The sequence below is a fragment of the Brevundimonas sp. NPDC058933 genome (genome assembly GCF_049315965.1).
Taxonomy (GTDB): Bacteria; Pseudomonadota; Alphaproteobacteria; order Caulobacterales; family Caulobacteraceae; genus Brevundimonas.
This window is the reverse complement of the sequence record NZ_JBMOSL010000004.1, coordinates 1-217,451: the sequence shown is the minus strand read 5'-3', so window position 1 is coordinate 217,451 and position 217,451 is coordinate 1. Positions and strand designations below refer to the sequence as shown.

General features: G+C 68.2%; 218 protein-coding genes, 5 tRNA genes, 1 other RNA gene and 1 riboswitch (1 of these 225 running past the window's edge). Of the genes, 112 read left to right on the top strand and 112 right to left on the bottom strand.

The annotated features are described in order from the left end of the window. The 4 genes from ACOZBP_RS10760 to ACOZBP_RS10745 form a co-directional block, all read right to left on the bottom strand. Positions 1-623: the 5' portion of a bifunctional transcriptional activator/DNA repair enzyme AdaA gene (locus ACOZBP_RS10760; protein ID WP_422676426.1), read on the bottom strand. 475 nt of this gene lie to the left of the window's left edge; the window shows 623 of its 1,098 coding nt (coding positions 1-623); it begins with the start codon at positions 621-623; its stop codon lies off the left edge, out of view. A gap of 67 nt (positions 624-690) precedes the next feature. Next, a complete protein-coding gene (locus ACOZBP_RS10755) occupies positions 691-1,818 on the bottom strand; it encodes a hypothetical protein (protein WP_422676425.1) in 1,128 nt (375 codons plus the stop codon). A gap of 23 nt (positions 1,819-1,841) precedes the next feature. Beyond that, complete coding sequence (locus ACOZBP_RS10750; protein WP_422676439.1) at positions 1,842-2,141, bottom strand: PadR family transcriptional regulator; 300 nt, start codon at positions 2,139-2,141, stop codon at positions 1,842-1,844. A gap of 401 nt (positions 2,142-2,542) precedes the next feature. Further along, the gene (locus ACOZBP_RS10745) at positions 2,543-5,203 is read right to left on the bottom strand and encodes a glycoside hydrolase family 3 C-terminal domain-containing protein (protein WP_422676424.1); all 2,661 of its coding nucleotides are present in this window, start codon (positions 5,201-5,203) and stop codon (positions 2,543-2,545) included. Positions 5,204-5,706: 503 nt separating this feature from the next. Between ACOZBP_RS10745 and ACOZBP_RS10740 the strand changes: the two genes are divergently transcribed. Both ACOZBP_RS10740 and ACOZBP_RS10735 read left to right on the top strand, forming a co-directional pair. After that, positions 5,707-8,958: a TonB-dependent receptor domain-containing protein gene (locus ACOZBP_RS10740; RefSeq protein WP_422676423.1), complete on the top strand. Its 3,252-nt coding sequence runs from the start codon at positions 5,707-5,709 to the stop codon at positions 8,956-8,958. A 505-nt stretch (positions 8,959-9,463) separates the two neighbouring features. Next, positions 9,464-10,141: a hypothetical protein gene (locus ACOZBP_RS10735; protein WP_422676422.1), complete on the top strand. Its 678-nt coding sequence runs from the start codon at positions 9,464-9,466 to the stop codon at positions 10,139-10,141. Positions 10,142-10,165: 24 nt separating this feature from the next. Here ACOZBP_RS10735 and ACOZBP_RS10730 read toward each other — a convergent pair whose 3' ends face one another. Continuing rightward, on the bottom strand, positions 10,166-11,431 hold the full coding sequence (locus ACOZBP_RS10730; RefSeq protein WP_422676421.1) for a dicarboxylate/amino acid:cation symporter: 1,266 nt from the start codon (positions 11,429-11,431) through the stop codon (positions 10,166-10,168). Between the two features lie 96 nt (positions 11,432-11,527). Here ACOZBP_RS10730 and uvrB point away from each other — a divergent pair, with 96 nt between their 5' ends. Together uvrB and ACOZBP_RS10720 are read left to right on the top strand one after the other, a co-directional pair. After that, positions 11,528-13,873, top strand: a complete 2,346-nt coding sequence (uvrB, locus tag ACOZBP_RS10725; RefSeq protein WP_422676420.1) for an excinuclease ABC subunit UvrB — start codon at positions 11,528-11,530, stop codon at positions 13,871-13,873. A 270-nt stretch (positions 13,874-14,143) separates the two neighbouring features. Then, positions 14,144-14,473 carry a hypothetical protein gene (locus ACOZBP_RS10720; protein WP_422676419.1) on the top strand — a complete coding sequence of 110 codons (330 nt, stop codon included), beginning with the start codon at positions 14,144-14,146 and terminating at the stop codon, positions 14,471-14,473. A gap of 184 nt (positions 14,474-14,657) precedes the next feature. Here ACOZBP_RS10720 and ACOZBP_RS10715 read toward each other — a convergent pair whose 3' ends face one another. The 7 genes from ACOZBP_RS10715 to ACOZBP_RS10685 form a co-directional block, all read right to left on the bottom strand. Then, positions 14,658-14,945 carry a GNAT family N-acetyltransferase gene (locus tag ACOZBP_RS10715; protein WP_422676418.1) on the bottom strand — a complete coding sequence of 96 codons (288 nt, stop codon included), beginning with the start codon at positions 14,943-14,945 and terminating at the stop codon, positions 14,658-14,660. Between the two features lie 14 nt (positions 14,946-14,959). Beyond that, entirely contained in the window at positions 14,960-15,334 is a 375-nt protein-coding gene (locus tag ACOZBP_RS10710) for a hypothetical protein (protein ID WP_422676417.1), read from the bottom strand. A 9-nt stretch (positions 15,335-15,343) separates the two neighbouring features. Continuing rightward, positions 15,344-15,727 carry a serine/threonine protein kinase gene (locus tag ACOZBP_RS10705; RefSeq protein ID WP_422676416.1) on the bottom strand — a complete coding sequence of 128 codons (384 nt, stop codon included), beginning with the start codon at positions 15,725-15,727 and terminating at the stop codon, positions 15,344-15,346. A 58-nt stretch (positions 15,728-15,785) separates the two neighbouring features. Continuing rightward, on the bottom strand, positions 15,786-16,175 hold the full coding sequence (folB, locus tag ACOZBP_RS10700; protein ID WP_422676415.1) for a dihydroneopterin aldolase: 390 nt from the start codon (positions 16,173-16,175) through the stop codon (positions 15,786-15,788). Further along, on the bottom strand, positions 16,172-16,708 hold the full coding sequence (locus tag ACOZBP_RS10695; protein WP_422676438.1) for a 6-pyruvoyl trahydropterin synthase family protein: 537 nt from the start codon (positions 16,706-16,708) through the stop codon (positions 16,172-16,174). Before ACOZBP_RS10695 ends, folB begins: the two co-directional genes overlap by 4 nt. Before the next feature lie 94 nt (positions 16,709-16,802). Beyond that, a complete protein-coding gene (locus ACOZBP_RS10690; protein ID WP_422676414.1) occupies positions 16,803-17,582 on the bottom strand; it encodes an SDR family oxidoreductase in 780 nt (259 codons plus the stop codon). After that, positions 17,583-17,996, bottom strand: a complete 414-nt coding sequence (locus ACOZBP_RS10685) for a dihydroneopterin aldolase (protein ID WP_422676413.1) — start codon at positions 17,994-17,996, stop codon at positions 17,583-17,585. Between the two features lie 154 nt (positions 17,997-18,150). On the opposite strand from ACOZBP_RS10685, the gene ACOZBP_RS10680 reads away from it, so the two are divergent. The 5 genes from ACOZBP_RS10680 to pgsA all read left to right on the top strand — a co-directional run bounded on the left by ACOZBP_RS10680 (position 18,151) and on the right by pgsA (position 22,357). Then, positions 18,151-18,624: an NUDIX domain-containing protein gene (locus ACOZBP_RS10680; RefSeq protein ID WP_422676412.1), complete on the top strand. Its 474-nt coding sequence runs from the start codon at positions 18,151-18,153 to the stop codon at positions 18,622-18,624. A gap of 9 nt (positions 18,625-18,633) precedes the next feature. Then, positions 18,634-19,080: a DMT family transporter gene (locus tag ACOZBP_RS10675; RefSeq protein WP_422676411.1), complete on the top strand. Its 447-nt coding sequence runs from the start codon at positions 18,634-18,636 to the stop codon at positions 19,078-19,080. A 16-nt stretch (positions 19,081-19,096) separates the two neighbouring features. Continuing rightward, on the top strand, positions 19,097-20,980 hold the full coding sequence (uvrC, locus tag ACOZBP_RS10670; protein WP_422676410.1) for an excinuclease ABC subunit UvrC: 1,884 nt from the start codon (positions 19,097-19,099) through the stop codon (positions 20,978-20,980). A 41-nt stretch (positions 20,981-21,021) separates the two neighbouring features. After that, the gene (locus tag ACOZBP_RS10665; protein ID WP_422676408.1) at positions 21,022-21,633 is read left to right on the top strand and encodes a carbonic anhydrase; all 612 of its coding nucleotides are present in this window, start codon (positions 21,022-21,024) and stop codon (positions 21,631-21,633) included. Between the two features lie 91 nt (positions 21,634-21,724). Continuing rightward, entirely contained in the window at positions 21,725-22,357 is a 633-nt protein-coding gene (gene pgsA / locus ACOZBP_RS10660) for a CDP-diacylglycerol--glycerol-3-phosphate 3-phosphatidyltransferase (RefSeq protein WP_422676406.1), read from the top strand. Between the two features lie 201 nt (positions 22,358-22,558). Here pgsA and ACOZBP_RS10655 read toward each other — a convergent pair whose 3' ends face one another. The 3 genes from ACOZBP_RS10655 to ACOZBP_RS10645 form a co-directional block, all read right to left on the bottom strand. Continuing rightward, on the bottom strand, positions 22,559-23,086 hold the full coding sequence (locus ACOZBP_RS10655; protein ID WP_422676404.1) for a GNAT family N-acetyltransferase: 528 nt from the start codon (positions 23,084-23,086) through the stop codon (positions 22,559-22,561). Continuing rightward, the gene (locus ACOZBP_RS10650; RefSeq protein ID WP_422676403.1) at positions 23,083-25,149 is read right to left on the bottom strand and encodes a S46 family peptidase; all 2,067 of its coding nucleotides are present in this window, start codon (positions 25,147-25,149) and stop codon (positions 23,083-23,085) included. Before ACOZBP_RS10650 ends, ACOZBP_RS10655 begins: the two co-directional genes overlap by 4 nt. A 271-nt stretch (positions 25,150-25,420) precedes the next feature. Beyond that, positions 25,421-27,514, bottom strand: a complete 2,094-nt coding sequence (locus ACOZBP_RS10645) for a S46 family peptidase (protein ID WP_422676402.1) — start codon at positions 27,512-27,514, stop codon at positions 25,421-25,423. A gap of 194 nt (positions 27,515-27,708) precedes the next feature. Between ACOZBP_RS10645 and ACOZBP_RS10640 the strand changes: the two genes are divergently transcribed. From ACOZBP_RS10640 to ACOZBP_RS10630, 3 genes are read left to right on the top strand one after another with little or no spacing between them, the layout of a single operon-like run. Beyond that, entirely contained in the window at positions 27,709-28,881 is a 1,173-nt protein-coding gene (locus ACOZBP_RS10640) for an ABC transporter permease (RefSeq protein ID WP_422676401.1), read from the top strand. Continuing rightward, a complete protein-coding gene (locus ACOZBP_RS10635; protein WP_422676400.1) occupies positions 28,878-29,645 on the top strand; it encodes an ABC transporter ATP-binding protein in 768 nt (255 codons plus the stop codon). Before ACOZBP_RS10640 ends, ACOZBP_RS10635 begins: the two co-directional genes overlap by 4 nt. Positions 29,646-29,670: 25 nt before the next feature. Further along, complete coding sequence (locus ACOZBP_RS10630) at positions 29,671-30,687, top strand: HlyD family secretion protein (protein WP_422676399.1); 1,017 nt, start codon at positions 29,671-29,673, stop codon at positions 30,685-30,687. 107 nt (positions 30,688-30,794) lie between these two features. On the opposite strand, the gene ACOZBP_RS10625 is transcribed toward ACOZBP_RS10630, so the two are convergent. Both ACOZBP_RS10625 and ACOZBP_RS10620 read right to left on the bottom strand, forming a co-directional pair. Then, positions 30,795-31,592 carry a crotonase/enoyl-CoA hydratase family protein gene (locus ACOZBP_RS10625; protein WP_422676398.1) on the bottom strand — a complete coding sequence of 266 codons (798 nt, stop codon included), beginning with the start codon at positions 31,590-31,592 and terminating at the stop codon, positions 30,795-30,797. Positions 31,593-31,710: 118 nt separating this feature from the next. Then, positions 31,711-31,869, bottom strand: a complete 159-nt coding sequence (locus tag ACOZBP_RS10620) for a hypothetical protein (protein WP_170136955.1) — start codon at positions 31,867-31,869, stop codon at positions 31,711-31,713. Positions 31,870-32,034: 165 nt separating this feature from the next. Between ACOZBP_RS10620 and ACOZBP_RS10615 the strand changes: the two genes are divergently transcribed. Together ACOZBP_RS10615 and ACOZBP_RS10610 are read left to right on the top strand one after the other, a co-directional pair. Beyond that, entirely contained in the window at positions 32,035-32,262 is a 228-nt protein-coding gene (locus ACOZBP_RS10615; RefSeq protein ID WP_422676397.1) for a DUF1289 domain-containing protein, read from the top strand. A gap of 280 nt (positions 32,263-32,542) precedes the next feature. Next, on the top strand, positions 32,543-33,025 hold the full coding sequence (locus tag ACOZBP_RS10610) for a retropepsin-like aspartic protease family protein (RefSeq protein WP_422676396.1): 483 nt from the start codon (positions 32,543-32,545) through the stop codon (positions 33,023-33,025). Between the two features lie 3 nt (positions 33,026-33,028). On the opposite strand, the gene ACOZBP_RS10605 is transcribed toward ACOZBP_RS10610, so the two are convergent. Further along, complete coding sequence (locus ACOZBP_RS10605; protein ID WP_422676395.1) at positions 33,029-33,880, bottom strand: LD-carboxypeptidase; 852 nt, start codon at positions 33,878-33,880, stop codon at positions 33,029-33,031. Between the two features lie 82 nt (positions 33,881-33,962). Here ACOZBP_RS10605 and ACOZBP_RS10600 point away from each other — a divergent pair, with 82 nt between their 5' ends. The 3 genes from ACOZBP_RS10600 (at position 33,963) to ACOZBP_RS10590 (ending at position 39,142) form a co-directional block, all read left to right on the top strand. Continuing rightward, positions 33,963-35,351 carry a UDP-N-acetylmuramate--L-alanine ligase gene (locus ACOZBP_RS10600; RefSeq protein ID WP_422676394.1) on the top strand — a complete coding sequence of 463 codons (1,389 nt, stop codon included), beginning with the start codon at positions 33,963-33,965 and terminating at the stop codon, positions 35,349-35,351. A gap of 117 nt (positions 35,352-35,468) precedes the next feature. Continuing rightward, the gene (locus tag ACOZBP_RS10595) at positions 35,469-37,070 is read left to right on the top strand and encodes an ATP-binding protein (protein WP_422676393.1); all 1,602 of its coding nucleotides are present in this window, start codon (positions 35,469-35,471) and stop codon (positions 37,068-37,070) included. A gap of 53 nt (positions 37,071-37,123) precedes the next feature. Beyond that, on the top strand, positions 37,124-39,142 hold the full coding sequence (locus ACOZBP_RS10590) for a TonB-dependent receptor (RefSeq protein WP_422676392.1): 2,019 nt from the start codon (positions 37,124-37,126) through the stop codon (positions 39,140-39,142). Positions 39,143-39,158: 16 nt separating this feature from the next. On the opposite strand, the gene ACOZBP_RS10585 is transcribed toward ACOZBP_RS10590, so the two are convergent. Further along, positions 39,159-40,001 carry an acid phosphatase gene (locus ACOZBP_RS10585; RefSeq protein WP_422676391.1) on the bottom strand — a complete coding sequence of 281 codons (843 nt, stop codon included), beginning with the start codon at positions 39,999-40,001 and terminating at the stop codon, positions 39,159-39,161. Between the two features lie 178 nt (positions 40,002-40,179). Between ACOZBP_RS10585 and ACOZBP_RS10580 the strand changes: the two genes are divergently transcribed. The 5 genes from ACOZBP_RS10580 to ACOZBP_RS10560 are packed head-to-tail and all read left to right on the top strand — an operon-like array spanning position 40,180 to position 44,642. Beyond that, positions 40,180-40,845 (top strand): PepSY-associated TM helix domain-containing protein, encoded by a 666-nt coding sequence (locus ACOZBP_RS10580; protein ID WP_422676390.1) that lies wholly within the window; start codon positions 40,180-40,182, stop codon positions 40,843-40,845. 11 nt (positions 40,846-40,856) lie between these two features. After that, positions 40,857-41,369: a DUF2271 domain-containing protein gene (locus tag ACOZBP_RS10575; RefSeq protein ID WP_422676389.1), complete on the top strand. Its 513-nt coding sequence runs from the start codon at positions 40,857-40,859 to the stop codon at positions 41,367-41,369. An 11-nt stretch (positions 41,370-41,380) separates the two neighbouring features. Then, entirely contained in the window at positions 41,381-42,175 is a 795-nt protein-coding gene (locus ACOZBP_RS10570; RefSeq protein WP_422676388.1) for a DUF4198 domain-containing protein, read from the top strand. Continuing rightward, a complete protein-coding gene (locus ACOZBP_RS10565; RefSeq protein ID WP_422676387.1) occupies positions 42,145-43,266 on the top strand; it encodes an FAD:protein FMN transferase in 1,122 nt (373 codons plus the stop codon). Before ACOZBP_RS10570 ends, ACOZBP_RS10565 begins: the two co-directional genes overlap by 31 nt. Positions 43,267-43,268: 2 nt before the next feature. Then, positions 43,269-44,642, top strand: coding sequence for a sulfite reductase subunit alpha (locus ACOZBP_RS10560; protein ID WP_422676386.1), 1,374 nt, complete (start codon positions 43,269-43,271; stop codon positions 44,640-44,642). Between the two features lie 164 nt (positions 44,643-44,806). On the opposite strand, the gene ACOZBP_RS10555 is transcribed toward ACOZBP_RS10560, so the two are convergent. From ACOZBP_RS10555 to ACOZBP_RS10540, 4 genes are all read right to left on the bottom strand, one after another. Further along, a complete protein-coding gene (locus ACOZBP_RS10555) occupies positions 44,807-45,484 on the bottom strand; it encodes a Fe2+-dependent dioxygenase (protein WP_422676385.1) in 678 nt (225 codons plus the stop codon). 83 nt (positions 45,485-45,567) lie between these two features. Further along, the gene (locus ACOZBP_RS10550) at positions 45,568-47,835 is read right to left on the bottom strand and encodes a TonB-dependent receptor (protein WP_422676384.1); all 2,268 of its coding nucleotides are present in this window, start codon (positions 47,833-47,835) and stop codon (positions 45,568-45,570) included. Between the two features lie 128 nt (positions 47,836-47,963). Further along, positions 47,964-49,175 carry an NAD(P)/FAD-dependent oxidoreductase gene (locus ACOZBP_RS10545; protein ID WP_422676383.1) on the bottom strand — a complete coding sequence of 404 codons (1,212 nt, stop codon included), beginning with the start codon at positions 49,173-49,175 and terminating at the stop codon, positions 47,964-47,966. A gap of 111 nt (positions 49,176-49,286) precedes the next feature. Next, positions 49,287-49,640 (bottom strand): endonuclease domain-containing protein, encoded by a 354-nt coding sequence (locus tag ACOZBP_RS10540; protein WP_422676382.1) that lies wholly within the window; start codon positions 49,638-49,640, stop codon positions 49,287-49,289. 109 nt (positions 49,641-49,749) lie between these two features. On the opposite strand from ACOZBP_RS10540, the gene ACOZBP_RS10535 reads away from it, so the two are divergent. The 13 genes from ACOZBP_RS10535 to ACOZBP_RS10475 all read left to right on the top strand — a co-directional run bounded on the left by ACOZBP_RS10535 (position 49,750) and on the right by ACOZBP_RS10475 (position 62,572). Next, positions 49,750-50,040, top strand: coding sequence for a YerC/YecD family TrpR-related protein (locus tag ACOZBP_RS10535; RefSeq protein ID WP_422676381.1), 291 nt, complete (start codon positions 49,750-49,752; stop codon positions 50,038-50,040). A gap of 9 nt (positions 50,041-50,049) precedes the next feature. After that, entirely contained in the window at positions 50,050-50,931 is an 882-nt protein-coding gene (hisG, locus tag ACOZBP_RS10530; protein WP_422676380.1) for an ATP phosphoribosyltransferase, read from the top strand. Next, positions 50,931-52,238 (top strand): histidinol dehydrogenase, encoded by a 1,308-nt coding sequence (gene hisD, locus ACOZBP_RS10525; protein ID WP_422676379.1) that lies wholly within the window; start codon positions 50,931-50,933, stop codon positions 52,236-52,238. The genes hisG and hisD overlap by 1 nt, the downstream gene beginning before the upstream one ends. Positions 52,239-52,413: 175 nt before the next feature. Further along, a complete protein-coding gene (gene hisB / locus ACOZBP_RS10520; protein ID WP_422676378.1) occupies positions 52,414-53,847 on the top strand; it encodes an imidazoleglycerol-phosphate dehydratase HisB in 1,434 nt (477 codons plus the stop codon). A gap of 166 nt (positions 53,848-54,013) precedes the next feature. Beyond that, entirely contained in the window at positions 54,014-54,616 is a 603-nt protein-coding gene (gene hisH / locus ACOZBP_RS10515; protein ID WP_422676377.1) for an imidazole glycerol phosphate synthase subunit HisH, read from the top strand. Positions 54,617-54,797: 181 nt separating this feature from the next. Further along, on the top strand, positions 54,798-55,532 hold the full coding sequence (gene hisA, locus ACOZBP_RS10510) for a 1-(5-phosphoribosyl)-5-[(5-phosphoribosylamino)methylideneamino]imidazole-4-carboxamide isomerase (protein ID WP_422676376.1): 735 nt from the start codon (positions 54,798-54,800) through the stop codon (positions 55,530-55,532). Continuing rightward, entirely contained in the window at positions 55,529-56,296 is a 768-nt protein-coding gene (gene hisF, locus ACOZBP_RS10505) for an imidazole glycerol phosphate synthase subunit HisF (protein WP_422676375.1), read from the top strand. Before hisA ends, hisF begins: the two co-directional genes overlap by 4 nt. A gap of 166 nt (positions 56,297-56,462) precedes the next feature. Further along, positions 56,463-57,089 carry a bifunctional phosphoribosyl-AMP cyclohydrolase/phosphoribosyl-ATP diphosphatase HisIE gene (gene hisIE, locus ACOZBP_RS10500; protein WP_422676374.1) on the top strand — a complete coding sequence of 209 codons (627 nt, stop codon included), beginning with the start codon at positions 56,463-56,465 and terminating at the stop codon, positions 57,087-57,089. 49 nt (positions 57,090-57,138) lie between these two features. Then, the gene (zwf, locus tag ACOZBP_RS10495) at positions 57,139-58,599 is read left to right on the top strand and encodes a glucose-6-phosphate dehydrogenase (RefSeq protein WP_422676373.1); all 1,461 of its coding nucleotides are present in this window, start codon (positions 57,139-57,141) and stop codon (positions 58,597-58,599) included. 31 nt (positions 58,600-58,630) lie between these two features. Next, complete coding sequence (gene pgl, locus ACOZBP_RS10490; protein WP_422676372.1) at positions 58,631-59,338, top strand: 6-phosphogluconolactonase; 708 nt, start codon at positions 58,631-58,633, stop codon at positions 59,336-59,338. Then, on the top strand, positions 59,338-61,227 hold the full coding sequence (gene edd, locus ACOZBP_RS10485; RefSeq protein WP_422676371.1) for a phosphogluconate dehydratase: 1,890 nt from the start codon (positions 59,338-59,340) through the stop codon (positions 61,225-61,227). Before pgl ends, edd begins: the two co-directional genes overlap by 1 nt. Before the next feature lie 29 nt (positions 61,228-61,256). Continuing rightward, a complete protein-coding gene (gene glk / locus ACOZBP_RS10480) occupies positions 61,257-62,225 on the top strand; it encodes a glucokinase (protein ID WP_422676370.1) in 969 nt (322 codons plus the stop codon). A 71-nt stretch (positions 62,226-62,296) separates the two neighbouring features. Continuing rightward, positions 62,297-62,572 carry a hypothetical protein gene (locus ACOZBP_RS10475; protein ID WP_422676369.1) on the top strand — a complete coding sequence of 92 codons (276 nt, stop codon included), beginning with the start codon at positions 62,297-62,299 and terminating at the stop codon, positions 62,570-62,572. A gap of 71 nt (positions 62,573-62,643) precedes the next feature. On the opposite strand, the gene ACOZBP_RS10470 is transcribed toward ACOZBP_RS10475, so the two are convergent. From ACOZBP_RS10470 to ACOZBP_RS10450, 5 genes are all read right to left on the bottom strand, one after another. Continuing rightward, positions 62,644-63,027, bottom strand: coding sequence for a hypothetical protein (locus tag ACOZBP_RS10470; protein ID WP_422676368.1), 384 nt, complete (start codon positions 63,025-63,027; stop codon positions 62,644-62,646). Continuing rightward, entirely contained in the window at positions 63,024-64,319 is a 1,296-nt protein-coding gene (hmgA, locus tag ACOZBP_RS10465) for a homogentisate 1,2-dioxygenase (protein ID WP_422676367.1), read from the bottom strand. The genes ACOZBP_RS10470 and hmgA overlap by 4 nt, the downstream gene beginning before the upstream one ends. 102 nt (positions 64,320-64,421) lie before the next feature. Further along, positions 64,422-64,775, bottom strand: coding sequence for an endonuclease domain-containing protein (locus ACOZBP_RS10460; protein WP_422676366.1), 354 nt, complete (start codon positions 64,773-64,775; stop codon positions 64,422-64,424). Positions 64,776-64,849: 74 nt separating this feature from the next. After that, positions 64,850-65,968 (bottom strand): acyl-CoA dehydrogenase family protein, encoded by a 1,119-nt coding sequence (locus ACOZBP_RS10455; RefSeq protein WP_422676365.1) that lies wholly within the window; start codon positions 65,966-65,968, stop codon positions 64,850-64,852. Positions 65,969-66,152: 184 nt separating this feature from the next. Beyond that, positions 66,153-67,337: an acyl-CoA dehydrogenase family protein gene (locus ACOZBP_RS10450; protein ID WP_422676364.1), complete on the bottom strand. Its 1,185-nt coding sequence runs from the start codon at positions 67,335-67,337 to the stop codon at positions 66,153-66,155. 131 nt (positions 67,338-67,468) lie between these two features. On the opposite strand from ACOZBP_RS10450, the gene ACOZBP_RS10445 reads away from it, so the two are divergent. Next, positions 67,469-67,969, top strand: coding sequence for a GNAT family acetyltransferase (locus ACOZBP_RS10445; RefSeq protein WP_422676363.1), 501 nt, complete (start codon positions 67,469-67,471; stop codon positions 67,967-67,969). On the opposite strand, the gene ACOZBP_RS10440 is transcribed toward ACOZBP_RS10445, so the two are convergent. Together ACOZBP_RS10440 and ACOZBP_RS10435 are read right to left on the bottom strand one after the other, a co-directional pair. Next, entirely contained in the window at positions 67,879-68,766 is an 888-nt protein-coding gene (locus ACOZBP_RS10440; protein WP_422676362.1) for a 2-hydroxyacid dehydrogenase, read from the bottom strand. The two genes, ACOZBP_RS10445 and ACOZBP_RS10440, sit on opposite strands and share 91 nt — an antisense overlap. Then, positions 68,763-69,020 (bottom strand): Lrp/AsnC ligand binding domain-containing protein, encoded by a 258-nt coding sequence (locus ACOZBP_RS10435; protein WP_422676361.1) that lies wholly within the window; start codon positions 69,018-69,020, stop codon positions 68,763-68,765. The genes ACOZBP_RS10440 and ACOZBP_RS10435 overlap by 4 nt, the downstream gene beginning before the upstream one ends. 48 nt (positions 69,021-69,068) lie before the next feature. Between ACOZBP_RS10435 and ACOZBP_RS10430 the strand changes: the two genes are divergently transcribed. Together ACOZBP_RS10430 and ACOZBP_RS10425 are read left to right on the top strand one after the other, a co-directional pair. Then, positions 69,069-69,899: an alpha/beta hydrolase gene (locus ACOZBP_RS10430; RefSeq protein ID WP_422676360.1), complete on the top strand. Its 831-nt coding sequence runs from the start codon at positions 69,069-69,071 to the stop codon at positions 69,897-69,899. A 90-nt stretch (positions 69,900-69,989) separates the two neighbouring features. Then, complete coding sequence (locus ACOZBP_RS10425) at positions 69,990-70,664, top strand: bifunctional 4-hydroxy-2-oxoglutarate aldolase/2-dehydro-3-deoxy-phosphogluconate aldolase (RefSeq protein ID WP_422676359.1); 675 nt, start codon at positions 69,990-69,992, stop codon at positions 70,662-70,664. 267 nt (positions 70,665-70,931) lie between these two features. On the opposite strand, the gene ppa is transcribed toward ACOZBP_RS10425, so the two are convergent. After that, positions 70,932-71,489, bottom strand: coding sequence for an inorganic diphosphatase (ppa, locus tag ACOZBP_RS10420; RefSeq protein WP_105562476.1), 558 nt, complete (start codon positions 71,487-71,489; stop codon positions 70,932-70,934). Positions 71,490-71,627: 138 nt separating this feature from the next. Between ppa and ACOZBP_RS10415 the strand changes: the two genes are divergently transcribed. Continuing rightward, positions 71,628-72,314, top strand: coding sequence for a DUF599 domain-containing protein (locus ACOZBP_RS10415; protein ID WP_422676358.1), 687 nt, complete (start codon positions 71,628-71,630; stop codon positions 72,312-72,314). Between the two features lie 248 nt (positions 72,315-72,562). Here the strand turns inward: ACOZBP_RS10415 and ACOZBP_RS10410 are convergent, their stop codons facing one another. Next, positions 72,563-73,399 (bottom strand): N-formylglutamate amidohydrolase, encoded by an 837-nt coding sequence (locus ACOZBP_RS10410; RefSeq protein ID WP_422676357.1) that lies wholly within the window; start codon positions 73,397-73,399, stop codon positions 72,563-72,565. A 128-nt stretch (positions 73,400-73,527) separates the two neighbouring features. Here ACOZBP_RS10410 and cpdR point away from each other — a divergent pair, with 128 nt between their 5' ends. The 4 genes from cpdR (at position 73,528) to ACOZBP_RS10390 (ending at position 76,554) form a co-directional block, all read left to right on the top strand. After that, positions 73,528-73,884, top strand: a complete 357-nt coding sequence (gene cpdR / locus ACOZBP_RS10405; RefSeq protein WP_422676356.1) for a cell cycle two-component system response regulator CpdR — start codon at positions 73,528-73,530, stop codon at positions 73,882-73,884. A 112-nt stretch (positions 73,885-73,996) separates the two neighbouring features. Then, a tRNA-Val gene (locus tag ACOZBP_RS10400) sits at positions 73,997-74,071 on the top strand. Positions 74,072-74,405: 334 nt separating this feature from the next. Further along, positions 74,406-75,161 (top strand): Crp/Fnr family transcriptional regulator, encoded by a 756-nt coding sequence (locus ACOZBP_RS10395; protein ID WP_422676355.1) that lies wholly within the window; start codon positions 74,406-74,408, stop codon positions 75,159-75,161. Between the two features lie 25 nt (positions 75,162-75,186). Continuing rightward, positions 75,187-76,554 carry a transporter gene (locus ACOZBP_RS10390; RefSeq protein ID WP_422676354.1) on the top strand — a complete coding sequence of 456 codons (1,368 nt, stop codon included), beginning with the start codon at positions 75,187-75,189 and terminating at the stop codon, positions 76,552-76,554. A gap of 39 nt (positions 76,555-76,593) precedes the next feature. Here the strand turns inward: ACOZBP_RS10390 and ACOZBP_RS10385 are convergent, their stop codons facing one another. Genes ACOZBP_RS10385 through ACOZBP_RS10370 form a run of 4 tightly spaced genes read right to left on the bottom strand, consistent with a single transcriptional unit; the run spans position 76,594 to position 79,387 of the window. Continuing rightward, positions 76,594-77,262 (bottom strand): hypothetical protein, encoded by a 669-nt coding sequence (locus ACOZBP_RS10385; protein WP_422676353.1) that lies wholly within the window; start codon positions 77,260-77,262, stop codon positions 76,594-76,596. A 5-nt stretch (positions 77,263-77,267) separates the two neighbouring features. Then, positions 77,268-78,002: a C39 family peptidase gene (locus ACOZBP_RS10380; protein ID WP_422676352.1), complete on the bottom strand. Its 735-nt coding sequence runs from the start codon at positions 78,000-78,002 to the stop codon at positions 77,268-77,270. Continuing rightward, a complete protein-coding gene (locus ACOZBP_RS10375; RefSeq protein WP_422676351.1) occupies positions 77,999-78,379 on the bottom strand; it encodes a hypothetical protein in 381 nt (126 codons plus the stop codon). The genes ACOZBP_RS10380 and ACOZBP_RS10375 overlap by 4 nt, the downstream gene beginning before the upstream one ends. Before the next feature lie 54 nt (positions 78,380-78,433). Continuing rightward, the gene (locus ACOZBP_RS10370; RefSeq protein WP_422676350.1) at positions 78,434-79,387 is read right to left on the bottom strand and encodes a hypothetical protein; all 954 of its coding nucleotides are present in this window, start codon (positions 79,385-79,387) and stop codon (positions 78,434-78,436) included. 308 nt (positions 79,388-79,695) lie between these two features. Between ACOZBP_RS10370 and lepA the strand changes: the two genes are divergently transcribed. Beyond that, on the top strand, positions 79,696-81,504 hold the full coding sequence (gene lepA / locus ACOZBP_RS10365; RefSeq protein WP_422676349.1) for a translation elongation factor 4: 1,809 nt from the start codon (positions 79,696-79,698) through the stop codon (positions 81,502-81,504). A gap of 31 nt (positions 81,505-81,535) precedes the next feature. Here the strand turns inward: lepA and ACOZBP_RS10360 are convergent, their stop codons facing one another. Then, positions 81,536-82,441 carry a hypothetical protein gene (locus ACOZBP_RS10360; RefSeq protein WP_422676348.1) on the bottom strand — a complete coding sequence of 302 codons (906 nt, stop codon included), beginning with the start codon at positions 82,439-82,441 and terminating at the stop codon, positions 81,536-81,538. A gap of 97 nt (positions 82,442-82,538) precedes the next feature. On the opposite strand from ACOZBP_RS10360, the gene ACOZBP_RS10355 reads away from it, so the two are divergent. After that, positions 82,539-83,930: an SLC13 family permease gene (locus tag ACOZBP_RS10355; RefSeq protein WP_422676347.1), complete on the top strand. Its 1,392-nt coding sequence runs from the start codon at positions 82,539-82,541 to the stop codon at positions 83,928-83,930. 63 nt (positions 83,931-83,993) lie between these two features. Here the strand turns inward: ACOZBP_RS10355 and ACOZBP_RS10350 are convergent, their stop codons facing one another. The 3 genes from ACOZBP_RS10350 to ACOZBP_RS10340 form a co-directional block, all read right to left on the bottom strand. Then, positions 83,994-84,422, bottom strand: a complete 429-nt coding sequence (locus tag ACOZBP_RS10350; RefSeq protein WP_422676346.1) for a hypothetical protein — start codon at positions 84,420-84,422, stop codon at positions 83,994-83,996. A gap of 75 nt (positions 84,423-84,497) precedes the next feature. Continuing rightward, positions 84,498-84,707 carry a hypothetical protein gene (locus ACOZBP_RS10345; protein WP_422676345.1) on the bottom strand — a complete coding sequence of 70 codons (210 nt, stop codon included), beginning with the start codon at positions 84,705-84,707 and terminating at the stop codon, positions 84,498-84,500. After that, the gene (locus ACOZBP_RS10340) at positions 84,707-85,093 is read right to left on the bottom strand and encodes a hypothetical protein (RefSeq protein ID WP_422676344.1); all 387 of its coding nucleotides are present in this window, start codon (positions 85,091-85,093) and stop codon (positions 84,707-84,709) included. The genes ACOZBP_RS10345 and ACOZBP_RS10340 overlap by 1 nt, the downstream gene beginning before the upstream one ends. A gap of 158 nt (positions 85,094-85,251) precedes the next feature. Between ACOZBP_RS10340 and ACOZBP_RS10335 the strand changes: the two genes are divergently transcribed. The 6 genes from ACOZBP_RS10335 to ACOZBP_RS10310 all read left to right on the top strand — a co-directional run bounded on the left by ACOZBP_RS10335 (position 85,252) and on the right by ACOZBP_RS10310 (position 89,963). Beyond that, complete coding sequence (locus ACOZBP_RS10335) at positions 85,252-85,998, top strand: NYN domain-containing protein (protein WP_422676343.1); 747 nt, start codon at positions 85,252-85,254, stop codon at positions 85,996-85,998. A gap of 88 nt (positions 85,999-86,086) precedes the next feature. Then, positions 86,087-86,419, top strand: coding sequence for a hypothetical protein (locus tag ACOZBP_RS10330; protein ID WP_422676342.1), 333 nt, complete (start codon positions 86,087-86,089; stop codon positions 86,417-86,419). 1 nt (position 86,420) lies between these two features. Further along, on the top strand, positions 86,421-86,714 hold the full coding sequence (locus ACOZBP_RS10325) for a hypothetical protein (protein WP_422676341.1): 294 nt from the start codon (positions 86,421-86,423) through the stop codon (positions 86,712-86,714). A gap of 45 nt (positions 86,715-86,759) precedes the next feature. After that, on the top strand, positions 86,760-87,038 hold the full coding sequence (locus tag ACOZBP_RS10320) for a hypothetical protein (protein WP_422676340.1): 279 nt from the start codon (positions 86,760-86,762) through the stop codon (positions 87,036-87,038). Positions 87,039-87,111: 73 nt separating this feature from the next. Continuing rightward, positions 87,112-88,995, top strand: a complete 1,884-nt coding sequence (gene cobT, locus ACOZBP_RS10315; protein WP_422676339.1) for a cobaltochelatase subunit CobT — start codon at positions 87,112-87,114, stop codon at positions 88,993-88,995. Then, complete coding sequence (locus tag ACOZBP_RS10310; protein WP_422676338.1) at positions 88,992-89,963, top strand: esterase-like activity of phytase family protein; 972 nt, start codon at positions 88,992-88,994, stop codon at positions 89,961-89,963. Before cobT ends, ACOZBP_RS10310 begins: the two co-directional genes overlap by 4 nt. 159 nt (positions 89,964-90,122) lie before the next feature. Here ACOZBP_RS10310 and ACOZBP_RS10305 read toward each other — a convergent pair whose 3' ends face one another. Genes ACOZBP_RS10305 through ACOZBP_RS10295 form a run of 3 tightly spaced genes read right to left on the bottom strand, consistent with a single transcriptional unit; the run spans position 90,123 to position 91,883 of the window. Then, positions 90,123-90,713 (bottom strand): demethoxyubiquinone hydroxylase family protein, encoded by a 591-nt coding sequence (locus ACOZBP_RS10305; protein ID WP_422676337.1) that lies wholly within the window; start codon positions 90,711-90,713, stop codon positions 90,123-90,125. A 12-nt stretch (positions 90,714-90,725) separates the two neighbouring features. Continuing rightward, positions 90,726-91,265 carry a disulfide bond formation protein B gene (locus tag ACOZBP_RS10300; protein ID WP_422676336.1) on the bottom strand — a complete coding sequence of 180 codons (540 nt, stop codon included), beginning with the start codon at positions 91,263-91,265 and terminating at the stop codon, positions 90,726-90,728. Between the two features lie 36 nt (positions 91,266-91,301). Then, on the bottom strand, positions 91,302-91,883 hold the full coding sequence (locus tag ACOZBP_RS10295) for a YqaA family protein (RefSeq protein WP_422676335.1): 582 nt from the start codon (positions 91,881-91,883) through the stop codon (positions 91,302-91,304). A gap of 188 nt (positions 91,884-92,071) precedes the next feature. On the opposite strand from ACOZBP_RS10295, the gene hppD reads away from it, so the two are divergent. The 14 genes from hppD (at position 92,072) to ACOZBP_RS10225 (ending at position 104,881) form a co-directional block, all read left to right on the top strand. Then, on the top strand, positions 92,072-93,157 hold the full coding sequence (gene hppD / locus ACOZBP_RS10290; RefSeq protein ID WP_422676334.1) for a 4-hydroxyphenylpyruvate dioxygenase: 1,086 nt from the start codon (positions 92,072-92,074) through the stop codon (positions 93,155-93,157). After that, positions 93,158-93,343, top strand: a complete 186-nt coding sequence (locus ACOZBP_RS10285) for a hypothetical protein (protein ID WP_312064645.1) — start codon at positions 93,158-93,160, stop codon at positions 93,341-93,343. A gap of 155 nt (positions 93,344-93,498) precedes the next feature. Beyond that, on the top strand, positions 93,499-94,578 hold the full coding sequence (locus ACOZBP_RS10280; protein WP_422676332.1) for an isoaspartyl peptidase/L-asparaginase family protein: 1,080 nt from the start codon (positions 93,499-93,501) through the stop codon (positions 94,576-94,578). After that, positions 94,575-94,943 carry a cupin domain-containing protein gene (locus ACOZBP_RS10275; protein WP_422676331.1) on the top strand — a complete coding sequence of 123 codons (369 nt, stop codon included), beginning with the start codon at positions 94,575-94,577 and terminating at the stop codon, positions 94,941-94,943. Before ACOZBP_RS10280 ends, ACOZBP_RS10275 begins: the two co-directional genes overlap by 4 nt. Continuing rightward, entirely contained in the window at positions 94,940-95,410 is a 471-nt protein-coding gene (locus ACOZBP_RS10270; RefSeq protein WP_422676330.1) for a methyltransferase family protein, read from the top strand. Before ACOZBP_RS10275 ends, ACOZBP_RS10270 begins: the two co-directional genes overlap by 4 nt. Beyond that, the gene (locus ACOZBP_RS10265; RefSeq protein WP_422676329.1) at positions 95,401-95,691 is read left to right on the top strand and encodes a hypothetical protein; all 291 of its coding nucleotides are present in this window, start codon (positions 95,401-95,403) and stop codon (positions 95,689-95,691) included. The genes ACOZBP_RS10270 and ACOZBP_RS10265 overlap by 10 nt, the downstream gene beginning before the upstream one ends. A 67-nt stretch (positions 95,692-95,758) precedes the next feature. Continuing rightward, a complete protein-coding gene (locus ACOZBP_RS10260) occupies positions 95,759-96,760 on the top strand; it encodes a fumarylacetoacetate hydrolase family protein (RefSeq protein ID WP_422676328.1) in 1,002 nt (333 codons plus the stop codon). A gap of 170 nt (positions 96,761-96,930) precedes the next feature. After that, positions 96,931-97,773 (top strand): hypothetical protein, encoded by an 843-nt coding sequence (locus ACOZBP_RS10255; protein WP_422676327.1) that lies wholly within the window; start codon positions 96,931-96,933, stop codon positions 97,771-97,773. Between the two features lie 77 nt (positions 97,774-97,850). Beyond that, positions 97,851-97,935 (top strand) — tRNA-Leu (locus ACOZBP_RS10250). A gap of 191 nt (positions 97,936-98,126) precedes the next feature. Further along, positions 98,127-98,714 (top strand): TetR family transcriptional regulator, encoded by a 588-nt coding sequence (locus ACOZBP_RS10245; protein WP_422676326.1) that lies wholly within the window; start codon positions 98,127-98,129, stop codon positions 98,712-98,714. After that, on the top strand, positions 98,711-100,396 hold the full coding sequence (locus ACOZBP_RS10240; RefSeq protein ID WP_422676325.1) for an MFS transporter: 1,686 nt from the start codon (positions 98,711-98,713) through the stop codon (positions 100,394-100,396). Before ACOZBP_RS10245 ends, ACOZBP_RS10240 begins: the two co-directional genes overlap by 4 nt. A gap of 13 nt (positions 100,397-100,409) precedes the next feature. After that, positions 100,410-101,519, top strand: a complete 1,110-nt coding sequence (locus ACOZBP_RS10235; protein WP_422676324.1) for an HlyD family secretion protein — start codon at positions 100,410-100,412, stop codon at positions 101,517-101,519. Positions 101,520-101,591: 72 nt separating this feature from the next. Further along, complete coding sequence (locus ACOZBP_RS10230; RefSeq protein WP_422676323.1) at positions 101,592-102,848, top strand: multidrug effflux MFS transporter; 1,257 nt, start codon at positions 101,592-101,594, stop codon at positions 102,846-102,848. Positions 102,849-102,922: 74 nt separating this feature from the next. Next, positions 102,923-104,881, top strand: a complete 1,959-nt coding sequence (locus tag ACOZBP_RS10225; protein WP_422676322.1) for a M1 family metallopeptidase — start codon at positions 102,923-102,925, stop codon at positions 104,879-104,881. Positions 104,882-105,071: 190 nt separating this feature from the next. Here the strand turns inward: ACOZBP_RS10225 and ACOZBP_RS10220 are convergent, their stop codons facing one another. After that, on the bottom strand, positions 105,072-105,503 hold the full coding sequence (locus ACOZBP_RS10220) for a DUF488 family protein (RefSeq protein ID WP_422676321.1): 432 nt from the start codon (positions 105,501-105,503) through the stop codon (positions 105,072-105,074). A 75-nt stretch (positions 105,504-105,578) separates the two neighbouring features. On the opposite strand from ACOZBP_RS10220, the gene ACOZBP_RS10215 reads away from it, so the two are divergent. Together ACOZBP_RS10215 and ACOZBP_RS10210 are read left to right on the top strand one after the other, a co-directional pair. After that, positions 105,579-107,246 (top strand): amidohydrolase, encoded by a 1,668-nt coding sequence (locus tag ACOZBP_RS10215; RefSeq protein ID WP_422676320.1) that lies wholly within the window; start codon positions 105,579-105,581, stop codon positions 107,244-107,246. Between the two features lie 112 nt (positions 107,247-107,358). After that, entirely contained in the window at positions 107,359-108,333 is a 975-nt protein-coding gene (locus ACOZBP_RS10210) for a complex I NDUFA9 subunit family protein (RefSeq protein ID WP_422676319.1), read from the top strand. 94 nt (positions 108,334-108,427) lie between these two features. Here ACOZBP_RS10210 and ACOZBP_RS10205 read toward each other — a convergent pair whose 3' ends face one another. Beyond that, positions 108,428-109,234, bottom strand: a complete 807-nt coding sequence (locus ACOZBP_RS10205) for an undecaprenyl-diphosphate phosphatase (RefSeq protein WP_422676318.1) — start codon at positions 109,232-109,234, stop codon at positions 108,428-108,430. Positions 109,235-109,347: 113 nt separating this feature from the next. Here ACOZBP_RS10205 and ACOZBP_RS10200 point away from each other — a divergent pair, with 113 nt between their 5' ends. The 3 genes from ACOZBP_RS10200 to queG are packed head-to-tail and all read left to right on the top strand — an operon-like array spanning position 109,348 to position 112,251. After that, positions 109,348-110,340 (top strand): cation diffusion facilitator family transporter, encoded by a 993-nt coding sequence (locus ACOZBP_RS10200; protein ID WP_422676316.1) that lies wholly within the window; start codon positions 109,348-109,350, stop codon positions 110,338-110,340. Positions 110,341-110,399: 59 nt separating this feature from the next. Then, positions 110,400-111,086, top strand: coding sequence for a glutathione S-transferase family protein (locus tag ACOZBP_RS10195; protein ID WP_422676315.1), 687 nt, complete (start codon positions 110,400-110,402; stop codon positions 111,084-111,086). Positions 111,087-111,111: 25 nt separating this feature from the next. Then, entirely contained in the window at positions 111,112-112,251 is a 1,140-nt protein-coding gene (gene queG / locus ACOZBP_RS10190; RefSeq protein ID WP_422676314.1) for a tRNA epoxyqueuosine(34) reductase QueG, read from the top strand. Between the two features lie 129 nt (positions 112,252-112,380). Here the strand turns inward: queG and ACOZBP_RS10185 are convergent, their stop codons facing one another. Together ACOZBP_RS10185 and ACOZBP_RS10180 are read right to left on the bottom strand one after the other, a co-directional pair. Beyond that, complete coding sequence (locus ACOZBP_RS10185; protein ID WP_422676313.1) at positions 112,381-112,923, bottom strand: FKBP-type peptidyl-prolyl cis-trans isomerase; 543 nt, start codon at positions 112,921-112,923, stop codon at positions 112,381-112,383. Further along, positions 112,904-114,106 carry a threonine ammonia-lyase gene (locus ACOZBP_RS10180; RefSeq protein ID WP_422676312.1) on the bottom strand — a complete coding sequence of 401 codons (1,203 nt, stop codon included), beginning with the start codon at positions 114,104-114,106 and terminating at the stop codon, positions 112,904-112,906. Before ACOZBP_RS10180 ends, ACOZBP_RS10185 begins: the two co-directional genes overlap by 20 nt. A gap of 145 nt (positions 114,107-114,251) precedes the next feature. Between ACOZBP_RS10180 and ACOZBP_RS10175 the strand changes: the two genes are divergently transcribed. After that, positions 114,252-114,773 carry a hypothetical protein gene (locus ACOZBP_RS10175; protein ID WP_422676311.1) on the top strand — a complete coding sequence of 174 codons (522 nt, stop codon included), beginning with the start codon at positions 114,252-114,254 and terminating at the stop codon, positions 114,771-114,773. Between the two features lie 90 nt (positions 114,774-114,863). Further along, complete coding sequence (locus ACOZBP_RS10170) at positions 114,864-115,133, top strand: hypothetical protein (protein ID WP_422676310.1); 270 nt, start codon at positions 114,864-114,866, stop codon at positions 115,131-115,133. Here the strand turns inward: ACOZBP_RS10170 and ACOZBP_RS10165 are convergent. From ACOZBP_RS10165 to ACOZBP_RS10130, 8 genes are all read right to left on the bottom strand, one after another. Next, entirely contained in the window at positions 115,130-115,795 is a 666-nt protein-coding gene (locus tag ACOZBP_RS10165) for a response regulator transcription factor (protein ID WP_422676309.1), read from the bottom strand. The genes ACOZBP_RS10170 and ACOZBP_RS10165 overlap by 4 nt on opposite strands. A gap of 770 nt (positions 115,796-116,565) precedes the next feature. Continuing rightward, a tRNA-Gly gene (locus ACOZBP_RS10160) sits at positions 116,566-116,640 on the bottom strand. 86 nt (positions 116,641-116,726) lie between these two features. Further along, on the bottom strand, positions 116,727-117,674 hold the full coding sequence (locus ACOZBP_RS10155; RefSeq protein WP_422676308.1) for a TraB/GumN family protein: 948 nt from the start codon (positions 117,672-117,674) through the stop codon (positions 116,727-116,729). A 45-nt stretch (positions 117,675-117,719) separates the two neighbouring features. Beyond that, on the bottom strand, positions 117,720-117,914 hold the full coding sequence (locus ACOZBP_RS10150; RefSeq protein WP_422676307.1) for a helix-turn-helix transcriptional regulator: 195 nt from the start codon (positions 117,912-117,914) through the stop codon (positions 117,720-117,722). A 10-nt stretch (positions 117,915-117,924) separates the two neighbouring features. Further along, positions 117,925-118,383, bottom strand: coding sequence for a hypothetical protein (locus ACOZBP_RS10145; protein WP_422676306.1), 459 nt, complete (start codon positions 118,381-118,383; stop codon positions 117,925-117,927). Positions 118,384-118,460: 77 nt separating this feature from the next. After that, positions 118,461-119,678 carry a DNA recombination protein RmuC gene (locus ACOZBP_RS10140; RefSeq protein WP_422676305.1) on the bottom strand — a complete coding sequence of 406 codons (1,218 nt, stop codon included), beginning with the start codon at positions 119,676-119,678 and terminating at the stop codon, positions 118,461-118,463. Between the two features lie 66 nt (positions 119,679-119,744). Continuing rightward, positions 119,745-120,362: a recombination mediator RecR gene (gene recR / locus ACOZBP_RS10135; RefSeq protein WP_422676304.1), complete on the bottom strand. Its 618-nt coding sequence runs from the start codon at positions 120,360-120,362 to the stop codon at positions 119,745-119,747. Further along, a complete protein-coding gene (locus tag ACOZBP_RS10130) occupies positions 120,362-120,691 on the bottom strand; it encodes a YbaB/EbfC family nucleoid-associated protein (protein WP_292035422.1) in 330 nt (109 codons plus the stop codon). The genes recR and ACOZBP_RS10130 overlap by 1 nt, the downstream gene beginning before the upstream one ends. Before the next feature lie 160 nt (positions 120,692-120,851). Between ACOZBP_RS10130 and ACOZBP_RS10125 the strand changes: the two genes are divergently transcribed. Continuing rightward, on the top strand, positions 120,852-121,466 hold the full coding sequence (locus ACOZBP_RS10125; RefSeq protein WP_422676303.1) for a malonic semialdehyde reductase: 615 nt from the start codon (positions 120,852-120,854) through the stop codon (positions 121,464-121,466). A gap of 105 nt (positions 121,467-121,571) precedes the next feature. On the opposite strand, the gene ACOZBP_RS10120 is transcribed toward ACOZBP_RS10125, so the two are convergent. The 3 genes from ACOZBP_RS10120 to ffs all read right to left on the bottom strand — a co-directional run bounded on the left by ACOZBP_RS10120 (position 121,572) and on the right by ffs (position 124,289). Beyond that, positions 121,572-123,416: a DNA polymerase III subunit gamma/tau gene (locus tag ACOZBP_RS10120; RefSeq protein ID WP_422676302.1), complete on the bottom strand. Its 1,845-nt coding sequence runs from the start codon at positions 123,414-123,416 to the stop codon at positions 121,572-121,574. Positions 123,417-123,594: 178 nt separating this feature from the next. After that, entirely contained in the window at positions 123,595-123,996 is a 402-nt protein-coding gene (locus ACOZBP_RS10115) for a DUF3597 domain-containing protein (protein WP_422676301.1), read from the bottom strand. 197 nt (positions 123,997-124,193) lie between these two features. Further along, positions 124,194-124,289: signal recognition particle sRNA small type (gene ffs / locus ACOZBP_RS10110), an RNA gene on the bottom strand. Between the two features lie 72 nt (positions 124,290-124,361). Between ffs and nudC the strand changes: the two genes are divergently transcribed. Beyond that, positions 124,362-125,282 carry an NAD(+) diphosphatase gene (gene nudC / locus ACOZBP_RS10105; protein WP_422676300.1) on the top strand — a complete coding sequence of 307 codons (921 nt, stop codon included), beginning with the start codon at positions 124,362-124,364 and terminating at the stop codon, positions 125,280-125,282. A gap of 180 nt (positions 125,283-125,462) precedes the next feature. On the opposite strand, the gene ACOZBP_RS10100 is transcribed toward nudC, so the two are convergent. Further along, positions 125,463-126,185: a 3-deoxy-manno-octulosonate cytidylyltransferase gene (locus ACOZBP_RS10100; protein ID WP_422676299.1), complete on the bottom strand. Its 723-nt coding sequence runs from the start codon at positions 126,183-126,185 to the stop codon at positions 125,463-125,465. A 145-nt stretch (positions 126,186-126,330) separates the two neighbouring features. Here ACOZBP_RS10100 and ACOZBP_RS10095 point away from each other — a divergent pair, with 145 nt between their 5' ends. Then, positions 126,331-127,047 carry a c-type cytochrome gene (locus ACOZBP_RS10095; RefSeq protein ID WP_422676298.1) on the top strand — a complete coding sequence of 239 codons (717 nt, stop codon included), beginning with the start codon at positions 126,331-126,333 and terminating at the stop codon, positions 127,045-127,047. A 245-nt stretch (positions 127,048-127,292) separates the two neighbouring features. Here ACOZBP_RS10095 and ACOZBP_RS10090 read toward each other — a convergent pair whose 3' ends face one another. After that, positions 127,293-128,108, bottom strand: coding sequence for an NlpC/P60 family protein (locus ACOZBP_RS10090; RefSeq protein WP_422676297.1), 816 nt, complete (start codon positions 128,106-128,108; stop codon positions 127,293-127,295). A gap of 79 nt (positions 128,109-128,187) precedes the next feature. Next, entirely contained in the window at positions 128,188-129,573 is a 1,386-nt protein-coding gene (locus ACOZBP_RS10085) for a leucyl aminopeptidase family protein (RefSeq protein ID WP_422676296.1), read from the bottom strand. 94 nt (positions 129,574-129,667) lie between these two features. Between ACOZBP_RS10085 and ACOZBP_RS10080 the strand changes: the two genes are divergently transcribed. The 4 genes from ACOZBP_RS10080 (at position 129,668) to thrS (ending at position 133,423) form a co-directional block, all read left to right on the top strand. Continuing rightward, positions 129,668-130,486 carry a tetratricopeptide repeat protein gene (locus ACOZBP_RS10080; RefSeq protein ID WP_422676295.1) on the top strand — a complete coding sequence of 273 codons (819 nt, stop codon included), beginning with the start codon at positions 129,668-129,670 and terminating at the stop codon, positions 130,484-130,486. Positions 130,487-130,683: 197 nt separating this feature from the next. Further along, positions 130,684-131,154 (top strand): iron-sulfur cluster assembly scaffold protein, encoded by a 471-nt coding sequence (locus tag ACOZBP_RS10075; protein WP_422676294.1) that lies wholly within the window; start codon positions 130,684-130,686, stop codon positions 131,152-131,154. An 80-nt stretch (positions 131,155-131,234) separates the two neighbouring features. Next, the gene (yidD, locus tag ACOZBP_RS10070; protein ID WP_105562548.1) at positions 131,235-131,483 is read left to right on the top strand and encodes a membrane protein insertion efficiency factor YidD; all 249 of its coding nucleotides are present in this window, start codon (positions 131,235-131,237) and stop codon (positions 131,481-131,483) included. Beyond that, positions 131,480-133,423: a threonine--tRNA ligase gene (thrS, locus tag ACOZBP_RS10065; RefSeq protein WP_422676293.1), complete on the top strand. Its 1,944-nt coding sequence runs from the start codon at positions 131,480-131,482 to the stop codon at positions 133,421-133,423. Before yidD ends, thrS begins: the two co-directional genes overlap by 4 nt. Before the next feature lie 227 nt (positions 133,424-133,650). On the opposite strand, the gene ACOZBP_RS10060 is transcribed toward thrS, so the two are convergent. Together ACOZBP_RS10060 and ACOZBP_RS10055 are read right to left on the bottom strand one after the other, a co-directional pair. Beyond that, positions 133,651-134,445: an SDR family oxidoreductase gene (locus ACOZBP_RS10060; protein WP_422676292.1), complete on the bottom strand. Its 795-nt coding sequence runs from the start codon at positions 134,443-134,445 to the stop codon at positions 133,651-133,653. Next, positions 134,442-134,735: a 4a-hydroxytetrahydrobiopterin dehydratase gene (locus tag ACOZBP_RS10055; protein WP_114818207.1), complete on the bottom strand. Its 294-nt coding sequence runs from the start codon at positions 134,733-134,735 to the stop codon at positions 134,442-134,444. Before ACOZBP_RS10055 ends, ACOZBP_RS10060 begins: the two co-directional genes overlap by 4 nt. Before the next feature lie 183 nt (positions 134,736-134,918). Here ACOZBP_RS10055 and ACOZBP_RS10050 point away from each other — a divergent pair, with 183 nt between their 5' ends. Genes ACOZBP_RS10050 through ACOZBP_RS10040 form a run of 3 tightly spaced genes read left to right on the top strand, consistent with a single transcriptional unit; the run spans position 134,919 to position 137,762 of the window. Further along, positions 134,919-135,713 carry a class I SAM-dependent methyltransferase gene (locus ACOZBP_RS10050; RefSeq protein WP_422676291.1) on the top strand — a complete coding sequence of 265 codons (795 nt, stop codon included), beginning with the start codon at positions 134,919-134,921 and terminating at the stop codon, positions 135,711-135,713. Next, positions 135,701-137,284: a 2-polyprenylphenol 6-hydroxylase gene (ubiB, locus tag ACOZBP_RS10045; protein WP_422676290.1), complete on the top strand. Its 1,584-nt coding sequence runs from the start codon at positions 135,701-135,703 to the stop codon at positions 137,282-137,284. Before ACOZBP_RS10050 ends, ubiB begins: the two co-directional genes overlap by 13 nt. 22 nt (positions 137,285-137,306) lie before the next feature. Beyond that, positions 137,307-137,762 carry a hypothetical protein gene (locus ACOZBP_RS10040; protein ID WP_422676289.1) on the top strand — a complete coding sequence of 152 codons (456 nt, stop codon included), beginning with the start codon at positions 137,307-137,309 and terminating at the stop codon, positions 137,760-137,762. A 3-nt stretch (positions 137,763-137,765) separates the two neighbouring features. On the opposite strand, the gene arfB is transcribed toward ACOZBP_RS10040, so the two are convergent. From arfB to ACOZBP_RS10005, 7 genes are all read right to left on the bottom strand, one after another. Beyond that, a complete protein-coding gene (arfB, locus tag ACOZBP_RS10035) occupies positions 137,766-138,167 on the bottom strand; it encodes an alternative ribosome rescue aminoacyl-tRNA hydrolase ArfB (protein WP_422676288.1) in 402 nt (133 codons plus the stop codon). After that, a complete protein-coding gene (locus tag ACOZBP_RS10030; protein ID WP_422676287.1) occupies positions 138,164-138,622 on the bottom strand; it encodes a YaiI/YqxD family protein in 459 nt (152 codons plus the stop codon). Before ACOZBP_RS10030 ends, arfB begins: the two co-directional genes overlap by 4 nt. A gap of 265 nt (positions 138,623-138,887) precedes the next feature. Next, positions 138,888-140,231 carry an amidohydrolase family protein gene (locus tag ACOZBP_RS10025; RefSeq protein ID WP_422676286.1) on the bottom strand — a complete coding sequence of 448 codons (1,344 nt, stop codon included), beginning with the start codon at positions 140,229-140,231 and terminating at the stop codon, positions 138,888-138,890. Between the two features lie 3 nt (positions 140,232-140,234). Beyond that, entirely contained in the window at positions 140,235-141,731 is a 1,497-nt protein-coding gene (locus tag ACOZBP_RS10020; RefSeq protein WP_422676285.1) for an amidohydrolase, read from the bottom strand. Positions 141,732-141,818: 87 nt separating this feature from the next. Beyond that, positions 141,819-142,100, bottom strand: coding sequence for a DUF167 family protein (locus tag ACOZBP_RS10015; RefSeq protein WP_422676284.1), 282 nt, complete (start codon positions 142,098-142,100; stop codon positions 141,819-141,821). 243 nt (positions 142,101-142,343) lie between these two features. Then, positions 142,344-143,273, bottom strand: a complete 930-nt coding sequence (locus ACOZBP_RS10010; protein ID WP_422676283.1) for an electron transfer flavoprotein subunit alpha/FixB family protein — start codon at positions 143,271-143,273, stop codon at positions 142,344-142,346. Then, positions 143,274-144,038, bottom strand: a complete 765-nt coding sequence (locus tag ACOZBP_RS10005; RefSeq protein WP_422676282.1) for an electron transfer flavoprotein subunit beta/FixA family protein — start codon at positions 144,036-144,038, stop codon at positions 143,274-143,276. A 124-nt stretch (positions 144,039-144,162) separates the two neighbouring features. Here ACOZBP_RS10005 and ACOZBP_RS10000 point away from each other — a divergent pair, with 124 nt between their 5' ends. Then, a complete protein-coding gene (locus ACOZBP_RS10000) occupies positions 144,163-144,504 on the top strand; it encodes a hypothetical protein (protein WP_422676281.1) in 342 nt (113 codons plus the stop codon). Positions 144,505-144,706: 202 nt separating this feature from the next. Here the strand turns inward: ACOZBP_RS10000 and ACOZBP_RS09995 are convergent, their stop codons facing one another. Further along, positions 144,707-145,279 (bottom strand): cob(I)yrinic acid a,c-diamide adenosyltransferase, encoded by a 573-nt coding sequence (locus ACOZBP_RS09995; RefSeq protein WP_422676280.1) that lies wholly within the window; start codon positions 145,277-145,279, stop codon positions 144,707-144,709. 4 nt (positions 145,280-145,283) lie between these two features. Next, positions 145,284-145,487, bottom strand: coding sequence for a twin transmembrane helix small protein (locus ACOZBP_RS09990; protein WP_114818174.1), 204 nt, complete (start codon positions 145,485-145,487; stop codon positions 145,284-145,286). A 137-nt stretch (positions 145,488-145,624) separates the two neighbouring features. Between ACOZBP_RS09990 and ACOZBP_RS09985 the strand changes: the two genes are divergently transcribed. Continuing rightward, positions 145,625-148,039 carry a TonB-dependent receptor domain-containing protein gene (locus tag ACOZBP_RS09985; protein WP_422676279.1) on the top strand — a complete coding sequence of 805 codons (2,415 nt, stop codon included), beginning with the start codon at positions 145,625-145,627 and terminating at the stop codon, positions 148,037-148,039. Between the two features lie 99 nt (positions 148,040-148,138). Beyond that, the gene (locus ACOZBP_RS09980) at positions 148,139-149,260 is read left to right on the top strand and encodes a hypothetical protein (protein WP_422676278.1); all 1,122 of its coding nucleotides are present in this window, start codon (positions 148,139-148,141) and stop codon (positions 149,258-149,260) included. Between the two features lie 260 nt (positions 149,261-149,520). On the opposite strand, the gene ahcY is transcribed toward ACOZBP_RS09980, so the two are convergent. Beyond that, complete coding sequence (ahcY, locus tag ACOZBP_RS09975; RefSeq protein WP_422676277.1) at positions 149,521-150,912, bottom strand: adenosylhomocysteinase; 1,392 nt, start codon at positions 150,910-150,912, stop codon at positions 149,521-149,523. Between the two features lie 236 nt (positions 150,913-151,148). Between ahcY and ACOZBP_RS09970 the strand changes: the two genes are divergently transcribed. The 3 genes from ACOZBP_RS09970 to ACOZBP_RS09960 all read left to right on the top strand — a co-directional run bounded on the left by ACOZBP_RS09970 (position 151,149) and on the right by ACOZBP_RS09960 (position 154,569). Beyond that, positions 151,149-152,627, top strand: a complete 1,479-nt coding sequence (locus ACOZBP_RS09970; protein WP_422676276.1) for a globin-coupled sensor protein — start codon at positions 151,149-151,151, stop codon at positions 152,625-152,627. A 66-nt stretch (positions 152,628-152,693) separates the two neighbouring features. After that, positions 152,694-153,710 carry a biotin synthase BioB gene (gene bioB, locus ACOZBP_RS09965; protein WP_422676275.1) on the top strand — a complete coding sequence of 339 codons (1,017 nt, stop codon included), beginning with the start codon at positions 152,694-152,696 and terminating at the stop codon, positions 153,708-153,710. Positions 153,711-153,918: 208 nt separating this feature from the next. Then, the gene (locus ACOZBP_RS09960; RefSeq protein ID WP_422676274.1) at positions 153,919-154,569 is read left to right on the top strand and encodes a suppressor of fused domain protein; all 651 of its coding nucleotides are present in this window, start codon (positions 153,919-153,921) and stop codon (positions 154,567-154,569) included. Positions 154,570-154,618: 49 nt separating this feature from the next. Here the strand turns inward: ACOZBP_RS09960 and ACOZBP_RS09955 are convergent, their stop codons facing one another. The 10 genes from ACOZBP_RS09955 to ACOZBP_RS09910 all read right to left on the bottom strand — a co-directional run bounded on the left by ACOZBP_RS09955 (position 154,619) and on the right by ACOZBP_RS09910 (position 162,095). After that, positions 154,619-155,824 (bottom strand): divergent polysaccharide deacetylase family protein, encoded by a 1,206-nt coding sequence (locus ACOZBP_RS09955; RefSeq protein WP_422676273.1) that lies wholly within the window; start codon positions 155,822-155,824, stop codon positions 154,619-154,621. A 128-nt stretch (positions 155,825-155,952) separates the two neighbouring features. Next, complete coding sequence (locus ACOZBP_RS09950) at positions 155,953-157,395, bottom strand: S41 family peptidase (protein ID WP_422676272.1); 1,443 nt, start codon at positions 157,393-157,395, stop codon at positions 155,953-155,955. Positions 157,396-157,530: 135 nt separating this feature from the next. After that, the gene (locus tag ACOZBP_RS09945; protein WP_422676271.1) at positions 157,531-158,625 is read right to left on the bottom strand and encodes a murein hydrolase activator EnvC family protein; all 1,095 of its coding nucleotides are present in this window, start codon (positions 158,623-158,625) and stop codon (positions 157,531-157,533) included. Further along, positions 158,625-159,089: a 23S rRNA (pseudouridine(1915)-N(3))-methyltransferase RlmH gene (gene rlmH / locus ACOZBP_RS09940; protein WP_422676270.1), complete on the bottom strand. Its 465-nt coding sequence runs from the start codon at positions 159,087-159,089 to the stop codon at positions 158,625-158,627. Before rlmH ends, ACOZBP_RS09945 begins: the two co-directional genes overlap by 1 nt. 21 nt (positions 159,090-159,110) lie before the next feature. Further along, positions 159,111-159,542 carry a ribosome silencing factor gene (gene rsfS / locus ACOZBP_RS09935; RefSeq protein WP_422676269.1) on the bottom strand — a complete coding sequence of 144 codons (432 nt, stop codon included), beginning with the start codon at positions 159,540-159,542 and terminating at the stop codon, positions 159,111-159,113. Between the two features lie 116 nt (positions 159,543-159,658). Continuing rightward, entirely contained in the window at positions 159,659-160,333 is a 675-nt protein-coding gene (locus ACOZBP_RS09930) for a nicotinate-nucleotide adenylyltransferase (protein WP_422676268.1), read from the bottom strand. A 99-nt stretch (positions 160,334-160,432) separates the two neighbouring features. Next, the gene (locus ACOZBP_RS09925; protein WP_422676267.1) at positions 160,433-161,050 is read right to left on the bottom strand and encodes a DUF6655 family protein; all 618 of its coding nucleotides are present in this window, start codon (positions 161,048-161,050) and stop codon (positions 160,433-160,435) included. Position 161,051: 1 nt separating this feature from the next. Next, positions 161,052-161,492, bottom strand: coding sequence for a VOC family protein (locus ACOZBP_RS09920; protein ID WP_422676266.1), 441 nt, complete (start codon positions 161,490-161,492; stop codon positions 161,052-161,054). Between the two features lie 3 nt (positions 161,493-161,495). Further along, positions 161,496-161,732 carry a zinc-finger domain-containing protein gene (locus tag ACOZBP_RS09915; RefSeq protein ID WP_292035349.1) on the bottom strand — a complete coding sequence of 79 codons (237 nt, stop codon included), beginning with the start codon at positions 161,730-161,732 and terminating at the stop codon, positions 161,496-161,498. 57 nt (positions 161,733-161,789) lie between these two features. Beyond that, a complete protein-coding gene (locus ACOZBP_RS09910; RefSeq protein ID WP_422676265.1) occupies positions 161,790-162,095 on the bottom strand; it encodes a hypothetical protein in 306 nt (101 codons plus the stop codon). 187 nt (positions 162,096-162,282) lie between these two features. On the opposite strand from ACOZBP_RS09910, the gene ACOZBP_RS09905 reads away from it, so the two are divergent. Then, positions 162,283-163,257: an ABC transporter ATP-binding protein gene (locus ACOZBP_RS09905; RefSeq protein ID WP_422676264.1), complete on the top strand. Its 975-nt coding sequence runs from the start codon at positions 162,283-162,285 to the stop codon at positions 163,255-163,257. Positions 163,258-163,307: 50 nt separating this feature from the next. Here ACOZBP_RS09905 and ACOZBP_RS09900 read toward each other — a convergent pair whose 3' ends face one another. Next, on the bottom strand, positions 163,308-163,712 hold the full coding sequence (locus tag ACOZBP_RS09900; protein ID WP_422676263.1) for a Tat pathway signal protein: 405 nt from the start codon (positions 163,710-163,712) through the stop codon (positions 163,308-163,310). A gap of 76 nt (positions 163,713-163,788) precedes the next feature. Between ACOZBP_RS09900 and ACOZBP_RS09895 the strand changes: the two genes are divergently transcribed. Then, positions 163,789-164,271, top strand: coding sequence for an RNA pyrophosphohydrolase (locus ACOZBP_RS09895; protein WP_422676262.1), 483 nt, complete (start codon positions 163,789-163,791; stop codon positions 164,269-164,271). A 210-nt stretch (positions 164,272-164,481) separates the two neighbouring features. Here ACOZBP_RS09895 and ACOZBP_RS09890 read toward each other — a convergent pair whose 3' ends face one another. The 5 genes from ACOZBP_RS09890 to ACOZBP_RS09870 form a co-directional block, all read right to left on the bottom strand. Then, the gene (locus tag ACOZBP_RS09890) at positions 164,482-164,751 is read right to left on the bottom strand and encodes an ATP synthase F1 subunit epsilon (RefSeq protein ID WP_422676261.1); all 270 of its coding nucleotides are present in this window, start codon (positions 164,749-164,751) and stop codon (positions 164,482-164,484) included. A 3-nt stretch (positions 164,752-164,754) separates the two neighbouring features. Further along, complete coding sequence (atpD, locus tag ACOZBP_RS09885) at positions 164,755-166,293, bottom strand: F0F1 ATP synthase subunit beta (RefSeq protein WP_422676260.1); 1,539 nt, start codon at positions 166,291-166,293, stop codon at positions 164,755-164,757. 37 nt (positions 166,294-166,330) lie between these two features. Continuing rightward, the gene (locus ACOZBP_RS09880) at positions 166,331-167,209 is read right to left on the bottom strand and encodes a F0F1 ATP synthase subunit gamma (RefSeq protein ID WP_422676259.1); all 879 of its coding nucleotides are present in this window, start codon (positions 167,207-167,209) and stop codon (positions 166,331-166,333) included. Between the two features lie 30 nt (positions 167,210-167,239). Then, positions 167,240-168,772, bottom strand: coding sequence for a F0F1 ATP synthase subunit alpha (atpA, locus tag ACOZBP_RS09875; protein WP_422676258.1), 1,533 nt, complete (start codon positions 168,770-168,772; stop codon positions 167,240-167,242). Positions 168,773-168,840: 68 nt separating this feature from the next. Further along, positions 168,841-169,395: a F0F1 ATP synthase subunit delta gene (locus tag ACOZBP_RS09870; RefSeq protein ID WP_422676257.1), complete on the bottom strand. Its 555-nt coding sequence runs from the start codon at positions 169,393-169,395 to the stop codon at positions 168,841-168,843. Between the two features lie 322 nt (positions 169,396-169,717). Here ACOZBP_RS09870 and ACOZBP_RS09865 point away from each other — a divergent pair, with 322 nt between their 5' ends. Continuing rightward, on the top strand, positions 169,718-170,545 hold the full coding sequence (locus tag ACOZBP_RS09865; protein ID WP_422676256.1) for a TerC family protein: 828 nt from the start codon (positions 169,718-169,720) through the stop codon (positions 170,543-170,545). 26 nt (positions 170,546-170,571) lie between these two features. Continuing rightward, positions 170,572-171,351: a glutaminyl-peptide cyclotransferase gene (locus ACOZBP_RS09860; protein ID WP_422676437.1), complete on the top strand. Its 780-nt coding sequence runs from the start codon at positions 170,572-170,574 to the stop codon at positions 171,349-171,351. Between the two features lie 214 nt (positions 171,352-171,565). Here the strand turns inward: ACOZBP_RS09860 and ACOZBP_RS09855 are convergent, their stop codons facing one another. Then, positions 171,566-173,728 carry a primosomal protein N' gene (locus ACOZBP_RS09855; RefSeq protein ID WP_422676255.1) on the bottom strand — a complete coding sequence of 721 codons (2,163 nt, stop codon included), beginning with the start codon at positions 173,726-173,728 and terminating at the stop codon, positions 171,566-171,568. 177 nt (positions 173,729-173,905) lie between these two features. Here ACOZBP_RS09855 and fsa point away from each other — a divergent pair, with 177 nt between their 5' ends. The 4 genes from fsa (at position 173,906) to ACOZBP_RS09835 (ending at position 177,288) form a co-directional block, all read left to right on the top strand. Beyond that, a complete protein-coding gene (gene fsa, locus ACOZBP_RS09850) occupies positions 173,906-174,559 on the top strand; it encodes a fructose-6-phosphate aldolase (RefSeq protein WP_422676254.1) in 654 nt (217 codons plus the stop codon). Positions 174,560-174,583: 24 nt separating this feature from the next. Beyond that, entirely contained in the window at positions 174,584-175,285 is a 702-nt protein-coding gene (locus ACOZBP_RS09845) for a DUF484 family protein (protein WP_422676253.1), read from the top strand. After that, positions 175,267-176,196 carry a tyrosine recombinase XerC gene (locus ACOZBP_RS09840; protein ID WP_422676252.1) on the top strand — a complete coding sequence of 310 codons (930 nt, stop codon included), beginning with the start codon at positions 175,267-175,269 and terminating at the stop codon, positions 176,194-176,196. The genes ACOZBP_RS09845 and ACOZBP_RS09840 overlap by 19 nt, the downstream gene beginning before the upstream one ends. A gap of 66 nt (positions 176,197-176,262) precedes the next feature. After that, on the top strand, positions 176,263-177,288 hold the full coding sequence (locus ACOZBP_RS09835; RefSeq protein WP_422676251.1) for a retroviral-like aspartic protease family protein: 1,026 nt from the start codon (positions 176,263-176,265) through the stop codon (positions 177,286-177,288). On the opposite strand, the gene ACOZBP_RS09830 is transcribed toward ACOZBP_RS09835, so the two are convergent. Next, a complete protein-coding gene (locus tag ACOZBP_RS09830) occupies positions 177,275-178,066 on the bottom strand; it encodes an SDR family oxidoreductase (protein WP_422676250.1) in 792 nt (263 codons plus the stop codon). The two genes, ACOZBP_RS09835 and ACOZBP_RS09830, sit on opposite strands and share 14 nt — an antisense overlap. Positions 178,067-178,272: 206 nt before the next feature. Here ACOZBP_RS09830 and ACOZBP_RS09825 point away from each other — a divergent pair, with 206 nt between their 5' ends. Next, a complete protein-coding gene (locus ACOZBP_RS09825; protein WP_422676249.1) occupies positions 178,273-179,328 on the top strand; it encodes a hypothetical protein in 1,056 nt (351 codons plus the stop codon). A 108-nt stretch (positions 179,329-179,436) separates the two neighbouring features. Here ACOZBP_RS09825 and lpdA read toward each other — a convergent pair whose 3' ends face one another. From lpdA to ACOZBP_RS09805, 4 genes are all read right to left on the bottom strand, one after another. Beyond that, complete coding sequence (gene lpdA, locus ACOZBP_RS09820; RefSeq protein ID WP_422676248.1) at positions 179,437-180,849, bottom strand: dihydrolipoyl dehydrogenase; 1,413 nt, start codon at positions 180,847-180,849, stop codon at positions 179,437-179,439. Between the two features lie 186 nt (positions 180,850-181,035). Next, positions 181,036-183,345 (bottom strand): TonB-dependent receptor plug domain-containing protein, encoded by a 2,310-nt coding sequence (locus ACOZBP_RS09815; RefSeq protein WP_422676247.1) that lies wholly within the window; start codon positions 183,343-183,345, stop codon positions 181,036-181,038. A gap of 227 nt (positions 183,346-183,572) precedes the next feature. Further along, positions 183,573-183,647: transfer RNA gene (locus ACOZBP_RS09810), tRNA-Gly, on the bottom strand. Between the two features lie 272 nt (positions 183,648-183,919). After that, positions 183,920-184,702 carry an SDR family oxidoreductase gene (locus ACOZBP_RS09805; protein WP_422676246.1) on the bottom strand — a complete coding sequence of 261 codons (783 nt, stop codon included), beginning with the start codon at positions 184,700-184,702 and terminating at the stop codon, positions 183,920-183,922. A gap of 54 nt (positions 184,703-184,756) precedes the next feature. On the opposite strand from ACOZBP_RS09805, the gene ACOZBP_RS09800 reads away from it, so the two are divergent. Continuing rightward, entirely contained in the window at positions 184,757-185,164 is a 408-nt protein-coding gene (locus ACOZBP_RS09800; protein WP_422676245.1) for a YkvA family protein, read from the top strand. 122 nt (positions 185,165-185,286) lie between these two features. On the opposite strand, the gene ACOZBP_RS09795 is transcribed toward ACOZBP_RS09800, so the two are convergent. Together ACOZBP_RS09795 and ACOZBP_RS09790 are read right to left on the bottom strand one after the other, a co-directional pair. Further along, positions 185,287-186,033, bottom strand: a complete 747-nt coding sequence (locus ACOZBP_RS09795; RefSeq protein WP_422676244.1) for a 2OG-Fe(II) oxygenase — start codon at positions 186,031-186,033, stop codon at positions 185,287-185,289. Beyond that, complete coding sequence (locus ACOZBP_RS09790) at positions 186,030-187,031, bottom strand: NADPH:quinone oxidoreductase family protein (RefSeq protein ID WP_422676243.1); 1,002 nt, start codon at positions 187,029-187,031, stop codon at positions 186,030-186,032. Before ACOZBP_RS09790 ends, ACOZBP_RS09795 begins: the two co-directional genes overlap by 4 nt. 109 nt (positions 187,032-187,140) lie before the next feature. Here ACOZBP_RS09790 and ACOZBP_RS09785 point away from each other — a divergent pair, with 109 nt between their 5' ends. Continuing rightward, the gene (locus ACOZBP_RS09785) at positions 187,141-188,016 is read left to right on the top strand and encodes an isoaspartyl peptidase/L-asparaginase family protein (RefSeq protein ID WP_422676242.1); all 876 of its coding nucleotides are present in this window, start codon (positions 187,141-187,143) and stop codon (positions 188,014-188,016) included. A 258-nt stretch (positions 188,017-188,274) separates the two neighbouring features. After that, positions 188,275-191,136, top strand: a complete 2,862-nt coding sequence (locus ACOZBP_RS09780) for a M16 family metallopeptidase (RefSeq protein WP_422676241.1) — start codon at positions 188,275-188,277, stop codon at positions 191,134-191,136. 54 nt (positions 191,137-191,190) lie between these two features. On the opposite strand, the gene ACOZBP_RS09775 is transcribed toward ACOZBP_RS09780, so the two are convergent. The 3 genes from ACOZBP_RS09775 to rlmN all read right to left on the bottom strand — a co-directional run bounded on the left by ACOZBP_RS09775 (position 191,191) and on the right by rlmN (position 193,781). Then, on the bottom strand, positions 191,191-192,018 hold the full coding sequence (locus tag ACOZBP_RS09775; RefSeq protein WP_422676240.1) for a S1 family peptidase: 828 nt from the start codon (positions 192,016-192,018) through the stop codon (positions 191,191-191,193). Positions 192,019-192,028: 10 nt separating this feature from the next. Beyond that, positions 192,029-192,472, bottom strand: a complete 444-nt coding sequence (locus ACOZBP_RS09770) for a DUF350 domain-containing protein (protein WP_422676435.1) — start codon at positions 192,470-192,472, stop codon at positions 192,029-192,031. A gap of 133 nt (positions 192,473-192,605) precedes the next feature. Continuing rightward, positions 192,606-193,781 (bottom strand): 23S rRNA (adenine(2503)-C(2))-methyltransferase RlmN, encoded by a 1,176-nt coding sequence (gene rlmN, locus ACOZBP_RS09765; RefSeq protein ID WP_422676239.1) that lies wholly within the window; start codon positions 193,779-193,781, stop codon positions 192,606-192,608. 113 nt (positions 193,782-193,894) lie between these two features. Next, positions 193,895-193,989: riboswitch (yybP-ykoY riboswitch) on the top strand. 79 nt (positions 193,990-194,068) lie between these two features. Here rlmN and ACOZBP_RS09760 point away from each other — a divergent pair. Both ACOZBP_RS09760 and ACOZBP_RS09755 read left to right on the top strand, forming a co-directional pair. Further along, the gene (locus ACOZBP_RS09760) at positions 194,069-194,647 is read left to right on the top strand and encodes a manganese efflux pump MntP family protein (RefSeq protein WP_422676238.1); all 579 of its coding nucleotides are present in this window, start codon (positions 194,069-194,071) and stop codon (positions 194,645-194,647) included. 84 nt (positions 194,648-194,731) lie between these two features. Next, positions 194,732-194,956, top strand: a complete 225-nt coding sequence (locus tag ACOZBP_RS09755) for a hypothetical protein (protein ID WP_422676237.1) — start codon at positions 194,732-194,734, stop codon at positions 194,954-194,956. A 25-nt stretch (positions 194,957-194,981) separates the two neighbouring features. On the opposite strand, the gene ACOZBP_RS09750 is transcribed toward ACOZBP_RS09755, so the two are convergent. Continuing rightward, positions 194,982-195,058: transfer RNA gene (locus ACOZBP_RS09750), tRNA-Met, on the bottom strand. Between the two features lie 194 nt (positions 195,059-195,252). Here ACOZBP_RS09750 and ACOZBP_RS09745 point away from each other — a divergent pair. Beyond that, the gene (locus ACOZBP_RS09745; protein WP_422676236.1) at positions 195,253-196,491 is read left to right on the top strand and encodes a PQQ-dependent sugar dehydrogenase; all 1,239 of its coding nucleotides are present in this window, start codon (positions 195,253-195,255) and stop codon (positions 196,489-196,491) included. Between the two features lie 19 nt (positions 196,492-196,510). On the opposite strand, the gene ACOZBP_RS09740 is transcribed toward ACOZBP_RS09745, so the two are convergent. Further along, positions 196,511-197,104, bottom strand: coding sequence for a hemerythrin domain-containing protein (locus tag ACOZBP_RS09740; RefSeq protein WP_422676235.1), 594 nt, complete (start codon positions 197,102-197,104; stop codon positions 196,511-196,513). A gap of 243 nt (positions 197,105-197,347) precedes the next feature. Between ACOZBP_RS09740 and ACOZBP_RS09735 the strand changes: the two genes are divergently transcribed. Together ACOZBP_RS09735 and ACOZBP_RS09730 are read left to right on the top strand one after the other, a co-directional pair. After that, on the top strand, positions 197,348-198,553 hold the full coding sequence (locus tag ACOZBP_RS09735) for an acetyl-CoA C-acetyltransferase (protein WP_422676234.1): 1,206 nt from the start codon (positions 197,348-197,350) through the stop codon (positions 198,551-198,553). A 16-nt stretch (positions 198,554-198,569) separates the two neighbouring features. Continuing rightward, positions 198,570-200,741 carry a 3-hydroxyacyl-CoA dehydrogenase NAD-binding domain-containing protein gene (locus tag ACOZBP_RS09730; protein ID WP_422676233.1) on the top strand — a complete coding sequence of 724 codons (2,172 nt, stop codon included), beginning with the start codon at positions 198,570-198,572 and terminating at the stop codon, positions 200,739-200,741. Positions 200,742-201,002: 261 nt separating this feature from the next. Here ACOZBP_RS09730 and ACOZBP_RS09725 read toward each other — a convergent pair whose 3' ends face one another. The 3 genes from ACOZBP_RS09725 to ACOZBP_RS09715 all read right to left on the bottom strand — a co-directional run bounded on the left by ACOZBP_RS09725 (position 201,003) and on the right by ACOZBP_RS09715 (position 205,684). Beyond that, positions 201,003-201,803, bottom strand: coding sequence for a TIGR02186 family protein (locus ACOZBP_RS09725; RefSeq protein WP_422676232.1), 801 nt, complete (start codon positions 201,801-201,803; stop codon positions 201,003-201,005). Beyond that, a complete protein-coding gene (locus tag ACOZBP_RS09720; RefSeq protein ID WP_422676231.1) occupies positions 201,803-202,726 on the bottom strand; it encodes a sulfite exporter TauE/SafE family protein in 924 nt (307 codons plus the stop codon). The genes ACOZBP_RS09725 and ACOZBP_RS09720 overlap by 1 nt, the downstream gene beginning before the upstream one ends. A gap of 117 nt (positions 202,727-202,843) precedes the next feature. After that, positions 202,844-205,684 carry a hypothetical protein gene (locus tag ACOZBP_RS09715; RefSeq protein ID WP_422676230.1) on the bottom strand — a complete coding sequence of 947 codons (2,841 nt, stop codon included), beginning with the start codon at positions 205,682-205,684 and terminating at the stop codon, positions 202,844-202,846. Positions 205,685-205,905: 221 nt separating this feature from the next. Here ACOZBP_RS09715 and ACOZBP_RS09710 point away from each other — a divergent pair, with 221 nt between their 5' ends. Continuing rightward, positions 205,906-206,115 (top strand): hypothetical protein, encoded by a 210-nt coding sequence (locus tag ACOZBP_RS09710; RefSeq protein WP_422676229.1) that lies wholly within the window; start codon positions 205,906-205,908, stop codon positions 206,113-206,115. A 58-nt stretch (positions 206,116-206,173) separates the two neighbouring features. Continuing rightward, positions 206,174-206,677, top strand: coding sequence for a pyridoxamine 5'-phosphate oxidase family protein (locus ACOZBP_RS09705; RefSeq protein WP_422676228.1), 504 nt, complete (start codon positions 206,174-206,176; stop codon positions 206,675-206,677). Positions 206,678-206,779: 102 nt separating this feature from the next. Here the strand turns inward: ACOZBP_RS09705 and argF are convergent, their stop codons facing one another. From argF to ACOZBP_RS09685, 4 genes are all read right to left on the bottom strand, one after another. Further along, the gene (argF, locus tag ACOZBP_RS09700; RefSeq protein ID WP_422676227.1) at positions 206,780-207,697 is read right to left on the bottom strand and encodes an ornithine carbamoyltransferase; all 918 of its coding nucleotides are present in this window, start codon (positions 207,695-207,697) and stop codon (positions 206,780-206,782) included. Positions 207,698-207,738: 41 nt separating this feature from the next. Then, a complete protein-coding gene (locus ACOZBP_RS09695; protein WP_422676434.1) occupies positions 207,739-208,914 on the bottom strand; it encodes an aspartate aminotransferase family protein in 1,176 nt (391 codons plus the stop codon). 148 nt (positions 208,915-209,062) lie between these two features. Further along, positions 209,063-209,959 (bottom strand): M20/M25/M40 family metallo-hydrolase, encoded by an 897-nt coding sequence (locus ACOZBP_RS09690; RefSeq protein WP_422676226.1) that lies wholly within the window; start codon positions 209,957-209,959, stop codon positions 209,063-209,065. 54 nt (positions 209,960-210,013) lie between these two features. After that, positions 210,014-210,838 carry an ABC transporter permease gene (locus ACOZBP_RS09685; protein WP_422676225.1) on the bottom strand — a complete coding sequence of 275 codons (825 nt, stop codon included), beginning with the start codon at positions 210,836-210,838 and terminating at the stop codon, positions 210,014-210,016. Between the two features lie 231 nt (positions 210,839-211,069). Between ACOZBP_RS09685 and ACOZBP_RS09680 the strand changes: the two genes are divergently transcribed. Beyond that, positions 211,070-211,612, top strand: a complete 543-nt coding sequence (locus ACOZBP_RS09680; protein WP_422676224.1) for a GcrA family cell cycle regulator — start codon at positions 211,070-211,072, stop codon at positions 211,610-211,612. Between the two features lie 189 nt (positions 211,613-211,801). Here ACOZBP_RS09680 and ACOZBP_RS09675 read toward each other — a convergent pair whose 3' ends face one another. Beyond that, a complete protein-coding gene (locus ACOZBP_RS09675) occupies positions 211,802-212,173 on the bottom strand; it encodes a DUF7079 family protein (protein WP_422676223.1) in 372 nt (123 codons plus the stop codon). A gap of 72 nt (positions 212,174-212,245) precedes the next feature. Continuing rightward, positions 212,246-212,653 (bottom strand): Co2+/Mg2+ efflux protein ApaG, encoded by a 408-nt coding sequence (gene apaG, locus ACOZBP_RS09670; protein ID WP_422676222.1) that lies wholly within the window; start codon positions 212,651-212,653, stop codon positions 212,246-212,248. Between the two features lie 104 nt (positions 212,654-212,757). Between apaG and ACOZBP_RS09665 the strand changes: the two genes are divergently transcribed. Further along, positions 212,758-213,792, top strand: coding sequence for a 2'-deoxycytidine 5'-triphosphate deaminase (locus tag ACOZBP_RS09665; protein WP_422676221.1), 1,035 nt, complete (start codon positions 212,758-212,760; stop codon positions 213,790-213,792). 27 nt (positions 213,793-213,819) lie between these two features. Here the strand turns inward: ACOZBP_RS09665 and ACOZBP_RS09660 are convergent, their stop codons facing one another. Further along, the gene (locus tag ACOZBP_RS09660) at positions 213,820-214,425 is read right to left on the bottom strand and encodes a TlpA family protein disulfide reductase (RefSeq protein WP_422676220.1); all 606 of its coding nucleotides are present in this window, start codon (positions 214,423-214,425) and stop codon (positions 213,820-213,822) included. Between ACOZBP_RS09660 and argH the strand changes: the two genes are divergently transcribed. From argH to lysA, 3 genes are read left to right on the top strand one after another with little or no spacing between them, the layout of a single operon-like run. After that, a complete protein-coding gene (gene argH, locus ACOZBP_RS09655; protein WP_422676219.1) occupies positions 214,424-215,827 on the top strand; it encodes an argininosuccinate lyase in 1,404 nt (467 codons plus the stop codon). The two genes, ACOZBP_RS09660 and argH, sit on opposite strands and share 2 nt — an antisense overlap. After that, entirely contained in the window at positions 215,824-216,048 is a 225-nt protein-coding gene (locus ACOZBP_RS09650; protein WP_422676218.1) for a hypothetical protein, read from the top strand. Before argH ends, ACOZBP_RS09650 begins: the two co-directional genes overlap by 4 nt. Positions 216,049-216,082: 34 nt before the next feature. Continuing rightward, the gene (gene lysA, locus ACOZBP_RS09645) at positions 216,083-217,363 is read left to right on the top strand and encodes a diaminopimelate decarboxylase (protein WP_422676217.1); all 1,281 of its coding nucleotides are present in this window, start codon (positions 216,083-216,085) and stop codon (positions 217,361-217,363) included. Positions 217,364-217,451 lie beyond the last annotated feature (88 nt).

Below are 217,451 nucleotides of genomic sequence, written 5' to 3'. Positions count from 1 at the left end.
GGCGGACGATAGGGCAGGCTCAGCCGCACGCCTCCGTCGCCCGCCTTCTCAGCCCGCCGCCGCAGCATCGAGGGCGGCCGCCCATAGAGCGACTGAAACGTCTCGTTGAAACGCCGCACGCTGCCGAATCCCGAGGCCAGGGCCACCTCAGCCATGGCCAGGTCGGTCTGATGGATCAGGGCCTTGGCCAGCAGCACGCGCCGCGTCTGGGCCACGCTGATCGGGGCCGCCCCCAGATGCTGTCGGAACAGGCGGCGTAGGTGGCGTTCACCGACGCCCAGCCGCGCGGCGAGACCATCCACATCGCCCTCATCCAGCGCCCCCGCCTCGATCAGCCCCAAGGCTCGGCTGACCGTATTCGAGGTGCCGCGCCATGCCCCCATATCCGGGGCGGTTTCGGGTCGACAGCGCAGACAGGCGCGAAACCCCACCTCCTCCGCCGCCGCCGCACTGGCGACAAAGCTCATATTCTCCCGCTTCGGCGTCCGCGCCGGGCAGACCGGGCGGCAATAGATTCCCGTCGTCTTCACGCAGGTGAAGAACCGTCCGTCAAAGCGCGGATCGCGCGTCAGGACGGCCCGGTAGCAGGCCTCCTGATCCAGACTGTCGCGGGCGATTTCCATGCCCGCAACATGATCCCTCGCCGCCGCCCTGTCTCGCGGTTTTCGGACATGACGGCGCCGCGCCCCATCAGTCCCGCGTGGTCGCGATCCGCCACAGGGCCTTCAGAATATCCACCGCCAGGCACAGCATGATGATGGCCAGCACCCAGCTCAGCACCGTGCCCAGGGTCAGAGCCGTCTCGGCCAGGCCGCGCTGGGCCTCGGGAATGGCGTGGATGGCGTCGAAGTCCATGTGGATCGGCGAAGCTCCCATGACCCGCGCCGTCTGGTCGCCCTGCGTCAGGGTGGCCCAGTGACCGGCCTGGAACAGCCGCCAACCGATCCACAGTCCCGCCGCGGCCACCGGAATCTTCAGCAGGGCCTGCAAGCGCCGCGCCTCCGGTCGCCACAGGGTGACGCCGTCCACCGCCATGCCCGCCACGGCCCAGGCCAGGATCAGTCCGAACAGCAGCGACCAGATCGGCGCCGCCGCCACGCTGACGTCGCCGCCGCGCAGGGCGAAGTCGCCGATGCCGGTGAAGCGGATCGCGCCGATCCACCACAGGATGAAGACGGCGCTGGCGATGAAGGACCACAGGGCCTGGGCGGCCCCGGTCGTCTCGGCGCGCACGCCCCAGACCTTGGCGCCCCGGGGCAGCCATTCGCCCTTGGCCTTGTCGCTTCCCGACAGGGACGCCCCCCATTTCGCCGGGTCGGCCAGACCAAAGGCCGACAGGTCGCGCACCCGCCATTTCGTCAGCCAGGTCGGCTTGATGTCGTAATGCTCCATGATCGCCCCAGCCAGGGTCAGCGCCCCCAGCAGGGTCAGAGCGCCGGAGAAGAAGCCGTTGAAGGCCTGACCCATCGACTGACCGAAATTAGCCGGATCGCCCAGCACATGGACCAGCAGGCCCAGCGCCTGCACCGCCGCGATCACGATCAATCCGGCCTTGGCCCCGAACAGCCAGTAGGGAAACAACTCAGGCCCGATCAGCGAATCCGGCCCCTTGCGATAGCGGGCCGCGACGACCAGCGGATGACCGATCTCGTGCAGGATCGCCTCCTTCTCCTCGTCGCTCAGCGCCCGGCCCAGTTCCTCCTCGCGCGCCTCGACCCGGCTCAGGATCAGGTCGCGCAGCTCGGCGACGATGTCCTCGCGGTCCTCGACCGACAGTTGGGCCGCAACGGCCTCCAGATAGCGTTCGATCACGTCCATATCGGTCTTCCTCCCCCGGGATTTCACAGCATTCGGTCCAGCGAGGCGTTGATGCCGCGCCACTCGTCGGTCAGGGCGGCCAGCATGGCTTGGCCGCCGGGCAACAGGACGTAGAAGCGTTTCTTGCGCTTCTCTTCCTCGCGCCATTCGCTGGTCAGCAGCCCCTGCCCCTCCAGCCGCCGCAGCAGCGGATAGAGGGTGGATTCCTCCATCTCTAGCCCGTCCGCCGCCAGGGCCTGACGAAGGGTGTAGCCGTAGCGTTCGGTCCGCAGGCAGGCGAGCACCGCCAGCACCAGCGACCCTCGCCGCAGCTCCAGCCGCATCGCCTCGAACAGCGCCTTGTCCACGTCGCCTCGCCTCACCCGTCGTCACATAGTGTGTGACACACAGTGTATGGGGCACACTGTACGAGACTGTCAACAACCAGCGTTCAGATCTGTGTCAGGACCATTTGGCGCTGCCTCAAAACCACTCAAAGAGTGGCGCGACGCGAGAACCAACGCACCATTCAGCGGCACTCACTGGAGGTCTGCGTTGCGCCCGCCAGAAGGCCGTTCCCCGAACGCCGGAGACTCGACGTTCAGACTGTCAGCCTATCCTGTAGGAAATCAGTTCGGCGCAGCTGGATATTCAGGGCCCATAATCTCAAGGCCGTCCCAGGCAAGATGTTCACGGTCACGGCAAAGGTCCCTTTCTGCGCCGTGCCTGTCGGCCGCCTAAGACTTCATGGCAGCGATCCAAAAGGCGCAATATCACGAGAGCCCTCGACGGTCAGTTCCAGCCCCGCGCCTGGGGCCAGGCGGTTCGTGCCCAGGTTTGGCTGACCACCCCCGACCCAGATCGTCGCCGGACCCGCAGGGACCGAACGACTGCCGTCCACAGCCACGACGCTCAGAGCTCGGGGGAGGATGTCGAACTCTATATCGCGCGCTTCGCCCGCCTTCAGAGCAATCCGCTGGAAAGCGGCGAGGCTTTGCCGGGGCGCGCCATCCGCGTCCGGCCGGGCGACATAGAGTTGAACCACCTCTTCACCGTCACGATCTCCGGCATTGGCCACCCGCACGCGCAGTCGGGCGGTGTCTCCGGCGGCGATGCGGGTCCGGTCCAACCGCGCCTGCTCGTAACGGAAACGCGTATAGCTGAGCCCGTAGCCGAAGGGATAAAGGGGCGTTCCCTGGAAATAGCGATAGGTCCGCCCCGTCATGCCGTAGTCGGTGAACGGCGGCAGGTCCTCTGCGCTGCGATAAAACGTCAGGGGCAAGCGTCCTGATGGACTGAAGTCGCCGGCGATCAGTTCCGCCACCGCCTGACCGCCGTCGCCGCCGGGATACCAGGCCTCGATGATGGCCGGAATGTTCGCATCGGCCCAGTTCACGCTCATGGCCGAGCCATTGATCAGCACCAGGACGACCGGCTTGCCCGTCGCATGCAGCGCCTCAAGCAGCTTTTGTTGAGGCGCGGGCAGATCCAGGCTGGTCCGATCTCCACCGGCGAAGCCGGGCGCCTGGACCGACATCTCCTCGCCCTCGTACTTCGAGGTCAGGCCGGCGGCGAAGACCACCAGATCCGCGCCGCGCGCGGCGATCAGGGCGGGCTCGAAGCCGACGCCGGGTCGGCTCCACTGCAGACGATGCGTCGCACGCACGCCGATCTGCTGGGCCTCGATGCGGATCTTGTGAACCTTGTCATCCGACAGCATGACCGGACTGTCCGAGGTCGGCCAGGCGCCGTCCCACATGTCCGCCACCAGCGCGTCATCGATATAGACCCGATAGCCGGCGTCTCCCGTGTAACGGAACCGGTATTCCCCCGCCTCGGGCGCCTTGATGTAACCGCTCCAGCGCGTCGAGGCGTTGCGCTGCTCCCGATCGGGCCAGCCCCAGCGGATCATGACATTGGCGTCGGTGCGGGTGGTCAGAGATCCGGTCAGTTCAGGCGTTTCGAACGCCTCGGCGGACAGGCCCGGCTCGATGCAGGCGGCGTCGCGACAGAAGGCGGCGTCGGGAATGTCCTCCAGCGGCGGGGCGACCCAGCCCGTGCCCTCCACATAGGTCGTCTCCGCCTCGGGGAAGCGGGCCCGCAGTCCGGCGAGGATGGTCGAGGGGTTCGACGGCGTGCCGTTGTAGTTGCCGACGAGGGCCTCGACTGTGTCGGCGTTGGGGCCGATCACGGCGATCCGACGCGGCGCCTGGGCCAGGGGCAGCAGGCCGTCGTTCTTCAGCAGGACCAGAGACTTGCGCGCCGTCTCCAGCGCCAGGGCGCGGTGCTCTGGCGTGTCGAAATCCTTCGCGCCGATGTGCGCGTAGGGGCCGGACGCCGTCAGGTCCATCGTGCCCAGACGGTAGCGCGCGGTGAACAGCCGCACCACGGCGCGATCCAGCTCGGCCTCGGTGAGCAGCCCCAGTTCGACAGCCTTGACCGTCGTCTCGGGCCTGAAGGTCGCGTTGAAACGGAAGTCGCAGATCAGGTCCGTGCCCGCCTTGATGGCCAGCGCCACCGCCTCCTCCGGCGTCTTCACCGTAGCGTGCGAGGTCGGCAGATAGATGTCGGCCACGGCGGCGCAGTCCGAGACCACATGGCCGTCAAAGCCCCAGTCGGTCCGCAGCCGCCGCTGCAGATAGTCCTCGCTGGCGCACGCCGGCACGCCGTCGATGGCGTTGTAGGCGCACATCAGCGCCTGAGGCTTGGCTTCGGTCACGGCGGCGTGGAAGGCGGGCAGATAGGTGTCCGTCACATCGTGCGGCGACGGATGGATGTCGTCGCTGTGCCGCGTCGCCTCCGGACCGCTGTGGACGGCGAAATGTTTGACGGCTGCGATCGTCTTGGGATGAAGCGCGTCGTCGCCTTGAAGGCCTCGGATATAGGCGACGCCGAACCGGCCGGTCAGATACGGATCCTCGCCCCAGGTCTCCTGCCCTCGCCCCCATCGAGGATCGCGGAAGATGTTGATGTTGGGCGACCAGACGGTCAAGCCGCGATACTGGGTCGAGCTTCCGTCCGCGCCGCGCGTGTCGATGTATTTAGCGCGGAACTCGGTGGCGACCGTGTCGGCGACGCGTTCGATCAGTTCGGGATCCCAGGTGGCGGCCATGCCGATGACCTGAGGAAAGACCGTCGCGATGTCGGCGCGGGCGACGCCGTGCAGCCCTTCGTTCCACCAGTTGTAGGCGGGCACTTGCAGGCGCGGGATGGCCGGGGCGCCATGCTGTATTTGGGACGCCTTCTCCTCGAGAGTCATGCGGGCGACAAGGTCTGTCGCGCGCGCCCCGGCGCCAACCTCCTCGACCAGCACCGGCTTCGGCGTCGTTTGGGGTCGGGTCAGGGCGCTGGCCCCATCAGGGAACCCGGCTCCCAGAGCAGCCGCAATCGCAAGCGCGGGCATCATCCTGAAATCGCGGCCCAGAGATTCAGCCTTGCGCGACCCATCACCAATTCGGCGACGACCTAGTCTCTGTGCCATCTCTCAACCTCTGTGATCAGAGCCCGCCAAGGGGATCAACACCGCCCAGGCCCCCTGCCTCATTTAGTATTATTATATTTCTTTTCCTGCAAGATTGGCATTTCAGTCCTTAACCCCACGCTGCCCCTCCCACAGGCTCGATCCGACCGCGCCCGTCAGCACCGCACCATAAGCTGAGGTCGGATATTCTGTTCGCCTCTCTGGAGCCCTCTCCAGAGACAGAGGGATGACCCGCCCTTAACCGCTTTCAAAATGCGGCCAAACTGTAGCCAATTGGCCGCATTTCCAGCCCAATTGGGCCGCTCCGCAGACATAATTGTTGCCGCCACGCTTACGCCGGGTGACAGAGACGGGACACCAACACGCCGTTCACCCAGGCAAAAGTTCTGGGAGGGGAACCAAAAATGAACACGATAAAATCTCGGCTCATGAGCTCGACTCTGATCGCCGGCCTCGCGGCCGCTGCAATCAGCAGTGTTCCTGGAGCCGCTGTGGCTCAGCCTCAGGACGAACAGGCCACCAACGTCGGCGAGATCGTCGTCACCGGCTCGCGCATCCGCCGCAGCCCGACCAACTCCCCGACGCCCCTGATCCAGATCGGTCAGGAAGAGGTCCTGCAATCGGGCGAAGTCAACGTCATCGACTTCCTGGCCGACATCCCCGCCCTGTCGACCTCGCAGGTGCCGGAAGACACCACCGGCTCCAACCTGAACGACGGAGGTCTGTCGCTGCTCAGCCTGCGCGCCCTGGGCGCCAACCGGACCCTGGTCCTGGTGGACGGCCGTCGTCACGTCGGTTCGAGCCCCGGCTCGCTGGCCGTGGACGTCGACACCATTCCGCGTCTGCTGGTCGCCAGCACCGAGGTCATCACCGGCGGCGCCGCCGCCGTTTACGGCGCTGACGCCGTCTCGGGCGTGGTCAACTTCATCCTGCGCAAGGACTTCGACGGTCTGGAGATCGACGCCTCGATCGCCGAGATCAACCAGGACCACCAGCTGAGCGAACGCCTCTCGATCCTCTGGGGCCAGAACCTGCTCGACAACCGCCTGAACTACTACGTCTCGGGCGAGTTCCAGCGTAACGACGAGGTGCTGGACGCCGACGTCGACTGGCGCCGCGAGTCCTGGGCCCTGATCGGCAACGACGCCGATCCGGCCAGCGCGCCGTCGGACGGCATCCCGGACCAGATCCTGATCCGCGACGCCCGCACCTATATCCGCGGCACCAATTTCGGCGGCGTGACCATCCTGTCGACCGGCACCAGGCCCAGCGCGGCCAGCGACCCCGATGTGCCGTTCCAGACCTGCTCGGCCACGACCTTCTCGGCGAACTGCTTCTCGCTGGCGCCGTCGAACCGCCTGGACAACTCCTTCCTGTACAATGACCAGGGCGTGTCGCGTCCGGTGACCTTCGGCTCGATCCGCCAGGGCACGGGCTTCAGCCGCACCACCAGCAACGGCGGCGAAGGTCAGGTCTCCAACACCGAACAGGGCCAGGCCAGCCGCCTGCCGGAATCGACCAACTACCGCTTCCAGACCGGCCTGAACTTCGACATCACCGACCGGGTCAGCCTGTTCGCCGAAGCCAAGTATGTCGAGGAAGAAACCTACGACGCCGGCCAGCGCGTCTTCCAGGACTTCAACATCCGCGTCCTGGCCCCCAATACGGTCGGCGCCATCGGATCGACCCAGGCGATCGAACTGGGTCTGGACAACGCCTACCTGCCCTCGGACGTGCGCCTGGCCATTCAGAACAACCGTCGCGACATCTACAACTCGGCCGGCGTGATCACCAGCTCGGTCGCCGACGCCCGCGCCCAGCACAAGCTGTACGGCCCGGCGCGTAACCAGCTGAACAACCGCGACCTGCAACGCTATGTCATCGGCCTGCGCGGCGACATGGGCGACGTCGGCTTCGTCAAGGACGTCAACTGGGAAGCCGGCTACACCTACGGCGAGATGAACAACTCGAACCGCGAGCTGGGCGTGGACGTGGTCCGCTACCAGGCCGCCGCCGACGCCGTCGTCGACGTCGCGGGTCGGGTCAACGGCACGCCGGGCGAAATCGTCTGCCGCATCCAGCTGATGAAGGCCAACGGCGTCGCCGTGCCGGACGCCGTGATCACCTCGGGCGGCATATCGACCACCTACTCGCGTCAGGGCGCGGTGATCGACGACTGCTCGCCGGTCCGCGTCTTCGGTCCGAACGGCTTCACCCAGGAAGGCCTGGACTATCTGCAGGCCGCCATCACGGTGACCGACCAGAACAAGCAACACGACTTCATGGCCTACACCTCGGGCAAGCTGTGGGACTTCTGGGGCGCGGGCCCCATCGGCGCGTCGATCGGCTATGAGTATCGCAAGGAACTCACCAGCGGGGTTGGCCGCGACCGCGACACCGCCGGCCGCTTCCTGTTCCTGAACGAAGGTCCCGACTTCCCGGAAGCCAGCTACGACACCAACGACGTCTTCGCTGAAATCAGCATCCCGCTATTCCGTGACAGCTTCCTGGGCCAGTCGGCCGAGATCAACGGCGCTTACCGCTTCTCGGATTACTCGAACGTCGGCCAGCAAGAGACCTACAGCGCCCAGTTCCAGTGGCGCCCGGTCGATCAGTTCATGTTCCGCGCCACGACCGCCACGGCGATCCGCGTGCCGAACCTGGGTGAAACCAATGAGCCGCCCGGCCAGACCTTCGCCAACGGCTTCAGCGACCCCTGCTCGGCCACGGTCATCAACAACCTGGCCGACCGCTCCATCGCCAACAACCGCATCGCCAATTGCGGCGTCCTGGCGGCGGCGGCGGGCCTGAACCTGAACTTCGCCGACGCCTCGGCCGCCAACGCCTACCTGCCCAACTACGGCAGCGGCTCGGTGTCGGGTCTGGCCGGCGGCAACCCCTTCCTGAAGCCCGAAACCTCGGAAAGCTTCACGGTCGGCGGCGTCTGGACGCCGGACTATCTGCTGCCGAACTTCTCGCTCGTCATGGACTACTATGACATCGAGATCAGCGACGCGATCGCCTCGGTGTCGGCGCAGAACGCCGCCAACCAGTGCGTCAGCGGCGACGCCGTAAACGCCGGTGCCTGCGTCACTCAGACCCGTGATGCGACCTCCTTCCAGGTCGTCAGCTTCATCCAGGGCTCGCTGAACTATGCGGCCCTGACGGCCAAGGGCGTGGACTTCACCGCCAGCTACCGCTCCGACCTGCCCGAGTTCTTCGGCCGCAACTGGGGCACGTTCAGCCACTCCGTCCGCGGCAACTGGCTGATCGAGCAGCACGACTTCGTCAACATCGTCGACCCGACCGACTCCAGCGACTTCGAAGACACCGTCGGCATGCCGCGCGTGCGCTTCCTGTCGACCGTCACCTGGGCGCCGATCGACACCCTGGCCTTCAGCTGGGATTGGGACTGGCAGGCCAGCCAGGAAATCCTCGACGTCGACAACCTGGTCGCCAACCCCGACCTGTACGAAACCGCCAAGTACCTGGAAACGGGCGACTTCTCGCAGCATGACTTCTCGGTCCGCTGGGCGGCTCGCGACAATCTGACGGTCCGCGCCGGCGTCGTGAACGCCTTCGACGCCGAGCCGGCGCGCTGGCTTGGCAACACAACGGCCGACAACTTCGACCTGTTCGGACGTCGCTTCTTCCTGAGCCTGAACTACCGTCCGTTCTAAGCCTTTGGGCCTGAACGGAAGAGGGGCGGCGGACTTGGGTTCGCCGCCCCGCGCCGGTACGTGAGCGCACCGCGCTCACGTACCGGCGGCGCTACTCAGTGGGGCGGCTCCGATGTTGGCATTGCCAATAGCCGCTTGGGGTCGAGAGCCCCCCAAGCAACCGTCGGGGCCGCCCTTCTAGCATTGCGCCGGCGATCACTCCCGCGGACCAACTCGCCTTTGCCTTGACCGCGATCGTTGCGAAGTCGCCTCCATCGCCACGGGCCGTTCCAGCTCGTCACGCTGATGAAGCCGTTGCCTAAAGAATACGTCCGCACCGGCAATGACGTGGTGCTGACCGCCGTCGCCACCGGCCTGATCACGGCGGTCATCGCCGGACTGTTCAACTGACGCAAACCCGCGGCCCCGAAGATGTCTTCGGGGCCGCGCCATGCCCGGCCGCCGCGGCCAACAAGGCGCCGACGGCGCCGTTTGCACACCCGCCCCCGCCCGCTAGGGTTCAGGCATGACCTTTCCCCTTCGCCGCCTCAGCCCCGTCTGCGCCGTCTTCGCCGGCCTCGCGCTCGGTGCCTGCACGACCACGGTCGGCGGCCTGCCGGTCAGGAACACGCCGTCCGACCTGGCCCAGTGCCCGGACCTGAGCGGCGTCTATCAGGCGCATGGCGAGATCCTCAGCCGCCGGGGCAAGCCGACCGCCGCCCCCGATCTGAACGCCCTGCTGGCTCGCCCCCTGGCGGTGCGCAGCCTGTCGCAGTCGCCAGACACATGGGCCGACGGGGCGCCGGCCACGGTCGCCCTGTCACAGGATGGCGAGGCGTGGCGCATCGCGGTCGCCAACGGCCAGGGCGCCGCCGCCCAGGGCCGCCTGCCCCTGCTGAACGGCGCCGCCGATCCGCAGCCGAACGAGCCGCCCTACACCGCCGACCTCCTGTCGCGCACCAACGGCTGCGCGCGTGACCGGCTGTGGATCGCCACCGAAAGCGTGCGGACCCAGCACGAAAGCTATACCGCCGACAGCCATGTCGGCGTCCTGACCGCCACGCCCGAAGCCCTGTTCCTGGACCTGTGGTCGCAGCGGCGTCAGATGGGCCTGCTGCCCTGGGCCTTCGTCGACACGGCCGTGACCCGCTACCGCTTCGCCCGCCTCACGTCGCCCGCGTCGCCAGCGGCGGCGCAGCCGTAACGGCGGAATTGGGTGAACCGTCGGTCAGTCGGCCTCGGCGACCTCTCCGCCCTGAACCATCCGCGTCACGGCCATGTCGGCGGTGACATTGCCCAGGGTGCGGAAGATGTCGGGAATGACCTCGACCGCCAACAGCAGGGGCAGCATCTCCAGCGGGACCCCCATGGCGATGCAGATGGGGGCGATGGAGGCGAAGAAGCTGGCCTGTCCGGGCAGACCCACCGTGCCGATCGAAATCAGCACCGCCGTCAGCATGGCGGCCAGAAGCTGCCCCGCCGACGGCTCGACGCCGAACAGGTGGGCGCAGTAGATGGCGACGCCCAGGTTGGCGACGGGGCTGGTGATGCGAAACACCGCCACCGCCAGCGGCAGGACCAGACCCGCCGTCGCCCGCTTCACACCCAGCATGTCGACGGACCGCTCGACCATGACCGGCAGGCTGGCCAGCGACGACTGGGTCGAAAAGGCCACCACCTGGGCCGGCGCGGCCGCGCGGGCGAACCGGCCCAGCGACACCCGGCCAAAGACGACCGCCAGCGGATAGAAGATCAGGCCGATGCCGATGCAGGCGAGGGAGATCAGGGCGACGTAGTGCAGCAGGACGCCCGCCGCGCTGGCCCCCGCCGTCAGCCCCACCCCGATCGACAGGGCGAAGACGCCCAGCGGCGCGGCTCGCAGCACCCAGCGGACGATGGTGATCATGGTTTCGCCCACCGCCTCGAAGAAGGTGATCAGCGGCGTGCGCAGCCTTTCGGGCAGGCCCGAGGCGGCAAAGCCGAAGAAGACGGCGAAGACCACCATGCCCAGGATGGCGTCCTCGGCCGCAGCCCGGATGGGGTTGGCGGGGGCGATGGTCTTGAGGAATTCGCTGAAGGGCGCGCCGGCGCCCAGCCCCTCGGCGCCTTCGGGCCGGATCGCCAGCAACAGCCGCGCGCCTTCGGGATCGATCGGCCAAAGAGCGTGCAGGCCGTAGGCCGCGCCGACCGCGTAGACGGTGGCGAAGACGATCAGCCCGCCGAACCAGGCCACGGCCCGCATCGCCAGCCGCCCGGTTCGCGCCGCGTCGGCGATGGAGGCGATGCCGGTGACCAGCAGGCTGAAGACCAGCGGAATGATGGTCATGCGCAGGGCGTTGAGCCACAACTGCCCCAGGGCCTGAATCAGATCCGCTGTCGCGTGGCCGCCCGGCAGGCCCCACTTCTCCGCCGCCGCCCCGGCCAGCAGGCCCAGCACGAGCGACAGCAGCACCAGAGTGCTGAGGGAGGTCAGAAAGGAGCGCGCCGTTTTCATACCGTCACGCTAGCAGCCGCCGTGAATCGCGCCAGTCGCTTTCGTCAGACCCTCGCCCTATGGCGTCCCGCCGTTCGGCGCACTACCTTGACGTTCATGGCTCGTTCTCCCTCGAAATCGTCCAAGCCCGTCCACGTCCCCGGCCAAGCTCCGGGGATGCAGGAGATGGCCGCGCCCTTCCTTCAGGACGCGCCGCGCGGGCGCGGGAACAAGGCCATGCCCATGTTCGCGCCGGTCACCGGCCCGCGCCTCGTGCCCGAGGAGCCGCCCGCCGCCCCCGGCGACTGGGTGCCGCACCGCCCCGCACGCGACAGCAAGAAGAAGGGCGTCCCCTTCAGGCTGGAAACCAAATACACCCCCGCCGGCGATCAGCCCGCCGCCATCGCCGAACTGGTCGCCACCGCCGAGGGCGGCGAACGGGATCAGGTGCTCCTGGGCGTCACCGGCTCGGGCAAGACCTTCACCATGGCCAAGGTCATTGAGCAGACCCAGCGCCCGGCCCTGATCCTGGCCCCCAACAAGACCCTGGCCGCCCAGCTCTATTCCGAGTTCAAGGCCTTCTTCCCCGACAACGCGGTCGAGTATTTCGTCAGCTACTACGACTACTATCAACCCGAAGCCTACGTCCCGCGCACCGACACCTATATCGAGAAGGACTCGTCGATTAACGAGCAGATCGACCGGATGCGCCACTCGGCCACCCGCGCGATCCTGGAGCGCGACGACGTCATCGTGGTCGCCTCGGTCTCCTGCATCTACGGCATCGGCTCGGTCGAGACCTATACCGCCATGACCTTCTCTCTGAAGGTCGGCGACCAGATCGACGAGGCCAAGCTGCGCGCCGACCTGATCGCCCTGCAATACAAGCGCAACGACCTGAATTTCGAGCGCGGCATGTTCAGGAAGCGCGGCGACGTGCTGGAGATCTTCCCCGTCCACATGGAAGACCGCGCCTGGCGCATCCAGCTGTTCGGCGACGAACTGGAGTCGATCCAGGAGTTCGACCCCCTGACCGGCAAGAAGACCGCCGATCTGGAGGAGGTCACCGTCTACGCCGCCAGCCACTACGTCACCCCGCGCCCGTCGCTGAACCAGGCCGCCGCCGGCATCAAGGCCGAGCTGAAGGAGACGCTCGACTGGATGATCGAGAACGGCAAGCTGCTGGAGGCCCAGCGTCTCGAACAGCGCGTGCGCTTCGATCTGGAGATGATGGAGGCCACCGGCTCCTGCGCCGGCATCGAGAACTACAGCCGCTGGCTGACCGGCCGCGCGCCGGGCGAGCCGCCGCCCACCTTCTTCGAATACATCCCCGACAACGCCCTGCTGTTCGTGGACGAGAGCCACGTCACCGTGGGCCAGATCAACGGCATGTTCCGGGGCGACTACCGCCGCAAGTCGACCCTGGCCGAGTACGGCTTCCGCCTGCCCTCCTGCATCGACAATCGCCCGCTCAAGTTCGACGAGTGGGACGCCATGCGGCCCCAGACGGTCCACGTCTCCGCCACCCCCGGCCCGTGGGAGATGGAGCGCACCGGCGGGATCTTCGTCGAGCAGGTCATCCGCCCCACCGGCCTGATCGACCCGCCTGTCGAGATCCGCCCGGTCTCCGGCGCGACCCGCAATCAGGTCGACGACGTCATCGACGAGGTCAAGGCCGTCGCACGGCAAGGCTACCGCAGCCTGGTCACCGTCCTGACCAAGAAGATGGCCGAGGACCTGACCGAATACATGCACGAGCAGGGGGTGCGCGTCCGCTACATGCACTCCGACGTCGACACCCTGGAACGCATCGAGATCCTGCGCGACCTGCGCCTCGGGTCTTTCGACGTCCTGATCGGCATCAACCTGCTGCGCGAGGGCCTCGACATCCCCGAGTGCGGCCTGGTCGCCATCCTCGATGCGGACAAGGAGGGCTTCCTGCGCTCGGAAACCTCCCTGATCCAGACCATCGGCCGCGCGGCGCGCAACGTCGACGGCCGCGTCATCCTCTACGCCGACCGCATGACCGGCTCGATGGAACGCGCCATCGCCGAGACCAACCGTCGTCGCGAGCGTCAGGAGGCCTACAACCTCGAACACGGCATCACGCCCGAAAGCGTCAAGCGCGACATCAAGGAGATCATGGCCTCGCCCTATGAGAGCCGCGAGATGGACCGCCTGACCCGCCCCGGCGTGGCCGAGGCCTCCAAACCCTTTGTCGGCTCCAACTTCCAGGCCGCTCTCAAGGACATGGAGGGCCGCATGCGCGAAGCCGCCTCCAACCTCGAGTTCGAAGAGGCCGCCCGCCTGCGCGACGAGATCAAGAAGATGAAGCTCCTCGACCTCGAATTCGCCAACGAAGCCCTCACCGGCGCCGGCGAAGCCGTCGACAAGTCAGCGCCGAAACGCTGGCGCGCAGAGGCGGCGGCCGAGAAGGCGGAGGCGTTCAGGAAGGGGCGGTAGGGCATTCCTTCTCCCGCAAGGGGAGAAGGAAAACACGCGCCTAACGCCCCCCGATCCCCCTCCGCCATCCTCCTTTCAGTGCGCCCTTCTCACGAGTCGATCCCTGGCCGCCGCCTTCCAGAGCAGGCAGAACGCCTGCGGCAGGGCGCCGCCCTTCATCTCCGATTCATGATGCGTCGGTGCAACATGGGAGGCCTGCCGCAAGCTTGGCCGCAAAACCTTTGCGACCTTGCGGCGAAAATGCGGCATGGTGCGTTACGGAGATACGCGATGACCAAATCGAGCAACCCCGACACCGAGGCCCGCGCCAACCTGCGCGTGGTCGCCTCGCCTGAGGCCGAGGTCTATGACCTGATGCGTGCGCCCGAGACCACCGCCGAGCGCGTCAAACGCCTCCAGGCCGAGGCGCGCGCCCTGGCGCTCGAACAGGTCGAGGCGCTGGAAGAGGTCTTGCTCAAGGCGTCGGAAATGGCCCGCGAAATCGCAGAGGGCGGCGACGCCTACCCCGTCGGCGCCCGCGAACTGGCCCATCGTCTGGTCATGGACCTGCCCGCCAAGGCCGAGACGATGAAGGCCATCGTCGCCAAGAGCCATCCATGACGGCTTAAAGGGCGCTATTGCTCGCGACGCGGTCGCTCGCTGCCTGAGCGCATAAGCGCCCCTTCTTCACCGTCATCCCGGCCGAAGCGAAGCGCAGAGCCGGGACCGCCCAGGACGCCGCCGTCAGCCCTTCCTGCGGTCCCGGATAGCGGCTGCGCCGCTTCCAGGATAACGGCGAGAAGATTCACCCGACGATGTCGGAAAACTCTGGATGGCGCTTGAGCCAGGCCACCGCATAGCTGCAGTGCGGGACCAGGGTCAGCTTTTCCGCCCGTGCGTGCTCGGCCATCGCCTGCATGAACCTGCCCGCCGCCCCCGAGCCGCGCAGGGCCGGATGGGCTTCGACATGCAGGATGATGCGGGCGTGACCACGCACCGCATACTCGGCCCAGACGGGATGCTCGACCCCGTCGGCGTCGGCGAACTCCTGCTGGAAGCGGTGGTCGGCGGGCTGGTCGCGGAAGGCGGTCATGAAGGCTCCTGAGGTCAGGCCGGCCGATCGTTCAGCAGGGCCAGCAGACCCAGAACGCTTTTCACCGTGAACCAGACCGACACCAGCAGCAAAAGAAGTCCGAACAGCAGCAGGAAGGGAATGCCGATCAGCAGGAACGACGCCACGGCGCTGACCGCGATCAGCCCCCACAGCACGATGGTGATCCAGAAGACCGACCAGAACAGCCTGATCTGAGCCTCGATATGCTGCGCCGCCAGCCCCGTCGCCGAACCCCGGCAGGCATAGGCCACCACCAGCCCCGCCAGCACCAGCAGGTTGGCGCTGGGGATGGACAGGATATAGAGGATCCAGGCCAGAACGGCGCCGTCCCGGCCCTTGCCGCGCACCTCGGAATACTGATCGGTCATGACGGGCCTTTAGTAGAAGAGACGAAGGGGATGACGGATGGCGCGGCCTTCCAGCAGGTCTTTCAGGCCCAGGGCGCCGCGCACGATCGACCAGACCGCCATGACGAACAGGACGAAGACCCCGACGTTGACCAGGATCAGCACCACCCCGCCGACGATGGCGGCCACGGCGGCGAACAGGGTCCGCTGCTGAAAGATGAAATGGCTGCGCGCCAGGGGATCGCTCGGCGGCGTCTTGCGCCACATCCGCAGAAGGCCGATCGCCGCCGCCACGCCAAAGGTCGGCACCGCGAACAGGATCAGGGCGTATCCGACATAGAGGCTGGTCAGGTCGCCAGCCTGATCGGACGAGGCCGCCGCGCTGTTGCTGCTGTAATCGCCGGACTGGACCATCGGAACCTCTTGAACGAGGCGGGACAATGGCGGGACGCAACGCCGCGCGCAACCGGCCTCAGCGCGAATAGGCGACTTCGCAGCCCGCCGCCGCAGCGCCGGGAATGGCGCCGGGCTTTTCCACCCGGACCTTGACCGCCAGAACGCGATGATCGTCCAGACAGGCCAGAGCCACTCGCTCGGCGAAGGTCTCGACCAGGGCCACGTGCTCGCCGCCCGCCAGTTCGCGCGCGATCCGGGCCACGCCCTCATAGTCCAGCGTATCGGACAGGGCGCGGATCGGGGCGACGCCCAGGTCCAGCTCGACGTCCACGAACAGGGGCTGCAGCCGGCCATGCTCGTGAGCGTAAACCCCGATGGCGGCCTGAACCTCCAGCCCGCGCACCAGCACGGTCAGGCCCAGACGGCGCGGCTCGGATGCGGTGAAGGGGGTGACGACGGCGCTCACGACCAGGTCTCCGGCGGCAGGATGTCATTGATGCTGAAATCAGCTCGGTCGCACCAGTCGCCCAGCGCCCAGCCCCGCTCGGCCTCGGTCAGGCCGCGCGTCAGCACGGTATTGGTCGGCGTCTCCTCGATGGCCAGTTCAGCCAGACGAAAGGGCAGGCCCTCGGCCGCGAGGATGGCTTCCAGCTTGCGCCACAGGGCGATGACCAGAGCCTCGGTCGTCGGATCGCCGTCCACGGTCAGGACCTGGTTCAGCCGTTGCGGCTCATGCGCCTGGAACCAGTCCAGCAGCGGATCGGCGCGGTTGAGCTGGAAGGCATGGTCCAGACTGCGATCGACGAAGCCGTGCCAGCGCCGCTTCAACTGCTCGAACGAGGCCGCGTGGTTCGACTGGCCGAAGGCGATCTCGGCCGTCGGCTCCAGCGTCACCCTGACGAACTCGTTGTGCCCGTGCGGCACGGCGCACCTGGACCCCGCATCGGCGATCAGCCGGTGCGCCATCGAGAAGCGGCGGTTGAACTGGACGACAGGCATCAGAGGCAAGGGTTCCGAAAACGCGGGTGCTCCATATAGGCGCCGCGGAGGGTTCGCGCATCAACACCGTGACGGCGGCGAAGTAAAGGCGGCGTCAGGGCAGCGGGATCCCGTCAAAGGCCACGTCGCGGCCCCGCCCGATCAGGCTCTCGCCCCCGTCCACGGTCAGATTCTGACCGGTCAGGCTTGGCGTCTCGAGGATGAAGCGCACTGTGCGCGCCACGTCCTCCAGCGAGGCCCCGCGCCCCAACGGGGTGTCGCGCCAGGCGGCCTGATACTCGGCCTCGGTCTGCTCGCCGCTGCGCAGGATCAGGCCGGGCGAGACGCCGCACAGCCGGACGCGGGGCGCCAGCCCCATGGCCAGGGTCCGCGTCAGCCCCGCCAGACCGACCTTGCCGGCCGTATAGGCGAAGAAGTCCGGGTTCGGACTGTCGATCTTGTGATCCAGGATATTGACCACCACCCCCTGCCCCTCCGCCGCCTCGACCGCCGTGGCGAAGTCGCGGATCAGGAAGACCGGCGCGGTCAGGTTAGACGCCAGATGCTCGCCCCACGACGCCTCGGTCAGGGTATGAAGGGTATCATAGCGGAACAGGGAGGCGTTGTTGATCAGGGCGTCGATCCGCCCGAAATGGCCGGCCACCCGACCGATCAGCCCGTCGCGTTCCGCAGCATCGTTGAGGTTGGCCTGAAAGGCCGCCGCTCGCACGCCCTTGCCGGTCAGTTCGGCAACCAGAGCCGCCGCCTCGTCCGCTCCGCCACGATGGTGGACGGCCACGTCCCAGCCCGCCTCGGCCAGCGCCCGCGCCAGCCCGGCGCCGACCCGACGCGCAGCGCCGGTGATCAACACCACCTTGTTCAGGGGATCGCCCACTCAGCCCGGCCTGCGGCGGAAGATTTCCACGCCAGCAGCAGCGGCCTCGGGGAAGATGTCCGGCTTGGTGATCCGGACCCGGCAGGCCTCGACCGGCGACAGGGCGAAACAGACGCCGATCAGCTCCTCGACCAGGGTTTCCAGCAGCTCGACATGGTCGCGGTCGCGCCAGCCGGCCACATGGTCGCGCACCCGGTCGTAATCGATGAAACCGCCGTCGGCCCCCGTCTTGGGCAAAGGCCAGGCGGCGAACATCTCGACATTGACGATCAGCCGCGTGGGGCGCTCCGGGTGCCGCTCCCACGGGTGCAGGCCGATGCGCACATCGACCGCCACGTCCGACAACAGGACACGGACATGATCCCCGGCGTGACGCCAGTCGAACCCGCCCGCGCCCGCAGCCGATTCAGTCAACCCGGCCGAACTCGTAGAAGTTCACGGCGGCGATGACGGCGATGAAGGTGAAGATGATGCCGATGGCCAGCATGGGAAGTCTCCTGTTCAAAGCTTCGCATAGAGGCACAGGCGCGACTGTTCAAGCCGCCGCCGCCCGGCCTATCGTCGCCGCATGACCCCATGGCGCACCCGAATCGAGCCCTTCACCCGCCCCTTCTTCTTCGCCTGGTCGCGGATCAACCGGGGCATGACGCTCGGCGTGCGCGGGCTGGCGGTGAACGGCGAGGGTCGCGTGCTGCTGGTCAAGCACACCTATCTGAACGGCTGGTGGCTGCCCGGCGGCGGGGTGGACAGGGGCGAAACCACCCAGACCGCCGTCGTCCGCGAACTGCGCGAGGAGGCGGGAGTGATCGCCCATTCGGAACCGCGCCTGATCTCGGTCCATTCCAACGAGCGCTTCTTTCCCGGCGACCACGTCCTGGTCTTCGCCATCGACGCCTTCGACCTGACCGAGCGCACCAGCCACGGCGAGATCGCCGAGATCGGCTGGTTCGCCCTCGACGCCCTGCCGGAAGATACGACCCGCGCCACCCGCGACCGCCTGGCCGAAATCTTCGGCGGCGCGCCCGCCGATCCGAACTGGTAGAGGCGACGCATGCAGACCCCCATCCTCGTCTTTCTGACCCTGCTCATGGCGGGCGCCGCCACGGCCTTGCAGGGTCCGACCAACGCCAGGCTGATGACGGCGGTCGGGTCGCCGGTGAACGCCGCCTTCATCTCCTTCGCGGTCGGCACGGTGGCTCTGGGCTGTCTGGCGCTGGCCATGCAGACGCGGCCCGACGTGGCCGCCATGAAGGCCCTGCCCTGGTGGGCGTGGATGGGGGGCTTCTATGGCTGCGCCTTCGTCATTTCCGCCGCCTGGGGCGTGCCGCGCCTCGGCGTCGCCACCACCATCACCCTGATGGTCGCGGGACAGCTGGCGCTCAGCCTGGTGCTCGACCATTTCGGCGCCCTGGGCGTCGAGAAGCAGCCGCTGAGCCTGGGCCGCATCGCCGGGGTGGCGCTGGTGATCGGCGGCGTGGTTCTGGTTCGCCGTTCGTGATCCTATATCCCGCCCGATGACCGAACAGACGACCGACATTCCAGGCGCGACCGTTCTGCCGCTTCAGGCCGCAGAGCTGATCGCCGACGAGGCGCGCCGCGCCCCCGACAAGCCCGGGGTCTATCGCATGTACGGCGAGGACGGGACCTGCCTCTATGTCGGCAAGGCCAAGTCGCTGAAGAAGCGCGTCATCCAGTATGCGCAGGGGCGGTTTCATACCCAGCGCATCGGCCTGATGGTCAGCCTGACGCGGTCGATGGAGCTGGTGGTCACCGCCTCCGAGACCGAGGCCCTGCTGCTGGAATCCAACTTCATCAAGAAGCTGAAGCCGCGTTTCAACGTCCTGCTGCGCGACGACAAGTCCTTCGCCGAGCTGATGATCCGCCGCGACCACCGCGCGCCCCAGGTGCGGAAGCATCGCGGCGCCCACACCATCCCCGGCGACTATTTCGGCCCCTTCGCCTCGACCTGGGCGGTCAATAATACGCTGAACACCCTGCAGAAGGCCTTCCTGCTGCGCTCCTGTTCGGACAGCGTTTACGAGACCCGGACGCGGCCCTGCATGCTGCACCAGATCAAGCGCTGCTCGGCCCCCTGCACCGGCCTGATCAGCCTGGAGGATTACGGCGAACTGGTCACCGAGGCGGAACAGTTCCTGCGCGGCAAGTCGCGGGCCGTGATCAGCCGCCTGTCGCAGGAGATGCAGGCGGCCTCCGACGACATGGATTTCGAGACCGCCGCCCGGGTGCGCGACCGCATCCGCGCCCTGTCGGCCATCGCCATGGAGAACAGCGTCAACGCCGACGGGGTGGCCGAGGCCGACGTCTTCGCCCTGCACGCCGAGGGCGGCCAGGCCTGCGTCCAGGTCTTCTTCTATCGCGCGGGCCAGAACTGGGGCGGGCGGGCCTATTTCCCGCGCGTGGACAAGACGGACAGCGATCCCGAGATTTTCGCCGCCTTCCTCGGCCAGTTCTACGAGGACAAGCCGATCCCCCGCCTGATCCTGTCCAACGTCCGCCCGCACGAGCTGGAACTGCTGGAAGCCGCCTTCTCGATGAAGGCCGAGCACAGGGTCGAGATCAGCAAACCCTTGCGCGGCGGCAAGCTCAGCCTGGTCGATCACGCCCTGACCAACGCCCGCGAGGCCCTGGGCCGCAAGATGGCGGAGAACTCGGCCACGTCGAAGATCCTGGACGAGGTCTGCGAATCCCTCGGTCTGGACGCCCGGCCCGAGCGGATCGAGATCTACGACAACGCCCACATCTCGGGCACCAATGCGGTCGGCGGCATGGTGGTGGCCGGGCCCGAGGGCTTCCGCAAGAACCAGTATCGCAAGTTCAACATCCGCGGCGAAGATCTGACCCCCGGCGACGACTACGGCATGATGCGCGAGGTCATGCGCCGGCGCTTCGGCAAGATGGTCAAGGACGAGGAGGCGGGCGAGGCGGTGGAACGCCCCGACCTGCTGCTGATCGACGGCGGAGCGGGCCAGCTGGCCGAGGTGCTGGCGGTGCTGGCTGACCTGGGCGTGGACGACATCACCGCCGTCGGCGTGGCCAAGGGACCGGACCGGGATGCGGGCAAGGAGCATTTCTTCATGCCCGGCAAGCCGCCCTTCATGCTGCCGCTGAAGAGCCCCGCCCTCTACTATATCCAGCGGCTGCGCGACGAGGCCCACCGCTTCGCCAACGGCGCCCACGCCAAGCGCCGCTCGATGGACATCAAGAAGAACCCTCTGGACGAGATCGAGGGCGTCGGGCCGGGGCGCAAGAAGGCCCTGCTGCACGCCTTCGGCTCGGCCAAGGGCGTGGGCCGCGCCTCGGTGGCCGACCTGGTCAAGGTGGACGGCATCAACCAGCCCCTGGCCGAGCGCATTCATGGCTTTTTCCACAAGAACTGAGGGCTTGAGCCGTCAGCCGCTGCGGGTCTAGGAAGGCGCTCATGACCGATGAACTCACCGACGGCTATCACCGCTTTCGCCAGAACCGCTGGCCGTCCGAGCGGGCGGAGTATGAAGCCCTGGCCCACGGCCAGAAGCCGCACACCCTGGTCGTGGCCTGCTCCGACAGCCGCGCCGATCCGGCCCTGATCTTCGACACGGCGCCGGGCGAACTGTTCGTGGTGCGCAACGTCGCCAACCTGGTCCCGCCCTATGAACCCGACGGCAAGCTGCACGGCGTCTCGGCGGCGCTGGAGTTCGGCGTCAACGTGCTTCAGGTCAAACGCATCGTGGTCATGGGCCACGCCTTCTGCGGCGGCGTGAACGCCATGCTGAACGGCTCGCCCGCCAACTGCCAGGACTTCGTCGCCCCCTGGGTCGAGCAGGCCGCCCCGACCGTGCGCCGCGTGGTCGAGGACTTCCCCGCGGATCAGACCGAGCGCGTGGCCGAGGAGACGGTCGTGCGCCTGTCGATCGACAACCTGCGCACCTTCCCCTGGATCGCCGAAAAGGAAGCGGCAGGCGAACTGAGCCTTAGCGGCCTGCACTTCGGCATCGCCGACGGCATCCTGACCAAGCTGACAGGCGCCAGGCGGTTCGAACGGCTGGACTGAGCCGACAGGGGCGACAGGTCGCCGCCCCGCCCCGCTCTCGCATCAGGCGGCGAACCATGGCACACCGGCAGGCGTTGCAATGGACGTGATGATGACCCCTGCCCACAAAGCCAATCCGATCCCGAACATCCTGACCAGCGTCCGTCTGGCGGCGGGGGTGGTCATGTTCCTGCTGCTGGCCGGCGCGACCAGCGGCTTCCCCTTCCTGTCGGCCTGGCTGAGCCCTGACGACCAGTTCGCCATGTACCGGACGGGCTTCTGGATATTCGTCATCGCCGCCTCGACGGACTGGATCGACGGCTATCTGGCCCGTCGCTGGAACGCCGAGACGCGCTGGGGCGCCATCCTGGACCCCATCGCCGACAAGATCCTGGTCACGGGCGCCATCCTGGGCGTGCTGACCAGCGGCTCGGTGCAGCAGATCATCATCCCCTGCGGCCTGATCCTGTTCCGCGAGTTCGCCGTTTCGGCCCTGCGCGAGACCATGGCGGGGCGCATCAACCTGCCCGTCACCCTGGCCGCCAAGTGGAAGACCACCCTGCAGATGGTGGCCCTGGGCTGCCAGTTGTTCGCCCGCAACTGGGACGGCTGGGGTCTGCCCTTCGACTATCTGCCCCACTTCCAGCTGTTCTCGGACACCCTGATCTGGCTGGCCGCCCTCATCACCCTGTGGACCGGCTGGCAGTATTTCAGCGCGGCCCAGAAGCAGATGCGGGATCTGTAACCAGGCCCTTGCTCGGTCCCTTCTCCCGGTGGGAGAAGGTGGCCCGAAGGGCCGGATGAGGGTCGCCTCTATCCGTCGGCGCGCGCCGCCCGCGCCACGGCTGCCGCCGACTGGAACCCTAGCCCCTCACCCTTTCGCCTTGCGGATCGCCTTCGGCTCTCCGAGGCTCAAGCCCTCTCCCGCCGGGAGAGGGCTTTTTTATTAGAGCGCCTTGTCCATGACCACGAACTCCAGCGCCCGCGTCTGCGGCAGGCCGAAGCGTTCGTCGTCCAGCGGGAAGGGCCGGGTGTCGCCGGTCAGGCGATAGCCGCGACGTTCGTACCAGGCGATCAGTTCGGTCCGCTGGCGGATGACGGTCATCTCCATGCGGGTCGCGGCGAAGCGGGAGACAGCCTCGGCCTCGGCGGCGTCGATCAGGCGGCGGCCCAGACCGCCGGCCTGACGGGTCGGGTCGACGGTCAGCAGGCCGAGATAGGCCAGGCCTTCGCCCTGATCCGCCACCTGGACGCAGCCGGTCAGGACGCCCTCGACCTCGGCCAGCAGAATGACCCGCGAGGCGTCGGCGATGATCTCCAGAAGCTCGTCCTGATCGGTGCGCTGGCCGCCCAGCAGGTCGGCCTCATGGGTCCAGCCGGCCCGGGCAGCGTCGCCGCGATAGGCGCTTTCGACCAGGCGGTGCAGCCCCGCCACGTCCGAGGACGCGGCGGGCCGGAAGGTCGTCGCGGTCATTTGACCCCGAGTTCCGCGATCAGGTGATCCATGCCGTAGACGTCGCGCAGGGCCGTGGTCACGGCCTGGGTGGTGACGATGACGCTGCGATTGACGTTGCGGTCATAGCCGTAGGCGTTGCGCTGGGTCAGGACGGTGGAGTCGAAGTTGGCGCCGATGATCTCGCCCCTGGCGTTGACGGCGGGCGAGCCCGACGAGCCGCCGATGGTGTCAGACGAGACAGCCATGTTCATCACCGCGTTCGGGTCGATGCGATCCTTGGCCGCCAACAGTTTCGGCGCAACGTTGAAGGGCTCGGCCCCCGTCGCGCGATCCCACAGACCGGCGAAGGTGGTGAAGGCGCCGATGCGCTGGCCCGGAACGTCCGTGCCCTCGACCCGGCCATAGGTCAGGCGGAGCGTGCCGGTGGCGTCGGGATAGACGGCGTCGCCATAGGCGGCGAAGCGGGCGGCGGCCAGTTGTTCCGAGGCGCGGTCGGTCGGCGCCTTGACCTTGTCATCCCACGTCTTGCGCACGGCGCGGGCGTCGGCGTCGATGGCCAGGACATACTGGATCAGCGGATCGGTCGAAGCCTGGACGGCGGGCAGGCCGCCTTCCCACAGGGCGCGGCGTACGGCGGGATCAGCCAGCTTGGTGCCTTCGATCAGGCGGGCCGACAGGGCTTCGGGGCTTTCCTTGCCCAGCAGGGTGCGGACGTAGGGGCTGTCGACGGTCAGCCATTCGCGGGTCTTGGACAGCCACCATTCCAGACGGATCTGCTCCAGTTCCGAGTAGGTCGGGCGCTCGGCGAACAGGCCGGACTGCACGCCCGGCAGGCGGCTGTCGGCATACTCGGCCAGACGCTGATCCGACGGCTTGGCGCGTTCCTGGGCGCCGCGCACGATGGCCCGCGCCCATTGGAACAGGGGCGAGCCGCCTGCGACCGAGGTCGTGCCCATGCCGGTGCCGCCTTCCAGCAGGGCCATGGGGGCGTAGAGCTCGCGGGCCAGGGGCTGAACCGCGTCCAGCGTCGCCCACGGGTCCGTAGCGCCCCCTGCCGCGCGGGCGCGGAAGTCGGCCTCGGCCTCGGCCTTGGCGGCCATGAAGGCGGGGTCGATCAGGGCGGCCATGCGGCCGCGACCGCGCTTGTAGGTGTTCTCGACGCCGACGATGGGGTCCATGGCGATGAAGGCCTGTTCCTCGCCTTCCTCGGAGTAGCGGATCAGCCGGCCGCGCAGTTCTGAGGCGATCAGCTGGTCCAGCGGCAGGACGACATCGCGGATGGTCATCAGCTGCGACTGGGTCAGCAGGCGCTGGGTCGAGCCGGGGTTGCCGGTGACGAAGACGGGCTCGCCCTCGGTCGGCTTGTTCGGGTTCCAGGTGAAGTGGGTCGGGGTCGCGGCGGGCTTGCCGTCTTCATACAGGCGGATGAAGGCCGCATCGATGGCGAAGCGCGGGAAGGAGAAGTTGTCCAGGTCGCCGCCGAAGGTCGCGGCGCGGTCTTCCGGGGCCCAGGCCAGACGCACGTCGGCGTATTTGCGGAACTTGTAGAGCTTGAACTGGCCGCCGCGATAGAGGCTGACGACCTGGCAGCGGATCTTGGGATCATCGCCGCAGTTCTCGGTTTCGATGCGGCCGGCCTCGGCCTCGCGCGCCTGGGTGAAGGCCTGGCCGTCCAGACCGGCGCCCGCCTTCTGCACGCGCTCGGTGACGTCGACGATGTCGGTCAGGATCTCGGCCGAGCCGCCGGGGCATTTCAGTTCTTCCTCGCGGCTTTTCGGCGTGAAGCCGGTCTCGGCGTACTGCAGTTGCGGCGTGGACAGGTTGGCGACGCAGGTGGCGACGCAGTGGTTGTTGGTCATCACCAGGCCTTCGCCGGAGATGACGCCCGCCGAGCAGCCGCCGAACTTGACCGAAGACAGGCGGACCTTGTCGAGCCAAGCCTGGTCGATGTTCGTGCCCAGGGTCTGGTTGGCGCGGGCGATGGGGAAGTTGTCGTAGGTCCACATGCCTTCCTCTGCCTTGGCGGAAGAGGCGGCGGCGAAGGCCAGGACGGCGGCCGAGGCGAAGAACATGGGACGCATGGAGAACTCCTGGTTCAGACTCTGGCGAGGAAAAAACAGAGTCCAATTCGTCTGAATAGTCTGAAATCGGCGGCGCGGACGAGAGAAGCTAACAGGGCGCTGCGTCAGACGGGGGCGTAACTTTCCTCCCTGTCGCGCAGCGATGGGGAGGTGGCGCGGAGCCGAAGGCGACGTGACGGAGGGGGCGACTCCACGGCAGGCGTTTGCGCCGCCCCCTCCACCACTACGTGGTCCCCCTCCCCATGAAATGGGGAGGAAAGGCACAGCTGGCTTAGCGCGTCACGCCCAGTTCGCGCAGGAGGCGCGGCTGGTTGTAGACGTTGCGCAGGGCCTCGGTGACGGCGGCGGTCGAGACCGTCACCGTGCGGTTCAGGTCGCCGTCGTAGCCGAACGAGCCGCCGAGCGAGTGGATGTTGCCGTCGAAGGCGGCGCCGATCACTTCACCCTTGGCGTTGATCACCGGCGAGCCCGAGTTGCCGCCGATGATGTCGTTGGTTGAGACGAAGTCATAGACGGTCGCCTTGTTGACCCGGCTCTCGGCGTCGATGAAACGCTGGGCCGCATTGAACGGCTCGGCGCCGGTGGCGCGTGCATACAGGCCGCCGATCTGGGTGAAGGCCGGCACGGTCACGCCGCGATAGGTCCAGCCCTTCACCTGACCGTAGGACAGGCGCAGGCTGAAGGTCGCGTCAGGGTAGAGGTTGTCGCCATAGACGGCGAAGCGGGCCTGGGCGACCTTTTCGGCGGCGCGGGCGGTCGGGGCGTTGACGCCCGCGTCCCACTGGGTGCGGACGGCCTGGGCCGCGTCGTCATTGGCCAGGACGAAGGCGATCATCGGGTCGCCCGAGGCGGCCAGCTGTTCCGGCGTCATGGCCAGGGCTTCGGCGCGGAAGGCCGGGTCGATCAGCTTGGACTCGACCAGCCTGGCGGCGATGCCCTCGGGGCTTTCGCGGCCCAGCATCGCCTTCACATTGGCGTTGTCCACGGTCAGGTATTCGCGGGTCTTGGACAGCCAGAAGGACAGCTGGATCTCCTCGACGCCCTTGGCGATCGGGGCTTCCGAGGCCAGACGACGGCCCAGGGCGGCGATGTCGCTGTCGGCGTAGCCGGCGCGGCGCTCGGCCACCGGCTTGGCGCGTTCCTTCGACGCGCGGACGATGGCGCGGGCGTAGGAATAGAGGGTCGAACCGCCGCCGGCGTTACCCTCCAGCTGGCGGTAGGGCAGGTAGAGGTCGCGGGCCGTGGCCTGAACCTTTTCCAGGTCCGCCCACGGGTCGCCGATGCGTTCGGCCAGAGCCGGGTCGGCGGCGACGCGTTGACGCAGCTCGGCTTCTTCCTGGCGCTTCTTGCCCATGAAGGCCGGGTCGGTCAGGGCGCCCTGCTGGCCGTAGTTGACCTTGAAGCCGTTCTCCAGACCGAAGATCGGGTCCAGCGAGACGCGCTTTTCCTCGTCGCCCTGGGTCGAATATTCGGTCAGGCGGCCGCGCAGCTCCGAGTTCTGGATCAGGGTGGTCGGGATCTGCTGGTCACGCAGGCGCTCCAGCTGGCTCATGGTCAGCAGGCGCGAGGTCGAGCCGGGGTTGCCGGCGACGAAGGTGACCTCGCCCTCGACCGGCGCATTGGGGTTCCACTTGAGGTGGTTCGGCGTGGCGACCGGCTTGCCGTCCTCATAGGCGCGCAGGAAGGCGGCATCGAGGGCGTAGCGGGGGAAGTTGAAATTGTCCGGGTCGCCGCCGAAGAAGGCCGCCTGGAACTCCGGCGCGAAGGCCAGACGCACGTCCTCATATTTGCGGAACTGATACAGTGCGTACCTGCCGCCGCGATAGAAGCTGATGACCTGGCAGGTCAGCTTGCGGTCGTCGCCGCAGGCTTCCTTCTGGATCTTGTCGACCTCGGCCGAACGGGCGGCGACGAAGGCTGCGCCTTCCAGGCCGGCGCCGGCGCCGAGCACGCGCTCGGTCACGTCGGTGATGTCGGTCAGGACCTCGGCGGTCTGGCCGGGGCAGGTCTTCTCTTCTTCACGGGTGGCGGGCATCCAGCCGTTCTTGACGTAGTCGTTCTGGGCCGTGGACAGGTCCTGGACGCAGGAGATGACGCAGTGGTGGTTGGTCAGGATCAGGCCTTCGCCCGAGACGAACGAGGCCGAGCAGCCTTGCAGGCGCACGGCGGCGTTGCGCACGCTGTCCAGCCACGACTGGTCGATGCGGGTGCCGTACTTGTCGTTCACCGTCTGGATCGGGAAGTTGTCGAAGGTCCACATGCCTTCGTCGGCGCGGGCCGGGGTGGCGGTGGCCCCCATCACCGCAGCGGCGGCGCCCAGGGCTGCCAATGAGGCGGTGAAGGAAAAGGTGCGACGAAGCGACATTCAGGCTCTCCCGACGCGCAAGGCCCGGCGCCTCGCGTCTGTTATTGTGTAACTAGCGCCGTCGATGGCGGCGCCTCAAGCCCCATAGTCCCGCCGCGCGCCGGGGGGAAGCGGAACCCTTACCCCGATTTAACTTGGCCCCAGCCCCGCGCGGCCTCAGATAACGCTGCAAGTCAGGGGAATGAATACGCGTCATGTCGCTCGCGCTATCCACGCTGCTCTTTGAGTGGCGACGTTATATGGCCGCCGTCATGGCGCTGGCTCTGTCAGGTCTGCTGGTGCTGGCCATGACCGGGGTCTTCATCGGCATCGGCAAGGGCTTCACCGCCCAGATCGAACGCTCGGCCGCCGACATCATCATCATGCAGCCGGGCGCCAAGAGCATCTTCGGCGGCCCCTCGGGCGTGCCGAGACGCTATATCCCCCAAGCCTACAATCACCCTGCCGTCGAAGAGGTTCAGCCGTTCGACATGGCCGGCGGCAGCTTCCAGTCGATCAAGGACGTCGACCCCACCCTCAGTCAGGCGGACCGCGCCAAGATGGGCGCGGCCAAGATGAACTACGTCCAGACGCAGATCATCGACACCACGCCGGGCGCAGTAACAATCCCAACCGACTATTCGCCCGAAATCGTGGAGGCGCTGCGCCAGCCCTTCACCGTCGCCATTGACGAAACCACCCTGCCCAAGCTGGGCGTGAAGCTGGGTGACAAGGCTCTGTACAACGGCCAGACCGTGACGGTCGTCGGCATCCTGCGCGGCTATCCCAGCATGATGCAGCCCGCGATCGTCGTGTCTCGCGATACCCTGCGCATGGTCGGTCAAGCCGACACAGGCCCGCGCGTCGGTCCGCTGATGGTCAAGATCAAAGACCCATCACAAGCCAAGATTGTCGCCGCCCAGCTGAACGAAATGGGCAAGGGCCAGTGGAAGGCCTGGACGCGTCAGGAACTGGCCGACGCCAACGCCGGCGCCATGTTCGAGGAAGGCATCCTGGTCATCATCATCGGCGGCTGCGTGGTGCTGGGCATCATCATCGGCGTGGCCATCACCTGGCAGACCCTGCGCGGGGCCATCATGGCCAATATCAAGGAGTTCGCCTCGCTGCGCGCCCTGGGCGTCGGCATGGGTTCGCTTCGCCGCATCGTCATGGAGCTGAGCTTCTGGGTCGGCTGCGTCGGCGTCGCCGCCGCCATCGGCCTGACCTGGCTGCTGTCGCTGTTCGCCATGTCCAAGGCGGTCATCATCGCCCTGCCCCTGCCTTTGCTGATCGTGGTGGGCGGCGGCCTGATCGGCATCGCCATGCTGTCGGGCTTCCTGTCGATGGGCATCCTCAAGAAGAGCCAACCTGCGGACCTGCTGCGATGAACACGATGACTTTTGGGCATACGAAGGTTCAAGGCCGGCATGGCGAGTTCGCCATCGAGGCCAAGGGGCTGATCAAGCGCTTCAAGTCCGGCAAGAACTATGTCGAGGTGCTGAAGGGCGTGGATTTCGACGCCCGCCACGGCGACCTGACCATGGTCATGGGGCCGTCCGGTTCGGGCAAGTCGACGCTGATCGCCGCCCTGTCCGGCCTGCTGAAGCCTGAAGCGGGTCGCGTGGATGCGCTGGACGTCGACGACATGTGGAAGCTGTCGTCGGGGCGGCTGGACAAGTTCCGGCTGGATCACTGCGGCTTCATCTTCCAGGGCTTCAACCTGTTCCCGTCGCTCAGCGCCCTGCAACAGGTGACGACGGTGCTGAAGTTCCAGGGCCTGACGCCGGATCAGGCGAGGAAACGCGCCACCCTGGCGCTGGAAGAGGTCGGCCTGGGCCATCGCCTGCATCAGCGCCCGGCGGCCCTGTCCGGCGGCGAGAAGCAGCGCGTCGCCATCGCCCGCGCCCTGGCCAAGGACCCGCAGATCCTGTTCGCCGACGAACCGACCTCGGCCCTGGACGGCGAGAACGGCCAGGTGGTGATCAAGCTGCTGCGCCGGGCCGCGACCGAACATGGCGCGGCGGTCATCTGCGTGACCCACGACCCTCGCCTGGAAGCCTGGGCGGACCGGGTCATCCACATCGAAGACGGCGTGATCATCGACGACCAGCGCCGAACCCCCAATCCCGACGCCGCTCTGGCCTCGCACTAGACACCGATCCTCAAGGACGCCTCACATGCCCGCTTTCCTGAAAAACAAATGGCTCTGGATCGGCCTCGTGGCCCTGATCGTGCTCGTCGTCGGCTTCGGCCTGTTCCAGAACGCCAGCGCCGCCAAGAAGGCCGAAGAGACCGCTCAGAAAGAGAAGAAGGTCGAAAGCCCCTACGCCGCCATCGCCAACGCCAAGATCGACATCGAGGGCGGCATCATCCAGGTCGCAGCCCGTCGCGGCGGCGTGGTGCGGGAAGTCCTGGTGCAGGAAGGCGACCGCGTCACGGCCGGTCAGATCCTGGCCCGTCAGGAAGACGACGAACCGCGCCTGTCGCTGCAAAGCGCAGCGGCGGACGTGGCCCAGGCCGAAAGCCAGCTGCGCCTGATCAACGTCGATATCGCCACCGCCCAGCGTGAATACGACCGACTGCAGAAGCTGGTTTCCACCAACTTCGTCGCCGCCCAGCGGCTGGATCAGGCCCGCGACGCCATCGCCTCGGCCCAGGCCCGCCTCGGCGCCCAGCAGGCCGCCGTCCAGACCGCGCGCGCCCGTCGCGATCAGGCGGCCTATAACGTCGAACTGACCGTGATCCGCGCGCCGCAGAACGGCCGGATCGTGCGCCGCTACGCCAACCCCGGCGCCGGCGCCTCGACCCTGAACGTGTCCAACATGTTCGATCTGGAGCCCGACGCCCCGCGCATCGCCCGCGCCGAAATCGTCGAGGCCGACATTCCGAACATCACCACGGATCAGGCCGTCGAGATCACGCCTGAAGGCGACCCGTCCAAGGTCTATATCGGCAAGGTCCTGCGTCGCGCCGCCGTCTTCGGCGCCCGCAAGCTGGCCTCGGACGATCCCTCGCAACGCTCCGACGAGCGCGTCGTCGAAGTGGTCGTGGCCGTCAACGACGCCCCCCTGCTGATCGGCCAGCGCGTCCTGGTCAAGTTCATGAAGCCGGGCGAGACCGCCGGCGCCAAGCGCGACACCAGCGTCGTCGGCGTGCCCGCCAGCCGCTCGATGCAGACGCCGGCCAAGCGGTAGGGTCAGCTAGGTTGAAACGGAAAGGGGCGCTGCGAGGCGCCCCTTTTTTGTTGTTCGCCCCCCTCGCCGCTCATCCGGGATGAGCGGGGTTTTAGGGATCTGCGAAATCAGTTGCCCGTAAACTCGCCCGGCCGCTTCTCCAGCACCGCCGTCACCCCCTCGATGTGGTCCTCAGTCAAATGGGCGAGAGCCTGCATGGCGGCGGACAGCTCCAGCATCTGATCAAAATTCATGTCGCGGCCCTGACGCAGCAGGCTCTTGGCCATGCGCAGGGCCTGGGGCGGCTGGGCGGCGATCTGGTTGGCCGTGATCATGGCCTCGTCCATCAGGGTCGCGTGCGGGACCACGCGGTTGACCAGGCCCCACTGGTCCGCCGTCTCGGCGTCGATGGCGCGGGCGGTGAACAGCATTTCGGCGGCGCGGACATAGCCGACGTTCCTCGGCAGCAGCCAGGACCCGCCGTCGCCGGGGATGATGCCCAGCTTCATGAAGGGCACGCCGAAGCTGGCGCGGTCCGAGGCGATGCGGATGTCGCCGAGCCCGGCGATGTCGCAGCCCAGACCCATGGCCGGGCCGTTGACGGCGGCGATCAGCGGAACCTCCAGCCCGTAGAGCGAGCGGACGATGCGGTGGACGACGCGGCGATAGCGCTCGCGGATGGCGGCGCCCGAGCCTTCGAACAGGTCGGCGCGGGCCTTCATCGCCTTCAGGTCGCCGCCGGCCGAAAAGGCCCGGCCCGCCCCGGTCATGACGACGCAGCGGATCGACGGGTCGGCGTTGACCGCCTCGCAGGCCTTGGCGAAGGCCTCGCCGTCTTCCAGATCCGGCAGGGCGTTGAGCCGGTCGGGGCGGGTCAGGGTCCAGACCATGACCGCGCCGTGGCGCTCCTCGACGATCAGACCCATGATCTTGCTCCCTTGATGCTGGGCCGGTTTCAGCGGGGCGGCGGGGAGAAGGCAAGCAGAATTGAAAAACCCCGGCCGTTCCGACCGGGGCTTGCGTTTGGATCACTCGGTCTCGCGACTACGCGCGCGGCCGTTTGATCGTTATGGGCACGAAGTTCGAGGGATGACTGACCGCGCGGTTGTTCGCCGGGTTCATCTGCTTCGTGTTGACCAACATCCCGCCCCACAGGGCGAAAGACATCATGGCGTGCTGGAGGTTACGGTCCTTGTCGTTCATTTGGGCGTCTCCTTTCGTTGAACGATGAAAGAAGACGCGTCGTGCTTATCGGGAATCTCACCGTCATAGTCGTTTCGCGTCAGGTTGGAAGGTAGCGCAGCCTGGTTAAAAAGTCAATAATTTGGTCCGAAGTCGGACGTATTGTAGTTTCAACGTCATAAATCCATGACCCAACCGCCCGCCCCCTCGCCGTCCAAACCGCCGCCTTCCGTCGCCACGCCCTGCGTCATGGTCTGCACCGTGGACGGCGCGTCGGGCCTGTGCCTGGGCTGTTTCCGCACCCTGACCGAGATCGCGACGTGGAGCCGGATGAGCGAGGAAGAACGGGCGAAGATCATGGCGGAGCTGAAAGGACGGCGGGGGCGGATCGACCCGGTTTTACTGGGCGGGTAACAGGACGCTCAATCCTCCCCCGTTCACGGGGGAAGGGGACCGCCGCAGGCGGTGGAGGGGGCGGATACGCGCTGGACGTCCAGCGAGTTTCACGCCGCACTGGCGGCTTATCTAAGACTGCGGCGTCTCGACCTCGCCCCCTCCACCATGCTGCGCATGGTCCCCCTCCCCCGCTGCGCAGGGGAGGATCGAGGACGGAAAATAACGCCGTTCATGCGTCAACCTTTCGTTCGCCGTATCGCTTCACCGCCTGCCAAGACCCTTGCGGCACGGTGGGGTCATGATCCGTATCGACCCGCGCTCTGCTGTCGTTTTCGCCGCCGCTCTCGCGTCGTCGCTGGCCTGCGCCGGCGCCCTGCGCTGGATGGACGGCGCCGGCGAGGCCCAGGCCGCCATCGCGACGCCTTCAGTCGTGCGCTCTGCCGATGGACATTACTGGGCCGAGGCTGTGGTCGATGGTCGTCCCATGCGAATGCTGGTGGACACAGGCGCCAGCGTCGTGACCCTGAGCCGCGCCGACGCGGAACGGGTCGGCGTCAGCGTCACAGCCCATGACTTCACCCGCACCCTGAACACGGCGACCGGTCCGGTGAAGGCGGCCCCGGTCCTGCTGCCGTCGCTGGCGGTGGCGGGAGTGAGGCTGACCTCGGTCGAGGCCCTGGTGGTGGACGCCGACATGCCCGCCTCCCTGCTGGGCATGAGCTATCTGGGCCGCCTGACCGGCTTCGAGGCTCGGCCAGAAGGCCTGACCTTCAAGGGGTAAACCTCAGCGCGTCACGCCGAACGGCACCACCTTGTTGTCGCGGTCGTGGCCGATGTCGGCGGTTCCCAGCCAGGGGATGCCCGAGCGTTCGCACCAGTAGCGAACGATCTCTTCCGCCGTCAGGCCGAAGTCGGGATCATTGGGCGTGACGTCCGAAACCCGTCCCAGACGGATGCCCGCCGCGCGGCGGATCGAGGCCTGACCCGTCAGGTGGAACATCATCCGGTCGACGCGGTAAAGCGCCTCGGACACCTCTTCCAGCATGATGACGTGGCCGCTCAGGTCCGGCTCCAGCGCCGTGCCGACCAGCTCATTCAGGATGGTCAGATTGAAGGCGACGGCCGGGCGCGGGTCGTCCAGCAGCGAGGGCTCCAGCGAGGCGCGGTCGCCGCTGACCAGCCAGTCCACCGCGCGGCGGCCCGTGGCGTCGTGCCGCGCCCCGTCCGAGGCCATCGGCCCGTGGGCCACATGGGGAAAACCCGCCTTGTAGAGCAGGGCAAGCAGGCTGCCGGCGTCGGAATAGCCCAGGTAGCGCTTCTTTCTGGCCACCGCGTTCAGCTGCGGCAGCACCGCCTCGGCGATGCGGCAGGCGCCATAGCCGCCGCGCGCGAACCAGAGGGCGCCCAGGCGCGGATCATTGGCGAACTCGACGAAGGCGCGGGCGCGGGTGGCGTCGTCGCCGCCGAAATGGCCGTGCTTGTTGAAGGTCTGCGGATGGAAGACCAACTGAACCTCGCCGCCCGGATAGGCCTGATCCATCCAGGCCTGGATCGCTTCGCCGCGCGCGGGGTCCAGGCGCGAACTGGCGTTGACGACGCCGATCTTGAACGGCCCGGATTTGGCAGAGTCTGGCATAGGGATGGGGCTGGCCTCCGGCGTCGCCCGTGCTAGTCAGGCCGTCGGACATTCCCCGGTTTCGCGCGTCAAAATCAAGCCGATGAACAAAGACTATTTCTTCTGCGGCGTCGGCGGGTCCGGCATGCTGCCCCTGGCCATGATCGTTCAGGCGCAGGGAAACCGCATCGCAGGCTCGGACCGGGCGCTGGATCAGGGGCGGACCCCGGACAAGTTCGACTGGCTGCGCGCCCACGGCGTCGCCCTGCATCCGCAGGACGGATCGGGCGTGGCCAGCCCCGATCAGATCGTCGTCGCCACCGGGGCGGTCGAGGACACGGTGCCGGACATCGGCGCAGCCAACCGCGTGGGCGCAACGATCAAGACCCGGCCCCAGTTGCTGAGCGAACTGTTTAACGCCGCCCCGACCTCGATCGGGGTGGCCGGGACCAGCGGCAAGTCCACCATCACCGGCATGGTGGCCTGGATCCTGGATCAGGCGGGGCGCCAGCCCACCGTGGTCAACGGCGCGGTGATGAAGAATTTCGCCGATGCGGACCACCCCTTCGCCAGCGCCCTGGTCGGCGGACCCGATCTGTTCGTAGCCGAGGTGGACGAGTCGGACGGCTCCATCGCCCGCTATGATCCGACCGTCGCGGTCGTTTCCAACATCTCGCTGGACCACAAGTCGATGGAGGAGTTGCGCGACCTGTTTGGCGGCTTCGTCGCGCGGGCGACGACGGCGGTGCTGAACCTCGACAACCCCGAGACGGCGGCGCTGGCGCAGACCCTGCCGACGGGCAAGGCCATCACCTTTGCTCTGGGCGAGGAGGAGGCCGACCTGTCAGCCCACGACCTCAATCCCCTGCCGACCGGCATGAGTTTCGAGCTGCGGGTGCGCGGCGAGGCCCCGCGTCCGGTCGTGCTGAACGTGCCGGGCGCGCACAATGTCGCCAACGCCCTGGCGGCCCTGGGCGCGGTGAAGGCGCTGGGCGTTTCGGTCGACGACGCGGTCGCGGCGCTCACGAGCTTCGCCGGCATCCGACGGCGCCTGGAGGTGGTGGGAACCCAGAACGGCGTCACCGTCATCGACGACTTCGCCCACAACCCCGACAAGATCGCCGCCACGCTGAAGACCCTGCACGCCTTTGACGGGCGGCTGCTGATCCTGTTCCAGCCGCACGGCTTCGGCCCGCTGAAGCTGATGAGGGCCGAGTTCATCGAGGGCTTCGCCGGGCTGATGCGCGAGCATGACGTCCTGCTGATGCCAGAGCCGGTCTATTACGGCGGCACCACCGACCGCAGCGTGGGCAGCGAGGACATCGCGGCGGGCGTGCGCGCCGAAGGCCGTCAGGCCGAGGCCCTGGCCACCCGCGCCGACTGCGGCGACCGCATCGTCGAGATCGCCCAGCCCGGCGACCGGGTGGTGGTCATGGGCGCGCGCGACGACAGCCTGTCGAGCTTTGCAGCGGAGCTATTGGCGCGATTTTAAGCTCCGTCTTCGGAGCAAGCGTCAGATTGCGCTTGCAAAACATTCATTTCCAGCAAAGCGGCTGTTAAGCCTCGCCCGCCTAACTGCGCTCTCGCAAGACGCGGGAGGGGCGACAGAATGGCCAGGATCGGAGACTTCGTCGAGGCGGCGCCGCCCATGGCGCCCGACGCCTTCGGCGCCGAGGCCTTCGACCGTTTTCAGGCCGAGCCGGACACCCTGGTCATCGCCGTGGTGGACGCGGACGGGCGGCCCGTCGGCCTGATCGAGCGCAACGCCTTCACCCTGAAGATGGCGGCGGAGTTCGGCCGCGCCCTCTATGCCCGTCGTCCCATCTCGGCCCTGATGGACCCGTCGCCCTTGCTGGTCGAGGCCGACGCCTCGGCCGAGGTCCTGTTCCAGTCGATGGACGCGGCGGATCTGGGCGCCCTGCTGAAGGGCTTCATCGTGGTGTCACAGGGGCGTTACGTCGGGGTCGGGGCGGGCCTGCACGTCATGCAGGCGGGGGTGGCCATTCACAAGCGCCGCGCCGAGGCCATGAGCGATCTGGCCCAGAATCTGGTGCGCGCCGAGGCCGAGGCCCGCGCCTCCAGCCGCGCCAAGTCCGAGTTCCTGGCGGTGATGAGCCACGAGATCCGCACGCCGCTGAACGGGGTGCTGGGCGTCGCCGCCCTGATGGAGCGCGAGCTGACCCAAGGCTCGCTGCGCCCCTATGTCCGCACCATTCTGGACTCGGGGGCCAGCCTGTTGCGCCTGCTGACCGACGCCCTGGACATGTCGCGCGCCGAGGCGGGCATACTGACGCTGGAGCCCGCGCCGCTGGACCTGAACGCCGTGGCCGCTGACCTCTCGGCCCTGTGGCGGCCGCGCGCGGAAGAGAAGAACCTGGACCTCACGGTGACGACGGCGACCGACGCCGCGCGCTGGGTCGTCGGCGACGAGATGCGGCTGAAGCAGCTTCTGAACAACCTGATCGGCAATGCGCTGAAGTTCACGAGCGAGGGCGCCGTCGAGGTCAGCCTGACCACCCGGCTGGACGACGGGCGGGTGCGGCTGGACGCCGTCGTGGACGACAGCGGCCCCGGCGTCAGCGACGCGGCGGCGATCGCCATTTTCGAACCCTTCAACACCGGCGAAGCCGGGCGCCACGGCGCCGGCGCAGGCCTGGGACTGGCCATCTGTCGCCAGATCGTCGACCGCATGGAGGGGCGGCTGGCGCTGGAGCGCTCGCCGCGCGGCGGCGCCCGCTTCCGGTTTGACCTGCACCTGCCCCTCGCCGAGGCCGACGCCCGGCGGGACGAGGAACGGACCGCCGCCCCGACCGCGCACGAAACCCTGCATGTCCTGGTGGTGGACGACAACGTCGCAAACCGCTTCGTCGCCGGCAAGGTGCTGGAGTTGTTCGGATGCACGCACGAGACCGCTGAGGACGGACGACAGGCGGTGGAACGCGCCACGATCGCCCCGTTCGACCTGATCCTGATGGACGTGAAGATGCCGGTGATGGACGGGGTGGCCGCGACGCGAGCGATCCGCGCCCTGCCCGGCGCAGCGGGCGCCGTGCCCATCCTGGCCCTGACCGCCAACGCCGACCCGCGCGACGAGGCCGAGTATCTGGCGGTCGGCATGGACGGCGTGGCGCAAAAGCCGATCCAGCCCGACGCCCTGCTGAACGCCATCCGACTGGCGCTTTCGCGCCACACCACCGCCAAGGCGGCTTAAACGCGCGCAACCGACGTGGCGCTGGGGTATTGTCCCGCTTGATGCTCCAGGACATGCCCCCCGCCGCCCCGACCACCACGCTCGACGAGGTGGTGGTCACCGCCGCTCGTTTGCCCCCTGCGGCTGGCGAAGCCGCCTTTTCCGTCATTCGCCTGGGCGAGGAGACGCTGTCCGGCGCGACGCGGCTGGACGAGGCCCTGGCGACTGTGCCGGCGGTTTCGCTGTTTCGGCGCACCTCCAGCCTGGCGGCCAATCCCACGACGCAGGGCATATCCCTGCGCGCCATCGCGCCGTCCGGGGCGGGCCGGACGCTGGTGACCCTGGACGGCGTGCCGTTGAATGACCCCTTCGGCGGCTGGGTGATCTGGAGCCAGACGCCGACCGAAAGCATCGAGAGCCTGGACATCGTGCGCGGCGCCGGGGCCGGCCCCTATGGCGCGGGCGCCCTGACCGGGGTGATCCAGTTGAGGGAACGCGAGCGCGGCGGGGTGCTGGACGCCTCGATCGCCGAACGTGGCGGGGCAAGGCTGGCGGGGTCCGGCGGTGTCGATGCGGGGCCAGCGCGGCTGATCGGCTCCATCCTTTACGAGACCAGCGACGGCTATGTTCCCGTGCGCGGCGCGGCGGCGGGGGCCGCCGACACGCCGCTGGACCTGGAGGCCAAGAGCGCCGCCCTGCGCGCCGACCTGCCCCTGGGCGAGGCGGCCCTGTCCTTGCGGGCCGCCGCCTATGAGGAGGATCGCGGTTCGGGCCTGGCGGGGGCGCGCTCCACGGCGAGCGGCCATGTGCTGTCGGCGACGGCGGCGCGTCAGGCCACGGCCCGGAATGCCGGCTGGCGGCTGCAGGCCTGGCGGCGCGAGAGCGATCTGGCCAATACCTCGGCGGCGGTGGCCGCCGACCGGGCGAGCACCACGCCCGCCAACGACCAGTATGAGACCCCCGCGACGGGCTGGGGCCTGAACGCCGCCCTGCGGGGACGTGGCGACGGCCTGTGGGGGCAGAGGCTGGAATGGGAGATCGGCGCCGACGCCCGCTTCAACGAGGGTGAGACACATGAGTTGTTCCGCTACATGGCCGGCGCCTTCACCCGCGACCGCATCGCCGGCGGTGAGACCTCGGTGGCGGGGATCTACGGCGAAGGCTCGCTGGAGAACGGCCCCTGGCTGGTCGCGGGCGGCCTGCGGCTGGACGGCTGGAAGAACCAGAACGGGCGTCGGCTGGAGCGGGACCTCGCCACGGGCGCGGCGACGCTGGACGAGACCGATCCCGAACGTTCGGGCGAGGTGGTCAGCGCGCGTCTGGCGGCGCGGCGCATGATCGGCGGCGGCTGGGCGGCGCGGGCGGCGGCCTATTCCGGCTTCCGGCCCGCCACGCTGAACGAGCTTCACCGGCCGTTCCGCGTCGGCAACGACCTGACCGAGGCCAATGCGGGTCTGGTCCCGGAGACCCTGCAAGGGGTCGAGGCGGGGCTGGCGTTCGAGGGGCCGGTCTCGGCGCTGAACGCGACCCTGTTCTGGAACCGGATCGAGGACGCCATCGTCAACGTCACCGTGGGCGAAGGCCCGGGGACCTTCCCGCGGGCGGGCTTCGTCCCGGCCGGCGGGGTGCTGCGCCAGCGCCAGAACGCCGGGACCATAGAGGCGACCGGGGTCGAGATCAGCGCCCATCAGACCGTGCGCGGCGGGCTGGACCTGACCGGCGCCCTGTCCGTCACCGACGCCCGCGTGGATGGCGGATCGGCGGCGCCGCAACTGACCGGCCTGCGCCCGGCCCAGGCTCCGATCTGGAGCGCATCGGCCGGCGTCGACTGGCGTGCGAGCCACCGCCTGACCCTGGGCGCGCGCGCACGCTATGAGAGCAAGCGGTTCGAGGACGATCTGAACAGCCGCGTTCTGGGGGCCGCCGTGACGCTGGACGCGCGGGCCGACTGGCGGATCAACGACACCTCCTCGCTGTGGCTGGCCGCCGACAACCTGTTCGACGCCGAGGTCGAGGTGTCGGAAACGGGCACGGGGGTCGAGGGCTATGGGCCGCCCCGGTCCATCAGCCTCGGCCTGCGTCTGGCCTACTGACCGCTCGACGCGAACCCTAGCCGGCGAGGGCCGCAGCCTCTGAGGCGCAGTCATTGGCGGGCGCCGGTTTGGCCGTGCGGGCGGCGGCGATCTCGGTCCTGGCCGCCTCGACGTCGGCGCGGAATTCGGGCGCGGACTGCAGACGAGCGACCGTGGCGGAGGCCATGACCCGGCCCTCCTCGGTGTCGCTGAGCCAGTGGACGTTGCACACGACGCGGCTCTGGCCGAAGGCGCGGCCACGCGCCAGGATTTCGTTCTGACGCTCGGGCGCGACCTGGGTCAGGACCAGGGCCCAGCCCCAGCCGATGGCGCTGTGGCCCGATGGATAGGAGCCGTCGTGGCGCAGAAAGTCTTCCTCGGCGGGGGTGCAGGTGGGGGTCGAGGTCACGACGAAGGGGCGCGTGCGCTGATATCTGGTCTTGGTCGGATAGGTCGACAGGCCGACGTCCGCCATGGAGCGACGCAGCAGGTTGTAGGCCCGCGGCGTTCCCGCCTCGCTGATCTCCACGCCGAGCGCGCAGGAGAAGGCCCGGGCGGCGTTGGGCAGGGAGAGATCGGCGTCGCGCGTCGCCAGCGACCAGCGGGGCGTGCCGCGCAGGCTCTGGGCCGCGGCGGCTGCGGCGTCGTCGCGCGCCTGGCCCGGCGAGCCGAACGTGGGCGGCGCAGGCAGGATGGCGAGGCTGTCGGGCGCCCCGCCCTGCGGCAGATAGGCGGCGGCGAGAATGGCGCGGATCTGCGCCGCCTGCTCAGGAGTCGTGGCCTGGATCGGCGATCCTCCCGGCTGCTGCTGGGCCGCCGAGACGCAGCCGACCGCGACGATCAGCGCCCCGATCGTTTTGGCGAGGAGTTGAATCCGCATGACTGTTCGCTCCGCAGGACTGTGGACGCGCCACGATCTCTCGGACCGGAGCGCGATGTTATCGGGCGAAACCCGCACGGGTCGCGCCGTAAGGCCCGGGACGACGGCGGCGAGGCTGTCGCAGGCGTTGCGGCGAATGGCGTTGCAAGTCGTTCGCACACTGTGGCAGAGCGATGTTGTGAACGACGCTGTTGCAAACCCTTCCAGGATCACCGCCAAACCCAAGGCGGCGCTGAACGCCAGGCGGTCGTTCTGGCTGAAGCAGTTGCACAGCTGGCACTGGATCTCGGCGGCGGTCAGCCTGGTCGGCATGATCCTGTTCGCGATCACCGGCATCACCCTGAACCACGCGGCGCAGATCCCGGCCGAGCCGGTGACGAAGGAGGCGACCGCCACCCTGCCCGCGCCCCTGCTGGCGCGTCTGGCTGACTTCCCCGCCGAGACCACCGACCCGGTTCCAGCCCCGATCGCGCGCTGGGCCGCCGAGGCCTTCAGGGTCCAGGTCGACGGCAAGGCGACCGAAACCACGGCGGACGAGATCTATGTCGCCCTGCCCACGCCCGGCGGCGACGGATGGCTGACCATCGACCGTTCAACCGGCGAGGCCCTGCACGAGAAGACCACGCGCGGGGCGGTCGCCTACCTGAATGATCTGCACAAGGGCCGGAATGCGGGAGTGGTCTGGTACTGGTTCATCGACGTCTTCGCCGTGGCCTGCGTCATCTTTTCCGTGACCGGTCTGGCCCTCTTGTGGCTGCACGCGCGCGGCCGTCCCTCGACCTGGCCGATCGTGGCCCTGGGTCTGCTGATTCCTGTCGTTATCGCCCTTCTCTTCATCCACTGACGAGCTCCCTCATGCGCAAGCTTCCTCTCGTCCTGACCGCCGCCGGCCTGGCCGCCGCCCCCGCCGTGGCCAGCGCCGCCGACCTGAGCGTCAGCGTCGAGCTGCCGCGTATTTCCAGCGCCTCCTATCACCGGCCCTATGTCGCCGTGTGGATTGAGAAACCGGACCAGACGACGGCCCAGACCCTGGCCGTCTGGTACCAGCAGACGCGTAACAACGAGGGCGACGGCAAGGACTGGCTGAAGGACCTGCGCACCTGGTGGCGCAAGGGCGGCCGGGCGATGGCTCTGCCCGCCGACGGCGTGTCCGGGCCGACCAAGGCCCCCGGCCGTCACGCGGTGACCGTTTCGGCCGCCCAGTTGCGCGCTCTGCCAGCGGGCCAGTACAACATCGTCGTCGAGGCGGCCCGTGAACTGGGCGGCCGCGAGGTCGTCCGCGTGCCCTTCCGCTGGGGCGCCGCCAACACCGGCGCCGGGACCGGCTCCACCGAACTGGGCGCCGTTCGCGTCGCCGTGACCCGCTAGGACCTGAGATCGTGAAAAAGACCCTCGCCTTCCTGTCTCTGGCCGCCGTTCTGGCCGCCCCGCTCTCGGCCCAGGCGCACCGCGCCTGGCTGGCCCCGACCTCGACCGTCCTGTCGGGCAACGACGCCTGGGTCGGCTTTGACGCCGGGATGTCGAACGGGGTCTTCATCCCCGACCACGCCGCCATGCGCCTGAACGGCCTGACCATCACCGCTCCGGACGGCTCGACCGCCCAGGCCGAGAACGTCACCCAGGCCAAGTACCGCTCCAGCTTCGATCTGCACCTGTCGCAGCCGGGCACCTATCGCGTCGCCAACGTCGGCTCGGGCTTCATGGCCAGCTACAAGCAGGGCGGCGAGCAGAAGCGCTGGCGCGGGGCCGAGGCCGAGTTCGCGACGGCCATCCCGGCTGACGCCACCGAAGTTCAGGCCACCCGCACCGACAGCCGCACCGAGACCTTCGTCACCCTGGGCGAGCCCACCGACCTGAAGACGGTCGGCAAGGGCCTGGAACTGGCCCCCGTCACCCACCCGAACGACCTGGCCGTCGGCGAGGCCGCGACCTTCAAGCTGCTGAAGGACGGCCAGCCCGCCGCCAATGTCGACGTGACCATCGCACGCGGCGGCACCCGTTACCGCAACAACCCCGAAGAGATCACGGTCAAGACCGGCGCGGACGGCGCCTTCAGCGTGACCTGGCCGGAAGCCGGCCTCTACTGGCTGGGCGCCTCGGTGCGCACGGCGGGCGTGAACGGCCAGCCGGGCTCGAACGCCTCGTGGAACGGCGCGCTGGAAGTCCTGCCCTGACCTCCAAACGCTCCAGCTCAGCCCCGCCGCCGCTTCAGGTCGGAGCGGCGGTCGATGGCCGTCAGAACACCCGCGTCCTGGTTCCGCCGACCACGCGCGCGCCGGAACGGCCGCCCAGCGACCTGATCTGGTCGCTGGCGGGGGAGAGCATGGGCACGACATGGTCGGTGCGTCTGGTCCCGCCCCCCCAAACCTCAGATCTCGGTGTGGGCCAGGACGCGTTTCAGGCGGCCATAGAGGAAGAGCTGGCGCGCATCGTCGCCCTGTTCAGCCCCTGGACGCCCAGCAGCGAAATCAGCCGGTTCAACAACGCCCCGGCCGGGACGTGGCAGCTGTCGGACGACTTCTGGAGCCTGTTGAACGCGGCGCTGGATCTGGCCGACGACGTCAACGGCGCGGTCGATCCGACGTTGGGGGCCCTGGTCGACCTGTGGGGTTTCGGCCCGCCGGGAGCGCGCGATCCGCTCAATCCCCTGCCCTCCGCCGAAGAGGTCGAGGCGGCGCTGGCCGTCTCCGGCTGGCAGAAGCTGAGGCTGAACCGCGACGCGCAGGCGGCGGTGCAGGCCGGGGGGATGAGGCTGGACTTCTCAGGCATCGCCAAGGGTCACGCCGTGGACCGGGTTTCGGCGCGTCTGACGGAGATGGGCGCGACCTCGCATCTGGTCGAGATCGGCGGCGAGTTGCTGGGGCGCGGGGTCAAGCCGGACGCCCAGCCCTGGTGGGTCGAGATCGAGGCCGTGCCGGGGTCGCCCGCGCCGCATACGGTGGCGGCTCTGTTCGACATGGCGGTCGCCACTTCGGGCGACTGGCGCCGCGCCTTCGTGCATGAAGAGCGGCTCTATCCGCACACCCTCAACGGTTCGACCGGGCGGCCGGTGGACAATGGACTGGCGCAGGTGACGGTGTTCGACGCCTCGGCCATGCGCGCCGACGCGTGGGCCACGGCCCTGATGGTGCTAGGGCCGTTCGACGGGCCGGAGTTCGCGGAAGGCCTGAAGATCGCGGCCCACTTCGTCGAGCGCACGCCGCGCGGCCTGGTCGAGCGGATGAGCCCCGCCTTCGCCGCCATGATGGACGAAGAAGAAGCCTGATCGTGACCGCCGACATGACCCGCTGGCTGTGGACGGGTGTGGCCGTCGCCCTGTGGCTGAGTCTGATCGGCCTGACGGTCTGGCGCGTGCGGGCTGCTGCGCGCAAGGCGGCCGATCAGGCGCGATTGCTGGCTGATGGCGCCGGCGACGACGCCGTGCTGATCGCCTTCGCCAGCCAGACCGGCTTTGGCGAGGAACTGGCCTGGATGACGGCGCGGGCGCTGGGCGATGGCGGCGTCGGCGCGCGGATCGTCGCTTTCAGTGACCTCGATCTGGAGACGCTGAAAGGGGCGCACCGCCTGCTGGTCATCGCCTCGACCACAGGCGAGGGCGACGCGCCCGACAGCGCCGCCCGCTTCGTGCGGCAGGCGATGGCGGCGGATGTGGACCTGTCGCATCTGTCCTATGGGCTGCTGGCGCTGGGCGACCGCTCCTATGACGCCTACTGTAGTTTCGGCCACGCGGTCGGCGACTGGCTGGACCGCAGCGGCGCCCAGATCCTGTTCGACCGGGTCGAGGTGGACAATGGCGACGCGGGCGCGATCCGCCACTGGCAGCATCAGTTGAACCAGATCACCGGTTCGACCGCCGCGCCCGACTGGACCCCGCCCGCCTATGACCGCTGGCGCCTGGTTGAACGCGCCCTGCTGAACGCGGGCAGCCCCGGCGGCGCGGCTTACCATCTGGCCTTCGAGCCCATCGATCATGAGCCCGACTGGGCGGCGGGCGACATCGCCGAGGTCGGCCTGCCCGTCCGCGACGGCGAGCAGCCGGCCAGCCGCGAATACTCGGTCGCCTCCCTGCCCTCGGACGGGCGGGTCGAGTTCTGCATCCGCCTGATGACGCAGCCCGACGGCACGCCGGGTCTGGCTTCCGGTTGGCTGACGCAAGGCACGCAGATCGGCGACGAGATCGCCATGCGGGTGCGGGCCAACCGCAGCTTCCACGCCGCGCCGCCCGAGGCGCCCGTCATCCTGATCGGCAACGGGACGGGGATCGCCGGCCTGCGCGGGCATCTGAAGGCGCGGGCTCTGCATGAGAAGACCAGCGGGGCCTGGCTGCTGTTCGGAGAACGGACGCGGGCGCACGACGCCCTCTATGACGCCGACCTGCAGGCCTGGCGGGCGTCGGGGGTGCTGACCCGGCTGGACCGGAGTTTCTCGCGCGACGGGGGCGAGCATCGCTACGTCCAGTCGCTGGTGGCGGAACACGCACGGCCGATGGCCGACTGGGTCGATCGCGGCGCCTATGTCTATGTCTGCGGCAGCCTGGAGGGGATGTCCAAGGGCGTGCACGCGGCGCTGGAGGCGGCGCTGGGCGAGGAGCGGCTGATGCGGCTGACGGACAGCGGGCGGTACAGGCGCGACGTTTACTGAGCCAACGCGACGCCTCACCCTCCCCGTTCGGGGAGGGTGGTCGCGCAGCGACCGGGTGGGGAGGGCGTGGCGATACAAGCGCGGCGTCTGAATAGCCGAAGCGCCCCCACCCGTCTGACGCTTCGCGTCAGCCACCCTCCCCCAAGTGGGAGGGAGAATCCTGCCTACACCTCCGACCAGCGTCGCAGCAGGTTGTGATAGAGGCCGGTCAGTTCGATCACCGCCTGATCCTTGGGCCCCTTGTCGAGATTGACCCGCTGGGTCGCCACGTCGAGACGGAACAGGCTTTCGCGGTCGGCGTCGTCGCGGACCAGGCTTTGCAGCCACATGAAGCTGGAGACGCGGGCGCCGCGGGTGACAGGCGTGACGCGGTGCAGGCTCTTGGACGGATAGAGGACCAGGTCGCCGGCCGGCAGCTTGACCGACTGGCTCCCGTACAGCTCCTCGACGATCAGTTCGCCGCCGTCATAGTCCTCGGGCTCGGACAGGAAGAGGGTGGCCGAGAGGTCGCTGCGGATGCGGACATCGCCCTTCTGACGGATGGCGTTGTCCACATGGACGCCGAACTCGCCGCCGCCCTCGTAGCGGTTGAACAGGGGCGGAAAGATCGTGTGCGGCAGGGCGGCCGAGACGAACATCGGGTTGGCGTTCAGGGCCTGGACGATCAGGGCCGAGACCTCCTTCGCCGCCGCGCTGTCCTCGGGGAGTTGCTGGTTCTTCTTGGCCGTCGCCGACTGATGGCCCGAGGTCATGTTGCCGTCGGCCCAGGGACCGGCGTCCAGGGTGCGGCGCAGAGCGGCGACCTCGGCCTTGGTGAAGACGTCGGGGATGTGCAGCAGCATGGCTCTCTCAACCTCAGAAAACGCATCGGCCCCGCCGCTCAGGTGAACGACGGGGCCGGCAGAATGGCGCGAAACGCGGCTTCCTAGTAGCGCAGATTCAGCGTCAGGATGGCCGAGCGGGCCGGGGCCACGTCAGCGTGGTGAACGCCGTTGGTGCGGATGATGTACTCTTCATCGCCCGCGTTCTGGACGTTCAGTTGCAGCGAGGCGCGGTCGGTGATGTCGTAGGAGGCGAACAGGTCCACGCGGGTATAGGCCGGGGCGTAGATGCGGTTGCCGCCGCCGCCGGCGCCGCCCTGGTTGCCGCCATAGGACTTGCCGACATAGTAGACGCCGCCGCCGAGGCTGAGCTTGGGCATGAGACGGTAGGTGGTGAACAGGCTGGCGCTGTGTTCCGGCGTATTGGCCAGTTCGTCGCCGACGTTGACGTTGTTGTAGGCGCCCTCGGTCAGCTCGGAGTCCATCCAGGTGTAGCCGCCGAAGACCTGCCACTGGTCGGTGACATTGCCCGAGACGCCCAGTTCGAGGCCCTGAACCTCGGCCTCGCCGGCCTGCTCATAGACGCCCGGCTCGGTCTGGATCTGGGCGTTCTTGCGGACAGTCTTGAACAGGGCGCCGCTGAGGGCCAGGCGGTCGTTGAACAGGTTGGCCTTGGCGCCGATTTCGAAGCTGTCGGTCTCTTCGGGGTCCAGCAGGGTTGTCGCCAGGTTGCCCGTCCCTGTGCCGCCGCCGCCGTTCTGATCGCCAGCCGAGATGGTCGGCGGGGTGGAGGAGGTGGCGTAGGAGGCGTAAACGCTGGTGTTGGCCGTCGGCTTATAGACCGCGCCGATCTGATAGTTGACGAAGTCCCAGTCCGAACGGGTCGAGGCGTAGACCGGGGCCGTCACCGTGCCCGAGGCGTTGGTGGCATCGACCGAATAGTCGTCCCAGCGCAGGCCCAGGTTGACGATGAACTTCTCGCCGAAGCTGATCGAGTCAAAGGCGTAGACGCCCGTCGACTGGGTGTCGGTCGAACTGACCAGGCCGCGCGTGATCGTGCCGGTCCAGGGATCGCTCGGATTTGGGGCGTAGACCTGGGTGCAGTCGAGGCCCGTCAGGGGCGCCGGGCAGGCCGTGCCGGTCAGGGTGGTGACCGTGTAGCCGGCGTTGTCGTTCTTCTCGGACGACAGTTCGAGGCCCAGGTTGAAGCTGTGCTTCAGACCGCCGGTCTGGAACGACCCGGTCAGGTCGGTGACATTGGCCAGGGTGTCGGTGGGGTTCCAGCGCGACTTCAGGCCCCGCTTCATCCACCAAACGCCGTCGATCTGCTGCGCCGCGCCGCCGTCGCCGGGGTTGGTGACGACATAGTCGTTCAGGGTCTCGGCATAGCGGGTGACGTTGCGGATCTTCAGGGTCTCGGTGAGTTGATGCTCCAGCGTGACCGTCACCGAGTCGACTGTATTGGTCAGATAGTCGCGCGCCGTCAGGCCGTAGAAGCTGTCGTAGGGCACATCGAGCACGCCCGAGGCGTCAGGTCGGGGCGCCGTCGCCCCGCCGAGCTTGGTGTAGAGCGGGATGCCGTAGTCAGGCATCTGATCGCTGTCGAGGTGATAGTAGCTGGCGGTCAGGGTGGTATCCGTGCCCAGGCCGACCGCAAACGAAGCGGCCAGGCCCCACTTGTCGAAATCGACCGCGTCGCGACCGGCGATATCGCCTTCCGCTACCATCAGGTTCAGGCGCAGAGCGGCCGTCTGGGAAAGCTGACGGTTGAAATCGACCGCGCCGCGCAGATAGGAATCCGTGCCCGCGCCGACCGAGGCATTGGTGAAATCGCTCAGACGCGGAGTCTTGGAGCCGAGGTTGATGCTGCCGCCGCCCGAGCCGCGACCGGAGTAGACCGAGTCCGGTCCCTTGATGACCTCGACCTGCTCCAGGTTGAAGACTTCGCGCTGCTGGCCGCCGGTGTCGCGGATGCCGTCGACGAAGATGTTGTTGCCCGAGGCCTGGCCGCGGATGAAGGGCCGGTCGGCCAGGGGCTGGCCGCCTTCGCCGGCGCCGAAGGTGATGCCCGGCGAGGTGCGCAGGATGTCCTGCAGGGAGGTGGCGGCGGTCTGCTCGATGATCTGCTGCGGGATCACGGTGACCGACCGCGGCGTATCGACCAGGGGGGCGACGAACTGCGGGTCCTTGGGCTCGCGTTTGATGCGCTGGCCGTGCACGTCGACGGCGCTCAGGGTCGTGGCGTCTTGCGTGATGTCCGCCGTCGCGATCGGCGCTTCGTCAGCGGCCATGGCCGGCGCGGCGCACAGCATTCCAGCCGCGCTGGATGCGAAAAGAAGCGCCTTGAGGGCGGAGGAACGAGCGTCGGACATGGGGAGGAGCCAGTCGGTTAGTGTTGAGACCGGCTCGCAATATCATCTTTTCGGGGTGCGACAATCTGACTCCTGCGACTAAATCGCAATTGCGGCACGGATGTCACACCGCCGTCATCAGACGGCCCTCACCCCGGTTTCGCCACCGCCTTCATCGAGGTCGCGGGGTCGGCCAGCAGGCCGGCGTCCACCGGCGTCGCCTTGCCGATCAGCAGGCGCCCGCCCATGAATTCGGCAGGCGCATTGACCGCCTCGACGCAGACGATGCGGTCGCCATTCAGGTGGAAGACGGCGAAACCGCCCGTCGCCGGATCGCCGCGCACCACCTGACGATCGGCGTCGAAGGGCAGGCCGGCGATCTGCAGCTTGACGTCATACTGGTCGGACCAGAACCAGGGGACTTCGGGCGCGGGCGCCGCGCGGCCGACGATGGCGGCGGCGGCCTGCTTGGCCTGCTCCAGGGCGTTGGGCACGCTTTCCAGCCGGTGCATCCGCCCGCCGTGGACCGGGATGGGCCGCTGGGTCACGTCGCCGATGGCGTAGATGGACGGGTCGCTGGTGCGGGCGGTCTCATCCACGACCACGCCGTTCTCGCAGGCCAGACCCGCCGTCCGCGCCAAGGCTTCGCACGCCAGGGCGCCGACGCCGACCAGGATGGCGTCGGCCGCGATCAGGCTGCCATCGGCCAGCCGCACGCCGCCGTCCTCGAAGCCCGACACCTCGGCTCCGGTCAGGATCTCGACGCCGTGGCGGCGGTGCAGGTCGGTGAAGAAGGTCGACAGGGTCTCCGACGCCACGCGGGCCAGCACCCGGTCCATCCGCTCGATCACCACGGCTTCCGCGCCCAGAGCGCGGGCCGAGGCCGCCGCCTCCAGCCCCACATAGCCGCCGCCGACGACGGCCAGACGCTTGCCGGGGGCCAGCACCGATTTCAGCCGCTCGGCATGCTCCAGCGTGCGCAGTTCCAGCAGGTCGGGGCGGTCCGCGCCGGGGATGGCCAGACGGCGCGCCGTCGAACCGGTGGCCAGGATCAGCACATCGTAGGCCTCGACCACCCCGTCGGCGAAGGTCACGGCCTTGGCCGAGGCGTCGATGGCGGTCGCGGTGACGCCGGTGCGCAGGTCGATCTTCTGTTCGACGTAGAAGCTTTCGGGGCGCAGCAGCAGGTCCTCCAGACCCGCCTCCCCCTTGAGCCAGGCCTTGGACAGGGGCGGCCGCTGATAGGGCGCCGCCGCCTCCTCGCCCGCCAGGACGATCTCGCCCTCAAAGCCATACTGCCTCAGCAGCGCCGCCGCCGAGCCGCCCGCGTGTCCCGCGCCGATGATGAGAACCTTGGTCATACCAGACAGATAGAGCGGGGCGCAGTCAGTGGCGAGTGGCGAGACATTCCTTTTCCTCCCCACTCGTGGGGAGGGGGACCGCGAAGCGGTGGAGGGGCCTGCGGCAGACGCCTACCGGCCCGTCGCGTGCCCCAGAATTAGCGCCAGCACGCCGTCCAGATGATCTCGCACATCGGTCGCGCGCACCCGCAGCACCTCAATACCTTGCGTCGCCAGCCATCGCGTCCGCCGCTCATCATGAGCGATCTGGCTGAGGTCATCATGGCTCGCGCCGTCCACTTCCACCGCCAGACGCGCGGCATGACAGTAGAAGTCGAGGATGTAGGCGCCGACGGGATGCTGACGCCGGAACTTCAGACCTTCCAGGCCGCCCGTCTTGAGTTGCGACCACAGCCTGGCTTCCGGCGGGGTCAGGGCGCGGCGCATCCCCGCAGCGCGTCGATAGGTGTCAACACTCGGCGGCACGGCCCCTCCACCACTTCGTGGTCCCCCTCCCCACAAGTGGGGAGGAAAAGGAACCGGCGTCAACTCCGACGCTTGACCGTTCCATTGTTACAGCATAATGGAACGCGCCATGAGCACCGACGCCGCCAAGACCGCCCTGCTGGACGCCCTGCTTTCGCTGCAGACGCGGGCGGAGGCCGACGCCTTTCTGTCCGACCTCTGCACCCCCGCAGAGCTGCGCGCCTTTAGCGAGCGGTGGCAGGTGGCGCGGTTGCTGGACGGCGGGGACAAGACCTATCGCGAGATCGCGGTCGAGGCCTCGGCCAGTCCGACCACCGTGGTGCGCGTCGCGCGTTCCCTCAAAGACATGCCGCACCAGGGCTATCGTCTGGTGCTGGACCGCCTGAATCAGAAAGCCTGAGTTGAGATCATGAGCACCGTGCAGGGGCGGCTTCGCATCGCCGTCCAGAAATCCGGCCGTCTGGCCGAACGCAGCCTGGACCTGGTTCGCGACGCCGGCTTGCGCGTCGTCAAGGGCAACAACGACCTGCTGTACCGGATCGAGAACTATCCGATCGATCTGCTGCGCGTGCGTGACGACGACATTCCGACCTTCGTGGCGGACGGGGTCTGCGACCTGGGGATCGTCGGCGAGAACGTGCTGGAAGAGGTCAGGAACGGCGGGCCGAACGCCGAGGTGGTCATGCCCCTGGGCTTTGGCCGCTGCACCCTGAAGATCGCCGTGCCGCCGACGCTGGACTACGCCGGTCCGACCTCGCTGGAGGGGCTGCGTATCGCCACCTCCTATCCCAGGATCCTGCGTCGTTTTCTGGATGAGAACGGCGTCGGCGCCGACATCGTCACCATGCGCGGCGCGGTCGAGGTGGCGCCCCGGCTGAAGCTGGCCTCGGCCATCTGCGATCTGGTCTCGACCGGCGCCACGCTGGAGGCCAACGGCCTTATCGCAAAAGAGACCGTGCTGGACAGTCAGGCGGTGCTGATCAAGGCGCCGACCGCGCCCGAGGCGGGGCTGCAACACCTGCTGGACAGCATCATCGAGCGGATGGCCGGCGTGGTGTCCTCGCAAGGGGCCAAGTACGTCATGCTGAACGCGCCGCGCTCGGCTCTGGATCAGATCACCGCCATCCTGCCCGGCGCCGGGTCGCCCACCGTCATGCCCCTGTCGGGCCGCGACGACGCCGTGGCCGTCCACGCCGTCTGCCAGGAGGCCGTCTTCTGGGAGACGCTGGAGAAGCTGAAGGCGGCGGGGGCCTCGGCCATCCTGGTCCTGCCGATCGAGAAGATGATGTGATGAAGCGGATCGACTGGAACAAGCTGGACGCAGGCCAGCGCAAGGCCGCCCTGGCCCGTCCGCAGCAGCGCACCGAGGGTTTCGTCACCAACGTGGTGCGCGAGATCTTCGACGACGTGCAGGCGCGCGGCGGGGCCGCCGTGACCGACTGGGCGATCAAGCTGGACGGCGCCGCGCCGCGCCGGGTGGCCATCTCCGAGAAGGCCGGAGCCGAGGCGCGCGCCGACCTGCCGCCCGCCGCCGCGCGCGCCCTGCGGGTCGCCGCCGACAATGTGCGGGTCTTCCACGCCGCGACGCGGCCCGAGGACACGGCCTTCATCGAGACCACCCCGGGCGTGAAGTCCAAGCTGGTCTGGCGGCCCATCGGTTCGGCGGGTCTCTATGTGCCCGGCGGCACGGCGCCGCTGTTCTCGTCCCTGCTGATGCTGGCCATCCCGGCGGGCGTGGCCGGGGTCGGGCGGCGCGTGGCCGTGACGCCGCCGTCGAAGGACGGCTCGGTCCACCCGGCCATGATCGTCGCCGCCGCCGAGGCGGGGCTGGATGAGCTGTGGTTGCTGGGCGGGGCGCAGGCGATTGCGGCGTTGACGTTCGGCGTTGAACTGGACGAGGGCGTGATCGCTCCGGTCGACAAGCTGTTCGGCCCCGGCAACGCCTACGTGGCCGAGGCCAAGCGGTATGCCTCGAGCCTGCCGGGCGGACCGGCCCAGGATATGCCGGCGGGGCCGTCTGAACTGCTGGTCATCGCCGACCGCGACGCCAACTTCGAGATCGTCGCCGCCGACCTGTTGAGCCAGGCCGAGCACGACGCCGACGCCCAGGTTCTGCTGGTCTCCGACAGCGGCACCGCCCTGAACGAGATCGTCGCCGAGGTCGAACGTCAGGTGGAGACCCTGCCCCGCGCGGCGATCGCCCGCGCCTCGTTGGCCGAGGCTCGCGCCATCCGCGTGGCCGACATGGCCGAGGCCTGCGCCGTGGCCAACCTCTATGGCCCCGAACACCTGTCGATCCAGGCCGAGGAGGCGGAACGTCTGGTCGAGAAGATCACCGCCGCCGGGGCGGTCTTCGTCGGTCGCTGGGCGGCCGAGACGCTGGGCGACTACGCCGCGGGACCCAGCCACGTCCTGCCCACCGACGGCGGAGCGCGGACGCTCGGCGGCATCACCACCGCCAGCTTCATGACCACCATGTCGGTGCAGACGGTGACGCAGGCCGGGGCCGCCGCCCTGGCTCCGGTCGCCGCCCGCCTGGCGCGGATGGAGGGGCTGGAGGCTCACGCGCGGGCGGCCGATCTGAGGACGGAAGCATGAGCCGCGCCGTCTTGATCCTCCCCCGTTCTACGGGGGAGGGGGACCGCCGCAGGCGGTGGAGGGGGCGGCTCTGGCCGCGCCCGCTAGAAGCCCGCTTCGCCGTCATGCCCGTTTCCGCCCCCTCCACCATGCTGCGCATGGTCCCCCTCCCCCGCTACGCAGGGGAGGATCTCAAGTGACCCTGCCCGCCCCCTATCCCCCGCTGGTGTCCGGCGGCGAAGGTCTGGACCGCTATCCAGCCGAGCCGACCGCGCTCGCCGCGCGGCTGGCCGATCTCTACGGCGTCGCCGCCGATCAGGTGCTGCCGGTGCGCGGGCTGACGCACGGGCTGGAACTGGTCTGGCGTCTGGCCGCCCGCCACGGGCAGAAGGTTCAGGCGCCGGACGCCGAACCCTATCAGGGCCTGGCCGCCCTCTACGCCCGTCCGGTTGAAGGCGCCGAGATCGCCGCCGTCGTCATCCGCGCCCTGGGCTCGCCCGAGGCGGTGGCCGAGATGGCCGAACGCGTCGCCCCGGCCCTGCTGGTCGTGGACGAGGGGCTGGTCGAGTTCGCCGACGCCGCTTCCGCCGCGACGGTGGTGAAGGACCACGCCAACCTGATCGTGCTGCGCAGCCTGTCGCTGGCCTATGGGCTGGCCGGGGCGCGGGTCGGAGCGGCAGTCGGGCAAGAACAGACGCTGGCCCGATTGGCGAGCGTGCTGGAGCCCTACGCCCTGCCCGAGGTCTCGGCGCGGCTGGCGATGCAGGCCCTGGACCCGTCGCGGATGATCGAGACGGCCGAGCGCATCGGCGGCGTGCGCCGCGAGCGGGTCCGCGTCGCCGAGGCCCTGTCGCGGCTGATGCCGCTGGAGGCCGGGGTCGGGCCGGTGATCATCGCGCGGCCCTCTGATCCGGCTGCGGTCATTGCAGACCTGCGCCGCTTCGGTCTTGAAGCCGATACTGCGGGCGAGCGCGTGCGCCTGCCCGTCTCGCTCAAGCCCGAGGTCAACGACCGGCTGCTGGTCGCCCTGGGCGCCGCCCACGCCAAGGTGCGCCGCACCCGCGTCGGACAGGCCGTGCGCGATACGAAGGAGACGCGCATCGTCTGCGCCGTCGATCTGGACAGCGCCGGGCCGGTGACGATCCACACGGGCGTCGGCTTCTTCGACCACATGATCGAACAGGTGGCGGCGCACGGCGGGTTCTCGATCCGCCTGTCGTGCGAGGGCGACCTGCACACCGATCCGCACCACACCATCGAGGACAGCGCCATCGCCCTGGGTCAGGCGCTGAAACAGGCGCTGGGCGAGCGCAAGGGCATCCAGCGCTACGGCTTCGTCCTGCCGATGGACGAGGCCAATGCGGCGGTGTCCATCGACCTGTCGGGGCGGCCCTATCCGGTGTTCGAGGGGACGTTTGCGACCCCCTTTATCGGCGACTACCGCACTGATTTGACGGGCCACGTCATCCGGTCTCTGGCTGAAAATCTGGGCGCGGCCATCCACGTCACGGTCACCGGCGACGACGACCACCACAAGACGGAGGCCGTCTACAAGGCCCTGGGCCGCGCCCTGCGTCAGGCCATCCGCGTCGAGGGCGATGTCGTACCGAGCACCAAGGGGGTGTTGTGATGGGTCACGCACTCTCAATCCTCCCCTGCGGAGCGGGGGAGGGGGACCGCGCAGCGGTGGAGGGGGCGAATCCCACACGCTGCGGCCAGATTTCGCCCCCTCCACCATGCTGCGCATGGTCCCCCTCCCCCGCCGCTACGCGACAGGGGAGGATCGGAACAGGCTCATGAGCAACGTCACCCTGATCGGTTACGGCTCGGGCAATGTGGCCTCGGTGCGGTTCGCGCTGGAGCGGCTGGGCGCGCGGGTGCGGATCACCGCCGATCCCGCTGACCTGGATGAGGCCGAGCGGGTCATCCTGCCCGGCGTCGGGGCTGCGGGCTACGCCATGCAGCGGCTGAACGCGCTCGGTCTGGTCGAGCCTCTACGTCAGTTCAAACGCCCTCTGATGGGCGTCTGCCTGGGCCAGCAACTGCTGTTCGAGACCAGCGCCGAGGATGGGGGCGTCGATCTGCTGGGTCTGATCCCAGGCCGGGTCGAGGCCATCCTTCCCGCGCCTTCGCGCCCTTCGCCGCACATGGGCTGGAGCCGTCTGGCCATCCGTCGCCCCGATCCCCTGCTGGAGGGGGTCAAGGACGGCGACTGGGCCTATTTCGTCCACGGCTTCGTCTGCCCCGACGGACCGGCGACCCTCGCCGCCGCCGACTACGGCGTCGCCATCCCCGCCGTGGTCAACAGCGCCAACCGCTGGGGCTGCCAGTTCCACCCGGAGCGGTCCGCCGCGGCGGGCGCGCGTATCCTGAAGAACTTCCTGGAGATCCCGGCGTGATCCCCTTGCTATCGTCATCCTCCGACGCAGCGAAGCGAAGATCGGGGGACCCAGCGGCGCCGAAGGCGATCTTCACGGCAAACGCAGTGCGTGGGTCTTTCGCCCTAGCGGGCGCCGCTGGGTTCCCCGGTCAGCGCCGCTTCGCGGCTTGCCGGAGAATGACGGCAGAAAGTGCAGCAACATGATCGTCTATCCCGCCATCGACCTGAAGGACGGCGTCTGCGTGCGCCTGATGCACGGGCGGTTCGATCAGGTGACCCGCTATGACGAGGTCCCGGCCGCCCGCCTGGCCGCCTTCGCGACTGAGGGCGCCGACTGGGTCCACGTCGTCGATCTGGACGGCGCCGAGGCCGGGCGCGCCATGCAGCACGGCCTGATCGGCGAGATGGCGGCCTCGGTGGCGGTGAAAATCCAATCCGGCGGCGGAGTGCGGTCCGAGGCTGATGTGGAACGGTTGCTGGAGGCGGGCGTCAGCCGCGTCGTGGTCGGATCGCTGGCCGTGACCCAATCCGACGAGGTCCTGGCCTGGCTGGACCGGTTCGGGGCCGAACGCATCACCTTGGCTCTGGACGTCAAGTATGAGGACGGGGTTCCGGTGCCCGCGCTGAAGGGCTGGACCCAGTCGGCGGGGGTCGATCTGTGGAGCGTGCTGGCGCGCTATCCGTCCGATCTGCTGACCCATGTGCTGATGACCGACGTGGGCCGTGACGGCGCCCTGACCGGGCCCAACCTCGACCTTCTGGGCGAGGCGCTGGCGCGACGGCCGGAGCTGAAGATCCAGGCCTCGGGCGGGGTGGCGTCGCTCGACGACCTGACCGCCGCGCGCGATCTGGGCTGCGACGGAGCCATCGTCGGACGGGCCATCTATGAGGGGCGCTTCACCGTGGCCGAGGCCCTGAAAGTCGTCGCACCATGACCGCGAGACGCATCATCCCCTGCCTCGACGTCAAGGACGGACGGGTGGTCAAGGGCGTGCGGTTCGAGGGGCACGTCGACATGGGCGACGCCGCCGAACTGGCCGCGCGCTATCGCGACGCCGGCGCCGACGAACTGGTCTTCTACGACATCACCGCCAGCCCGGAGGGACGGACGCTGGACTATGGCTGGGTGCAGGACATCGCCCGGCTGCTGGACATCCCCTTCTGCGTCGCCGGCGGCATCCGCACGGTGGAGCAGGCGGCGCGCTGTCTCGACCACGGGGCCGACAAGGTGTCGATCAACTCCCCCGCGCTGGAACGCCCCGAGCTGATCGGCGAGATGGCCCAGCGGCTGGGGCGGCAATGCGTCGTCGTCGGCGTCGACAGCGCCTTTCAGGACGGCGAATGGCGGGTGCACAAATACACCGGCGATCCTAACGCCCGACGCGGCGCGGGCAGGCTGACCATGGACTGGATCGTGGAAGCGCAGACCCTCGGCGCCGGGGAGATCGTGCTGAACTGCATCGATCAGGACGGGGTGCGGCGCGGCTATGACCTCGAACAACTGGCCGAGGCGCGGCGGCGGCTGACCATTCCGCTGGTGGCCTCGGGCGGGGCCGGGGCGGTCGAGCATTTCCGCGACGTGTTTCTGGAGGCCGACGTGTCGGGCGCCCTGGCGGCCAGCGTGTTTCACTCGGGCGCCATCGCGATTCCCGATCTCAAGCATTACCTCGATCAGGTCGGGGTGGAGGTAAGGATATGAACAACCGAAACGCCCTTCTCCCCTCGAGGGAGAAGGTGGCTCGCGCAGCGAGACGGATGAGGGGGCGGCCTGCCTCACACTCAACTTCGACCATCGCGTGCGCTGAACCCTCCCCCTCATCCGAGCGCCTCCGGCGCCCACCTTCTCCCACAAGGGGAGAAGGGTCATGACCCTCGACATCACCCAGATCGACTTCGCCAAGGGGGACGGCCTGATCCCCGCCGTGGTGCAGGACGCCGACACGCTTCAGGTGCTGACCCTGGCCTATATGGACGAGGCGGCGCTGCGCGAGACGCTGGACAGCGGCCAGGCCACCTTCTTTTCACGCTCGCGCGGCGGGCGGTGGCGGAAGGGCGAGACCTCGGGCGATTTCCTCAACGTGGTCTCGGTGACGCCCGACTGCGACGGCGACGCCGTGGTGGTGAAGGTCCGCCCGGTCGGCAACGCCTGCCATCTGAACCGCATCAGCTGCTTCGGCGACGAGGACGCGCCGGGCCTGGGCCGTATCGGCCGTCTGGAGCGCACCATCCACGTTCGCGCCCAGGCCGATCCCAACGACAGCTGGACCGCGCGCCTGATCGCCCAGGGGCCGAAACGGGCGGCGCAAAAGGTTGGCGAAGAGGGCGTGGAGACGGCTCTGGCCGGGGCGGCGGGAGATAATGCGGAACTCGCCAGCGAGGCGGCGGATTTGATCTATCATCTGCTCGTTCTTCTCCATGCCCGTAACATGGTGTTTCAGGACGTATTGGTCGTCTTGGCGAAGCGCGCGGAAGCGGCCAAGACCAATGGCTAAGCCTTAAGGCGACGATCCTGCATGTCGGGACCAGGGAGGAACAAGGCGAATGGCGGCACTGATTCTGTTCGGCGGCGGCGGCGACCTCGCCATGCGGATGTTGCTGCCTTCGCTCTATTTCCTCGACCACGACGGCCTGCTGCCTGACGGATTGAAGATCATCGGCGCCGCCCGCTCCAGCGAGACGGCCGAAGAGTATGTCGCCAAGGTCCACAAGGCGGTGAAGGCGCGCGCCGAGGCCGACGGCGGCTGGGATGAGACCACGTGGTCGCGCATGGCCGCCCGCCTCGACTATCTGGCTGTCGACGCCACCGATCCCGAAAGCCTGAAGGCGCTGAAGGCCAGGGCCGGCGACGGCGAGACGACCTCCTTCCTGGCGGTTTCGCCCTCCCTCTATGGCCGTATCGTCACGGCGATGAAGACGGCGGGTCTGGCCGAAAAGAACTGCCGCATCGTGCTGGAGAAGCCGGTCGGGCGCGATCTGGAGAGCTTCCTCGAAATCGACGACGCCGTGGCCCATGCCTTCGACGAGCGTCAGGTGTTCCGCATCGACCACTACCTGGGCAAGGAGACGGTCCAGAACCTGATCGCCCTGCGCTTCGGCAACACCATCTTCGAGCCGCTGTGGAACAATCTGACGGTCGACCACGTCCAGATCACGGTCGGCGAGACCGTCGGGGTCGGCGACCGCTGGCCCTATTACGACGAGTACGGCGCCCTGCGGGACATGTTGCAGAACCATATGCTGCAACTGCTGTGCCTGGTGGCGATGGAGCCGCCCTCGGACCTGGACCCGGACTCGGTGCGCAACGAGAAGGTCAAGGTCCTGCGCTCCCTGCGTCCCATCACCCCGGAAGAGGCCGAACGCGTCACGGTGCGCGGCCAGTATGTGGCGGGGACCAGCGAAGGAAAGCCGGCCAAGGGCTATGACGAGGAACGGGGCCAGCCCTCCGACACAGAGACCTTCGTCGCCATCCGCGCCGATATCGACAACTGGCGCTGGGCGGGGGTGCCCTTCTTCATGCGGACGGGCAAGCGCCTGCCCGAGAAGCGCACCGAGATCGTCATCCAGTTCAAGCCGGTGCCGCACTCCATCTTCGACCACGGCGACCGCGGCGCGATCGAGGCCAATCGCCTGGTCATCGAGCTGCAGCCCGAGGAAGACATCTCGCTGTCGGTGATGAACAAGAAGCCGGGGCTGGATCAGCGCATGCAACTTCAGCCGATCAGGATGAGCCTGTCCTGGGGGGTGAACGGCAAGGACGCCGCCCCGCCGCGCCGTCGCATCGCCTATGAACGGCTGCTGCTGGACGCCATGAGCGGCGACAGCACCCTGTTCGTGCGCCGCGACGAGGCGGAGCAGGCGTGGAAGTGGGTCGACGAGGTGGCCGACGCCTGGTCGGGCGCCAACTTCAAGCCGCTGGACTATGTGGCCGGAAGCTGGGGACCGGAGGCTGCGGACCTGCTGCTGTCGCGGACCGGGCGGAAGTGGAACACGCACGATGAGTGACAACTATCCGCTCATCCCCGCGGAGGGTTTGATGACCGCGATCCAAGTTTTTCCCACGGCCGCCTCCTGGGCCGAGGCGGCCGCTGCAAGGCTGGTGGAGGCGCTGGCCGCCGGGATCGCCGCCGATGGCCGCGCTGTCCTTGCGGGCGCGGGCGGATCGACCCCTTCGCCCATCTATGCGCGACTGGCCGAGGCCGACCTGGACTGGTCCAAGGTCACGGCGACGCTGGTGGACGAGCGCTATGTGCCGGAAACCTCGCCGGACTCGAATGCAGCCCTGATGAAACGGACCCTGCTGACGGGGCCGGCCTCGGCCGCGCGCTTCCTGCCGCTGTACGCGCCTTCGGTGACGGTGGATCGCGCCGCCGCCGAGGCGTCGAAGGCGCTGGCCGCCGAAGGCGGGCGTCTGGACGCCGTCCTGCTGGGCATGGGCGAGGACGGGCATATCTGTTCGATGTTCCCCGAAAGCCCGACGCTGAAGACCCTGCTGACGCCCGGTCTCAAGCCCGCCGTCTATGGCGTGCCGCAGGGGCGAGACGGCATGGCGCCGCCGCAGGAACGACTGTCGATCAACCTGCCCTATCTGGTCGGCGCGCGGCGCGTGGTGCTGGCCCTGACGGGCAGCGCCAAGCGCGCCGTGTTCGAGCGTGAGGCCCAGGGTGATCCGCGCATCCATCCCATCGCCGCCCTGATCGCGGCGCAGGTTCCCCTTGAAGTGCTTTGGACGGAGGCCGTCTGATGGCTCTGAACCCTGTCGTGGCGGAAGTCACCGCTCGCATCGTCGAACGCTCCAGGGCGACCCGCGCCGACTACCTTCGCCGCATGGACGCCGCCCGTGACAGCGGGACCGGCCGGGCCAAGCTGTCCTGCGCCAACTGGGCCCACGCCTTCGCCGGCCAGACCATCGCCGACAAGCTGACCGCCATGGACGGGTCGAAGCCCAACATCGGCGTGGTCACCGCCTACAACGACATGCTGTCGGCGCATCAGCCGTTCGAGCGTTTCCCCGAGGTGATCCGCAAGGCGGTGCGCGAAGTCGGCGCCACGGCCCAGGTGGCGGGCGGAACCCCGGCCATGTGCGACGGCGTCACCCAAGGCCGCCCCGGCATGGAGCTGTCGCTGTTCAGCCGTGACGTCATCGCCATGTCGACGGGCGTGGCCCTGACCCACGACGCCTTTGACGCCGCCATGATGCTGGGCGTCTGCGACAAGATCGTGCCGGGCCTGTTCATGGGGGCGCTGGCCTTTGGCCACCTGCCGGTCGTGTTCGCGCCTGCGGGTCCGATGCCGTCGGGCATTCCCAACGCCGAGAAGGCCCGCATTCGCGCCGAATACGCGCAAGGAATGGTGGACCGCACCACCCTGCTGGCCAGCGAGATCGGCAGCTATCATTCGCCCGGCACCTGCACCTTCTACGGCACGGCCAACTCCAACCAGATGATGATGGAGCTGGGCGGGCTGCACCTGCCCTCGACCGCCTTCGTCCACCCCGAGACGGGGCTGCGCGACGCCCTGACGTCGGCGGCCGCCAAGCGCACGGTCGAGCTGGCGCGCTCGGGCCAGGGCCGCATGGCCGACGTCATCAGCGAGAAGTCGATCGTCAACATGATCGTGGCCCTGCTGGCCACCGGCGGCTCGACCAACCACGCCATCCATCTGGTCGCCATGGCGCGAGCGGCTGGGGTGCTGATCGACTGGACCGACATGGACCAGCTGTCGTCGGTGACGCCCCTGCTGGCGCGGGTCTATCCCAACGGCTCGGCCGACGTGAACGCCTTCCAGGCGGCGGGCGGCGTGGCCTTCGTGGCGCGCGAGCTGGCGCTGGCCGGCCATATCCACTCGGACGTCACCACCGTCATGGGTCAGGGCATCGAGGCCTATTTCCAGGAGCCCTCGCTGGTGGACGGCGAACTGGTCTGGCGCGACGGGGTCAAGGAGAGTCTGGACCGCGACATCCTGCGTCCCGCCTCCGATCCCTTCGACAAGGAGGGGGGGTTGCGGCTGGTGCAGGGCGATCTGGGCCGGGCGGTGATCAAGGTCTCGGCGGTCAAGCTAGAGCACCGCATCGTCGAGGCCCCCGCCGCCGTGTTCGAGACCCAGGAAGACGCCCTGCAGGCCTTCAAGGACGGCAAGCTGTTCCGCGACGTGGTCGTGGTGCTGCGCTTCCAGGGCCCCAAGGCCAACGGCATGCCGGAGCTGCACTCCCTGTCGCCCGCCCTGTCGGTCATCCAGGACAAGGGCTTCAAGGTCGCCTTCGTCACCGACGGCCGCATGTCGGGCGCCAGCGGCAAGACCCCCGCCGCCATCCACGTCAGCCCAGAGGCCCTGGCCGGAGGACCGCTGGCCCATGTGCGGGACGGCGACATTATTCGTCTGGACGCCGAGGCCGGGATTCTGAGCACCGTGGGCGTGAGCGACCTGACTGCGCGCCCCCTGGCCGTTCGTTCCCCCGCCAACGCTCACGGGGCCTCCTGGGGCTATGGCCGCGAACTGTTCGGCGCCTTCCGTCACGTCGTGACCACGGCGGAAGAAGGCGCGACCGTCTGCTTCGCCGTACCCGTCAGCGGAGGCGGACATACGGATACGCCGCCTCACCCCAATTTCGTCGACCGGACGGTGGACGCCTGATCCGCCCAACCGAGCGCAGGAAACGACCCATGAATGACAAGATCCTTCTCGTCGGCGATGTCGGCGGCACCAACGCCCGCTTCGCCCTGACCCGCATGGTCGACGGCCGCCCGGTGCTGGAGCACCACGAGAGTTTTCCGGCCGAGACCTATCCGACCTTCCTCGGGGGGGTGAAGGCCTTCATCGACGGCTGCGCGGTCAAGCCGACCGGCGGCGTCATCGCCGTGGCCGGTCCCGTGACCGACGGTGAGATCGACCTGACCAACTCGCCCTGGCGCGTGTCCGAGGGCGAGCTTCAGACCCTGGGCCTGGAGCCGATCCGGCTGATCAACGACTTCGAGGCCCTGGCCTGGGGCGCGCCCATCGTGCCGGAGGCCGAGCTGGCCTCGCTGGGCGGACCGGTGGACGGCGATCCGCACGCCACGGTGGCGGTGCTGGGTCCTGGCACCGGGTTCGGCGTCTCGGCCCTGGTGCGCGACGCCCACGGCAGGGAGATGGCCATGCCGTCCGAGGGCGGCCACGCCTGCTTCCCGCCCGGCGACGCGGTCGAGGACGAGATCCTGCGCATCCTGCGCCGCCGCTATGACCGGGTCTCGATCGAGCGCCTGATCTGCGGGCCGGGCCTGTTGAACATGCACCGGGCCCTGGCCGAGATCGACGGACGTGAAACCCATATCGACGACCCGGCGGAGATCACCGAGACGGCGTTGAAAGACCCCGACAGCCCGTGCGGCCACACCCTGGCGCGGTTCTGCGCCATACTGGGCGCGGTGGCCGGCGACATCGCCCTGACGACGGGTGCGCGCGGCGGGGTCTATATCGCCGGCGGCATCGCCCCGCGCATCCTGCCCTTCCTCAAGGCCAGCCCCTTCCGCCAGCGGTTCGAGCGCAAGGGCCGGTTCAAGGAGTATATGGAAGCCATCCCGACCAAGGTGATCCTGCACAAGCAGGCCGCGCTTCTGGGCGCCGCGCGGGTGGCCTTCGCCGAGGCGGGCTGAAAAAAGTCATCACAGCGGCGTGAACCGAATGTGAGGCGCGACGTTCTTCCCGCTCAACAAGGAGGAACACCATGCGTAAACTCGTTCTCGCCGCCGCTTCCATCGTCGCCGTCGCCGGTCTGGCCGCCTGCGGTGAAAGCGCCGCCGACAAGGCTGCCGAACAGCAGGCCGACGCTCTGGAGGCCCAGGCCGCCGCGACCCCGAACGAAGCCCAGGAACAGGCGCTTAACGCCGAAGCCGACCGCATCGAACAGCAGGCCGGCAACGCCGATGGCGGCATGACGACCCAGAACACGCCGAACACCTCGCCGAGCACCACTCCGCCGGCGCCGGCGCCCGCCAACTAAGGCTGGCTAACAGACAAGGCCCCCGTCGCGATCGCGACGGGGGCTTTTTCATGCCTGACGCCTGGCCTGCGTCAATCGATGCAGAGGGTGTTCCCGGCCTTGCCCTTCTCGACCGTGGTGCGGCAACCGAAGCGGTTGCTGTCGGCCTGACAGACACCGGTCGCCGCCGTCCCCGCCGCAATGCCGCTGTTGCCGGCGATCTCGCACTGGCCTTCGCATTGCGAGGCGTCGGTGCAGCGCTTGCCCGCGTCGGCGTATTTGACCACGCACTGCCAGGACTGCATCCGCCCGACCTGCTGCATCTCGCCGCCGCGCGCGGTGCAGGCGCTGGCGCTGACGGACATGGTCGGAGGTTCGGGCGCCTCGGCCGTCGGGACCACCGGCTCAGGCGCGGGCGTCGGCGAACAGGCCGCGAGCGCGAGACCGGCAGCGAGCCACAGGGCTTTCAGTTTCATCCGACATTTCCTTTTTCGAATCCGGTCCAGCAGTCGTCGTAGTCGAGCTGCATCTGCGGCGTCTGCTCGGCCCATGCCGTCGTGCGGATGGGCATCCGCGTCTCGAACATGAAGGCCAGGGTGTTCTCGATCTTGTGCGGTTTCAGCTCGGCGTTCGTGGCCCCGTTCCAGCTGGCCTGGTCCGGGCCGTGGCCGCTCATGCGGTTGTGCAAGGAGGCGCCGCCGGGGGCGAAGCCGCCCGCCTTGGCGTCGTACTCGCCGAAGATCAGCCCCATGAACTCGCTCATGACGTTCCTGTGGAACCAGGGCGGGCGGAAGGTGTCCTCGGCCACCATCCAGCGCGGCGGGAAGATGACGAAGTCGCAGTTGGCCGTGCCGGGCGTGTCCGACGGCGAGGTCAGGACGGTGAAGATCGACGGGTCCGGGTGGTCGAAGCTGACCGTGCCGATGGTGTTGAACCGCGCCGTGTCATAGCGATAGGGGGCGTAGTTGCCGTGCCAGCCGACCACGTCCAGCGGGCTGTGGTCGAAGGTCGTGGCCCACAGCTGGCCGCCGTATTTCTGGACGCACTCGGTCGGGCGATCCACGTCCTCGAACCAGGCGACCGGGGTCTCGAAGTCGCGCGGATTGGCCAGGCCGTTGGAGCCGATGGGGCCAAGGTCGGGCAGGCGGAAGGGCGCGCCGTAGTTCTCGCAGACATAGCCGCGCACAGGCCCATCGACCTCGACGCGGAAGCGCACGCCGCGCGGGATGACGACGACGTGACCGGGCGCGGCCTCGATCACGCCCATCTCGGTGATGAAGCGGTGGCTCCCCTGCTGCGGCACGATCAGCAGCTCGCCGTCGGCGTCGTAGAAGACCCGGTCGGTCATCGAGCGGTTGGCGGCATAGAGGTGGACGCCCACGCCGACACCCGAATCCGCGTCGCCGTTGCCGCCATAGGTGGTCAGGCCCTCGACCCAGTCGGTCGGCGCCTCGGGCAGAGGCAGAGGATCCCAGCGCATCCGGTTGGGGTTGGGCGGGGTCTCGGTGAAGGGGCCGGAACGCACGCGTCCTTGCGCGAAAGGCTGATACGGCCCGTGCTGGGCCGAGGGCCGCAGACGATAGAGCCAACTGCGCAGATTGTGGTCGCGCGGCGCGGTGAAGGCCGCGCCCGACAGCTGCTCGGCATAGAGGCCCAGGGCCGGGCGCTGCGGCGAGTTGCGGCCCACCGGCAGGGCGCCCTCGACGGCCTCGGTGGCGAAATGATTGGCGAAGCCGGTCTGATAGGCGGGCGCGTTGGATCGCGTCATGTGGTTTCTCCCTTGCGGGAGGTTTAGCGGGCCAAGAGCCCACAGTCATCCTTCTCCCCTTGAGGGAGAAGGTGGCTCGCGCAGCGAGACGGATGAGGGGTATCAACGCCGGCGTTGGATGTGTTCGCGTATCGCCTCGAACACGAGGTTCGGATTGCGCAGGATCATGGTGTTGTCGAAACGGAGAACCGTGTAGCCCGCCTCGGCCAGCCAGGCGTCCCGGTTCGCGTCCGCCTCCTCACGAAGACGATGGACGCCGCCGTCAGCCTCGATGACCAGCTTCAGCGCATGACAGGCGAAGTCAGCGACATAGGGGCCGATAGGAACCTGTCGTCGAAACTTGACGCCATGAAGTCGCCGGTCACGCAGCAAGGTCCAGAGCGCGGATTCGGTCGTGGTCATCGCGCCGCGTGATCGGCGGGCGAAGGCGCGGTTGCGGTCGGACGGCTTTTCCATGGCGAGCCTCGGCGCTGACACCCCTCATCCGACCTGCTCCGCAGGCCACCTTCTCCCTCAAGGGGAGAAGGGATTTAGAACCCCTGCGCGCGCGCCAGGCGTTCGGCGTGGAAGCCGGCGTCGCCGAGCAGTTCGTTGAGGACGCGGACGCGCTTCATGAAGAGGCCGACGTCGAACTCGTCGGTCATGCCGACGCCGCCGTGCATCTGCACCGCCTCCTGCACCGCCAGTTCGGCGACGCGGCCGGCCTTGGCCTTGGCGACGCCGGCGGCCTGTTCGGCGTCGGGACGGCCCGAGTCGATGGCTTGCAGGGCGGCAAGCGTCGCGGCCCTGGCCAGCTCCAACTCGGTGAACAGGTGGGCGGCGCGGTGTTGCAGGGCCTGGAACTCGCCGATCAGCTTGCCGAACTGCTTGCGGGTGCGCAGGTAGTCCAGCGTGACCTTGAAGGCCTGATCTCCAGCCCCGACCAGGGAGGCGGCGGCGCAGGCCCGGCCGAGCACAAGCGCGGCGTCCAGCGGCCCCTGCCCCTCGCCCGCCGCGCCGATCACGGCGTCGGCGTCCACGACCACATCGGTCAGGGTGACGCGCGCGGCGTTGTGGGCGTCGACCATGACGGTGCGCTCGACCGCGACGCCGGAGGTCTGCGGGTCGATCAGGAAGAGGGTCAGGCCTTCATCCGTCTGCGCGGCGACGATCAGGGCGTCGGCGATGTGGCCGTCCAGCACGAAGCCCTTGGCGCCGTTCAGCCTGAAGCCGTTGCCGGCGCGTTCGGCGCGGGTCGTGATCTTCGACGGCGCGTGCTTGGGACCTTCATCCACGGCAAGGCTGAGGATGGCCTCGCCCGTCGCGATCCGGCCCAGCCATTCCTTCTGCGCGTCTGAACCCGCCGCCTTCAGCACGGTCGCGGCCAGCACCGAGGAGCCCATGAAGGGCGAGGGCGTCAGGGTGCGGCCCAGGCTCTCCGCGATGACGCCCGCCTCGACGGCGCCGAGGCCGGAGCCGCCGTCTTCTTCGGGAATGAGGACGCCCGCAAAGCCCATCTCGCCGAAGGCCCGCCACAGGTCGCGCGAGACGCCGTCGGGGTCGCGGCTGTCGCGCAGCTGGCGCAGGTGGGCGATGGGGGCGTGCTCGTTCAGGAAGCCGTCGGCGGCGTCCTGAAGCATGGTCTGTTCTTCGGTCAGGATCAGGGGCATCAGAGCAATTCTCCGAAGCCCTCCCCCTCGAGGGGGGAGGGTTGGGTGGGGGTGGAGGCAGGCGCTTTCCGATCAGACATCGGAGGCGCCGCCTCTCGCGTTTCAAAGGTCAGGGCAGCGGGCGCACCCCCATCCCCGACCCTTCCCCCCTCGAGGGGGAAGGGAGAAGAAGGCGCGGTCATCCTTACGCTCCCGGCAGTTGCAGCAGGTGTTTGGCGATGATGTTCAGCTGGATCTCGCTGGTCCCGCCCTCGATGGAGTTGGCCTTGGTGCGCAGCCAGTCGCGGGCGACGGCGCCGTCCCTGGAACGCTCGCCCTCCCATTCCAGCGCGTCCGAGCCGCCCGCCGCCATGGCCAGTTCGTGGCGGCGCTTGTTCAGTTCGGAGCCGTAGTATTTCAGCATGGAGGCGATCGCCGGATGGGCCTGCTTGGCCTTCACCTGATCCCCCACCCGCTCCATCGCCAGACGGAAGGCGGCGGCGTCGATGTCGTAGTCGTTGATGCGGGCGCGCAAGGACGGCTCGTCCAGCCGGCCGGCCTCGTCCACGCCCAGGGTATCGACCGCGACCTGTCCCAGGGGGCGGCCGACCCCGACATCGCCCATGGCGCCGATCATGGTGCGCTCATGCGCCAGCAGAGCCTTGGCCACGTCCCAGCCGCGGTTCAGCGTCCCGATCAGGTTTTCCTTCTCGACGCGCACGTCGTCGAAGAAGGTCTCGCAGAAGGGCGACTTGCCGCTGATCAGCGTGATGGGGCGGGTGCTGACCCCCGGCGTCGCCATGTCGAACAGGACGAAGCTGATGCCCAGATGCTTGGGCGCCTCGGGGTCGGTGCGGACCAGACAGAAGATCCAGTCGGCCTGATCGGCGTAGGAGGTCCAGACCTTCTGGCCGTTGACGATCCAGTGGTCGCCGCGATCCTCGGCCCGCGTCTGGATCGAGGCCAGGTCGGAGCCTGAGCCGGGCTCGGAATAGCCCTGACACCAGCGGATTTCGCCGCGCACGATGGGGGGCAGGAAGCGTTGCTTCTGCTCCTCGGTTCCAAACGCCAGCAGGGCCGGGCCGAGCATCCATATGCCGAAGCTGGCCAGAGGCATCTGGGCCTGGATGCGGCGCATCTCCGACGCCAGCACCTTGGCCTCCTCGCGGGACAGGCCGCCGCCGCCATAGGCGCTGGGCCATTCCGGCGCGGTCCAGCCGCGCGCGGCCATGCGCTCCATCCAGAGCTTGTGCGCCGGGGTCTTGAACACGGCGCTTCGGCCGCCCCAGACATAGTCCTCGTCGCCGTCGCGCGGCCCGCGCACTTCCGGCGGACAGTTGGCCTCCAGCCAGGCGCGCGTTTCGGCGCGGAACGTCTCCAGATCGGTCATCTGCGTGCCCTTGCTGCGTTTCCCTGAGGCCACGCTAACAGCAATCCGTTGCGATTGGCTACGGTCTCCGGCCAAGGTTCTGAACCGCAGCCCCTGTGGCGCGTTTGCGGCCTGCACAGAGGGGCCTTGGCATGATCATTCTCAATCGTCTGGTGTTCGGCGCGGCCAGTCTGCTGCTGCTTCTGCTGGCCCTGGGGCTGGTCTGGCTGGGGCTCGGCGACGCCTGGGAGGCCATTCGCAGCCCCGACCAGTCCGGCGCCGACGCCATCCTGGACGTGCTCGGCTATGTCATCGTCGCCATCGCCGTGTTCGACGTGGCCAAATACCTGTTCGAGGACGAGGTGCGGCGCGGCAGCGAGTGGCGCAGCGCGGCGGAGGCCCGGCGCAGCCTGACCAAGTTCCTGTCCACCATCATCATCGCCGTCTTCCTTGAGGCCCTGGTGGTGGTGTTCAAGACGGCGCGCGAGGACGTGGCCCTGCTGGTGTATCCGACCGCCTTGCTGATCGCCGCCGTTCTGGTGCTGGTCGGGCTGGGCGCCTATCAGCGCTTCTCGGCCACCAGGCCGGCCATGGCGGCGCGGGTCTCGACCGTGGCCGAACCGACGTGGGGCGTCAGGACACAACGCGGATGATCCAGCAGGGCCTGAGGCACGCTGGGTTCATGGGCGAAGACATCGAGGCCGGCGCCGAACAGGCGCTCTTCAGCCAAGGCGGCGATCAGGGCGTCTTCGTCCACCACCCCGCCGCGCGCGATGTTGATCAGGACGCCGTCAGGGCCGAGCGCGGCCAGCACCGGGGCATTGACCAGCTTCTCGGTCGCGGCGCCGCCTGGCGTGGCGATGATCAGCACGTCCACGGCCTCGGCCAGTGATTCTGGGCTGTCGTGATAGGCGTAGGCGACGCCCTCGACCGGGCGACGGCTGTGATAGGCGATGGACCCGCCCAGCGGTTCCAGCCGCCGCGCGATGGCGGCGCCGATGCGGCCCAGGCCGAGGACGCCGTAGCGCCGTCCGCTGGCCCGGCGGGTCAGGGGCGCGCGTTCGCCCGCCGCCCAGCGGCCGCTGCGTAGATGATGCTCCGCCGCCGGCAGGGCGCGCAGGGTGTTCAGCGTCAGGGCCAGGGCCAGATCAGCCACGTCCTCGGTCAGGACGTCGGGGGTGTTGGTCACGACGACGCCGCGCGACCGGGCGTGGGCCACGTCCACCCCGTCATAGCCGACGCCATGGACGGCGATGATCTTCAGGTTCGGCAGGGCGTCAACCAGGTCGGCGGAGGCCGGGCTGCCGCCGAAGACGACATAGGCGGTCGTCGCCTCGGCCTGTTCGGGGCTCGGAGCGCCCTTCAGCGTCTGCAAGTTCAGACCCGAGGCCCGCAGCGGCGTCAGCAGGCTGTCGGGCAGGCCCGGCGCCAGAAGGACCAGCCCGGTCATTTGTTCGACGGCAGGAAGGGCGAGAAGGTGATGACGGTGAAGGTGTCGCGGATGTGCGGGCGGGTCTGCACCTGCTTGGTCACGAAGGTGCCGATGTCGGCGTCCTTGGGCAGCTGGAACTTGGCCAGCAGGTCGTGCTGACCCGAGGTCGAGTAAACTTCCGACACGTTTTCAACGTTGTCGACCAGATCGGCGGCGACATCGTTGGCGTAGCCCAACTCGCATTTGATGAAGACGAAAATGGCGGTCATCATGGTCGGAACCTCCCGTTCAAGCGGAGGTGCATAGCGGATGGAAACGGCATGGGTAAGGCTCCGGCGACAGTGACGGCCCCTCCAGTCGATTACGAGGCGGCTTACAACAACCGAGAACGCGTGCCGGGCCACCCGGCGATCCTGAAACGATGGCGAGAGGATTCGGCCCGCGTCATCGACGCCCGGCGGCCCGAGACCGTCGAATACGGCCCCGGCGAGCGCCAGAGAATGGAGTGGTTCGACGCCGGTTCGGGCGCGCCGACCGCCATCTTCATCCACGGCGGCTATTGGCAGGCGCTGGACCGGGCCTGGTTCGGCTGGGTCGCGCCGGCCCTGCTGGATCACGGGATCAGCGTGGTCATTCCCGGCTACGACCTGGCCCCGGCGGTCAAGGTGGGCGCCATCATCGGCCAGATGCGCCGGGCGACAGAGCTGGTGCGCGACCGCACCGGCAAGCGACCCCTGGTCTTTGGGCACTCGGCCGGCGGGCATATGGCGGCGTGCATGTTGTCCGAGGGCCGGGCGCGAGCGGCTCTGGCCATCTCGGGCGTGTTCGACATCGAGCCGCTGATCCACACCTCGCTGAACCAGGCCCTGGGTCTGGACGCAGTCACGGCGCGGGCGCTATCGCCGATCCACTGGCCCGCGCCCAACGGCGGGGCGCCGGGCGGACGGGCGCTGGACTGCTGGGTCGGCGGGGCCGAGAGCAACGAGTTCATCCGCCAGAGCCGCAGCATGGCGGCCGAATGGGGCGGCAAGGGCGCCGACACCCATGTCGAGGTGCTGGACGGGCTGGATCACTTCACCATGCTGGACCCGCTGGCCGACAAGGACAGCCGCATGGTCAAGCGGCTGGTGACACTGGCGACCGCCGAATAAGGCGCCGCTTACGAGGATTGATCGGCGTTCACTTGACGTGAACACCGACAACAGCCGATCTGCGGGCCTGAAAAGCCTGAAGGAGACCCCATGCGACACGACCGCCTCAGCGTGCTGACCGCCCTCGAAACTCAAGGGGTCGTCCCGGTCTTCTATCACGCCGACCCCGAGGTCTGCGCCGAGGTGATCCGCGCCTGCGCCCGCGGCGGGGCCACGGCGGTCGAGTTCACCAACCGCGGCGACTTCGCCTGGGAGACCTTCACCGCCCTGTCGAAGCAGTTCGCCCAGACCGATCCCGACATCATCATGGGCGTCGGTTCGATCCTGGATGCGCCGACGGCGGCCCTCTACCTGGCGTCCGGCGCGCGCTTCGTCATCAGCCCCTGCCTGGTTCCCGAGGTGGCCCAGGTCTGCAACCGCCGTCAGGTCGCCTATTCGCCCGGCTGCGGCTCGGTGCGCGACATCTCGGAGGCGCAGGCCCTGGGCTGCGAGATCGTCAAGCTGTTCCCGGGCGCCTCGGTCGGCGGGCCGGACTTCGTCAAGGCGGTGCTGGGCCCCATGCCCTGGACCAAGATCATGCCGACCGGCGGCGTCGATCCCGACGAGGCCTCGATCGCCAAATGGTTCGGCTCGGGCATCGTGGCGGCCGGCATGGGCTCCAAGCTGATCACCGACGCGGCGATTCAAGCGAAGGACTGGGCCGGCATCGAGGCCAAGGTGCGCCAGACGGTCGAGGCGATTGCGGCGTTCCGGGCGAAGAAGTAACGCCTCTCCCTCCCCTTCATGGGGAGGGAGGTCGACGCGAAGCGGAGACCGGGTGGGGAGGGCGTGGCGAACCTGGGCGCGGCGGCTGACTTGCCTTGCCGCCCCCACCCGGCTTCGCCCTGCGGGCTCAGCCACCCTCCCCATGAAGGGGAGGGAGAAATCGCGCTCAAGCAGCGAGCCGCCGCGCGGCGAGCGATAGCGCCCTAAAGGAAAAAGGCCCCGCCGGGCGAACCGGCGGGGCCTTCTCTTAATTCAGAACCGAGAGCCTCAGGCGGCTTCGGCGGCGGCCTTGGCCAGCTTGGCCTGGTGGGCGGCCATGCCGGCGGCGATCAGTTCGGCGGCTTCGCCGGCGTCGCCCCAGCCGTTGACCGTGACCGACTTGCCCTTCTCCAGATCCTTGTAGCGGGTGAAGAAGTGCTCGATCTGCTCGATCAGGATGGCGGGCAGCTGACGGTAGCTGGAGACCTCGGTGTAATAGGGGTTCAGCTTGTCGACCGGCACGGCCAGGATCTTCTCGTCGCCGCCGGCTTCATCGACCATCTTCAGCACGCCGATCGGGCGCGAGCGGATGACGCAGCCCGGCACCACCGGGGTCGGGTTCAGCACGATGACGTCGCAGGGATCGCCGTCGTCCGACAGGGTGTGCGGCACAAAGCCGTAGTTGCCCGGATAATACATGGCGGTGTGCAGGAAGCGGTCGACGAACAGGGCGCCGGATTCCTTGTCCATCTCGTATTTCACCGGCAGACCGCCTTGCGGGATCTCGATGATGACGTTGATGTCCCACGGCGCATTCGGGCCGACCGGAATGGCTTCGATGTTCATGTTACGCTCTTTGTTGCAGGTGCGAACGGGGAGTTTGGGGCGCGTGATAAGCTCTGCGTCGCCGAACAGCAAGCTTCAGAGGCGTCCAACGGGCAAACGCACTTGCCCGACAGGCCCGACTGAAGGCATCAACAGGGCATGACCCTGATCGACTGGATCGCGCTCGCCCTCTTCTTCACGGCCTGGCTGGGCTATGGGCCCCTGCTCAAGCTGATTTCGCGACGCAGCGGCTCGCTGAACGACGACATGCTGATCGTCCGAGACAGCTGGATGACGGCCATGACCCATCGCGAGATGCGGCTGATCGACAGTCAACTGATGGGCCATTCGATCAACTCGGCCTCCTTCTTCGCCTCGACCAACCTGCTGCTGATCGCGGCGGTGGCGGGCATTCTTTTCGGCGGCGAGAATGCGCTGCGCGGCTTCGCCGCCGTCGGCGCCGAGGCGGTGCCGGTCAAGATACTCGAAGCCAAGCTGGCCCTGGTCCTGATCTGTCTGGCGCGCGGCTTCCTCGACTTCATCTGGTCGCTGCGCCAGATGAACTACGCCCTGGCCCTGATCGGCGCCGCGCCCGAAATTCATTCCGATACCGACAAGGTCGCCTATGGCCACGCCGTGGCGCGGGTGCTGAACCCGGCGCTCGGCGGCTTCAGCCAGGGGGTGCGCGGCTACTACTTCGCCCTGGCGGCGGCGGCCTGGCTGTTCGGCCCCCTCTGGCTCGCCCTGGGCGTGATTTCAGCCTTCGGGCTGCTGGTCTGGCGTCAGGCCGGATCGCCGGCGGCACAGGCCGTTCGCGCGGCGCGGCGCCTGCTTGAACGCGGCTAGGCCCGACTTTGGTCTTATTGCAGCCGCGAACGATTCGTGCGGCCACACCCCTTCCAGACGCGTAACGGCGAAATGGATTTCCGTAACAGCCTGTGATCGCACACGGATAATCGGCGCTTGAAATTTTGTGCGCTGCAACCTAACTTGTCTATCGACGCCTCCGGGCGTCATGCCCTTCCTGGGCGTTTCCTCCCTATAGACTTTATATGCCGCGCCCTCGGGCGCGGCTTTTTTTTGGTCCGCGGAGCCTAGGCGGCGAAGTCGCTGGCCAGGGCCGCGATCACCTGGTTCAATCCCGACTGAGCGCGCGACCAGCCTGCGGAAGGCGCGCCCGCCGCCTCGTCCCAGTAAAGCCGTCGGCTGAGTTCGATCTGAACCGCCTCGAAGCCGTCTTCAGGCCGCCCCCAGATCTGGGTGGCGTAGCCCCCGGCATAGGGACGGTTCAGGGCCACACGCCATCCCAGGGCCTCGAACAGGGCGCGCAGTCGGCGTGTCAGCCCGGTTGCGCAACTGGTCCCATGCCGGTCGCCCAGCACCACGTCCGGCCCGTTCGGGCCCGTGGCCCGGGACGGCATGGAGTGCCAGTCGATCAGGATGGCGCGACCGTGACGCGCGCGTCTGGCCTGCATCAGTTCGTCGAGGGCGTGATGATAGGGCCTGTGCACGCGTCCGATCCGCCCCTGCGCCTCCTCGAGCGTAAGGCGGCGCGCGTAGAGCGGCGTCCCGTCCCCGGCCAGGCGCGGCAAGACGCCATAGCCCGCCAGGGTTTTAAGGCCCGGCGCAGCCTGTTCGGGACAGTCGGCGATGAGCACCGGGTCCAGGTCGTCCGGCGACCGGTTCAGATCGACATAGGCTCGCCCGACAAGGCCCACGATCAGCACCGCGGCTGAAGACCCGCTCGCCGCCAGCAGCCGATCCATCGCCGCATCCTCGGCGCTGCGCCGCGAGGCTTCCGACAGATCTGCAGCCGCCCCCATGTCCTGGGGATAGATGACGCCGGAATGAGGAGAGGCGAACACCAGCGGCGTCGCCCCCCCGGCCGGGGGCGTGATGCTGAAGGGCGCGTCGGTGGGCTCAGGACTCATGGCTTGGCCATAGACTGATTTATCCCCGACTTCGCCCCTCTACGCGCTCGCCCCCGGGCTGATTTTCACTACGGGTTTACCGATCGGCGCCTAGGCTTCGCGCCTGTACTCAAGGACCTGATCCCCACATGGCGCGAATTCTGCTGGCCGAAGACGACGGCTCGCTTCGAGGCTTCCTGACCCGCGCGCTGGAACGCGCCGGCCACGCCGTGGTGGATTGCGAGAATGGCGACGACGCCATCGACGCCCTGGAACAGGGTCCATACGACCTGCTGCTGACCGACATCGTCATGCCGGGCGCCGACGGGATCGAGGTGGCGCGCGTGGCCGCCGTGCGTCAGCCGGGCATTCGCATCATGTTCATCACCGGCTTCGCCGCCGTGGCGCTTTCGGCGGTCCAGGCCACGCCTCAGGCCAAGGTTCTGTCCAAGCCCGTCCACCTGCGCGACCTGGTGAACGAGGTCGAACGGATGATCGCGGCCTAACGGAAAAATCTGAGAAAAGAAGGCGCAAGCCTCTTGCGGCGGCCGCGGACTGCGGGTTATAGACGCCGCCTTGCCGCGCACCGACACATCGGTCGGCGTGAAGCAACCCGGCGGATGCGTAGCTCAGCGGGAGAGCACCTCGTTGACATCGAGGGGGTCACAGGTTCAATCCCTGTCGCGTCCACCATTTCTTCTCCATAAGATTCAGAGAGTCGGCGCTTCAGGCATGAAGTCGCCGCCGCGGCTGCCGACAACGGCTGGCGCATGCTCATCCAGGTTTTCAGCGAGACGGCAGGCAGGCGGGGCGGCGGCCGCTCCGACCGTGGCTGAATGGTGCATCAAGCCCCTCGCCTTCTGCGCCAGGGCGCAGATGATACAGAAATAAATGTTTCCTCAAGCTAGATGGAACACCGGCGTTCTCTGACCGTTTGCCGCAGCGGAGGAGCGCCGGATATGCCTTGGGCGAGGGAGGGGCGTCGTATGGCTGGAGGGCCGACGTCGCGCCAGAATGCGGGCAGAGAATGACGTCGCGCACGCTCAACGTGCGACGCAGCCTCTCCGTGCCAGCGGACACGGCGGCGCTGCGCATTCTCAACACCGTCGCCCGTCTGTCGGAAGAAGAGCGCGCCCTGGTCCGTCGACTTTGCGTCTTCCAGGAGGTCATAGCCGCAGGCGAGGCCTTCACCTCGGAAGGTCGCGCCGTGACGCCGCGCCTTATCCTCAGCGGATGGGCCTGTCGGCAGCGCACCCTGGCTGACGGACAGCGACAGATTTTCGGCTTCCTGCTTCCCGGCGACGGCCTGGGGCTGGCGGCGGAACCTCGTCCTCTGGATGAGACCACGACAGTGGCCCTGACGCGGGTGGAATGCGTCGACGCGATCATGCTGCGCGAAATTCTCAGCCTGCAGGACCCCCGCCACGACCGCCTGCGCCGCGCGCTGGTCGCCGCCCGTCGCTATGAGGACATCTGCCTGCTCAACCATGTGGTGCGGCTGGGACGTCAGTCCGCCATGGCCCGCATCGGCCACCTGCTGCTGGAACTGCGCGACCGGCTGCAAAGGGCCGGGCTGTGCAGCGTTGATCGTATGCACCTGCCGCTGACGCAGGAGGCGCTGGCGGACGCGCTCGGCCTCAGCCTGGTCCACGTCAGCCGCACGCTCAGCCAGATGAAGCGCAATCGCCTGATCTCGATGCAGAGCGGCTGGCTGACCATTCTGGACGAGTCCTATCTGCGGTCGGTCTGTGACTACGGCGCCGACTATCCGGTCCTTCACTGATCACACGTAGAAGAGAGAGCGCGTCATGACCCAGCATCGTCCTTCGCCTCGGCAGCGCGACTGGCGCGGCTCTCGTCGAAAAGAAGGACGATCCGGCTTGCTGCTGGCCTCGGTCGCGGTCGCGGCCCTGATCGCCCCGGGCGCCGCCCTGGCCCAGGACGCGGATCTGGCCGCACGGGTGGCCCGGCTCGAAGCCCTGGTTCTGGATCAGCAGAAGCGCATCGAGGCCCAGGACGCCCTGCTGGCCGAGCGCGCGGCCGGCGCCGCCCAGCCCGTCGGCCTCGCCGCCTCCGACGTGGAGGGCCGCTGGCGCGTGCAGAACGGCGCCGCCCTGTTCGCCGACAGCGACATGAGCGCCCTGCGCGCCGGCCAGACCGCGCCAGGCCAGACCGCAAGTGAAATGACGGCCAACGGCCAACCCCAGCCCACGCCTGCGCCTGCCGGCGCGCCGCCGGTCGAGCCCCCCCTGCTTCAGGCGCGTCGCGAGCAGTTGGCCGCCATACCGGAGGGCGTGGCGGTCCTGACCCGACCGGGACGTCTGACCGTCGACCTGTCCACCGAGTACACCCGGTCGAGCGCCAACCGCCTGGTCTTCCGCGGCATCGAGATCGTGCCTGGGGTCCAGATCGGGGTGATCGAGGCCAATGAGGCGGACCGCGACACCGGCGTGGCCACCATCGCGGCCAAGTATGGCGTGACCTCTCGCATGGAAGTCGAGCTTCGCGCCCCCTATGTGTGGCGCAACGACACCATCACGACCGTCCAGCAGCGCGATGAGGCGGTGACCCGGACCATCGACCTGAGCGGCGACGGCGTCGGCGACGTCGAGGGCGCCATCCGCTACCAGATCAATGGCGGCGAACGTGGCCGTCCAATCTTCATCGCAGCCCTGCGCGCCAAGAGCGATACAGGCGAAGGGCCGTTTGAAATCCCCCGTGATGAATTCGGCGTCGCCAGCCGCCTGGCCACGGGGTCGGGCTTCTGGGGCGTCGAGCCCAGCGTCAGCTTCCTCTACCCCAGCGATCCGGCGGTGATCTACGGCAGCCTCAGCTACTTCGCCCACCTGCCGCGCGACATCAACAAGATGGAGGGCGACGTTCTCATCGGCGAAGTCGATCCCGGCGACGCCATCGGCATGTCGATCGGCTTCGGCTTCTCGCTCAATCCGAAGTTCTCGTTCTCGCTGGGCTACAAGCACAGCTATATCCGCCCCACCACCAGCGAACTGAACGACCTCACCGAAAAGTCCGATTCCCTGCAGGTCGGCGCCCTGCAGTTCGGCCTGTCCTATCTGCTGACCGAGCGATACAGCCTCAACGGCAATTTTGAGTTCGGGGTGACGGAAGATGCGCCGGACATGCGGTTCGTCCTGCGCCTGCCCATCGTTTTCTGACACCGGCTGGACCTCTGCTCCCGGCTGGAGCGGAGGCCGTCAGCGGCCCAGCGAACTGATCAGCGACGTATTGAGATCATAGGTCAGCTGGGAAACCTGCTGCTGGGCGCTGCTGGCGGTCTGCATCGCGGCCAGGTCCGGCAGGTAGAGGTTCAGCTCCATGTCCTGGCGCAGGTTGCGGTCGCTTGCGCTGTTGACGATCAGGTTCTGCAACTGGCCCGTGGTGACGTTGTGGATCAGGGCCGTTGCGCCCTCGCCGCTGACCAGGGCGACGCCGCCGCTCGTGCCGCTGAGGCCCCGCAGGTCGATGCCGCTGTTCAGCAGCGAGGTCATGGCGCTGGCCAGATCGGTCAGGCCGGGCGCATCGCCGCGAATCTGCTCCGTCACGGGGCCCGTAGGGGTCCAGGTCAAACGGGTTTGCAGCGCCAGCTGGTCGTTCACATAGGATCGAATGACCACCCCGAAACCGAAGGTAAAGCCGTTTGCGGTGAGGAATCCTCCGCGAAGACCTGACAACTCCTCGTCGGACAGGGACTGCGCGCCCTGCAGCGCAGCCAAGGGCGCGGCTCCGCCCCCGTAGGACGCCCCCGCCGTCTCCTCGAACATGGGACGCAGCCAGGCGGGCGGCCTGGCGGCCGCTGCTGCGGGCGCCAACGTCGGCGCCAGGACCGTCGCGACAAGCAGGGCGATAAAAGGCGCGCGTCGCATGACCGTCACCTCAGGTAGGGATCGATGGGAAAACGCGTGGTGACTTGATAGAGCGGCGGCAATTCACGCGTCAGTTCGGCCAGCGAGCTGTTGGGCAGGGCCTGTTCCGGCCGGGACCGGTTCCACGGCTTCCATTCCGCCGCGTCGTTGAAATTGTCCGCCGGTTCCCGCAGCACGAAGGCGATGCCGTTCCACATCGAAACGAATTCTTCGCGCGTGTAGATCTTGAGACCCAGGGCGGGGTCGCCGATCAGGACCCGGCCCGCGTCGTCGCCCTTGAAGATCACGAAATGCTTGTAGCCGGCCGTGTCGATCATGACGATCGCCGGCTTGTTCATGCTGGCCAGGTTTTCGAGCGTCAGCCGATAGCCGTCGGCATGATAGCCGTTGGTCTCCAGGAAGTTCTTCATGTCGAGCAGGGAGAAGCCCACGCGGCGGATGGTGTCCTGATCGCCGGCCGCATACATGGCGCGAAAGATCTGCTCCTCCCCCACTTCGCGGTCGTAGTGATATCGGAGAAGGGTCGCCAGCGCGGCCGAGCCGCAGCTGAAGTCATACCGCTGGCGCACGACTGTGCGGAAGGGAATGTCCCGATAGCTGACCACGCTGACGCGGGCCGGCGCCGGTCCGTTGCTGAGCAGGACGTCGGCGCTTGCCGGGCCGGCGCCCAGGGCGGTCAGGCCCAGAGCCGCCGCCGACAGGCATCCGCCGATAAAGATCCTCGCCTCCCCTTGCGTCACGGGTTGGGACTCGTGGTCACGATATTGATCGTGATGGCGCCCTGAAGATTGTTGTTGTGGCCGGTGTTCATGACGAAGTTGCCGACGCCGTTATAGCCGGCGAAGGCGTTGGCGCCGACGGTGATGCCGCCCGACCCCACCGAGTTGGCTGTGACGCTGTTGCCGCTGTTGGTGGCCTTGAGCAGTTGATCGCTGGCGACGATGACGTTGACGCCCTGGCGTCCGTTCAGATCATGAAGCTCCTCCAGATCGAGCGGCTGGATGGCGGACGACGCCGCCGTCGCTAGCGCCTGGCCGTCAACCGGCGCGGGCGCCGACGACGAAGGCGCCGGATCCGATCCGGCCAGTAAGAGCGCGGCCGTAAATACAATAAGCATGGCTTCCTCCCGAAAAAGGGATCGGCGACCGGTTTCCCGGCCGCCGACAGACGCTTAGCCGCCGTTGCCGAAGGTCACATTGGCGTTGGCGCTGATGGCCGTGGCAGCCTGACCGACCGAAGCCTGGCCGGAAATGTTGCTCACGGTCTGAATCCCCGCGAAGCCGGCGAATGCGCCGCCATTCTGGGTGATGTCGCCGCTGCGGACACGGCCGTTTTGCGGACCGTCGCCGCCTTCCGAGAGGTCGAAGCTCAGATCGCTGACGTTGGCGGCCAGCGACTGGTTGCTCAGCGAAACCCTCCAGGTCGAGTTGTCGTTGAACGAGTCGGTGATGCCGATGTTGGTCGAGTTGTCGTTGCCCGAATCGTTGACCGAGTTGTCGTTGAACGAGTCCGCGATATCGACCGCCAGATCCAGGTCAGTGGAGTTGTCGGTATTGGTCGAGTTGTCGTTGCCCGAGTCATTGACCGAGTTGTCGTTGAACGAGTCGGCGATATCGACAGCCAGGTCGGTCGAGCTGTCGGTATTGGTCGAGTTGTCATTGCCCGAGTCGCTGGTCGAATTGTCGTTGAACGAATCCGCGATATCGACAGCCAGATCGGCGGAGTTGTCGTTGCCGGAATCGCTGACCGAATTGTCGGAATTGTCCGAATTGTCGTTCAGAGAGTCCGTGATGCCCACCGCCAGATCAGTGTTGGTCGAATTGTCGGAGTTGTCCGAGTTATCCGAATTGTCGTTCAGCGAATCGGTGATGCCGACCGCCAAATCGGTGTTGGTGGAGTTGTCCGAATTGTCGTTGCCGGAATCCGCCACATCCAGGGAGTTGTCGGAGTTGTCGTTGAACGAGTCCGAAATGGGCACGTCTGTGCTGTTGTAGGAGTCGGTGGCGGTGGTGTTGCCGCCGACGCCGCCGTTCGGGCCGCTCGAGGTGGACTGGGCCTGGGTCATCGTCGCAAAGGCGAGCACCCCCACCAGGACAGCCGCCGAAGTCATCAATTTGGCACGCATATCTTTAGCCTCCAGATCAAAATGGATACGGAGGTTCCTCCACCTCCGGACAACCCAATCGCCCTGAACGACCGTCGTTCCGCATTCTCGCGGCAGGAGAATCGGCCTGAAAATCGACGGTCTTTGGCCCTTCACAGGGCGCAACACGCCAAATGTTATGGTTAGCGTGACTGCCGCACCTCAAACCGGGTCATTTGATCTGTCGGCCACCCGTAATAAACTTTCCGAATCCGGGAACTCTGTCACAAGCGCGTCCGGACACCCGGTGCATGGCGTTCGGGCGCTACGGATGCTAAGCGCGCCGGACCATGACGACGCCCCCAATCGAACGCATCCGTAATTTCTCGGTGGTCGCCCACATCGACCACGGCAAGTCCACGCTGTCGGACCGGCTGATTCAGCACACCGGCGGCCTGACCGCGCGGGAAATGTCGGCGCAAGTCCTTGATAACATGGACATCGAGAAGGAGCGCGGCATCACCATCAAGGCGCAGACCGTGCGCCTGCACTACAAGGCCAAGGACGGGCTGGACTACGTCCTGAACCTGATGGACACGCCGGGGCACGTCGACTTCGCCTATGAGGTGTCGCGCAGCCTGGCCGCGTGCGAGGGTTCGATCCTGGTGGTCGATGCGTCGCAGGGCGTCGAGGCCCAGACCCTGGCCAACGTCTATCAGGCCATCGACAACAACCACGAGATCGTGCCGGTCCTGAACAAGATCGATCTGCCCGCCGCCGAGCCCGAGCGGGTTCGCGCGCAGATCGAGGACGTCATCGGCATCGACGCTTCCGACGCCGTCATGGCCTCGGCCAAGTCGGGCATCGGCATCGAAGAGGTGCTGGAGGCCATCGTCACCCGCCTGCCGGCGCCCAAGGGCGACGTCAACGCCCCGCTGAAGGCCATGCTGGTCGACGCCTGGTACGACCCCTACCTCGGCGTGGTCCTGCTGGTGCGCGTCTTCGACGGCGTGCTGAAGGCTGGCCAGCGGGTCCAGATGATGCAGTCGGGCTCGACCCATCTGGTCGACCGCGTCGGCGTCTTCCTGCCCAAGAACACGCCCGTGGACCAGCTTGGCCCGGGCGAGGTCGGCTTCATCACCGCCCAGATCAAGGAAGTGGCCCACGCCGCCGTCGGCGACACCATCACCGACGAGAAGAAGCCGACCGCCGAACCGCTGAAGGGCTTCAAGGAAGTCCAGTCGGTGGTCTTCTGCGGCCTCTTCCCGGTCGACGCCGCCGACTTCGAGGACCTGCGCGCCGCCATCGGCAAGCTGCGCCTGAACGACGCCTCCTTCACCTTCGAGATGGAATCGAGCGCCGCCCTGGGCTTCGGCTTCCGCTGCGGCTTCCTGGGCCTGCTGCACCTGGAGATCATCCAGGAGCGCCTGAGCCGCGAGTTCAATCTGGACCTGATCGCGACGGCCCCCTCGGTCGTCTACAAGATCGGCCTGCGCGACGGACGCGAGATCGACCTGCACAACCCGGCCGACCTGCCCGACGTGATGCAGATCGAGACCATCAGCGAGCCCTGGATCAAGGCCACCATCCTGACCCCCGACGAATACCTGGGCGGCGTGATCAAGCTTTGCCAGGACCGTCGCGGCTCGCAGGTCGAGCTGTCCTACGTCGGCAGCCGCGCGCTCGTCGTCTATGAGCTGCCGCTGAACGAGGTCGTCTTCGACTTCTACGACCGCCTGAAGTCGATCTCGAAGGGCTATGCCTCGTTCGACTACGAGCTGACGGACTACAAGGTCGGCGATCTGGTCAAGATGAGCATCCTGGTCAACGCCGAGCCGGTCGACGCCCTGTCCATGCTGGTCCACCGCGGCCGCGCCGAGACGCGCGGACGCGGCATGGTCGAGAAGATGAAGGAGCTGATCCCGCCCCACATGTTCGTCATCCCCATTCAGGCGGCCATCGGCGGCAAGATCATCGCCCGCGAAACCGTCCGCGCCCTGCGCAAGGACGTGACGTCCAAGTGCTACGGCGGCGACGCCACCCGCAAGAAGAAGCTGCTCGAGAAGCAGAAGGCCGGCAAGAAGCGCATGCGCCAGTTCGGCAAGGTCGAGATCCCGCAGGAAGCCTTCATCGCCGCGTTGAAGATGGACGAGGATTGAGGGCGGCACTCCGCCCTATCCTTGGGTCAGCTCAGCCTGCCGGCCGCCACTCCGCCAGCTGACCGCCCGTGGCTCCATCTTCAAAGGCGACCTTGTCCAGCTGAACGGCGACGATGCACACGGGACGCTGATCCCTGTTCTCGGCCCGACAGCGGATCGAACGCCCGTCCGGAAATGTTCCGATGCGCCCTTCCAGCAGAACCCGCCAGCCCAGCCTCGGCGGCGCAGCCGGCGCCTCTCCCTCTGCGCGAATCAAATAGACGTAAGGGCGGCCGTCGCGACGGCCGACGCGCGACCCCTCGATGGAAGAATAGGCCGCCAGCCCTGCCGAAGGGGGAGAAACCCGGGGCGTGGGCGGAGGCAGCGGCGCGCCATCCCGCTCCGGCTCGCCAGGCTGTTTGGCGACCTCTTGCGGCGCGTCTGCGGCCGCCGTCTCCGAAGCAGAGCCAGGCGACAGGGGCTGAGGCGCAATAGCGGGCGGCGGTGGCGGGCAGACATCCGGAGATTGCCATGGACGCGCAATCCACACCCCCTCGGCCTGGGCCCAGGCCGCGTCCAGTCCGCTGACGTCGACCGGCGGCTCGGTCAACCAGTTGGACGGCGTCAGGCGCAGTTCGATGTTCCGCCGATCCTCGTCCCAGGTCCATGAGGCGAACCCAGGTCGTGCGGAGGACGGAAGTTCGCCCGGCCCCTGGCATCCAAACGGCAGGCGCACGCTGAAGCGCCGCCCGGCCAGGACCTCGACTTCGCCGTCCCCTGCTGCGTGATGCGAGGCGGCGCGCGCCAGGACAGCGATCATATCGGCGCGATTCAGGGCCGCTGGCTGAACCGGCGCGACCGGGGCCGGCGCCTCGGGCGGGGCGGGGGGACGCTCGCGTTCGCACTGGGCCAGACCTATCGCACTCAGGGCCAGGGACGCCGTCTTGAGGCGTTTCATTGAAATCATCCGGAACCTTCCGCCATTTTGGGCCGCTCATGCAAATCGGCGCACAGCGTCACCATAAGCGCACGCCGACCGGGAGGGTTCACCGCCGATGAGTTTCGACCAGATCGCCGCACTTGTCGTGCTCGTCTGCGTCGTCGCCGCGATGATCCACGGCAAGCTGCGCCCGGACGTCGTGGCGCTGGCTGGTGCGGCGGTGCTGCTGATGCTGGGGGTCGTTCGCCCTGTAGAGCTTCAAGGCGCCTTCGCCAGCCCCGCCGTGATCGCTCTGGCGGGTCTTTTCGTCATCGCCTACGCCATGGAGCTGTCGGGCCTGCTGGCCTGGCTGATCCGCAAGGCCAAGGGGCTGACGAAGGTCTTCGGGCGACACGCCATATGGATGGTGATTGGCCTTTGCGGCGCGGTCGGCGGGTTCTTGAACAACACCCCCGTCGTCGTGTTGGCCGCTCCGGTGATCCGGGACATGGCCACATCTCTGGGCCTGTCGCCAAAGCGTTTCCTTATGCCGCTCAGCTACGCCACCATCATGGGCGGACTGCTGACGCTGATCGGCACCTCGACCAACCTTTTGGTCAGCGACATGGCCCGCAACGCCGGCCAGCCGACGTTCGGTCTGTTCGAGATCACGGGCGTCGGACTGACGATCGCCGTGGTCGGCGGGACCTACCTCTACTTCATCGGTTCGCGGATGCTGGAGGGCACGGCCTCGCGCGAGGAAGCGGAAATGGCCGCACGGCGAGAGGCCGACGCCCAGGGCGGCGAACGAAAGCGGAGACTGTGGCCCTTCGCCCTTCCGCGTCTCGGCGAGCAGCGCGCCACGCCCAGCGGATCGGGCGACGCGGTCCTGGGCGACGTCGATCTGTTCGAGAAAGGCGCCGAGCGGCCGCTGGAGTTGAAACGCGCGCTCGCTTCGCTGGTGGTCTTCGTCGGGGTGATCGCCGTGGCGGCCTTCGGCCTGGCGCCCATCGCGGCCTCCGCCTTCGCCGGCGCCGTGGCCCTGATCCTGCTCCGTATCATTACGGCGGAAGAAGCCTATGCGGGGCTGAGGCCCGAGATCCTGCTGCTGATCGCCGGCATGGTGGTGATCGGCTCGTCGCTGGAAGTCACAGGCCTGGCCCAGGCTGGCGCCGACGCCCTGATCGACGTGATCCGGCCTTATGGCCCATGGGTCGCCCTGTTCATCTTCTACGGGGTCACGCTGTTCTCCACGGACATTCTCTCGAACGCCACGGTGGCCGTGCTGTTCTCCCCGATCGCCGTCGCCATAGCGGCCGCTCTGGGCGTAGACGCCCGGCCCTTTCTGGTCGCGGTGATGATGGCGGCTTCAGCGGCCTTCGCCACACCGTTCAGCTATCAGACCAATGTCCTCGTCTTCCAGATGGGCAACTACAGCTACATGGACTTTGTGAAGGTCGGGCTCCCGCTCAACCTGATCACCTGGGCCGCGGGCATGGCGGCCATCCCGATCTTCTTCCCCTTCTAGACGCCCTCGATCACCCGACGCCGGCAGAACGCAAGTCGGACGCCGGCCGCTATTTGGGAGCTTCTATCGTTTCCTGAAGCGGGCGGCGTCGGCGGCCAGGCCGGCGCCCCAGTCTGTGGTCGGATGGTCGGGCTCAGCCATGAAGGGCAATTCGCCGGCCACGCCGCGAATGGCGAGGGCCAGAGGCAGGGCGTAGTGGGGCATGAGGCGCAAGGGCTTGCGACGCTTGTCGGTCACGTCCCAGCCCAGGGCCTCGAAGGCTTCGGCGAGATCGGCGCCGGACAGGCGATGGATGTCGTCCCATTCTTCAGGCAGTTCGACGGCCTCAGCCGTGTCGCCCGTCAGGCCGAACAGGGCGCTGGTCAAGGCGTCGATCTCGGGAAACTCGTCGCGGGCGTCGGGATCGGCGTAGCGCGGCTTCATCAGCGCCTTCAGTTCCAGATCATCGACGCCGGGCAGATCGATCAGGCGGCGCAAGGGAGCTTGGGTCATGGAGCCCTGTAGCACGAACGCCGCCCGGTGATGTGAAAACGGCGACCTGCGAAGAGGTCGCCGTCGTCGTCGTCGTCAGGTCTTGGACCGATCCAGCGCGGGCCATCTGACAAAGGCCAGAACCCATAGCCCCACGATGTTCACATAGGGCAGCATGGCGAGGATCACCCACCAGCGTGAAAATCCGAGGCGACGCAGGATGATCGCGCCTGGCACGGCAAAGACGATCGTCATGACCGCCAGCGTCAGCCCGGCGATGACCACATGCGGCGCCCCGGCTTCCATCAGCCGGCCGCGGCGGTCTGGGCCGGCTGGGCCTCGAAGTTGCAGCGCTTGGTGACGGCGGTCTGCTGCAGGGCGTCGTATTCCCCCTTCAGGCGTCCCAGCTCTTCCTTCTTGTCGTTGCCGCCGGCCAGGAAGAAGAGGGCGGGCCAGAAGAGGACCAGGCCCACGCCCATGGCGATGGCGTCGTTGTTGGCCTGCTTGCGCTGCTGGCCGGTCACCTCATCGACGCGCTGGCTGATGCGGACCAGCTCTGTCCGAATCTGGCCGCAGTCGTAGGCCTGATACTGCAGCGGCGAGACATAGCTGGCGGAAATCTTGTCCGGCGCCGTGGCGCAGGCGGCAAGAGACAACGCCGCGCAGCACGCGACGACAGCTTTGATTTTCATGGATCCCCCCGGATCAAAAAGCTCGCAGCGGTCGCCACGAGATAACCCCGGTCTATCACATCACGAAACCGTGTCCAGCGCTGTAAGCGGCCGGCTGCGATTGACCCCGTCCGCCCGGCGAACGACCCTGATCGTCCTGTATCTGCAAAGGCCCGCCCATGCCGACCGACCTGCCCAGCGCCGCCCGCGCGCCCCGCCTGGCCGTCCTGATCGACGGCGAGAACGCCTCGGCCCGGATTGCGGAGGCCCTGTTCACCGAGATCGCCACCCTGGGCGAGGCCAGTGCGCGACGCATCTACGGCGATGCGGCCAGTCAGTCGCTGAAGGGCTGGATCGAGATCCTGCCCCGCTGGGCCATTCAGTGGCAGCAGAACTTCGCCAACACCAAGGGCAAGAACTCGGGCGACATCGCCCTTGTGATCGACGCCATGGATCTGCTGCACTCCGGACGGTTCGACGGCTTCTGCCTGGTGTCGTCGGACAGCGACTTCACCCGGCTGGCGGCGCGCATCCGCGAGCAGGGCGTGCCGGTCTACGGCTTTGGCGAGAGGAAGACGCCCGAGAGCTTCCGCCAGGCCTGCACCCGCTTCATCTACACGGAGAACCTGACGGGTCGGGGCGGCGGGAACGAGGATGGCGGAGAGCCGGCGCCCCCGCCGGTGGCGGAGAAGAAGCCTTCGGACGCCGTGCGCCTGATCGCCGCCGCCATCGCCGACATGGACGAGGACGGCGACGGCTGGGTCAATATCGGCGGCATCGGCAACCGGCTGAGGAACGCCTACCCCGACTTCGACCAACGCACCTATGGACACGCCAAGCTGTCCGACCTGATCCGCGCCACGGGCCGTTTCGACGTCGAGGCCGGAGCGGGCGGAGCTATGCGGGTGCGGGTCAGGCCGCGCTGACAAGCGGGGCCGTTCGGATACCGATGTTGTCACCCGCCACGATTGGAGTCAGGATGAGGCCTGAACCTTTCGCGCGCAGGAGCTCGTCATGCTGTTGATCACCGCCGCCGCCCTGGCCCTCATGGGCGCCCCTGCTATTCAGGATGAGGGCGAGGCTCGTCCGCGCGTCGTCTCCAGCACGCCGTCTCGCACCATCTCCGCGCGCGCGCCCAGCGTGCCGGACGGCCCCACCCGCACGGTCTGCAGCCGTGAGCGGGCGATGGACAGCAACATCATGCGCCGCGTCTGTCGCGAGGTGCCGATCAACACGGCCGGGCGCGAACGGATGTCTGGCGACTACCTGCGGCAGATGCAGAGCATCGGGCTGGATTCGTCCAACGGCCCCAATCAGCGTCAGCCCGGCGGTCGTCCGGTCGGGTGACATGCTGATCACCCTGTTCGCCCTGACGCTGCTGGCCCAGTCGCCCGACGCGACGGCGGTCGCGCCGGCGCAGCCCATGCCGGCGCCCCGCGCGCCGGTCCGCGTCGTCACGGCGCGCGCGCCGACCCTGCCGGACGGTCCGACGCGGGTGGTCTGTACCCGCGAACGTGCCATGGATACCAACATCCAGCGTCGCGTCTGTCGGCGGGTGCCGGTGAACAGCAGCGAGCGCGAGCGCATGGCCAGCGACATGTTGAAGGACATGCAACGCCTGGGACGGATCGAAGGCGACTGATCCGGACGTCAGTCGCCTCCTCTCGATTAAGTTAGAGTATTTCATATGTTTACGATCATCACAGCCCTCGCCTTTCTCGCTCTAGACCCGGCCGCCGCGCCGGCTGGTCGCGCCTCCAACCCGCCCGGCATGGCCATCACCGCCGCCCCGAACGTTCCGCAGGGCACGCCGATGCGCGAAGTCTGCCGCCGCGAGCGCGAGCCGGGCTCCAATGTGACGCAGCGTGTCTGTCGTCAGGTGCCGGTGAATAGCTCGGCCCGCGACCGCTCGGCGGGCGACCGCCTGCGCGAAGTGCAGGGCGCGCGGATGCCCGAAGGCGTATAGGGCGCGAGGGCTTTTCACGCCCTGAAGTCCGCCGCCCCCTTCCCCCCCGCGCCGGGTGGTCTATGTGTGGGCCATGGCCGCCGCAGAGACCCCCGTCGAGACCTTCAAACGCGCATTGGCCAATGCCGCGCGCGCCCTGGCCGAGCAGGCCGAGCTGGAGGTCCACTTCGGCTCGGACGGGCCGCGGCTGTCGAACGGCGTCCTGACCCTGCCCCATCCGCCGCGCGATCCGGGCGCGCCCGAAAGCGCGACCCTGCGCGGGCAGGCCGACCGGCTGGCGCTGAGGCTGGCCAATCACGACGAGGCCCTGAACGCCCGACTGCGCCCGATTGACCAGACGGCGGCGGAGGTGTTCGACGCCGTAGAGCAGGCCCGGGTCGAGGCGGTCGGCGCGCGCGAACTGAAGGGCGTGCGCAACAATATGAACGCGGCGCTTCTGACCCGGCTGGAGAAGTCGGGCGCCCTGCGGGCCGAGGCCGAGCGGGTGCCGGTGGCCGAGGCCGCGGCCCTGCTGGTGCGCGAGCGCCTGACGGGCGAGGCCGCGACCGACGGGCTGAAGTCCATGCTGGACCTGGTCCGGTCCAATCTGGAGCTGAAGGCGGGGGCCGAACTGGACGCCCTGGCCGCGGTGGCTGACGACCAGACGGCCTTTGCCGCCCGGCTGAAGGACGTGCTGCGGGCGCTGGACCTCGACCCCGGCGACGGCCAGGCCGAGGACGCCAACGACGAGCAGGGCGAGGACGAGCCCGACCAGTCGCAGCAGGACGCGCCCGATGAGGACGAACAGGAAGAAGAGGACGGCGGTGAAGGCGGCCAATCGCTGGAAGGTACCGCCGACGACCAGTCCGCCGAGGACGAGCGCCAGACCCGCCCCGACGGCGCCCCCGCCGATCCCGACGGCGAGGCCTCGGACGACGGCCCCGAGCTGAACGAAGGCGCCCTGCCCAATCGTCAGGACAGCGTGGACGACGGGCGCGCCGTCGACGCCTATCGCGTCTTCACCACCGCCTATGACGAGACCATCGGCGCCGAGGAGCTGTGCGACCCGATGGAGCTGGACCGGCTGCGCTCCTTGCTGGACGCGCAACTGGCGACCCTGTCGAGCGTCGTGTCGCGGCTGGCCAACAAGCTGCAACGCCGCCTGATGGCGCAGCAGAGCCGCAGCTGGTCGTTCGATCTGGAAGAAGGCGTGCTGGACACCGCCCGCCTGACCCGCGTCATCACCGATCCGACCAGCCCCCTGTCGTTCAAGATGGAGAGCGAGAGCCCGTTCCGGGATACGGTCGTGACCCTGCTGATCGACAACTCGGGCTCGATGCGCGGGCGGCCGATCATGGTGGCGGCGGTCTGCGCCGACATCCTGGCGCGGACGCTGGAGCGGTGCGGCGTCAAGGTCGAGATCCTGGGTTTCACCACCCGCGCCTGGAAGGGCGGCCAGTCGCGCGAGGCCTGGATCAGCGCAGGCAAGCCCGCCAATCCGGGGCGCCTGAACGACCTGCGCCACATCATCTACAAGTCGGCCGATGCGCCGTGGCGCCGGGCCAAGAAGAACCTGGGCCTGATGATGCGCGAGGGCCTCCTGAAGGAAAACATCGACGGCGAGGCCCTGACCTGGGCGCACGACCGGATGAAGGGGCGGACGGAATCCCGCAAGATCCTGATGGTCATTTCGGACGGTTCGCCGGTGGACGACTCGACGCAGTCGGCCAACGCCGCCCTCTATCTGGACAAGCACCTGCGGCAGGTGATCGAGCAGATCGAGACGAAGTCGCCGGTCGAGCTGATCGCCATCGGCATCGGCCATGACGTGACCCGCTGGTATCGCCGCGCCGTGACCATCGTCGATGTCGAGCAACTGGCCGGCGTCATGACCGAGAAGCTGGCCGAGCTGTTCGAGGCCAAGCCGAAGGCTGTGACCAAGACGCCCCCCCGGACCTTGGGGAAGCGGGCGGCGTGAACCGGCGGATCTATGTCGCGGCCCTGGCGGCGCTGACGCTGGCCGCCTGCGCCGGCGCGGTCGTGACGTCGCAGCCGTGGAACCCGACTCGGGACGCCGACGGCTGGAGCGCGGTCAGCGCCTCGACCCGCGCCGTGGGTCTGGGCCTGCCCGGCGGCGCGGTGCTGGCCAAGGGCGTGCGCTACGCCGGGGGCGTGACCCTGCTGGCCGATGCGGGTTCGCCGCTGCACAGCCTGTCGGACCTGAAGCTGACCGGCGACGGCGGCTTCGTCAGCGTCTCTGACGTGGGCGACCTGGCGCGCGGGACGCTGGCGCTGGACGCACGCGGGCGGTTGATCGGGCTGGAGGGGCTGCGCGTGCGCCGCCTGACCCTGGCCGACGGCACGCCGATCAGTCAGAAGGCCGACGGCGACGCCGAGGGTCTGGCCCTCACCCCGGGCGGCGACCTGCTGGTCAGTTTCGAGCGCGACCACCGCATCTGGAACTATGGGCCGCTGACGGCGCTGCGGTCTCCGCAGGCCGTGCGACGGCCCGACTTCCCCTTCGGCGAGAACGACGGAATGGAGGGGTTGGCGGCGTCCGGCGACGGCTGGCGGGTGGCGGGCGAATCCAGCGGAGTCTGGGACTGTTCGGCCACGCGTTGCGCCGTCGTGACGGCGCCGCCCGAGACGCCGCTGACCGACAGCGCCTATCGCATCACCGGCATGGACCGCGATCCGGCGGGCGGCTGGTTCGTGGTGCAGCGGTCCTATCGCGCGCCGGTGGACGTGCGGGCGCGGGTCCGGCGCATGGCGCAGGACGGGACGCTGGGCCCGGTGCTGGTCGAGCTGAAACTGCCCGGGACCACCGATAATTTCGAGGGGATCGCGGCGGAGAAGCGGGGGGAGCGGACGCGGCTCTACATCCTGTCGGACGACAACTTCAACGCCGTGCAGCGGACCATGATGCTGGCGTTTGACGTGAGGTGATCCTTCTCCCTCCCCGAACGGGGAGGGTGGCTGAGCCTGAAAGGCGAAGACGGGTGGGGGCGGCACGGCAAGACAGCCGCAGCGCCCAGTATCGCCGCGCCCTCCCCACCCGGTCGCTGCGCGACCACCCTCCCCGAACGGGGAGGGAGAGACCTTGTCCTAAATCCGTTCGCTGATCTTGATGGCGGCCTTGCAGCCGACCTTGATCACGCTGGACAGCAACCGATACCCCGGCGCTTCGCGGCTGCCGTGCTCGATGGCGTGGTCGTGGTGGGCCAGTTCCTCTTCGCGGAACCTGGTCAGTTCGGCGGCCAGCTCGGGGTCGCGGTCGCGGACCTCCTCGATCTGGTCGGCGTAGTGTTGCTCGATGACGCTCTCGACCGCCTCGGTGCAGGCGTGGGCGGCCTTCTCCGAGATCAGGGCTGTGCCGGCGCCGAGCGCCGTGGCGGCCAGTTTCCACAGCGGGATCATGGCCGTGGGGCGCACCCGGTTCTGGGTCAGCAGGGCCTCGAAACGGGCCAGGTGGACGGCCTCATGGCCCTCCATCTCGGTCAGGTCGGCGGCGATGGCGGCCTTGCCCTTGCGGCCCTCCAGCACCGCGCGCTGGGCGCGGTAGATGTGGACGGCGGCGAATTCGCCTGCGTGGTCGACGCGCAGCATCTCGGCCATGCGGGCGCGGGTCTGGCCCACGCCGGGGCGCGGCAGGGGGATGCGGCGGGCGGCGGCGACGGTGTCGGATGCCTCGGTCATGATTGCTTCTTCCTACGCCTTGGGCGCGCGTGCGTCCTTGGGACGTTTCGCCGCCAGCAGGCTGAAAATAGCCAGCGCCAGCGAGATCAGGAAGTTCCAGCCCGCCATTGAAACGCCGGCGAAGCTCCACGCCACGTCCCCGCAGCCGATGATGGGCTTCACCTCGGCCGTGCCGTCGGCCAGGGCGCTCAGCGCGCTGAGATCAATGGCGGCCGAGGGGAGGGCCGAACAGGTCGCGGGCAGAGCCCACCACTTCAGTTCGCCGCCGGCGTGGAAGCCTGCGGTGATCGCGCCGGTGAAGAAGACGGCGGCCAGCAGGAAGGAGGCGATGCGCGGGGTGCCCCGGCTGGCGCGGCTGAGGACGGCCCAGAAGGTGGCGGCGCCGGCGATGGCCACGGCGGCCCAGTAGACCTCGCGCTGCTTGAGGCAGAGGTTGCAGGGGGCCAGCCCCGCGAACCGCTCGAAGGCGTGAGCCGCGCCCAGCATGGCCAGGGAGGCCGCCAGCGCGAAGGCGGTCCACCAGCGGGTCAGTCGTTGATACAGGCGCGTCATGGCGTCTTTCTTAGACGCAGCCGGGGCCGGCGTCGATCAGTGTCCGACAAGCTTGACGGCGAAGACGGCGCCGACCAGCAGAACCAGGAACAGGACGGTGAACAGGGCCAGCCGTTTCTCGATCACGGCCAGCATGGGCTCGCCCCAGCGCTTGAGCACGAAGGCCACCAGGAAGAAGCGGGCGCCGCGCGTGATCACGCACAGGGCGACGAACAGGGCCAGATTGAACTGGAAGATGCCCGAGGCGATGGTGATCAGCTTGAACGGGATGGGCGTCAGCCCCTTGATCAGGATGACCCAGGCCCCGTGCTGCTGGAACAGGGCCTTGGAGGCTTCGAAAGTGTCGGCCTTGCCCAGCACCGCCAGCATCCACATGCCGACCGGCTCCAGGAAGAAGCCGATGGCGTAGCCCAGCAGGCCGCCCAGCACCGAGGCGAGCGTGCAGACCGCGGCGTAGAAATAGGCGCGATCCGGACGGGCCAGCACCATGGGCGCCAGCATGACGTCGGGCGGAATGGGGAAGAAGGAGCTTTCCGCAAAGGAGACGACGGCCAGAGACCGGGTCGCGTGGCGGTGGCGGGCCAGGGAGAAGACCCAGTCATAGAGCTTGCGAAGCATACAGGCGTCCCGGTTGAGCCGACGGCTCTAGCAGGCCCAAAGCCGGCGTGCACCCGCCGATAATCGCCTGCGACACCGCAACGTGTCCTGTTTCGATGCAGCCCTGCCTTGCGTCCCGGGGGGGCCGCCCATTAGGTTCCGCCCCAATCGGCGACGGATGTCGTCCCAAAATTCAGAGGAGACGCGCCATGAATGACGCCGCCAAACTCGATCAGGAAAACCCGCTGGGCGTGGACGGTTTCGAATTCGTCGAATTCACCGGCCCCGAGCCCGAAGCCATGGTCGCCCGGCTGGAGTTGATGGGCTTCACCCCCACCCATGTGAACCCGACCACGGACGCGGTGCGCCTGAAGCAGGGCGACATCACCATGCTGGTCAACCGCAGCCCCAAGGGCCAGGCGGCGGACTTCGCCAGGGACCACGGCCCCTCGGCCAACGGCATGGCCTTCCGCGTCGCCGACGCCAAGGCCGCCTATGAGGGCGCGCTGGAACGCGGCGCGGTCAAGGCCGAGGGCGTGAACGGCGGGGCGCTGGGGAACGACTATCCCTATATCCTGCAAGGCATCGGCGGTTCGCTGCTCTATGTCGTCGACCAGTACGGCGAGCAGGGCTCGCTGTATGACGCCTGGGACGAGATCGAGGGCTGGGAAGAGGCCGAGCGCAAGAACTCGATGGGTCTGGAGATCCTCGACCACCTGACCCACAACGTGCGTCGCGGCGAGATGCGCACCTGGTCGGGCTTCTATGGTTCGGTGTTCAACTTCGAGGAACAGAAGTATTTCGACATCAAGGGCAAGGCGACGGGCCTGTTCTCCCAGGCCATGATCGCGCCCGACCGCGCCATCCGCATTCCGCTGAACGAGAGTCAGGACGACAACTCCCAGATCGAGGAGTTCCTGCGTCGCTATAACGGCGAGGGCATCCAGCACATCGCCCTGACCACCGAGAACATCTTCGAGACGGTCGAGGCCATGAAGGCGCGCGGCGTGGACTTCCAGGACACGATCGAGACCTATTTCGAGCTGATCGACAAGCGCCTGCCCAACCACGGCGAGGACGTGGAGCGGATGCGCAAGAACCGCATCCTGATCGACGGTTCGGACGAGGAAGGCCTGCTGCTGCAGATCTTCACCCAGGACACCTTCGGTCCGATCTTCTTCGAGATCATCCAGCGCAAGGGCAACGAAGGCTTCGGCAACGGCAATTTCCAGGCCCTGTTCGACTCCATCGAGCTGGACCAGATCCGTCGCGGCGTCATCAAGGTCGACGCCTGAATGAAGATGCGGCCGCCGCACTGGCTGCCCTGGCTCGGCCCGCTGCTGGCGGCCGGGGCCGGGGCGCTGGCCGGGGAATACTGGCTGGGGGGAGGCTTCTGGATGGTGCTGCTGGCGGCGCTGGTCTGCGGCTTCGCCCCCATCCTCGGCTACCGCATCTGGAAGCGACTGCACCACCGGCGCTGAGCTTTCCTCCCCACTCTGTGGGGAGGGGGACCACGAAGTGGTGGAGGGGGCGGCGCGAACATTAGCCCCTCGAGTCGCCCCCTCCGTCACGGCCGCTTGCGCGTCCGCGCCACCTCCCCACAGAGTGGGGAGGAAAATCCTGAGGGAAACCGCCGATGAAGTCCGTCCTGACCGCCGCCGCCGTCCTGACCCTGCTGGCGTCGCCTGCGTTCTCGCAGGAGGCCCCGAGCTGGTCGCTGGCCATTCACGGCGGGGCGGGCGTCATCGAGCGGGCCAGCCTGACGTCGGAACGCGACGCCGCCTATCGCGCCGGATTGCAGGCAGCGCTGGACGCCGGTTCGGCGGTCCTGGCCCGGGGCGGCTCGGCCCTGGACGCGGTCCAGGCGGCGGTCCAGACCATGGAGGACAATCCCCTGTTCAACGCCGGGCGCGGGGCGGTCTTCACCGCCGCCGGCCAGAATGAGCTGGACGCCGCCGTGATGAACGGCGCTGACCTGAGCGCGGGGGCGGTGGCCGGCCTGACCCGCACCCGCCACCCCATCGCGGCGGCCCGGGCGGTGATGGAAAAATCCCCCCATGTCATGCTGATCGGCGAGGGCGCCGAGACCTTCGCCGCCTCGGTCGGGCTGGAACAGGTCGAGCCGAGCTTCTTCTTCACCGAGAGCCGCTGGCAGGCCCTGCTGAAGGCCCTGCGCGACAAGGGCCTGCCGCTGCCGTCGCGCCCCGAAGGCGCGCCGCCGGAACCCGCGACCCTGGCCAGGCCGGTCCCGCTGGCCTCGCTCAACGAAGCGCCGCTGGACGAGCGCAAGTTCGGCACGGTCGGCGCCGTGGCCCGGGACAGCCAGGGCCGTCTGGCCGCCGCCACCTCGACCGGCGGCATGACCGCCAAGCAGTGGGGCCGGGTCGGCGACGTGCCGGTGATCGGCGCCGGCACCTACGCCTCCAACGCCGACGGCTGCGCCGTCTCGGCCACCGGATCGGGCGAGTATTTCATCCGCGCCACCGTGGCCCGCGACATCTGCCACCGCACGGCCACGGGCATGGCGGTTCAGCCCGCCGCCGACGCCGAGATCGCCGAGGTCGGCGCCATCGGCGGCGACGGCGGCGTCATCGTCATGGGCAAGGACGGCGCGGTCGCCTTCTCGATGAACACCTCGGGCATGTATCGCGGCGAGGCCGGTTCGGGCCGCACCAGCCGCGTCGCCATCTACGCCGACGAAGAAAGCCCGCGATGACCGGGGCGGTCGTCGATCTGGCGCAGAAGTTCGGCGGCTTTTCCGACCAATGGCGGCCGCGCGTCGCGGCGCAGCTGAACGGGCAGGACGTGCGGCTGGTCAAGGTCCAGGGGGTCTTCCCCTGGCACAGCCACGCCGAGGCCGAGGAGATGTTTCTGGTCTGGAAGGGCCGCTTCCGGGTCGAGTTTCGCGACCGGATCGAAACCCTGGAGCCCGGCCAGTTCATCGTCGTGCCGCGCGGCGTCGAACATCGCACCGCCGCCGACGAGGAGGCCGAGGTGATGATCTTCGAACCGTCCGAGGTGATCAACACCGGCGACGCCCCGACCTCCGACTTCACCGCGCCGACGGGGCAGACGATATGACGACACGCGACCATCCCGGCGTTCTCGCCCCGCCGCCGCTGATCTACCTCGGCTTCCTGCTGGCGGGATACGGCGTGGGTCAGCTGGTCAGCGAGCCGTCGCTGGGCCTGAACGCCGATGTGCGGCGTGGCCTGGCCTTTGTTCTGGTGATCGGCGGTCTGCTGCTGGACGGGATCGCGGCGGGAACCTTCCGCCGTCTCGGCACCCCGCCCGAGCCGTGGAAGCCGACCACGGCCCTGGCGACCGGCGGCCTCTATCAATACAGCCGCAATCCCATCTACGTCGGCTTCGGGATCACCTACGCCGGGTTCGCCCTGGCCATGGACAGCCCGGTCGCCCTGGCCCTGCTGGCGCCCTGCCTGATGGTCATTGACCGCTTCGTCATTCAGCGTGAAGAGCGCTATCTCACAATGAAATTCGGCGCCGAATACCACGCCTACAAAGGAAAGGTCCGCCGATGGCTGTGACCCCCAACACCCCCGCCCCGCACGCCGACGAACTGTCGGAAATGGCCATCGAGGAACTGGACGCCGCCTGCGGCCTGCACTGGGTCGAGATGAAGGCCGTCACCCCCTGGGGCGACACCTATGAGGGCGTGGCCCCGTCGGGCCGGGCGGTCGAGATCGAGCGCCGCTACCTGTGGGCGCACGAGCCCGCAGGCGCCATCGCCGTCGAGGTCGAGGTGCGCGACCCGGCCCTGCGTACCGGGGCCGAGGCCCGCGCCGTCATCTCGCCCCCGAATAGTTGATCGAACGGCGGCTTTGCGACCGCCGACGCCGCTTTCCAACCGCTTCGCCTCGGACTAGCTTCGCCCCATGAAACTCGCCTCGCTCAAGCACGGCCGTGACGGCCGCCTCGTCGTCGTCTCCAGGGACCTGAACTGGTTCACCGACGCCTTCCTGATCGCCCCCACGCTGCAGGCGGCGCTGGATGACTGGGACCGCTGCGAGCCCCTGCTGCGGGCCCTGGCGGAAAGCCTTGAGCACGAAGCCGTGCCGCGCGGCCGCTTCCACGAGCGCGACGCCGCCGCCCCCCTGCCCCGCGCCTATCAGTGGGCCGACGGCTCGGCCTATGTGAACCACGTCGAACTGGTGCGCAAAGCGCGCGGCGCCGAGATGCCCGCGACCTTCTGGACCGATCCGCTGATGTATCAGGGCGGCTCCGACAACTTCCTCGGCGCCCGCGACGCCATCCCGCTGAAGGACGAGGCCTGGGGCTGCGACCTGGAGGCCGAGATCGTGGTCGTCACCGGCGACGTGCCGCTGGGCGCCACGCGCGACGAGGCCCTGGCGGCGATCCGTCTGGTCGGTCTGGTCAACGACGTGTCCTTGCGCAACCTGATCCCCGGCGAACTGGCCAAGGGCTTCGGCTTCGTCCAGTCCAAGCCCGCCAGCGCCCTGTCGCCGGTCTTCGTCACCCCGGATGAACTCGGTGATCGCTGGAAGGACGGCAAGCTGTCGGGCGAGCTTCTGGTCCAGTTGAACGGCGCCGACTTCGGCAAGGCCGACGCGGGCGTGGACATGACCTTCGACTTCGGCGTGCTGATCGCCCATCTGGCCAAGACCCGCGCCCTGATCGCCGGCACCATCATCGGGTCGGGCACGGTGTCGAACAAGGACGCCGACGGCGGTCCGGGCAAGCCGGTGGCCGAAGGCGGTCTGGGCTATTCCTGCATCGCCGAGGTCCGCACGGTCGAAACCCTCCTGACCGGCGAAGCCAAGACCCCCTTCCTCAAGCACGGCGACACCGTCCGCATCGAGATGCTGGACGACGGGCGCCACTCCATCTTCGGCGCCATCGAACAGACGGTCGCCTGATCCTGCTTTTCCGACCGCCGTTCGCCGGGGTAGGCTGACGGCGTTTCTGGAAGGGGAAGTTCCATGTCGTCGCAAACCATGGGTCCGATCATCGGCGTAGGCGTCGCCTTGGTCGTCAGCGCCCGTCGTATTCTGGCGGGCGCCGCCGCTAGCCAGGTGGAGATCGCCGCATGAAGACCGCCCTGGTCCTAACGACGACGCTGGCCCTCGCCTTGCCCGCCGTGGCGCAGGAGGCGGCAGTCGATTGGGACCTGACGATCCAGCCCGAAGAAAAGCTGACGACCGCTCACACCGAATTCGACAACGGTCTGGTGCTCGCCGCGCGCTGCCAGGAGGGCACGTTCCAAGTCTTGATCGGCGGTCTGCCCGAGGCCCCGGCGGCGCGTGACCTGATGAGCGCGCGGCGCATGCTGGGGATCAGTTTCGGGGACGACCCGGTTTCGGATCAGGGCTTCATGATCGGCCAGAACCGCCAGGTCGCCTTCTCCGAACTCCCCTCATCCCTGGCGCGCAGCATGCGCGAGGGCGGCCGGATGCAGATCGTCGTCGTAGGCGCCGCCGAGGGCGGGCGCAACCTGCGCTATGTCGTCGAATTGCCGCCGTCCAACGCCGCGATAGATCAGGCCTTGGGCGCCTGCGGCCACCCTCTGGTCGATCCTCGCGACCGCGAGCTGGACGCCCTGGGAGACGACGGCCTTCCCGCCGACATCACATGGCGACGCCGGCCCGTGACCCAATACCCCCAAGGCCGCACCTTCACGGCGGGCTTCGCCGTCGTGACCTGCCTGGGCCGCCCCGACGGCCAACTGTCGGACTGTGTCGTGGAAACGGAGTTTCCAGCAAACGGCGGCTTTGGCGCCGCTGCGCTCAAGGCCACGCGATCAGGTCGGCTGGTGAACCGCGACGGCGGTCTCGTGCCGCTGACCCGCATCGTCTACCGCACCAACTTCAGAATGGACTCAGGAAGCGACCCATCGACAGGGTCCAGAATTCGCCGCAGCGAAAATGAATAGGATCGCGGCTTCAGGCGTTGCAGTCGGCGATTGACCCGGCGAATTCCGCCGCTAGATTGCGCGCCTCCCAGACCTGTGCGGGTGTGGTGGAATTGGTAGACGCGCTGGATTCAAAATCCTGTTCCGAGAGGAGTGCCGGTTCGAGCCCGGCCACCCGCACCACGTCCGGTTGAGCCCCCGCCCCGGGGCCCCTTCCCTCCGCCAGAAATCTCTATCACCCCGGAACGCAGCCTTGGCCGTTCTGGCGCATTTCGCTTGCGAGGAGGGATGTCGCGCGCCGACGCATGACGAAACAAAGAATGAGCCACGCCTCACTTGATTAAGCGGACACAAGTGTCCACTTGGCGATCTTCATGACCCGTCCCTTGCGAAAAGACGCCGCCGAACGCCGCGAGGCGCTGCTGAAAGCAGCCGCCGAGGCCTTTGCGCGCGACGGGCTGGACGCTCCCCTGCACCTGATCGCCGAACAGGCGGGCGTGGGCCGGGCGACCCTGTATCGCAACTTCGCCGACCGGTCGGAGCTGGCCCTGGCGGTGTTCGTTGGACAGATCGACGATCTGGGACGCCGCACGCATTCGCGGCTTGACGATCCCGACGTCTTCCTCTGGTTCCTGGGCCAGATGGTCGAGTTGATGGTCCGCAGCGCCGGTCTGTCCACCGCCATCCGCGACCTGAGGGACGAAGCCCTGGCGCCTATCCGGTCTGGGCTGAAACAGGCGGGCGCTGACGCCCTGCGCGTGTCGCAGGCGGCGGGCCGCGTGCGGGCCGACCTGACCGTCGAGGACATTCGCGTCGTCGCCCTGATGCTGGGCGCGCCGTCGCGCACGGCCGCTGCCGCCGACCGCGACAGGCTGAGCCGTCGCACCCTGGAACTGGTGCTGGACGCCGTCCGGCTCCCGGCCGGTCAGGCGACGAACCCGCAGGCGGAGGGGGCCGTATGAGCCGCCGCAACTGGGACCTGCCCTGGGACGACTATCTGGCGACGCTGAAGCCGCACGAAAGGCCGGCCCTGCCCGGTTCCCCGGCCACGCCTGATCACGCGACGCCGTGGCGACTGGCCTATGCGGCAGTGGGTATTCTGGTGGCACTGACCGGCAGTCTCGGCAATGCAGCGGTGACGGCCAATATTCCGCAACTGGCGGGGTCTCTGGGCGTGACCATCGCCGAGGCCACCTGGCTGCCGGTCGTCTTCGTCATGACCAACGCCTGCATGAACCTGCTGCTGGTCAAGTTCAGGATGCAGTACGGCCTGCGCCTGTTCACCGAGATCATCCTGGTGGTCTTTCTGGCGACGGCGGCGGCCCACCTTTTTCTTGAGGACTTCGGCTCCACCCTGGTCGTGCGCGGCATCGCCGGGATCGCGGCGGCGGGGATGTCGACGCTGGGCATCCTCTACATCATCCAGGCCTTCCCGGCGCAGCACCGGCTGAAGGGCATCATCATCGGCGTCGGCCTGTCCAGCCTGGCGATTCCGCTGGCGCGGCTGGGGGTCGGCCATCTGCTGGATCACGACCTTTGGCGAGCCGTCTACATGTTCGACCTGGGGCTGGTGCTGATCGCCCTGCCCGCCGTCTTTGCGCTGAAGATGCCGCCGTCGCAGAGGATCAAGGCGTTCGAGAAGCTGGACTTCGTCACCTTCGCCCTGTTCGCGCCGGGCGTGGCCCTGCTGACCGCCGTCCTGGGTCTGGGGCGGATCGTCTGGTGGACCGAGGCCCCCTGGATCGGGCTGGCCCTGATCGGCGCCCTGGTGCTGCTGACGGCCGCCGTGGTGGTGGAATATAATCGCGCCAATCCGCTGATCGACCTGAAGTGGCTGGCGGGCGGCGATATCGTGCGGTTGCTGTTGGCCATCCTGCTGGTGCGGATCGTGCTGTCGGAACAGACGACGGGCGCGGTCGGCTTCCTGCAGCAGATGGGTCTGGGGAATGACCAGATGCACGGGCTGTTCTGGATCATGCTGCTGGCCACGGCGACGGGGACCCTGGCCAGCGCCCTGACGTTGAACCCGATGAAGCTTTGGAAGCCCATCTCCATCGCGCTCGGCCTGATCGCCGTCGGCGCCTTCATGGACAGCCATGCGACAGTGCTGACCCGGCCCGTGAACCTCTATTTCAGTCAGGCTCTTCTGGCCTTCGCCGCCGCCTTCTTCATCGGCCCCACCATGATCATCGGCTTCGGCAAGGTCTTGCAGGGCGGGGGCAAGAACATGGTCAGCTTCATCGTCGTCTTCTCGATCGGCCAGAACATCGGCGGCCTGATGGGCTCGGCCCTGGTCGGCACGATCCAGACGATCCGCGAGAAATACCATTCCAACCAGTTGAGCGAGAGCATCAACCTGGGCGATCCCGACGTGGTGCTGCGGCTTCAACAGCTGTCAGGCGCCTATGCCCACACCATCGGCGACGCGGCCCTGAGACAGGCGCAAGGGTTGAAACTGCTGCAACAGCAGGTCAGCCAGCAGGCCCAGGTTCTGGCCTATAACGACGTCTTCCTGCTGATTTCGGGCGCCGCCGCCGTGGGCGCCGTCTGGGTCGCCGCCAACCATTTCCGCCCCCGTATCGAGGCGCGCCGCGCCGCCAACCGCGAGGCGGCTAACGCCGCCGCAGCCGCCGCTGTCGAATGACCCGGATCCGACCATGACCGACGCCACGCCCGCCCCCGCTCCCGCCCCCACCTCGCCCCCCGCCCCGGCGGCCCCGCCGCCGTCCAGCAGCCGCCGCGTCATGTGGAGCGTGGTGCTGGTTCTGATCGCCCTGGTGGGGGTGGGGCTGATCCTGCACGCCTGGCGGCTGCCGCCCTTCGACGGCGGGCCGCAGAGCACGGACAACGCCTATGTGCGGGGTCAGGTGACGGTCATCAGCCCGCAGGTCAGCGGCTATGTCACAGCGGTCGAGGTGCAGGACTTCCAGTCGGTGCGGCAGGGCCAGCTTCTGGCGACCATCGACGACCGCATCTATCGTCAGCGGCTGGAGCAGGCGAAGGCGGCGCTGCACTCGGCCGAAGCGGCCCTGGCCAACTCGGCCCAGAGCCAGGCCTCGGCGCGCGGCTCGGTGGCCCAGACCCGCGCCTCCATCGCCGGGGCGGAATCCGCCGTGACGAAAGCCCGCGCCGACGCCCAGCGCGTCCGCACCCTGTTCGCCGGCGGCTGGGTGGCCCAGGCCCAGGTGGACACGGCCCAGAACGCCCTTCGCGCCGCCGAGGCCCAGCTGGCCGCCGCTCGCGCCGCCGAGGGCGTGGCCCAGACGGGCGTCACATCGGCCGTCGTCAGCCGCGGCTCGCTGGAGGCTGCGGTCGAGAACGCCCAGGCCCAGGTGCGTCTGGCCCAGATCGACCTGGACAACACCCGCATCACCGCCCCCCGCGCCGGCCGTCTGGGCGAGGTCGCAGTGCGGGTCGGCCAGCAGGTCGCGGTCGGCACGCAGCTGACGGCCCTGGTCCCGGACGTGGTCTGGGTCACGGCCAATATGAAGGAGACGCAGATGCGCGACGTCCGCGTCGGCCAGCCCGTCGAGATCGCCATCGACGCCCTGGGCGGCCAGACGCTGACGGGCAAGGTGGAGCGCGTTTCGCCCGCCGCCGGGTCCGAGTTCAGCGTCATCCGTCCCGACAACGCCACCGGCAACTTCACCAAGGTGGCCCAGCGCATCCCCGTCCGCATCGCCATCGACCCCGGTCAGGAGGCCGCCGCGCGGCTGGCGCCCGGCATGTCGGTCACCGCCAGGATCGACGTCAGCGGCGCGCGCTGACATGGCGCTGCAACGCAAAATTCATGGCCGTGCGGGGTTGCGTCAGCCTGACGCAGGCCGCATCAGGTCCCGATGACCAGCGCCCCGACCACGACAGCCGCCGCCTCCAAGGGGCCGGGGTTCGCCGAATTCGTCTGTCTGATCGCCATCATGATGGCGCTGAACGCCCTAGCCATCGACGCCATGTTGCCGGCCCTGCCGCACATCGGCGAGGACCTGGGCGTCGCCAACGAGAACACGCGCCAGTGGGTCATCACCGCCTACCTGCTGGGCTTCGGCGGAGCGCAGCTCTTCTACGGTCCTCTGGCGGACCGCTTCGGTCGCCGCCCCATCCTGTTCATCGGCATCGGTCTCTATGTCGCCTTCAGCGTGCTGGCCGCCTTCGCCCAGTCGTTCGAATGGCTGATCCTGTCGCGCATCGGCATGGGTCTGGGCTCGGCGGCGACGCGGGTGCTGGCCGTCTCCATCGTGCGCGACCGCTATTCCGGCCGCACCATGGCGCGGGTCATGTCGCTGAGCTTCCTGGTCTTCCTCGGCGTGCCGATCCTGGCCCCGACGGTCGGGCAGCTGATCATGCTGGTCGCGCCCTGGCGCTGGATCTTCGGCTTCTTCGCCCTGTTCGGCGGCAGCTTCCTGATCTGGGCCGCCCTGCGCCTGCCCGAGACCCTGCATCCCGAAGATCGCATGCCGATCAAGGTGAAGCGTATCGCCGGCGCCTTTGGTCAGGCCCTGAGCAGCCGCATCGGCATGGGCTACACCCTGGCCATGACGGCGATCAGCGGCGCCCTGTTCGCCTTCATCAACTCGTCGCAGCAGATCTTCTTCGACGTGTTCAAGTCGCCCGGCCTGTTCACCACCGTCTTCGCAATGGTGGCCGGCGGCATCGCCCTGGCCTCGGTGCTGAACTCGCGCCTGGTGGAGAAGCTGGGCTCGCGCCTGATCGCCCATACGGCCCTGATGGGCTTCATCGCCTTCAGCCTGCTGCACGCCGTGATCGCCTATGCCGGCCACGACAGCCTGTGGATGTTCGCCGTCTTGCAGGCGTGCAAGATGTTCTGCTTCGGCTTCATCGCCGGCAATTTCGGCTCCATGGCCATGGAGCCCATGGGCCATATCGCCGGAACGGCCGCCTCAGCCCAGGGCTTCATCTCGACCATAGGCGGGGCCCTGCTGGGCTTCTGGATCGGCCAGCATTTCGACGGCACCACCGTACCGATGACCGTCGGCTTCGCCGCCCTCGGCCTCGCCGCCCTGCTGCTGGTGCTGGCCGCCGAGAAGGGCCGGCTGTTCAAGGCCCACCACCTGCGGCCGGTGGCGCGCCCTACCTAGGCCGCCATCTGCCAAGGCTTGATCTTTACGGCGCGAGGGAGCCTTTTCGCACGCGTCTGAATACGGAGCGTTCGATGACCCTGAAGCTGGTTGGGCGGGTTTCCGCCCTGGCCCTCGCCGCCGCCCTTGTCTCTTCCCTTGGCGCCTGCGCCACCGCGCCCGGAGGCGAGTCCATGACGACGCCCGTCGCTGAGGCGCCCGCCTTCGCCTACGCCAACGACATCCATTCCAACGCTCGCCCGGCCGAGGCGCGCGTCGGCCATGTGGCGCTGGACCTGATCGCCGACTTCGCCGCCAAGACCCTGTCGGGCTCGGCCACGCTGGACGTCACCGGCCGCGTCGGCGTGACCGAGGTGGTGCTGGACACCAAGAACCTGGACATCCGCGGCGTGCGCGACGCGCAGGGCCGCGCCCTGCGCTTTGAGCTGGGCGCCGTCGACGCCATCAAGGGGCAGCCCCTGACCGTCCACCTGCCTGCCTTCACCGGCAGCGAGGTCCAGAAGATCGTCGTCAGCTATTCGACCCGTCCCGACTCCTCGGCTCTGCAATGGCTGGCCCCGCAACAGACGGCGGGTGGGGGCAAGCCCTATCTGTTCAGCCAGGGCCAAGCCATCCTGACCCGCACCTGGGTCCCGACCCAGGACAGCCCCGGCATCCGCCAGACCTATTCCGCCCGCATCGTCGCCCCCGCCGACCTGACCGTGGTCATGTCCGCCGAACACCTGACGCCGCAGGGCGAGGCGGCGGGCGCGGGGAACAAGGCCTGGCGCTTCGACATGGATCATCCGATCCCGCCCTATCTGATGGCCATCGCCATCGGCGACATCGCCTTCGCCTCGTTCGACGGCCGCACCGGCGTCTGGACCGAGCCGAGCCGCCTGGAAGCCGCGCGCGCCGAGCTGCAATCGACCCCGCGCATGGTGGACGCCGCCGAGGCCCTGTACGGCCCCTATCGCTGGGGCCGCTACGACCTGCTGGTCCTGCCGCCCAGCTTCCCCTTCGGCGGGATGGAGAACCCGCGCCTGACCTTCGCCACCCCGACCATCATCGCCGGGGACCAGTCGCTGGTCTCGCTGGTGGCGCACGAGCTTGCCCATAGCTGGTCGGGCAACCTGGTCACCAACGCGACGTGGTCGGACATCTGGCTGAACGAAGGCACCACGGTCTATTTCGAGAACCGGATCATGGAGGCCCTGTACGGCCGCGAGCGCGCCATGCAGGAGCAGGTTCTGGGCTGGGGCGAGCTGTCGGCCGAACTGGCGACCACCGCGCCGGACGATACGAAACTGCACATCGACCTGACCGGACGCGACCCGGACGACGGCCTGTCGGGCGTGCCCTATGAGAAGGGCGCGGCCATGCTGCGCACCATCGAGCGCATCGTCGGTCGCCCGACGTTTGACGCCTGGCTCCGTGGCTATTTCGACCGCCACGCCTTCCAGCCCATGACCGACGTCGGCTTCCTGGCCGACATCCGCGAACACTTGATCAAGGGCGATGCGGCGCTCGAGGCCCAGTTGCAGCTCGACAACTGGATCTACCAGCCCGGAATGCCGTCGAACTGGGTCCCGCCGGTGTCGGACGCCTTCGCGGCCGTGGACGCCCAGGCCAAGGCCGTCTTCGCCGACAAGGGTCCGGCCTCAGCCGCCGACTGGAAAAACTGGAACACCCAGCAGCGCCAGCGCTTCCTGGCCTGGCGTCCAGCAGGGCTGGCGGCCGGCGCCGACTGGCTGACCCCGGCGCAGCTGGCCGATCTGGAAAAGACCCTGAACCTGGCCCATGAGGGCAACGCCGAGCTGACCTTCGCCTGGCTGCAGATCGCCCTGGCGCATCGGTATGAGCCCGCCGTCGCTGTCGCCGACCGCTTCCTGACCACACAGGGCCGACGCAAGTTCGTCCTGCCCCTGTTCCAGACCCTGTGGAGCGAGGGCGACTGGGGCCGCCCCATCGCCACGCGCATCTACGCCAAGGCCCGGCCTTTGTATCACCCGGTGACGTCGGGTTCCGTGGATCAGCTGGTGGGACGGCCGTAGCGAAAGCAATCCTCCCCCGCCTGCGGGGGAGGGGGACCGCGCAGCGGTGGAGGGGGCGGCTACAGCTGCCGCCCTTAGCCCCTGGATCGCCGCGGTCGGAGGGCCGAAATTCCAAGATGTGGGGCCAAGGTCTCGCCCCCTCCACCATGCTTCGCATGGTCCCCCTCCCCCGCTGCGCAGGGGAGGATTTTTACAAATCCACCACCTCAGCCCCGTCCTCGCGGGCCAGCCGGTCGGCGAGGATGGCGCGGTGGCAGCCGCAGGCCTCGGCCTCGAAGCACAGCAGGGCGACGCGCTTCTGCCCCGCCACATGGCGCAGGTTCTGGAAGGCGGCCTCCGCCTCCGGCTCCTGCATGTGGGCGTTGAAGATGGCCTGCATGGTCGCCACGTCGCCCTTCCTCGCCGCATCGCGCCCGGCCTTGGGCGTGCCCAGCGGCCGCAGATGAAGATAGTCGACGCCTTCCGCCTTCAGGCTCTGGCCCAGCAGCGTCTTGGAAAAACCGGCCCGGCGCGAGGCCGCCACCGCCCGCACATCGACCAGAACTTCGACCCCCGCCGTCTTCAGCCGCGCAATGACCTGGGCCTGGGTCGCGCCTTCATAACCGATGGTGAACAGCTTCATCCGGCGATGATGCGCGCGGGATCGCTTGACGCCAAGCCCGGCTCCGGCTCCCCTGCGCCCGACCTGGAGGCGCCGATGTTCCGAACCCTGAAGACGACCCTGCCGCTGGCCGCCGCCCTGATGCTGGCCGCAGCCCCCGCCGCCTTGGCCCAGAACCTGTTGATCCGGGGCGGGACCATCCATACGGGGGATGAGGCCCAGCCGACCGCCGAGGTGGTGGCCGTGCGCGACGGACGCATCGCCTATGTCGGCGCCGCCGCTGGCGCGCCTTCGGCCGAGGGGCTGGAGGTGGTGGACCTGAAGGGGGCGACCCTGTTTCCCGGCTTCACCGACGGGCACGCCCATCTGGACGGCATAGGCTGGCGCGAGATGACGCTGAACCTGGAGGGCTCGGCTTCGGTCATCGAGGCCATGCAGCGGCTCAGCGACTGGGCCAAGGCCCACCCGGAGGGCGTCATCGTCGGGCGCGGCTGGATCGAGACCCACTGGCCCGAAAAGCGCTTCCTGACCGCCGCCGATCTGGACGCCGCCGCGCCGGGCCGGGTGGTGCTGCTGAGCCGGGCCGACGGCCATGCGGTCGCCGTCTCCAGCGCCGCGCTGAGCGCCGCCGAGATCAAGGCCGCGACGACCGCCCCCTCGGGCGGCGAGATTCTGAAGGACGCAAACGGCCAGCCGACCGGCCTGCTGGTCGACGGGGCCATGGCTCTGGTCGATCCGCTGACGCCGCAGGCCGATGCTACGGCGACCCGCGCGGCCTATCGCGCCGGGTTCGGCGTCTATGCCCGCTATGGCTGGACCGGCGTCCACTTCATGAGCGCGCCGTGGAAGGACGTCCCCCTGCTGGAGGCGATGGCGCGCGAGGGCGAGGCGCCGCTGCGGGTCTATAACAGCATCGACATGGGCGACGCCCGCGCCCTGATGGCGGGCGGGCCGCGCGACGCGGGCGACGGGCGGATCATCACCCGGGCGATCAAGTTCTACGCCGACGGCGCGCTGGGCTCGCGCGGGGCCAAGCTGTTCGAGCCCTATTCGGATCGCCCCGACACGTCCGGCCTGATGCTGGCGTCGCGCGAGACGGTCATGCCGCTGTATCAGGAGGCCCTGCGCACTGGCGTCCAGATCGCCACCCACGCCATCGGCGATCAGGGCAACCACGACGTCGCGGCCTGGTACGAAGAAGCCCTGCGGTCCGTGCCGACATCGGAATGGAAGCTGGCAGATCCGCGCTGGCGCATCGAGCACGCCCAGATCATCCGGCCCGCCGACTATCACTATTTCAACGACCTGCCGATCATCGCCTCGATGCAGCCCAGCCACGCCATCGGCGACCTGCATTTCGCCGCCGACCGCCTGGGCGACGCCCGTCTGGACGGGGCCTATGCCTGGCATACCCTGGTGGACCGGGGCGTGATCGTGGTCGGCGGCTCGGACGCGCCGGTCGAACGCGGCGATCCGCTGATCGAGTTCTACGCCGCCGTGGCGCGGCGCGACCTGAACGGCTTCCAGGGGCCGGACTGGCGCCCGAACGAGGCCGTGGACCGGGCCACGGCGCTGAAGATGTTCACCCTCTGGCCCGCCTACGCCAGCTTCCGCGAGGATGAGCTGGGCACCATCGAGGTCGGCAAGCGGGCGGACTTCACCGCCTTCAACATCGACCTGATGACCGTGCCCGCCGCCGACATCCCCAAGGGGCGTGCGGTCCTGACCGTGGTGGACGGACAGGTGGTTTACCGGGCCGACTAAAGGCTTCTGACCCGCCTGTGCGTTGCGGCGGGGCGGCGCATCGGTTAAGCCCCGGCGAGGATTTCTTCTCCGGTCGCCCGTTGCGGTCGGGGTTTGGCGTTGGAGCGCTCAGATGGCTGATTTCGCCCCCGGACTGGTCACCGTTTTCGGCGGCTCGGGCTTTGTCGGAACCCAGGTGGTGCGGGCCCTGGCCAGGCGCGGCTGGCGCGTGCGCGTCGCCGTGCGCAAGCCCGCCCTGGCCTATGAGCTGCGCATGGCCGGCGACGTCGGCCAGATCCAGACCGTCCGCTGCGACATCACCGACAAGGCCGCCGTGGCCGAGGCGATCAAAGGCGCCGACGCCGTGGTCAACCTGGTCGGCATCCTGTTCGAGACCGGCGGCCGCAAGTTCGAGGCCCTGCACGTCGACGGCGCCGTCAATGTCGCCGAGGCCGCCCGCGCCGCCGGCGTCAAGCGCCTGACCCATATGTCGGCCATCGGCGCCGACGTGAACGGCAAGGCCGACTACGCCCGCACCAAGGGCGCCGCCGAGGCCGCCGTCCGCGCCGCCTTCCCCGGCGCCGTGGTCATCCGCCCGTCGATCATCTTCGGCAAGGGAGACGCCTTCCTGAACCGTTTCGCCGCCATGGCGACCTTCTCGCCGGCCCTGCCTCTGATCGGCGGCGGCGTGACGAAATTCCAGCCCGTCTATGTCGGCGACGTGGCCGAGGCTGTGGCCCGCGCCACCGTCGCGCCGGAAGCCGAGGGCAAGACCTTCGAACTGGGCGGCCCGTCGGTCTGGACTTTCGAGGACATCCTGAAGTTCATCCTGCGCGAGACCAACCGCAATCGCTTCCTGATCCCCGTGCCCTTCTTCGCCGCCCGCATCCTCGGGTCGCTGGCGCAGATCCCGGCGGCGATCGGTCTGGCGCCCGCATTGACCAGGGATCAGGTGGTGCTTCTGGAAAACGACAACGTCGTCGCGCCGGGCGCGGACGGTCTGGCCGCGCTGGGCATCGCGCCGACCGGTCTGGAAGCCATCGCGCCTGGCTACCTGTTCCGCTATCGCGTCGGCGGGCAATACGCCGAAAGCCCCGCCGCCGCCTGATCGGCGCCGGCCACGAAAAACCCCTCGGGACCCGCGTCCCGAGGGGTTTTTCTTAGGCTATGCCTCTGCCGTCGTCCGGGATGACGGCAGGTATTTACAGCGCGCCCGTCACGGCCAGGCCGATGATGCCCGCCACGCCCACGGCGATCCGCCACCAGGCGAAGGGGCCGAAGCCGCGCTTGGACACGAAGTCCAGCAGGAAGCGCACCACCACCAGGGCCGTCAGGAAGGCGGCGACGAAACCCACGGCAATCAGGCCGAAGTCGCTGAAGTCCAGCACGTCGCGGTTCTTGAACAGGTCGTAGAAGACCGCCGCCCCCATGGTCGGCAGGGCCAGGAAGAAGCTGAACTCGGCCGCCGAGCGCTTGTCCGTGCCCAGCAACAGGCCGCCGGCGATGGTGGCGCCCGAGCGCGACACCCCCGGAATCATGGCCAGGCACTGGAACAGGCCGATCAGGAAATAGACGCGGAAAGGATAGCGATCCGCGTCCAGATAGGTTGGCATCTTCTTCAGCCGGTCCAGCCACAGCAGCAGCAGGCCGCCGACGATCAGGGCGATACAGATGACCAGAGGCGTCTCGAACAGCACCGTCTTGATGAAGCCATAGGCCAGGAAGCCGATCACCACGGCGGGGGCGAAGGCGACCAGCAGGCCGATCAGAAAACGCCGCGCCTCTGGATCGAAGGGCCAGCGCGTCGCCAGGGTCCACAGACGTTTGAAATAGACGCTGATGATGGCCAGCAGGGCGCCCAGCTGGATGACGATCTCGAACGTCTTGCCCGTGCTCTCGAAGCCGAGGAAATGTCCCAGCAGCAGCAGGTGGCCGGTGGACGACACCGGAATGAATTCGGTCAATCCCTCGACCAGACCCAGAAGGATCGCCGTCAGCCAGTCCGCCATGGAAACTCCGTCTCGACTGGCGGCGGTCCGTCCGCGCCAGCAATCCCTTCCTTAGCGCCCCGATCAGGACGCCGCCATTGGCGGATGACCGCTTTTGCGCGACAAGGGCGGGGATGACCGCCTCCCCCCTAGACGACGCTCACGCCACGACCCGCCGGATCACCACCCTCTCGGTGGGGACAGCCACGGTCCTGATCGTGCTGAAGGCCTTTGCGCTCGGCGCCTCGGGCTCGGTGTCGATCCTGGCGACCCTGGCGGATTCGTCGCTGGACCTGATCGCCTCCCTGGCCACCTTCTTCGCCGTGCGCTGGGCGGCGGCCCCCGCCGATCCCGAGCACCGCTATGGCCACGGCAAGGCCGAGGCCCTGGCCGGTCTGGTGCAGGCGGGCCTGATCTTCGCCTCGGCCGTCTTCATCGGCTGGGAGGCGGTGCAGCGCATCTTCGACCCTCGCCCCGTCGCCGCGGGGGGCTGGGCTGTCGGCGTGGTCGTCGCCTCCATCGCCGTCACCCTGTGGCTGGTGTGGATGCAGACCCGGGCGCTGAAGAAGACAAACTCCCTGGCCGTGGCGGGCGACCGCGCCCACTACGCCGCCGACCTGGCGGCCAATGTGGTGGTGCTGATCGGCGTGGTCTCGGGCGCCTACCTGGGCGCGCCGGGGCTGGACGCGGCGGCGGGTCTGGTCGTGGCGGTCTGGCTGTTCTGGGGCGCCGTCAGCCTGCTGCGCGAGTCCGCCGACCACCTGCTGGACCATGCCGGGCCGGAAGAGGCGCGCGTGACGATCACCGCCGCCGTCCTGGCCGATCCCCGCATCTCGGGCGTCCACCAACTTCGCACCCGCATGGCCGGGCAGGTGCTGATGATCCAGATGCACGTCGACCTGGAGCCGAGCCTGACGCTGGAGGCCGCGCACGCCATCGTGGTCGAGGCCGAGCAGCGCGTGCTGGCGGCCTTCCCCCATGCCGACCTGCTGATCCACGCAGACCCGCGCGGCAAGGGCGAGGATCACGGTCGCCGCGACGCTTCCGTCGAGACGCCGACGGTATCCGGGCCGTCTTCAGAGACGGTCGAAGAGCCGCTGACGATCCGCCCCGGTCCCTGGTCCTGAGCCGCGACCGTCCGTCGCGGTAAACGCGGTCTTAACGCGCGGGGCCTATGGATCGATCAATGTCCGCCCCCGCCGTCCTCTATCATTTCGCTTTCCATCCCGGCTCGCGCACCGCGCGGTTGGCCCTGGGCGAGGCGCGCGTCGAATTCGGCGAGGAACTGGTCAAGCCGTGGGAGGACGACTGCCCCGTCATCGACCTCAACCCCTCGGGGATGCCGCCGGTCCTGACCGTGACGGAGAAGGGCAAGACCCTGACCCTGTGCGAGATCGATTCCATCCTCGGCTGGATCGAAGACCGCTCCAAGGGCGACGTCCTGATGCCCGCCGACATCGGCGAACGGGCGGAGGCGCGGCGCCTGGCCGCCTGGTTCAACCGCCGCTTCATCGACGAGGTCGACGCCGTCCTGCTGCATGAGCGGATGGAGAAACCCCTGCTGCGGCTGGGTCCGCCCGAGGCGCGGATGCTGCGCGAAGGCCGCGACGCGCTGCGCACCCATATGGCCATGTTCGAGGCCCTGGCCGCCGGGCGTGAATGGCTGGCGGGGCGGCGGCTCAGCCAGGCCGACCTGATCGCGGCGGGCCACCTGTCGGTGCTGGACTATTTCGGCGAGATCACCTGGGCGTCCTATCCGGCGCTGAAGACCTGGTATTCCAAGCTGAAGTCACGGCCCTGTTTCCGACCGCTGCTGACCGACCGTTTCCCGGGCGTGCAGCCGGCGACCTGGTACGCCGACCTCGACTTCTGAGGCTAACAGGGGCAAAGGCCCCTTCATGGCGGCCGACCCCCGCATCTTCATCCGACAGCGCGCCGCCGAACTGGGCTTCGGCGTGTGCCGCTTCGCCTCGGCCAGCGAGCCGTGGAGCGCGGGCGAGAAGCTGGCCCACTTCGTCGAGGCCGGACGGCACGGCGACATGGGCTGGATGGAGACGACGCTGGAGCGCCGCGCCCACCCCACGGCCATGTGGGACGGGGCCAGGACCGCCATCGTCCTGGGCATGAACTACGGCCCCGAGGCCGATCCCCTGCCCGAGCTTGAGGACAAATCGGCGGGCTATATCTCGGTCTATGCGCGCGGCGACGACTATCACGAGGTCATCAAGGGGCGGCTGAAGATTCTGGCCGGGCAGATGGCGGCGCGGCTGGGGCAGGAGGTCAAGGTCTTCGTCGACACCGCCCCCCTGATGGAAAAACCCCTGGCCCAGCGCGCCGGTCTGGGCTGGCAGGGCAAGCACACCAATCTGCTGAGCCGGACCCACGGCAACTGGCTGTTTCTCGGCGTCATCCTGACCGCGGCCGAGATCACGCCGGACGAAGCCGAGACCGAGCATTGCGGGCGCTGCACCGCCTGCCTTGACGCCTGCCCCACGAACGCTTTCCCCGCGCCGTTCCAGATCGATGCGCGCCGCTGCCTGTCGTATCTGACCATCGAGTTTGCTGACCCGTGGCCGGTCGAGTTCCGCATCGCGGCGGGGCCGCGCATCTATGGCTGCGACGACTGCCTGGGCGCCTGTCCGTGGAACAAGTTCGCGCAAGGGGCGTCGGAGGCGCGTCTGCACGCCCGCGACAGCCTGAAGGGGCCGAGGCTGGCGGACCTGCTGGCGCTGGACGATCCGGCCTTTCGCGCCCTGTTCACCAAGAGCCCGGTCAAGCGGATCGGGCGGGATCGGTTCATCCGCAACGTGCTCTATGCGGCGGGGAACTCAGAGGACGCGGCGCTGATCACCCCGGTCGAGGCCCTGCTGGACGACCCGGCGCCCGTGGTGCGCGGGGCCGCGGTCTGGGCCCTGTCGCGGCTGTCGCCCGAGCGGTCGGCGGCGCTGCGCGAGACGCGGCTGGCGGGGGAAACCGATGAGAACGTCAAAGCGGAATGGCGCACGCCTCTCCCTCCCCTTCATGGGGAGGGTGGCTGAGGCCCCGACTTGATCGGGGCCGAAGTCGGGTGGGGGCGCTTCGGAAATCGGACGCAGCGGATAATCAGCCTTGCCCTCCCCACCCGGTCGCTACGCGACCACCCTCCCCATGAAGGGGAGGGAGAAAGATCAGACGTCAGCCGAACCCACGCCACGACCGCCGCCCGGCACAGGCGCCACGTCGAGCAGCTTCAGCCGGAACACCAGCACGGCGTTGCCGGGGATCGCCGGCGGGCCGCCGGCCTCGCCGTAGCCCAGCTCGGGCGGGACGTAGAGCAGCCATTCGTCGCCCGGCCTCATCAGTTGCAGGGCCTCGGTCCAGCCGGGGACGACCTGTTCGGGGCTGAAGACGGCGGGCGAGCCGCGCTTGAACGAGCTGTCGAAGACCGTGCCGTCGGTCAGGCTGCCTTCGTAATCGACGCGCGCCAGATCGTTGCGGTCGGGGCGGACGCCGCCCGCCGGGCCGCTGGCGACCACCTTGTACTGCAGGCCCGACGGCAGGGTCTGCACCCCTTCCGCCGAGGCGTTGGTCTTCATGAAGGCGGCGGCGGCTTCCGCGTTTTTCGCCAGATCGGCGCCGGACACGGCGGGCTGGCGGTTGCAGGCGGCCGTGGCCAGAAGTGCGGCGGCGGAAACCGCCGCCAAAACGGGCCTAGCCCATGCGAAGTTCATAGCCACGTTCCTTCAAGGCTTCGCCGATTTCCTCGGCATGTCTGGCGTCGCGGGTCTCGACCATGATGTCGAACTCCGCGCCCTTGGCCGGCACGTCCAGCGCCAGCCGGTTGTGCACGACGTCGATGATGTTGCCGCCCAGACCGCCGATCACGGCGGCCATGGCCGACAGCATGCCCGGGCGGTCGTCGCCCAGGATGCGATAGACGATCAGCCGCTTTTCGCGAACCATTTCGCGGTTCAGCACCACGGCCAGCATGCGCGCGTCGATGTTGCCGCCGGTCAGCTCGACGCCGACCTTCATGCCCTTGAAGCGTTCGGGATTGGCCAGGATGGCGGCCAGACCGCCGGCCCCGGCGCCCTCGGCCACCGTCTTCTCCAGCGTCGCCAGCAGGGCCACGCCTTTCTCGAAGTCCGCTTCCTCGCAGACGAAGATCTCGTCGATCAGGCTGTCGGCCAGGGCGAAGGGGATTTCGCCCACGGCCTTGATGGCGATGCCCTCGGCGATGGTCTGGCCGCTGCACTTGGCCGGTTCGCCGCGACGACGCGCCGTGAAGGAGGGATAGCGCGCCGCCTCGACCCCGAAGATCCTGATGTCGGGCTTGATCGCCTTGGCGGCGATGGCGCTGCCGGCGATCAGGCCGCCGCCGCCGATAGGGATGATCAGGGCGTCCAGTTCAGGCGCGTCCTCGATGAACTCCAGGCCGCAGACGCCCTGGCCCGCGACGATGCCCTCGTCGTCAAAGGCCGAGACGAAGACATAGCCATGCTCGACCTGAAGCCGCTTGGCCTCCTCGGTCGAGGCGGAAAAATCGAGGCCGTGGATGACGACATTGGCGCCGTGGGCGCGGGTGCCGTCCACCTTCACGAAGGGGGTGCCCTCGGGCATGACGATGGTCACCGGTACGCCGAGGCGGCCGCCGTGATAGGCCAAGGCCTGGGCGTGGTTGCCCGCCGAGGCGGCGACGACGCCGCGCTTCATCTCGTCCGGCGTCAGTTGCAGCAGCCGGTTCAGGGCGCCGCGCTCCTTGAAGCTGCCGGTGAAGTGCAGGTTGTCGAACTTGATCCAGATCTCGGCGCCGGTCAGTTCCGACAGGCGGCGGGAATGACGGACGGGCGTGCGATCAACCTGGCCCGCGATGCGCTTCTGTGCTTCGCGGATGTCGTCGAGAGTGACGGTCATGAAGTCCCTGAAAACGTTTCTGGCCGGTCTCTGCGTCCGGTCTCCGGCGCTCTTGTGGCCTACGCCGCGACGGCGGGCAACCTTGACTCGCCGCGCCATAGGGGGCCATGCCGGTAGCGCTTGAAACGCGTTTTGGGAGCCCTTGATGTCGATCCGCCGCCCTTCCCTCGCCCTCGCCGCCGTCCTCGCGGGCGGGCTGGCGCTCAGCGCCTGCGCCACCACGCCGATGGGGGGCGGGATCAACGCCGGCTCGACCGAGTTCAGCGCCGACGCCTTCGCCTGGTCGACGCGCGCCGGTCAGGCCTCGATTGAAGGTCGCGTCGCCTTCGCCCAGGACGGCAAGACCTTCAACTGCGTCGGCCACGTCGGCCTGATCCCCGACACCGGCTACACTCGCGCCCGGATGCAGCGCCTCTACGGCTCGACCGAACGCGCGGCCGTGCCCGCCGCCGTGGTGCGCGCCCGTTCGGCCGGCGAACAGGGCGCCGACTACCGCTCGTTCGAGCGCGCCCAGGCTTGCGCCCAGGGCGCCTTCCGCTTCACCGGTCTGCCCGACGGCAGCTGGTTCCTGATCTCGCCGGTCAAGGCCGGCGACGACATCGTGGTGCTGATGAAGCGGGTCCAGACGCGCGGCGGGCGCATGATCAACGTCACCCTCGGAAGTTGAACGGCGCCGGGGAGCAGCGTTCGCCATCCTTTGGCCTCACCGGACCGCTCTCTGAACTGATCCATTCCTGGACAGTCGGGGAGCGCGTTCTTGTCCCAACATAATATCATCGGCTCCGAGGCCTTCAGCCAGCGGCCCTTCGTGATCATTCGCGGCGTGAAGACCGGCGGTTTCCGCCGTCGTCGCTCCGGTTCGGGCCTGACCTATGCCGTCGTGGCGGTTCTGGCCCTGTCGGCGGGTGCGGCGGTCGCCGCCTTCGCCCTGGGCCCCTTGCTGGTACAGCCTGACTCCGCCAGCGCCGCCGCGCCTGTCCATACAGCGTCCCCCGCCCTGCCTGTCGCCCCGACGCCCGCCGCCTAGGGGCCGACGAAACTCAGGGCCTCGGCGAAGAGCTCGCCCCGGCTGCGCACGCCGAGCTTCTGGTAGGCGTGCTTCAGATGGGTGCGCAGGGTCTCGATGGAGATATCCAGGGCCTGCGCGATCCTGCCCGTCTCCGCCCCGCCCAGCAGCATCTCGATGATCCGGCCCTCGGACGGGGTCAGCAGGTGGTTCTCGATCAGGGCCTGAAAGCGGATTTCGCTGCGGGCTCTCTGCATCGTCAGTCCGACCAGGACATTGGGCGGCGCGCAGACCTCGCGCGTCCAGGCCACCCAGTGACGGCCGCCTTCGCCGGGCACCACGGCGCAGCCCGCCTCCTCCGAACGCGCGCCGAGGACCAGGCTGGCGATGATCGGCGACCGCGGCGTCAAGCGCCCGTCGCTGACCGCAAAGGCTTCGCCCTCGTCGCGCAGCGCCCGCGCCGCTTCATTCATCCACATCACGTCCAGATCGCGTGTGACGATCAGTCGGGCGCGACGTTCGCCGTCCACCCAGTTGGCCAGCGCGCGACCGCAGATCGCATCGCGATCGTCCTCGTTGATCGACGCGGGTCGACGCCGATCCTGAGACACGCGGCGATCGACCGAAAACCATAGAGATTTCTGCGGCGCGCCTGGCGCCTCGACCTCAGCAGAACCGTGCACCACACCGACGCTCCAGGCTTTGGCCGTCCCCGCTCGACCGTTTGTCGCTCCACCACGCAACGCGACGCCACAATATCGACCAATTCACCATACCCCAAAATATTCCGATGAACACCCCACAGATTGGTGATGCGCGTACGCCCCGAATGTTCGTATGTGTGACATAGAAGGCGGGATACGCTTCTTCTAATTTAGTCGATTTTCAGAGATTCAAGCGCTCGATGTGTTATCGACTGCAGAATACAGTGAAAGGACTATTACTAATAATATATTAACGATGCTAATACTTGGTCTTACTTGATCTGCTCAAGGCGCATCGTCATTCGAACCTTGACGCTCCGATCGCCACCACCGCGCTCGCGGGATCGATGCGCCAAAGGGCGGGCCGAGCAAGGCGCCAATGCCTTGGCTCAAACTTAGGCGCTTCGGCGCGACAACCTCGAAGCGGGATTGCACGCCCCCCAGCGTTCCGCCCGACTGGACTCGTCGCCGAAGCGCCAGGCCTGCAAGGCCGAGGCTGCGGCCTCAGGTCGCATTGGCGCCAGCCCGCTGACAGGGGCGAATGCGTTTTGCAGAACGGAGAAGGCAGATGAAGTCTCTCGCTCTAAAGGTGACGATCAGCGTCGGCGCCATGGCCCTGCTGGCGGGGCTGGGCCTGATGATCTGGGCCGGCTTCGCCATGTCGGCCCACGGAGCCTGACCTCACGCCGCTCACCGCCGGCAGCGGAGCCCGTCGGCGACTCAACGGCGGCGTCGGTCGAGACTTTAGCTGGAGCGGCCGGCGGGAATCGAACCCGCGACATTCAGCTTGGGAAGCTGACGTTCTACCTCTGAACTACGGCCGCGCTGCGGGCGGACCATAGAGCGCGGGGCGGAAAAGAAAAGGCCCGGCGCGGGGCCGGGCCGGGGGAAGGTCCGCAGTCGCGGGCTCTCAGTCGCCAACCCGCTCGACGCGAACACCGCGCTGTTCAAGTTGCGCCTGCAGGCTGTCAGCGCCCGCCAGATGCCCTGCGCCGACCGAGATGAAGGCCGTACCCGAGCCGGCCAACAGGGTCTGGACCTGATCGGCCCAGTCCTGGTTCCGACGCGTCAGCATGACGGCGTACATCTCGGGCGATTCCGCCTTCATCTCCTGGCCGATCAGGCGGTCCAGGCCCTCGACGTCGCCGGTGGACCAGGCGTTGACCATGCGCCCGAGAAAGGCGTCGGCCTGGTCGAACTCCTTGAGGCCTGAGCGCAGCATGGCCAGTTGGGCCTCTTCGGACATGTCGGCGATGAAGCCGATCTGTTGGGGCGCGGTCTCGAAGCCCTTGATCGGCTTGCCCGTCGCGGCGGCGCGCGCATGCAGGACCTGGTCGCCGCCGTTGGCCGCGACATATCCCGCCTTCTGGATGGAGGCGAGCGCCAGTTGCAGGCTGGCCAGCCAGGGTCGCAGCGGATCCAGTTGCTGCGCCGTCGCCCCTACGGTGCGAGCGGCGGCGTCAAGATCAACGCGCTCTTCGGCGGTGAGCAGGCTGGACAGGGGACGTTCCGGCGAAAGACCCTTGGCCTGGATCAACGGCAAGACGCCGTCCTGATTGTTGAGGTCGGCGATCTCGAACCAGAACTCGTCCGCGTTGGCGAAAGCCTGATCCACGCGGGCCGTACCCCAAGGCGTGTCGGGCTTGAGCACATGGACCGTGCCAAAGAGGTAGATGGTGGAGTCCGCATCGCGCACCACCCAAAGGCCCGGACCTGAGCCCGCGGGCGCGGCGGTGACGGCGACCGGCTCCGCAACGGGCGCCTGAGCCAGCGCCGACGGAGCCAGAAGAAGGGTCGACAGGGCGGCGGCGACCGCGAGTGTCGAGAGAAGGGAGGCGGGCGGTCGGGCGAAACGCATGACAGGCATCCTTGCAATGCGGAGGAAAGACGACAGCGGCGACGCCTAGTCTTCGTCCGAAAAAATAGATTCGATCGGCATCTGGAACAGCCGCGCGATCTTGAAGGCCAATGGCAGGGAGGGGTCGTAGCGACCGGTCTCCAGCGCGTTGACGGTCTGGCGCGAGACGCCGAGTTCGGTGGCCAGGTGGGCCTGGCTCCAGTCGCGCTCGGCGCGCAGGACCTTGAGACGGTTATTCATGCCGCGTCCCTCAACGCCGCCCCAGCCACCACCAGGCCCAGGCGACGCCATAGCCGATCAGCATCAGCGTCAGCATGGCGAAGGCGCCGGTGGCCGCATAGGCGGCGGGGTCGCTGCGCTCGGAATACCAGGCCGGGATATTGATCGTCGCCGCCTGAGGCAGGGAGGCCAGAATAACGAAGACGCCCCCCACCGCCATGCCGCTGGAGCCGCCCCAGAACCAGGCCCATTTGTGGGCCTCCTGAGCCGCCTCGTCGATCGAGCGCATCCACTTCAGGCTGATCCACATGGCGATCAACATGCTGAAACCTGCGAAGACGCAGATCACCGTCAGGGCGACGGGACTGGCCAGAACGTCCGCATCGCTGGCGCTCAGATAGCCGATGACGCCCCCCGTGACGAAGATCGCCGCCAGGAACAAGACCAGCGCGACCGCTGACTGGAGAATGAGTTTACGCTTGCCGGCCACGACGCCCTCCGAGTTGACAAGGATGTTTTACATCACAGGACGCCATCGTCAAGCGAGGTTGTCAGATCGGCCCTCGCCTAGTCCGCCGGGGCGTTCAGCAGTTCAGGGCGGCTGAGGGTGCGCGGCGACTGTTCGACGGCGGGCAGGTCGGGCAGTTCCTTGCCCTCGTGGTCGACTTGCAGGTCCTCGAAGCGGCGGGCCGAGACCATGACCTGGCTCTCCAGCGAGCCGACGAACTGGTTGTACTTGCCCACGGCGGTTTCCAGCGCCCGGCCGACCGAGGCGGCGTGGCCGCCCATGACCGACAGGCGCTTGTAAAGCTCCTTGCCCAGCTTGGCGACGCCCTCGGCGTTCTTGGCCTGCTCCTCGGCGCGCCAGCCGTAGGCGACCGCCTTGCACAGGGCGAACAAGGTCGTCGGCGTGACGATGACCACGCGCGAGGCCATGGCCTGGGTCATCAGGTCAGGCTCGTGATCCAGGGCGGCGGACAGGAAGGCGTCGCCCGGCACGAACATGGCGACGAAGTCGGGGCTGGGCTTGAACTGGTCCTGATAGGCCTTGGACGACAGCTGGCGGACATGGGTCTTCATGCTGGCGGCGGTGCGGGCCGACATGGCGCGCCCTTGCGCTTCCTCGTCGCCGTCCGCCTCGTCAGCGAAGGCCAGGGAGACCTTGGCGTCGATGACGAACATGCCGCCGCCCGGCAGCTTGACGATAAAGTCCGGGCGCTGCTGACGGCCTTCCTCGTTGGCCGAAGAGTTCTGCTCCTCGAAATCGAAACGCCCCGTCATGCCGGCGGCCTCCAGCACGTTGCGGCAGGTCTGCTCGCCCCAGCGGCCGCGACGGCCGGTGTTGCCCTTGAGCGCTTCGGTCAGGCGGCGCGCCTCGTCGCGGGTGGCGGTCGAAGCGGTCATCAGGGCGGCCAGTTGCTCCTTCAGACCGCCGGTGTCCTCGGCGCGCGTCTTCTCCAGGGCGGCGACGTGTTCCTGGAACTTGGCGAGGGTTTCCGAGACGGGCTTGAGCTGAGCCTCCATCCGTTCACGGGCGACGCGATCCTGGGCCTGGAAGGTCTCGGTGGCGCGGGCCACCAGCCTGGTCGCCACCGCCTCGGCCGACTGCGAGGCCTGGGCCTTGAGGAACTCGGCCATGGAATCGCGGCTCTCCTCCATCAGCTCCAGCCGGGCGTCGGCGGCGTCGAGCGCGCTCTTGGCCTTCTGCCAGCCCATGAAGGCCCAGAAGAAGCCGGCGACAGCGGCCACGGCGACGACCAGCAGGATGAGTTCGAGCATGTTCATGCTCCGTTCCTAGCCGGAGTCGCTGCCCGTTGAAAGCGGAGCCGCGTCAGCTTCGGACGTGAGCGGTCAGGCCGGGCGACGCGCGCGCAGGGCCTGGATGATGGTGCCGTCGTCCAGCCAGTCCAGTTCGCCGCCGACGGGGACGCCGCGGGCCAGCGAGGTGACTTCGACCCCCGCCGCCGACAGGCGTTCGGCCAGGTAATGCGCCGTGGTCTGGCCGTCGACGGTGGCGGGCAGGGCCAGGACGACCTCGCGCGCTTCGCCGCCCCCCATCTCGCCCCCTCTGACGCGGCCGATCAGTTCGGCGATGCGCAGCTGTTCGGGACCGACGCCGTCCAGAGCGGACAGCAGGCCGCCCAGCACGTGATACTTGCCGCGAAAGGCGCCCGACCTCTCCATGGCCCACAGGGCCCCGGCCTCCTCGACCACGCAGATCAGGGCGTTGTCGCGGCCGTGGTCGGAACAGATGGAGCAGGGATCGCGCGTGTCAGGCGCGGCGCAGATCGAGCAGTTGACGACCTTCTCGGCGGTTTCAGCCAAGGACGCCGCCAGCGGGACCAGCAGTTGCTCGCGCCGCTTCAGCAGGGCCAGGGCCGCGCGCCGGGCCGAGCGCGGGCCCATCCCCGGCAGCTTGGCCAGCAGACTGATCAGCCGTTCGATTTCCGGCCCGGCGGAAGCGGCCATCAGAAGAGTTTCGGCATCCCCGGAATGTTCATCCCGGCCATGGGGCCGGCGGCCTCGCGCATCAGGGCGCTGTTGACCTCGTCCAGCTTGCGCTTGGCGTCGGCGTGGGCGGCGACGATCAGGTCGGCCAGGATTTCACCCTCGCCCGGCGCCATCAGGCTGTCGTCGATCTTCACCGCGGTGATCTCGCCGGGGCCTTTCAGGGCGATGGAGACAAGGCCGCCGCCCGAGGTGCCCTCGGCGGTGGTTTCGGCCATCTTGGCCTGGGCGTCCTGCAGCTTTTGCTGCATCGCCTGGGCCTGTTGCATCAGGGCGTTGAGGTCTTTCATCCCCCCTAGATAGGGCGATCCGAGCCGCGGCTCCAGACCCTCGTGCAGAAGATTGGCCGACATTAGCAACAAGTTTTGTAGCCAATCGTCTTGACGCCGATGCAGAGCGGGCCATATTGGCAACACCAGTAGTTACCAATCCTGTTCAAAAGCTTTCCGCATGGCTTTCGACACCCTTTCCACCCGCGACGTTCCGGTCTCCGACGCCGTTCTGGCCCAGTTGTTCACCGAGGCGCGCAGCCGGAACGGCTGGAGCGACCGGCCCGTGTCCGACGACCTGATCCGCAAGCTCTATGACCTGACCAAGTTCGGCCCGACCGCGTTCAACATGACTCCGGCGCGTCTCGTCTTCGTCACCTCGTCCGAGGCCAAGGCCCGTCTGATTCCGCATATGGCCGAGGGCAACCGCGCCAAGACCCTGGCCGCCCCGGTCAACCTGATCATCGGCCAGGACATCGATTTCCACGACACCCTGCCCAAGCTGTTCCCGCACGCGCCGGGCGTCCGCGACTGGTTCCTGGACGAGGCAGGCCGTCGTGAGGCCGCCTTCCGCAACGCCTCGCTGCAGGGCGGCTATCTGACCATCGCCGCCCGCGCCCTGGGTCTGGATGTCGGTCCGATGTCGGGCTTCGACGCCGCGGGCGTAAAGGCCGAGTTCTTCCCCGACAGCCATGTCGAGCCGAACTTCATCATGAACCTGGGCTACGGCACGGACGAGAACCTGTTCCCCCGCTCGCCCCGCCTCGCCTTCGAGGAAGCCGCGCAGATTCTGTAAGCCTCCCCCCGTCATCCCGGACGGCGTGAAGCGCCGATCCGGGACCGCCCAAGACGCCGCGTTTCCTGCGGTCCCGGATAGCCCTGCGGGCTTCCGGGATGACGGCTAATCCTCTTCGCCGGCCTCGTCGTCTTCCGGGATGGCGGGCATTTCGATCGCCGGGGCCAGGGTCTTGATGTCCTTGATCTCGGCGCCGGGGAAGGCCTGCATGATGGAGACGACGAAGGGGTCCGCCTCCACCGCCGCACGGCGGGCGGAACGGGCCTTTTTCTCGACCTCGATCAGGGTCTCGCCGCCGCCCTGACCATTGGCGGCGATCAGCCAGGTGCGGCCGGTCCATTCCTTGAGCCGCCCCGCCAGCCGCCGCGCCAGATCGTGCGGCGAGCCCTGCGCGGGCTCATAGACGATGGCGCCTGGCTTGAACGACACCGGCTTCACATAGCGCTCGACGTCCATCTGCAGCGTGATTTCCCGCTTCTCGCCGATCAGGGCGACGACGGCCTCAAAGGTCTGCGGATCGGGCAGGGCCGGCGGGGCCATGGGCCGCGCCGCCAGCATGGCCGAGGCGCCGCCGCCTCCTCCAGAGCCGCCGCGAGGCCCGCCCGCGCCGCCGCCCGGCAGGGTCCCGCCCGACTGGATGGCCTTCAGCGCCTCTTCCGGTCCCGGCAGGTCAGCGGCGTAGGCCAGACGGACGATGGCCATTTCCACGGCGTCGGCGGGGTTCGGCGCGCGCCGCACCTCGTCCAGCGCCTTGAGCAACATCTGCCAGGTGCGCGACAGCGTGCCAGCGGAAATCGCCGCGCCCAGCGCCGTCAGCTTCTGCGCCTGATCATTGGGCAGGCGGGTGGCGTTGGGGCCGAGCATCTTGGCCACCGAGGCCGCGTGGCAATGCTCCAGCAGGTCGTTGGTCACCTGCACCGGATCGGCGCCAAAGCCGTAGAGCGTGCGGAAGTTTTCCAGCGCCTCGGGCGTGCGCCCGGCCATGATGGATTCGAACAGGGCGATGGTCTGGGTCCGGTCGGCCAGACCCAGCATGTCGCGCACGGTGGCGGTCTGGACCGTCTGGCCGTGTTCGGCCTGAACCAGGGCCTGGTCCAGCAGGCTGAGGCCGTCGCGCACAGAGCCCTCGGCCGCGCGAGAGATGAGGGCCAGGGCCTCCTGCTCGATCTTCATGCCTTCGCGGTCGGCGATGCGCGACAGATGCTCGACCAGGATCTCGGACTCGACGCGGCGCAGGTCGAAACGTTGGCAGCGGCTGAGGATGGTCACCGGGACCTTGCGGATCTCGGTGGTGGCGAAGATGAATTTGGCGTGGGGCGGCGGCTCTTCCAGCGTCTTCAGCAGGGCGTTGAACGCCTGCGTCGACAGCATGTGCACCTCGTCGAGGACATAGACCTTGTAGCGGGCCTCGACCGGCGCGTAGCGGACGCTTTCCAGGATGTCGCGGATGTCGTTGACGCCGGTGTGCGAGGCGGCGTCCATCTCCATGACGTCCATGTGCTGGCCGGCCATGATGGAGGCGTCATGGCGGCCGTGGCCCGTCAGGCTCAACGACGGCTTGTCGATGACGTCGGTTTCATTGTTCAGGGCGCGAGCCAAGAGGCGGGCGGTCGTCGTCTTGCCGACGCCCCGCACCCCGGTCAGCATGAAGGCGTGGGCGATGCGGCCCGTGGCGAAGGCGTTGGTCAGGGTCCTGACCATGGCCTCCTGCCCGATCAGGTCCTCAAAGGTACGCGGGCGGTATTTGCGCGCCAAAACCTTGTAGGCGCCGTCGTCGGCGGGTTCGACCTCAAGGGGGGCGGCTTTCACGGGCGCAGGCGCCGCGACAGGAGCCGGAGCCGGCTCGGGCGCAGCAGCGGGCGCGCCGAACATGTCGTCGGTGTTCTCGTCCCGCTCGGGAACGTCCTCCTCCCAGGGAGGGCCATCAAGATCAGGATCGACGTCGCTCATGATCCTGTCTTAGCGCGGGCAAGCCGACAGCGCATCCTCCGCTTGACCGATATGCACCGTCAATCGAGACGAGCCGAAACTCGCCGTCTGAAAGCCGGCAGCTTGACCATAGGCCTGGGTCCCGGATCAGCGGCGCGCAAGCGCGCCTTGTCCGGGATGACGGCAGGTGAGGAGACGATCAGAGATCGGTGGGCAGACGGCCGCCGTTGTCGCGGATCTTCTGAATCACCTGGGCGTGCAGCCAGATGTTCATGGAGGCGCTGTCGGATTTGTCGCCGGTATAGCCCAGCTCATCGGCCAGTTCCTTGCGCTCGGCCAGCGAGGATTCCAGCCCGACCAGCTTCATCAGGTCGACGATGGAGGTGCGCCAGTTCAGCTTCTGCGCCTTCTGGTCGTTCATGAAGTCGAGGATGCCCGCGACATCGACCTCGGGCGCGGGCTGCGGCGCGGTCGCGGCGGCGGCCGTCACCTGGGGCTGGACAGGCGCCGCGGTCGGCGTCGGCGTCGCCGGAGCGGCGGGAGCCGCCTCTTCCTTCTTCTTCTTGAAGATGCCGCCGAGAATGGACCCGAGAATGCTCATGCGCCTGCTCCTGAAAGGGTGAAGACCTTTCAGCGGGCCAGAGCGATTCCGGTTCCGTGAAGCTTGCGAGACGCCGCCAAGAGCCCTGCTGAAAAACAGAGTCCAATTCGTCTGAATAGTCTGAAATGGCGCTTAACCGAGAGCGCCAAACCTGCGCTCAAGCAGCGAGCGACCGCGTCGCGAGCGTAGCGCAAAAAAGAAAGTAGAGACCGCGACCCGAAGGTGAATTCGTTGTGGCTGCTGCCTTCCGGCCCTGACCAGGTTGGCGAAGCCTTCGCCCGCGATCTCCGAGGAGGGATATGACGGTTGGCGACGCGGGAATCAAGACCCCTCCCCGCGTCGTCTTGTCGGGGGTATGAAGCGCCATGCCCTATCGCAACGTCTTCTCCGGCAATCCGCTCGACCGCTCGGGCGACCTTCGCAACGACGCCGCCTGGCTGGGCGAGCAGGAGGCCAATCCCGAGGCCCTGGCCATGGTGCTGTGGGAGGGGCGGCCCCTGGTCGAGGACCACGAGGGCGGTCAACGCCTGGTCTGGCTGGCGCTGAGCCACGGGCGCGACCTGGTCCCGGACCGCGACGTCTTCCTGGGCCTGTGGAAGGGAGCGCCGGTCTTCGCCATCGAGTTCGAGGGTTCCATCGACCCGACCAGCGGTCCCGCCGGCGGCCTGGGCCAGTTCATCGAGATGCGCGCGGCCGCCGCCGCCCTGCCGGAAGCCGATGTCGCCATCGCCGGGACGGCCAAGAGCCTGTTCGACTGGCGCCGGCGTCACGGCTTCTGCGCGGCCTGCGGCAAGGCGACGGATCAGGCCTCGGGCGGCTGGCGACGCGTCTGTGCGGCCTGCGGGGTCGAGCATTTCCCGCGCGTCGATCCGGTCGTCATCATGCTGCCGGTCTATATGGGGGGCGCCGAACCCCGCTGCCTGCTGGGCCGTCAGGCCGCCTGGCCCGAGGGTCGGATGTCGGCCCTGGCCGGTTTCATGGAGCCCGGCGAATCCATCGAGGAGGCCTGCGCCCGCGAGGTGATGGAGGAGGCGGGGCTGACCGTGTCGGGCGTTGTCTATCATTCGAGCCAGCCCTGGCCCTTCCCGGCCCAGCTGATGATCGGCCTGATCGCCGAGGTCACGACCGAGGACGCAGCCCCCGACCAGACCGAGCTGGAGGCCGTGGCCTGGCTGACGCGAGGAGAAGCGCGGGCGGTGCTGGCGGGCACGCACGGGTCGATCCATGCGCCGCCGCCGTTTGCGATCGCGCGGCGGTTGCTGGAGGCGTGGGCGGAGGGGGAGTAGGCGCGACTCCTCGGCTTTCCTCCCCACTTGTGGGGAGGGGACCGCGAAGCGGTGGAGGGGGCGACGCAACCTCTGGCTTTCTGTCGCCTCCCCGGACAGGGCAGCGCCGCCCCCTCCGTCTCGGCCGCTATTGCGTCCGATCCACCTCCCCATTCGCTGCGCGAACAGGGAGGAAAGAAGTCAGACCAGCGCCCGCGCCGCCTCCAGGTCCGCCGGATTGTCCACCGACAGCGGGGCGTCCGCGATCACCGAGGCCCAGATCTGCAGGCCCATTTCCAGGGCGCGCAGCTGCTCCAGCTTTTCGCGCTTTTCCAGCGGCGACGGGGGGGCGGCGCAGAAGCGCATCAGGGCGTCGCGGCGATAGCCGTAGATGCCGACGTGGCGCCAGACGGGGCCGTCGCCGTAGAGGGTCGAACGGGTGAAGTAGAGGGCGCGGCCGCTGGCGCCGTTTTCGGGCAGGGCCAGGACGGCTTTCACCACATCGGGGTTGGCGCGGTCCGAGACGTCGGCCTCGGCCGCGACCAGGGTGGCGATGTCGCAGGTTGATTCGCGGCCCAGAAGCTCGGCGCAGGCGCGGGCCAGATCGGGCGAGGCGAAGGGCATGTCGCCCTGGATGTTGACGACGATGTCATGGGCGGCGTCGGGATCGACGGCCTCGACCGCCGCGCGGATGCGGTCCGAGCCGCTGGGCAGGTCAGGATCGGTCAGCACGGCCAGGCCGCCGGCCGCCTCTACAACCTCGACGATCTCGGGATCGCCCGCCGCCACGGCGACGCGGAAACCGGACAGGGCCGCCTGTTCCCAGGCGCGCACGATCATGGGCTTGCCGCCGATATCGGCCAGCGGCTTGTTCGGCAAACGGGTCGCCGCCATGCGAGCGGGTATCAATATCAGCGGATTCATCGACTTGACGACGTCCAGAGACGCCCGGATGCGGCCGGGCCGGTTGCGAAGGTCGCGCTAGCGTGTAAGAGACGCCGACGCAAGAATATGCCTGAGGCCGCTTCGCGGTTGGGGGGCTCATTAGAGACGGGAAGCGACGACGCGCATGAGCGGCGATCTGAAGTGGAACAAGATTATGGGCGCGTGCCTGGGCACCGCCTTTGTGATCCTGGTGGTCCAGCAGGTTTCGGGCATGGTGTATCACACCAAGCAGCCCGAAAAGATGGGCTATTTCGTGGATGCGCCGGACGAAGCCGCGGGCGCCGAACCGGCCGCCCTGCCGATCGACTGGGGCACGGTCCTGCCGACCGCCGACCTGGCCGCCGGTGAAGCCGCCTTCGCGCGCTGCCAGGCCTGCCACACCGCCAATACCGGCGGCGCGGACGGCATCGGCCCCAACCTGTTCGGCGTCATCGGCGGTCCCGCCATGCACCGCGCAGGCTTCGCCTATTCGGACGCCATGGCCAAGCACAAGGCCGAGGCGCCGACCTGGGGCTATGACGAGATCGACCACTTCCTGACCGCGCCGGGCCGCTACATCCCCGGCACCAAGATGTCCTTCGCCGGCATCCGCGACGAGAAGACCCGCATCAACCTGATCGCCTGGCTGCGGACGCAGGGTTCGGGCGGCTTCGGCATCCCGGCGCCGGATCCCGCCCGCCAGCCCGGCGCGGCCGCCGCCCCGGCTGCTGACGGCGCGGCTCCGGTCGCTGAAGGCGCCGCCGCCACGGAGGTCGCTCCGGCCGCCGAGGGCACGGCTCCGGCCACGACCCAGGCGACCCCGGCCGCCCCGCCGGCTGCAACCAGCGCCCCGACGGCGTAGGCGTCAGACATTCGAGACGACGGGAAAGGCGGCCTTCGGGTCGCCTTTTCTGCGTTTGGACCTCTGATCCTCCCCCGTGAAACGGGGGAGGGGACCGCGTAGCGGTGGAGGGGGCGGCTACAGCTGCAACCTTCGACAGCTTGGAAGCGCCCCGCGCCCACCGTGATCCGGCGCGCTTGCTCTCGCCCCCTCCACCATACTGCGTATGGTCCCCCTCCCCCGCTGCGCAGGGGAGGATTGAGAACTTAGATCCGCCGGAACACGGCCGTGGCGAAGCCTTCGCCGGTCAGTCGGGCCTCGACCTCGGCCAGGGTCTCGATGACCACGCCGCCGTGGGCGCCGGTCGCATGGATGACCTGATCGGCGTCGACCATGATGGCCGAATGGCCGGTCCAGTCGTGATCACGGTTCGGCGCCATCCAGACGACCAGGTCGCCGCGCTGAGCGGCTTCCCGGGCAACGGGACGTCCCAGATCGGCCTGGGCGTCGGAGCGGCGCGGGCCGGGCAGGCCGCAGGCCAGAAGCGCCTGTTGCACCAGACCCGAACAGTCGGTCTCGAACGAGGAGCGGGCGCCCAGCGCATGAGGGCGGCCCAGCAGGCGTTCGGCCACGACGACGGGCTCGCGCTCGAAGTCGCCGACAGGTTGAAGGTCTGCGTCGCTGAGCCCCTCGCCCGTCTCGCCCACCAGGGCGTTCAGCGGCAGGGCGGCGGTGACGGAGGCGACGCGGCGGGCAGGCAGGGGCGCGCCCGGCGACAGAAGATCGAGGGCGACCCAGCCGACGACGCCGTCGCGGCGCGCGCGGCCCCAAACTCGCATCTGGCCTCGGTGGTTCTGACGATGCAGGACGTCGAAGGCCTCGCCGTGCAGCAGCTGGTCGACGCGTTCGTCCGTGTCGGAATGAATATCCGCGACCGGAACCCGGCAATGCATGGGCTCGGTCCGGCGATAGGCCTCGGCCCGCATCAGGCCTTCCAGCGCCTGTTCGGCCAGCACGATCCGGTCTCCGTCCCGAAGGATCAGAGGCGGGCCGGGCGGAATAAGGGCCAGAAGGTCGGACAAACAGGGCCTCAGCGGCGGTTCACGCGGGTGAACCGCCATATGTAAACGCCGAAGCCAAATCGGGCGTTAACAGCCTTGGCTATTTGGCGAATCGGTCACGCAGATAGCGGTAGCAGGCGCGCAAGCCTTGCGCCTCGCCGCCTTCCGGGTGGCCGGGACGGGCGCGCGGATTCCAGGCGAAGATGTCCATGTGGGCCCAGGCCCCCGTCGTCGGCGCGAACTTTTGCAGGAACAGCGCCGCCGTCACCGATCCGGCCTGGGCCCAGGCGGCGGAATCATTCTTCAGGTCGGCGATTTCGCTGTCCAGCGAAGCGCGATAGCCGGCCCAGAGCGGCATCCGCCACAGCGGGTCGCCCACGGCGCGGCCGGCGCTGAGGATGCCCTCGGCCAGGGCCTCGTCGTCGGTGTAGAGCGGCGGCAGCTCCGGGCCGAGCGCCATGCGCGCCGCGCCGGTCAGGGTGGCGAAATCCAGCGTCAGGTCGGGCTCATGCTCGCTCGCACGGGTCAGGACGTCGGCCAAAATCAGGCGGCCTTCGGCGTCGGTATTGCCGATCTCGATGGTCAGACCCTTTCGGCTGTTCAGAATGTCGCCGGGGCGGAAGGCGTCGGCGGAGACGGCGTTCTCGACCGCGGCGACCAGGACCACCAGACGCACCGGCAGGTCGGCCTGCATGATCAGCCGTCCGAGCGCGAGCGCATGGGCCGAGCCGCCCATGTCCTTCTTCATGTTGCGCATCCCGGCGGCGGGCTTCAGATCCAGACCGCCGGTATCGAACACCACCCCCTTGCCGACCAGGGCCACCAGCGGCAGGTCGGTCTGGTCCAGCTTCCAGCCGATCTCCAGCACGCGCGGGGCGCGGTGCGGGGCGGCGGCGCGGCCGACGGCGTGGACGGCCGGGTAGTTATCCTCCAGCAGAGCCTCGCCGGTCGTGACGGTCAGGGTCGCGCCCGAGCCTTGCGCGATCTCGCGGGCGATGGTCTCGATCTGCAAAGGCCCCATGTCGGCGGCTGGGGTGTCGACCATTTCGCGGGCCAGGGCGGCGGCGGCGGCGATGTTCAGGGTTTCGGTCAGGTCCAGACCGGCGGGGGCGGCCAGACGGGCGCGTCCGCGCTCGGGCCGGGCCTTGTAGCGGTCGAACAGATAGCCGCCGAGGGCGAAGGCCAGCGCCGCCTGCTGGGCCGCCTCGCCCTCGACGCCGTCGAGGCGCCAGTCGCCGGCGGGCAAGCGCGTCGGCAGGGAACGGGCCGTCATGGGCTCGAACGTCTCCCCCGCGCCGAACAGGGCCTCGGCCGCCGCGCCGTCGTCGCCGGGGACGATCAGCAGCTGGCCCGCCTTGCCGGTGAAGCCGTTGGCCTCGGCCCAGGCGGCCGACTTGCCGGTCAAGGCCTGGCCTTGCGCGATCACGCGCACCGGGCGCGCGCTGTGGGAAGCGGCGATCAGCAGGTCGGAGTGTGCGACGGACATGGGGCGAGCCTTTCCGGCCCTTAAAGGCCGATTAACCAAACCTTGACCCGGAGGGGCGACGCTGAGGCCGCAGGAAACCGTCCGGACCCTCTCCATGTCGCGCACCGCCGCCGCCGCCGCAACCATGACGCTGGCACTTGTAAGCCTGTCGGGCGTCGCCATGGCGCAGACGCCGGCGCCCGCCGCCGTCCAGGCGCCCCAACCCGCCGCCGCTGCGACACGCGCCAGCTATGACCGCGCTGACGCCCTCAGCCGCTCGGTCTTCTGGTCGCAGGAACAGCAGATCAATCCGATGGACCCCGTCGCCGGGGTCAAGACGGCCCAGGCCCTGCGCGAACTGGGCCAGTTCGATCAGGCGGCCGAGACGGCGCAGGGCGTCCTGACCGTCCAGCCGGCCAATGTCGAGGCCATGCTGGAGGTCGGCCGCGCCCACATCGCGCGCGGACAGGCCTTCTACGGCATCGCCGCGCTGGAACAGGCCCGCGCCGCCGCGCCGCGCGACTGGCGGCCGCTGTCGCTGCTGGGCGTCGCCTATCAGCAGGTGCGTCGTCCGGACGACGCCAAGGCCGCATGGAACGAGGCCCTGCGCCTGTCGCCCGACAATCCCGATGTCCTGACCAACGCCGCCATCGCCCAGATGGGCGAGGGCGACGCGCCATCCGCCGAAATCCTGCTGCGCCGCGCCGCCGCCCAACCGGGCGCCACCCTGAAGGTGCGTCAGAACCTGGCCCTGTCGTTGGGGCTTCAGGGCAAGACCGCCCAGGCCGAACAGATCTTGCGCCGCGACCTGCCGCCCGAGGTCGCCGACCGCAATCTGCGCTGGCTGGCCGAGCGGACGGCGACGAGCGCGCCGGTTGTGGCGGCTGAAACCGCTGGGGCGGCCCGCACCTGGTCTTCGGTTCAGGGCGGCTGACCTAATCCTCCCCTGCGCAGCGGGGGAGGGGGACCGCTGAGCCTGAAGGGCGAAGGGGTGGAGGGGGCGAGCTTCGAGCGCGACGCGTGCTTCCGCCCCCTCCACCATGCTGCGCATGGTCCCCCTCCCCCGTTCGCTTCGCTCACAGGGGAGGATCGCGTCTTCTCTCTCTGCTCCGAAAGCCCTATCTTCTCCCCATGATCGACGACCTCTACAGCGCGCGCATCCTGTCGCTGGCGGCCAACCTGCCGCACAGCGGGCGTCTGGCTGCGCCGGAAGGCAGCGCCGAGCGCGTGGCCAAGCTGTGCGGGTCCAAGGCGACCGTGGACGTGACGCTGGACGATCAAGGCCGCATCAAGGAATTCGCCCATGCGGTGAAGGCCTGCGCCCTGGGTCAGGCGGCGGCGGGCGTGGTGGGCGAGAGCATCCTCGGCGCCTCGGCGTCGGAGATCGCCGAGGCTAGAGACGCCATGCTGGCCATGCTGAAATCGGGCGGCGACGGCCCCGAGGGCCGCTTCGAGGGCTTGCGGGTGCTCAAGCAGGTCGCCGACTATCCGGCGCGCCACGCCTCGACCATGGTGGCGCTGGAAGCCACGCTCGACGCCGTGAACCAGGCGCTGGAAAAGCACCACAGCGATACGCGAACTCGTCTCGCCGGCGCGGCCTGAGGCGTCGTCTGGTTGATCCCCCTGTCATGAAGAGGGATAAGCACGACGAACCCGAAACAGAGCCCCCGGCGAAGGGACAGATGTCTCTCTACGAACGCAGCGTCCGCGCGGCCCATCGGGGCTATAAGGTGACGCTGTCCCCCTTCTTCGGCCAGTCGTGCCGGTTTCTGCCGACCTGTTCGGACTATGGGCGCGACGCCCTGCTCCAGCACGGTCCGGTTCGGGGGGGATGGCTCACCGTGCGCCGTCTCTGTAAATGCCATCCCTTCGGCGGTTCGGGCTATGATCCCGTGCCGCCCGCCAAGATCGAAAAAGAACGACCGTCATGATCGAACTGAAATTCCCCGACGGCGCCGTGCGTCAGTATCCGGCCGGCTCGACGGGCCGCGACGTGGCCGCCGCCATCTCGCCCTCGCTGGCCAAGAAGGCGGCCCTGGTCGTCTGGAACGGCGAGCAGCGCGACCTGGATCGCGTCATCGACGGGAACGGCGACTTCCGTCTGCTGATGCGCGACGATCCCGAGGCGCTGGAGACCATCCGCCACGACGCGGCCCACGTGCTGGCCCAGGCCGTGCAGGAGCTGTTCCCTGGCACCCAGGTCACCATCGGCCCGGCCATCGAGGACGGCTTCTATTACGATTTCGCCCGCGACGAGCCATTCTCGACCGACGACTTCGCCAGGATCGAAAAAAAGATGGGCGAGATCATCGACCGGGGCGCCCCGCTGGAGCGTCAGGTCTGGGACCGCGACACGGCGATCAAGCATTTCGAGTCGGTGGGCGAGACCTACAAGGCCGAGCTGATCCGCGACCTGCCGGGGACGGAGACCATCACCGTCTACAAGCAGGGCGAATGGGCTGACCTGTGCCGGGGGCCGCACTTCCCGACCACCAAGTTCGTCGGCAAGGCCTTCAAGCTGACCAAGCTGGCCGGGGCCTATTGGCGCGGTGATTCCAGCCGCGCCCAGTTGCAGCGCATCTACGGCACCGCCTGGGCGACCAAGGAGGATCTGGACGCCTATCTGCTGCGTCTGGAGGAGGCCGAGAAGCGTGACCACCGCAAGGTGGGCAAGGCCATGGAGCTCTTCCACATGCAGGAAGAGGGCCGGGGCATGGTCTTCTGGCACCCCAAGGGCTGGGTCCTGTGGCGCGTGCTGGAAGCCTATATGCGCCGCCGTCTGGACGCCGCCGGATACGTCGAGGTCAAGACGCCCCAGGTGCTGGACCGCAAGTTCTGGGAGCAGAGCGGCCACTGGGACAAGTACCGCCCCAATATGTTCGTCTGCGAGACGGTCGAGGGCGAGGAACTCAGCCTCAAGCCGATGAACTGCCCGGGCCACGTGCAGATCTTCGACCAGGGCCAGCGGTCGTACCGCGAACTGCCCCTGCGCATGGCCGAGTTCGGCGCCTGCCACCGCTATGAGCCGTCGGGTTCGCTGCACGGCCTGATGCGCGTGCGCGGCTTCACCCAGGACGACGCCCACATCTTCTGCCGCGAGGACCAGATCGTCGAGGAGACGTCCGAGTTCATCAAGCTGGCCCGCAGCGTCCACGCCGACCTGGGCATGGAAACCGCCTATATCAGCCTGGGCACCCGGCCCGAGAACCGCGCTGGGTCGGACGAATTCTGGGACAAGGCCGAGGCCCTGATGGCCGAGTCCGCCCGCGCCGCCGGCACCGAGCCGGTCGTCACCGAGGGCGACGGCGCCTTCTATGCGCCCAAGCTGGACTTCATCGTCAAGGACGCCATCGGCCGCGAATGGACCTGCGGCACGATCCAGTTGGACTATGTCCTGCCGGAACGCCTGAATGCGACCTACATCGCCGAGGACGGCCAGAAGCACCGCCCGGTCATGCTGCACCGCGCGATCCTGGGCAGCTTCGAGCGCTTCATCGGCATCATGATCGAGAACTACGCCGGGGCCTTCCCGCTGTGGCTGGCGCCGACCCAGGCGGTGGTGGCCACTATCACCTCGGACGCCGACGGCTACGCCGAAGAAGTGGCGGCCAGGTTCCGCGCGGCGGGCCTGCGGGTCGAGACCGACCTGCGCAACGAGAAGATCAACTACAAGATCCGCGAACACTCGGTCGGCAAGGTGCCCGCCATCGCCGTCGTCGGCCGCAAGGAGGCCGAGGAAGGCAAGGTCGCCATCCGCCGCCTGGGCTCGCAGGCCCAAACGATCGTCACCATCGAGGAAGCCATCGCCCTGCTGACGGACGAGGCGACGCCGCCCGACCTGAAGCGCCTGCGCGACGGCGTCGAGGCCTGAACATGAGAACGCCCCGGTCGAAAGGCCGGGGCGTTTTTCTTTGGCGAGTATTCTCCTCCCCCGTTTACGGGGGAGGGGGACCACGAAGTGGTGGAGGGGGCGGATACAGCCGCTGTCGCTTCCTTTGTATCGCGCCCAGTTCAGCTCACCCCCGATGCCGTGTTTCGCCCCCTCCACCATGCTGCGCATGGTCCCCCTCCCCCGCTTCGCAGGGGAGGATTTTCAAGTCACTGCGCCGTCATGCCGCCGTCGATCTTGAACTCGGCCCCGGTGACGAACTTCGACTCGTCCGAGGCCAGATAGAGGACGCAATACGCCACGTCGTCCGGCTCGCCGATGCGCTTCAAGGGGATGCCGCGCGCCAGCTTCTCGTGCGCCGTCGTCTCGTCGCCGCCGGCCATGGCGACGAAGGGGTCGAGGATGGGCGTCTTGATGAAGACCGGGTGGACCGAGTTGGCGCGCACGTTCCAGCCGGCCTTGGCGCATTCGAGCGCCACCGTCTTGGTGTAGAGCCAGACCGCCGCCTTGGTGGCGTTGTAGGCGCCCATGCCGGGCGCCGCCGCCAGTCCCGCGATCGAAGAGATGTTGACGATGGAGCCCGCGCCAGAGGCCCGCAGGTGCGGCATGGCGTGCTTGCAGCCCAGCATGACGGACTCGATATTGACCGCCTGCACCAGCCGCCAATTCTCCAGCGTGTCCTGCTCGGCCCAGGCCAGGCGGCCGCCGATGCCGGCGTTGTTCACCAGGATGGACAGGCCGCCCATGTCCTCGGCGGCGGCGGCGGCGACGCGGACCCAGTCGTCCTCGCGCGTCACGTCGTGCTCGTAGGCGAAGGCGGAGCCCGGATGGTCGGCGTTGATGGCCTCGGCCAGAGCCCGCGCCCCGTTCAGGTCGCGGTCGGAGACGGCGACTTTCGCGCCTTCCTTCACGAGCATCCGCGCCATGGCCTGGCCCAGACCGCCCGCCGCCCCGGTGATCAGGGCGGCCTTGCCGGCGACGCGGCCCGGACGGGGGGCGCTCACTCCACCAGGCCCTTGACGGCGTCGTCGATGAAGCGGGCCATGGCGACGTCCTTCTCGGTCACCCCGCCCGCGTCGTGGGTGGTCAGCAGGACCTCGACGCGGTTGTAGACGTTCGACCATTCGGGATGGTGGTCCGCCTTGTCCGCCAGCAGGGCCACGCGAGTCATGAAGCCGAAGGCGGCGTTGAAATCCTTGAAGCGCAAGCTGCGGGCGATGGCCGGGCGCGGGTCGTCGGCGCGTCGCCAGTCGGGCAGGCCCTGAAGCACGGCGTTGACGTCGAGGGCGGTCATGGGCGTCTCCTTGATTTTCCTCAGGCGTATCGCGGCCCCGAGGGGGCGACAAGCCGTGACGCCGCGTCAACGCGCTGGCTTCTCCTCCCCCTCCCCCGCTGCGCAGGGGAGGATTGGCGTTGAGCCGCGACAAGAACGCTTCCCCGGATGACGCCGCGCGCAGGAGGGGTTACACCCCCTGTCATGACCCAGGCCGACAGCTCCTCCCCCACCGGCGCCCCCTCTGGCAAGACCTCCTCATTCGGCTTCCGCGACGTGGACGCGAAGGAAAAGGTGCAGATGGTGCGCGGCGTCTTCGATTCCGTCGCGTCCAACTATGACCTGATGAACGACCTGATGAGCGCGGGCGTGCACCGGCTGTGGAAGGACGCCACGGCGGCCAAGCTGAACGCCCGACCCGGCGAGGTCATCCTGGACATGGCCGGGGGCACCGGCGACATGGCGCGGCGCTATTCGAAGATGGCGCGGGCGGCGCAGGCGCGGCGCGGCGGCGAGGACGCCACCGTCATCGTCATGGACTACAACGCCGAGATGATCCTGAACGGGGTGGCCAAGGGCGGCGAGCCCGAGATGGCCTGGGGCGTGGGCGACGCCATGAACCTGCCCTTCCCCGACGCCTGTCTGGACGCCTATTCGATCAGCTTCGGCATCCGCAACGTGTCGGACGTGGCCGGCGCCCTGAAGGAGGCGCGCCGCGCGCTGAAGCCAGGCGGGCGCTTCATCTGCCTGGAGTTCTCGCGCCCCACGACCGAGGCCCTGCGCCGCGCCTATGACGCCTGGTCCTTCCACGCCATTCCGCGCATCGGCGAATGGGTCGCCAAGGATCGTGACTCCTATCAGTATCTGGTCGAGAGCATCCGTCGCTTCCCCGATCAGGCCACCTTCAAGCGGATGATCGAAGACGCCGGTTTCAGCCGCGTCAGCGTCACCAACCTGTCCGGCGGGATCGCAGCCATCCACCACGGGTGGGCGATCTGAGCCGGCTGTCCGTCAAGACCCCGCCGCCTGCGCCGACGCCGGAACCCGTCCGCGATCCGCTGGGCGCGAGCTTCCGTCTGATCGGCTGGGGCTGGGTGCTGGCGCGCCACGACGCCCTGATCCCGCGCGAGGCGACCCATCTGCTGCCCGTCTGGGCGCGGCCCTTTGCGCGGCTGGTGCAGATGACCGCCAGCCGCAAGCACCGCGCCGGACGGCCCGGCCAGCGCGTGGGTCAGGCCTTCGAGCACCTCGGCCCCGTGGCCATCAAACTGGGTCAGGTTCTGGCCACCCGCGCCGACATCTTCGGCATCCAGTTCGCCCAGGACCTGGGTCGGCTGAAGGACAAGCTGCCGCCCTTTCCGCTGTCCGACGCCCGCGCCGAGATCGAGCGCTCGCTGGGCCGTCCGGTCGAGAGCCTGTACCGCAACCTGGGCGAGCCGGTCGCCGCCGCGTCCCTGGCTCAGGCGCACCCCGCCTGGCTGGCCGACGGCCGCAAGGTGGCGGTCAAGGTGCTGCGCCCCGGCGTCGAGCGCCGCGTGGCGCGCGGTCTGGACGCCATGCGTCTGGGCGCCAAGCTGGTGCAGAAGTTCGTCGAGCCGGCCCGGCGGCTGGAGCCGCAGGCCTTTGTCGAGATCATCGCCCGCGCCCTGTCGCTGGAGCTGGACATGCGGCTGGAGGCGGCCGCCGCCTCCGAACTGGCCGAGGTCATGGCCAAGGACGGCTATATGTCCGCCCCCGCCATCGTCTGGGACGGGGTGGGCAAGCGGGTGCTGACGCTGGAGTGGGCCAAGGGCCTGCCGATGACCGATCCGGCGCTGATGGACCTGCCGGGCCTCGACGCCGACGCCCTGGCCGACAAGGTGGTGCGCGCCTTCCTGATCCAGGCGCTGGACCACGGCGTCTTCCACGCCGACCTGCACGAGGGCAATCTGTTCGCCGATGCGCCGGCGCAGCTGACCGCCATCGACTTCGGCATTGTCGGGCGTCTGGGTCCGGCCGAGCGGCGCTACCTGGCCGAGATTCTGTGGGGCTTCATCAGCCGCGACTACGACCGCATCAGCCGCGTCCATTTCGAGGCCGGCTACGTCCCGCCGCACCACTCGGTCGACACCTTCGCCCAGGCCCTGCGCGCGGTCGGCGAGCCGGTCATCGGACGCCAGGCCAGCCAGGTGTCGATGGGCCGCCTGCTGGGCCAGCTTTTCGAGATCACCGCCCTGTTCGACATGCATATGCGGCCCGAACTGGTGCTGCTGCAAAAGACCATGGTCTCGGTCGAGGGCGTGGCGCGGCGCCTCAACCCCGACCACGACCTTTGGGAAGCGGCCAAGCCCGTGGTCGAGCGCTGGATCAAGCGCGAACTGGGCCCGCAGACCCAGATCAGGCAGACGGTGGAAGAGGCCGTCGCCACGCTGAAGGCCCTGTCGCAGCTGGCGCAGAACCCGCCGCAATCTCAGACGTTGGTGATCGAGAAGGCCGGAACCCGGCCCTGGGTGGTCGCCGCCGTCACCGTCGCCGTCTGTGCGTCGGTCGCCGCCTTGGTCCTGACACTCTGGCCGATGATCGTCGCCTGACGTTTCTTCGGAGCCCGCGCCTATGAAAACCCCGATCCTTGTCGCCGCCGCCCTGGGCGCGAGCCTGCTCGCCCTGCCCGCCGCGGCCCAGACGGCGGCGGCCACGCTCCCCAACGCCTTCGGCCAACCGGCCCCCGCGCCGGCGCAAGGCCCGGCGGCGCCGGTGGCTGCCGAGGCCCCCGACATCGCCCGTTCGGAAGCCGCGCTGCGCGCCGTGATCGCCTCGCTGCAATCCAACGAGATCGACTATTCGGTTTTCAGCGCCAGCCTGGCCGAGCAGATTCGCAGCCGCGCCGCCGAGTTCGCGCCGCGCGTCCAGCAACTGGGCGCGATCCAGACCGTCGACTATCGCGGCCAGCAGGAGGGCGCCGAGCTGTTTCGCGTGGTGTTCGCGAAACAGGCGACCGACTGGGTCATCGCCTTCGACGCCGAGGACCAGATCGCCGCCCTGCTCTACCGCCCCGCCCAGGACGACTAGGCGCTAATCCAGCGAGGGCTTGCCGCGTCCGCTCTTGATGGTCGAGCGCGTGGACTTGCCCTTCAGCCGGCGCTCCTTGGACGCCCGCGTCGGTCGGGTGGGCACGCGGTAGACCGGCCTGACCGAAGCCTCGGCCACCATCTCGTCCAGCCGCGCGATGGCGTCGGCCCGGTTGCGTTCCTGGGTGCGAAAGCGGACGGCGGTGATGACGATGACGCCGTCCAGCGTCAGGCGGCTGCCCGCCAGCTTCATCAGGCGTTCCTTGACCGGATCCGTCAGGCTGGGCGAGTTCTTGACGTCAAATCGCATCTGGACCGAGGTCGAGACCTTGTTGACGTTCTGGCCGCCGGGGCCGCCGGAGCGGAAGAAGCGGAACTCCAGTTCATCCTCCGGAATGCGGCTCACGGACTGACCTTCCGTACACGGACGACCGCCGTGTCCAGGGCCTGAAGGAAGCGCGAACGGTCGGCGGTCGAGAAGGGCGGCGGGCCGCTGGTGGCCACGCCCATGGAGCGCAGATGCTCGCCCACCAGCCGTCCAGCCAGGGCGGAGCCGATGGAATCCGGCGTAAAGGGCTGGCCGTTCGACTTCAGCGCCTGGGCCCCGGACTTCAGACAGCGGTCGGCCAGGGGGATGTCGGCGGTGATGACGATGTCGCCGGTGACAGCGCGCTCGGCGATCCAGTCGTCGGCCACGTCGGGGCCGGCGTCGACCACCACCTGCTCGATCAGGGGCTCGCGCGGGACGTTGATCCAGGCGTTCGACACCACGAAGACCTTGAGGCCGTAGCGGCGGCCTACGCGATAGACCTCCTCCTTCACGGGGCAGGCGTCGGCGTCGATGTAGAGGGTGGTGGGCATGGGGGTCTTATGACGCGTCGTGGCGACGGGGAGAAGGGCGTGCAATCTGGTTCCTTCTCCCGATGGGAGAAGGTGGCCCGAAGGGCCGGATGAGGGTCGGCGTTCTCAGTCGGCGTGAGCCGCTGCGCAACGGCGTCCGCCGATTGAAAGCGTAGCCCCTCACCCTTTGGCTGCTACGCGCCGCCCTTCGGGTCGCCTTGCCAATCGCTACGCTCTTGGAGGCTCAAGCCCTCTCCCGCCGGGAGAGGGCAGCAAGGCAAGCATCTTACTGCGGGTAGGCGACCGGCATGGCCCCTTCGCCGCCGGTGCGATAGCGGTCGCGCAGCAGCAGGTTGCGGGCCTGAAGCGGCTGCTCCACCCCGTCGATGAAGACGGCGGAGGGCTGGCTCAGCGGCTCCAGCGGGTCGCCGGACCAGACCACGACGTCGCCCGCCGCGCCCGGCTTCAGCTCGCCGAACTGGCCGTCGAAGCCGAAGATGCGGGCCGGGTTGACCGTGATCGCCTGGATGGCCGCCGCGAAGGGCAGGCCGTGCGAGACGGCGTTGCCGGCGTTGTAGCGGATATCGCGGGCGCGGTGGGTCGAGCCCTCATTGCCCTTGATGGCGATGACCACGCCCGCCGCGTTCAGCGCCGCGGCGTTCTGCATCCGCGCCGCCCGCATTTCGAAATTGCCGGGCAGGTTGGTGATCGGGTGCAGCAGGACCGGGACCTTGGCGGCGGCGATCTCCTCGGCCACCAGCCAGCCCTCGGCGGCGCCGTCGAGGATGACCTTGACGCCTTCTTCGCGGGCCAGACGCAGGACCTGCTGAATGTCCGCGGCGCGGTTGACGCTGACGATCAGCGGCATTGAGCCGTTGGCCACCGGGATCAGGGCCTCCAGATCGGCGCGCGACAGCGACAGGTCGCGCAGCGCGGCCCGGTCATAGGCGGCCTTGTTCCTGGCATAGAGGCGGACCTCGGCCAGGGTCTCCTTGAACAGGACGAACTCGGCGCCGCGCGCGCCGCCGGCCACGCCCTTTCCGGCCTCGCCGAAGGGGGCGACCATGGCCACGCGCGGCTTGACCAGGATGTCGGCGCCGCCCAGCTTGATCACAGCCGCCTGGCCGGCGAACAGGCCCGGCGACTGGAAGCCGCCGTGACCGGCCCCGGCGAAGTCGCTGTCGTCGTGACTGTGGCCGCCGCCCGAGCCCGCGTGCTGGGGCGTGACCACGGCGCGGGTGACGCCGCCGAGGCGGGCGACCGGCAGGGTGAAGGACCAGGGGTCCAGGCCGTATGACAGGTCGAAGGCGGCGCTGAGGGTGTTGGCGTTGTTCGACAGGTCGTTGGAGCCGCGCACCGAGCCGACTTCCGAACCGCCGAGGCCGGAATCGACGGCGACGAAGCCGGGGGTCACGACCTGGCCGCGCGCGTCGATGGTGCGCAGGCCCGCCGGGGCCGCGCCGGTTCCGACCGAGACGACCCGGCCGTTGCGCACGACCACGGTGCCGTTCTCGATCACCGAGGTTCCGGTCAGGACGCGGCCGCCGGTGATGGCGACGTCCTGGGCCGCTGCGGGACCGACGAGGGCGAGCGCCGCGACAGCGCCCGCAAGAAGGGTTTGGATACGCATGGTTCAGCGAGCTCCCTGAGCGACGCCGGCGGCGGACTGGCCGAAGCCGGGCTGACCCAGTTCGAAATCGGATACGGGCTGGAAGGCGGGGTTGGTGCGGTCGAAGGCCAGGCCGCCGTCGATGAAGACCTGATCGGCGCGGGCGTAGATCGAGAAGGGATCGGCGCTCCAGATGACCACGTCGGCGCGCTTGCCGGGCTCCAGCGAGCCGGTCTCCTTGTCGATGCCGATGGAGCGGGCGGCGTTCAGGGTGATCCAGCTGATGGCGTGTTCTTCCGAGATGTTCATCCCGGCGCGGCGCCCCGCCGACAGGGCCGCGGCGACTTCCTGGTTGAGGCGCTGGGTCAGCTCGGCGTCGTCGGAGTGGATGACGGCGCAGGAGCCCTCGGGCGCGTCGGTCAGGGCGGCGTTCTCCTCGATGCCGTCCAGGGCCTCCATCTTGAAGCCCCACCAGCCGGTCCACATGGCGGCGCAGACGCCTTCACGGGCCAGCAGGGGCGCGATCTTGTAGGCCTCGACCGCGTGATGGAAGGTGGCGACCTTGTAGCCGAACTCCTTGGCCACATCGAGCATGACCGCCATCTCGTCGGCGCGATAGCAGTGGTTCTGGACCAGGATCGAGCCGTCCAGAACGCCCGCCAGGGTTTCCAGTTGCAGGTTGCGGGTCGGGGGCGTGCCCTGACCCTCGTCGCGCCACTTGTCCCACTTGGCCTTGTAGTCGCGGGCGGCGATGAAGGCGGCGCGGTAGCCGGCGACATTGCCCATGCCGGTGGCCGGCGAGGTGTTGCGGCCGCCATAGACGCGGCTGGGGTTCTCGCCGCAGGCCATCTTCAGGCCATAGGGGGCGTTGGGGAATTTCATCCCCTGCATGGTGACGGAGGGGATGTTGCGCACCGTCACGCCGCGACCGCCGAACAGGTTGGCCGATCCGGGCAGGATCTGGAGCGTGGTCACGCCGCCGGCGCGGGCGGTGTTGAAGCCGGGGTCCTGGGGCCAGATCGAATGCTCGGCCCAGACCTGGGCCGTATTCGGATTGGTGGCCTCGTTGCCGTCGCTCATGCCCTGAACGCCGGGCGAGGGATAGACGCCGAGGTGGCTGTGGATGTCGATGACGCCGGGCGTGACGTAGCGGCCGCGGGCGTCCACCACCTTGTGGCCGCTCGGCACCGGAGTGTTCGCCCCGCCGACGGCGGCGATGCGGCCGTCGGTGACGATCACCACGCCGGCCTCGATCTTCTGACCCGCGCCGGTCAGGACCGTGGCGCCGACGAGGGCCAGGTTCTCGCGCGGCAGACCGCGATAGGTCGAGGGATAGGGGTCGGTGTTGGCCCAGCCGTCCAGGCCGGGAGCCATGGTGCGGTCCTTGGACGCCGAAGCGGTCGAGGCCGTCTCGGTCCTGGGCTTGGCGTCGCCGGTGGTGGCGCAGGCCGACAGGGCCAGGGCGCCGAGCGCGCAGGTGAGGACAGCGAGGCTCGGGCCCCGCAGACGGTTAAGCAACATGGGCGAGACCCCCTCGCGCCCGCAGACAGCGGGCAGACAATGGGACGGCATACAAAGGAGGTTCAGCCTCGCCGTAAAGGGGAAATGTCAGAAGCCGGACAAGCGGTCGCGGACCTCGGCCTCGCTCAACCCCTCGACCTCGATCATCTTGAGCCGCGACTGGCCGCCGCGCGCCAGGGTCACGTCGCGCTTAGGGACGCCTAACGCCTTGGCCAGAAAGGCCGTCAGGGCGGCGTTGGCCTCGCCCTCGACCGGCTGAGCCCGGACGCGGACCTTGAGCACCGGGCGGCCGTCGGGATCGACGTCCCAGCCGTCGATGCGATCGGCGGCGGCGCGGGGCGTCAGCCTGATGGCGAGGCGGGCGGTCATGGCCCTATGTCCGTCATCCCGGCCCAGCGGTGCAAGCTCTCCCTCCCCGTTCGGGGAGGGTGGTCGATGCGAAGCGAAGACCGGGTGGGGAGGGCGAGGCGATACCGAGGCGCGGCTGACTTGCCTGGCCGCCCCCACCCGCGCTGCGCGGTACCCTCCCCCAAGGGGGAGGGAGACAGCCAATTGAAAACGCGCCGGACGGTTTCCCATCCGGCGCGCTTCAGGTTCAGTCTGCGGCGCCGATCAGCCCAGGGCGGCCATCAGTTCCGGCACGACGGTCTTGTAGTCGCCCACGATGCCGTAGTCGGCGACCTGGAAGATCGGGGCGTCGGCGTCCTTGTTGATGGCGACGATGACCTTGGAGTCCTTCATGCCGGCCAGGTGCTGGATGGCGCCCGAGATGCCGATGGCGATGTAGAGGGCCGGAGCCACGACCTTGCCGGTCTGGCCGACCTGATAGTCGTTGGGGGCGTAGCCCGCGTCGACGGCGGCGCGGCTGGCGCCGATGGCGGCGCCCAGCTTGTCGGCCAGGGGCTCCATGACGGCGTGGAACTCGTCGGCCGAACCCAGGGCGCGACCGCCGGAGACGATGATCTTGGCGGCGCCCAGTTCGGGGCGGTCCGACTTGACCATTTCCTCGGAGACGAAGGCGGTCTTGGGCGCTTCACCGGCAGCGACGCTCTCGACCGAGGCCGAACCGCCTTCAGCGGCGGCGGCGAAGGCCGTCGGACGCACGGTGATGACCTTCTTGGCGTCGGCCGACTGGACGGTTTCCAGGGCGTTGCCGGCGTAGATCGGGCGCACGAAGGTATCGGCCGAGACGACCTCGACGATGTCCGAGATCGGCGCCGTGTCCAGCTTGGCGGCGATGCGCGGGGCGAAATTCTTGCCGTCGGTGTTGGCCGGGGTCAGGATGGCGTCGTAGCCAGCGGCCAGCGGCAGGACCGTGGCCTCGACAGCCTCGGCCAGACCGTGAGCGACGGCGTCGCCCTCGGCCAGCAGGACCTTGCGCACGCCCGAGATTTTCGCGGCGGCGTCAGCCACGGCCTGGGCGTTCTTGCCGAGGACCAGAACGTCCACGTCCGACGACAGGGCCAGAGCCGCCGTCACCGTCTTGTGGGTGGTGTCGCGAACAGCCGAACCGTCGTGGTCGGCGATGACGAGAACGGCCATTTACAGGACCCCCGCGGACTTGAGCTTGGAAACCAGTTCGGCCGCATCGGCGACCTTGACGCCCGCCGAGCGGGTCGGCGGGGTCGTGACCTTCAGAACCTTGAGGCGGTCGGCGGTATCGACGCCGTAGTCGGCGACCGCCTTCATGGCGATCTCCTTCTTCTTGGCCTTCATGATGTTGGGCAGGGAGGCGTAGCGCGGCGTGTTCAGACGCAGGTCGACCGAGACCACCGCCGGCAGTTCCGCCGCCACGGTCTGCAGCCCGCCGTCGACTTCACGGGTGACCACAGCCTTGCCGCCGTCGATGACCAGCTTTCCGGCGAAGGTGGCTTGCGGCCAGTCCAGCAGGGCGGCCAGCATCTGACCCACGGCGTTGTTGTCGCCGTCGATCGACTGCTTGCCCAGCAGGACCAGGTCCGGCTTCTCTTCGTCGACGACCGCCTTCAGCAGCTTGGCGACGGCCAGCGGCTCCAGGTCGGCGTCCGACTGGATCAGGATGCCGCGATCAGCGCCCATGGCCAGGGCCGTGCGGATGGTTTCCTGGGCCTGGGTCACGCCGATGGAGACGACGACGATTTCCGTCGCCGTGCCTGCGGCATGGTGTTCCTTGCCCTCTTTCAGACGCACGGCCTCTTCGACGGCGATTTCGTCGAAGGGGTTCATGCTCATCTTGACGTTGGCGAGATCGACGCCAGTCTGGTCCGCCTTGACGCGGGCCTTGACGTTGCTGTCGATCACCCGTTTCACCGGGACGAGTACCTTCATGAGCCTATCCACTTGGTCATCGAAATATGGGTCGAGGGATTGGACCGGGGAAACCGGCCTGTCAACGTAACGCTACGTGAACTGCGGTCGTGTCGCGGGCGTAATTTTCATCTATGAGACCCGTATGAAACGCTTCCTGACGATCCGCCGCCTCAGCGTCCTCTTCTTCGGCATCTTCGGCCTGATGATCGCCGGCGTCTTCGTGTTCCAGCGCTTCTGGATGGAGCCGGGCGAACGCTGCGAGGCCCAGGGCAAGTGGTACGACATGGAAAGCCGCATCTGCGCCCAGCCCATCTCGATCGCTGAAATCACCGGCCGCCCCATCGGCGTCACCCGCGCCGAGGCCTCGGCCGAGAAGAACAAGGAGCTGGTGGTCATCGAAACCCAGCTGACCGCCGAGAAGCGCGCCCGCGACGCCGCGACCGCCGCCGAACGCGTCCGGGTCGAGGCCTTGCAGCAGCGATAAAACCCCGATCCTCCCCTGCGCAGCGGGGGAGGGGGACCATGCGCAGCATGGTGGAGGGGGCGAGATCAGGCGCCTGCTTCTGAACGCACCAGGCAGCGCGAAGAAATCCAAGTCGGAGGCTGTGGCCGCCCCCTCCACCACTTCGTGGTCCCCCTCCCCCGTGAACGGGGGAGGATTTAGGTCGCGTTCGCTCTCAGCCGTTTCAGCGCGTCGCGCCGGGCTTCCACAGGATGTCGGCGGCGCCGTTGGCGTTGGCGCGGCGGGCGGCGACGAACAGGTGGTCCGACAGCCGGTTCAGATAGCGGACCGCGTCAGGATTCACCTGCTCGCCCGACTCCATCAGACGAATGGCGTCCCGCTCGGCCCGACGGCAGACGGTGCGGGCCAGGTGCAGGTGGGCCGACAGGGGTGAACCGCCCGAAAGGATGAAGCTGTCCAGCGGCTTCAGGCTCTCGTTCATCCAGTCGATTTCCGTCTCGATCCGCTCGACCTGAGAGGCGATGATGCGCAGCGCCTCCCATTTCGGCGCCGGGTCCAGCGGCGTGGCCAGATCGGCGCCCAGGTCGAACAGCTCGTTCTGGATGCGGCCCAGCATGGCGTCGATGCGGTCGTTCTGGCCGCTGTTCAGGCGGGCCACGCCGATCACGGCGTTCAGTTCGTCGACCGTGCCATAGGCCTCGACCCGCAGATCGGTCTTGGACACCGGCGCGCCCGAGGCCAGGCGGGTCTGACCGCCGTCGCCGGTGCGGGTGTAGATCTTGTTCAGCGTGACCATGGTCCTAGCCCCCGTGCGTGGATTTCCACCACATGCCGCCCATCAGCAACAGGACCGCCACCGCCTGCAAGACGACGCGCAGCCGCATCAGCTTGTTGGAATTGGTGCGGGCGAAATCACCGCCGCGATACAGGGTATAGACCCCGAAGCCGAGCGTAATGGTCACGGCGGCGATGGCGATGAGGATCAGGATGTCGAAGATTTCCATGATCGCCTTCTAGGCCCGCTGCCGCCCGCGCGCCAGCGCCCGGCCAGGGAACTGCAGTTGCGACGTATTCGCACACCCCCATTGTCAGGTTCGGCGACCTGCTGTTGAGAGGCGCTCGCAACTAACCGGGGCTATTCATGTCTTCCTTCGCCGTCTCTCGTCGCTCGACCCTGCTGGCCGCCTCGGCGCTGGCCTCCCTGTCGCTGGGTCAGGCCGCATTGGCGGACGACCAGACCCAGACGACGACCGTCGACGACGTCGTCGTCACCGCCGCCGGTTTCGAACAGAAGCTCACCGACGCCCCGGCCAGCATCAGCGTCATCACCCAGGAAGAGCTGAAACGTCGCCCCTACATCACCCTGCTGGACGCCGTGCGGGACCTGGAAGGCGTGGACGTCGGCGAGACGCGCGACAAGACGGGTCAGGGCACCATCTCCATGCGCGGCATGGGCTCGGACTACACCCTGATCCTGGTGAACGGCCGTCGTCAGAACAACCACGGCAACATCTATCCCAACGACTTCGGCGGAAACCAATTCAACCACATCCCGCCGATGGACGCGATCGAGCGCATCGAGGTGATCCGCGGGCCTGCCTCGACCCTTTACGGCGCCGAAGCCATGGGCGGCGTGATCAACATCATCACCAAGCGCACGCTGGACCGGTGGTCGGGCTCGGCGACCGTGGGGCGCACCTTTGAAGAAAACGACGCCTATGGCGACGACGCCACCGCCGACCTGTACGCCACGGGTCCGCTGATCCGCGGCCTGCTGAACCTTGGCGTGCGCGCCAGCTGGTACGACCGCAGCGCCTCCAACCCGGTGTTCGCTCCGGTCACCGACCCCGCAGGCGATGTCCACAACCGCTCGCTGGGCTTCGGAGGCGGCGGCAAGACGGTGGACAACACCAACACCACGGCGGGCTTCAGTCTGATCTTCACCCCGACCAGCGCCCAGACGCTGACCTTCGACTACGACATGTCGAAGCAGGAATATAACAACCAGATCCGCACCAACGACGCGGGCGATCCCGAGTATCCGGTCGGCACGGTCGACAACATCGCCAGCATCTGGACCGCCGGCAACTTCTGTCTCGGCGCCACCGGGGCCAATGCGGCGGCCTGCGGCCGCAACGGCGGCGTCTGGTCGCGCCGCGCCAACCCGCGTGTCGGGTACAGCCCGACGCAGGAGTTCACCCGCGACAGCTGGGCCCTGACCCACGAAGGCCGCTGGAGCTTCGGCAACAGCCGCGTGTCGCTGTCGCATGTCGCCACCAATAATGAAGGCCGCACCATGCCCTTCACGGTGGCCGAACGGGCCCAGTTGCTGGCCATGTTCGACGGCACGGGCCAGTACGCCGGCCTGAGCACCGCCGATCGTCGGGCCCTGGCGGAGACCACCTTCCTGCCGCGCCCCAAACGCACGCTGGAAAGCGCCCAGTACACCCTCGACGCGCAGATCGACCTGCCCTTCCAGCTCGCCGGCGACCATATCGCTGTCCTGGGCGGCCAGGTCATCCGCGGGGAGCTGACGGACGGCGTCTTCGGCATGGAGAGCGGCGCCCCGGGCCAGAAGCAGGACCACAACATGTTCTCGCTGTTCGCCGAGGACACCTGGCAGGCGACGACGGCCTTCGCCGTCACCGCAGGCCTGCGCTACGACGATCATGAACTGTTCGGCAGCCAGTTCAGCCCGCGCCTCTACGGCGTCTACAACGTCAACGATCAGTGGACCGTAAAGGGCGGGGTCAGCACCGGCTTCAAGACCCCGCAGACCACCCAGCTCTATGACGGCGTGACCGGCTTCGGCGGTCAGGGCACCTCGCCCATGTTCGGCAACCCCGACCTGAAGCCGGAAACCAGCGTCAGCACCGAACTGGCGGTCTACTGGCGCCACCCGGACCGGCACAATTTCAACGCGACCGTCTTCAACAACGTCTTTGACGACAAGATCGCCAACCAGCCCTGCGGCGTGGGCGCCGACCTGCCCTGCGCCTCCAGCGGCGAGTTCGCCGACATCGGCTATGGCAGCAGCAGCCGCGCGACCAACATCGACGAGGTCGTCATCCGCGGCGTGGAAGTCGCCGGCCGCTGGCAGGCGCTCGACAACTTCAGCCTGCGCGGCAACTACACCTTCACCGACAGCGAGCAGAAGAGCGGCCAGAACGCCGGTCGCCCCCTGGGCAACAGCGCGCGCCACATGGCCAACGCCTCGGCGGAATGGCAGGCGACTGACAAGCTCAACTTCCTGCTGTCGAGCGAGCTGCGGTCCAAGCGCTATCGCAGCTACGACGTCGCCAGCGACAAGGAGCTCTTCTACAAGAGCTACGCCGTCCTCCACCTGGCGGCGTCCTATGAAGTGAACAGCTGGCTGACCGTCAACGGGCGCGTCAACAACCTGCTGGATCAGGACTTCACCACCTACGATACGGCCTTCTACGACCTGGACGGCGACGACCGGTACCAGACCACTGGCGAGGTCGTGTACCTCGACCACTACAACAACAAGGACAAGGCGCGCAGCTTCTGGGTCAGCGTCAACGCCCGCTTCTGATCCTTCTCGACCCATGTTGAACAGGGCCGCCGCGCCTGGGGCGGCCCTGTTGGCGTACAGCTAAGCCGTTAGTCATCTTTGCCGGTCAGTATGGCCGGCATGACTGATCGCGCCGTCCGCAATCTGGAACATCTGCGCCGCACCGCGTCGACGGCGCGGGTGTTGAACCTGCTCAAGGTCTTCGACGAGCACGGCGAGACCGACGACTGGGCCGAGCGGCCCATGTTCCGCACCCCGGCGTTGAATACGTCGCTGATCATCAAGCACCGCCTGCGTCGCAACGAGACGGATTCCTTCCCGGGTCGCCGACAGGTGGCGACCAAGGTGGTGGTGCCGATCGACAGCACCGACCTGAAAACCGGGGGCCGCTTTGTCTTCGTCAACCAGATCGGCTTCGAGCGCGCCATGCAGGAGGCGTTCGGGATTCAAGCCGACCATCCCGACCTGAAGACCCTGCGGCTGATGGACCAGCTGCCGTCGCTGGACCCCTTCCTGCTGCGTGAGCAGCTGCGACGCGGCGAGGTGGACGCGGCGCCCTGTTATTTCGCCCTCAGCGAGGCCGACCTGGAGCGGATGCTGACCTTCGTCCAGAGCGAGATCGAGCCCCTGGTCACGCTCAGCATGGGCGGCGGAATCGCGGCGGTAGGCTCGACCGCCCGCATGGCGTCGAAGATCCTGTCCAACGCCCCCGGCGACCGGCTGGAGGCGCTGCGCGCCACCCTGAGGCTGGAGCCGGAGCAGTATCAGGAGGGCGTCTTCTGCTGGAAGGGCTTCCTCTATTACAAGTGGACCCTGGCCAGCCTGATGAACGATATCGTGGTCGTCGCCGACGAGGTGGGCACGGTGACGCCGGTCGGCCCCAGCGACCGCGCCGCCAAGGAGTATATCGATCGGGGGCGTTCCGTCCTGCGCGGCCGCATCATGAAGACCTGCGAAGAGGTCAGCCGGACCCTGCGCTATTACGACGACGCCTATGCCAGCCTGACCCGCGACGGCAAACCCATCGCCTTCCGCGACTTCCTGCTGGAGGCGCCGGCCCTGTTCGCCCGCCTGGGCGATCAGCTGGGCGCGGTGCAGCACATCGTCAGCTTCTGGCGTTTCCGCTTCGGGCCCAAGGCGCCGCCGGTCGGCGTGGACGAACTGATCGACATCTTCATGGATTTCGAGACCGGCCTTATGGGCCGCGAGGCTGACGTCTACGATCCGCGCGACGCGGCTTAAGCAGTCCTCCCCTGCGCAGCGGGGGAGGGGGACCATGCGCAGCATGGTGGAGGGGGCGAGGTCAGGGCGCCGCATTTTGACGTCGAGCGCTGGATGGCGTGAAGGAAGTCAACCCTTGCGGCTGAGGCCGCCCCCTCCACCGCTTCGCGGTCCCCCTCTCCCGTAAACGGGGGAGGATCTAGTCCGCCTCCCCTTCGACCAAACAAAAACCCCGCGCTGTCGCCAGCGCGGGGTTTCTGCATCCAGACCTTCAGCAGGTCCTAGTAGCGGTAGTGTTCCGGCTTGAACGGACCCTCGGTCGGGACCGAGATGTAGTCGGCCTGTTCCTGGGTCAGCGTGGTCAGCTTGGCGCCCAGCTTGGCCAGGTGGAGGAAGGCGACCTTCTCATCCAGATGCTTGGGCAGGGTGTAGACCTGGTTCTGATAGGACTTGGCGTTGGTCCACAGCTCGATCTGGGCCAGGGTCTGGTTGGTGAACGAGGCCGACATCACGAACGAGGGGTGGCCCGTGGCGTTGCCCAGGTTCACCAGACGGCCTTCCGACAGCAGGATGATCTTCTTGCCGTCCGGGAACTCGATGTGGTGGACCTGCGGCTTGATCTCGTCCCACTTGAAGTTCTTCAGGCCGGCGACCTGAATTTCCGAGTCGAAGTGGCCGATGTTGCAGACGATGGCGTTGTTGCGCATCGCACGCATGTGCTCGACGCGGATGACGTCCTTGTTGCCGGTCGTGGTGACGAAGATGTCGGCCTTGTCGGCGACGTCTTCCAGGGTCTGGACCTCATAGCCTTCCATGGCCGCCTGAAGGGCGCAGATGGGGTCGATCTCGGTGACGATGACGCGGGCGCCGCCGTTCCGCAGCGAAGCGGCCGAGCCCTTGCCCACGTCGCCGTAGCCGCAGACCACGGCGACCTTGCCCGACAGCATGACGTCCGTGCCGCGACGGATGGCGTCCACCAGGCTCTCGCGGCAGCCGTACAGGTTGTCGAACTTGGACTTGGTGACGCTGTCGTTGACGTTGATGGCGGGGAAGGGCAGTTCGCCGCGTTCGGCCATCTGGTACAGGCGGTGAACGCCCGTGGTCGTCTCTTCCGACACGCCGCCGATGGCGTCGCGGATGGCCGAGTAGAAGCCGGGCTTCTCGGCGATGTAGCGCTTCATCACCGCGAACAGGGCTTCTTCTTCCTCGTTCTGCGGGTTCGACAGGACCGAGATGTCCTTCTCGGCCTTGGGGCCAAGCACGCACAGCAGGGTGGCGTCGCCGCCGTCGTCGAGGATCAGGTTCGGATAGCCGCCGTCGGCCCATTCGAAGATCTTGTGAGCGTAGTCCCAGTATTCTTCCAGGGTCTCGCCCTTGGTGGCGAAGACCGGCGTGCCGGCGGCGGCGATGGCGGCGGCGGCGTGGTCCTGGGTCGAGAAGATGTTGCACGAGGCCCAGCGCACTTCGGCGCCCAGGGCTTCCAGCGTCTGGATCAGGACCGCCGTCTGGATGGTCATGTGCAGGCTGCCGGCGATGCGGGCGCCCTTCAGCGGCTTGGCGGCGCCGAACTCTTCACGCAGGGACATCAGGCCCGGCATTTCGGTTTCGGCGATGGCGATTTCCTTGTTGCCGAAATCGGCCAGGGAAATGTCGCGAACGATGTAGTCGGTCATGCAGGGGTTCTCGCGGCGAGGATTTTCAAGGCGCCGCTATAGCGCGCCCCGCGCGCCGGGGCAATCAACACATAAGGATGTCTTTATATGACAGCCTGCAGCGATCCGTCCCCAGGCTCTGCGGGACACCTACGGGATTCTACGCATCGCCCTCTTAAGACCCGCAATACCCCTAAGGTTCAAAGGGATAAACAGGCGCGCTCCCCTGCGCCGCGTTGCGTAGCGAGACGTTGATCATGGCGGGCGAAAACATCGACCACCGCATGGGTTTCATGGGCCTGGGTCCGGCGTCGCCCGGCTATCGCGCCATGGGTCCTTTGCTGCGCAAGGAAGCGCCGGTCGCCCTGGCCGCCTTCTATGACCGGGTGCGCGCCGAGCCCACCACGCGTCGCTTCTTCCGCGAGGAGGCGCACATCGCCGCCGCCAGCAAGGCGCAGGAGCGCCACTGGGACTCCATCATCGACGGCCGCGCCGACGCCGACTACGCCAAGTCCGTGCGCACCATCGGCCATGTCCACGCCCGCATCGGGCTGGAGCCGCGCTGGTATATCGGCGGCTACAGCGTCATCCTGGCCCACCTGACGCGCGCCATCGCCGGGCGTCCGCGGAAGTTCTGGGCCAACAGGCGCGAGCACGACCGCGTCACCGCCGAAGCCGTTTCCGAGCTGACCCAGCGGGTCATGCTGGACATGGATCTGGCCATCTCCATCTACCTCGAGGTGCTGCAAGACGAGCGCGACAGGGTGAAGGCCGCCCACGACGAGGCCGAGGCGCGTCAGACCGAGGTGGTCCGCGCCCTGGGCGCCGCCCTGCACGACCTGGCCGAGAACGACCTGTCGACCACCATTCCCGGCGTCTTCCCGGAACAGTACCGCAGCCTGCAGAACGACTTCCACGCCGCCACCCGCGCCCTGCGCACGGCCGTCCGCGCCGTGGCGGACAGCGTCGAGAGCCTGAGCGCCGGGTCCAACCAGCTGGCCACCGCGTCGGAAGATCTGGCCAGCCGCACCGAGCGTCAGGCCGCCAACTTGGAGCGCACGGTCAACGAGGCCGACGCCATCGCGCGCGCGGTGGCCACGACCGCCGACAATGCGCGCCAGACCGCCGAGGCCCTGGCCGCCGCCCGCGTCGATGTCGAGGACAGCAGCCAGGTGGTCGGCGAAGCCGTTTCAGCCATCCACGCCATCGCCGAATCCTCGACCGGCATCGCCCGCTTCACCAGCCTGATCGACGAGATCGCCTTCCAGACCAACCTGCTGGCCCTGAACGCCGGGGTCGAGGCGGCGCGCGCGGGCGAGGCAGGTCGCGGCTTCGCCGTGGTGGCCCAGGAAGTCCGCGCCCTGGCGCAACGCTCGTCCGAAGCCTCGGGCGAAATCCGCACCCTGATCTCGACCTCCTCGGCCCAGGTGGCGCGTGGCGTCGACCTGGTCGAACGCACCGGAGAGGCGCTGGAGCGGATCGGCGGCCGCGTCGTGGCCATCGACGGTCTGGCCGGCGGCATCGCCAGTTCGGCCAAGGAACAGGCCGAGGGCCTGGCCCGCGTCCGCCGCACCATGGGCGAGATGGACGACATCACCCAGCAGAACGCCGCCATGACCGAAGAAGCCACCGCCGCCGCCCGTCAGCTGGCCACCGAGGCCGTCAGCCTGAACCAGCAGGTCGGCCGCTTCCGTCTGGATCGTGGGGCTGGGCCGCATCTGCGCGCGGTGAGCTAGGCCGGAGAACACCGGCGCGTGACTTCCGGCTTGGCCGCGCCGCCGCGCACGGCTAAGCCGTCGGCCATGGCTGACGACGCATCGATCCGACCCGCCCGCGATCTCTCGATCCCCCGCCACGACTGGACGCTGGAGGAGGTCGAGGCCCTGTTCGCCCGCCCCTTCATGGAGCTGGTGTTCGAGGCCGCCACCGTGCACCGCCGCACCTTCGACCCCAGCGAGGTGCAGAAGTCGCAACTGCTGTCGGTCAAGACCGGCGGCTGCGCCGAGAACTGCGGCTACTGCTCGCAGTCGGCCAGCTTCAAGACCGGGCTCAAGGCCGAGAAGCTGATGGAGCCGACCGCCGTCATCGCCGAGGCCATGGCGGCCAAGGCCGGCGGGGCCAGCCGCTTCTGCATGGGCGCCGCCTGGCGCGAGCTGAAGGACCGCGACACGCCCAAGCTGGCGGCCATGATCGCGGGCGTGAAGGCCCTGGGTCTGGAGACCTGCGCCACCCTGGGCATGCTGAACGCCGACCAGGCGAAACAGCTGAAGGACGCGGGCCTCGACTACTACAACCACAACCTCGACACGGGGCCTGAGTATTACGCCGAGGTGGTGACGACCCGGTCCTATCAGGACCGTCTGGACACCCTGCAACACGTCCGCGACGCGGGCATGAGCACCTGCTGCGGCGGCATCGTCGGCATGGGCGAGAAGCGCCGCGACCGCGCCGGCCTGCTGCACGCCCTGGCCACCCTGCCCGTCCATCCCGACAGCCTGCCGGTCAACGCCCTGGTTCCGGTCGGCGGCACGCCCCTGGGCGAGCGGGTGCTGAAGGAGGGCGAGATCGACCCGATCGAGTTCGTCCGCACCGTCGCCGTCGCCCGTCTGGTCTGCCCCAAGTCCATGGTCCGCCTGTCGGCCGGTCGCGAAGGCATGACGCCCGAGATGCAGGCGCTCTGCTTCTTGGCCGGCGCCAACTCCATCTTCGTCGGCGGCAAGCTCTTGACCACGCCCAACCCGGAAGAAGACGACGACGCCAAGCTGTTCGCCCTGCTCGACCTCAAGCCCATGCCGCTGAGGGGCGAGGCGCGGGCCTAGGTCGTCCCGAACGGCCTCAACCAAAGATAAGGGGCGTCAGCGCCGCCTCGACCGCTCAAGCGACGCCGCTCGGAGCTAGGCGCCAATGTCCATTGGCGGCGTCAGCGCTAAGGACTGCTCACGACCCGTGCCGACGTTCGCAACGTCCACTTCCAAGGCGTTTGTGGTCAGGATAGTCATGCGACTGGAGACAGTCAGGGCGGCAAGAATGGATCTCGAAGAGGTTTGGCGGATTCGCGAGGAAGAGGTCTATCCAAGGCTGTTTGGGCCTGCGAGCCGAGGGATCTTTCCGCTCAACTCGGAAGTTTTCAGCCGCTTCGGGCCGCAAGAGATCGCCCCAAGATGGCTGACGATGGGGGTGTTTGAGTTTGCCCCGACCTCTGCACGACAGTCATGGCTTTACGTCACGTCGGGCTATTCCAACCCGTGGAACGATGATCCGACCGACTATAATCCCGAAGGAGAATCGGGTGCTGGTGTCGAGTTCACCCTGACAACCACGGAACAGGCCGACTGGGCTATCCAAACGCTCCAGTCGATGCTTGCCTTCGACCTTCTACTGGACGCTGGCCGATTTCCTCCCAGCCAGCGGCTATTTCTTCATGATCGGGTGCCGCTTCACGGCCCAGTTAACGGCCGTTCAGAGTGCCTGGTGAGGAACCTGATCATGGTTGAGCCAGAGGGCTTTGATCAGGAGTTTTTGCTGCCGTCCGGTGTCGTAATCCTCGTGACATTCATCGGCACAACCGATGCAGAAACCGCTTTTGCGCGAACCGAAGGAACTGACGGATTAATCGAGCGGCTTCGCGCTGCCGGACATTTTCCTAGCATTGATCCCGGTCGCCCCTCCGTCTGCTAGCCGCCGTTAGATGATATTCAAAACGTCCGACTATCCCCGGGACTGAAGCCTACCGCCCCGGGCGGCGCGTCATGGCCGAGGCCGGGGCCAGTTGCAGGCCGCGCGCTTCCAGGCCGGACGTCCAGCGGGCGGCAGCTTCGACGGTGACAGGGTAGCTGAAGCCGGTTCCCAGGGCCGCGCCGCGCGTCTTGGCGGCGGCTTCCAGGGCGTTGAGCTGGCCCATGATGGCGGCGGGGCTCTGGGTCTCGTCGATGATGCGGTCGGCGCTGGCGCGGGCGAAGGCGCCGGGTTTGCGACGCATCGAACCGTCGTCGAGGAAGGCGACGCCGCGCTGACGAAGCACGGTCAGCATGGCGCCCATGCCCTCGTCCGAGGTCGCGAAACGGTCGCCCAGATAGTTGGTTACGCCGAAATAGCCGGTGGCGCGGCCCAGCAGCCAGTCCAGCTTGGCCTCGACGTCGTCGGCGCCGCCGCTGGACAGCAGGGTGTAGGGGCCAGGGTCGTTGTCGGGATAGCCGGTCGGCTCCATCGGCAGTTCGATCATCACCTCATGGCCCTGGGCGCGGGCCATGTCGATCCAGCCTTGCAGGCCCTCGGCGTAGGGCACGAAGCTGAGCGTGACTTCGGCCGGCAGGCGTTCGATGGCCGCGCGGGTGGTGACGGCGTTCAGGCCCAGACCGCCGACGACCAGGGCCACCATGGGCTTGCCGTTCGAGCGGAACGGCCGGGCATAGGCTTGCGCCGGAACGCGGCCGTCCGGCGCAATGCGCGGCAGGGGGCCGTTGGGACCGGGCGAGAACAGGCCGGCGATGGGGGCCTTGGGCAGGGGGTTCGAGGGCGCGCGCACAGGCGCGCCGATGGCCGAGCCGCCCGCGACGGTGGCGCCGTCCGGCAGGGTGATCAGGGCCTCGCCCCCCGCCGCGCCATTGGGATCGAGCAGGGCGGGATCGACGCCGCCGAGGTCCTGATAGAGGTCCAGGCCGCTCATGGAAAAGGCGTCGACGCCGGTCGGGGCGGGATCGGCGGCGGCCGCCGGGCGTTGCAGGGCCACGCGGGCCGAGGGCGCGCCCGCGCGGGGATCGCCCAGGACGGCGACGAACAGGGCTCCGGCGACCAGGACAAAGACGCCCGCTGCGGCCACGGCGACCGGCGGCTTCTTCAGCGCGGCGACGATGGTGTCGCGCGTGACGCGCGACCGCGCTTCCGGCGGCGCACCGGCGGCGGCGGCGAGAGCGGACTGGCGCTTGGCGAACATGGACAGGGCGGCGCTCTGACGACGGGGGCGGGACTGAAGAACCGCCTGACGCGGCTCCTCTCGATCCTCACTTATCCCCAGCGCCGGTTAAGAAACCCTAACGGCGCGTTCACCACGTCCAGACGCGATCAGTCCTTCTTCGGCTCATTGCCGGGCGTGATCTCCGGCAGGCGCGCAGGCGGGGCGGACGCATCGGGCGTCACCGTCACCTTCGGCGTCGCGGCCTCGGCCGTCTCGACCGGCTCGGAACCCGCCGCGGTGACCACGACGTTTTCCGGCGCGGCCGCCAGCCGCGTCAGGTCGCCGCCCGCGCGCAGCACGTCCAGGGCGCGCTGCAACTGATAATCCTTGGTCTTGTCGAAGTCCGCGCCGGGCGCCTCGTGCGGGGTGTGCGGTCCCTTGCGCTCTGCGCCGATGGAGGAGTCCAGCGCGGTGGCGTAGGCGGCCTCCGAATAGATGAAGCTGGAGCGCGAGACGATGCGCGCCTCGGCCTCAGACCGCGCCACTTCCAGATCCGGCTCGATGCCGATCTTCTGGATCGAGCGGCCCGACGGCGTGAAATAGCGCGCCGTGGTGATCGACAGGGCGCCGTCGGCGCCGCCGCGCAGCGGAATGACCGTCTGCACCGATCCCTTGCCGAAGCTGGTCAGGCCCACGACGGTGGCCCGCTCCTGGTCCTTCAGCGCGCCGGCCACGATCTCGGACGCCGAGGCCGAGCCGTAGTTGATCAGCACGACCAGGGGCAGGCCGCCGGTCAGGTCGCCGGACTTGGCGGCGTAGCGCTCGATATCATCGGGCTTGCGGCCGCGCTGGCTGACGATCTCGCCGCGTTCCAGGAAGGCGTCGGACACGTCGATGGCGGCGTTCAGCAAGCCCCCGCCGTTGTTGCGCAGGTCCAGGACATAGCCCTTGAGGCCCGGCTTCTCGGCCTTGAGGCGGTTGATGGTTTCCGTCAGTTCGCGGCCGGTGTTCTCGTTGAAGGTCGAGACCCGCAGATAGCCGAAGTCGCCTTCGAGACGGCCGGTTACGGATTCGACCTTGATGACCTCGCGGGTCAGCACGACCTCGCGCGGCTCCTCGCCGTCGCGCAGGAAGGTCACCGTGACGCTGGCGCCGATGGCCCCGCGCAGTTTTTCGGACACTTCGGAAACGGTGAGACCGGCGGCGTTCTGGCCGTCGATGGCGCTGATGACATCGCCCGCCTGAACCCCGGCGCGGCCTGCGGGGCTGTCGTCCATCGGCGAGATGACCTTCACCAGCCCCCCCTCGGAGGTGATGGTCAGGCCGACGCCGGAATACTCGCCCGTCGTCCGTTCACGCAGTTCGCCATAGGACTTGGGCGGCAGATAGTTGGAGTGCGGGTCAAGCGCCGTCATCATGCCCGACAGGGCGGCCTCTATCAGCTTCTTGTTGTCGACCGGCACCACATAGGCCTGTTCGACGATGCCCAGCACGTCGCCGAACATCTGCAGCATGCGGAAGGTCTCGTTGCGCGGAGTCTGGCTGGCGACAGCCGCCGCCGACCCGCCCAGGGCCAGGGCGGCGCAACCGATGAGAAGCAGTTTACGCATTCGGTGTCTTTCCATCGGACCCGCGCGGGCTCCGGTCGTCCAGGGAGGCGTCGGCGTGTTCAGACGCCGCCGTCGGATTTCTCGATACAATCAGCCTCAGCGCGGATTTGAAAGGACTTTCGCTCCGCCGCGGCCCTATTGGAGCCAGGGGGCGGGGTCGATGGGCCGTTCGTCGCGACGCAGTTCGAAATAGGCCTCGCCGTCCTCGCCGGTGCGACCCAGGGCCTGACCGTCGGCGACCCGCTGGCCGGTGTCGACTGACAGCTGGTCCAGCCCGGCCACCACCACGCGCCAGCCGGGCCCCAGATCCAGGATCACCACCTCGCCCCACTCCTTCAGCGGCCCGGCGTAGGCGACGCGAGCGGCGGCCGGCGCGGCGATGACTTCGTGACTGGAGCGCCAGCGCCAGCCGCTGGAGCCCCCGCCGAACCGCTGCGACGGCGCGCCCTGCACCGGTGCGGTCAGGCGGCTGCGACCGGCCGGCAGGCGGGCGGCGGCGACCTCTGCCGCCGCCTCGGCGACGACCGGGGTCTGGCCGCCCAGCGCGCGGATGCGGGCCTCCAGGGCGCGAGTCGCACGCTCTGCACGAGCGGCCTCGGCGCGCAGGACGGCGCGCAGGGCGGTCTTTCGCGCCGACAGGCTCTCGATCTCGGCCCGGCGATCGCCCTGCGCGCTCTCGACGGTGAACAGGCGTTCGCTGGACAGGGCGGCCAGGCGGCGGATGCGGATCACCTCGGCCTGACGCTCGACCAGCGCCTTCGCGCGCGCCTGAAGCTCTGGCGTCATGGCGCGGATCAGGATGGAGGCGCGCACCGTGTCGATCGCCTTGTCCGCCGGGATCAGCAGGGGCGGCGGCGGCTTGCGGCTCATCATCTGCAGGGCCGACAGCAGGCGTCCCTGACTGGCGCGTTCGCGCGACAGGGAGGCGACCAGAGCGGCCTCCCGTTCGCCCAGCTCCTTCAGGCGGGCGCGCTGGGATTCCATCTGCACGTCGTCCGCCGCCTCGGCCCGGCGCAGTTCGGCCAGTTGGCGGTCCAGATCGACCACCTCATCGCCCGCAGCCGCAGCCTCGGCGCGCAAACGTCGCGCGCGCGCAGTCTCGTCGCGATACTCGGCCTGAAGCCGGGTCAGTTCAGGATCGGGCGCCGGCGCGCGCTGCCCCGACGCCGGACCGGCCAGCATCAGGGCCAGCCCCGACGACAACAGCAGAAGCCCCGCTTCCCGGCGCATCAGTCGCGGTGATAGGGGGAGCCGGACAGGATGGTCACGGCGCGATAAAGCTGTTCGGCCAGCATGGCGCGAGCCAGGGCGTGGGGCCAGGTCTGCGGTCCGAAGGCCAGGGTCGAACGGGCGGCGGCGCGAACGCTTGCGTCCAGCCCGTCAGCCCCGCCGACGGCGAAGACCAGGCGCCGCTCGCCCTGATCGCGCAGGGCGGCGATGTGGTCGGCGAAGGCGCGGGATGAATAGGTCTTGCCCCGCTCGTCGCAGGCGATCAGGTGCGCGCCCTCGGCGGCGGCCAGGATCAGTTCGGCCTCGGGCGCCTTGCCCGATTTGCGGGGTTCGAGATCAAGCAGCTCCAGCGGACCGAGCCCCAGAGGACGACCCGCCAGGGTCGCCCGCCGGGCATAGTCGTCGGCCAGGGCGGCCTCGGGACCGCGGCCCGGCTTGCCGATGGCCGCGATCGCCAGCTTCATGGAGTCAGCTCAGTCCGAGGATCAGGCGGCGCCGGCGCCGCGGTGGGCGCTGTCGACGGCCCAGATCTTCTCGATGTTGTAGAAGGTGCGCACTTCGGGGCGGAACAGGTGAACGATGACGTCGCCGGCATCCAGCAGGACCCAGTCACAGTGAGGCAGACCCTCGACCTTGACCTTGCCCAGACCCATTTCCTTGAACAGGCGCAGCAGGTGGTCGGCCAGGGCGCCGACGTGACGGTTCGACCGGCCCGAAGCCACGATCATGGCGTCGGACATCGGGCTTTTGCCGCGCAGGTCGATGAGGACCATGTCGAGGGCCTTGTCGTCGTCGAGCTTGGCGATGACAGCGCGTTCCAGATCGGTCAGGCCGACGGGAAGCGGGGCTTGATCGCCGAAACTGGGACCGCCTTCGGTCTGACCGTCATCGGAATGGACGGGATCCATAGGGTCCATTTCGTGGGCCGCGTTGGAAACGGCGGCGTCTTGCGCATCGTGCGCGGGCGAGGGGGTCAGCGGAGGGCTCCGGGGAGATTACTAAAGCGGCAACCTAGCACGTTCCCGCCGAAAGGTCACCCACCGCCGGGAATCGGCGCCTCGCCTCGACGAATCGCCGAGGAAGAGCGGGGATTCAGCGGCGCTGTCAGATAGGTCCAGGCGGGCGCATGCAAGCTTGGCAACAGGCCCGCCCGCGGCGCCGGGATGCGGAATCGGGCGTAGCGGGAAGCGGCCGGCGCGGTGCGGCTGTCCAGCTGGCTGCCGGGCCGGGCGATCACCGCCACCGGCATCAGATGCATGATGTCGGTCCAGCCCCGCCAGCGATGGAAGCTGGCCAGATTGTCCGATCCCATCAGCCAGACGAACTGGACGCCGGGATAGCGGGCCTTCAGCAGGCGCAGGGTGTCGACCGTCCAATGCACCCCCGCGCGGGTCTCGAAATCCGAGACGATCATGGCGGGCCCGACCGTGGCGGCGACGGCCCTGGCGGACGTCATGCGGTCGGCAAGCGGCGCCGTCTCATGGTTCGACTTCAACGGGTTTTGCGGCGAGACAAGCCACACCACCCGGTCCAGGCCCAGACGTCGCATCGCCGTTTCGGCCACATGGGCGTGGCCGTCGTGGGCCGGGTTGAAGGAGCCGCCGAACAGGCCGACCTTCATTCCCGGACGCAGGCTCAGCCCGTCGCGCAGGGCGCCGGGTCGAGGGCCGAGGCCTTTCGGCGCGGGACCGGCGTGAAAGAAGGACAAGGGCGGCTCTTTGGCGGCGGCGAGAGGGCGGACTTATGCTCACCCGCGCCCTAACACGGCCCGTCGCCCCTGTCTCTGGTCAGCAGGCGGAAGAAAGCTTCAGAACTCTTTCCAGCTCGACCCCGGATCGCGCTCGCCCGGCTGGGCCAGTTGCTGGCCCCAGGTGATCATCATGAAGGCCTTGTGACTGCGGATCTTGTACTGGCCGATCATCGGCGTGACCGCGCCCAGCGGCAGGCCGGTGCGACCGTCGTAGAGGAAGCCCGAAAACTCGGCCACGCCCATGCGGTCGCGATTGGAGTAGATCGACAGTTCCGGGATGGAGACGACGTTCAGCGTCTCGTTGATCGGCACCCGCATGTCGGGGATGCCGATGACCCGGCGCATCTGCTCCAGCGACAGGGCGCCGGCGCGGACCTCGAAGATGGCGTCGGCGCTGTCACGGTCGCGGCTGATGGCGTAGCCGGCGTCCGACAGGGCCGCTCGGATGGCGCTCAACGCATAGCGGGCGTTCTCGGCCTGGAAATAGGTCTCGTCGATGAAGACGCGCGCCCCTTGCGGGATCGGCAGGGTCAGGCCCTCGACCGCGCGGTCGGCGGCGCGGTTGACCAGCAGCATGTCGGTGGCCGTCCGCGCCGGATTGGTCTCGGTCACCGAGGCGCAACCGGCAAGAGCCGCGATCGCCGCCAGCAGGGCGATCAGACGCGCAGACGTCAAATCACCAGGCTCCCACGTTGGGCATGGAGGTCCAGGGCTCGGCGGGGGCCAGACGCTCGCCAGCCTGCAGCAGTTCGATCGAGATGCCGTCGGGCGAGCGGACGAAGGCCATGTGGCCGTCGCGCGGCGGGCGGTTTATCGTCACGCCTCCATCCATCAGACGCTGGCAGGCGGCGTAGATGTCGTCGACCGCAAAGGCCAGGTGGCCGAAGTTGCGACCGCCCTGATAGTCCTCGGGGTCCCAGTTGAAGGTCAACTCGACCTCGGGCGACTTCTCTGACTCGGCGCGGGCCTTGTCCTGGGGCGCAGCCAGATAGATCAGGCTGAAGCGCCCGGCCTCTGAGTCCATCCGGCGCGTCTGCACCAGACCCAGCAGGTCACGATAGAAGTGCAGCGACGCCTCCAGGTCCTTCACCCGGACCATGGTGTGCAGATAGCGCATGGCTCAGTGGGCCTCGGGCGGGCGGGCCGCCGGGTCCAGGTATTCGTTCTCGGGGTGCGAATGCGCCGACAGGACGAAGCGACGGTCGCAGTAGCCGCACTCGACGAAGTCGTCCTCGCCCATCTCAAGATAGACCAGCGGATGGCCGAGAACGCCGCCGCCGTCGCAGGCGACGCGCTTGGACGAGACCACGATCTCTTCGGGGGCGGGGATGACGGCGTCGGTATGGCGGGGAGGCATGGGGTCCGGTCCGGTCTGGAAGGCTTGCGCCTTCCCTAGGCGGACCGGACCTTTAGGTCAAACCTCGGAGGTCGGGATCGCAGGCTGGCCCTTACGGCCAAACAGCTTGTCCAGCATGGCCTTTCGTTTCTTGAACAGGGTCAGGCCCAGGCAGCCGGCGCCGACCCACAGACCGATCTCGCCGATCAGGGCGGCGACGGCGGCGAGCAGGGCCGCATGGGTCATGTCCAGATGCTCCAGCTTGCCGGCCAGCAGGGCCAGACCCATGCCGGTGTAGCCGAGGACGCAGACGCCCATGGCGGCGAAGCCGATCAGGCGGGTCTTGATCAGCGGCTTCTTGGTCGAGGCTTGCAGGGCGGTCATGAACGTCTCTCCATCAAGGTAGGTTGTCCTTATGACAAGGACCCTAGACATGCCGAAAACATGCGTCAAGCATCATTTACACAAAGACACGGAAACTTGTCTCTGCGTCGCACGACAGCGCCTTGGCGAATGCGCCTGCGCGCCCTACCTATGCCGCACGCTTCCCGCCGCCCGAGTGAACGCCCGCATGACCGAGACCCCTGCCCTGCCCGTCAACGCCATCGAGGTGCGGGGCCTGAAGAAGACCTATGCGGGCAACAAGAAGTCGCCGGCCAAGACGGCCCTGCGCGGCGTCGACCTGACGGTGCCGCGCGGCTCGATGTTCGGGCTTCTGGGGCCGAACGGCGCGGGCAAGTCGACCCTGATCAACATCATCGCCGGGGTGGTGAACAAGTCCGAGGGTACGGTCCGCATCTGGGATCGCGATATCGACCACGAGGCCCGCGACGCGCGCGCCGCCCTGGGCGTGGTGCCCCAGGAGATCGTCGCCGACGTCTTCTTCACCCCGCGCGAGGCGCTGGAGGTTCAGGCCGGCTTCTATGGCGTGCCGGCCAACGAGCGCCGCTCGGATGAACTGCTGGCGGCGCTGGGCCTGTCGGACAAGGCCAACGCCTATGTCCGCGCCCTGTCCGGCGGCATGAAGCGCCGCCTGATGGTGGCCAAGGCTCTGGTGCACAATCCGCCGGTGCTGATCCTGGACGAACCGACGGCGGGCGTGGACGTCGAGCTGCGCCGCCAGCTGTGGGAATACGTGCGCAAAATCAACGAGGAAGGCGTCACCGTCATCCTGACCACCCACTACCTCGAAGAAGCGCAGGAACTCTGCGACACCATCGCCATCATCAACCGCGGCGAGGTCGTGGCCTGCGAGCCGACGCGCGAACTGCTGAAGCGGCTGGACACGCGCAATGTGGTGGTGACGCCGGAGACGGCGCAGGAGGTTCTGCCTGAACTGAAGGGCTTCGCCGTCGCGCCGCGCCCGCACGGGGCCTTTGTCGTCACCTATCGCACCGGCGAATCCAGCGTCGAGCAGGTGCTGATGGCCGTCCGCGCGGCCGGCGTGAAGATCAAGGACATCGCCACAGAGGACCCGGACCTGGAAGACGTCTTCCTGGCCCTGACCTATGGCGACGCCAGCCGGCCCAGCCCGACGCAGGACTGAAACCCCTCAATCCTCCCCTGCGCAGCGGGGGAGGATCAAGAACGACGGCGCTAAACCACCATCACCGTGCCGAGCAGCAGCTTGGCGCCCGGCTTGCCCAGAACCCGGTCGGTGGCCGCCTGCAAGGCGCGGCTCAGCCATTCGACGTCCGGCGGGGCGCCCGGCAGGATGCGTTCGCCCGCCAGCCGGATCACTTCGTTATAGGCGGCGCTGAGGCGCGGCCTGGACTGGTCGGCGCGGGCGCGCAGAGCGGTGTCGGCCACATCGACCCCGACCTCGACCGTCATCACCCCGCGCCGCCCGTCGCGGCGCAGGATGGTGGCCGTGGCCGTGGGCAGGGGGATATAGGCGTTTGCGGGCGCGCCGCCGCCTTCGCTCTTGCCGGAAGCTTCAGCCTCAGCAGCGACGAGTGCGGTTCCCAGGGCGGCGAGGCCGATCAGTGCGCGACGATCCATGCCTCTACCTATTCCCCGCCCGCTTAAGGCTCGGTTACGGCTGGCGGGCTGTCGCGCCTCGGCGTAATCGGGACGGATGAGCCAGACCGATCTTTCCGCCTATCGCCCCAACGTCGGGGTGGTGCTGTTCAACGCCGCTGGACAGGTCTGGCTGGGCCGCCGCGCCAACACGCCCGAGCCGTGGAACTGGCAGTTCCCGCAAGGCGGCGTCGACGAGGGCGAAGACCTGGAGGCGGCTGCGCTGCGCGAACTGCAGGAAGAAACCGGCGTGCGCTCAGTCGAGCTGCTGGGCCGCACCGGAGGCTGGATCGTCTATGACTTCCCCGAGGGCATGGACGGACCCAAGGCATGGAAGGGCTTCAAGGGCCAGAAGCAGGTCTGGTTCGCCTTCCGCTTCACGGGCGATGACAGTGAATTCGACCTGGCCGCCCACGGCGAGCCGGAGTTCGACGCCTGGCGCTGGGGCGCGCTGGAGGAAGCGCCCGGCCTGATCGTGCCGTTCAAGCGCGAGGTCTATCAGCAGGTGGTGGCGGCCTTCGAGGACCTGCCGAGGAGCTAAGGCCCCTCCCGCTCATCCCGGAGGACGCCGGGATCCAGTGAGAGCCGCGCGCACCTGACCCGGCCAAATCTTCGCAACTTCTGACGTCGCGCTTGAAGCCAAAGGACTGGATCCCGGCCTCCGCCGGGATGAGCGGTCTTGTGGTTGGCGCAACGAAAAAAGCCCCCCGCCGAAGCGAGGGGCCCTGATCTTGTCCGCGTCGCAGAAGCCTCAGGCTTCGACGATTTCAGACGCTTCTTCGGCCAGGATGCTGAGGCCCTGGGCGTTGACGTCGGCGAAACCGCCCTTGACCATGAACTGACGACGCGCCGCGCCGTCATAGACCGTCACCACGCCTTCGCGCAGGGTGGTCATGAAGGGCGCGTGGCCGGGCAGGACGCCGAAGTCGCCCTCGACGCCCGGCGCATCGACCTGATCGACCGAGCCCGCGAAGATTTCGCGTTCCGGGGCGACGAGGGAGAAGTTCAGCTTACCCGCCATGAATCAGACTTCCGCAGCCATCTTGGCGGCTTTTTCGACGACTTCTTCGATGGCGCCGACCATGTAGAAGGCGGCTTCCGGAAGGTGGTCGTACTCGCCGTCGCAGATGGCCTTGAACGAACGGATGGTGTCTTTCAGCTCGACGAACTTGCCCGGCGAGTTGGTGAACTGCTCAGCCACGAAGAAGGGCTGCGACAGGAAGCGCTGGATCTTGCGAGCGCGCGACACGACCAGTTTGTCGTCTTCCGACAGTTCGTCCATGCCCAGGATGGCGATGATGTCCTTCAGCGCCTTGTACTGCTGCAGGGTTTCTTGAACGCGACGGGCGACGCGGTAGTGTTCCTCGCCGATGACCAGCGGGTCCATGATGCGCGAGGTCGAGTCCAGCGGGTCCACGGCCGGGAAGATGGCCTGGGCCGCGATGTCGCGGTTCAGAACGGTCGTCGCGTCCAAGTGGGCGAACGAGGCGGCGGGCGCGGGGTCGGTCAAGTCATCGGCCGGGACGTAGATGGCCTGTACCGAGGTGATCGAGCCCTTCTTGGTCGAGGTGATGCGCTCTTGCAGGTTGCCCATCTCGGTGGCCAGCGTCGGCTGATAGCCCACGGCCGAGGGGATGCGGCCCAGCAGAGCCGACACTTCCGAACCAGCTTGGGTGAAGCGGAAGATGTTGTCGACGAACAGCAGCACGTCCTTGCCTTCTTCGTCGCGGAAATATTCTGCGATCGACAGGCCGGTCAGGGCGACGCGAGCGCGGGCGCCGGGAGGCTCGTTCATCTGGCCGTAAACCAGGGCGCACTTGGAGCCCTCGGTCGAGCCGTTGTTCTTGGCCGGGTCCACGTTCACGTTGGACTCGATCATCTCGTGATACAGGTCGTTGCCTTCGCGGGTGCGTTCACCCACGCCGGCCAGAACCGAATAACCGCCGTAAGCCTTGGCGATGTTATTGATCAGTTCCTGCATGGTCACGGTCTTGCCGACGCCGGCGCCGCCGAACAGGCCGGTCTTGCCGCCCTTGGTGTAGGGGCAGATCAGGTCGATGACCTTGATGCCCGTGACCAGGATTTCCGACGAGGTCGACTGCTCTTCGAAGGTCGGAGCCTCGCGGTGGATCGAGCGGTATTCCGTGGTCTGGATCGGACCGGCTTCGTCGATCGGCTGGCCGACGACGTTCATGATGCGGCCGAGCGTGCCCGGGCCGACCGGCGCCATGATCGACTTGCCGGTGTCGACGACGGCCTGGCCGCGGGTCAGGCCCTCGGTGGTGTCCATCGAGATGGCGCGGACCATGTTCTCGCCGAGGTGCTGGGCGACCTCGAGGACCAGGGTGAAGGGCTCGCCCGTCTTCTGGTCGACGTTCTGGGTTTCCAGCGCGTTCAGGATCGCCGGCAGGGCGCCGGAGAACTCAACGTCGACGACGGCGCCGATGACCTGGGCGATCTTGCCCGTGCCTGCGACTTGGCCAGCGACGGCGGCGGCTGCTGCCTTCTTGGGAGCAGCCGGCTTCTTGGCTGCGGTTTTCTTCGGGGCGGTGGTGTCGGTCATCGTGCGTGTCCGTATCGGAATGTCTGGCGGGTCGGGATCAGAGCGCTTCGGCGCCGGCGATGATCTCGATCAGCTCGGTTGTGATCTGGGCCTGGCGTTTGCGGTTGTACTGGAGCGTCAGGCTGTTGATGAGGTCGCCCGCATTGCGCGTGGCATTGTCCATCGCGGCCATTTGCGCGCCGAAGAAGCCGGCCTGGTTTTCGTAGAGGGCGGCCAGGATCTGCGTCGTCAGGTTGCGCGGCAGCAGGGTCTCGAGAATTTCCTCTTCCGAGGGCTCATACTCGTAGACCGCGCCGTTCAGGTCGATCGGCTCGGCGTCGCCGGCCACGACGGCCGGGATCAGCTGGTTCGCGGTCGGGATCTGGGCGATCACCGACTGGAACTTGCTGTAGAACAGGGTGACGACGTCAGCCTGTCCGCCTTCGAAGCTTTCGGCGATCAGTTCGGCGATCGGCTGCGCAGCGGCGAGACCCAGGACCTTGTGCTCGCTCAGCTCGAAGGTCTTGACGACCTTGTCGCCGAACAGGCGCGTCAGGGGATCACGCGACTTCTTGCCCACGGCGATGACGCGAACGTCCTTGCCCTGGGCGATCAGGCTGTTGATCCGGTCGCGGGCGGCGCGGACGACGTTGGACGAGAAGCCCCCCGCCAGACCCTTGTCCGCCGTGGCGACCACGATCAGGTGACGTTGGTCGGCGCCCGTGCCGGCCAGCAGTTTCGGCGCGCTGTCGCCCGAGACGCCAGCCGCCAGATTGGCGATGACCGAGGCCATCCGCGTCGCATAGGGGCGGGCGTTCTCCGCCTGCTCCTGCGCGCGCTTCAGCTTGGCCGCGGCGACCATCTGCATGGCTTTCGTGATCTTCTGCGTCGCCTTGACGCTTCCGATCCGATTGCGCATTTCCTTGAGGCTGGCCATCCGGCGCTACTCTCGCTCTCTGGTCAGTGCTTAGGCGAAGGTCTTGGCGAAGGCGGCCAGGACGTCCTTGAGTTCGGCTTCCAGTTCCGGCGTCAGAGCCTTCTTGGTGCGGATGCCTTCCAGCAGCGAAGCGTGGTTCGAGTGGACGCGGGCCAAGAGCTCGCTCTCGAAACGGCCGATGTCCGACACCGCCACGTTGTCCAGGTAACCGCGGGTGCCGGCGTAGATCGAGACGACCTGCTCCTCGACGGCCAGCGGCGAGTACTGCGGCTGCTTCAGCAGCTCGGTCAGGCGGGCGCCGCGGGCCAGCAGCTTCTGGGTCGAGGCGTCCAGGTCCGAGCCGAACTTCGCGAAGGCGGCCATTTCACGGTACTGGGCCAGCTCGCCCTTGATCGAACCTGCGACCTGTTTCATCGCCTTGATCTGGGCCGAGGAGCCGACGCGCGACACCGAGATGCCGACGTTCACGGCCGGACGGATGCCCTGGTAGAAGAGGTCCGATTCCAGGAAGATCTGGCCGTCGGTGATGGAGATCACGTTGGTCGGGATGTAGGCCGAAACGTCGTTGGCCTGGGTTTCGATGATCGGCAGAGCCGTCATGGAGCCCGAACCATTGTCCTCGTTCAGCTTGGCCGAACGCTCCAGCAGGCGGCTGTGCAGGTAGAAGACGTCGCCCGGGTAGGCTTCACGGCCGGGCGGACGGCGCAGCAGCAGCGACATCTGACGATAGGCCACGGCCTGCTTGGACAGGTCGTCATAGACGATCAGGGCGTGCATCCCGTTGTCGCGGAAGAACTCGCCCATGGCGGTGCCGGCGAACGGGGCCAGGAACTGCAGCGGAGCCGGTTCCGAAGCCGTGGCGGCGACGACGATGGTGTATTCCAGAGCGCCGGACTCTTCGAGGGTCTTGACGATCTGGGCGACGGTCGAGCGCTTCTGGCCGATGGCGACGTAGATGCAGTACAGCTTCGCCGATTCGTCGGTCGAGGCGTTGACCTTCTTCTGGTTCAGGATGGTGTCGATGGCGATGGCGGTCTTGCCGACCTGACGGTCGCCAATGATCAGCTCGCGCTGGCCGCGGCCGACGGGGATCAGGGTGTCGATCGCCTTCTGGCCGGTCTGCATCGGCTCGTGAACCGATTTACGCGGAATGATGCCCGGGGCCTTGACGTCGACGCGGCGACGCTCGGTGAACTGGATCGGGCCCTTGCCGTCGATCGGCTCGCCCAGCGGGTTGACGACGCGGCCCAGCAGGCCCTTGCCGACCGGCACGTCCACGATCTCGCCCAGACGGCGGACTTCGTCGCCCTCGGCGATCTGAGCATCGGCGCCGAAGATCACGGCGCCGACGTTGTCGCGCTCCAGGTTCAGGGCCATGCCCTTCACGCCGGCCTTGGGGAACTCGATCATTTCGCCGGCCTGGACATTGTCCAGACCGTGGATGCGCGCAATGCCGTCGCCGACGGACAGCACTTGGCCGACGTCGGAAACGTCGGCTTCAACGCCGAAGTTGGCGATCTGCGACTTGAGGATGGCCGAGATTTCGGCGGCGCGGATGTCCATGGTGGGCTCTCTGGCTTTCGTCTTCGGTGCGGGCCGTCAGGCGCGCTGCATTCTTGTTCGGCGCGCGCTTACGCGCGCTTGAGGGCAAACTTCATCTGGTCGAGCTTGGTCTTCAGCGAGGCGTCGAACAGCTTCGACCCCACCTTGACCTTCAGGCCGCCCAGGATCGACGGATCGACGCGGGCGGTCAGTTCGGGATCGCGACCCAGCGACGTGCGCAGGGCCGACTGAATGCTCTTGGTCTGGGCCGCCGACAGCGGCAGGGCCGAGACGACCTCGGCGGCCACGACGCCCGTCAGCCTGGCGTACAGCGCCTGGAAGCCGGCGATCACGCCGGGCAGGTCGCGCGCGCGGCCGTTCTCAGCCAGAAGGCCGAGGAACTTCCGGGTGACAGGGTTGAACTTCGCCTTGTCGGCGATGGCCGACAGGCCCTTGCCCTGGTCTTCGGCCGAAATGACCGGCGACTGGGCCAGGCGGCGCAGGTCCGCGCTTTCCAGCCAGGCGGCCTTCAGCGAGGCGAGATCGCCGCGCACGGCGTCGAGCGCCCCCGTCTCTTGCGAGAGGTCGAACAGCGCCTGAGCATACCGTCCGCCGACTTCCGTCGTTCTGAAATCGTCCGCCACGTAATAAAGGTCCGCGATTTGAAGCGTTTGGGTCGAGTCCGGCCGCGATCTCCCGCGCCAGACAAGGGCTTGATTTGCTTATGGAAAGCATACTTGGGACACATCTTGCGATGCATCCTTCGTCAAAGCCGCGCGGCTGATAACACGCAAGGTCCGCGCTCGCAACCGACGGGAACGGAACGATAAGGTCGCACCCGCGCTCTTTCGCCGGACTCCAGACCCCTGCGGCGCCCGGGTGCGACGTCATCGCCGCCCCTGCCTGCTTGATGCAACCTCACGTTCCCGTTACCGCTTATGGCTATCATCACATTCTGGAACTCCGATGCTTGAAAGCATAACTCCCCTGCTGAGCGACCCGGCCGCCTGGGCGGCCCTCGTGACCCTGGTGGTCATGGAAGTCGTGCTCGGCATCGACAACCTGATCTTCATCTCGATCCTGTCGAACAAGCTGCCGCCCGAGCATCGCCAGCGCACCCGCCGCATCGGCATCGGCCTGGCCCTGGTCATGCGCCTGGGCCTGCTGGCCGCCATCGGCTGGATCGTCGGCCTGACCGCCCCCGTCTTCGACCTGGGCCTCCAGGGTGAAAGCTTCGACACCGCCTTCAGCTGGCGCGACCTGATCCTGATCGCCGGCGGCCTGTTCCTGGTGTGGAAGGCCACCAAGGAAATCCACCACGCCGTGGACGTCGCCCCGTCCAACGACATGCTGGAGAAGGACAAGAAGGACGTCGTCATCAACAATGTCGGTTCGGCCATCTTCCAGATCATCCTGCTGGACCTGGTCTTCTCGATCGACTCCATCCTGACCGCCGTCGGCATGACCGATCACGTGCCGATCATGATGGTGGCCGTGGTCATCGCCGTCCTGGTCATGCTGCTGGCTTCGGACCCGCTGGCCAACTTCATCGACAAGAACCCGACCATCGTCATGCTGGCGCTCGGCTTCCTGCTGATGATCGGCGCGGTGCTGATCGCCGACGGCTTCGGCGTCCATGTGCCCAAGGGCTATATCTACGCCGCCATGGCCTTCTCGGCCCTGGTCGAGGTGCTGAACATGTGGTCGCGCAATGCGCAGATCAAAAAGGCCAAGGCCCAGGAAGCCGCGCAAGCGGCCCTGAACAAGGCCGAAACCGCCGAACCCGGCGTCTGATCGTGCCTATCTGGCCGGTCCTGGCGATGCTGCTGCTGGCGCTTCCTGCGTCGGCGGCGGCGCAGTCGCCGGGGCCGGCCGCCCCTTCCAGCGCCCCCGCCGCCCGTGCGCCGGTCTTTGGCTATGAGGTGGTCCGGACATTCCCCCACGACCCGACCGCCTTCACCCAGGGCCTGGTCTTTCGCGACGGCGAACTGATCGAGAGCACCGGCCGCGCCCCCTCAGGCGTCCGGCGCGTACGATTGGAAGACGGCGTCGTGCTGCAAAAGCGCGACCTCGACGCCGAATATTTCGGCGAAGGCCTGACCGAGATCGACGGCCGCGTCATCAGTCTGACCTGGACCAATGGCGTCGCCTTCGTTTGGAAGGCCGATGATCTCACTCCGACCGAACGCTTCAGTTATGCGGGCGAAGGTTGGGGCCTGACCCACGACGGGATGCGGCTGATCCTGTCGGACGGCTCGCCGAACTTACGCTTCTTCGATCCCGCCACCATGGCCGAGACGGGCCGCGTCGCCGTCACCCTGAACGGTCGTCCGGTGCGCCAGCTGAACGAGCTGGAATGGATCGACGGCGAGGTCTGGGCCAACGTCTGGCAGACCGACTACATCGTGCGGATCGACCCGGCCTCGGGCCATGTGGTCGGGGTCATCGACCTGAAGGGCCTGCTGCGTGCCGATCAGGTGAAGGACCCCGCCGACGACGTTCTGAACGGCATCGCCTGGGACGAGAAGACCCGCCGCCTGTTCGTCACCGGCAAGAACTGGCCCAGCCTGTTCGAGATCAGGCTGACCGAGCCGCGCTGAGCCTCCCACTTCCCGCTCATCCCGGCGGACGCCGGGATCCAGTTCTTTGGCTTCAAGCCCCAGCGTCTGAGGCTCTCACTGGGCCCCGGCGTCCGCCGGGGTGAGCGGAGGTGAGGGGCGGCGCTCAAACAGCGAGCCGCCGCGCGGCGAGCGGTAGCGCCTAAAACTCGCTCAAGCAGCGAGCGACCGCGTCGCGAGCGATAGCGCCCTTCGCTCAAAGAAAACTATAGGGGTCCACATCCACCGTCAGCCGCACAGAGGCCGGCACCTTCACCCGCGCCAGCCAGGCGCGCAGGAAGGCTTGCAGGTTGACGTCCCGATCGGCCCGGACCAGCAGCCGCTTGCGCCGTCGCCCGCGCACCAGGGCCAGGGGCGCGTCAGCGGGGCCATAGACCTCCAGCCGCTCGGCGTTGGGGATGGCCTCGGCCAGGTCGCGGGCGACCTTCTCGACCGCCATGGCGTTCTCGCTGGACAGGATGATCGCCGCCAGACGGCCGTGCGGCGGCAGGGAGGCGGCCTCGCGCTCACCCATCTCGGCCTCGACGAAGGCGTCCCGGTCGCCTGCCGCCAGGGCCATCAGCACCGGATGCTCGGGGGTCCAGGTCTGCAACAGGGCGCGGCCCGGCTTGTCCGCCCGCCCCGCCCGGCCCGTGGCCTGGGCCAGCAGCTGATAGGTCCGCTCGGCCGCGCGCAGGTCGCCGCCGCGCAGGCCCAGGTCGGCGTCCACCACCCCCACAAGCGTCAGACGCGGGAAGTTGTGGCCCTTGGCTGCGGCTTGGGTGGCCACCAGAATGTCGATCTCGCCCTCGGCCATCGACTGGATCAGGGCGCGCGCCGAGGCGCCGTCCGGCACGGTGTCGGAGCTGAAGATGGCGGTGCGGGCCTCGGGGAAGAGCTGGCGCACCTCCTCCTCGACCCGCTCGACGCCAGGGCCCACCGGCACGAGCGAGTCCTCGGCCCCGCACGAGGGACAGAGCTTGGGCTTGGCCATGGAGAAGCCGGTCAGGTGACAGACCAGCCGCCCGGTATAGCGATGCTCGACCAGCCAGCTGTCCGTATCCGGCGCCGTCAGCCGGTGGCCGCAGGCGCGACACAGGACGACGGGGGCGTAGCCGCGCCGGTTCAGAAACAGCAGGCTCTGTTCGCCGCGCGCAAAGGTCTCGCCGATGGCTTCGCGCAAGGGGGCCGACAGCCAGGTCTGCGGGTCGGGCGGACAGGTGCGCAGGTCGATCAGGTCGATGTCCGGCAGAACCGCCGACCCGTGCCGCGCCGCCAGCTTCAGCCAGCCGTAGCGGCCTTGGCGGCCGTTCCACAGGGTCTCCAGCGACGGGGTGGCCGAGGCCAGGACCACGGTCGCCCCCTCGATGCGGCTGCGGGCCACGGCCAGATCGCGGCCGTGATAGACCAGACCCTCTTCCTGTTTGAACGAACCGTCGTGCTCCTCGTCCACCACCACCAGCTTCAGGTTGGCGTAGGGCAGGAACAGGGCCGAGCGCGCCCCGACCACGATGTTGCAACGCCCGGCGACCACCGCCTCCCACACCTGACGACGGCGCGGCGGGGTCACGCCCGAATGCCATTCTGCCGGGGCTGCGCCGAAGCGGGCGGTGATCCGCTCGATCAGGGCCTGGGTCAGGGCGATTTCCGGCAGCAGGATCAGCACCTGCGCGCTCGGATCGGCGCGCAGCGTCCGCGCCGCCGCCTCCAGATAGGCCTCGGTCTTGCCCGAGCCCGTCACCCCGTCCAGCAGGAAGGGGGCGAAACCGCCCTTGGCCACAGCCTCCGCAATGGCCGTGGCCGAGGCCGCCTGATCCGGGTTCAGGGTCGCAGGCGCATGATCGGGATCGGGCGCGTCGAATGCGGCGACCGCCTCGATCTCGATGACCGTCAGCACGCCCTCGTCGACCAGTCCCTTGACCACGCCCGTCGAAACGCCCGCCGCGCGCGCCAGATCGGGGCTGGTCATCGTCTTCTGGCCCAGGGCCTCCAGCACCGCCGTCCGCGTCGCCGTGGGGCGGGCGGGATGGCGCCCTTCGACCCGTTTGACCCGCCGCTCAGGCCGGGGCCGGGGCGCGCGCAGGCCCTTCAAGGCCGTCGCCGCCATCTCGCCCGGCGGGCTCAGGGTCCAGCGTGCGGCCCACTCGACGAAGGTCAGAGTCCGCTCCGGCAGACGATGCTCGCTCAGCACCTGATCGATGGCCTTGAGCCGCCGGTTCGAGCCCGTCGTCTCGAACACCTCGGCGACCACGCCCCGGATCAGACGCGGCCCCAGCGGCACGGTCACCTGATCGCCGCGCACGACCGTCAGTCCCTCCGGGACCTCGTAATCGAAGGCCTCGGGCACCGGCAGGGGAATGAGGACGGAGGCGACGATCATGCGGCTTCTCCTCCCCATAAAATGGGGAGGTGGATCGGCGGCGCAGCCGACGAGACGGAGGGGCTGCTGCTGATCCCCCGAAGAGCCCCTCCACCACTTCGTGGTCCCCCTCCCCACAGAGTGGGGAGGAAAAAGGAGGCTCGCCCTTCGCCTTCGTCGGCGCTAAAACCCTGTCCCATGAAACTCTTTCTCGACACCGCCGACGTCGCCGTCATCAAGGACATGCTGCCCACCGGGATGGTGGACGGCGTCACCACCAATCCGTCGCTGATCGCCAAGTCGGGTCGGAACATCGCCGAGGTCATCGCTGAGATTTGCGCCCTCGTCGAGGGGCCGATTTCCGCCGAGGCCGTGGCGACCGATTTCGAGACCATGGTGAAGGAGGGCGACAAGCTGGCCGCCATCGCCCCGAACGTGGTCGTCAAGCTGCCCTTGACCTGGGATGGCTTGCGCGCCACGCGGGCCTTTGCGGACAAGGGGATCAAGACCAACGTCACCCTCTGCTTCTCCGCCGCCCAGGCCATGCTGGCCGCCAAGGCGAGCGCCACCTTCATCTCGCCCTTCGTCGGTCGTCTGGAAGACGTCGGCGCCGACGGCGTGGGCCTGCTGGAGGAAATCCGCGCCCTCTATGACATCCACGATTTCGACACCCAGATCCTGGCCGCGTCCTTGCGCAACCCTGACCATGTCACCGCCGCCGCCATCGCCGGCGCCGACGCCGCCACCCTGCCGGCTGACACTTTCAAGGCCTTGGTAAAGCACCCGTTAACCGACAAGGGGCTTGATGCCTTCCTGGCGGACTGGGGCAAGACCGGTCAGTCCATTCTGTAAATCCCGACCCGGAAAGAGGTCCGCTTGAGCACTTCCCTGGACCTCTCTTCTGACGCCGCCGAGGGCCTTCACTGGCCCGAGGTGCGGGCCTGGCTGAACGCCCACCCGGATCGTCTGCTGGACGACCGCACCCTGCTGGAAGAACTCGGCCTGCGCGCCACCGGCCGCAACGTGGTCGATTTCGGCCGCGCGGCCCTGACCCGGCTCGAAGCCGTGGTTCAGCGCGAGGCCGGCGCACGGAAACAGATCGAAGAGATCGCCCGCGCCAACTTCGCCGCCCAGACCCAGACCCACGTCTCGGCCCTGGACCTGATGGAGGCGACCACCCACGCCGAGCTGTCGCGTCAGCTGGACGCCACGTCTCAGGCCCGCTTCGGCCTGGCGGGCGGCGCCATCGCCATCGAGAAGCCCGGCGTCGTCCCCTTCGGCTGGAAGGCGCTGGAGCCGGGCCGCGTCGACGCCCTGCTGGGCGACGACGGTCTGGAATGGCTCGGCCCCAACTTCACCGGCCTGGACCTGTTCGGTCCCGCCGAGGGCGAGGTGAAATCCGTCGCCCTGGTGCGGATGAGCCTGCATCTCCCCGGCTCGGACGGCGCCCGCCCCGCCCTGTGCGCCTTCGGTTCGCACGAGGACGACGGCTTCACCCCGGCCATGGGCTGCGAACTGGTGGCCTTCATCACCCGCGTGGTGGAACGCATGGCCGAACGATGGCCGACGCAGGCCTGACAGCCCCCGAGGCGCTCCTCGCCTGGCTCGAGCATCTGGCGCACGAGCGTCGCCTGTCGCCGCGCACGCTGGAGGCCTATGGCCACATAGGCCGCCTCTACGTCGCCTTTCTGGAGCGTCATCGCGGCGAGCCTCAGACCCTGTCTGATCTCGGCGCCGTCACCGCCGCCGAGGTCCGCGCCCATCTGGCCGAGCGCAGAAGCGGCGACCGCCCCCTGAACGCCCGCTCGCTCAGCCAGACGCTGGCCGCCATTCGCGGCTTTCACGCCTTCCTCGACCGGCGCTGCGGCGTAGCCGCGCCGCAGCTGGCCCTGGTGCGCGGCCCGCGCGTCAAGCCGTCCCTGCCCCGCCCGGTCACGGAGGATCAGGCCCGGGGCCTGCTGCACGAATCCGAGACCGATCCCGACGCCGAACCCTGGGAGGCCGCGCGCGACCGCGCTGTCCTGACCCTGCTATACGGTTGCGGCCTGCGGATTTCCGAGGCCCTGTCGCTGAAACGCTCCGACGCCCCCCTGCCCGACGCCCTGCGCATCACCGGCAAGGGCGACAAGATGCGGATGGCCCCGGTCCTGCCCCAGGTGCGCGAGGCGGTGAACGCCTATCTGGCGCTGCAACCCTTCATCCTCGAGGCGGATCAGCCCCTGTTGCGCGCCAAACGCGGCGGCCCCTTGAGCCCCCGTCAGGTCCAGGCCACGGTTCAGCGGTTGCGCGGGCGCCTCGGCCTGCCCGCCTCGGCCACGCCCCATGCGCTCCGCCACAGCTTCGCCACCCACCTGCTGGGGGCCGGCGCCGACCTGCGGTCGATCCAGGAACTGCTGGGCCACGCCAGTCTCTCGACCACGCAGAAATACACCCAGGTCGACGCGGCCCATCTGCTGGCCGCCTATGCCGACGCGCACCCGCGCGGCTGACTGTTCAGCGGAGGGAATTGGCGCCTATTCTCCGTATGGGGATGGATCGCGACGTGGAGGCAGGCCTTGCGCCGACCGGAGTCCGTCAGCCTGCCGTCCCGCCGAGCGGCGCTTGCGCTGTCGGTCGGCGGCGCCTTCAGCCTGGCCCTTGCCGGCCCGGCCGCCGCTCAGGACCCGCCGTCGCAGCCGCCGCTTCCTGAACCCGACGAAACCGCGCGACTGCTGGAGAACCTGCTGACCCGGATGGGCGTCAAGGTGAACCTGGGCAGCCGTCGCGAGCCCCTGTTCGTCATCGACACCGGCGCCGAACGCACCGCCGTCTCCGACCGTCTGGCCAATGAACTGAACCTGAGGCCCGGCCCAGACCTGCTGGTGCACGGCATCACGGCGGCGGAGATGGTGCGAACGGTCCATCTGCCGCGACTGGACTTCTCGGGGCGGCGCTTCACCAACCTGACCCCGCCGGTCTTTCCCCATCAGGTGCTGGGGGCCGACGGGCTTCTGGGGCTGGACGTCCTGTCGCGGTTTCGCCTGACGCTGGAGCTGCGCCAGCGCCGCGTGATGATGGCGCCGTCCGGCCCCGACGTGGTCGAGCGCGGCATCGCCTTCGGCATGGCCAGCCGGATGCGCACCAACATCACCCCGGCGCAAAGCGGCCGTTTCGGCCAGTTGATCCTGACCCAGGTCCAGGTCGAGGGCGTGCCCGCCGTGGCCTTCGTCGACAGCGGCGCCCAGTATTCCATCGCCAATCTGGCCCTGATGCGGGCCATCGACGCCCGGATCGGTCCCGCCGCGCGTCGGTCCATTCAGGTTTACGGCGTCATCGGCCAGTCGTTGCGGGTCGATAGCGGCGCCGTCTCCAGCCTGCGTCTGGTGCGGCGCGAGCTGGGGACCACGCCCCTGCTGTTCGGCGAACTGCACGCCTTTCGGGTGCTGGGACTGTCTGAACAGCCCGCCCTCTTGCTGGGGGCCGACATCCTGACCCGGTTCAGCCGCATTACCCTGGACTACGGCCAGTCGCGCATCGCCTTGGGCGGCCTGATCAGACGCCCGCCCCCGCCCGCGCCGCAACCGGGGATCAGATCGCCTTGACCGCCCCGCCGTCCACGCGGATCAGCGAGCCGGTGACATAGCCGGCCAGCGGGCTGGCCAGGAAGGCGGCGACGGCGCCGAACTCTTCGGTCGTGCCGATGCGGCCTGCCGGGATGGACTTGACGGATTCCGCGCGCGCCTCGGCGGGCTCGACGCCCGTGGCGGCGGCGCGGGCCGCGTCCAGGCGTTCGATGCGCGGGGTGTCGATGCGACCCGGCAACAGGGTGTTGACCGTCACCCCATTGGCCGCGACCTCGCCCGCCAGGGTCTTGGCCCAGGCCGCCACCGAGGCGCGCAGGGTGTTGGACACGCCCAGCGTCCCGACCGGCTCGATCACGGTGATGGAGGCGACGTTCAGGATACGCCCCCAGCCCATGGCCCGCATTCCGGGCAGCACTCGGTCGGTCAGGCGAAACACCGACAGCACCATGGACTCGAAATGGTCGCGCCAGACCGAGGGCTCCAGCCCGTTCACCCCCGACGGCGGCGGCCCGCCGGTGTTGTTCAGCAGGATCTGGATCGGCCCGCCCAGAGCCGCCTCGGCTGTGTCCACCGCCTTCAACAGCCCCGCATGATCCGCCAGATCGGCCGGGGCGATCACCGCCCGCCCCGGCCCCATGGCGTTCAATTCATCCGCCACAGCCTGCAGCTTGACCGCATCGCGCGACAGCAGGGCCACATGCGCCCCCTCGGCCACCAGAGCCCTCGCCACGGCCCGTCCCAGGCCGCTGGAGCCGCCGCAGATCAGGGCGCGCTTGCCGGTGAGTTGAAGGTCCATGAGGGGTGTCCGGGGCCGTGGAAAAGGTCAGCGCCCGACATGGTCACGAGCGAGGCCAATTGCGAGGCCCGGCCGAAAACACCCTGCCGACTGGAGGACTTTGTCCGCTCTTGACCCCATTGCAGACCGGCACGTTTCCTCCAGACTGCCGCATTGAACTGCGTTCGCCGTACGAATGAACGTCATTGATTTCGACCGAGGCAATCATGAGATTCACGACCAAGCTGGCGCTCGTTGCGACGATGGCGGCTGCGAGCATTGTCCCGTCGTGCGCGAAATCCCGCGGACACCTTGCCCAGACCGACATCGCGCCTTCTATCTTCCTACGGAAGGCTGGAGTATGGGCCCTGTCCTCCGCGCAGCCGGGCTTCCCATATAATTCCGAACCCGCGCTTCAAACCATGTTCGGCGCCGCGGGGGAGTCGCCTTTCGGGTGCGGCCTAACGGCGGTTCGCAACGGCTATTTTTCCGGCCCGCGTGGCGGACTGACCTGCGCTTCTCGCGCCGCCGACGGCTCCTTGAAGCTGAAGGAGATTCAGAGGGGCGCTCACTTCGCCCGGGTCTATGATGCAGTCCCCTGGGAGAACGGCTTTCTCGTCGTGGCGCAACCTTCGGGGCGTGCTGGAGCCCAGGCGATTTTTTTGGACACTGATGGCGACATCCAAGGCACGTCGATTTTACCAGGAAGCAGACCTGACCAAGCCCTAATCATGCCCACGGGACGTATCGCCGTGCTTCGCAATGAAGGGCGCTCCTGCAATTGGATCGTACTGGAACGCGTGGAAGCCAGTTTCCGGCCCGTCGCGATGATCCCAGCAGATCAACCAATGTGCCATTTATCGAGCTTCAGCGGCGAGGCTCTGCGAGACCAGGCGAGCGGACAGATCTATCTGAGATCTCGCTACCCTGAGCCTAATGCTCTGTATCAGATCGACGACAATGGAGCGCAAAGCCCGGCCACCCTCGTTACGGTTGATTTCGGCGCCGATGTCGATCCAGATTCTAGTTCTGACGCCAGCTATGTGACCATTCACGATGGGGCGGTCTACTTCAGCTCCCCCACCCGAGCCGGACCGATTATCGGCCGGTATGATCTCGAGACTCGAAACACCACGATCACCGACTTCAGAGCCCCAAGCGGTCGGTGGCAAAACGCGGAACGGGTCTACGGCTTTGCAATGGCGCAGATCATCGGCCCTTCGCCGCATGTCGCAGTCATGAACCAAGCTGGCGACACCCGGATAGCAGCCCTCAACCCCTGATTTGTCGGACGCCGGAGCGGCGAGGTCGGCTTGCGACTCTAGCCAAAACGAAAACGGCGCGCCCCTTGCGGAGCGCGCCGTGATGCGTTCGGGCTGAGGGCCTGAGCCTTAGGCCTGCATGGCCCAGCCTTCGACGGCCATGGCCGCCTGTTTGACGGCTTCCGAGCGGGTCGGGTGGGAGTGGCAGGTGCGGGCGATGTCTTCCGACGAGCCGCCGAAGGCCATGGCGATGCAGGCCTCGCCGATCAATTCGCCGGCCGAGGGGCCGTAGATGTGGACGCCCAGGACCTTGTCGGTCGCGGCGTCGGCCAGAACCTTCACGAAGCCCTCGGTCTCGTGGTTGATCTTGGCGCGGCTGTTGGCGGCGAAGGGGAACTTGCCCTTCTTGAAGGCGACGCCCGCGGCCTTCAGCTGCTCTTCGTTCTTGCCGACCCAGGCCACTTCCGGTCCGGTGTAGATGACGCTGGGGACCAGGTCGTAGTCGACGTGGCCCGCCTTGCCCGCGATCAGCTCGATGACCGCCACGGCGTCTTCCTCGGCCTTGTGCGCCAGCATCGGGCCATAGGTGACGTCGCCGATGACCCAGACGCCGGGCGCCGTGGTCTTGAAGTGGTCGTTGGGGATGACGCCGCGCTTGTCGGTCTCGATGCCGACCGTCTCCAGGCCCAGACCGGCGGTGTAGGGACGACGGCCGATGGCCACCAGGACCACGTCGCCCTTCAGGGTTTCAGCCGCGCCGCCGGCCGAAGGCTCCAGCGTCAGCTCGACGCCGTCCTTGGTCGAGGTCGCGCCGGTCACCTTCGTGCCCATGCGGAAGGTCATGCCCTGCTTGGTCAGGCCGCGCTGGAAGGCGACCGCCACCTCGGCGTCCATGCCGGCGCCGACCTTGTCGAGGAACTCGACCACGGTCACTTGCGCGCCCAGACGACGCCAGACCGAGCCCAGCTCCAGGCCGATGACGCCCGCGCCGATGACGATCAGATGCTTGGGCACCTTGGGCAGGGCCAGGGCGCCGGTCGAGTCGATGACCTTGCCGTCCTCGAAGGCGACGCCCGGCAGCGGGGTCGGCTCGGAGCCGGTGGCGATGACGATGTTCCTGGTCTCATAGGTCGTCTTCGCACCGTCGGCGGCCTCGACCTCGACCTTGCCTTGGCCGGCGATGCGGCCGCGGCCCTTGATCCAGTCGACCTTGTTCTTCTTGAACAGGAACTCGATGCCCTTGGTCAGGGCGCCGACGCTGTCGTCCTTGGCCTTGTGCATCTGGCCGAGATTCAGCTTGGGCTTCACCTCGATGCCGATGCCGGCGAATTCGGTATTGGCGGCTTCAAACAGCTCCGAGGCGTGCAGCAGGGCCTTGGACGGCATGCAGCCGACGTTCAGGCAGGTGCCGCCGAGCGTGGCGCGCATCTCGACCACGGCGACCTTCAGGCCCAGCTGGCCCGCGCGGATGGCGGCGTTGTAGCCGCCCGGCCCGCCGCCGATGATCACTACGTCGTAGGTCTGGGGAGCGGCGTCGGCCATGGATATCCTCTGATCGGTCTGGCGCTGGGAAGGGCGGCGCGGACACTAGCGCCAGCCCCGGCGGGGTCAACCGCCACGGTCCATATAGGCCGGGATTGCGGCCGGGGCCATGCCGACCAAGGCCCAAGCCGAATGCAAAAGGGCCGGGCGTCGCCGCCCGGCCCCTGTCGCGAAGGTTCAGAAGCCTCAGAAGGCCATGCGGGCGACCAGCTGGAACCAGGGACCGGCGGTTTCGGTCTCCAGCTCATACTCGTCGTAGTCGCGGCCGATCTGGTCCTCGATGGTGTTGAACTTGTCGAACACCTCGTCCTTGGACGAGTCGAGCAGGTTGGAGCCGGTCAGGCGCACCACGACGCGCTCGCCGATCTGCTTCTCGACGAAGACTTCCAGATCGCCGCCGTAGCTGGTGACGACTTCCTCACCGACGATGCGGCTCTTGGCGTCGCCCTGCTTGCGATAGGTGGCGCCGAAGGCCGCGCCCCATGCCCGGATGTCGTGGGTGAAGCCGACGTTGAAGACATAGTCCGACTGGGCGTTGAAGCGACGGTCGCCCATGAAGTCGTCGACCGAGCTGTCCAGCCAGGAATAGTTCACGAAGACGCCGGTGTTCTCCATGCCGATGAAGTCCAGCGGCGTGGAGAGGTCGAACTCGGCCCCCCAGACCTGGCCGTCGCCGACGTTGCTGGCGGTCAGGACATAGGACACCAGCTCCTCGGCCGCCTCTTCCGGGGTCGCGCCGTCTTCGATGGCGTCGTCATAATCGTCCTGGGCCTGCTCCGAGAAGGCGCCGGTGTTGGTGATCTCGATCAGGTCGGTGATGTCGCGGTAGAAGAAGTTGATCCCCACCACGCCGCGACGACCCAGACGACGCTCGTAGCCGACATCCAGACCCCAGGCCTTTTCGGGCTCCAGGTTCGGGTTGCCCAGGAAGTCGTTGTCGCCGTACTCGCCTTCCAGCATGGCCGGCGAGATGAAGTCGAAGTTCGGGCGGCGGACGGTGCGCGCGACCGAGGCCGTGATCCGGTCCGCGTCGCTGAGGGCCCAGCGAACACTCGCCGACGGCAGCAGGACGCCATAGTCCTTGCTCTGCACGCGATCGGCGGCGTCGACGGTCTCGTCCGTGATGGTGACGTCCGTGGTTTCGTAGCGGAGGCCCGCCTCCCACTTGATCGCGCCGTTTTCACCCGACAGCATGACATAGGGGTCGAGGCGCTTTTCCTCGATGGTGCTGAGGCCGCCCGCCACGGCTTCGAAGTCGCCGTAGTCGCTGTCGGCCAGGGCGCGCAGGACCGTCTCGTTCTCGACCTCGGCGCCGGCCTCCAGGATGGAGGTGTCGCGATCCTTGCGGGCGTATTGCAGGCCGAACTCCAGCTCGGCGCCCGACAGCTGGATCTTGTGCTCCAGCGCCGCCTGCCATTCGTTGTCCTGGATACGGCTGCGGACCTTGGTCCCCTCGATGACCTCGTCGCCGATGTCGATCTCTTCCTCCAGCTCGTCCTGGGCGTCGTCGATGGCGGCGTAGCCCAGCTTGAAGGTCGTCTGACCGCCCAGCATGTCGCGACGATAGCGGCCGTTCACCGCCCAGTTGTCGGTCAGGATGTCCAGCGGGTTGCGGCTCGCCTTGGCGATGTCGTCGACGTCGCCTTCGTCATATTCGATCGAGTTCTCGTCCTGAACCCGGTCGGTGCGGACGAACAGGCCGTCCAGCTTCAGCTCGCCGCCGGCCAGCGGCATTTCATAGGACAGGTTGGCCGAATAGTCGGTGCCGTCGCGGACGTCGCTCTGGGCCTCGGTGTCGGTCAGTTCGCCGTTGGGCGCGTCATAGCGCCAGCTGAACTTCTGCTTGGGATTGCGACGGTCCTGAATATTGGCGCCGACCAGCAGGCGGCCCGGTCCGACCTCGCCGCCCCAGACCGCGCCATAGGTCCCGCCCCACTGGCCGTACTTGCTGTCATCCCAGTTCAGGGCGCCCAGGCGCAGATAGCCGCCGTCCAGCGACAGGGCGTCGCGCAACACGATGTTGATGGCGCCGGCCACGGCGTCGCCCGAGCGGTTGGCGGAGGACGAGCGCACGACCTCGACCCGTTCGATCAGTTCGGCAGGGATGCGGTCGACAAAGAAGGAGCGGTCCAGATTGGCGCCCGGAACGCGTTCGCCGTTGATCAGGATCTGAGTATAGGCGGAATCCAGGCCGCGCATGCGCACGCCGTCGGATTCCAGAACGTCGGACAGGAAGGTCACCGACGGCACGCGCTTCAGGGCGTCGCCGGCGGTCAGCGGCTCGAACCGCTGGAAATAGTCCAGGTCGTAGGACAGGGTCGGTACGACCGCGTCCGTGCGGTTGCGCATCGCCGGTTCGCCCGTGACGATGACCTCCGACAGGGCCGTGACCGGGCCGTCGTTATAGTCCGGCGCCCGGACGGTTTCCTCGGCGCTGACAGCGCCTGCGATGGCGAGAGGGGCGACGGCGGCGCCCAGCAGAAGACCCAGCTTCATTTGTCTTGTTCCCCGACGATGCCGGCCTGCGATCAGGCTCTGGTTGTCGAGGCCGCTCGCTAGCGGGGTGCGGCGACGCAGACGCGACGATTTCGCGAAGAGGATTCTCCGGTTTGCCGACCATCAGGCGACAGATCGTCCCGATGCTGAGGATTATTCGCGGAGAGGGTCTGAAATGCGAAACGGGGCCCGATCTTGCGATCGGACCCCGTGTTCCCATTATCGACTGGAGCGGGCGAAGAGATTCGAACTCTCGACCCCAACCTTGGCAAGGTTGTGCTCTACCACTGAGCTACGCCCGCATTCCTGTGGAAGCGATGTGCTGCTCCCCGTCGAGGAGGGGCTTTTAGCCGACCCTTCTCAGACGGCGCAACCCCCTTTTTGGATTTTCCGACAATCCGCTGCTTTTTTTAGAATAGTTCTGAAATTTCAAACGAAAGCGGCCCCCGCAGCCGCCGAAGGAAGCGTCGCGAGGGCCGCTGAAATCAGCTTCTACGGATCAATCCCGCGCGCAGCCCCCGCCCAAGCAGCGAGCCGCCGCGCGGCGAGCGTTAGCGCCCTTCGCGTCGCGCTATCAGCGCGGCGCCAGCCTGATGGCCCCGTCCAGACGGATGCATTCGCCGTTGATGTAGACGTTTTCGGCCAGATGCAGGGCCAGCGAGGCATAGTCGGCAGGGGTGCCCAGGCGGCTGGGGAAGGGAATGGCGGCGGCCAGGCTGTCCTGAACCTTCTGGTCCATGCCGGCCATCATCGGCGTCCACATGATGCCGGGCAGGATGGTGTTCACGCGAACGCCGTCCTGGGCCAGATCGCGCGCGACCGGAAGCGTCATGGCGTAGACGCCGCCCTTGGACGCCGAATAGGCGGCCTGGCCGATCTGACCGTCCTGGGCCGCGACCGAGGCGGTGTTGATGATCAGGCCGCGCTCGCCGTCGGCCATCGGCTCAGCCTGAACCATGCCCAGGGCCGACTGCGACAGGACGCGGAAGGTGCCGAACAGGTTGATCGTGACGGTGCGCTCGAAGGAGGCCATGTCGTGGGCGCGGACCTCTCCGGTGTCGCGCTTCCTGCTGACGGTCTTCTGGCCCGTGGCGATGCCGGCGCAGTTGACGGTCAGGCGCTCCTGGCCGTGGGCGGCGCGGGCCTTGACGAAGCCGGCGGCGACGCTCTCGTCCGAGGTCACGTCCACCTTGCAGAAGACCCCGCCGATGTCTTTGGCGATCTCCTCGCCGCGTTCCTCGTTCAGGTCGAACAGGGCGACCTTGACGCCCCTGGCCGCGAGCGCCCGCGCCGTGCCCTCGCCCAGGCCCGAAGCCCCGCCCGTGACCACCGCCGCAATCGAACCGTCGAGTTTCATGAAGATCGTCCCTATATTCTTTGAACCGAGTGTCTGTGCGAGGATTTAGCGGCCATGACCGCCAAAGCCAAACCGGCGTCGCCCATCGACGCCATCGATCCCGACAAGGCCCTGGTCCCCACGGTTCAGAGGGTCAATGAAATGCGCGTGAAAAAAGGCTTCTGGCCGAAGATCCGCAGCACTGCCTCGCGCATCCCCTTCGCGGGTCAGGCCCTGGCCGCCTGGTATGCGACGCAAGATCCCAAGACGCCGCTGGCGGCCAAGGGGATCATGCTGGGGGCGCTGGCCTATTTCGTCATGCCCCTGGACGCCATTCCCGACGTCTTCGCCGGCATCGGCTTCACAGACGACGCGGCGGTGATCGCCGCCGTGCTGGCGACGCTGGGCGCCCATGTAAAGCGCAAGCACCACGACCAGGCCGAGGCCGCGCTGAAACGGGTGCGCGACGCCGCCGAGAGCTAACCGTCGCCCCGTCATCCCGGAAGCGGCGCAGCCGTTGTCCGGGACCGCTCAGGACGGCGCCGTCGAGTGTGTGGCGGTCCCGGCTCTTCGCCTGACGGCTTCGGCCGGGATGACGGGAAATGTCAGCCGCGCTCCAGCGGCTTGGCCCGCCACCAGCCGGTGACCGAGTAGCGCGGCCCGCCGGCGAAGGGCGCCACGGTCGAAACCGCGTGCATCTGCGGCACCGCGAAGACGTTCAGGGCGCCGAAGCTGGGGACGAAGCTCTCGGTGATGTCGCCGCCTTCGTCGAGGAATTGCAGCAGGCCGCCCCACTCCGCCCGCCAGCCGGGCGACAGGTTCAGCACATAGGCGTAGAGCCGCTCCGTCTTCGGATTGGCGTCGCTGTGCCGGTTTAGGAAATGGCCGGGCAGATAGCGCGTCACCTGACCGTCGGAAAAGGCGATGCGATCGTCTCCCGTCAGGCGGCGCGCAAAGTCCAGAAAGGCCTCGGTGTTGAACATATCCAGCAGGTCGAACAGGATCTGCGGCGTCGCCATGCCCGCCTCGCGCGCCGGACCCAGCCGCAGCCGGTCGAACAGGAACTGCAGCCCCTCGGTCGCCCCGGCATAGGCCTGCTGCGTCACATGGGCCTGATCCTCGGGTGAGGACGCGTCCAGCGTCGCCACCGGAATGTCGGCCCCCAGCGGATTGAGGAAGGTGCGAACCCAGGGCTGGTCGGGGGCCAGGACGGCGGCGTGCAGGGCTTCGGCCCCCGCGCCGAACAGGCCGGGGACGCGGGTGCGGCCGGTGCGGGCCAGCCGTTCGGCGGCGGCGGCGAAGTCACCCTCGCCCACCGCCAGCTTCAAGGCCGGGTCGAGATGGGGGCTCATCCCTCGGTCACGACCACGATCTTGCCCATGGCCGTTCGGTCGCCCAGGGCCTTTATGGCCTCGTGCGCCTCCTCCAGCGGATAGGTGCGGCTGACGCGCGGCTTGATCTTGCCGTCCTTCCACATCTGCATCAGCTCGGCCATGTTGGCGGCGTGGGCGGCCGGATCGCGCGCCACCGCCGCGCCCCAGAAGACTCCGATCACCGAGACCGACTTCAACAGGGTCAGGTTCAGCGGCAGGGAGGGAATGCCCGCCGGGAAGCCGACCACCAGATAGCGGCCGTTCCAGTCCATGGCCCGCAGCGCCGGCTCGGCGTAGTCGCCGCCGACCGCGTCATAGACCACGTCGGCGCCGTCGCGGCCCGTGGCCAGCTTCAGCTCGCCCGACAGGGCCTTCTGCGCCGCCTTGTCCATGGCGCCGGACGGATAGATCAGGCCGTTGTCGGCCCCGAGGTCCAGGGCGAACTCCACCTTGTCGTTGGTCGAGGCGGCGGCGACGACCCGCGCGCCCATGGCCTTGCCCAGTTCGACGGCGGCGGCGCCTACGCCCCCGGCGGCCCCCAAGACCAGCAAGGTCTCGCCCGGCTTCAGCTGTGCCCGATCCTTCAGGGCGTAGTAACTGGTGCCATAGGTCATGGTCAGGGCGGCGGCTTCCTCGAAGCTCATGCCCTCGGGCATGGGGATCAGGCTGGAGGCCGGGACCGCCAGACGCTCGACCAGACCGCCCCAGCCGGGCACGGCGATGACGCGGTCGCCCTTGAACACGCCCTTGACGCCCTCGCCCACCGCATCGACCACCCCCGCCACCTCGGCGCCGGGCGAGAAGGGGCGCTCGGGCCGGAACTGGTACCTGTCCTCGATGATCAGGGTGTCGGGGTAGTTGATCCCCACGGCCTTGACCTCGATCACCACCTCGCCCGGCTTGGGGGTGGGATCCATGACCTCTTCGACGACAAGGCTGTCGGGGCCGCCGACGGCTTTGGACAGGACTGCGCGCATGCTGGTTTCTTCCGTGATCCCCCGTCGGGCCATGGCGCCGACACGATTGCGACGCTAATCAGCGCGCGGCCCGATGCAAAGAGGCCGAACAGACTTTCAGGAGACGACCATGGCGCGAACCGCCCTCATCCTCCACGGCGGCGCCGGCGCCCGGCGCGAGCGCAACTACGACGCCGAGGTGGTTCACATGCGCGAAGTGGTCGAGGCGATGAAGGCGCGGCTGGACGCGGGCGCCTCCGCCGTGGACGTGGCGGTCGAGGCCGTGGTCATGCTGGAAGACTCCGGCCTCTATGTCGCCGGGCGCGGCGCCTCGCCCAATCTGGCCGGGGCCTATGAGCTGGACGCCAGCCTGATGGACGGGGCTTCGGGCAAGGCCGGGGCCGTCGCGGCGTTGCAGGGTTTCCGCAACCCGGTCGTCGCCGCCCGCGCCGTGATGGACCGCACCCCCCACGTCATGCTGGCGGGCGAAGGCGCCGCCCTGTTCGCCCATGATCAGGGGCTGGAGCCCATCGGCGACGAAGAGGCCTGGTTCACGCGCGCTGGGCAAGGTGAGGACAATCATCCGCCCGGCGTCCTCAGCCACGGCACCGTCGGCTGCTGCGTGCTGGACTCTGAAGGTCGCCTCGCCGCCGCCACCTCGACGGCGGGCGTCTTCGGCAAGATGCCGGGCCGCGTCGGCGACACCCCCATCCCCGCCGCTGGCACCTGGGCCGACGAGCACGCCGCCGTCTCCTGCACCGGTCAGGGCGAGTATTTCATCCGCGTCGCCGCCGCCGCCCGCACCGCCATCGGCGTGGCCGCCGGCCAGACCCTGGCGCAATCCTCGCAAGCCGTGATCGACCGCATCGGCGGCCTGGGCGGCGACGGCGGCCTGATCGCGCTGGACCGCGACGGCAACATCGCCGCCCCCTACAACAGCCAGGGCATGAAGCGCGCCTGGTTGACCACCGACGGCGAAGTCGGGGTCGAGGTGTTCGACCTGTAATTCTCTTCCGCTCATCCCCGCGGAGGCGGGGACCCAGTGCTTTGGGATCACATGCTGCCGCGCCTAATTGATCGCAACTTCACCACGCTCGGCGTGTGAGGTTCTTACTGGGTCCCCGCCTCCGCGGGGATGAGCGGTGGATGTAGGATCCGCCGCGCTTCATTACAGCACCGTAAGGTGCGCGGCGGGTTTCAGCCCTGATAGGGTCCGCCCACCTGCCCCCGGCGCAGCTTGCGGGGCGACCGGAACCTGACGCCCATGAAGACCCGCCTGATCCTGACCGCCTGCGCCTCGGCCCTGCTGCTGGGCCTGCCCGCCGCCGCCTTCGCCGAGGGCGCGGCGCCCGCCGTCGCCGCCGTCGCCGCCGCACAGGGCGGCGTCGCCGTGCCGCCGCTGGGCTTTACCAAGCGCGTCCTGGCCAACGGCATGGAGGTCTATACCGCCCGCGACGCCTCGACCTCGAACGTCACGGTCCAGGTCTGGTATCGCGTCGGCTCCAAGGACGATCCGGCGGGCCGTTCGGGCTTTGCTCACCTGTTCGAACACCTGCTGTTCAAGGCCACCAAGAATATGCCGTCCGAGACGTTCGACCGTCTGACCGAGGACGTCGGCGGCATGAACAACGCCTTCACCGCCGATGACGTCACCGCCTATTACGAGGTCGTCCCCGCCAACCACCTGCAGCGCATCCTCTTCGCCGAGGCCGACCGCATGGGCTCGCTGGTGGTCGATGAGGCCACCTTCGTCTCCGAACGCGACGTGGTGAAGGAGGAATACCGCCAGCGCATTCTGGCCAGCCCCTATGGCCGCCTGTTCGGCCTGTTCACGCCCGAGACCATCTATCAGGACCACCCCTATCGCCGTCCGGGCATCGGTTCGATCGAGGAGCTGAACGCCTCGACCCTGGACGACGTCCTGCGTTTCCACGCCACCTACTACCGGCCCGACAACGCCATGCTGATCGTGGCCGGCAACTTCGATCAGGCCCAGCTGGACGCCTGGGTGGACGACTACTTCGCCCCGCTGAAGCGCCCGGCGACGCCCATGCCCGTCAATGACGTCAAGGAGCCCGAGCCGACCGGCCCGCGCGCCGCCACCTATTATGCGCCGAACGTGCCCCTCCCCGCCGTGGTCCTGGCCTGGAACACCGTGGCCTATCGCGATGCCGACCGCGCCGCCCTGACTGTGCTGGACGGGGTGCTGTCGACCGGCGAATCCAGCCGTCTGTACCGCTCGCTGGTCTATGATCAACAGATCGCCGCCTCGATCGGCTCCAACCCCGACTTCGCCCAGCAGGCCGGCAACCTGACCGCCTACGCCATCATGGCCGACGGCCAGACGGTGGACGCCGGCAAGGCCGCGCTGGAGGCCGAGATCGCCCGCCTGCGCGACGCCCCCGTCACCGCCGCCGAACTGAGCGAGGCCAAGAACGAGCTGGTCGCCAACGCCCTGCGCGGCCGCGAGAGCATCGACGACCGCGCCACGACCCTGGGCATGGCCCTGATCATGACCGGCGACGCTGCCGCCGCCGACCGCGAGATCGCCGAGATCCAGGCCGTCACCGCCGCCGACGTGCAGCGCGTGGCTCGCCGCTATCTGACGCCGCAGCGCCAGATCACCATCAACTACCTGCCCGCCGACGACGAACATCCGGCCAGCGTGCAGAAGATGAACGTGGGCGCCCCTGTCACCGTGGCCGAACTGGCCCCCGCCGGTCCGGTCGCCGTCCTGCTGCCGGAAGCCGAGCGCGCCCGCCTGCCCCAGCCGGGCGCCGAAGTGGCCCCGGCCACGCCTGCGGTGGCCGACTTCCGGCTGGCCAACGGGATGCGGGTCCTGGTCGCCCCGACCGAGGGCCTGCCCCTGGTCTCGGCCCGCCTGAACTTCAACGCCGGATCGGCCAACGACCCGGCGGGCAAGCCCGGCGTCGCCGCCATGACCGCCGGCCTGCTGACCCAGGGCACGACCACCAAATCAGCCCCGGAGATCGCCACCGCCATCGAGCAGCTGGGCGCCAATATCGGCGCGGGTTCGGGCGCCGACTTCACCAACATCTACGCCAATGCGCCCAAGGACGTGTTCGGCCGCTCGCTCAGCCTGATGGCCGATCTGGTGCGCAACCCGGCCTTCGCCGCCGAGGAGCTGGAGCGCCAGCAGTCGCAGACCCTGGACGGCCTGCGCGTGGCCCTGAGCCAGCCCGGCTCCATCGCCGCCCAATCGGTCGGCCGCGTCATCTACGGCGACGCCCCCTATGGCGCGCCCGGCGGCGGCACCCTGACCAGCGTCCCTGCCATCACCCGCGACGACGTGGCCGCCTTCCACGCCGCCCGCTATCGTCCGTCGCAGGCCACCATCGTCTTCTCGGGCGCCGTGACGCCCGCCGAGGCTCGTGAACTGGCGCAGGCCGCCTTCGGCGACTGGCGCGACCCGTCGGCCGCCGCACCCGCCCCCGTCGCCAAGGCCGGTCAGACCCTGGCGCCGCGCATCGTCGTCATCGATCAGCCAGGCGCGGGTCAGGCCGCCGTCACCGCCGCCATTCGCGGCATCAAGCGCGCGGACGCCGACTACTTCCCGCTGACGCTTGGCAACACCCTGCTGGGCGGCGGCTTCTCGTCGCGTCTGAACCAGGAAATCCGCATCAAGCGCGGTCTGTCCTACGGCGCCCGCTCCTCGGTCGGCGCCCAGCAGGACGTCGGCGTCTTCACCGCCTCGACCCAGACCAAGAACGAGACGGCGACCGAGGTGGCCGACCTGATCCTGGCCGAGATCGGCAAGCTGGGGACCAGTCCCGCGACCGAGGCCGAACTGTCCCCGCGCCGCGCTGCGCTGATCGGCGGCTTCGGACGCTCGCTGGAGACGGTGGACGGTCTGGGCGGTCTGGTCGCCAACCTGGCCCTCTACGACCTGCCGATGAGCGATCTGGCCGACTACGCCGGCAAGGTCCGTTCGGTCACCCCGCAACAGGTCGAAGCCGCCTTCGCCGAACACCTGCCCACCGACCGCGCCAGCCTGGTCATCGTCGGCGACGCGTCCAAGTTCATCGACGCCCTGCGGGCAAAATACCCGAACGTCGAGGTCATCCCCTTGACCGACCTGAACCTGGACAGCGCCACGCTGAAGTAGAGCGGCCTCGATCCTCCCCTGTCGCATCGCGACGGGGGAGGATCGAAAAAGGCTTTACGCCGTCAGGCAGACGACCTGGGCCACGCGCAGATCGCGGCGCAGGCGGTCGGCGACCTGGCCATAGTTGTCGGTGTTGACCGCCTCGCCCAGGGCTTTCTCGTCGGCGCGCTGTTCGCCGCGAATGGCGGGCCCGAAGGTGTCGGGCGCCGTCGTATAGATCAGGCCCCGGCGAGGGGCTTCGGCGATGGTCACGCCCAGCACCCGGCCGCGACGGTCCAAAGCCGGCGCCCCCGACAGACCTGACAAGGTCCCCTTCAGCCCCTTCGTGCGCCCGGACTCAGCCCAGGCGAGCACCGGCTCGTCCCGTTCGCCGCGCCCCCGGATCTTCAGGGTTTCGCGCCCCAGCAGACGCGAAGCGACTTCGCCGGGATGGCCTTGCGGGAAGCCGGGATGGAAGGCGCGCTGGCCCTTGCGCAACGGCGTCTGCGTCGCGACCGGCAGGGCGGGCGGCCCGCCCTCGGTCAACAGCAGGGCCACATCGGCGCGCGCCGCCAGCCGCACATCGGCCGCCAGAGCCCGCCCGCCGCCGATCACCAGAGCGGGACGAGAACAGCCCTCGACCACATGCCGCGCCGTGACCCAGCGGCCGTCGCCGGCGATGGAGAAGGCGGTACCGGACGAGGGCTGGAAAGGAATGTCGGGCGCGATGACGGTGACGGATGGATCAAACGGGGTGACCGGGCCCAAGAGGGCGCCATGCGCCTCGTCGTCCTCGGGCGCATGGGGGGCGTCCGCCTTCTCCCGTCGCCCCAGAGACACGATCAGCAGGGCGCCGATCACCGCCGCATAGATGGTCCAGTCGGGAAGATGGGGAAAGCGCATCCTCGCGCCGTCAGCCCGTCAGGGCGGCGGCCAGGATCAGGGCCGTGGCCAGCTTGGCCCCCGCCAGAACCACGGCCGCGGCCACCTCGCCCTTTTCGATGCGCTGCGGCAGGCCGGTCAGCAGCAGGTCGACGACGCGGAAGGCCAGCAACTGCAGCACCACCGTCGCCACGCCCCAGATGGCGATGTCGCGAATGGAGGTCGAGATCGACAGGGAGACGGCCAGTGGAATGGCCAGACCGACCAGCACCCCGACAAAGGCCACGGCGGCGGCCGGATTGCCCTGACGGATCAGCGCCACTTCGCGCCACGGCGTCAGCAGGGCGTAGACGGTGGCGCCCATGGCGAGAAGGCCGAAGGTGACGATCAGGTGCAGCAGCAGGGTCGGAAAGCCGGTGGCGAAGGCCTGAACCTCGGGGCTCGACAGGACGCTGGGCAGAGACGACGAGTCCATGATGTGCGAGCCCGCAGCCTCCAGCTGAAAACGGAACGAAAGCAAAACAGCCATGCCCAAGCGAGCGTCGCTCCGCTAGAGCAGCGGAGCCACAGTCGATCAGGAAAACAACGTTACGCGCAGGGTGGCGGCGTCATGCCGCGGCGGCGTCGTCTGCATCCCCCGCGCGCTCGGCCTTGATCCGCGCCGAGGCCCGCTGCTTCTCGCTCTCGGACTTGAGCTGGCCGCAGGCGGCCAGGATGTCGCGGCCGCGCGGAGTGCGGATGGGCGAGGCGTAGCCGGCCTTGTTCAGGATGGCGGCGAAGCGTTCGATGGTCTTCCAGTCCGAGCACTCATAGTCCGTGCCGGGCCAGGGGTTGAACGGAATCAGATTGACCTTGGCCGGGATGCCCTCGATCAGCTTGACCAGGGCGCGGGCCTCGTCGGGGCTGTCGTTGACGCCCTTCAGCATGACGTATTCGAACGTCACCCGGCGGGTGTTGGCCAGACCCGGATAGGCGCGGATGCCGGCCATCAGCTGGTCCAGCGGATACTTCTTGTTCAGCGGCACCAGAACGTCGCGCAGGGCGTCGTTGGTGGCGTGCAGGCTGATCGCCAGCATGGCCGCCGTGCGGTCGCCCAGCGCCTGCAGTTGCGGCACCACGCCCGAGGTCGAGACGGTGATCCGGCGCCGCGACAGGGCGATGCCCTCGTTGTCCGAAATGATGTCGATGGCGTCGGCGACATTGTCCAGATTGTAGAGCGGCTCGCCCATGCCCATGAAGACGATGTTCGTCAGCTTGCGGTCTTCCTTGGGCGACGGCCATTCCCCCAGGTCGTCGCGGGCCACCTGGACCTGGGCCACGATCTCGGCCGCCGTCAGGTTGCGGACCAGCTTTTGCGTGCCGGTGTGGCAGAAGGTGCAGTTCAGGGTGCAGCCGACCTGGGACGAGACGCACAGGGCGCCGGCCCGGCCCACGTCAGGAATATAGACGGCCTCGATTTCGATGCCCGGGGCCGTGCGGATCAGGTATTTGCGGGTGCCGTCTTTCGACACCTGACGCTCGACGATCTCGGGGCGGGCCAGGGTGAAGGCCTCGGCCAGGGCCGCGCGGGTTTCCTTGCCGATGTCGCTCATCAGGGCGAAGTCGGTGACGCCGTAGTGATGAATCCAGCGCCACACCTGCGAGGCGCGCATCTTCGCCTTCTCCGGCGGACAGACCTTGGCTTCGATCAAGGCGTTACGCAGGCCCTCGCGCGTCAGACCGCTGAGGTTGACGGGGGCTTTAACCGGGGCGGAAGCACGCGAAAGGTCGAGCGTGATGCTCAAGGCTGGATATCCTGCGGCGGGGGTGAAGCGACGGCGTCTAGCACAGATGGGGCGCCTTGTCGCCTTCGGCCAGTTCCGGGTTGAACCCCTGCACCTCAGCCGCTAGAGGAGCGCCCGTTGGGGAGTAGCTTCCGGCATAGCCCAGCCGGGGTCGCGTCAACACACTTGCCCGTCGCGGGCATGGTGCGACCAGCGGATCATTCCGCCTAGCGAGACCAGCGCACCCTGGGGGCCGAGCCGGCCTGCGCCCGGGGGGCGCTGTCACGCGACCGGCTGAGTGCGTATCCATGATCACCCCCCTGTCGATCGCCGTCCTGTCCGTCAGCATGTCCGCCGACGCCTTCGCCGCCGCGATCGGTCGTGGCGCGCAACATCGCCCCACCCTGCCTCAGGCTCTACGGTCCGGCCTTGTCTTCGGCGTCGTGGAAGCCATCACCCCGCTGATCGGCTTCGCCTTGGGCGTCGTGGCCGCCGGTTTCGTCGAGGCGATCGACCACTGGATCGCCTTCGGCCTTCTGGGCGCGGTCGGCGGCAAGATGGTCTGGGAAGCGCTGAAGCGCGATGAGGCTGAAGCCGACGCCGGAAAGGCCGGCTCACGCGGGCTGCTGGCCCTGGTCGCCACTGCCGTCGGCACCTCGATAGACGCCGGCGCGGTGGGAGTCGGCCTGGCGCTTCTGGGGGCCAACATCTGGCTGATCGCCGCCTGCATCGGCGCCACCACCTTTGCGATGGCCACCCTGGGACTGCTGATCGGCAAGGCGGCGGGCACGCGGCTAGGCAAGATCGTGGAACTGGTCGGCGGCGTCGCCCTGATCGCGCTCGGCCTCAAGATCCTGCTGGAGCACCTGGGCGTGCTGACGCTCTGACGGCGGCCTTGCATCCGACGCGCGACTGGCGGAACGTCCGACCTCGGCTAACCGTTAAGCCGCCAGTCGCAAGGAGTTCCCGTCATGCGTGCCGCTCTCATCCTCGCCGCCCTCGCCGCGCCCCTGGCGCTCGGCGCCTGCGCCACGGGCCAGACCTACCCCTCCTATCAGGAGGAGTTCGACAAGCTGAGCGCCGAATGCACCGGGCGCGGCGGCATCCTGACGCCATCCGGCGCGCAGACCGGCCGCCCGCAGACGGACAATGTGTGCAAGATCACCGGCGGCGCCTCGCGCCTGCCGAACAACTGAGTCCAAAGCTGATCTGGAAAATCCGTGGTGGTTGGAGGCGGGATCGAACCGCCGACCTGTGGGTTATGAATCCACCGCTCTAACCATCTGAGCTACCCAACCCCTTACGGGATCCCGCGCGAGGTCGTGACGACCGGGCAGCGCGAGAGGCGTGCGTATATCGCCGCCTTTCGCCGGGTTCAAGCCGCATAAGCAGGGAAATCGCGCGGGACGATCGGTCGCGGGCGGTTTCGGCTCGCGCCGGGAACGGCAAGGCTTCATTGTGGATTGCAACAATTCGCTGTCAGGAGAGCCCCATGCGTCCGATCGTCCTCGCCGCTTCCGCCTCGCTCCTCGTTCTCGCCGCCGCCTGCGGCGCCAATGGCGAGGACGGAGCGCAGAACACGCCCGCCGCTACAGGCGCTCCGGTCGAAACCCGCCCGGCGAACAACCCGGACCAGAAACCGGCCTTCGAGGGGCAGACCCGCGCGCCCGGCGTCCAGACGGCGGGAACGCTTCGCAACCAGACCATAGCCGCAGGCCTGGTCCACCCCTGGGGCCTTGCCGCATTGCCGGACGGCCAGTGGCTGGTGACCGAAAAGCCCGGCCGGATGCGGGTCGTCTCGGCCCAGGGTCAGATCGGCGCCCCGATCGCGGGCCTGCCCGCCGTCTCAGCGCGCGGCCAGGGCGGCCTGCTGGACGTGATCGTCGGGCCGAGCTTCGCTCAGGACCGGATGATCTACTGGAGCTATGCCGAGCCTCGGGAAGGCGGCAACGCCACCTCGGTCGCACGCGGCCGTCTGTCGGACGACCTGACCAGGGTCGAAAACGTCCAGGTCATCTTCCGCGCCCTGCCCGTCTATGACGGCGACAAGCATTTCGGGTCGTCGCTGGCCTTCGCGCCGGACGGCAAGCTGTTCATCACCCTGGGCGAGCGGTCCGACAAGCCGATGCGGCCTCAGGCCCAGGACCTGGGCTCGCACATGGGCAAGACCATCCGCATTAACGCCGACGGCAGCGTCCCCGCCGACAATCCCTTCGTCGGCCAGGCGGGCGCGAAACCCGAAATCTGGTCCCTGGGCCACCGCAACATGCAGGGCATCGCCGTCCAGCCCGGCACGGGCGCGATCTGGACCGTCGAGCACGGCACGCGCGGCGGCGACGAGATCAACCTGGATCAGGCCGGCAAGAACTACGGCTGGCCCGGCGTCGCCTATGGCATCGAATACAACGGCCAGCCCATCCCCGCCGTGACGGCCAAGGACGGCACCGAGCAGCCGGTCTATTACTGGGACCCGGTCATCGCGCCGGGCGGCATGACCTTCTACAGCGGCGCCATGTTCCCTGGCTGGAACGGCAACCTGCTGGTCACCGGACTGGGCGGCAAGCATCTGGCCCGACTGGTTCTGGAGAACAACCGCGTCGTCGGTGAAGAGCGGCTGCTGACCGGTCTGAACGAGCGCATCCGCGACGTGGCCGTCGCGGCCGACGGCGCGGTCTGGGTCATTACTGACGAAGAAGACGGCAAGCTGGTCAGGCTCGCCGTCTCTCAGTAGGCCCTAAATATGCGGGAGGTCAGCGCGCCTCCCGCATCTCCACCGCCGCAGCCGGCTCATCGCCGTCGCGCGTCATCGGCTCGTCTGCCAGTGCGAACGCGTTGTCCTCGCCGTGGAAGGTGTGGGTTTCGGCCAGGATTTCCGGGTGGCCCTTCAGTTGAGCCGTCGCGCTCTTCTTGCGCTCGCGCATCCTGTCGGCCAGGACGTCCATGTCCAGACCCGCCGCCCGCGCCTGAGCGAACATGCCCTCGGAGCGCATCTCCTCTTCCTTGACGTGGTGCTCGATCATCTCGGACAGGACCTTGACCTTGGCGTCGTAGAAGGCCTCGTCCGGGCCGCCCGCCTCGATGTCGTTGATCAGCACCTTGGCCGCGTCATGCTCGACATAGGCCTCGTTCAGCAGGCCCTCCTCGATCTGGCCGCGGCAGGCCGGATAGAAGATCTCTTCCTCGATAATGGTGTGGACCTTCAGTTCCAGACAGGCCTGTTCGGCCAGCGCCTTCTTGCGGTCCTTGCCGCGCGCCTTCTCGAAACTGGCGAAGATCTCCTCCACCTTGCGGTGGTCGGCCTTCAGCATGGCGACGGCGTCCATCTCTTCATAGGTCTGGGTCACGGCGGCTCTCCCGGTTGTTGGTTCTCCAAGAAAGACGAGCCCCACGCCGTCGTTCCAAAGGCCAAGCTAGCTGAGAGACGTTCGCGGAAAGGCCTCACGCCGGTTGTTACTTGACGTTGACGTAAACGTAGGGTTTTTACGCACCGAGTTTCAATTCCGGACCCGTCCCGATACCGCGCCGGTCCCTCAAGCAGCGAGGCGCCGCGCGCCGAGCGGTAGGGACCCCAAAGAGAGAGATCTTTCATGGCCGACGCCTACATCTACGACGCCGTGCGCACCCCGCGCGGCAAGGGCAAGAAGGACGGCTCGCTGCACGAGATCACCGCCCTGTCGCTGGCCAGCCAGGTGCTGCAGGCCCTGCGTGATCGCAACGATCTGGACACCTCCAAGGTGGACGACGTCATCCTCGGCTGCGTCTCGCCGGTGGGCGAGCAGGGCGCCGACATCGCCCGCACCGCCGTGCTGAACGCCGGCTGGGCCCAGACCACGGCGGGCGTCCAGATCAACCGCTTCTGCGCCTCGGGTCTGGAAGCCGTGAACATGGCCGCTGCGAAAGTGAAGTCCGGCGAGGCCGACTTCGCCGTCGGCGGCGGCGTCGAGGCCATGAGCCGCGTGCCGATGGGCTCGGACGGCGGCGCCTGGCCGGTCGATCCGTCCAGCGCCTTCCCCACCTATTTCGTGCCCCAGGGCGTCTCCGCCGACATGATCGCCACCAAGTGGGGCTTCAGCCGCGCCGACGTGGACGCCTATTCGGTCGAAAGCCACAAGCGTTCGGCCCAGTCCTGGGCCGAGGGCCGCTTCAGCAAGTCGGTCATCCCGGTTCTGGACCAGCTGGGTCTGGTCCGCCTGGACCGCGACGAAACCATCCGCCCGACCACGGACATGCAGACGCTCGGCGCCCTGAACCCCTCCTTCGCCATGATGGGCGAAATGGCCTTCGACAGCGTCATCAACCAGCGCTACCCTGAGGTCGAGCGTGTCAACCACGTCCACACGCCCGGCAACTCGTCCGGCATCGTCGACGGTTCAGCGGGCGTCCTGATCGGCTCGCTGGAAGCCGGCAAGGCCCTGGGCCTGAAACCCCGCGCCAAGATCCGCGGCGCCGCCTCGATCGGCTCGGAGCCGTCGATCATGCTGACCGGCCCGGAGTTCGTGACCAACAAGCTGCTGGGTCGTCTGGGCATGACATCCGCCGACATCGACCTCTATGAGCTGAACGAGGCCTTCGCCGCCGTCGTCCTGCGCTTCATGCAGGCGCTCGACATCCCGCACGACAAGATCAACGTCTGCGGCGGCGCCATCGCCATGGGCCACCCCCTGGGCGCCACCGGGGCCATGATCACCGGCGTGGTGCTGGACGAGCTGGAGCGGTCCGACAAGGAAACCGCCCTCATCACCCTGTGCATCGGCGGCGGCATGGGCACCGCCACCGTCATCGAACGCGTCTGATCGGGAGCGACTGACCATGGAAAACTTCAAGATCGACGTCGATGCCGACGGTATCGCCCTGATCACTTTCGACGTCCCCGGACGTTCGATGAACACCCTGACCGCGTCCGTCATGGCCGAGATTCCGCAGCTGGTGGAACGCATCAAGACCGACGACGCCGTCAAGGGCGCGGTCATCACCTCGGGCAAGACGTCGGGCTTCTGCGCCGGCGCCGACCTGGGCGACATCGCCGGCGGCATGATCGGCGGCGCCAATCTGCAAGACGCCTATGACGCCGGCTGGAAGATGAACGGCGCCCTGCGCGCGCTGGAAACCTGCGGCAAGCCGGTGGCTGCGGCCATCAACGGCCTGGCGCTGGGCGGCGGGCTCGAACTCACCCTCGCTTGCCACTATCGCGTGGTCGAGAACGACAACAGGATCCAGCTGGGCCTGCCCGAGATCAAGGTCGGCCTCTTCCCCGGCGGCGGCGGCACCCAGCGCCTGACGCGCCTGATCGGCGTTCAGCCCGCCATGATGGCCATGACCGAGGGCAAGTCCTTCCGTCCCAACGACGCCAAAGGCGCGGGCATCGTCCACGAGATCGTCGAAAAGGGTGAGTCGGTCGAGGCCGCCAAGACCTGGATCAAGAACGGCGGCAAGGCCGTCCAGCCGTGGGACGACAAGGGCTTCAAGCTGCCCGGCGGCGGCCCCTACCACCCGGCCGGCATCCAGAACTTCCTGGTCGGCAACGCCATGATCCGCAAGCAGACCTACGGCAACTATCCGGCCGCCACCAACCTGATGAAGGCCGTCTATGAGGGCGTTCAGGTGCCGATGGACGCGGCCCTGCGCATCGAGACCCGCTACTTCATCAAGACCCTGATGACGCCGCAGGCCCAGGCCATGATCCGCAGCCTCTTCCTGTCCAAGCAGGAACTGGACAAGGGCGCCGTGCGTCCGGCGGGCGTGCCCAAGTCCGACGCCAAGAAGGTCGCCGTTCTGGGCGCCGGCATGATGGGCGCGGGCGTGGCCTATGTGCAGGTCATGGCCGGCATCGAGACCGTCCTGATCGACCAGACCCAGGAAGCCGCCGACAAGGGCAAGGCCCACGTCGAGGAACTGCTGAAGAAGCGTCTGTCGCGCGGCCAGATGACCCAGGAGAAGTTCGACGCCACCCTGGCCCTGGTCACCGCCACCACCGACTATGATCACATCAAGGGTTCGGACCTGGTCATTGAGGCCGTGTTCGAAAACCGCGAGATCAAGGCCGACGTGACCAGGCGCGCCGAGGCCCAGCTGGCCGAAGGCGCCGTCTTCGGCTCCAACACCTCGACCCTGCCGATCACCGGCCTGGCCGAGGCCTCGGTCCGTCCCGAGGACTTCATCGGCATCCACTTCTTCTCGCCCGTCGACAAGATGATGCTGGTCGAGATCATCCTCGGCGAGAAGACCGGCCCCGCCGCCATCGCCAAGGCCATCGACTATGTGCTGAAGATCAAGAAGACCCCGATCGTCGTCAACGACAGCCGCGGCTTCTACACCTCGCGCTGCTTCTCCACCTTCCTGATGGAAGGCATGGCCATGCTCGAGGAGGGCTATGCTCCGGCACTGATCGACAACGTCGGCCGCATGACCGGCATGCCGCGCGGGCCGCTGGAAATGCACGACGACGTCGCCCTGGACCTGTCCTACAAGATCGCCAAGCAGACGGCGATCGACCTGGGCGACGCCTATGTCCCGTCCGAGGGCGCCGACATCGTCGCCAGGATGGTCGAGGGCGGTCGTTACGGCCGCAAGAACGGCAAGGGCTTCTACGACTACGACAGCAAGCCCAAGACCCTGTGGGCGGGCCTTTCGGAACTGGCCCCGGTCAAGTACGACGACTCCACCCCGGAACTGGTCGACGAACTCAAGACGCGCCTGCTCTATCGTCAGGCGGTCGAGGTCGCCCGCTGCTGGGCCGAGGGCGTCATCGACGACCCGCGTGAAGCCGACCTGGGCGCCATCCTGGGCTGGGGCTTCGCCCCCTGGTCGGGCGGCCCGATCACCCTGATCGACCAGACCGGCCTCAAGGCCTTCGTCGAGACCGCGGACCGTCTGGCCGCAACCTACGGCGACCGCTTCAAGGTCCCCGAACTGCTGCGCGAGATGGCCGCCAAGGGCGAGACCTTCTACGGCCGCTTCGCCCCGGAGAAGAAGGCGGCCTGATCGGCTTCCAATGTTGAACGGAAAAGGGCGGCTCGCAGGAGCCGCCCTTTTTCTTTGGGCGCTACGCTCGCTACCTGCCGTCTTCCCGGAAAGCGCGCAGCGTTTATCCGGGACCCAGGCGTTGGAAGCGCCTGAGACGTCGCCCAGATAGCCCCCGCCTGGATCCCGGCTCTTCGCTACGCTGCGGCCGGGATGACGGCAGGCAAGGACCACGCTCAAGCAGCAAGCCGCCGCGCGGCGAGCGATAGCGCCCTAAATGTCCTACCGGCTTCTGAACACCCGCGACGCGGCATAGCCGGTCAGCGCCGCGAGGATCACGCACAGCACGCCGTAGGACCAGGGCCGTCGGTGGGCGAGCTCATAGATATCACGCTCCAGCCCCACCTTCTCGACCGTCAGGGTCAGGTTGGACACCGAGACCGGCGCCCCCTCCTGAAACAGCCAGACCTCGGCGTAGTATTTGCCGGTGGGCGCCACGGTCGGCAGCTCGACCTCGGCGCGGAACAGGCCCTTGTCGACGAACTGCACCCCGTCAGGATCGGTGTTGTAGAGCGCCGCCGCCTCCTTCAGCCGGATCACGGCGCGGCGCCAGTCCAGGTAGTTCTCGCCCAGCCGGCTGACCACCACGTCGCGCACGCCATAGCGGGTGACGGTGCGGCTTTCTTCGGGGGCGTCGATGCGCAGGTGATCGACGCCGACGCCCAGCCGACGCAGCTGACCGAAGTCCGCCACGTCCGACAGGGGCCGGGTCGAGGCGGTCATGTAGAAACCGGGCGCGCCCTCGAACAGGACCGGGCGGCTGTTGAGCCAGACGCCCATGTTGCGGGTCTTCTTGACCAGACGCACCGGGGCGTCCGGACCGCGCACCACCACCACCACGTCGGCGGGGACGTCGCTCGGATTGAACACCGCCCCGTAAAGGACGATGGAGGCCCCGCGGAAGCTGGAATCGACCTTGACCTGGGCGTCGGTCAGGGCGGCGGCGACGCGCACCTCGCCCTCGGTGGCGACCGAGCGCTCGACTGCGGCGGGCGCGGGTTCGGGCGGCAGGACCTGGAACATCAGTCCCCCACCCCCGGCGCCAGCAGGAAGAGGTCGCTGGGCCGCACGAACAGTTCGAGCCCCATCTGGATGCCGACCAGCAGGACGATCAGGCCGAGCGCCGCCCGCATCTCCTCGGCGCGGAAGCGCCCCGAAAGTCTGGCGCCGAACTGAGCCCCGATCACCCCGCCCAGCAGCAGGATGGTCGACAGGACGATGTCCACGGTCTGGTTGCGCCCGGCCTGCAGGATGGTGGTGATGGCCGTGGTGATGATGATCTGGAACAGACTGGTGCCGACCACGACGCTGGCCCGCATCCGCAGCACATAGAGCATGGCCGGGACCAGGATGAAGCCGCCGCCCACCCCCATGATGGCCGACAGGATGCCGGCGAAGACGCCCAGGCCAAAGGGCGGAATGGCGCTGATGTAGAGGCCCGAGCGCGGGAAGCGCATCCGGAACGGCAGGCCGTACAGCCACATGGGACGACGGCGTTCCTTGCGCGGCGGGGTCTCGCCCCGGACCCGATGCAGGATCTGGGTCAGGCTTTCGTACAGCATCATGCTGCCGATCGAGCCGAGGAAGACCAGGTAGGACAGGGCCACGACCAGATCAGCCTGACCCAGCAGGCGCAGGTAGCGGAACAGTTCGACCCCGGCCAGCGCGCCCAGCGCCCCGCCTACGGCCATGATGCCGCCGATGCGGTAATCGACCGCCTTCATGCCGGAATAGCGGATCACGCCCGAGGTCGAGGAGGCGACGACGTGGCTGGCCTGGCTGGCGACGGCCACGGTCGGGGGAATGCCCATGAAGACCAGGACGGGCGCCATAAGGAAGCCGCCGCCGATGCCGAACAGGCCCGAGACAAAGCCGACCAGCGCGCCCAGCATCACCAGGAGCGGCCAGTTCACCGAAACCTCGGCGATCGGCAGGTAAATATCCACGGCACGCGCCTTCGGCTGGAAGGGAACGCAGAACAGCGCCGGTAAGGCGACTAGGCTTCTGGTCTTAGCGAGGGCCGCGACGAACCGCCACCCCTACCGCTCCTTGGCCCCGCTTCGCTAGGCGACGGGATCGACGGTAAAGGCGTCCGCAGCCTCGCGCGCCACGCGGCGCGTCTCGGCCGAGGTCACCGGCGTCAGCCGCTGCACCGCCGCCAGCGCCTGCTGGTCGCCGCGCCGGGCCGCGATCATGTACCATTTGAAGGCTTCGGTCGCATTGGGCGACACGCCCTCGTCGCCCTTCTCGTACAGGCGGGCGACATTGTACTGACTGTCGACGCGGCCGGCCTCGGCGGCCTTCTTGAGCCAGGTCAGGGCCTCGACCCTGTTCCGCGCTCCGCCCTCCCCGTCATAGAGCTGCATGGCGTAGTAATGCATGGCCCGGGCCTCGCCGCCCTCGGCTGCACGTCGCGCCCAGGTGCGCGCCTCGACCGGATCGGGCGTCAGACCGGCGGCGCCTTCCTGATAGAGGCCGGCCAATCGCATCTGCGCCGGGCCATAGCCCAGGCTGGCTGCGCGTTTCAAAGGCTCCAGCCCGCTGTCGTCGCCGTTGTCGATCAACTGCACCGCACGGGCGAACAGGGTCGCGCCCTCGGTGGCCGCCACGTCCGGCGACGGCACCGCCTCGGTGGGCGTGGCTGCGAGCGCCACGGCGGCGATCGGCATGTCCGGAGCGCCTGCGCTCGATGTGCTGGTCAGCATCGCGACGCCCGGCAGGGTCAGCCCCGAACCTTCGGCGAGTTGCAGAGACGCATAACCGCCGCCAACGACCAGAACGGCGACGGCCGAGGCCCCCAGCGCCTTGCGGGTCGTCGAGCCCTCACGCGACGCCTGCTTGTCGAGGCGCTCCTGCAGCCTGGACTTGCCGCCGCGCTTCAGACCGAAACCCTTGCGCGGGGGCTCGTCGACATCCGCCATGGCGGCGCGCGCCGCATCCAGAGTGTCACGGGTCGACGCCCGCCCGGCGGCGGCTCCCGCCTGCAGGGCGCGCGGATCGACAAAATCCATCTCGGCGGAAAAGCCGTCGTCCTCGCCTTCCGGCCCCTCCACCAGAGGCGGCAGACCGCCGAAAGCGACCGGATCGGGTTCTGCCAGAATGTCGCTGACGTCGGCGCCGCCGAAATCAGCGAGCGCGGCGTCCGAGGTCGCCGGGTCGAGGTCGGCCGGCTCGACTTCGTCGTTCAACCCCGTCGACGTCCCGCCAGATCGCGCCCGCTCCGGCGCAGATCCGAACAGGGCCGCCGGCGTGCCGATCTCGGCGCCCGAGGCGTTCAATTCAGCATCCAGCGGATCGGCGAAGACCGGCTCCGGATCGCGGACCGTCGGGGTCGGGAAGGGCGCGGCGTCCAGCACCCCGCCCAGCGTATCCTCGGACCAGATGTCGGTCGTCGGATCAGCGAAGGCCGCCGCCCGCCAGTCGCCGCTGGGGCTTTCAGCCGGGCTCCAGGGCGTGGGCTCGGGGCTTTCCAGCGGGGTCTCGCGACGGCCGCTGCGGCCTCCGCGCTGCTCGATGCTTTCGCGCGCCTCGGCCAGAAGACGCGCGGTGCGCTCCTCGCTCTGGCGCATCCGCTCGCCCAGTTCTCCCGAGGCGCGGTCATGACGCTGTTCGATCTTGTCGGCGTTTTCCGACAGACGGCGGCCGATGTCGTCGAGGGCCTGAGCCGAGCGACGCTCCGACTGGGCGATCCGTTCGCTGAGGCGATCCGAAATACGGGTGATCTCGCCGCCCAGGCGTTCCAGCGCCAGAGCGTGCTGATCGTCGGACCGGGTCAGCCGCTGATCCATGGCCTGGGCGTAGCGGCCCATGTCGCGATCCAGCTTTTCGTTCAGTTCGCGCCCCAGAGCGGCGACCTGGGCCTCGGCGCGGTCGCCGTCGCCGCCGCTCTCGACCTTCTCGACCCGCACGTTCAGGTTCTGGGCGATACGCAGGACCTCGCGCCCCATGGCCTCAACCGCATCGGCAGAGCGCTGCTCGGCGGCGCGGGTCTGATCACCGACGGCGGCAAGCGCCCGCTCGATCCGGTCCACGCGGCTTTCCGTCTCCGCCACGTCGAGGCGGCGCAGCATTTCGACGCGGCTGCCCTCGACCTGGCGGCTCAAGGTCTCGGCGAGCTTCTCGAAACGGGCGGCCTCGCGCGCGTGTTCTGGCTCGATCCGGCTCTCCGCATCACGCAGGCGCTGATCCAGGGCCGCGAACGACCGCTCAAGCCCCTTGAGGGCCTCGGACGTGCGATCCTGGGCCTCGTCCAGGCGCGCGCCCACCTGGGACAGAACGTCCGAACCCGGGCCAGGGCCGGCGGCCTTCTCGACCGCGTCCATCCGCTGGCGCAATTCACCGATGGTGTTGCGCTGACGCTCGTCCAGATCGAACAGGCGGCTGGAGACGGCGCCGAGCGCGGCGTCCAGCCGGGCGAAACCTTCCTCGGTCTTCGGCCCGGTTTCCTGCTCGAAGCGACGAAGGCGTTTGTGACCCTCGCGCAGTTCGTCGGCGATGTCGTCGATCCGGCGAGCATAGCCCAGGCCGATCTCGTCCTGGCCTTCCATCCGGCGGACCAGACCGGCCACGGCCTGGTCGATGCCCTGGATGGCGACCGTCGAACGGCGCTCGGCGGCTTCCAGACGACCGGCGATGATTTCAAGCGAGGCGCCGACGCGAACATTCTCGTCTTCGGCGCCATAGACGTCGTCCAGCCGTCGCGAGCGGCTGCGGCGGTCATAGGGATCGGGTATGGGCGTGCGGCGCGGCAGGGGCGTCACGCCCTCGTCCTCGTCCGGGTCGTCCATGATCATGGAGTTCAGCCATTCGCCGAGCGTCATGCCCGAACGGCGCGCAAGGTCCTTGGCGATCTCGCGAGCCTTGGGGTCGATCCCCTTCACGCTCCACGGCGCTGCTGCGCTCACTGATTCGCCTCCCGACCCATAGGGTGACGCTACCGCTCCACATCAAGCGTGTAAACGTGTCGTTAACCGCAATATCTGGCGCCGGAGCGTGAGAATCGCCGGTGACGCTTCGACGCGATTCCGCGCTTTTCGCGCCGACATGGTTAACGTCGCGTTTAGATTCGGCTTCTCGCGGACTTTCGTCTTGCGAAGCGGTGCCTTAGACGCCAACTGCCCTCGCCATGAGCCCTTCGCTGACCCTTATTCTTCTGGCCGTTGCGAGCGCCGTCGCCGTCTTTTCCGGCTGGCGCGGAGCGCGCCCGCCGGACTTGTCGAAGGGGCCGCGCATGATGCCCTGGCGCTTCATCATGCTGGTGGCCGGGGCGCTGGCGGTGCTGTTGCTGATCCACCTGGCCTCGGTGCTCGGCGGCCGCACCTTCCCGACAGGCTGACGGAACGGCGGGGCCGGCCGAGGGTTCTCCTGCCTCACAAACCTGTAGGAGACGCCGGATGAGCAAGGACCTGACCGCGACCGAGGCTGAAGCCGAATTCTGGAAAAGCCTGAAACATAGCAACACCGGCATGCTGGGCCTGGACCGACCCGGCTATCACAGCCAGCCGATGACCGCCTTCCGCGAGGAAGAGACTGGGACGATCTGGTTCTTCACCCGCAACGACACCGACCTGGCGCGAGACGTCGCGACCTCTGGCCAGTCCGCCATGTTCAGCTATGGCTCCAAGGACCAGAAGGTCTGGGCCTGCGTCCACGGCGCGCTGTCGGTGCATGGCCAGGACCGGGCGATCATCGACCGCCATTGGAACCCGGTGCTCGCCGCCTGGTATCCGGGCGGCAAGGATGATCCCAACCTGACCATCCTGCGCTTCGACGCCGACGACGGCCGCGTGTGGGTCAGCGAAGGCGGCCTGTTCAAGTTCGCCTATGAGATCGCCAAGGCCAATGCGACCAAGACCCTGCCCGACGCCGGCGGCGTGGCCGACGTCAACCTGCAGTAGGTCAGAACGGAGCAGCGGGCGCTGCCTCAGTCACAAACAGCACCCGCCGGCCCTCAAGCAGCGCGAAGCGCGTTAGGGCCAAAAAGGAACAGCAGGCGGCTTTCAGTCGCCTGCGAAACACCAGGCGAGGACCGCCTTCTGGGCGTGGATGCGGTTCTCCGCCTCATCCCAGATCAGCGACTGCGGACCGTCGATGACGGCGTCGGTGACTTCCTCGCCGCGGTGCGCCGGCAGGCAGTGGAGGAAGACGGCGTCGGCATTGGCCAGACCCATCAGGGCCTCGTCGACCTGATAGGGCTCGAAGGCCGCCAGACGCGCTTCATAGTCCTGATCACCCATCGACACCCAGGTATCGGTGACGACCACGTCGGCGCCGGCGACAGCCTCGCGCGGGTCGCTGGTCAGGTGAACGCGGGCGCCGCCCTTTTCCAGATCACGCAGGTCGGGGTGGTATTCCGCCGGGCAAGCGACGTTCAGGCGGAAGCCGAACTTGGCCGCGGCATGCATGAAGCTGTGGCAGACATTGTTGCCGTCGCCGACCCAGGCGATGGTCTTGCCCTCGACCGGGCCCATGTGCTCCTCGATCGTCAGCAGGTCGGCCAGGATCTGGCACGGGTGGCTGCGATCCGTCAGGCCGTTGACCACCGGCACGGTCGAGACGCGGGCGAAGCGCTCGACGTCCTCGTGGTTGTTGGCGCGGATCATCACGGCGTCGACCATGCGCGACAGGACCTTGGCCGTGTCCTCGACCGGCTCGCCACGCCCCAGCTGCATGTCGGAGGCCGTGGCGATGATGGCCGAGCCGCCGAGTTGGCGGATCGCCGCATCGAAGCTGAAGCGGGTGCGCGTCGAGTTCTTCTCGAAGATCATGGCCAGGACGCGGTCCTTGCCCGGCGCGTCAGCGTCGGGACGGCCCTGGGGCCAGCCCTTGCGCGCCTGCTTGCGGGCGTGGGCGTCGTCCAGAATGGCGCGCAGGTCAGCGGCGTCAAGCCGATGAATGTCGAGGAAGTGACGGACCATCTCAGGTCTCCGTAGTCAGAACGTCAGTCAGACTGGCGTGATCAGGCCGACAGCTTCGTCCGGGCGAACTCGCAGGCGGTTTCAAACTTCTCGACGGCCTCGCGAGCCTCTTCGAGCGTGATGTTCAGCGGCGGCAGGATGCGGACCAGGTTGTCGCCGCCGCCGGCGACCAGAAGCCTGGCCTCATCGCGGGCCCAGCCCATGAAGTCGCGGTTGTTGGGGACCAGCTTGACCCCGACCAGCAGACCCTTGCCGCGCACCTCGACGATCACGTCGGGGAAGCGCTCGGCCAGACCGTGAAGCTGCTGCTTCAGATAGCCGGCGATCTCGTTGACGTTGGCGATGACGGCGTCCGACGACACCTCGGCGAAGGCGGCCTGACCGACCGCCATGGCCAGCGGGTTGCCGCCGAAGGTCGAGCCGTGGGCGCCGACCGTCATGCCCTTGGCCGCTTCGGCCGTGGACAGGCAGGCGCCGATGGGGAAGCCGCCGCCCAGAGCCTTGGCGATGGCCATGATGTCCGGCGTCATGCCGGCCCATTCGTGGGCCCACAGCTTGCCGGTCCGGCCCATGCCGCACTGGACCTCGTCGAAGATGATCAGGACGCCGTACTGGTCGGCCATGTCGCGCATCCAGCGCAGGTCTTCTTCCGGCGTCGAGCGGCAACCGCCCTCGCCTTGCACCGGCTCAAGGATGACGGCGGCCGTTGTCGGGTTTTCAAAGGCGGCGGTCAGGGCCTCCTTGTCGCCCCACACCAGCTGATGGAAGCCTTCCATCCTAGGCCCGAAGCCCTCGGTGTAGCTGGGATTGGCGGCGGCGTTGATCGCGCCATAGGTGCGGCCGTGGAAGGAGCCGTCGAAGCCGTAGATGTCGATGCGTTCCGGCTGGCCGTTGGCCGAGTGGAACTTGCGCGCCGTCTTCAGCGCGCACTCGACGGCCTCGGTGCCCGAGTTGGTGAAGAAGACCACGTCGGCGAACGACTTTTCGCACAGGGCGTCAGCCAGGGCGTCCTGGCCCGGGATCTTGAAGATGTTGGAGACGTGCCAAAGCTTCTCGGCCTGATCCTTGACCGCCTGCACCAGCCTGGGGTGGGCGTGGCCGAGCGCGTTGGTCGAGATGCCCGAGACGCAGTCCAGGTATTCCGTGCCGTCGGTCGACCACAGTCGGACGCCCTGGCCGCGCTCCACTTCCAGCGGCGCACGATTGTAGACACCCATCAGATGACCGGACACAGGGCAGACTCCATAAAGCGAGACGGCCCCGACGCCCAAATCCAGAAAGACAGGGGCGACGGGACCGCTTCAGAAAGGGTGAGCGACTTGTCGGGCGCTATTCGCCCTTAGTCAACACCATGCCGACCGCGTGTCAGCGCAGTTGCGCGTCCAGCTTCTGGATCAGGGCGGCGTAGGCGGCGCCGGCGGTGGCGATGGTCGCGCCCTCGACGGCCTCGATGGCGTCATCCTTGGAATGGATCACGCGGAAGACCTGAGGCACGAAGCCCTCGGCCAGGCCGTTCTCCTTGCCGCCGTTGAAGGCCAGCCACATCTGATGGGCGCCGACCTGATCCTGGAAGCCCAGCGACACCACCGGCGCGCCCGCCGCCGAGAAGGCGCGGTCGTCTGACGGCGGATACTCGGGAAAGCCAACGCACTGCATGGCGCGTTCAGCGCAGAGTTCCTGCACCGCGCGGGTGACGAAAGCCGACTGCGCCCCGTTGTTCTGGCCGTACATCATGGTGTCGCCATAGGCGGCGACGTCGGAGTTCACCACGGCGGCGACGTTGGCGATCCCGTGCGCCTCGATCCACTTCCTGGCGCCGATCAGGCCCAGCTCTTCCTGATCGAAGAAGATGACGCGGACACGGTGGGTCAGGGGCTGGTCGCGCAGGATCTTGGCGGCCTCGATCAGGGCGACCACCGAGCCGGCGTTGTCGACCACGCCTTGCGACATGGCGCCGTCGCGTAAGCGCACCGCGTCATAGTGGGCGGTCAGCAGGATTTCCTTGGGGCCATCCCCAATGGTGACGACGACGTTGGAGCCCTGCATCGGCCCGCCGCGACCGCCGCCCTCGAAGGTCTCGACGGTGGGCGTGAAGCCCGCCGCGCGCAGTTGGCCCACGAGGACGTTCATCCGCTCGCTATTGGACGGCTGAACATAGGCGCCGACCTGGGCCTTCAGCGCCTCGGCGTCCTGCGCTGCGGCGGGCGTGGACAGAAGGGCGGCGACGGCGACGGCCGAGGCGAGGACGGAACGGAACAGCATGAGGGACCTCCCAAAGGCCCCTCTCCCCGGAGCCGATCCGTCTTGCCTAAAGGCTCAGCTCTTCAGACGCCAGCCCGAGCGGAACACCAGCCAGCAGGCCGCGCCCATCAGCACGGTCAGCACGGCGCTCATGATGACGCCGATCATCAGATTGCCCTCGGCGTGGCCGATGAAGCCGGCCCGGAAGCCGTCGATCAGGTAGAAGAAGGGGTTGAAGCGGCTGATGCTGGCGAACGGCTCCGGCAGGCTGTCGATCAGGTAGAAGGTGCCCGACAGGAAGGTCATGGGCATGACCACGAAGTTCTGCACCGCCGACAGGTGGTCGAACTTCTCGGACCACAGACCGGCCAGCACGCCCGTCATCCCCATCAGCAGGGAGGCGATCAGGCCGAACCAGACGATCAGGGCGATATTGGCGACGCCCAGCCTGGCGAAGGGCAGGACGCACAGCGCCGTCACCAGACCGACCGCCACGCCGCGCGTCGCCGCGCCCAGGGTGAAGCCGATGGTCAGCTCCAGCGGACTGAGCGGCGGGGTCAGGAAGTCGGTCGCCGTGCCCATGATCTTGGCCTGGATCAGGCTGGACGAGGCATTGGCGAAGGCGTTCTGAAGAATGGCCATCATGATCAGGCCGGGGGCCACGAATTCGGCGAAAGGCGTGCCGTGCAACGGCGGCCGCGCGCCCTTCAACGCCACCACGAAGACCAGCATGTAGAGCAGGGTCGTCACCACCGGCGCCGCCACCGTCTGGGCGCCCACCTTCCAGAAACGCCGCACCTCGCGCAGGTAGAGGGTGCGCAGGCCCACCCAGTTGATGCCGTCATACCGACGCGGCTGGGGCAGGCCGGAGGGGCGAGTAGAGGCGAGATCGGTCTTCATAGGCGCCCAGATGCGCCCGCAAAGCTGGTTTCGCAAGGCGCCCAAGGTTCTTCGGGGCGAAGCAAAACTGATTCAAAACGGGACGTTAACCACACTACATCTGGTTTCTGTGGACAGCCTAATTGCCACATCTTGCGTGTTTTAAGGCCTGCTTTACGATTAGTAGCAGGTCGAGGCGGGGAAATTCGTCGGCGACCCAAGATATTGAATCCGATCCCCGGGAGGGTGGCCATGACCGCAGCAAGCTGGACTGAAGACCGCGTCGGCGCGTTGAAGAAGCTCTGGCTGGAAGGCCAGTCGGCCAGCCAGATCGCCAAAACCCTCGGCGGCGGCGTGACCCGCAACGCCGTGATCGGCAAGGTGCACCGCCTGGGTCTGTCGGGCCGCGCCGCCCCGTCGCAACCAGCCCGCACCACCTTCCGCGCCGCAACCCGCCCACGTCCCGCCGCTCCGGCCGCTCCGGTTCAGGCTCCGTCGGCGCCGCGCCGCATCGAGGCCGCCGCCCCGCGCCCGGTCATGGCCGTCCAGCCTTCGACCCCCGCCCCCATGCCCGAACTGCCCGGCACGGCTACGGTCATGACCCTCGGCGCCCACATGTGCAAATGGCCGATCGGCGACCCGTCGTCGCGCGAGTTCAGCTTCTGCGGCCGCCGCGCCACGGAAAACGTCTATTGCGGCGAACACGCCCGCGTCGCCTACCAGCCCCAGGTCCGCCGCGGCGCGTCCAAGGACGGCGCCACAGAACTGGCCCGCTCGCTTCGCCGGTATATCTAAGGGTGCTATCGCTCGCCGCGCGGCGGCTCGCTGCTTGAGCGCGTGTGTGTCTGACCTTCTCCCGTCCGGTTCGCTGGACGGGAACAAGGCTGGGGCTGCGGTTCATCCGGGTTGACGCAGCCCTATCGCCCTCGCCTCGCGGCGAGGGTTTTTTATTGGGTCGCAGCCGCGCCCCCGGCAACTCGACGATCAACGCAGCAGAGCGGCAATCCGGTTCCAATCCTCAGGAAACATCCACCGTCCAAACACCAGCTTGGTCAGGCCTGCACGGACCCTCGTTCGAAATGAACGCTCCATGATGTCCCGAACCTCTTCTTCGCTCCATGGGCACCATTCTCCGGCCACAGAGAGCAAGTTTGGGACGAAGGCAGGCAATACTTCGTTTCTCAGAATGCCTGCAATTTCATCGACCCCGTAGGGCGACCTGGCCAAAGATTCAGCGATACGCTGAACATCGTCGGCCGAAAGTTCAGTATCTAAAAACAGTTGGCTGAGGACCGTCCAAACCGGCAGCCTCTCATCGACAATGGCGTCGAATTTAATTGGTCTAGCACGCGCCAACCTGAATGCTCCCCAGCCGCTTCAGACTCCGATTTGGATTGAGAGCAGACTTTGGTGGTGCGGCCAAGCCGCCTAGTTCAACGTCCGCCGCGCGTCCGGCACGTCCAGCGAAAAGGCCGGGATGGCCGCCTCGAACATCCGCCCGTCCACGTCGGTCATGTAATAGGCCCCGACCATCGAGCCCGAGGGCGCGCCCAGAGGGCAGCCCGAGGCGTAGGAATAGCTGTCGCCGGCTTCGATCACCGGCTGTTCGCCGACCACGCCCTGACCACGCACTTCTTCGACATGGCCGTAGGCGTCGGTGATAGTCCAGCGCCGCGCCACCAACTGCACCGGCGATCCGGTCAGGTTGACGATCTCGATCTGATAGGCCCAGACCCAGCGTCCGCCATCAGGGTCCGACTGGGCCGCCAGATAGGAGGGGCGGACACGGACGACGACGCCTTCGGTTTCGGCGGTATAGGCAGGAGGGGCGTGCATACGCTATATGCCTTCCGCCGACCTCGGGGTTCAACCCGTCTGGCGCAGCGGATGTCGCATTCCGAAGCGAGACAGATGGAAAAAACCGTGTGAGACAGGACGGCATGAGCATCTTCGAGATTCCCGCCCAGCCCGGCATTTTGCCCTTCCAGGGCATCGAGACCCTGATCGCCGTCGGCGCGATCAAGTCCGACACCCCCTTCGACCATGATCAGGTGCAGCCGGCGAGCCTGGACCTGCGCCTGTCGAGCCAGGCCTGGCGCGTGCGCGCCTCCTTCCTGCCCGGCCAGCGCAAGGTCGAGGACCGCATCGCCGACGTAGCCATGCACACGGTCGACCTGTCGGGCGGCGTGGTGCTGGAAAAGGGCTGCGTCTACATCGCCCGGCTGCAGGAACGCCTGACCCTGCCGCACGGCCTCAACGCCCGCGCCAACCCCAAGAGCTCAACCGGCCGCGTGGACGTCTTCGTCCGCCTGCTGACCGATCAGGGCGGCAGCTTCGACGACGTGGACGAGGGCTATGACGGCCCCCTCTATCTCGAGATCGCGCCCCAGACCTTCTCCATCCTGGTCCAGCCCGGCACCCGTCTGAACCAACTGCGGCTCAAGGCCGGCGATCCGCCCAAGCTGGAGACCCGCAGCGTCGGCGTCGATCTGGAAGCGGGCGATCAGGGCGTCGTCGGCTTCCGCGGCCGTCGCCACGCCGGGGTCGTCAACATGGACCACATCGACGGCCACGACCCGCGCGACTTCTGGGAGCCGCTGACGCTACGCCGCGGCGAGTTGTTGCTGGACCCGGGCGAGTTCTACATCCTGGCCTCGCGCGAGGCGGTTGAGATCCCGGTCGATCAGGCCGCCGAGATGACGCCCATCGACCCCTCGGTCGGCGAGTTCCGCGTCCACTACGCCGGCTTCTTCGACCCCGGCTTCGGCACGGACGAGGCTCACGGCGCTGGATCGAAAGGCGTGCTCGAGGTTCGCACCCATGACACCCCCTTCCTGCTGGAACACGGACAGATCGTCGCCCGACTGGTCTATGAACCGCTGACGGAACGCCCGTCGCGCCTCTACGGCGAAGGCGGCAGCCACTACCAGAGCCAGGGCCTGAAGCTGTCGAAGCACTTCCGCCCCTGGGGGTAATGCCCTTCTCCCCTTGTGGGAGAAGGCTCACTTCTCGGCCAGCAGGGCCTCGACCAGCGCCTTCGCCTCCGCGCTGGCCCAGTCGGCCTCGCCGGTCAGAACCGCGCGGACATGGCCCCGGCGGTCCAGCAGGATCGTCTGGGGCATGGCCCCCTTGCCCGGAAACTCGAACGGCAACTGGAATTTCGGATCTGCGTAGTAGGTCAGCGGCGGGTGCTCTGCGATGAAGGCGCGGGCTTCCGGCACAGCCTTGTCCACGTCCATGCTGACAGTGACGACGGCGAAGTCGTCGCGGCCCTTGTAGTGCTCGGCCAGGGCCGCCAGCGTGGGCATCTCGATCTTGCACGGCGCGCACCAGGTGGCCCACAGATTGACCACCGCCACCTTGCCCTTGAAGTTGGCGAAGCGGACGTCACGCCCCTCGGCGTCCTTGAACACATAGTCAGGGGCGGGCGTCGGGGCGGGCGTCAGCAGCTTCGACAGCGAACCCCTGGCGTAAATCGCCAGATCGGATGACGCGGAGACTTTGCCCCCGCCCGGCCGATTGGCGTATAGCAGCCCACCGCCGCCGATCACGCCGATCAGCAACAGCGCCGTCGCCACGCCCGCCAAAGTCCGTTTAGAGCCGCTCATGTCCGACACGCCTTCCAACACCCCTCAAGGTCAGTCTCTATGGGGCGGACGCTTCAGCGCCAAGCCCGCCGACATCATGCAGGCCATCAACGTCTCCATCGGCGTCGACAAACGCCTGTGGGCGCAGGACCTGGCCGGGTCGCGGGCCCATTGCCGCATGCTGGCCCAGCAGGGCATCATCCAGCCAGCCGACGCCGAGGCCATCCTGAACGGACTGGACGTCATCGAGGGCGAGATCAGGGACGGGTCCTTCCCCTTCCGCGACGCCTATGAAGACATCCATATGAACGTCGAGGCCCGTCTGTCGGAGCTGATCGGCGAACCGTCGGGTCGCCTGCACACGGCGCGCAGCCGCAACGACCAGGTGGCGACCGACTTCCGCCTCTGGGTGCGCGACGCCTGCGACCGCTCCGTCGCACAGCTGAAGATGCTGCAGGCCGCCCTGCTGGACCGGGCCGAACAGCACGCCGGCGACCTGATGCCCGGCTTCACCCATCTGCAGACGGCCCAGCCGGTGACCTTCGGCCACCACCTGATGGCCTATGTCGAGATGTTCGGTCGCGACGCCGGCCGCTTCTCCGACGCCCGCACCCGCATGAACGAGAACCCCCTGGGCGCCGCGGCCCTGGCCGGTTCGCCCTTCCCCATCGACCGCCACATGACGGCGGCGGCGCTCGGTTTCGACCGGCCCATGGCCAACAGCCTCGACGCCGTGTCGGACCGCGACTTCGCCTTGGAAAGCCTGGCCGCCGCCTCGATCGCGGCGGGCCATCTGTCGCGTCTGGCCGAGGAGATCGTGGTCTGGATGACGCCGATGTTCGGCTTCGCCTCCCTGCCCGACGACCTGACCACCGGCTCGTCCATCATGCCGCAGAAGCGCAACCCCGACGCCGCCGAACTGGTCCGCGCCAAGACCGGCCGCATCATGGGCTCGCTGGTCGCCCTGTCGACGGTGATGAAGGGCCTGCCGCTGGCCTATTCCAAGGACATGCAGGAGGACAAGCCGCCGGTGTTCGAGGCCTTCGACGCGCTTGACCTGGCGCTGACGGCCATGACCGCCATGGTCGCAGCCATCATCCCCAACACGCCGCGCATGGCCTCCGCCGCCGGCGCGGGCTTCTCGACCGCCACCGACCTGGCCGACTGGCTGGTGCGCGAACTGAACCTGCCCTTCCGCAAGGCGCACCACGTCACCGGCGCCGCCGTGAAGCGGGCCGAGGCGCTGGGCGTCGGTCTGGGCGATCTGCCGCTGGACGAATTGCAGGCCCTGCATCCCGGCATCACCAAAGCCGTGTATGATGTCCTGACGCCCGAAGCCTCTTGCGCCAGCCGCCAGAGCTTCGGCGGCACGGCGCCGGAACAGGTCCGCGCCCGCATCGCCGACTGGAGAAGCCGCCTGTGAACAAGACCCTGATCCTCGCGGGCGCCGCCGCCCTTCTGCTCTCGGCCTGCGGCCGCATGGCCGATCTGGAAGCGCCCGGCGCCACGCCGCAAACCGAACGTGCGCCCCGTGATCGGGACGCCAAGCCGCTTCCTGACCCGGCGACGATCAACACCTCGCCCAGCCAGAACCCGATCGACAGCGGCGCCTCGGACCCGTTCGGCCGCCCCCCGACGCGCTGATCGCCCATACACTCGCCAGACCGGACTCCCCGCCGTGCATTATTTCGACCTGAAGGACGGCGTGCTGCACGCCGAGGGCGTCTCGCTGGAGGCGCTGGCGGCCAAGGTCGGCACCCCGACCTATGTCTATTCCTCGGCCACGCTGCGCCGTCACTACAGCCTGCTGCGCGACGCCTGCGATGCGCACAAGGGCGCGCTGGGCGAGGCCCTGATCGCCTTTGCGGTCAAGGCCAACTCCAACCTGTCGGTGCTGGCGACGCTGGCGAAACTGGGCTGCGGCGCCGACACCGTGTCCGAGGGCGAGATCCGTCGGGCGCTGGCGGCGGGCGTGCCCGGTGAGCGCATCATCTTCTCCGGCGTGGGCAAGACCGACGCCGAGCTGGCCTTCGCCATCGACGTCGGCGTGCGTCAGATCAACGTCGAGTCCTCGGCGGAACTGGACCGCTTGATCGCCGTGGCGGCGGCTAAGTCGGCCTCGCCCGCGATCGCCATCCGCGTCAATCCCAAGATCGGTGCCGGCGGCCACGCCAAGATCACCACCGGCGGCGCGGGCGACAAGTTCGGCGTGCCGGTCGAAGAGGCGCTGGCCCTCTACGCCCGCGCCTCCGCCTCGCCCCACGTCACCCCCGTGGGCCTGGCCTGCCACATCGGCAGCCAGATCACAGACCTGACCCCGCTGGAAAACGCCTTCCGCGTGCTGCGGGAAATGACCGAGACCCTGCGGGCGCAGGGCCACAGCGTCACCCGGCTGGACCTCGGCGGCGGCTTGGGCGTGCCTTACTATGGCGAGGCCGAAACCGCCTCGCCCGCCGACTATGTCGCCATGGCCGCGCGGGTGCTGGACGGCCTGAACGTCGAGGCGGCCTTCGAGCCGGGCCGTCTGATGGCCGCCAATGCGGGCGTGCTGCTGAGCCGGGTCATTCAGGTCAATGAGCGCACCGACGGGCGGCGCTTCCTGGTGCTGGACGCGGCGATGAACGACCTGATGCGCCCCGCCCTCTACGACGCCTTTCACGACCTGAAGGCCGTGCGGCCGCGCGACGGCGAAATGGTCCCCTACGACGTGGTCGGCCCCGTCTGCGAGACCGGCGACACCTTCGCCCGCGACCGCGACCTGCCGCCGTTCGAGGCGGGCGATCTGGTGGTCTTCATGAGCGCGGGGGCTTATGGGGCCGTCATGAGCGGCGAATACAATACCCGCCCCCTGGCCGCCGAGGTTCTGGTCGACGGCGAGCGCTGCGCGGTCATCCGCCCGCGTCCGACCTATGAGCAGATGTTCGCGCGCGAGCCGATGGCGGACTGGCTGAAGGGGTAACGCGCTCAGTGATCGTGCAATCCTCCCCCGCGTGCGGGGGAGGGGGACCGCCGTAGGCGGTGGAGGGGGCAAGCGCCCCGCGCCTCGC

What these genes read in the sequence shown, in the direction of transcription:
- ACOZBP_RS10755 (WP_422676425.1), bottom strand. Translation starts at nt 1,818, where the DNA reads ATGGACGTGATCGAACGCTATCTGGAGGCCGTTGCGGCCCAACTGTCG.
- ACOZBP_RS10750 (WP_422676439.1), bottom strand. Translation starts at nt 2,141, where the DNA reads ATGCGGCTGGAGCTGCGGCGAGGGTCGCTGGTGCTGGCGGTGCTCGCC.
- ACOZBP_RS10745 (WP_422676424.1), bottom strand. Translation starts at nt 5,203, where the DNA reads ATGATGCCCGCGCTTGCGATTGCGGCTGCTCTGGGAGCCGGGTTCCCT.
- ACOZBP_RS10740 (WP_422676423.1), top strand. Translation starts at nt 5,707, where the DNA reads ATGAGCTCGACTCTGATCGCCGGCCTCGCGGCCGCTGCAATCAGCAGT.
- ACOZBP_RS10735 (WP_422676422.1), top strand. Translation starts at nt 9,464, where the DNA reads ATGACCTTTCCCCTTCGCCGCCTCAGCCCCGTCTGCGCCGTCTTCGCC.
- ACOZBP_RS10730 (WP_422676421.1), bottom strand. Translation starts at nt 11,431, where the DNA reads ATGAAAACGGCGCGCTCCTTTCTGACCTCCCTCAGCACTCTGGTGCTG.
- uvrB (WP_422676420.1), top strand. Translation starts at nt 11,528, where the DNA reads ATGGCTCGTTCTCCCTCGAAATCGTCCAAGCCCGTCCACGTCCCCGGC.
- ACOZBP_RS10720 (WP_422676419.1), top strand. Translation starts at nt 14,144, where the DNA reads ATGACCAAATCGAGCAACCCCGACACCGAGGCCCGCGCCAACCTGCGC.
- ACOZBP_RS10715 (WP_422676418.1), bottom strand. Translation starts at nt 14,945, where the DNA reads ATGACCGCCTTCCGCGACCAGCCCGCCGACCACCGCTTCCAGCAGGAG.
- ACOZBP_RS10710 (WP_422676417.1), bottom strand. Translation starts at nt 15,334, where the DNA reads ATGACCGATCAGTATTCCGAGGTGCGCGGCAAGGGCCGGGACGGCGCC.
- ACOZBP_RS10705 (WP_422676416.1), bottom strand. Translation starts at nt 15,727, where the DNA reads ATGGTCCAGTCCGGCGATTACAGCAGCAACAGCGCGGCGGCCTCGTCC.
- ACOZBP_RS10695 (WP_422676438.1), bottom strand. Translation starts at nt 16,708, where the DNA reads ATGCCTGTCGTCCAGTTCAACCGCCGCTTCTCGATGGCGCACCGGCTG.
- ACOZBP_RS10680 (WP_422676412.1), top strand. Translation starts at nt 18,151, where the DNA reads ATGACCCCATGGCGCACCCGAATCGAGCCCTTCACCCGCCCCTTCTTC.
- ACOZBP_RS10675 (WP_422676411.1), top strand. Translation starts at nt 18,634, where the DNA reads ATGCAGACCCCCATCCTCGTCTTTCTGACCCTGCTCATGGCGGGCGCC.
- uvrC (WP_422676410.1), top strand. Translation starts at nt 19,097, where the DNA reads ATGACCGAACAGACGACCGACATTCCAGGCGCGACCGTTCTGCCGCTT.
- ACOZBP_RS10665 (WP_422676408.1), top strand. Translation starts at nt 21,022, where the DNA reads ATGACCGATGAACTCACCGACGGCTATCACCGCTTTCGCCAGAACCGC.
- pgsA (WP_422676406.1), top strand. Translation starts at nt 21,725, where the DNA reads ATGACCCCTGCCCACAAAGCCAATCCGATCCCGAACATCCTGACCAGC.
- ACOZBP_RS10655 (WP_422676404.1), bottom strand. Translation starts at nt 23,086, where the DNA reads ATGACCGCGACGACCTTCCGGCCCGCCGCGTCCTCGGACGTGGCGGGG.
- ACOZBP_RS10650 (WP_422676403.1), bottom strand. Translation starts at nt 25,149, where the DNA reads ATGCGTCCCATGTTCTTCGCCTCGGCCGCCGTCCTGGCCTTCGCCGCC.
- ACOZBP_RS10645 (WP_422676402.1), bottom strand. Translation starts at nt 27,514, where the DNA reads ATGTCGCTTCGTCGCACCTTTTCCTTCACCGCCTCATTGGCAGCCCTG.
- ACOZBP_RS10640 (WP_422676401.1), top strand. Translation starts at nt 27,709, where the DNA reads ATGTCGCTCGCGCTATCCACGCTGCTCTTTGAGTGGCGACGTTATATG.
- ACOZBP_RS10635 (WP_422676400.1), top strand. Translation starts at nt 28,878, where the DNA reads ATGAACACGATGACTTTTGGGCATACGAAGGTTCAAGGCCGGCATGGC.
- ACOZBP_RS10630 (WP_422676399.1), top strand. Translation starts at nt 29,671, where the DNA reads ATGCCCGCTTTCCTGAAAAACAAATGGCTCTGGATCGGCCTCGTGGCC.
- ACOZBP_RS10625 (WP_422676398.1), bottom strand. Translation starts at nt 31,592, where the DNA reads ATGGGTCTGATCGTCGAGGAGCGCCACGGCGCGGTCATGGTCTGGACC.
- ACOZBP_RS10620 (WP_170136955.1), bottom strand. Translation starts at nt 31,869, where the DNA reads ATGAACGACAAGGACCGTAACCTCCAGCACGCCATGATGTCTTTCGCC.
- ACOZBP_RS10615 (WP_422676397.1), top strand. Translation starts at nt 32,035, where the DNA reads ATGACCCAACCGCCCGCCCCCTCGCCGTCCAAACCGCCGCCTTCCGTC.
- ACOZBP_RS10610 (WP_422676396.1), top strand. Translation starts at nt 32,543, where the DNA reads ATGATCCGTATCGACCCGCGCTCTGCTGTCGTTTTCGCCGCCGCTCTC.
- ACOZBP_RS10605 (WP_422676395.1), bottom strand. Translation starts at nt 33,880, where the DNA reads ATGCCAGACTCTGCCAAATCCGGGCCGTTCAAGATCGGCGTCGTCAAC.
- ACOZBP_RS10600 (WP_422676394.1), top strand. Translation starts at nt 33,963, where the DNA reads ATGAACAAAGACTATTTCTTCTGCGGCGTCGGCGGGTCCGGCATGCTG.
- ACOZBP_RS10595 (WP_422676393.1), top strand. Translation starts at nt 35,469, where the DNA reads ATGGCCAGGATCGGAGACTTCGTCGAGGCGGCGCCGCCCATGGCGCCC.
- ACOZBP_RS10590 (WP_422676392.1), top strand. Translation starts at nt 37,124, where the DNA reads ATGCCCCCCGCCGCCCCGACCACCACGCTCGACGAGGTGGTGGTCACC.
- ACOZBP_RS10585 (WP_422676391.1), bottom strand. Translation starts at nt 40,001, where the DNA reads ATGCGGATTCAACTCCTCGCCAAAACGATCGGGGCGCTGATCGTCGCG.
- ACOZBP_RS10575 (WP_422676389.1), top strand. Translation starts at nt 40,857, where the DNA reads ATGCGCAAGCTTCCTCTCGTCCTGACCGCCGCCGGCCTGGCCGCCGCC.
- ACOZBP_RS10555 (WP_422676385.1), bottom strand. Translation starts at nt 45,484, where the DNA reads ATGCTGCTGCACATCCCCGACGTCTTCACCAAGGCCGAGGTCGCCGCT.
- ACOZBP_RS10550 (WP_422676384.1), bottom strand. Translation starts at nt 47,835, where the DNA reads ATGTCCGACGCTCGTTCCTCCGCCCTCAAGGCGCTTCTTTTCGCATCC.
- ACOZBP_RS10545 (WP_422676383.1), bottom strand. Translation starts at nt 49,175, where the DNA reads ATGACCAAGGTTCTCATCATCGGCGCGGGACACGCGGGCGGCTCGGCG.
- ACOZBP_RS10535 (WP_422676381.1), top strand. Translation starts at nt 49,750, where the DNA reads ATGAGCACCGACGCCGCCAAGACCGCCCTGCTGGACGCCCTGCTTTCG.
- hisG (WP_422676380.1), top strand. Translation starts at nt 50,050, where the DNA reads ATGAGCACCGTGCAGGGGCGGCTTCGCATCGCCGTCCAGAAATCCGGC.
- hisD (WP_422676379.1), top strand. Translation starts at nt 50,931, where the DNA reads ATGAAGCGGATCGACTGGAACAAGCTGGACGCAGGCCAGCGCAAGGCC.
- hisH (WP_422676377.1), top strand. Translation starts at nt 54,014, where the DNA reads ATGAGCAACGTCACCCTGATCGGTTACGGCTCGGGCAATGTGGCCTCG.
- hisA (WP_422676376.1), top strand. Translation starts at nt 54,798, where the DNA reads ATGATCGTCTATCCCGCCATCGACCTGAAGGACGGCGTCTGCGTGCGC.
- hisF (WP_422676375.1), top strand. Translation starts at nt 55,529, where the DNA reads ATGACCGCGAGACGCATCATCCCCTGCCTCGACGTCAAGGACGGACGG.
- hisIE (WP_422676374.1), top strand. Translation starts at nt 56,463, where the DNA reads ATGACCCTCGACATCACCCAGATCGACTTCGCCAAGGGGGACGGCCTG.
- zwf (WP_422676373.1), top strand. Translation starts at nt 57,139, where the DNA reads ATGGCGGCACTGATTCTGTTCGGCGGCGGCGGCGACCTCGCCATGCGG.
- pgl (WP_422676372.1), top strand. Translation starts at nt 58,631, where the DNA reads ATGACCGCGATCCAAGTTTTTCCCACGGCCGCCTCCTGGGCCGAGGCG.
- edd (WP_422676371.1), top strand. Translation starts at nt 59,338, where the DNA reads ATGGCTCTGAACCCTGTCGTGGCGGAAGTCACCGCTCGCATCGTCGAA.
- glk (WP_422676370.1), top strand. Translation starts at nt 61,257, where the DNA reads ATGAATGACAAGATCCTTCTCGTCGGCGATGTCGGCGGCACCAACGCC.
- ACOZBP_RS10475 (WP_422676369.1), top strand. Translation starts at nt 62,297, where the DNA reads ATGCGTAAACTCGTTCTCGCCGCCGCTTCCATCGTCGCCGTCGCCGGT.
- ACOZBP_RS10470 (WP_422676368.1), bottom strand. Translation starts at nt 63,027, where the DNA reads ATGAAACTGAAAGCCCTGTGGCTCGCTGCCGGTCTCGCGCTCGCGGCC.
- hmgA (WP_422676367.1), bottom strand. Translation starts at nt 64,319, where the DNA reads ATGACGCGATCCAACGCGCCCGCCTATCAGACCGGCTTCGCCAATCAT.
- ACOZBP_RS10460 (WP_422676366.1), bottom strand. Translation starts at nt 64,775, where the DNA reads ATGGAAAAGCCGTCCGACCGCAACCGCGCCTTCGCCCGCCGATCACGC.
- ACOZBP_RS10455 (WP_422676365.1), bottom strand. Translation starts at nt 65,968, where the DNA reads ATGCCCCTGATCCTGACCGAAGAACAGACCATGCTTCAGGACGCCGCC.
- ACOZBP_RS10450 (WP_422676364.1), bottom strand. Translation starts at nt 67,337, where the DNA reads ATGACCGATCTGGAGACGTTCCGCGCCGAAACGCGCGCCTGGCTGGAG.
- ACOZBP_RS10445 (WP_422676363.1), top strand. Translation starts at nt 67,469, where the DNA reads ATGATCATTCTCAATCGTCTGGTGTTCGGCGCGGCCAGTCTGCTGCTG.
- ACOZBP_RS10440 (WP_422676362.1), bottom strand. Translation starts at nt 68,766, where the DNA reads ATGACCGGGCTGGTCCTTCTGGCGCCGGGCCTGCCCGACAGCCTGCTG.
- ACOZBP_RS10435 (WP_422676361.1), bottom strand. Translation starts at nt 69,020, where the DNA reads ATGATGACCGCCATTTTCGTCTTCATCAAATGCGAGTTGGGCTACGCC.
- ACOZBP_RS10430 (WP_422676360.1), top strand. Translation starts at nt 69,069, where the DNA reads ATGGGTAAGGCTCCGGCGACAGTGACGGCCCCTCCAGTCGATTACGAG.
- ACOZBP_RS10425 (WP_422676359.1), top strand. Translation starts at nt 69,990, where the DNA reads ATGCGACACGACCGCCTCAGCGTGCTGACCGCCCTCGAAACTCAAGGG.
- ppa (WP_105562476.1), bottom strand. Translation starts at nt 71,489, where the DNA reads ATGAACATCGAAGCCATTCCGGTCGGCCCGAATGCGCCGTGGGACATC.
- ACOZBP_RS10415 (WP_422676358.1), top strand. Translation starts at nt 71,628, where the DNA reads ATGACCCTGATCGACTGGATCGCGCTCGCCCTCTTCTTCACGGCCTGG.
- ACOZBP_RS10410 (WP_422676357.1), bottom strand. Translation starts at nt 73,399, where the DNA reads ATGAGTCCTGAGCCCACCGACGCGCCCTTCAGCATCACGCCCCCGGCC.
- cpdR (WP_422676356.1), top strand. Translation starts at nt 73,528, where the DNA reads ATGGCGCGAATTCTGCTGGCCGAAGACGACGGCTCGCTTCGAGGCTTC.
- ACOZBP_RS10395 (WP_422676355.1), top strand. Translation starts at nt 74,406, where the DNA reads ATGACGTCGCGCACGCTCAACGTGCGACGCAGCCTCTCCGTGCCAGCG.
- ACOZBP_RS10390 (WP_422676354.1), top strand. Translation starts at nt 75,187, where the DNA reads ATGACCCAGCATCGTCCTTCGCCTCGGCAGCGCGACTGGCGCGGCTCT.
- ACOZBP_RS10385 (WP_422676353.1), bottom strand. Translation starts at nt 77,262, where the DNA reads ATGCGACGCGCGCCTTTTATCGCCCTGCTTGTCGCGACGGTCCTGGCG.
- ACOZBP_RS10375 (WP_422676351.1), bottom strand. Translation starts at nt 78,379, where the DNA reads ATGCTTATTGTATTTACGGCCGCGCTCTTACTGGCCGGATCGGATCCG.
- ACOZBP_RS10370 (WP_422676350.1), bottom strand. Translation starts at nt 79,387, where the DNA reads ATGCGTGCCAAATTGATGACTTCGGCGGCTGTCCTGGTGGGGGTGCTC.
- lepA (WP_422676349.1), top strand. Translation starts at nt 79,696, where the DNA reads ATGACGACGCCCCCAATCGAACGCATCCGTAATTTCTCGGTGGTCGCC.
- ACOZBP_RS10360 (WP_422676348.1), bottom strand. Translation starts at nt 82,441, where the DNA reads ATGAAACGCCTCAAGACGGCGTCCCTGGCCCTGAGTGCGATAGGTCTG.
- ACOZBP_RS10355 (WP_422676347.1), top strand. Translation starts at nt 82,539, where the DNA reads ATGAGTTTCGACCAGATCGCCGCACTTGTCGTGCTCGTCTGCGTCGTC.
- ACOZBP_RS10350 (WP_422676346.1), bottom strand. Translation starts at nt 84,422, where the DNA reads ATGACCCAAGCTCCCTTGCGCCGCCTGATCGATCTGCCCGGCGTCGAT.
- ACOZBP_RS10345 (WP_422676345.1), bottom strand. Translation starts at nt 84,707, where the DNA reads ATGGAAGCCGGGGCGCCGCATGTGGTCATCGCCGGGCTGACGCTGGCG.
- ACOZBP_RS10340 (WP_422676344.1), bottom strand. Translation starts at nt 85,093, where the DNA reads ATGAAAATCAAAGCTGTCGTCGCGTGCTGCGCGGCGTTGTCTCTTGCC.
- ACOZBP_RS10335 (WP_422676343.1), top strand. Translation starts at nt 85,252, where the DNA reads ATGCCGACCGACCTGCCCAGCGCCGCCCGCGCGCCCCGCCTGGCCGTC.
- ACOZBP_RS10330 (WP_422676342.1), top strand. Translation starts at nt 86,087, where the DNA reads ATGCTGTTGATCACCGCCGCCGCCCTGGCCCTCATGGGCGCCCCTGCT.
- ACOZBP_RS10325 (WP_422676341.1), top strand. Translation starts at nt 86,421, where the DNA reads ATGCTGATCACCCTGTTCGCCCTGACGCTGCTGGCCCAGTCGCCCGAC.
- ACOZBP_RS10320 (WP_422676340.1), top strand. Translation starts at nt 86,760, where the DNA reads ATGTTTACGATCATCACAGCCCTCGCCTTTCTCGCTCTAGACCCGGCC.
- cobT (WP_422676339.1), top strand. Translation starts at nt 87,112, where the DNA reads ATGGCCGCCGCAGAGACCCCCGTCGAGACCTTCAAACGCGCATTGGCC.
- ACOZBP_RS10305 (WP_422676337.1), bottom strand. Translation starts at nt 90,713, where the DNA reads ATGACCGAGGCATCCGACACCGTCGCCGCCGCCCGCCGCATCCCCCTG.
- ACOZBP_RS10300 (WP_422676336.1), bottom strand. Translation starts at nt 91,265, where the DNA reads ATGACGCGCCTGTATCAACGACTGACCCGCTGGTGGACCGCCTTCGCG.
- ACOZBP_RS10295 (WP_422676335.1), bottom strand. Translation starts at nt 91,883, where the DNA reads ATGCTTCGCAAGCTCTATGACTGGGTCTTCTCCCTGGCCCGCCACCGC.
- hppD (WP_422676334.1), top strand. Translation starts at nt 92,072, where the DNA reads ATGAATGACGCCGCCAAACTCGATCAGGAAAACCCGCTGGGCGTGGAC.
- ACOZBP_RS10285 (WP_312064645.1), top strand. Translation starts at nt 93,158, where the DNA reads ATGAAGATGCGGCCGCCGCACTGGCTGCCCTGGCTCGGCCCGCTGCTG.
- ACOZBP_RS10280 (WP_422676332.1), top strand. Translation starts at nt 93,499, where the DNA reads ATGAAGTCCGTCCTGACCGCCGCCGCCGTCCTGACCCTGCTGGCGTCG.
- ACOZBP_RS10275 (WP_422676331.1), top strand. Translation starts at nt 94,575, where the DNA reads ATGACCGGGGCGGTCGTCGATCTGGCGCAGAAGTTCGGCGGCTTTTCC.
- ACOZBP_RS10270 (WP_422676330.1), top strand. Translation starts at nt 94,940, where the DNA reads ATGACGACACGCGACCATCCCGGCGTTCTCGCCCCGCCGCCGCTGATC.
- ACOZBP_RS10265 (WP_422676329.1), top strand. Translation starts at nt 95,401, where the DNA reads ATGGCTGTGACCCCCAACACCCCCGCCCCGCACGCCGACGAACTGTCG.
- ACOZBP_RS10260 (WP_422676328.1), top strand. Translation starts at nt 95,759, where the DNA reads ATGAAACTCGCCTCGCTCAAGCACGGCCGTGACGGCCGCCTCGTCGTC.
- ACOZBP_RS10255 (WP_422676327.1), top strand. Translation starts at nt 96,931, where the DNA reads ATGAAGACCGCCCTGGTCCTAACGACGACGCTGGCCCTCGCCTTGCCC.
- ACOZBP_RS10245 (WP_422676326.1), top strand. Translation starts at nt 98,127, where the DNA reads ATGACCCGTCCCTTGCGAAAAGACGCCGCCGAACGCCGCGAGGCGCTG.
- ACOZBP_RS10240 (WP_422676325.1), top strand. Translation starts at nt 98,711, where the DNA reads ATGAGCCGCCGCAACTGGGACCTGCCCTGGGACGACTATCTGGCGACG.
- ACOZBP_RS10235 (WP_422676324.1), top strand. Translation starts at nt 100,410, where the DNA reads ATGACCGACGCCACGCCCGCCCCCGCTCCCGCCCCCACCTCGCCCCCC.
- ACOZBP_RS10230 (WP_422676323.1), top strand. Translation starts at nt 101,592, where the DNA reads ATGACCAGCGCCCCGACCACGACAGCCGCCGCCTCCAAGGGGCCGGGG.
- ACOZBP_RS10225 (WP_422676322.1), top strand. Translation starts at nt 102,923, where the DNA reads ATGACCCTGAAGCTGGTTGGGCGGGTTTCCGCCCTGGCCCTCGCCGCC.
- ACOZBP_RS10220 (WP_422676321.1), bottom strand. Translation starts at nt 105,503, where the DNA reads ATGAAGCTGTTCACCATCGGTTATGAAGGCGCGACCCAGGCCCAGGTC.
- ACOZBP_RS10215 (WP_422676320.1), top strand. Translation starts at nt 105,579, where the DNA reads ATGTTCCGAACCCTGAAGACGACCCTGCCGCTGGCCGCCGCCCTGATG.
- ACOZBP_RS10210 (WP_422676319.1), top strand. Translation starts at nt 107,359, where the DNA reads ATGGCTGATTTCGCCCCCGGACTGGTCACCGTTTTCGGCGGCTCGGGC.
- ACOZBP_RS10205 (WP_422676318.1), bottom strand. Translation starts at nt 109,234, where the DNA reads ATGGCGGACTGGCTGACGGCGATCCTTCTGGGTCTGGTCGAGGGATTG.
- ACOZBP_RS10200 (WP_422676316.1), top strand. Translation starts at nt 109,348, where the DNA reads ATGACCGCCTCCCCCCTAGACGACGCTCACGCCACGACCCGCCGGATC.
- ACOZBP_RS10195 (WP_422676315.1), top strand. Translation starts at nt 110,400, where the DNA reads ATGTCCGCCCCCGCCGTCCTCTATCATTTCGCTTTCCATCCCGGCTCG.
- queG (WP_422676314.1), top strand. Translation starts at nt 111,112, where the DNA reads ATGGCGGCCGACCCCCGCATCTTCATCCGACAGCGCGCCGCCGAACTG.
- ACOZBP_RS10185 (WP_422676313.1), bottom strand. Translation starts at nt 112,923, where the DNA reads ATGAACTTCGCATGGGCTAGGCCCGTTTTGGCGGCGGTTTCCGCCGCC.
- ACOZBP_RS10180 (WP_422676312.1), bottom strand. Translation starts at nt 114,106, where the DNA reads ATGACCGTCACTCTCGACGACATCCGCGAAGCACAGAAGCGCATCGCG.
- ACOZBP_RS10175 (WP_422676311.1), top strand. Translation starts at nt 114,252, where the DNA reads ATGTCGATCCGCCGCCCTTCCCTCGCCCTCGCCGCCGTCCTCGCGGGC.
- ACOZBP_RS10155 (WP_422676308.1), bottom strand. Translation starts at nt 117,674, where the DNA reads ATGCGTTTCGCCCGACCGCCCGCCTCCCTTCTCTCGACACTCGCGGTC.
- ACOZBP_RS10150 (WP_422676307.1), bottom strand. Translation starts at nt 117,914, where the DNA reads ATGAATAACCGTCTCAAGGTCCTGCGCGCCGAGCGCGACTGGAGCCAG.
- ACOZBP_RS10140 (WP_422676305.1), bottom strand. Translation starts at nt 119,678, where the DNA reads ATGAACATGCTCGAACTCATCCTGCTGGTCGTCGCCGTGGCCGCTGTC.
- recR (WP_422676304.1), bottom strand. Translation starts at nt 120,362, where the DNA reads ATGGCCGCTTCCGCCGGGCCGGAAATCGAACGGCTGATCAGTCTGCTG.
- ACOZBP_RS10130 (WP_292035422.1), bottom strand. Translation starts at nt 120,691, where the DNA reads ATGAAAGACCTCAACGCCCTGATGCAACAGGCCCAGGCGATGCAGCAA.
- ACOZBP_RS10125 (WP_422676303.1), top strand. Translation starts at nt 120,852, where the DNA reads ATGGCTTTCGACACCCTTTCCACCCGCGACGTTCCGGTCTCCGACGCC.
- ACOZBP_RS10120 (WP_422676302.1), bottom strand. Translation starts at nt 123,416, where the DNA reads ATGAGCGACGTCGATCCTGATCTTGATGGCCCTCCCTGGGAGGAGGAC.
- ACOZBP_RS10115 (WP_422676301.1), bottom strand. Translation starts at nt 123,996, where the DNA reads ATGAGCATTCTCGGGTCCATTCTCGGCGGCATCTTCAAGAAGAAGAAG.
- nudC (WP_422676300.1), top strand. Translation starts at nt 124,362, where the DNA reads ATGCCCTATCGCAACGTCTTCTCCGGCAATCCGCTCGACCGCTCGGGC.
- ACOZBP_RS10100 (WP_422676299.1), bottom strand. Translation starts at nt 126,185, where the DNA reads ATGAATCCGCTGATATTGATACCCGCTCGCATGGCGGCGACCCGTTTG.
- ACOZBP_RS10095 (WP_422676298.1), top strand. Translation starts at nt 126,331, where the DNA reads ATGAGCGGCGATCTGAAGTGGAACAAGATTATGGGCGCGTGCCTGGGC.
- ACOZBP_RS10085 (WP_422676296.1), bottom strand. Translation starts at nt 129,573, where the DNA reads ATGTCCGTCGCACACTCCGACCTGCTGATCGCCGCTTCCCACAGCGCG.
- ACOZBP_RS10080 (WP_422676295.1), top strand. Translation starts at nt 129,668, where the DNA reads ATGTCGCGCACCGCCGCCGCCGCCGCAACCATGACGCTGGCACTTGTA.
- ACOZBP_RS10075 (WP_422676294.1), top strand. Translation starts at nt 130,684, where the DNA reads ATGATCGACGACCTCTACAGCGCGCGCATCCTGTCGCTGGCGGCCAAC.
- yidD (WP_105562548.1), top strand. Translation starts at nt 131,235, where the DNA reads ATGTCTCTCTACGAACGCAGCGTCCGCGCGGCCCATCGGGGCTATAAG.
- thrS (WP_422676293.1), top strand. Translation starts at nt 131,480, where the DNA reads ATGATCGAACTGAAATTCCCCGACGGCGCCGTGCGTCAGTATCCGGCC.
- ACOZBP_RS10055 (WP_114818207.1), bottom strand. Translation starts at nt 134,735, where the DNA reads ATGACCGCCCTCGACGTCAACGCCGTGCTTCAGGGCCTGCCCGACTGG.
- ACOZBP_RS10050 (WP_422676291.1), top strand. Translation starts at nt 134,919, where the DNA reads ATGACCCAGGCCGACAGCTCCTCCCCCACCGGCGCCCCCTCTGGCAAG.
- ACOZBP_RS10040 (WP_422676289.1), top strand. Translation starts at nt 137,307, where the DNA reads ATGAAAACCCCGATCCTTGTCGCCGCCGCCCTGGGCGCGAGCCTGCTC.
- ACOZBP_RS10030 (WP_422676287.1), bottom strand. Translation starts at nt 138,622, where the DNA reads ATGCCCACCACCCTCTACATCGACGCCGACGCCTGCCCCGTGAAGGAG.
- ACOZBP_RS10025 (WP_422676286.1), bottom strand. Translation starts at nt 140,231, where the DNA reads ATGCGTATCCAAACCCTTCTTGCGGGCGCTGTCGCGGCGCTCGCCCTC.
- ACOZBP_RS10020 (WP_422676285.1), bottom strand. Translation starts at nt 141,731, where the DNA reads ATGTTGCTTAACCGTCTGCGGGGCCCGAGCCTCGCTGTCCTCACCTGC.
- ACOZBP_RS10015 (WP_422676284.1), bottom strand. Translation starts at nt 142,100, where the DNA reads ATGACCGCCCGCCTCGCCATCAGGCTGACGCCCCGCGCCGCCGCCGAT.
- ACOZBP_RS10010 (WP_422676283.1), bottom strand. Translation starts at nt 143,273, where the DNA reads ATGGCCGTTCTCGTCATCGCCGACCACGACGGTTCGGCTGTTCGCGAC.
- ACOZBP_RS10005 (WP_422676282.1), bottom strand. Translation starts at nt 144,038, where the DNA reads ATGAAGGTACTCGTCCCGGTGAAACGGGTGATCGACAGCAACGTCAAG.
- ACOZBP_RS10000 (WP_422676281.1), top strand. Translation starts at nt 144,163, where the DNA reads ATGAAACGCTTCCTGACGATCCGCCGCCTCAGCGTCCTCTTCTTCGGC.
- ACOZBP_RS09995 (WP_422676280.1), bottom strand. Translation starts at nt 145,279, where the DNA reads ATGGTCACGCTGAACAAGATCTACACCCGCACCGGCGACGGCGGTCAG.
- ACOZBP_RS09990 (WP_114818174.1), bottom strand. Translation starts at nt 145,487, where the DNA reads ATGGAAATCTTCGACATCCTGATCCTCATCGCCATCGCCGCCGTGACC.
- ACOZBP_RS09985 (WP_422676279.1), top strand. Translation starts at nt 145,625, where the DNA reads ATGTCTTCCTTCGCCGTCTCTCGTCGCTCGACCCTGCTGGCCGCCTCG.
- ACOZBP_RS09980 (WP_422676278.1), top strand. Translation starts at nt 148,139, where the DNA reads ATGACTGATCGCGCCGTCCGCAATCTGGAACATCTGCGCCGCACCGCG.
- ahcY (WP_422676277.1), bottom strand. Translation starts at nt 150,912, where the DNA reads ATGACCGACTACATCGTTCGCGACATTTCCCTGGCCGATTTCGGCAAC.
- ACOZBP_RS09970 (WP_422676276.1), top strand. Translation starts at nt 151,149, where the DNA reads ATGGCGGGCGAAAACATCGACCACCGCATGGGTTTCATGGGCCTGGGT.
- bioB (WP_422676275.1), top strand. Translation starts at nt 152,694, where the DNA reads ATGGCTGACGACGCATCGATCCGACCCGCCCGCGATCTCTCGATCCCC.
- ACOZBP_RS09960 (WP_422676274.1), top strand. Translation starts at nt 153,919, where the DNA reads ATGGATCTCGAAGAGGTTTGGCGGATTCGCGAGGAAGAGGTCTATCCA.
- ACOZBP_RS09955 (WP_422676273.1), bottom strand. Translation starts at nt 155,824, where the DNA reads ATGTTCGCCAAGCGCCAGTCCGCTCTCGCCGCCGCCGCCGGTGCGCCG.
- ACOZBP_RS09950 (WP_422676272.1), bottom strand. Translation starts at nt 157,395, where the DNA reads ATGCGTAAACTGCTTCTCATCGGTTGCGCCGCCCTGGCCCTGGGCGGG.
- ACOZBP_RS09945 (WP_422676271.1), bottom strand. Translation starts at nt 158,625, where the DNA reads ATGCGCCGGGAAGCGGGGCTTCTGCTGTTGTCGTCGGGGCTGGCCCTG.
- rlmH (WP_422676270.1), bottom strand. Translation starts at nt 159,089, where the DNA reads ATGAAGCTGGCGATCGCGGCCATCGGCAAGCCGGGCCGCGGTCCCGAG.
- rsfS (WP_422676269.1), bottom strand. Translation starts at nt 159,542, where the DNA reads ATGGACCCTATGGATCCCGTCCATTCCGATGACGGTCAGACCGAAGGC.
- ACOZBP_RS09920 (WP_422676266.1), bottom strand. Translation starts at nt 161,492, where the DNA reads ATGCGCTATCTGCACACCATGGTCCGGGTGAAGGACCTGGAGGCGTCG.
- ACOZBP_RS09915 (WP_292035349.1), bottom strand. Translation starts at nt 161,732, where the DNA reads ATGCCTCCCCGCCATACCGACGCCGTCATCCCCGCCCCCGAAGAGATC.
- ACOZBP_RS09910 (WP_422676265.1), bottom strand. Translation starts at nt 162,095, where the DNA reads ATGACCGCCCTGCAAGCCTCGACCAAGAAGCCGCTGATCAAGACCCGC.
- ACOZBP_RS09905 (WP_422676264.1), top strand. Translation starts at nt 162,283, where the DNA reads ATGACCGAGACCCCTGCCCTGCCCGTCAACGCCATCGAGGTGCGGGGC.
- ACOZBP_RS09900 (WP_422676263.1), bottom strand. Translation starts at nt 163,712, where the DNA reads ATGGATCGTCGCGCACTGATCGGCCTCGCCGCCCTGGGAACCGCACTC.
- ACOZBP_RS09895 (WP_422676262.1), top strand. Translation starts at nt 163,789, where the DNA reads ATGAGCCAGACCGATCTTTCCGCCTATCGCCCCAACGTCGGGGTGGTG.
- ACOZBP_RS09890 (WP_422676261.1), bottom strand. Translation starts at nt 164,751, where the DNA reads ATGGCGGGTAAGCTGAACTTCTCCCTCGTCGCCCCGGAACGCGAAATC.
- atpD (WP_422676260.1), bottom strand. Translation starts at nt 166,293, where the DNA reads ATGACCGACACCACCGCCCCGAAGAAAACCGCAGCCAAGAAGCCGGCT.
- ACOZBP_RS09880 (WP_422676259.1), bottom strand. Translation starts at nt 167,209, where the DNA reads ATGGCCAGCCTCAAGGAAATGCGCAATCGGATCGGAAGCGTCAAGGCG.
- atpA (WP_422676258.1), bottom strand. Translation starts at nt 168,772, where the DNA reads ATGGACATCCGCGCCGCCGAAATCTCGGCCATCCTCAAGTCGCAGATC.
- ACOZBP_RS09865 (WP_422676256.1), top strand. Translation starts at nt 169,718, where the DNA reads ATGCTTGAAAGCATAACTCCCCTGCTGAGCGACCCGGCCGCCTGGGCG.
- ACOZBP_RS09860 (WP_422676437.1), top strand. Translation starts at nt 170,572, where the DNA reads ATGCTGCTGCTGGCGCTTCCTGCGTCGGCGGCGGCGCAGTCGCCGGGG.
- ACOZBP_RS09855 (WP_422676255.1), bottom strand. Translation starts at nt 173,728, where the DNA reads ATGATCGTCGCCTCCGTCCTCATTCCCCTGCCGGTGCCCGAGGCCTTC.
- fsa (WP_422676254.1), top strand. Translation starts at nt 173,906, where the DNA reads ATGAAACTCTTTCTCGACACCGCCGACGTCGCCGTCATCAAGGACATG.
- ACOZBP_RS09840 (WP_422676252.1), top strand. Translation starts at nt 175,267, where the DNA reads ATGGCCGACGCAGGCCTGACAGCCCCCGAGGCGCTCCTCGCCTGGCTC.
- ACOZBP_RS09830 (WP_422676250.1), bottom strand. Translation starts at nt 178,066, where the DNA reads ATGGACCTTCAACTCACCGGCAAGCGCGCCCTGATCTGCGGCGGCTCC.
- ACOZBP_RS09825 (WP_422676249.1), top strand. Translation starts at nt 178,273, where the DNA reads ATGAGATTCACGACCAAGCTGGCGCTCGTTGCGACGATGGCGGCTGCG.
- lpdA (WP_422676248.1), bottom strand. Translation starts at nt 180,849, where the DNA reads ATGGCCGACGCCGCTCCCCAGACCTACGACGTAGTGATCATCGGCGGC.
- ACOZBP_RS09815 (WP_422676247.1), bottom strand. Translation starts at nt 183,345, where the DNA reads ATGAAGCTGGGTCTTCTGCTGGGCGCCGCCGTCGCCCCTCTCGCCATC.
- ACOZBP_RS09805 (WP_422676246.1), bottom strand. Translation starts at nt 184,702, where the DNA reads ATGAAACTCGACGGTTCGATTGCGGCGGTGGTCACGGGCGGGGCTTCG.
- ACOZBP_RS09800 (WP_422676245.1), top strand. Translation starts at nt 184,757, where the DNA reads ATGACCGCCAAAGCCAAACCGGCGTCGCCCATCGACGCCATCGATCCC.
- ACOZBP_RS09795 (WP_422676244.1), bottom strand. Translation starts at nt 186,033, where the DNA reads ATGAGCCCCCATCTCGACCCGGCCTTGAAGCTGGCGGTGGGCGAGGGT.
- ACOZBP_RS09790 (WP_422676243.1), bottom strand. Translation starts at nt 187,031, where the DNA reads ATGCGCGCAGTCCTGTCCAAAGCCGTCGGCGGCCCCGACAGCCTTGTC.
- ACOZBP_RS09785 (WP_422676242.1), top strand. Translation starts at nt 187,141, where the DNA reads ATGGCGCGAACCGCCCTCATCCTCCACGGCGGCGCCGGCGCCCGGCGC.
- ACOZBP_RS09780 (WP_422676241.1), top strand. Translation starts at nt 188,275, where the DNA reads ATGAAGACCCGCCTGATCCTGACCGCCTGCGCCTCGGCCCTGCTGCTG.
- ACOZBP_RS09775 (WP_422676240.1), bottom strand. Translation starts at nt 192,018, where the DNA reads ATGCGCTTTCCCCATCTTCCCGACTGGACCATCTATGCGGCGGTGATC.
- ACOZBP_RS09770 (WP_422676435.1), bottom strand. Translation starts at nt 192,472, where the DNA reads ATGGACTCGTCGTCTCTGCCCAGCGTCCTGTCGAGCCCCGAGGTTCAG.
- ACOZBP_RS09760 (WP_422676238.1), top strand. Translation starts at nt 194,069, where the DNA reads ATGATCACCCCCCTGTCGATCGCCGTCCTGTCCGTCAGCATGTCCGCC.
- ACOZBP_RS09755 (WP_422676237.1), top strand. Translation starts at nt 194,732, where the DNA reads ATGCGTGCCGCTCTCATCCTCGCCGCCCTCGCCGCGCCCCTGGCGCTC.
- ACOZBP_RS09745 (WP_422676236.1), top strand. Translation starts at nt 195,253, where the DNA reads ATGCGTCCGATCGTCCTCGCCGCTTCCGCCTCGCTCCTCGTTCTCGCC.
- ACOZBP_RS09735 (WP_422676234.1), top strand. Translation starts at nt 197,348, where the DNA reads ATGGCCGACGCCTACATCTACGACGCCGTGCGCACCCCGCGCGGCAAG.
- ACOZBP_RS09730 (WP_422676233.1), top strand. Translation starts at nt 198,570, where the DNA reads ATGGAAAACTTCAAGATCGACGTCGATGCCGACGGTATCGCCCTGATC.
- ACOZBP_RS09725 (WP_422676232.1), bottom strand. Translation starts at nt 201,803, where the DNA reads ATGTTCCAGGTCCTGCCGCCCGAACCCGCGCCCGCCGCAGTCGAGCGC.
- ACOZBP_RS09710 (WP_422676229.1), top strand. Translation starts at nt 205,906, where the DNA reads ATGAGCCCTTCGCTGACCCTTATTCTTCTGGCCGTTGCGAGCGCCGTC.
- ACOZBP_RS09705 (WP_422676228.1), top strand. Translation starts at nt 206,174, where the DNA reads ATGAGCAAGGACCTGACCGCGACCGAGGCTGAAGCCGAATTCTGGAAA.
- argF (WP_422676227.1), bottom strand. Translation starts at nt 207,697, where the DNA reads ATGGTCCGTCACTTCCTCGACATTCATCGGCTTGACGCCGCTGACCTG.
- ACOZBP_RS09695 (WP_422676434.1), bottom strand. Translation starts at nt 208,914, where the DNA reads ATGGGTGTCTACAATCGTGCGCCGCTGGAAGTGGAGCGCGGCCAGGGC.
- ACOZBP_RS09690 (WP_422676226.1), bottom strand. Translation starts at nt 209,959, where the DNA reads ATGCTGTTCCGTTCCGTCCTCGCCTCGGCCGTCGCCGTCGCCGCCCTT.
- ACOZBP_RS09685 (WP_422676225.1), bottom strand. Translation starts at nt 210,838, where the DNA reads ATGAAGACCGATCTCGCCTCTACTCGCCCCTCCGGCCTGCCCCAGCCG.
- ACOZBP_RS09680 (WP_422676224.1), top strand. Translation starts at nt 211,070, where the DNA reads ATGACCGCAGCAAGCTGGACTGAAGACCGCGTCGGCGCGTTGAAGAAG.
- apaG (WP_422676222.1), bottom strand. Translation starts at nt 212,653, where the DNA reads ATGCACGCCCCTCCTGCCTATACCGCCGAAACCGAAGGCGTCGTCGTC.
- ACOZBP_RS09665 (WP_422676221.1), top strand. Translation starts at nt 212,758, where the DNA reads ATGAGCATCTTCGAGATTCCCGCCCAGCCCGGCATTTTGCCCTTCCAG.
- argH (WP_422676219.1), top strand. Translation starts at nt 214,424, where the DNA reads ATGTCCGACACGCCTTCCAACACCCCTCAAGGTCAGTCTCTATGGGGC.
- ACOZBP_RS09660 (WP_422676220.1), bottom strand. Translation starts at nt 214,425, where the DNA reads ATGAGCGGCTCTAAACGGACTTTGGCGGGCGTGGCGACGGCGCTGTTG.